This is a genomic window from Streptomyces sp. V4I23, assembly GCF_030817975.1.
GTDB lineage: Bacteria > Actinomycetota > Actinomycetes > Streptomycetales > Streptomycetaceae > Streptomyces.
In genome coordinates, this window is sequence record NZ_JAUSZW010000004.1 from 1648316 (window position 1) to 1879001 (window position 230686).

Here is a 230686-nt window from a genome sequence, read left to right on the forward strand (position 1 = left end):
AGTGGTGTTCATCGGATCACTCACAGCGTCTCGAAGGAGTCGGACTCGGACCGGTGCGCCAGCACAGTGCCGGTGTGCACCTCGTAGAACCAGGCGTGCAGCCCCAGCTTCCCGTCCTGGAGGCGGGCCTCCACGCTCGGGTAGGACTTCAGCCGCATCACCTGCGTCAGGACGTGGTGCTGGACGGCCTCGGCGACCTGCGGGTCGTCCTGCGCGCCGGCCGGCTTCTCGGCGGCGTGGCCGAGCCAGTCACGGACGGCGGGCACGCCGGACAGGTCGTCACCGCGGACGAGCGCGCCGACGGCGCCGCAGTGGGAGTGTCCGCAGACCACGATGTCGGAGACTCCGAGCACCTCGATCGCGTACTCGACGGTCGCGGCCTCGGAGGTGGGGCCGGCGTGGTACGACGGGACGATGTTGCCGGCGGTGCGCAGTTCGAAGAGCTCGCCCGGACCGGCACCGGTGATGAGGGAGGGGACGACCCGCGAGTCCGAGCAGGTGATGAACAGGACGGACGGCGACTGCCCGGCGGCGAGGCCGCCCAGCTCGGTGCCGCGGGAGGCGGGGAAGGTGCGTGCGTGATCGATGAAGGGCTGCATGTCAGCTTCCTGGTGAGGAGAGTTGGCACTGCGGGGAGAGAGGGGCGGCAGCGGCACGCCGTTGAACCGCTGCCGTCGAACGGCGTGGGACCAGTGGGGGTTTGGGGAGCGGGGGGACAGGGATTTAGTCGTCGTCGCCGTCGTCGCCCGTCCAGGGGCCAGTGATGGCGACGAGGATGCCCGGGTCCTGGATGTTGGCGAACAGCGTCCTGCCGTCGGCGGAGAAGGTGACGCCGGCGAACTCGCTGCACTCCGGCGCCTCCGGGGTGCCGACGTTCAGCTCGTTGCGGGCGATCGGGTAGGTCCGGCCGTCGGCGGTGGCCCCGAAGAGGTGCGACACGCCATCGCCGTCCTCGGCGATCACCAGGCCGCCGAACGGGGAGACGGTGATGTTGTCCGGGCCGTCGTAGGCGCCGTCCTGGGACACGTCGGTGTTCACCGCCAGCAGGACCTTGAGGGTGATGGTGCTGCTGCGCGGGTCGTAGAACCACACCTGGCCGTCGTGCGGGGTGCCGGGGCTCTCGGTGCGGGCGTAGCTGGAGACGAAGTACGCGCCGCCGTCGCCCCACCACATGCCCTCGAGCTTGCGGGAGCGGGTGATCTCACCGGCCAGGAACTGCTTGCGCACGGAGGTGGTGACGGCGTCGCGGTCCGGGACCTTCACCCAGTCCACGCGGTACACGGCGCCGACCTTCGTCGCACGGGAGAGGTCGTCGACGTACTGGCCGGCGGCGTCGAAGCACTTGAACGCCTCCAGCACGCCCGCGTTGTCGGCCAGGGCCCGCAGCTTGCCGGGACCGTGGGTGAAGCCGATCGGCGGGGTCCAGCGGTAGAGCAGGCCGTTGGGCTTGGAGGCGTCCTCGGTGAGGTACAGGTGGCCGCGGTAGGAGTCGACCACGACCGCCTCGTGCGCATAACGGCCGAGGGCCTTGATCGGCTTGGGGGCGAGGTTGGCCGAGCTGCCGTGCTGGGGGTCGACTTCGAAGACATAGCCGTGGTCCTTGGTCATGCCGTTGACGCCGGCCTTGTCCTCGGTCTCCTCGCAGGTGAGCCAGGTGCCCCACGGGGTGACGCCGCCGGCGCAGTTGGTGGAGGTGCCGGCGATGCCGACCCATTCGCGCACGGAGTCGTCGGCCACCTCGACGACGGTGCAGCCGCCGGCCGCCGCCGGGTCGTAGACGAGGCCGTCCAGGTGCGGCACGGGGTGCTCGGCTACACCGAGCGGGTCGTCGATCTCGTGGTTGTTCACCAGCAGGGTTACGGCGTCGTCGTCATCGTCGTCGCCACCGGTCGCGAAGGCGCCCGTGCCGTCGTGGTTGCTCGGCGTGGTCTGGCCGGACTCCAGGGTGGTGACGCCGGTGCGGGTCAGGATCCGGTAGGAGAAGCCCTCGGGCAGGGCGAGGATGCCCTTGGGATCCGGGACCAGCGGGCCGTAGCCGACGGCCCCGCCCGTCGCGGCCGTGTCGGCGACGGCACCGGGCGCCGTCAGCAGTGCCTCCACACTGCCGACGAGCATGACCCCGGCGCCGGCCAGCGCCGATCGGCTCAGCAATTCCCTGCGGTTCAGCGGCATCTCGTCTCCTGGATGGGCGGAGTGTGCGAAGCGGTGAGCTGTGCTCGCCGACCGAGGGGAGGTCGGCGCTCCGCCATGCTGGCCAGCCGGGAAGAACCTCAGCGGAAGTCAAGGAGAAGTCATGAATGTGCTGTTCTCATGTTTCTCATCTCGACAAGGTTCCGCTCAGGCCCGGACACCACGCCCCGGTCGACGCGTAGTCCCGCCGCTCACGGGATCTCCTGTTCGGCCCAGATGATCTTTCCGTCGGCCGTGTACCGAGCACCCCACCGATGCGCGAGTTGGGCCACCAGGAAGAGGCCGCGACCGCCTTCGTCCGTGCTCCGGGCATGCCTCAGCCGCGGGGCGGTACTGCTGGCGTCGGCGACCTCGCAGGTCAAGCGGGAGTCGCGGAGCAGTCGCAGCCGTATGGGCGGTGCGGCGTAGCGAATCGCATTGGTGACCAGCTCGCTCACGACGAGCTCCGTCGTCATGGCCAGTTCCTCGAAACCCCAGGCTCGCACCTGGCGAGTCACCCCGGCTCGGACGTCGGCGACGGCGGACGGATCCGCGGGCACGTCCCATGAGACCACCTGGCCGGCACCCAGGGCGTGGGTGCGCGCCAGGAGAAGGGCGATGTCGTCGGGCTGAGGCACGGGCACGAGTTGCTGCACCGCGGACGTGCACAGTGCTCCGAGGTCGGGGTCCGGCCGGCCCAGCACGTCGCCGAGTCGGGACATGCCCAGTTCCATGTCGCGGTCGGCTCCCTCGATGAGGCCGTTGGTGTAGAGGCCGAACAGACTGTTCTCGGCGAGCTCGATCTCGGCGGCCTCGAACGCCATACCTCCCAACCCGAGCGGAGGGCCGGCGGGAGGTTCCGGGAAGTAGACGTGCCCGTCGGGTGCGACAACGACAGGTGGCGGATGGCCTGCCCTGGCCATGGTGCAGCGCCTCGTGACCGGATCGTAGACGGCGTACAGACAGGTTGCTCCGAGGAAGGTGGTCATGTGCTTGTCGGCCGGGGCGCCACCGGTCTCCTCCTCGCCCAGCCGAAGCACGAGGTCGTCGAGGTGAGCCAGCAATTCGTCGGGAGGCATCTCCATGTCGGCGAGGGTCTGGACCGCTGTGCGCAGTCGGCCCATCGCCGCCGCCGCAGTGATGCCGTGGCCCACCACATCGCCGACGACGAGGCCGACGCGGGCGCCGGACAGGGGGATCACGTCGAACCAGTCGCCGCCGACCCCGCCCGGTGCGTCCGCCGGAAGGTAGGAGGAGGCCACCTCCAGCGCGGTTCCGCCCGTCAGGGCGTGGGGCAGCAGACTGCGCTGAAGGGTGACCGCCGCCGCGTGTTCCCGGGTGTAGCGGCGAGCGTTGTCGACGCACAGCGCTGCTCGTGCCACCAGCTCTCGGGCCAGCAGGACGTCGTCGGCCTGAAACGGGACGTGGTTGAGCGACCGTACGAACGTGGTGAGGCCGAGAGCTGTGTTCCGCGCGCGCATCGGCACGGAGATGAGGGAGTGCAGTCCGAACTCACCGATGCTTGCCGCTCGGGCCGGCTGTTCGGAGACCCACAGGTCGTCGGAGGGGTCGAGGACCGGGATGAGGATCGGCTCGCCGTTGATGAGCAGACTCACGTCGTGCGGTGGGGGGAGGAAGTCCACCTTGTCCCCGATCCGGGCCACGGCCTCCGGGCAGCCCTCTCGCACGGAGCTCATGCCGGCGCGGCGCATCACCGGCTTGGCGGGGGCCGGGCCCGCATCGGTCAGCCACGCTCCGTGCCCCTCGGTGCTGAGGACGGGCTCGAGGAGATCGACCACGACGAAGTCCGCGAAGCGGGGAACGGCGAAGTCGGCGAGCTCCTGAGCCGTCCGCATCACGTCGAGGGTCCTGCCGATCCTGGTCCCGGCTTCGTTGACCAGCGACAGGAGCTGGCGGGCGTTCCACCGCTCGGTGACGTCCAGAACCATGTAACAGACGCCGGTGACGGAGTTGTCGGCGTCCACCAGGGGGAAGAAGGACGTGGAGTAGGCGTGTTGGCGGTGGGGATCGGCCCAACTCCATCCCACGTATTCGTAGTCGGTCACCGGGACTCCGGTCGCCAGCACCTTGCGCATCAGTCCCTCGATGGTGTCCGTCTGCAGCCCGAGCAACAGCTCGCTCAGACGTCGCCCCAGCCGCTGCTCACGAGGCACCCCGCCGAAGCGCTCCAGGGTGTCGTTCAGCCACACGTAGCGCAGCTGCAGATCCATCACCGCCATGCCGACCGGCGAGCGGGTCAGGAATCCGTCGAGGACGGACTGGCCCACCCTCCATTGCTGCCTCTGCTCCCGTGCCGAGATCAGGAAACACTCGTCTCCGCCCATGCGGAAGGACGCGGAGACCCGCAGGTCGACGTCGATGCTGCCGCCGTCGCGGTGCCGTACGGGGACGAGACCGCTCCACCCCATTCCGGCTCGGCATCGCTCCGCGATCCCGGCCACTCGTACCGGATCCCCGGGCATCGCCAGCAGACGCGCGACGGACCCGCCGACAACCTCCCGAGCCGGGTAGCCGAGGAGTTCTTCGGCACCCCGGGTCCAGCCGACCACGACGCCGTCTGCGGACACCACCGCAGCCGCATCCGTGGACGCGTCGAAGAGATCGCGCGGTCCTGCGGCCATAGGCACATCGGAACCTTTTCGCGCAGAATCCATTGGTCCCATCCTCTACACGACCATGTTCCTGCTTGTCCGCCCGATGTGCACGGTCCCGGCGGGTGGTGGCCGGGCCGCCTCGGCGGGCTTCCGGTCGGGCAGCAGGGGAGCCGCCGAGCAGCGCCGCCCCCTTGCCTGCGCCGGACAGGCCAACGGGCTGCGCGAGGCAGCCGGGGGCAGCATGGAAGTGCCGGTAGTCAGAACCCACGTGTGCGCCGACGGCCCCGAGGTCGGCACGTTCTGCGGGCCGGTGGAGGAGGATCTGGGATGACAGCCGAATCCTTCCGGTCCCACGGTGACGAGTACAGCCCCGAGCCGCCCCGGCCGACCGGCCTTCTGGATGTGCTCAGCGTTGCCGCGGTGGTCGTCGACGCCGAAGGGCGCATCGTGTTCTGGACCCCCCAGGCCGGGGAGCTCTTCGGCTACACCGCGGAAGAAGCCCTTGGCAAGTACGCAGCGCGCCTGTTCATCCACCCCGAGCACCTGCAGGCTGTGGCCAGTCTGTTCGGGGAGGTGCTCGAGACCGGCCGGAGCTGGGCCGGCGCCTTTCCCGTCCGGCACAAGGACGGCAGCAGTAGCCTGGTCGAGTTCCGCAACATGCGGCTGCTGGACGAGATCGGAGATGTCTACGCCCTGGGCATCGCAGCCGATCACGCCCTGCTCCAGCGCGTCGAGACCGACCTGGCCCTGTGCGAGCGGCTGATCAACCAGTCCCCGATCGGGCTCGCCCTCATGGACCCCGACCTGCGGTATCTCCTGGTCAACCCGGCACTGGAGCGAATCGACGGCATACCAGCCGCAGACCACATCGGCCGTCACCTGAGGGAGGCCCTGCCCCTGCCCGACATCGACACCATCGAGTCCGCACTGCGTCAGGTGCTCACCACCGGCACCCCGCTGCTCGACCAGTACCACGTGGGCCGCCCTCCGGCCGACCCCGCCAACGAGCACGCCTGGTCCCTTTCCTTCTACCGGCTGGAGGACCCCGGCGGGCGGGTCCTGGGTGCCGCCACCTCGGTCGTCGACGTCACCGAGCGGCACCGCGCAGCCGCCGAGGCCGACCGGGCGCGGCGACGCCTGGCCCTCATCGCCGACGCCTCCACCCGCGTGGGCACCACTCTGGAGGTGGAGCGGACCGCCCAGGAACTGGCGGAGATCGCCGCCCCCGAGCTCGCCGACGTGGTCGCCGTGGACGTTCTGGACTCCGCCCTCGCCTGCCGCCGCACGAGCAGGCCGGACGACGGTCCGGAGCTCTTCCGCGCCCTCGCCCTCAAAGCGGCCCATCCCACCGTGGCTCTGGACGCCGCCGACCCTCTCGGTGACCTGGCCGCCTACGACGGCGACCGCCTGGTCACCCTGTGCGTCCACTCCGGGCGGCCGGTGCTGGTGCGCCACGTCGGCGACCGCGATCTGCGGCGGATCGGCCGTGACGCCGAGGCCACCGCGCTCCTGGCCCGCGCCGGCGTCCACTCCTACCTCGCCGTGCCGTTGATCGCGCACGGCGAGGTGCTCGGCGCCCTCGACCTCAAACGCACCCGCAACCCGCTCCCGTTCGACGAGGACGACGTCGTACTGGCCAGTGAGCTGGCCGGCCGCGCCGCCGTGGCCATCGACAACGCCCGCTGGTTCCAGAGCGTGCGCAACACGGCCCTCACTCTCCAGCGCAGCATGTTGCCCGAACACCCGCCCCACCTCACGGGACTGGAAGTCGCCTCCCGTTACCAGCCCGCCCAGTCGACCAGCGAAGTCGGCGGCGACTGGTACGACGTCATCCCCCTGAGCGACGACAAGACCGCGCTGGTCGTCGGCGACGTCATGGGCAACGGCATCGACGCCGCCGCCACCATGGGCCGGCTGCGCACCGCCACCTGCGCCTACGCAGACCTCGACCTGGAACCGGGCGCCGTGCTCCAGCACCTGGACAAGATCACCTGCGACCTGGAGCACTACATCGTGACCTGCCTCTACGCCGTGTACGACCCCCGCACGAGGCAGTGCCGCATCGCCAACGCAGGGCACATGCCGCCCGCGCTGGCCCGCCCCGGTCACGCCCCCGCGCTGCTCGAACTGCCCACCGGAGTCCCGCTCGGCGTCGGCGGCATCCCCTTCGAGACCATCACGGCCGACTTCGGCCCCGGCGACCTGCTGGTCCTCTACACCGACGGCCTCGTCGAGACCCGGCACCACTCCATCGACGACCGCCTGAACGTCCTCCTCGGCCTTCTCGACGAACCCCAGCGGCCCCTGGAGGAAATCTGCGACCTCCTGCTGTACGGCCTGCGCCACCCCGACGACCACGACGACGTCGCCCTCCTCGTCGCCCGGGCTCTGTAGGCCGCGGAGCGCGCGCCCGTCCTGCCCGGCACGGGGCCGGGCGCGCACGCTCAGCGGTCGGTGGGGATGGCGATCCTGCGCAGCCCGTCGGCGGCGCCGAGGCGGCGGGCCGTCAACCGCCTCGCGGTGCGTACATGATCACTGCCATGCCGGCGAGGCAGATCAGCGCGCCCGCGACGTCGAAACGGTCGGGGCGGTAGCCGTCGGCGGCCATGCCCCAGGCGATCGATCCGGCCACGAAGACGCCGCCGTACGCGGCGAGGACGCGCCCGAAGTTCACGTCCGGCTGGAGGGTGGCGACGAATCCGTACAGGCCGAGCGCGATCACGCCCGCTCCGATCCAGATCCATCCGCGGTGTTCCCGCACCCCCTGCCACACGAGCCACGCGCCGCCGATCTCGAAGAGGGCGGCGACGACGAACAGGGCGACGGAGCGGGCGACAAGCACGGGGAGTACGTCCTTCGGTCGTGGGGCGGGCCCGGTGGGCGGTGGATCACGCGGCCGGGCGCCATTCCAGCATGACGTCGGCCGGCCGGACCGCCTCGCGGTCGTGGCCGGCCGACAGGCGTACGCAGCGGACCCGCGTCAGTGGCCCGCGCCGAGCCGGCCGGCGAGTCTGGCGCGCATCTCGGCGCTGGGCGCGTTCAGGCCGACGACGGTGACCTTCTTGCCCAGCCGGCCGTACTTGGCCTCGATCGCGTCCAGCGCCGCGACCGAGGAGGCGTCCCAGATGTGCGCGCCGGTGAGGTCGATGACGATGTCGTCCGGGTCGTCCTTGTAGGCGAACCGCGAGACCAGGTCGTTGGAGGAGGCGAAGAACAGCTCTCCGGTGACCGCGTAGACGACCTGCTTGCCGTCGGGGTCGATCACGGCCGAGACGTGGGCGAGGCGGGCGACGCGCTTGGCGAAGACCACCATCGCCTCGGGGATCAGCGCGAGCGCGACGACCAGGCCCGCCAGCACCTCGGTACGGAAGACCTTCGGTGAGGCGAGCCAGTCGGGCCTTCCCTGGTTCCTCGGGGATCGGGCGCGCGTCGTGGGGACTGCGGACAGCGGTGAGGACATCCAACCGTTTCTGTTCAGGCATGTGCATCCACCGGCTGGATGCGCACGCGTCGTACCGGGCTCCGTGCGGGCGCGACCCCGACGGCCGGCCTCGGCAGGGGCCCTGTCGGAGTACAGCCCGGCCTCCCCGGCCTGCGGCGTGGGGATCCCGGGCTGCGGGTCGGGCGTCGTTGCCCGGAAGTCTTCGGGGGCCGGTCGGGCCGGCGGGGGTCGGGACGGCGAAGGGATCGCCGAACCGCCTGCGGCGTACGGAACCCGGGACGATTCTATCGGCGGGCGCGACGGCCTCCGCCGTGTCAGCGGGGCGGCGCCAGGCGGTCGACCAGCGTGTGCCAGCCCGTCTCCAGGCGGTCGAGCGACATTCCTCGTCCGGCGACCAGGTGGTGGACCAGGGCGGTGTCGAGGTAGCCGAGCAGTGTGTGCGCGATCAGTTCGGCGTCACCGGCCGCGCCCGTCGCGCGCAGCAGCATCATCACGTGGGTCAGGCGCAGCCGTACCGCCGGCACGCTGTACGGGCGGACCGGGTCCGTCCGGGCGGCCAGGATCACCTCGTGGTGGTCGCGTTCGTGGCGCAGCACGGCCGGTCCGAAGGCGTGCAGGCGCTCGTCGGCCGGGGCGCCCGGACCGAGCGGCGGCGGGCCGGACAGGAAGGCGGCCTGAAGCTGCCGCTCGCGGTGGTCGAGCAGGGCCAGGAACAGGCCGGCCCGGTCGCCGAACCGCCGGAAGACGGTGCCTTTGCCGACTCCGGCCGCGGCGGCCAGCGCCTCCATGGTCAGGTTCGCGGCCCCGCACTCGGCGAGCAGTCCCGAGGCGGCCTCCAGGAGCCGCGTGCGGTTACGGGCCGCGTCCGCCCGCAGGGCCGGCGGTCCGCCGGCCGGGCCGAGAGCGGGCTCCGTCACGCCGGTCACGCCGTCGGCGTCGGGCGGAAGGAGGGGCAGGGACGGGAGGCGGCCGGTCATACCTCCAGGGTAGCCCGGAAAACCGAGAAGTGGACCGCGGTCCGGTTAACTGGTACAACAGTAAACGGACCTCGGTCCGGTTTACTCGCCCCAGCGCCTTCAGGAGTTCCCATGTCTGTTCGCATCCTCGCCCTGGTCGGCAGCCTCCGTGCCGGCTCGCACAACCGCCAGCTCGCCGAGGCGGCCGTCAAGCACGCTCCCGAGGGCGTCGACATCGAGATCTTCGAGGGGCTCGCGGACGTGCCCTTCTACAACGAGGACATCGACGTCGAGGGCGCCGTACCGGCCGCCGCCGCGCTGCTGCGCGAGGCCGCCGGCCGCGCCGACGCGCTCCTGCTGTTCTCGCCCGAGTACAACGGCACCATGCCGGCCGTCCTGAAGAACGCGATCGACTGGCTGTCCCGCCCGTACGGCGCCGGGGCCATCTCGGGCCGTCCGGTCGCCGTCGTCGGCACCGCCTTCGGCCAGTACGGCGGTGTCTGGGCGCAGGACGAGGCCCGCAAGGCCGCCGGTATCGCGGGTGCCGCGGTGCTGGAGGACGTCAAGCTGTCCATCCCCGGTTCCGTGACGCGCTTCGCCGCGACGCACCCGGCCGACGACGCCGAGGTGGTCGCCTCCCTGACCGAGGTCATCCAGCAGGTGACCGCCCAGGCCGCTCCCGCCGCGGCCTGACACCCGCGATCCGGCGGCACCGCGGTGCTCGTACCGCGAGTGCCGCCGGGTCGGCGCGGCTCCCCGCGCACACCGCGTCCCGCGCGCAGCCCCCGGCGGGACGGACGCTCGACAGCCTCGACCGCCCCGCCCAGCGCGCGACCTCATGCGCCGGCGCAACCGCTACTTCCTCGGCGGGCTGGACCCGTGCGCGTCGATCGAGTTCACCCGCGGCTGCCCCTGGGACTGCTGGCACACCGAGGCCCGCCGGCTGACGACCCGCGACCACCGGCTCTTGGGCATCCAGCACGCCGCCTGGCCGGCAGAACCTGTTCAGCCACACCAGGGCCCCGTCACGCCCCCCACTGCGCACCGGCCCCGAACCACGTCGAGTTCGGGGCCGGTGCCGTCGCGCGCCCGCTGCCGGGCGGCGGCGCCGAGGGGGCCAGGCCCGCGGTTCCCGCTGCCGGCACTCTCGGATCCGTCCGCCGTTTTCCGTGGGACCCGTGACCGTCTCCGGTGCTTCCGGTGCTTCCGGCGAACCACCGTAGGTCGGCGGCGTACCGCGCGGCCGGGATTCCACCGGCTCGTGACCGGCGGCCGCCGGAAACCTGATGAAGTCACCCGGCACGCGTTCTCGGCCAAGTGACCGCCCGCCTACCGTCATTCGCGTACTCGGCGGCCAAACAATTGGTCGCCTAGGCGCCAGATGGGGGAAATCACATGGCTCCGCCATCCGAACTCCTCGACCTCAACAATGACACCGGGGTGTGCGGGCGAATTCTGGAACTCCTCGAGAGCGAAGGAGCACGATTCCGGCTGCTGCACCACGCGCCGGAGGGCCGTACGGACGTCGCGAGCCGGCTGCGCGGACACCCGTTGGACCAGGCTGCCAAATGCATCGTCGTCCGCGTGAAGATCACGAAGCGCAGCAGCCGGTACGTCCTGGCCGTCGTCCCCGGCGACCGGCTCGTGGACCTGGAGGGGATCCGGCGCCTCTACGGGGGCAAGGACGTCTCCTTCGCCCAGCGGGACACCGCCGAGGAGCTGGCGGGAGCGGTGTGCGGTTCGATCACGCCGTTCTCGTTCCACCCCGATCTCGAAGCGGTGGTGGATCCGGAACTGCTGCGGCAGGAGGAGATCTTCTTCAACGCGGCCCGGCTCGACCTTTCCGTCGCGCTGAATTCCGAGGATTACGTCTCGATCGCCCGGCCGCGTATCGAAGCGGTCGCCCTGAACGCTACCGATGCATTCGCTGATCACCGTCGATCACCGCTGAACTGGAGTGGAAACATGACGATTCTGGACACCACGACCACTTCCTCCGTCAAGCCCGCAGCCGTCAGGCCGCCGAACGCGTGGGGAAATGAGCCCGGCGAATTCCTGAAGGCTCTCAATTCGCCGTGGTACGAACTCGTGGCCGATCTTCAGGATCTGATCCACAGGACCACGGCCGAGTATGCGACGTCGCGCGGACTCAAGGCGCTCTACCTCCCGCTGACGGTCCGCACCATCACGTGCCCGACCGGCCTCGGCAGCGACTCCGAGCCCGTACCGGTCACCGTGAACGGGGTCGACACGTACCTGCCGGACTCCAACCAGTTCATGCTCGAGTACGGCATGCGCCTCGCCCCCGGCGGCTGCTACAACATCATGCCGTCGTTCCGCGGCGAGGAGCCGGACACGACCCACCTGAACCAGTACAGCCACAGCGAGGCGGAGATCCCCGGCGGCATAGACGAGCTGATCGACTACGTCGAGGGCTACGTCAAGGCGCTCGCCGGGGCCGCCCTGGAGGCGTACGGCGACCGCATCGCTGCCGCCGCCGGCGACACCTCGCACCTGAGCCGCATGGCCGAGTACAAGGGCCACTTCCCGCGGATCACCTTCGAGGAGGCCGTCTCCCTCCTGGAGGGCGAGGAGGGCTGCGTCCGTGACGAGGGCACCTGGCGCACGCTGACCCGCCGCGGCGAGCACAAGCTGATGGAGATGGTCAACGAGTTCATGTGGGTCACGCACTTCGACCACCTCTCGGTGCCCTTCTACCAGGCCTTCGGCGACGAGGAGCAGCGCACCGCGGCCAACGCGGACCTGTTCTTCGGCATGGGCGAGGTCGTCGGCTCCGGTGAGCGCCACTCCAACGCCGAGCAGATCCGCAAGGCGCTGGTGATGCACCAGGTGCCCGAGCGCGACTACGCCTGGTACGCCGAGATGAAGCAGGAACTGCCCATGCGGACCTCCGGTTTCGGCATGGGTCTCGAGCGGTTCCTGATGTGGGTCCTCAACCACGACGACATCCGGGACATCCCGCTGGTGTCGCGGGTGGGCGAGGACAAGAAGTGGCCGGAGAGCGTCCACCGCCCGTGACCGCCGCTTCAGCTGTGTGAGCAGCGGGGCCCGCAGCGCGCCGACGCCGGCGGGCCCCGTCCGCACGCCTACCGAGGACCGTGTCATGGGCGTCTACCTGAACCGCAACTTCCTTCTGTCCTACGCCGCGTCGTTCGTCTCGCTGTTCGGCTCGAAGCTGCTGATGATCTCGTACGTGGCGTTCGTCTACGGCGAGACCGGCAGCGCCACGCTCGCGTCGGCCGTCTTCGCGGCCGACTGGATCGCGAACCTGTTCGTCGGCCTGCTCGCCACCCGGTACATCGACCGTGCCGACGCGCGCAGGCTTCTCGTGCTGCTGAACGTGGTGGCCGCCGCCGTCACCCTGCTCTTCCTGAGCGCGCTGTCGCCCCGGATGTTCCCGCTCGCCGTCGGCGTGGTCTTCGCCCGCGCCCTGCTGGGCAGCGCGGTGAACGCGGCCCGGGTCAAGGCGCTGGTGCAGTTCTTCGACGAGGAGCAGACCGACACCTACTCGACGGTCTTCAACTCCAGTCTCTTCCTGGCCATCGCCGCGGCCGGAGCGGTGGGCAGCTTCATCCTCCGCTTCGTCGATCTGCGGACGGTCGTGCTCCTGGACGTGGCGACGTTCCTGCTGTCGGCCGCGCTGTTCGCGCTGGTGCGGCCCAACCGGCGGCGCATCGAGGCGGCACGGCGGGAGAGCGCCGGGGCCAGGGAGAACGTCGTCGCCAACCTGCGCTCGGCCGCCGTCCTCATCGCCCGCAGCCCCGTGATCTCCTCCGCCTTCTTCTACATCGTTCTCGCGGTCACCGCGCTCCAGGCGACGTACGAGGTGCTGATCACCGCCGTGCCCGAGCTCTGGTTCGGCATGGGCCGGTCCGGTATGGCGGTCTTCTTCACCGCCGAGTGGCTCGCGGTGTTCGCGGGCGTCTTCGTCTACCAGTACCTGAGCCGGCGCGGGATGGTGCCGGAGCGCCTCCAGGCGCGTCTCACCGTGGCCCTCGTCGGCTTCGCGGCCCTCATGTACGCGGTGCTGCCACTGGCGCGGGGCGGCCTCGGGCCCGCGCTCGCGGTGTTCGTGCTGCTGGTCTTCGCCGGTGAGGTCGTCTGGGCCCACCAGTACAAGCGGCTGATCGCCCACTCCCCCGACAGCCGGGTGTCCTCGGTGGTCGGGCTGCTGACGGCGGTCTACTACAGCCTCATGGCGCTGGCCGGCTTCGCCTTCTCGCTCGGCATGGACACCATCGGCGTCGAATGGGCCATCGGCATCGACGTGGCCGTGATCGTGCTGCTCGTCGCGGCCTGGGAGTACGCCGCCCTGCGCCGCCGGCAGCGCACCGCCCCCGGCTCCCCGGAGCCCGGCTCTTCCCGCTCGGCGGGCACTCTGCCCGCTCGCCCGCTCGCATCGGTGACCGTCCCGGCCGCGGGGCGTCCCACGAAGGAGGAAACGGCATGACCACCGCCGACTTGGCCCCCGCGACGCACGCCGCACCGCACACCGCCGTGTTCATCGGCACCCGGGGCCTCGAGGCGTTCGACCCCGCGCTGTTCGAGGACCCGGAGTCCGTACGCCTCGTCGGGATCTTCTCCACGCCCGACGCCGCCCACCTCACCGACGAGTGGCGCGGCTGGTTCGACGAGGTCCATGTCGTGCCGACGGCGGAGGCCGACCCGTCGCCGCTCCTCACCCCGCAGATCGACGTGGACGCGGGGACGGAGATCGTCGCCGCGCTGCTGCGGGGCACGAGCCGGGACGGGCTGACCGTCCACACGTATCTGGAGCAGAACGTGCTGGGCGCGGCGGAGATCCGCGAGCGGCTCGGGCTCTCGGGGCCGTACCCCGCCGATGTGATCCCCTTCCTCGACAAGCTGGAGATGAAGCGGCGGGTGGCGGCGGCAGGCGTGCGCGCGCCGGCGTTCGGCTCCTGGAAGCCGGAGCGCCACCGGGCGGGCGTCCGTGCCCACTTCGACCACATCACCGGCCGGATCGGGCTGCCCTTCGTGCTCAAGCCGACCGACTCCGCGGGCTCCATCGGCGTCGTCACCGTGGAGAGCTACGACGACTTCGCGGCGCTTCCCGAGGACGGAGAGCTGGGACGGGCGTACGAGTACGAGGAGTTCATCGACGGCCGCATCTACAGCGTCAACGTCATCTCGGCGGCGGGGAAGACCGTCTTCGGCGGTGTCACCGAGTACCTGGTGAACTCGGCGGACGTGGCCGGCGGCCGGGTCAACGCCGACATCAACCTGCTCGACGACGACCCGCGGGTGGCGCGCATGGTCGCCTTCGCCGGCAAGGCCCTGGACGCCCTGGGCAGGCCGGACGGCGCCTCGCATCTGGAGCTGTTCCTCACCGGGGACGACGAGCTGGTGTTCCTGGAGGTCGGTGCGCGCTTCAAGGGCATGTCGGGTCTGGCCGCGATGCAGCGCCACTACGGCGAGGCCCTGGTGAACGTCGCGTTCGGGATCGAGAGCGGTGTCCGCAGCCGCCGGTGGGAGGGCGAGCAGGTGTACTGCTTCGACGCGTGCATGCCGCTGCGCGCCGGAGTGGTCGGCGAGCGGCTGGAGCCGAAGATCGACAGCTCGTACGAGATGCGGTGGACGGTTCGCCCCGGCGACCGGGTCGACGGCACCTCGGACCTGGTGACGGTGGGCGGCACGTTCCTGGTGTGGAACCGCGACTTCGACGCGCTGTACCGGGACTTCAGGCTGCTGGCCGAATACCAGCCGTTCACCTACGCGTAGCGCTCGGTGCGCCCGGGGCCCGCCGTCCGGACCGGACGGCGGGCCTCTTTGGCTCCCCGGGGTGGTCAGCTCGGGGCGATCAGGCGGTCGACGGCGGCAGTGCCGGAGGTGTAGCCCGCCGCCATGGCCCCGGCCTGGACGGCGTCCCGGCCGCGTCCGTCGGCCGGGACGAGGCCCTGGGCGGCGAGGGGCTGCTGGGCGAGGGCGAGCGGGCCGGCCTGCGCGAGCATCGGACGCACCGGCTCGGGCCGGGGCGGGGGTGCCTGGACGGGGGTCTGCTGCCCGTACAGCACCAGTTCCATCGCCGAGACGAGCCGCACCACATCGGGGTCGGGGCGCACGACGAGGCGTACGAACCGGCTGGAGCTGCCGATCTTGTTGCCGCATTCGCGGACCAGGACGCCGTGTTCCGCGAGCAGCCGGTCCCGCAGGACCTGTCCGTCCGCGCCTTCGGGCAGGCGGACGTAGAGGAAATTGCCCTGGGACGGATAGACGGTCAGGCCCGGCACCTGGGAGAGCCGCGAGATCATCTCCTGCCGGTCTCGGCACACCTGGCGCAGGCTCTGCGCGTACTCCTCGCGGTGCTCGCCCAGCATGAAGACGACGGTCTCCGCCAAGGAGTTGAGGTTCCACTTCGGCAGGGCGGCCCGGACGCGCGTGGCCAGGGCCGGGTTGGCCACCAGGTAGCCGAAGCGCACTCCGTGCAGGCCGAAGTTCTTGCCGAGGCTGCGCAGCACGATCACGTTGGGCCGCAGCACGGCCTCGGCGGCGACGCTCGCCTCCTGGCCTCCGTCGGCGAATTCGAGGAACGACTCGTCGACGACGACCAGGTCCAGGTCCTGCAGCTGGTCGAGGAGGGACACGACCTGCTGCTTGGACAGCATTCCGCCGTCGGGGTTGTTCGGGTTGCAGACGACGGCGGCGCGCGAGCCTCTGCTCCGGACGAACTGCACGAAGGAGGCGGGGTCGAGGGCGAACCCGCGTGCCTCCGGCAGGAGCAGCATGTCGACGCGCTTGCCGGTCTCCATCGGCTGGTCGGTCCAGCGGCCGAAGGTCGGTACGGGCACGGCCAGGGACTCGCGCACCAGCAGGTGGTCGATCCACGTGATCAGTTCGGTGGAGCCGTTGCCCATGGCGACGGTCTGCGGGTTGAGGCCCAGCAGCCGGCAGAGCTCACCGGTGATGGTGTCGGCGCTGCTCGGGTAGTAGGTGAGGATCTCCCGCAGTCCCCGGCCGAGTTCGTCGAACATGGCGGGTGTGGGGAAGTACGGGTTGCAGGGGATGCAGAAGTCGAGGATCTCTTCGGCACCGCCGCCCGCCCTGTTCAGGGAGAAGTAGGACGGGCTGTGCGCGGTGGACGCGCGGAACAGCGCGGTGACATTGCTGCCGGCCAAGACGTGCCTCCCCTGCCTGTGGTCGGCCGCACGGATCGCACGGCCGACCACAGGTACGTCCGTCCCGGCCCCGGCGTTCAACTCCGGGCCTGGTCGGGGCCGGTCGCCGACGCGGGCGCGGGCGCGGGCGGGGGCGGGGGCGGGCGTGCTGCCGCCGTCAGCCGCGCAGTCCGGTCGCCTCCAGGAAGTCGTCCCGCGCCTGTGCGTACCGCTTCCCGGCGACGAGGAGCGTGGACCTGTCCGTCAGCGCTCTGGCGAGCAGGGCCCGGCCCGCATTGTCGTCCGTCTCGGCCAGTCGGCGTGCGAGAGCGACTCCTTCGTCGAACAGGGGCCGGAGGGGCTCCAGAATGAGGTGAGTGCGCCTCTCCCAGTAGAACACCGAACGGATCGTCAGCCGCCGGTGCATCGTGATCAACTCGGCCAGGTGGTTGCCCGGATCGGTCCTGGCCGGTGGCCCGAGCACGGCAGCGGCCGCCTCGAGGCCGGCCCGGCCGTCGACGTACGCCGCCCAGAGGCCGGGGGACCAGCCGAGCGTGTCGGAACCGAACGGCAGCTCCGCTTCGCCCAGTTGCCCTTGCTCGTGTACGCGTCCCGACAGGCCCAGCAGGATCCGCCACCACGCGAGGATGCAGCTCCAGCTCTTGCGCTCGCCGCTCGCCGCCAGTTCGGTGAGCAGGTCCCCGGCCTCCCGCCGTGCGGCACGGGCATCGTCGAACCGCCCGCGGAAGTCGAGCATTTCCGCGAAGCGGACCAGTTGCACAGCAGGTTCGCGAGCGACGTACGCCCGTTCTCGACGTCGCGGCGCGTGGTCGAGACAAGGTCTCCGAAGGCGTCGAGGGCCGCCTCGTGCCGGCCGGCCGCGTCCAGCTCGGCCGCCCACTCCACCATGTCCTAGAACGACGGGCCCCCCGAGGCCCCCTGACGAGCGGCGGCCACGATCCTGCCGCACAAGTCCGCCGCCTCCCCATGTCGCCCCTCCTCGGCCAAGCCGGTGGCCAAGGGGCCGAGTCCGTACACGGGGCTTGCCACCTGCCCCGTCTCGAACGCCCTGCGACCGACCCGCGCCATCTCCTCCCGTATCGAGAGGCCCTCCGCCCGTCGGCCGAGCCCGTACAGCTGACGCTGGTACGCATCCAGCGCGTCGACGAGCAGTTCGGCACGTCCCGGCTCCATCCCGTCCAGCCGCCGGGCCGCGGCGACCGCCTCGGCGCACACGCTCAGGCAGGTCTCCAGATGAGCGCCGCGTTCGTAGCTGACGCGCAGCAGAGCCCTTACCAGGCGCGGTAGATACGCAGGCGGGCTCACCGCCGAGAGCGTCCGGCAGGCGTCCGCCTCCTGGTGGGGGCTGAGCGTGCCGCAGCCGAGCAGCGCCGTGCGCGCTCGCAGTACCGCGTCGTGATCGATGGTCTCGGCATGACCGGTCCGCCCTGCGTGACCGGACTGCCCTGCATGCTTCGTCGCGGGATTCATGACGGTGATTCTGCGAGCCGCGGACAGCGGCCAACAAGGCTCCCGGGCTATGCCGTTCGTCCTACGAAAACCCTCGCTGACCTGTCATGATGGATATGTCATCACTCCCTTGGGGGGCGACTGGGCCTCCCCGCCGGACATGACCGTCCTCGCCGTGGTGCCGGTCCTCCCTTCGACCGCGGACGCGAGAAGCCGGCCACGGGAGCCGACCGAAATGCGGATGCGGCACGGTCGGGACGTGCCGCACACTCTCCGGGTGATCGCCTTGCAGCCCGTCCTGGAGACGTACGCACCCGCCGGTTTCGGCCTCTGGCCGGTGGCCGACTCCGAGCCGTGCGGCTTCCTGCCGCTGAACGGTGCGCTCGACGCGTCCCAGGTCGGCACGGCGGTGATGCGTATCGCCGCGTGCAACGACATCAATCCGGAGCACGACGACCGCCCGCCACGCCCCGGCGACCCGCTCGGAAGCTTTCTGCACGGACTGCTCACCATGGATCCCCTCTTCGCGTCCGGGGGCCTGCGCATCACCGACGCCGCCAACGGGGCCACCCTGGTACCGGGTTGCTGCAGCGGGCTCGAGGACTGGCGCGAATGGTTCGGCGTCCTCGACGGTGACGGCGACTGCGGCTGGTTCGGCCACGACCCGAGCCCGCTTGCCGAACGCGTCGGCGATGTCGTGCGGCTGACCGTCGACGCGGAGCGGGACGACAGTCCGGTGATCGAAGTGTCCGTCACCGAACTTCGCCGCCTGCTCGCGGTCGCCCAGCGGGATCTGGCCGACTTCCTCCAGCTGGCCGCCGGTTGGGCAGCAGTCCGTCTCCCCGGCCACGCCGTCCCCGTCACCGCCGCCCTGGCCCGTGCGGTGGACATGCCGATGCCCGCCCCGGCCTGCACGCCTCGGCGCACCGGCGCACCGGCGAGCGATGCTGACCGACTCGTCGGCCACCAAGACGGCGTCGTCAACGTAGACGGTTGACCAGAGCGAATGCTTCCTCGGTCTTGGGGTGGTTCTTGCCCAGTCGGGTCTGCAGGATCTGTGCACCCCGGCGCGCGAGGTCCGCTGCGGTCGGGTCGTTCAACGTGTGCAGGACGCGGGCCTTGAACAGCAGGACGTACCCGATGTACAGGTGGTCCGGCGCGTATCTGGCCTCGCGGATCCGCAGCGCCCGCGAGATCAGCGGCGCGGCCGTGGCGTAGTCGCCGAGGTCGACGTGGACGTTGGCCAGGGCTATCAGGTCGAAGCTCACGTACGGGTCGTCCGGCCCGTACGCCGCCTCGTCGATCTGCAGCGCCCGCTCGGCCAGCGGCCGCGCCGCCCCGTGTTCACCGAGAAGGCACAGTGTCCGCGCAAGCGTGGCCAGGTCCGTCGCGATGGCGGGGCTGTCCGCCGGCAGGCAGGACTCGTGCAGGCGCAGCGCGCGTTCCGCCAGCGGGCGTGCCCTCTCCGGCGCACCGAGGTCCCGGTGGATCTGTGCCAGGGTGATCAGGTCGAAGCCGACCTCCGCATCCCGGCCCTCGAGCGACTCGTCGATCGCGAGGGCACGTTCACACAGGGGCAGCGCCACCGAGCGATCCCCGATCTGGAGGAGGAACTCCGATGCCAGCCTCAGCAGCACCGCCGTCTCCGCAGCGCACTCGGCCGGTGGATCGTCCTTGGTCACCGCGATGACGTGCGGGAGCAGCCCCTGCCACCGCGGCCGCGCGTCCGGATCCCCGTGGATGTCGTGCGGTACGGCCGCGAGCAGCGCACGACACAGCTTGACCCGGGCGTCGGTGTGCACCTCGTCCGGCATCGCGGCCCGGACGGCGGCCTGAACCAGCCGGTGCAGCACCAGGGACGCGTCCCCGCGCCTCGCGAGACCCAGACCGGCCAGGGCACCGACCGTCGTGTCCCACACCAGCGGGTCGGCTGCGGCTCCGTTCAGTGTTTCGGGGCTGCCGGTGAACAGGTCCAGCGGGATCGGCTCCGGCGCCAGCAGGGCACACAGCTCCAGCAGCCGCACCGCCTGGGGCTGCTCTGTCTCCAGCCTTCGCACACTGAGCTGCCACAGGGTCGCGACCACCACCGTCGGCCGGTCGACCGGCTCACCCCGAGCGATCATGTCCTCCAGCCGCGACGTCAGCAGAGTCAGGTACTCCTCGGGCGCCGTGTGGTTGTAGCCCATGTACCCGGCCGCCTGCTCCAGCGCCAGCGGCAGGTCCCCCAGTTGCTCGGCGATCCGGTCCGCCACCGCCGCGGTCATGCCGGGCACCCGCCGGACCAGCAGCTCCACCGACTCTCGCCTGGTGAACACATCCAGGTCGACGACGCCGGCTCTGCTCGACCAGCCGCTCACCCTGGTCGTGACGATGACATGGCCGTTGCTCGCCAGGCCACCCGACGGCAGCGCGTGCGTGAGCGTGCCCGGCTTCTCCCCGTTGTCGAAGATGATCAGCCAGGGCCTGCGGTCCAGCAGCTTGCCGTACACCCGTGGGATGACCTGGTCGGAGCTCACCTCCGCCAGCCCCAGCTCCCTGGCCAGCGATACGAACTGCGACGCCACCAGATCGGAGTGCTCGGCGTCCACGAACACGACGAACCGGTACTTCGACAGATAACGGTAGGCGTACTCGACCGCGAGCTGGGTCTTGCCGACTCCACCCAGCCCGTGCACGACGAGCATCGCGACGTCGTTCACCGAGGTGAGGCGCTGCCGCATCTCCCGCAGCGTGGCGTCGCGGCCGGTGAAGTTGGTGTTGCGCGGCGGCAGCCGGTACGCCACGGGCGCGAGCGGCTCCTGCGCACGGTCACGGCGCGGCGCCTGCCACAGGCCGATCAACGACAGGGGTATCAGGATGAGGAGCACCACCCACGGGTGGACCCGCACAAAGTCGAGCGGCCCCGGCCAGTGACTCTGGCCGGACGCCGCGTTGAAGGCAAGACTGCCGACGAACAGCACGAGCAAACCGGCCCCCGCGCTGGCCACCGTTCGCCACATGGCTCCCTCTTCGGTATGACGGCGACCGCGACGATCAACAGCCGGCGTGAGTTTATCCCAGGAGCCGCACCGCCCGAGGGGAATCGACCAACGTCAGCGCACCGGCAGCACCGGGTACGACGCTGACCGAAGAGGCCGCAGGAATCCTCAACCGGGCCTCTCCGCCGTATCGTTGCGTCGTCGACGGCAGTTCGGGGAGGACACCTGTGTCAGACGCGTCAGATGTGCGGGACGAGTCGGAAGAGACCATGCTCTCCCACATCCCGCCCAACGGAGTCGCTCCCGCCAACGGCTACAGCCATGTGGTCGTAGGGGAAGGCCGGCTGGTCGTGATCTCCGGGCAGGTCGCGCTGGACGCAAAGGGACATGTGGTCGGCGAGGGCGACGCCGCTGCCCAGGCCTGCCAGGTCTTCGAGAACCTGCGGCGTTGCCTGGCGGCAGGTGGCGCGACATTCGCGGACGTCGCCAAGCTCACCTACTACGTCACCGACATCGCCGTCCTGCCGGAGGTGCGTGCCGCCCGCGACGCCTACGTCGACACCGCGCGTCCGCCGGCCAGCACGGCAGTACAGGTGGCCGCCCTCTTCCGGCCGGAACTGCTGCTCGAGGTGGAGGCCCTGGCGGTCATCCCCTGGTGACTCGGCAGGGCGTCGCGACCTCCGGGCGGTCGAAGTGGACTGACAGATCCACATCGTGGTGCTTATGATGCCGGGGATGAAGAACTTCTCCTCGTACGGATTGGGGGAATCATTCGCGCAAGGTGAGTGCTGATGGCACATCACTTCGCGAATGTGATTCCGGCCCGCCTGTTGATGTGGCAGCGCGTGCGCGAGTACGCCGTGCCACTGTCCATGATCGAGACCGCGACCGCACGGCGTGCGGTCGGTGACTGGGCGGGGGCCTGCGCCGCCGCCCGGATCGATGTCGATCTCGATCTGCGCGCCGTGCGCGACCGCCACGGCACCGATCTCGTCACCCGCCTCCGTGCAGATCTGCGTCGGCTGGCGCCGGATCTGCTCCGCTGGCACATGCCCCGGACCGCCCCTGACGGGCGGCTCCGGCCCGGCCTCACCATCTCCCTTGCCCGCTACGGGAGTTCGGGTGCCACGCCGCTGCAACTGGTGGTGCGGACGCCGCCGGCCCGGGCGGACGCCGGACAGCGGATGTCCCTGGCCCTGTGGGAGGAGTCCGGTAACGGTGTCCCTGGGCACCCTCCGCACCCGCACCCGCATCCCGACCGGCGTTTCCGGCTCGACCTGCACCGGCATCTGTGGGACGCCGGGCGGAGCGGCGAACTGGCACGACGGTGCGGTGCGGGCGGGACACCGTCCATGGGCCCGCCCGACCGGCCCCGCGCCCCCGGCAGGCCTGGCCCGATGGGTCTGCTGTATCCGCCGGACCTGCCGGACCTGCCGGATCGGCCCACCGTCCACGACGCCTCGTGGGCGTCGGCACGTTGGGCCGCCGAGGCGGAACTGCTGTTGCGGGCCGAGGGGCGCCCTCGCGAGGCCTTCACCGTGCGGCTCGGTGCGCGGAGCCGCGCCGTGCTCGAACTCGTCGCCCCCGACGACAGCCATGCCCCGACGTTCCGGCCGCTGAGGGAGGCACTGCCGCCCCAGGAGGTCGCGGCGCTTCCGGTGCTGCCGGAGGCGGCCGTCCGGGTCCTTCCGGACCTGGAGCTGCTGCGGGCCGGACTGGTCGCGGCCGAACGGCTGCATCCGCTCGTCGCCGCGGCATTGACGGCGTCCGGCTCGGTGGCGGCGTACGGCTCGGCACCGGCGGCCGGCGCCGCCCCCGAGCCCGGCGATCCGCACCGGGTGGAATGCCGGGGCGAGGTCCACCGGATCGCGCTGCGGGACGGTGTGTTGACGGCGGTCGATCACGACGCGGCCCAACTGCGCCGGGAGGAACTGCTGGTGGCGCTCGGCGGCCCGGCGCTGCCCTGCCTGCGGGCGATCGACGCGGTGCACCGCAACCCGGAGGCACTGCCCGCGGTCCGGGAGCGGCTCGGCCACGGTGACGTCGCCGGAGCGCTGGCCGTGGTCGAAGGGCTGCTCGGCCCCGGTGCGATCCTGCGCGACGGGCCGCTCCGGGAGGAGCTGGAGTCGGCCGCGGCGCGCCGCATCGACCACGGGCTCTTCCGCTCGGGGCTGGTCGCCGTGCACCCCGGTGCCGGTGGGGCAGGGGGCGGGAACGCCTCGGGCTTCGGACACGCGGATACCGGCCACCGTCCCCGGCTCGACCGCCGTACGCCTCTCGCGGTGCGTCGCAAGCGGAGCAGCCGGGCCCGGCCCCGCACCGGCCTGACCGGCTGACCCGCCGCCCCACCCCAAGTCCGTACTCGCACTGCGCCTTCCGCGCCCCACGACATCCCGGACGGGCCGTCCCGTTCCCTTATCCCACCCCAGGTGATGCCCATGACCTCCAGTACCCTCCTGCCCGCCCCGGTTCCGGCCGCCGGCACGCACGCACCCACCCCCGTCGGCGCATCCGCAACCGGCACCCAACTCGCCCTCTCCGACGACCTCCTGACACTCCTGCGGAGGACCACCACCGAGCCGCGCCCCGACGGGCAGCTCGAGGCGCTCACCCTGGCCGTCGCGGCCGACCTGCCGGTGCTGCTCTGGGGCGAGCCGGGCATCGGCAAGACCGCGGCCCTGACGCAGCTCGCCGCCTCCCTCGACCTGCCGCTGACGACCGTGATCGCCAGCGTCCACGAACCGTCCGACTTCTCCGGGCTGCCCGTCGTGGGCGACGACCCGGCGGTGCAGGGGGTGCCGATGGCGCCGCCGCAGTGGGCCGTGGAGCTCGTGCGGGCCGGGCGGGGGCTGCTCTTCCTGGACGAACTCTCCACCGCCACCCCGGCCGTCCAGGCCGCGCTGCTCCGGGTCGTCCTGGAGCGGAGGGTCGGTGCGCTGCAACTGCCCTCGGCGGTGCGGATCGTGGCCGCCGCCAATCCGCGCGCGTCGGCGGCGGACGGGTGGGAGCTGAGCCCGCCGCTGGCCAACCGGTTCGTGCATCTGTACTGGGTGCACGACCGGGAGGTGGTGGTGCGCGGGCTGGGCGGCGTCTGGCCCCGTGCGGAGCTGCCCCGGCTGGTGCCGGAGCGGCTTTCGGAGGCGGTGGCTTTCGCCCGGCGCGCGGTCTGCGGCTTCCTGGAAGCCCGGCCGACACTGATCCACCGGCTGCCGAACACCGAGACGCGGCGCGGCGGCGCCTGGCCCTCGCCCCGGAGCTGGGAGGCTGCGTTGACCCTGCTGGCCTTCGGCACGGCGGCCTCCGTCTCCCGGGAGGTGCTGGCGCTGCTGGTGCGGGGTGCGGTGGGGGACGGGCCGGGGCTCGAACTCCTCGCCCATCTGGACCGGATGGACCTGCCGGACCCGGAGACGCTGCTGGCCGATCCGGCCTCCGCCGAGCTGCCGGTGCGGGGCGATCTGCGTCAGGCCGCGCTGGAGGCGGTCGTCGCCGCCGTCGGGGCGCGGCCGGAGCGGGAGCGGTGGGAGGCGGGGTGGGCGGTGCTGGTCCGGGCGCTGGAGACCGGCGCCCCGGACCTGCTGGTCGCCCCTGCATCGGCGCTGGCCTCGCTGCGGCGCGACGACTGGGAGGTGCCGGAGGCGGTGGAGCGGCTGACCTGTGTGGTCGGCCTCGCCCGGCGGGCGGACCGGTCGGTGGGGCGGGCCGCCGCGGCGGCCGATGCCGGGCGTGCGACGGGGTCGCGCCGATGACGGGGGCCACGAAGCGCCGGGGGCCGCGCCCGCTGCCGCGCCCGATGTCCCCGCCCGCGCCGCCGCGCCCGGTGCGGGCCACCGTGCCGGGGCCGCCCGCCGGCTCCGGCGGGCCGGACGGCCGGCCCGGACTCCCGCTGGACCTGGAGAAGTTGCTGGCCGCCCGGCTGCACGCGGTGAAGGTCCGCCCCTACCTGGCCGCCGCGCTCTTCGCGCTGCACGTGGTGGAGGACCGGTCGGTGCCGACGATGGCGGTGGACGCGCACTGGCGCTGCTACGTCTCCCCCGGCTTCGTGGCGCGCACCCCGGTGGAGGAGCTGGCGGGCGTCTGGGTGCACGAGGTCTCCCATCTGCTCCGGGACCACCACGGGCGCGGCGAGCGGTATGCGCGGGAGCACGCGGAGCACGGGCCGGGCCAGGGAGGCGAGAGTGGGGGTGCCCCCGCCGAAGGCAGGGGGAAGGTCCCCTCGGCCGAGGGCTGGGAGAGGCTGCGGCGGAACATCGCCGCCGACTTCGAGATCAACGACGACATCTACGGTGACGGTCTGCCCCTGCCTGCCGGGGCGGTGCTGCCGTCGCTGCTGCGGCTGCCCGACGGGCTGCTGATGGAGGAGTACCTGCGGACGGCGTCGATGTCCGGGCTCGCCGCGGACCTGGCCTGGCTGGACTGCGGCAGTGGTGCCGACGGGCAGGACCGGCCGTGGGAGCTGGGGCCCGACGGGGCGCACGGGCTGAGCAGGCAGCAGCGGGACGCGGTCCGGTTCCGGGTCGCCGAGGGGATCAAGGGCCGGCCGGGCGACGCTCCGGAGGGGTGGCGCCGGTGGGCGGACGAGGCGTTCCATCCACCGCAGCCGTGGCGGCAGTTGCTGGGGGCGGCGGTCCGCTCGGCGGCGGGGGCGCCCGGGGTGGGCGAGGACCACAGCTACCGGCGTCCGTCCCGGCGCTCGGCCGGTGTCCCCGGGGTGCTGCTGCCCAGCCTGCGCCGTACGCCGCCCCGGGTCTGCGTCGTGATCGACACCTCCGGGTCGGTGAGCGACGCCGAGTTGGGCAGCGCGCTGCTGGAGGTGGCGGCGATCTCGCGGGCGGTGGGCGGGCGGCGCGACCTGGTCTCGGTGATCTCCTGCGACGCGGCGGCCGGGGTGGCCGTCCCGCTCTGCCGCGCCGAGAACATCGAGCTGGTCGGCGGCGGAGGAACGGATCTGCGCTCCGGCTTCGCCCGGGCGCTCCGCTCCCGGCCCCGCCCTGACGTGATCGTGGCCCTGACGGACGGCCAGACGGCGTGGCCCTCCGCGCAGCCGCCCTGCCGCACCGTGGTCGGTCTCTTCCCCCGTCCCGTCCGCGCCGTGTCCGAGGAGAACCCCGACTACGTCCCGGACACCCCGCCGTCCTGGGCGCGTGTCGTCACCATCGGCTGAGAAAGCGCAGTGGCGCGGCATCGCCACCCGGCGGGGCCCGCGGCGCGATGCCGGCGCACTCCGGGGTGTGGGGGCATCAGCCCCCACACCCCGGCTTCAGCACGCGGCGCGCTCCGGGAGCGGGCCGCGGCGGTTCGGGGGGCGGCGGCCGTGCAGCAGCAGGTAGAAGCGCTCGACCGACTCCGAGGCACCGTGCTCGAAGCGCTTGACCACCTTGCCGAGCGGGTTCCAGACCCGGCCGTCGGGCATGCGGAGGCCGACGGTCTGCCCGAACAGCTCGGTCTGGTCCGCGTCCAGGTCGACCCAGCGCGCGCCCGCCCGGCGGACGATCACCTCGCCGACGTAGGCGCCGAGGCCCTGCAGGATGCGGTCGACGCCCGAGCGCTCCGGTCCGCCGCGTCTGAGTCCGTCGACGACGAAGTCCACGAGTCTCAGGCTCACCACGCTGTAGTCGAGCGGCAGTCTGCTGCGCTCGTTCATCTCGGCGACGAAGCCCGCGGCATACCCCTGCATGCCGTCGGCGTCCGGCAGCTGCGCTGCACGCCCTTCGATCGGCATCCGTTTCCTCCCCACCAAACGGCCATGACCAGCTCATCCGTCCCAGCGAAAGCAATGCGGAGAGCATCACGGCCCGTGTCGGTGTCCGTTCTCACAGGAAAACCGGAGCCGGCGCGTACAACCATCGGCACCCTTCAGACGTCGTCGAGGCATCGGCCGCCCCAAAACTGTGAGGTGCGCCACAAGTTGGCGTGAACCCGTGATGCCTGTGCGGCGCGGGCCGCTGGGACGCGTGGGCCGCCCGTCCCAAGAGGCGCGCCACACATGGACATTCTGGAGAGGTGGGGCACTTGAGCCCGCGTACGTCGCATGCGTACCGACCACTGAGCATGAAGCGCCGGGCGTGGTTGACGCTCGGCGCCGTCGTTCTCGGCGGGGCCGGCATCGTCACGATCGCCACGGCCAACCCGTCCGACTCCCCCGGCGGTCAGAAGCAGCAGGAGCGGGCCGCCGCCCTGCGCACGATGCAGCTCGGCGGCGGCACGGCCACCGACCGGGAGCTGCCGGCCACCGACACCGAGCAGTTCTCGCTCGTCGGCATCGGCTGGGACAGCCCGTCGGCCGAGGTCGAGGGCACCGCGCAGGTGCGTACGCGGGAGAAGAAGTCGGGCAAGTGGTCGCCCTGGCAGGCCCTGGAGCTCGACTCGCACGGCCCGGACACCCCGGAGGGCACGGCCCGCGGCGCCTCCGAGCCGCTGTGGGTCGGCCCCTCCACCGCCGTACAGGTGCGCGTGAAGGCGAGCAAGGCGCTGCCCAAGGGGCTCAAGCTGCACATGGTCGACCCGGGCGTCAGCAGGGCCGAGGCGAAGAACCCGGCCGGCACGGGCATGGAACCGGCCGCGTTCGCCTCCGAGACGGCGCTGCCCTCGGACTCCGCCACGCCCACCGACGCGGCCTCGCCCTCGGACCCCGCCGCCCCCACGGACTCCGCGACGCCGGCGCCGACGGACCCGCCCCCGGTGTCGCCGTCCCCGAGCGGCTCGGCGAGCCCGAGCCCGAGTACGAGCCCCAGCCCCACGGCCACCAAGCCGACCGCTCCGCCGTCGACGGTGAAGCAGCCGCCGATCATCTCGCGCGCCCAGTGGGGCGCCGACGAGTCGATCGTCGACGACCCGGCCGAGTACATCGACAAGGTGCAGGCCGTCTACGTCCACCACACGGTCGGCTCCAACAACTACAGCTGCGCCGAGTCCGCCGCCCTGGTCCGCGGCATCATGACGTACCACGTCAAGACCGAGGGCTGGAACGACCTGGGCTACAACTTCCTGGTCGACAAGTGCGGCCGCGTCTTCGAGGGCCGCGGCGGCGGCGTCGACCTCCCGGTCAAGGGCGCCCACACGTACGGCTTCAACAGCTACTCCACCGGCATCGCCCTGCTCGGTGACTTCGAGGGCGACACGGCGACCGGCAAGGCGGCGGGCCGTCCGACGACCGCCGCGCTGCAGTCGACCGCGCGCGTCGCGGCCTGGAAGCTCGGGCAGTACGGCGGCAACCCCAAGGGCACGGTGACGCTGGTCGCCCAGGGCAACACCGGCAAGTACAGCGAGGGCCAGTCGGCCACCATGAGCGTGATCTCCGGTCACCGGGACGCGTTCGCGACGGCCTGCCCGGGCAAGAACCTTTACGCGAAGCTGACCACGATCCGCGACTTCGCGGCCGGCGCCGGCCGCAACTCCGCGATCCCGACGAGCGACTTCAACCGGGACGGCGTGCCGGACCTGGTCGTCGGCCTGCCCCGGGTCTCCAGCAGCGACGGCAGCGTCGTGGTGCTCCCGGGCAACGACGCCGGCCCCAACTCGGCGGCCCGCCGGACGATCAACCAGAACAGCACCGGTGTGCCGGGCAGTTCGGAGGCCGGTGACGGCTTCGGTTCGGACAGCGCGTGGGGCGACGTCAACGGCGACGGCTACGGCGACCTGCTCGTCGGCGCGCCGGGCGAGGACGGCACCTCCACGCAGGCGGACACCGGCCAGGTGACCGTGCTGTACGGTCCCGGGCTGAGCTCGGGCAAGTCCTACTGGACCAACGAGACGACGCGCGTGGCGGGCGAGAAGCTGGGTGCCGCCGTGGCCACCGGGGACTTCAACGCGGACGGCAAGTCCGACGTGTTCTCCGTGGCACCGGGCAAGCCGGGCCGCTGGTGGGTGTTCGACAGCGCGACCGGTGTCGCCCGCTCCGGTTACCTGAACACCGCCGCGTACACGGGAGCGGTCGCGTACGCGAGCACGGCGGCCGGTGACTTCAACAAGGACGGCTACGGCGACGTGGCGGTGTCGTACCGCGACCCGGGCGGCGTGGGCCGTCTGCTGTGGCTCAAGGGCTCGGCCACCGGCCTGCAGCGCGTCGGCATCCTGGAGGCGCGCGGCGGCCGTTCGCTCGCCTCGGGCGACATCAACGGCGACGGCTACGCGGACCTCGCGGTCGGCCAGCCGAGCACCACGGAGTCGGGCCACACGCTCAAGGGCGGTGCCGTGACCGTCGTGTTCGGTTCCTCGACGGGTCTGACGTCGACCGGCCGCAAGTCGCTCGGCCAGGACACGACCGGGGTGCCGGAGACGGGCGAGACCGGTGACGACATGGGTGCCTCCGTGTCCGTCGGCGACGCGAACCTCGACGGCTACGACGACATCCTCACCGGCCTGCCCGGCGAGGACATCACCCGCAGCGGCGTCGCACAGACCAACGCCGGCCTGGCGATCCTGCTGCGCGGTTCCTCGACCGGGCCGACGGCGACGGGATCGGTGGCGTACCACCAGGACACCACCGGCATGCCGGGCACGGCCGAGTCGAACGACCGCCTCGGCTCGTCCGTCACGCTGGCCGACCTCTCCGGCTACGTGCGCGCGGACGTGGCGATCGGAGCGGACGGCGAGGACGCGAACAACGGCACGGTGCTGCAGCTGGACAACAGCAGCAGCAGCGGCATCACGCCGGGCTCCGGCGTCTTCTACGGCACGGCGGCGCTGGGCGCGCCGACGGGTGTGCGCATCGGTCTGGTGCTGACGCCGTAGTCCGCGGGGAGCCGGCCGCGCGGCCGGTTCCCTCCACCGGGCCCGCCGGACCCCCGAAGGGGGCGTCCGGCGGGCCCGCGCGGTTCCGGGACGGACGCGTCGCCCACCGGGTGCTGCAGGGCTCCGCCTGCACGGGCGGCGGGTACGCCGATCCGCCGGACGCGTGACGGCCCCGGGCTACCTGGAGTTGGGCACGCCCTGCAACCGCCCCGAAGAGAGCGCCCGTCGCATCGGCCCGGTCCCACGTCCGCCGACCGTGACACGCAGCCACGCCGCCGCCCGGTCGTGCAGCGACCTGACACACCGCCACGGGCCGCGTCCCGCCGGCTGTCGGGCACGCCACGCAACCGCCACCGGGCCATGCCCGAAGAGGGCGCCCGTCGCATCGGCCCGGTCCCACGTCCGCCGACCGTGACACGCAGCCACGCCGCTCCCACCGACCACGCCGGTCGCGCGCCGACCTGACACACCGCCACGGGTCCGAGCACCACCCGGCAGCGCTGTCCGGCCTGTTCCAACCGCACGGGTCCCGAGGGGCGTCCGGCCGCGGGACCGGGCTGACCCCGGCGGCGGTCCTCAGTCCTTGGGGAACTGCCGGTGCCGCGGCGAATCGTTCATGTCCTTGCCCGGGGGCGTATCCGGCGCGTTGGCGGTCGGCGGGCGGGACTGCTTCGGTCCTCTTCCGCCGGCGGGTCCGGCGTCCGACTCGGCCAACAGCTCGGCGCAGTACGCCGCGACGGCCTGCGGGCCGCCCGCCGCCTCCTCCAGTCGCTCCCGCATCGCGCCCGCCACGGCGGCGTCGTTACGCCGCTTCGCCTTGTCGTACGCGCGGCAGTGCGCCTCCTCGTCCTTCGCCGTCGGCGGGCGCCCGCCCCACGGCGCGGCGGATGTCTCCGCCGAGGGCGGCGCGGACTCCTCGCCGATGGTGTCCGGGGTCGGCTCCCCGTCGGACGAGGCGCCGGGCACGGGGCCGGGCCGCTGCGCCGGCGGCTCGCCGAAGGGCGCCGGGATCGCGCCGGACGCCATCGCCACTCCGCCGAACATCACACCGGCGACGAGCGCGCCGATGCCCACCTTCAGCCCTCGTGTGCGGATGCGCGGCGGGGGCGCGGGGCGCCAGTCGTCCTCGGGCCGGGTGGGCAGCGAGAGCGCGCCTTCGGCGCGCGCGGCGCGGAAGGCCGCGAGCGCGCGTTCGGCGGGCTCCGGCTCGACGGGCGCCGGACGCGCGGCGGCGGCCAGCACCTTGTCGAGCGCCGGGGTCGTGGGCTGCGGCTCGGGCCCGGGGCCCGCCGCGTCTCCAGATCGGTTTTCGGTCATCTCGCCCCTCCCAGCGCACAGGGGTCCGAATCTGTCACACACTCCTTCGGCCGGAGTGAGGCGAGGTGCTTCTCCAGTCGCTTCAGGCCGCGGTGGGTGGCGGAGCGGACCGCGCCGGGCCGCTTGCCGAGCACACGGGCGGCGGTCGGCCCGTCCAGTCCGATGACCGTCTGGAGCAGTACGGCCTCGGCCTGCTGGCGCGGAAGCCGGGCGATGAGCGCAAGTGCCTCCTGGGTCGAGACGGTCTCGAACGCCTCTTCCGCCGTGTCCTGACGAGCCGGCATCTCGGCTAGGTCGTTCTCGAGGAACGTGCCGCGTGGACGGCTCCTGATGCGGCGCAGGTGGTCGATGGCCCGGTTGCGCGCGATGCTCGCCGTCCAGGCCCGGAAGCCGGCCCCGTCTCCGCGGAAGCGCCCGATGTCACGGGCGATTTCGAGCCAGGCCTCGGAGGCCACGTCCTCCGCGTCGTCGCCGACGAGCCCGCGCAGGAACCCGAGGAGTGGGGGATGGACGATCCGGTAGGCCCGGGAGAAGGCGGCCTCGTCACCCTGCTGTGCTCTCGCGACCGTGTCACCGAGCTCCATGTCGTGCGCCTGCGCACGTCGGTCGCCCCGCTCCTTGCCCACTCGTTCCTCTTCGTCATTGCGGTCACGTCATGCCCATGACCATGACCCGCGTGTGTCCCCCCACACACAACTCAGCGCCAGGACTCACAGAAACGTCACACCTGACAGAAGCGGGGCGGCACGGACCACGGCACCGCGCACGGGGCTACGCCACCGACCCGATCCGGCCCGCCACGGCGTCGGGTCCGTCGTGGTGGATCGGCGTGTGCGCGCCGGTCAGCGAGACACCGCTGCCGCCGCGGCGGTTCGCCACGATCTCCGCGCCGATGGACAGCGCCGTCTCCTCCGGTGTGCGCGCGCCGAGGTCGAGGCCGATCGGGGAACGCAGCCGGGCGAGTTCCAGCTCGGTGACGCCGACCTCCCGCAGCCGCTTGTTGCGGTCCTCGTGGGTGCGGCGCGAGCCCATGGCCCCGACGTACGCGACGGGCATCCGCAGCGCCCGTTCCAGGAGCGGGACGTCGAACTTGGCGTCGTGGGTCAGGACGCACAGGACGGTGCGGCCGTCCACCTCGGTGGACTCCAGGTAGCGGTGCGGCCAGTCGACGACGATCTCGTCCGCGTCCGGGAAGCGGGTGCTCGTGGCGAAGACGGGCCGAGCGTCGCAGACGGTGACGTGGTATCCGAGGAACTTGCCCACCCGCACGAGCGCGGAGGCGAAGTCGATGGCACCGAAGACGATCATGCGGGGCGCGGGCACGCTCGACTCGACGAGCAGGGTCAGCGGCCGGCCGCAGCGCGAGCCGTCCTCGCCGATGACGACGGTCCCGGTGCGGCCGGCGTCCAGCATGGCCGCGGCCTCGGCGGCCGCCGTGCGGTCCAGCTCCGGGTGGCCGCCGAGCGATCCCTCGCAGCTGCCGTCGGGGCGCACGAGCAGGGCGCGGCCCGCCAGTTCCGCGGGGCCGTCGGTGATCCGCGCGACTGCCGCGGCCTCCCCTCGGGCGGCGGTGGCCAGCGCGGCCGCGAACACCTCCCTGCCGGGAGCGTCCGCGGGTACGGGGGTGACGAGGACGTCGATGACGCCGCCGCAGGTCAGACCCACGGCGAACGCGTCCTCGTCGCTGTATCCGAAGCGTTCCAGGACGCTTTCGCCGTCCTGGAGCGCCTGGGTGCACAGGTCGTACACCGCGCCCTCCACACAGCCTCCGGAGACCGAGCCGATCGCCGTGCCCTCGCTGTCGACGGCGAGCGCGGCGCCCGGCCGGCGGGGTGCGCTGCCCCCGACGGCGACGACGGTGGCGACGGCGAACGAACGGCCCTGCTCGACCCACCGGTTCAGCTCTTCGGCGATGTCCAGCATGTCGGTCTCCTCGGGATGAAGGTGTGCGGAGGGGCGGCGGAGGTGTTACTTGACTCCCAGCCAGCCCTCGATCGGATTCAGGGCGAAGTAGGCGAGGAACACGGCGGACAGGACCCACATCAGCCAGCCGATGTCGCGCGCCCGGCCCTGGACCGCCTTGATCAGGACGTGGGCGATGACACCGGCGGCGATGCCCGCGGTGATGGAGTAGGTGAACGGCATCAGCACCGTGGTCAGGAAGACCGGGATGGAGGTGGCCGGGTCGTTCCAGTCGATGTGCTTGGCGTTGGTCATCATCATCGAGCCGATGACGACCAGCGCGGCCGCGGCGACCTGAGTCGGGATGAGCTGGGCCAGCGGAGTGAAGAAGAGGCAGAGCGTGAACGCGAGACCGGTGACGACGCTGGCCAGACCGGTGCGCGCGCCGTCGCCGACGCCGGCGGTGGACTCGACGAAGACGGTCTGGCCGGAGGCGCCCGCGAGGCCGCCGATCGCGCCGCCCGCGCCGTCGATGGCGAGGGCCTTGTTGAGGCCGGGCATCTTGCCCTTGTCGTCGGCGAGGTCGGCCTGCTGGCCGATGCCGATGATGGTGCCCATGGCGTCGAAGAATCCGGCCAGCACCAGGGTGAAGACGATGACCCCGACGGTGATGCCGCCGACGTCGGCCATGCCGTCGAAGGAGACGGCGCCGAACAGGCCGAAGTCGGGGGTCGAGACGATCGATCCGGTGATCTCGGGCGCGTTCAGACCGCCCCAGGCGGCCTTGTCGAGACCGGCGAACTGGTGGACGACGGCGGCGAAGACCGTGCCGCCGACGATGCCGATGAGGATCGCACCGGGGACCTTGCGCACCTGGAGCAGGAAGATCAGCAGGACGGTGACGGAGAAGCAGAGCACCGGCCAGCCGGTGAGCATGTCGTGCGTGCCGAGCTGGATCGGCTTGGCGCCGGCGATGCCGCCCTCGCCGGGCATGGAGGTGACGAATCCGGCCTGGACGAGGCCGATGAGACAGACGAACAGACCGATACCCATGGTGATGGCGTGCTTCAGCGCCAGGGGGATCGCGTTCATGATCAGTTCCCGCAGGCCGGTGACGACGAGCAGGACGATCACGGCGCCGTAGATGACGCACATGCCCATCGCGTTGCCCCAGGACATCTCGGGGGCGACCTGGAATGCCATCACGGCGGAGACACTGAGTCCGGCGGCGAGGGCCAGCGGCACGTTGCCGATGAGACCCATCACGATGGTGGTGGCGGCCGCGGCGAAGACGGTCGCGGTGGTCACCTGATCACCGTCGAGCTTCGCGCCGGTCGCATCGGGCACCGACAGGATCACCGGGTTCAGCAGGACGATGTACGCCATCGCCATGAAGGTGGTGATGCCGCCACGCACCTCCTGCCCGATGGTCGACCCTCTCTGGGTTATGTGGAAGTAACGGTCGAGCCAGGACCGGCCGGCGGGCTGGCGCGTACCTGCGCCGGCGTCCTCCGCCGTGGTCCTCGGCTCAGTGGACTGCTGGGTCATGGTGCCTACTCCCAAGGTTCACAGGGGCACCCGCCGGAAGGATTTCCGTGGCGGGATTTGGGAAGGTGCTTCGGCTGCACGACCCGGGGGACGGCCCGAGACGAACCTGCTCTGCGGGTACTGCTCGTACTGCGGGGTGGTGCTGTGGCCGCGAGCGGTGCGGCACTCGGGTTCTCCGGCCGGCACGGGCAGTGCGGAAGTGGCGTTCCTTTGGAGGCATGGCACGCACCGCCCGGAGAAGTGGAGGGGATCTGTCAGGTGCCGGTGAGGTGCTCGGGGCGCACCGGCGTCCTGTTCAGTTCGAGACCCGTCGCGTTCCGGATCGCCGCGAGGACGGCCGGGGTGGACGACAGGGTCGGGGCCTCGCCGATGCCGCGCAGCCCGTAGGGGGCGTGGTCGTCGGCGAGTTCGAGCACGTCGACCGGGATGGTCGGCGTGTCGAGGATGGTGGGGATCAGATAGTCCGTGAAGGAGGGGTTCCTGACCTTCGCGGTCTTCGGGTCGACGATGATCTCCTCCATGACCGCGACGCCCAGGCCCTGGGTGGTGCCACCCTGGATCTGGCCGACGACGGACAGCGGGTTGAGGGCCTTGCCGACGTCCTGGGCGCAGGCGAGCTCGATGACCTTGACCAGGCCGAGCTCGGTGTCCACCTCGACGACCGCGCGGTGCGCGGCGAACGAGTACTGCACGTGGCCGTTGCCCTGGCCGGTGCGCAGGTCGAACGCCTCCGTGGGGCGGTGGCGCCACTCGGCCTCGATCTCGACGGCCTCGTCCTCCAGCACGTCCACCAGGTCGGCGAGGACCTCGCCGCCGTCGGTGACGACCTTGCCGCCCTCCAGCAGCAGTTCGGCGGTGGCCCAGGCCGGGTGGTAGCTGCCGAACTTGCGGCGCCCGATCTCCAGGACCTTCTCGCGGACCAGCTCGCAGGAGTTCTTCACCGCGCCGCCGGTGACGTACGTCTGGCGGGAGGCGGAGGTGGAACCGGCCGAGCCGACCTGCGTGTCGGCGGGGTTGATGGTCACCTGGGTGACGCCCAGCTCCGTGCGGGCGATCTGGGCGTGGACGGTGACACCGCCCTGACCGACCTCCGCCATCGCGGTGTGCACGGTGGCGACGGCCTCGCCGCCCACGACCTCCATGCGCACCTTGGCGGTGGAGTAGTCGTCGAATCCCTCGGAGAAGCCGACGTTCTTGATGCCGACCGCGTAGCCGACACCCCGGACGACGCCCTCGCCGTGCGTGGTGTTGGACAGGCCGCCGGGCAGCGCGCGGACGTCCGAGCCCTCGGTGGTCTCCCACTGGCGCTCGGGCGGCAGCGGGCGGGCCTTGACCCGGCGCAGCAGCTCGGCGACCGGGGCCGGCGAGTCGACCGGCTGCCCGGTCGGCAGCAGGGTGCCCTGCTCCATGGCGTTGAGCTGCCGGAACGCGACGGGGTCCATGTCGAGGGCCTTGGCCAGCTTGTCCATCTGCGCCTCGTAGGCGAAGCACGCCTGGACCGCGCCGAAGCCGCGCATGGCGCCGCAGGGCGGGTTGTTGGTGTAGAGGGCGACGGCCTCGATGTCGACGTCGTCGATGACGTACGGGCCCACCGAGAGCGAGGAGGCGTTGCCGACGACGGCCGGCGAGGCGGAGGCGTAGGCGCCGCCGTCCAGCACGATCCGGCACTTCATGTGCGTGATCTTGCCGTCGCGGGTGGCACCGTGCTCGTACCAGAGCTTCGCCGGGTGGCGGTGGACGTGCCCGAAGAAGGACTCGAACCGGTTGTAGACGATCTTGACGGGCTTGCCGGTGCGCAGGGCCAGCAGGCAGGCGTGGATCTGCATCGACAGGTCCTCGCGGCCGCCGAACGCGCCTCCGACGCCGGAGAGCGTCATCCGGACCTTGTCCTCGGGCAGGCCGAGGACCGGGGCGATCTGCCGCAGGTCGGAGTGGAGCCACTGGGTCGCGACGTACAGGTCCACGCCGCCGTCCTCGGCCGGCACGGCGAGCCCCGACTCGGGCCCGAGGAACGCCTGGTCCTGCATGCCGAAGACGTACTCGCCGGAGACGATCACGTCCGCCTTCCTGGCGGCCTCGTCGGCGTTGCCGCGGACGATCGGCTGGCGGTGCACGATGTTGGGGTGCGGGACGTGACCGGCGTGGTGGTCGTCCCGGCCCGGGTGCAGCAGCGGCGCGTCGGGGGCGGTCGCGGAGGCCTCGTCCGTGACGACGGGCAGCTCCTTGTACTCGACCTTGATCTTGGCGGCGGCGCGGCGGGCGGTCTCCGGGTGGTCGGCGGCGACCAGGGCGACGGGTTCGCCGTGGTGGCGTACGACGCCGCCTGCGAGGACCGGGGTGTCCTGGATCTCCAGGCCGTAGTTCTTCACCTCGGTGGGCAGGTCGTCGTAGGTGAGGACCGCGTAGACGCCGGCCTGGGCCAGGGCCTCGGAGGTGTCGATGGAGACGATCTCGGCGTGCGCGACGGTGGAGCGCAGGATCTGGCCCCAGAGCATGTCCTCGTGCCACATGTCCGAGGAGTACGCGAACTCGCCGGTGACCTTGAGCGTGCCGTCGGGGCGGAGCGTGGACTCGCCGATGCCGCCCTTGGTCCGGGAGCCCTGGGTGACCTTGGTGGGAGTGCCCGCCGGGACGGTGGCGACTCGGGTGTTCTGCGTCATCGTCAGACCGTCGCTTCCTGGTTTCCTCGACGCTCCTGACGAGCGGCCGCGAGGCGGACGGCATCGAGGATCTTCTCGTATCCGGTGCAGCGGCAGAGGTTGCCGGACAGTGCCTCGCGGATGTCCTCGTCGGTGGGCGACGGGTTGCGCTCCAGCATCTCGTCGGCGGCGACCAGCAGGCCCGGGGTGCAGAAGCCGCACTGGACGGCGCCGGCGTCGATGAACGCCTGCTGGATCGGGGAGAGCTCGGCGCCCTCGCCGGTCTGCGAGTCAGTGGCCCCGTCACGAGGCGCAGCGGACCTCCCCCGGACTTCGTCCGGGGGTGCCCCCAGCTGGGCGTCCTGGAGGGAGGTGCCGCAGGCTCCGGCGGCGCAGCCGCCGTGCTCCTCGCGCTGCTTGGCGTAGTCGGCGAGGCCCTCGACGGTGACGACCTCGCGGCCTTCGACCTGGCCGGCGGCGACGAGGCAGGAACAGACCGGGACGCCGTCGAGCCTCACGGTGCAGGAACCGCATTCGCCCTGCTCACAGGCGTTCTTGGAGCCCGGCAGGCCCAGGCGCTCGCGCAGGACGTAGAGCAGGCTCTCGCCCTCCCAGACGTCGTCCGCCTCCTGGCGTCGTCCGTTGACGGTGAAATTGACGCGCATGCTTATGCAGCTCCTTCAAGCGTGCGGGCGGTGCCGCGGTACTGCTCCCAGGTCCAGCCGAGCGTGCGGCGGGCCATGATGCCCACCGCGTGACGGCGGTACTTGGCGGTGCCGCGCACGTCGTCGATGGGGTTGCAGGCGCCGGAGGCGAGCTCCGCGAACTGCTTGGCGATCGAGGGGGTGATGATGTTCCCGCTCTCCCAGAATCCGCCTTCTTCGAGCGCGGCGTTCAGGAAGTCCTCCGCGGCCTGGGCGCGCACCGGCGTGGGGGCGGCGGAGCCGATGCCGGTGCGCACGGTGCGGGTCTCGGGGTGCAGGGCGAGACCGAAGGCGCAGACCGCGATCACCATCGCGTTGCGGGTGCCGACCTTGGAGTACTGCTGGGGCCCGTCGGCCTTCTTGATGTGCACGGCGCGGATGAGCTCGTCGGGGGCCAGCGCGTTGCGCTTGACGCCCGTGTAGAACTCGTCGATCGGGATCAGGCGGGAGCCGCGCACCGACTCCACCTCGACCTCGGCACCCGCCGCGAGCAGCGCCGGGTGGGCGTCACCGGCCGGGGACGCGGTGCCGAGGTTGCCGCCGACCCCTCCGCGGTTGCGGATCTGCGGAGAGGCGACCGTGTGGGAGGCGAGCGCGAGGCCCGGCAGCTCGGCCCGCAGATGCTCCATGATCTTGGTGTACGGAACGGAGGCACCCAGCCGGACGCTCTCTCCCCCGACCTCCCACTCGGTCAGTTCGCCGATGCGGTTCAGATCCAGGAGGTACTCCGGCCGACGGTGGTCGAAGTTGATCTCGACCATCACATCGGTGCCACCCGCGATGGGGACGGCGGTCGGGTGCTCGGCCTTGGCGGCGAGCGCCTCCTCCCAGCCGGCGGGGCGAAGGAAGTCCATGAGTGGCTCTCTTCTTCTTATCTCGGGTCGTCGTCGCAACGGGCCCGGGACGGCCGGCCCTCGACTGGAAGTTCATGTGGGGTTCACGCGATGTGGTCCAGTACACAAGGCGTGATCCGAGCGGTGCAGTCACCGAAACCATGAAGGAGTTGGCTGGTCGCCTCTCTCGTCTTGTAGATTCGAACGAAAGGCGGAGATCAGCAACCTCACCGTTTCCCCCCGGAAACCGTGGCCAAGGATCTCTGGCCGCAACATGCAACAACGAGACAGATCGGTGGCGACGAGATGCGGCTGCGCGCACTGCTGGAGACCGACGCGCTGGGGCTGCGGCTGCTCGGCGGCGAGGATGAGCTCGACCGCGGCGTGCGGGGCGTGATGACCACCGACCTCCGGGACCCGAGCCGGTACCTGTCGGGCGGCGAACTGGTGCTGACCGGCCTCGCCTGGCGGCGCAGCGCCGAGGACTCGGAACCGTTCGTCCGCATCCTCGCGAGCGCTCAGGTCGCGGGGCTCGCGGCGGGCGAGGCGGAGCTCGGCGACATTCCCGACGATCTCGTGCAGGCGTGTTCGCGCCACCGGCTGCCGTTGTTCGCAGTGAACGAATCCGTTGCATTCGCGACGATCACCGAGTACGTCGTGCGGCAGGTCTCCGGGGAGCGTGCCGGGGACCTCGCCGCAGTCGTCGACAGACACAGGAGGCTGATGACCTCCGGTCCGGCGGGCGGCGGCCCGGACGCGGTGCTGGACCTCCTCGGCTCGGACCTGGACCTGCGGGCCTGGGTCCTCTCCCCCACCGGGCGGCAGATCGCGGGCGTCGGCGAGGGGCTCACCGCGCAGACCGGCGCGGCCCTGGCCGGCGAGCACCTGGCGGCGGTACGGGCCGGCCGGCGGGCGCCGCACCGGGCGGTGGTCGCGGGCGTGACCTACTCGCTCTTCCCGATCCGTAACACCGGCCGGGGGGCCGTGGCCGCGTCGCGGGACGTCCGCGAGAGCGTTCTGTCGGACTGGCTCCTTGCCGTCGAGGCCGACGCCGGGGACTGGCCCGCGGCCCGTCTCGACCTGCTGCAGGGGGTCACCCAGCTGATCGCCGTCGAACGCGACCGGCGGGAGGCGGCCCGCACGGTGCGGCGCCGTCTCGCCCAGGAAGTGCTGGAGCTGGTCCAGACGGGAGCCGCGCCCGCGGAGATCGCAGCACGGCTGCGGGTGGCCGCGCCGGTGCTTCTGCCGGGTCTCGGGACCGCGCCGCACTGGCAGGTCGTCGTGGCCCGGGTGGACTGGGGCGCGGAGTCGGGCATCGAGGCGGGCCCGGTCGCGCAGTCGCTGCTGGAGGAGATCCTGGTCGACCCGACGGCCGCCGGAGCGGACTCGGCCGACCGGATCGCCGTGGCGCACACCGGTGACGAGGCCATCGCGCTGGTGCCGCTGCCGGCGGTGAGCCCCCTCGGCATGGAGGAGGACGACACGCCTCCCACGGACGCCGGTCTGCACGCCGACGCCCTGCTGGAGTCCGTACGCGCCCCGCTGTCGGCCGGTCTCGACGGCGACGGCCGGCTCACGCTGGGCGTCAGCGCGGCCGTGCACTCGGCGGAGGGTCTGCGCGGCGCGCTGGAGGAGGCCCGCCACGCCCGCCGCGTGGCGGCGGCACGCCCCGGCCGGGTGTGCGCGGCGGGCCACCACGAGCTGGCCTCGCACGTGCTGCTGCTGCCGTTCGTGCCGGACGACGTGCGCCGTGCGTTCACGGCCCGCCTGCTGGACCCGCTGCGGGACTACGACCGCCGCCACCGCGCGGAGCTGATCCCCACGCTGGAGGCGTTCCTGGACTGCGACGGCTCCTGGACGCGGTGCGCGACCCGCCTGCATCTGCACGTGAACACGCTGCGGTACCGCGTGGGCAGGATCGAACAGCTGACGGGCCGCGACCTGTCACGCCTGGAGGACAAGCTGGACTTCTTCCTGGCCCTGCGCATGAGCTGACGGGCCACGTCACGACGGGCGGGTGCGGTGCACGGCGGGGCGTCCTTGAGCAACCCGCGGGGCGAAGCGCGGTGGCCGGCGGGCCGAGACGCCTCCGCTCACGAGGCGTTCGTCGCCCAGGCGCCCCAGGGCGAGGATCCACCGGCGGGCCACCGTCACGCTGCTCGCCGGGTCCTCGTCGAGGACCCGGTCGATACGCTGCCCGGTGTCGCCCACGCCGGGGAACGGCCCGGCCTCGGCCGCGCCGCCGGGCCCCTCCGCCACGGCCTCGGCCAGGATCCGCACGAGGCGCCGCGGATGCGGCGTCCCACACCGCTCCAGGAGCTCCAGCGCCGCCACGGTACGCAGGGCGGGGGCCGGTCCTTCAATGCCGTGTCCAGCCGGTGTCGGACGGCCTCCGCGTCCGGGTCGAGACGCGTCAGCACCGTCAGGACGTCCGCGCGGGTCCAGGCGTCCGGATCGGCGTCGTACCGGGCGTCCAGTCGCTCCAGCACCTCCCGTACGGCTTCACCGGTCGCCAGGGACGAGATCCTGATGACGGCCCGCCGCACGTCGGGGTCGTCGTCGTCCAGGAACGGCACCAGGGCCGGGACGACGGCCGCGACCCGCCGGCGCCCTTCCTCCTCGTACTCGCCCCGCGGTTCCTCGCCCTCGCCCGCCGCCCCTCCGAGGATCGCGACGCGGCCCACCGCCCGGTGTGCACGAGCGAGCGGTCACCCCCGTGCCACCACTCGCGCGAACGCGCCCCCCTCCCCCGCCAGTTCCTCCCACGTGCCCGTCTGCACCACCCTCCCCGCTTCCAGCACCGCGATCCGGTCCGCGCGGCGGATCGTCGACGGGCGGTGGGCTATCAGCAGCGTCGTACGGGACGGCGCGCCGTCCCGCAGGGCGGCCGAGACCGCCGCGTCGGCCTCCGTGTCGAGGTTCGCCGTCGTCTCGTCGAGAACGAGCACCCGTGGGTGCGTCAGCAGGGCGCGGGCCAGGGCGATACGGGCGCGCTGGCCGCCCGAGAGGGTGGTGCCGCGCTCGCCGACGGGCGTGTCGTAGCCGTCGGCGATGCGGTCGACCCCGGTGCGGCGGGCGACGGCGGCCAGTTCGTCGTCCGTCGCCGCCGGCGCGGCGAGGCGGAGGTTCTCCGCCAGCGTGCCGTGGAACAGCGGCGCGTCCTGGCCGACGACGGCCACCGCACGCCGCAGATCCGTCTCCGCCACGTCCCGCAGGTCGACCGGCGGCCCGGCGGCCGGGACGAGTTCCACCGCCCCGGCTGCCGGGTCCCAGAACCGCGCCACCAAGTGCGCGCACGTGGACTTGCCGGCGCCGGAGACGCCGACGAGGGCGAGCGTCTCGCCGGGCCGGACCGTCAGGTCCACGCCGTCGAGCACGGCCCGGCCGCCGTAGTCGAAGCGGACGCCCCGCAGCCGGAGGCCGAGCGGCCCGTCGGGCACCGGCCGGGGCGCCGCGGGCGCCGGCGCGCCGGCCGGTGCCCGCACGGCGTCGCCCACCCGGGCCGCCGCCGCCCGCAGCCCGCCGGCCTGCCCGAGTGCGGCGGCCGAGTCGGAGACGGGTGCGAGCACCCCCAGCGCGAGGGCCATCGCGGCGGGCGCCCACGCGCCGGAGACGGTGTGCGCCGCCGCCAGGACGACGCCGACGACGGCCGCGACCACGAGGAGGTCGCGTACGGCAGAGGCGTCCGCCTCCCAGGCCTGCTCGGCGCGTTGGGCGTCGCCAAGCCGGTGGCCGTGGGCGCGGAGACGTTCGCGCCGGGTGTCCAGTGCGCCGAACGCCAGCAGTTCGCGCAGCCCGTCGACCGTCTCGACGGTCTCCGCGGACAGGTCGGCGGCCGCGGCCCGGGTACGGGCGCCGCGCGCCGCGCGGCCGCGGGACTCCACCAGCGGCACGAGGACGAGAAGCGCCGCGACGGGCAGCACGGCGATCAGCAGCCAGGGGTCGAGCAGAGCGAGAGCCACCGTGCCGCCGCCGAACACCGCAGCGGAGGCCGCGAGTTGGGCCACGGCATGTGCGTAGAAGAACTCCAGCGCCTCCACGTCCCCGAGTGCCGCCGACGCCAGGTCCCCGCTGCGCCGCCCTCCGACGCGCGCGGGCGCGCTGCGGGCGAGGCCGTCGAAGACACGGATGCGCATTTCCGCGAGGACGCGGTAGGCGAGGTCGTGCGAGAGGTCCATCTCGCGCCAGGTGGCGAGCGCCCGGGCCGTGACGAGCAGCAGCAGGGCGGCCACAGTGCCGGGCCCGGGGGCCTGCCGTTCGACGACGGCGGTGCCCACCGTGTGCGCGGTGAGCGTGACCAGGGCGACGAGCGCCGCCTGGTCGGCGAGGGCCGCGCCGAACGTGCGGACGGTCATGCCCCGGTGGGCGCCCAGCACCGGCAACAGGGCGCGCAGCGCGCCGCGTTCGGCATTCATGCGGCCTCTCCTTCGGTGGTGCGTCCGGCGGCGACGAGACGCGCGTACACGCCCTCGCCGCTCACCAGACCGGCGTGGTCGCCGACGGCGTCCACCCGGCCGCCCTCCAGCACGACGATGCGGTCGGCGTGGCGCACCGACTCGAGCCGGTGCGCCACGACCAGGCAGGTGCGGCCGCGGGCTGCCCGCAGCAGCTCCCGTACGATGCGGGCCTCGCGGCGCTCGTCGACGGCACTGGTCGCCTCGTCGAGCACGAGCACGGGCGCCTCGGCGAGCAACGCCCTTGCCAGGGCGAGCCGTTGACGCTGGCCGCCGGACAGGGTGGCACCGCGTTCGCCGACCTGGGTGTCGTAGCCGTCGGGCAGGCGGACGATCTCGTCGTGGATCCCTGCCGCCCGGGCCGCGTCCCGCAGCGCGGTGTCGCTCGCGTCGGGGGCGCCCAGCCGCAGGTTCTCGGCGACGGAGGCGTGGAAGAGGTACGTCTCCTGGGAGACCACCGCGACACCGCGGCGCAGTGAGTCGAGCGTGTACGCGGCGGTGTCGGCGCCGTCGACGAGGACCCGGCCCCGGTCCGGGTCGGCGCGGCGGAGCAGCAGCGCGAGCAGCGTGGACTTGCCCGCGCCCGACGGACCGACGACCGCGGTGACCCGGCCGGCCGGGGCGGTGAAGGAGACGCCCCGCAGCGCCGGCCGGCCGCCTCCCGGATGGGTGAAGTACACGTCCTCGAAACGCACTTCGGGTGCCGCCTGCCACGCGGCGACGCTCCGCCCCTCGTCGGGGACGCCTCCTTCCGCGGTGCGCAGGTCGGCGATGCCGTCGGCGGCCGAGACCCCGAGATACCCCGAGTGCCACTCCCTGGACAGGTCCCTGACCGGCCGGAAGCATTCGGACGCCAGCATCAGCACCAGGTACGTACCGGCGGGCGCCGCCTGCCCGGAGACGGCCGCCGTGCACGCCACGAGTGCCGCGGCGACCGTGCCGCCCTGCACGGCGAGGTCGGTGATGCCGGTGTCGACGAGCGAGACCCGGAGCTTGGCGACCGTGGCGCGGTGCAGGGCCGCGGAACGCTCCTCCAGCCGCGCCCTGGTACGCCCGACCGCGCCCGCCGCTCGTAGCGCGGGCATGCCCTGCAGCGCCTCCAGGTAGTCGGCGGCCAGGGCCTCGTACGCGCCCCAGTGCTGTTGCCCGCGCCGCTCCAGCAGCTTGTCCCACCAGCGCGGGGCGAACAGCGCGACCACCAGCGCGGGGGCGAGGGCGACGACGGCCCACGGTTCGACCGCGGCGACGGCGATCAGGAGCAGCGGCGGCACGGCGCAGGTGATCAGCAGCTGGGGCAGGTAGCGCGAGACGTATGCGTCGACGCCCTCGACGCCGTCGACGAGTGTGGCGCGTACGGCTCCGGCGCGGGCGCCGGCCTGTTGCGGGGGGCCGGTCCGGCCGAGGCGTACCAGGAGTTCGTCGCGCAGGCCGGTGCGTACCGCCGCCCCGGCGCCCACGGCGGTACGGCGCTGCACGCGGACGAGTACGGCGCGCACGAGTACGGCGGCGATCACCGCGCCCAGCAGAAGCGGAAGCCCAGCGGTGTCTTGGCGGGCGATACGGGCGAGGGCGAGCGCGAGCAGCACGGCCTGCGCGAGGTGGGTCGCCGCGACGGCCGCGAGCAGGGCGGTGGCCGCGAGCAGGGGGCGGCGCGCGATACGGGCGGCGCGCAGCAGCTCCGGGTGGAGCATCATGACGGTTCGTCTCCTTCTGTCGTACGGCCGAGTGCGAGCCCGTGCACCACCCAGTCCCGGCCGGCCGGCCCGCCGAGCGCGGCCCCGAGGTCGGCGCCCTGCCAGGAGCCGACGGGCCGCGAGTGCAGCCCGAGGGAGGTGGCCACGGCCTGGGCGTGCCCGATGCCGTAACCGGCGGCGAGATGGTCGCGCCGCACCTGCGCGGGCGTGGCGTCGGACGGGCAGCCGTGTGCGAGGAGCACGGCACCTGCGCGGGCGATCCAGCCCTGGCCGGCGGCCCAGTGGGCGAGGGTCGGCAGCGCGTCGCCGGAGGCGAGGCGGCGGAGCCGGAGGGGCGGTTCCCCGGCGGCGGGGGCGGGCTCGGGCAGGGGGACGCCCCCGGGCTCTGCGGCCCCGCCGCGACCGGCCGCGGGCCGGTGCCCCGAGGCGGCGCGGTCCCTTGCGCGACGGCGGCCGGGCCCGGCCGCCGTGTCGTGGCCGGTTCCGGCGCCGTACGCCGCCGAGCCCGCGCCCTCGGCGACAGCGCGATCCGGCGCCGCAGCACCCTGGAGCGCGGCGTCTGCGCGCCCGGTCCCGGCGGGACGCGCGGCGCCGGGCGCGCCGGACGCACACGCGCCCGTCAGCAGGCCGGGGCGGGGTCCGGCGACCGCCATGCTCCAGTGCAGTCCCTCCGGGGACGCCGCCACCGCCGCCGCCAGGACGCGCGCCAGGGCAGTCCGCGGCGGCAGGCCGGTGAGGCCCGGGGGCGCGCTGCGCCGGGAGAGCAGCATGGCGTCCGGCAGGGACGGTCCGCGGGCCACCTGCCAGGTACCGGACCCGTCACCGGACGCGGCGAGTTCACCGAGGACGCCCACGGCGGTGCGCAGGACCTCGGGCCCGTCCGGCGGCGGGAGCCGTCCGCCGCTTCCGCGAGCGGCCCAGCGGGCGAGCGCGTCCGCGGCAAGGACGGGCGTCAACTGCACGGCCACCAGCGCGCGTTGCGCGCCGCTCGCCGCCGACAGCAGTCGGCCGTCCGCGTCGAGGCACACCCCGGGCGCGCCTGCCAGGGCGAGCGCGGCCGCCGCGTGCCCCGCGTCGAGCAGCACCAACGGCCATGCGCGATGGCCGTAGTGCGACACCGTACGGCGGGCGGTCACGCCCAGGACGGCGACGGCGCCCGCCGGTGCCGGCTTCGGCGCCGAGCCGTGCCGGTGCAGACGGTGGTGCACCGGGTCGTGGACGTAGACGCCCGGCGGCAGCCCGCAGCCGGTCCCGAGCAGCAGGTACGTGTCGACGGGGTGCAGGCCGCCCGCCGAGGGCGCGGGCCGCAGCCTGCCGCCCGCGAGCGACAGCCGCAGCAAGCGGTCGAGACCGGACGGGACGGGCAGCGGCTCGCCCGGCAGCCGCACGGTCGCCGGCCCCGCCGGAAAGTCCGGACCGGGGGCCTGCGCGGACCTGGCGAGGGCCAGCGCATCGGAGACGGAGAGCACCATCACGGCCTCACATGTGCGGGGGCGGTGCGAGGGTGAAGTCGCCCGGCCCGACGGGTGCTTCCTCGCGCCAGCCGCGTTCCAGCGCGGCCTGCGCGAAGCGCGGGGCGCCGAAGTAGCCGAAGGCGGCGGGCGCGTTGGGGACGAGGCCGGAGACGAGCACGCGGGCCACCCGCAGCGGCGTCTGTGCGACGTCCTCCGTGGTCAGGTCCAGCGTGATGACCCGGTGACCGCCCGCCGCGAGGCGCTCGTCCAGTGCGGCCCGGCTGCCCGCCGCCACCCCGTCGACGGGTACGACACCGAGCGCCGGCCGGGTGAACCGGGCGGCGAGCGGCGCCATCCGCGGGTCGAGCCACACCTGCACATGCGCGCCGAGGTCCCGTACGGCCGCGAAGTCGGTCCCGCAGTCGTCGAGGTAGCGGCGGTCGGCCCGGTGGTCGAGGTAGAGCCCGCGGGCGAGCATCCCGGCGTCGACGGCGCGGAAGACCCATCCGTCCGCATCGGTGGCGCCCTGAGTGAAGACCCAGGTGTGGACGGCTTCCAGGACGGCCTTGCGGGCCGCTTCCGCGGGGTCGTAGCGGCAGGCGAAGCCGGCGGCGTGGATGCCGCGTGCCCGGTCGTGCACGAGTGCGGCCATGCAGGGCGCGAGCTCGGAGGGCATCTCCACGATCGACACCTCGAGATCGCAGCCCGCGAGGTCGTGGGTGAGGCCGGGCACGGAGGCGGGGTCGATGCCGCGGGTGGGGCCGTCGAGGTGCCACCACAGTTCGAGCGCGTCGCGTTCGACGACTTCGAGGAGGCCGCGTTCGACGGCGTCGTCGAAGCCCTGGCCGGTCGCGATGCCCGCGTAGTTGAGGTGGTGCGTGCGGGGCAGCTGCTTCCATTCGCCCTGCCGCCAGTTGAGATGGGTCAGGGCTACGGGCGCCCACACCTCCTCGCCGTTCTCCCGGGCCCGGGTCCACAGCGCGGGCGTGTCCTCCGTGAGGGGGTGGTAGGCGAACCGGGGGCGGGCGTACTGCCAGTCGGCGTAGGCCGGGAGGTCACCGGGGCCGTAGAGCGTGCGGCCCTCGGCGAGGAGTTCGGCGGCCGTGGCCCGGCGGGGGGCGTCCCGGTGCCCGGGCGGGGGCAGCCGGTTGCCGCAGTAGCGCTCGACGGCCTCGGCGACGGCGGCGATCCGCGCACCGGCCGGGTCGCCGAACGTGGTGCCGAGCGACACCCGGTCGGCGGGCCATGCGCCGAAGCGGCGGGCGTCGGAGACGTCGGCGGTCACGGCGGTGTAGCGGGGCGGGGCGCCGGTGGGATGCGGCACGGCCTCGACTCCGCGTATCAGCCCGCAGACGGGGTCGACGAGCGCCTCGGGGGAGAGCGGGCTGCTGGTCACGTGCATGTCTCCTCTACGGGGTCCACGGGGTGGCGGCCGTCGGCGACGGGCAGCAGCAGCGTGCTGCCCGTCGTCCGCACGGTGCGCCGGGAGGCGGTCAGCCGGGTGGCGTGCACGGGGTCCTCGCCGGTGTGCGGGTTGCGGGCGTGCGCGGGGAAGTGGTGCCCGGCGATCTCGACGCGCAGCCGGGTCCCGGCGGGCAGTCGGCGGGCCAGCGGGCCGAGCGGGACGGGGAAGCGGGCGTCGGCACCCGGGGGGTCGGCGCGCCGGACGACGCCGACCGCGAGGGGGTCCGCGCGACCGTCGGGGTCGAGCGCGACGACGCGTACGGCCCAGTCGGCGCTGGTGGTGTCGGCGGTGGCGCGCAGCTGGACCCCGGCGCTGCCGAGGAGGTCGAGCGGGCGGGGCAGGGGTGGGGTGACGAGGACCGCGCGGTCGGCCGGCCCGCCGGTGTCGATGCCCAACTCGTCACTGCGCACGGGGCGGTGGGGGTCGGCGGTGAAGTGCTCGCCGTGCAGGAGCCGCAGCCCGGCCGGGGAGCCGAAGTCCCGGGCGGAGGGGCGCGAGGGGGTGTCGGCGGCGTACCAGTGCTCGCTGCCGCCGAGGGCGATCGCGCCGTGCCGTCCCGGTCTCAGGGTGCCGTCGAGCGCGGCGCGCGCCCAGCGGACGTAGAGCTCGCCGAGGGCGATCGCGTGTCCGGGCCGCGCCTCGGGGCCGGGCTCGGCGGTGAGCCCGTGTCCCCACGGCCCGAGGAGGAGCCGTGCGGTTCCGCTCCAGTGCTGCCACAGCCGTACGGCGTCGCCGAGGAACGGGTCCCTGGTCCCGCCGACGACGAGCAGCGGCACGCGGGGCCCGGGCGCGGCAGGGTCCGGCGCGTCGAACACCGCCTCCCACAGCGCTCCCCACGACGGCAGGTCCCGGCCGAGGCGGGACGGGAGCGTGGCCGGAGGGAGGTGTTCCAGCAAGCGGGGGTCGGACGCGAGGGCCTTGGCGAGGGCCCGCTCGTCCGAGTCAGGGCGGTCGCCGTGCGCGGCCCACCAGCCGGCGCGGGCCGACAGGCGCTCGACGCCGCCGGCTTCGCGCGCCGTCTCGGCGAGGCCGAGTGCGGGGACCGCGGCGATCACGGCGTCCGGGCGGCCGGCCGGGTCGTCCCCGCGTGCCGCGGCCAGTGCGCAGTGAGCCGCGTACGAGGCGCCGGCCGCGACGATCCGGCCGTCGGACCACGCCTCGTCCCGGATCCGCCGCAGCGTGGCGGCGCCGTCGGTGGCCTCGTCGCGGTACGGGTGCCATTGGCCCCCGGAGGCGTACCGGCCGCGGACGTCCTGGACCACGGCGGCGAAGCCGCGCGCCGCCCAGCCGCGGGCCTCGGCACGGTGGCGCCGGCGGTCGTAGGGAGTGCGCAGTACGACGGCGGGGAACGGCCCGTCGCCGTCGGGCAGTTGGATGTCGGTGACGAGCCGGGCACCGGGGACGGCGATCTCGGTCGTTCTCATCGGGTGACGGGGGCGACGTCGGGCACCGGAAGGACCGGGTGCGCCGTGACGGCGAGGTCCCGCAGGTCGACGCGGCGCAGCAGGCGCCGGCTGCCGTCGGCGCCCGCGGCCCAGGCGACGAGGTCGGCGGTGAGCAGGGCGGCGGTCAGCGCGGCCGACGCCGCGCTGTGCGCGGGCCCGTTGTCGGTGGTGCACGAACCGGCCCAGTACGCGGCGAGTTCGCGGTGGGCGGGCGTCGCGGCGAGCCGCCGCAGCCGGATGTGCGCGGAGGTCACGTCGCCGGGGCCGACGGCGAGCGGTTCGAGCCAGGCAGTCGCGCCCTCGCGGTGGCAGCGCAGCCAGGCGACGCCTCGGGCGGGCAGCCGGTCGGCGTCGTCCCAGAGGCCGGACGGCACCGGCGCGTCGAGGCACCAGGCGACGGCGGTGCCGGGCCCCTGGACGGCCGGCAGTTCGCCGGGCCGCGCCGCACGCGCCTCGCCGCCTTCGGCGCGTACGAGACGGGTGATCGCGCCGGTCAGGGGCTCGTCGCCGAGGACGAGGACCGTGCGCCCGGCCAGGCGGGGGGAGGAACCGCCGGGCCGGGCGAGGTAACCGGCCTGCTCGAAGGCGTCGGTGAGGCCTTCGAGCGCCGGGCTGTCGCCCGTGGTCCCCGTCAGGTGGGCCACCAGCGCGGCAGGGTCCGCGGTGCGCGTGTCGACGCGGAGGAACTGCCCGTCGGGGGTTCGCACCGCGAGGCCCTGTCCGGGGACGGTGACGAGTGCGACGCCGGGGGCGAGCCGTGCGGTGGACACGTGGTCTCCTGAGTGTTTCGGTGGACGGGTCGGGCCCGCCCGGAATCGCGCTCCGGGCGGGCCCGATACGGGACTTACTTGTCGCTGTCGGCCTCGACGGCGTCGTCGAAGGGGTTCTCGACGAGCGCGTTGGAGTGGGTGGCGGACAGGTGGGCGAGCTGGCCCTGCTCGGCGATCGGGCTGAACACCTTGTGCTGCTCCATGATCTGAACTCCGTTCGGTTCGACGGTCGGATCCGTGTCACCGGTCTCCCGGCGGCACACGAGAGACCTTAATGAATATGATTTTCATTTCGCAAGGCTTCGGTCGTCGGGAAGAGGGTGATCCGGGTAACACACCGGCCATCCGCCGACCGGGTCGCGCCCCACCCGCCCCGCCACGCCCAGCACATCGGCGAGCAGCGCGGGTGTGACGACGTCCGCGGGAGGCCCGTCGGCCGCGACGACTCCCGAACGCAGCGCGACGATCCGGTCGGCGAACCGGGCCGCGTGGCCGAGGTCGTGCAGCACCATCACGACGGTCAGGCCGCGCTCCTCGCGCAGCCGGGCGACCGTGCGCATCACCTCCAGCTGGTGCCGCAGGTCGAGGTAGGTGGTCGGTTCGTCGAGCAGCAGCAGTCGCGTGTCCTGGGCCAGGGCCATCGCCAGCCGTACGCGCTGCCGCTCGCCGCCGGACAGAGCGTCGACGTGGCGATCGGCCCACGCGGCCACCCCCACGTCGGCCAGCGCCCGCATACAGACGGCGTCGTCGCCGTCGCGGAGCATGCCGAGCGGGCCGCGCGCCGCGTACCGCCCCTGACGCACTAGTTGACGCACCGTCATCCCCGGGACGGGCGGTGCCGATTGGTGCAGCAGCGCGACACGGCGGGCGGCGGAGCGCCGGCCGAGCCGTGCGAGGTCGTCCCCTTCGAGGAGGACCCGGCCCGCGGAGGGCCGCAGCAGCCCGGCGCAGAGTCTGAGCAGGGTGCTCTTGCCGCAGCCGTTGAGGCCGACGAGGGCGACGGACTCACCGGCGCCGACGTCGAGATCGACACCGGCGAGGACATCGCGTCCCGGGTATCCGAAGCGCAGGCCCTCGACCCGCAGGGTGCCGCTCCCGGACGTCGCGTCGCGGGGCAGGGACCGGTCGCCGGCCGTCGTGGTCATGTGTCCTCCATGAGTCGTGTTCGCGAGAGGTGCGGTCGGCGGGTGCCGGGAGGCCGCGCGTCCGGGCGTCCGTCGCGGGTCATCCCTCCGCCGTGCCGCGGCGGGCCACCAGCAGCAGCAGGAGGGCAGCGCCCGCACACGTCGTCAGCGCGCCCGTCGGCACGCTCAGCCGGTCCATGTCCAGCGCGGCTGCCAGCGCCCGGGACAGCCACTGCGAGCCCGCGTCCGCCCCGCACACCACCGTCGCGCCGAGCAGGGCCGCTCCCGGCAGCGCCCGGCGCAGGTCCGCACCGAACAGCGCGAAGGCCAGGTGCGGTACGAGCAGTCCGACGAACCCGAGGGCGCCGACGGCCGAGACGGCGCCCGCGGTCAGGGCGACGGCACACACCAGGGCGGCCACGCGGGCCCGCCCGGTCGCCAGGCCCGCGGCCGCGGCCTGTTCGTCGCCGCAGCGCAGCATCGTCAGCGGTACGGCCATCGCGCAGGCCGCGATTCCCCACACGGCCACCCAGGGCCACAGCAGGCGCCAGTGGTCCCACACCCGGCCCTCGGTGGAACCGACGAGCCACTGCACGACGCTGCCCAGTTCGCCGGGGGCGACCAGGAGCACCATGGCCGTCAGCCCGGACAGGACGGCGGAGACCAGCACTCCGTGCACGGCCGTCTGCGTCGGATCGGCCTTCTGCCGCCCGGCGAGCAGCCACAGCAGGCCCGCGCCCGCGAACCCGCCGAGGCACGCCGCGGCCACGACGGCCTCCGGCGAACGCCATCCGGCGAGTCCGAGTCCGGTGGCGGTCACCGCGCCGAGCACCGCCCCGGGTGTCACGCCGGTGACCTCGGGCCCGGCGAGCGGGTTGCGCAGCGCGGACTGGAGCACGATGCCCGCGAGACCCAGGCTCGCGCCCGCGGCGAGCGCCACCAGAGCACGGGGCAGCCGGAGTTGGAGGACGACATGCCGTGCGGTGGTCTCTCCCCCGCCGCCGAGCGCCTGCCACACATCCGCCGGCCCGAGCGACCGCCCGGCCACGAGATCCGCGCAGCCGGCGACGACGACCGCCAGCGCCAGCAGGGCGAGCGGCCACCCGCCGGTCCTCCGCGCCCGTACGGGCCGCTCTGGCGGCGGCTGTTCGCCGCGGGCGGGGCGTTCGGGCGTGACCGGTGTGCCGTTGCGGCTCATGCGTCCGCCACCTCCTCGGCGGTGGAAGGCCGCCGTGTCCGGGTGCCGGTGCGCGCCTTCAGCAGGGCGACCCCCGCGGGAACGCCCAGGAGAGCCGTCCACGCGCCGACCGGGGTCTCGATCGGGGCGAGGGCGAGCCGGGCGGGCAGGTCTGCGCAGGCCACCATCACCGCGCCCCACACCGCCGACCACGGCAGCCAGCCGACCGCGTCCGAGCCCGGCCGCAGCCGACGGGCCAGATGGGGCGCGAGGAATCCGGCCCAGGCGACGGGCCCGCAGACCGCGACGACCGGGGCGATGAGCAGCACGGCGATGGCGAGCGCGGCGAGCCGGGCCCGCCGTACCCGTAGGCCCAGCGCCTGCGCGTCGTCGTCGCCGAGCCGCAGGACCGACAGCACCGGTGCGCTCAGCACCAGCGCGGGTGCCGCGACGGCGAGCCAGGGCCACACCCCGTCCACGTCGTGCCAGGTGCGGGCCGACAGGCTGCCGAGCAGATAGCGGTAGATCAGCTGCAGGTCGAGCTGGTCGGCCAGCACCATCAGCACGAGCAGCGCCGCCTGCAGCGCCGCCGCCACGGCCGCCCCGGTCAGCAGGACCGCTGACGGGCTGCGCCCGAAGCCGCCGGCGAGCAGGGTCAGTACGCCTCCGGCCGCCGCTCCGGCGAGTGCCAGCAGCGGTTGGAGGGCGAGGGGCACGGACAGGGCGAGGACGAGCGGCGCCGCGACGCCGAGGGCGGCGCCCGACGAGACGCCGAGCAGCTCGGGGACGGCGAGCGGATTGCGCAGTGCCTCCTGGAGCACGAGCCCCGCCGAGCCGAGGCAGGCCCCGGCGACGAGCGCCAGGACGAGCCTCGGCAGGCGCAGTTCGGTGACGACGACGCCCGCCAGGGTGTCGCCGTCGAAGGCCGCGGGCAGCTGGTGCGGCGGCACGTACGGGGTGCCCAGGCACAGCGCGCACAGGGCCGCGACGGCCAGCAGCCCCGACGCGGCGACGACGTGGCGGGTCACTTCAGCCTGGCCGTCGCCTCGTCGAGGACGACGCCGAGCGAGCGGGTGCCGCGTCCCTTGGCCCACACCTCGGAGTCGACCTCGTAGACCTTGCCGTTCTTCACCGCGGGAATCTGCGACCACAGGGGGTTCTCGGCGAGCTTGTCGGACAGCTTCTCCTCGGCCGGCCCGCCGAAGGACAGGGTCTCGACGAACAGGACGTCGACATCGCGCGCGAGGATCTCCTCCATGCTGTACGAGCCCTCGACACCACGGCTCCGCCACGGGTAGTCGGAGATCTTCGGGAAGAGCCCGGCGGCGACGTCGTTGCCGGGGGTGGCCACGCCGAAGTTCTCGTCGCTGCCGAAGACGATCAGTGACGTCTCGGCGCTCCTGCCGGACTCGGCGTCGGCCAGCTTGTGCCGGAAGGCCCGCTCCGCCTTCTCGCCCTGCGCGGTGCGCCCGGTGAGCGCGGCGAGGTCACGCAGGTACCCGACGCTGTCCTGCCAGGTGGCCGGCTGTACGGGCCAGAAGACGGTGGCGCCCTTCAGCGCGGGCGCGAGCTTGCCGTGGGTGTCCTCGAGACCGATGACGAGGTCGGGCTTGTGGGACAGGATCGCCTCGGCCTCGGGGCTGAGGAAGCCGCCGGGCACGACGGGGATCCGGGCGGCCGCGTCCTTGCCGAGGAACCGTGGATGCGCGAGCAGCCCGGAGTTGGTGGCCACGGGCTTCATGCCGAGCTCGGTCAGCATGTCGTCGCACAGGGCGACGAGGCAGACGACGCGGGCGGGCGGCTCCTCGGTGGCGACGGTGACGCCCTTGGCGTCGGTGATCTTCCTGGCGGCGGTGATGGGCTCGACCGTCACCTCGGTCTTCGGTCCCGCGTCGGCCGGCTTGTCCTCGCTGCCGCCGGTGGCGGCTCCGCAGCCGGACAGCAGGACTCCCATGACGGCGGCGGCGGCCCAGCGGCGGACGGCCCTCAGCGCTCGGTGCGACATCGCACTCTTCTCTCTCGGTTCGGTTCGGCCGGACTCGGCCACCCAGAGTTCTACATGATAATCATTCTCAACAAGGACGCCGCCCTCTCTCTGGAGACCGCCATGACCGAGTCCGCCTCCGCGCCCCCTCGCCTGCTCGTCGCCGACCAAGTGGCGGGCTGCGTACGGCTGCTGGACCTTCCCGACGGCCGCGAGCGGGGCCTGGTCGAGGGCCGCCACCTCGCCGAGCACGCCGGCTTCCTCGCGCTCCCCGGCGACCGGACCGCCTTCGTCGACGACCTCGCCGGCGAGCTCGTGGTCCTCGACCCGTACGGCCCCGACGCGGGACGGCCGCTCGTCGAGGCGACCGTGCCCGTGGCGATCCCCGCCGAGCACCTGGCCGCCGACCCGACCGGCCGGCTGCTCGCCGTCACGACGGGCCTCGGGCGCAACGAGGAACCATGGAGCGACCTGCTGACCGCCGTGGATCTCGCCGCGCCGGGCGGGCCACGCGCGGTGCGCGTGCGCACGGACGCGGGTGAACCGGGTGTCACCGTGCTCGGCCCGTCCGCCCCCGCGCACTCCACGGAGCCGACGGACGCCGGCCCCGGCCGCGTATCCGGCGACGCGCTGGTCGTCCTGCGCCACCGAGAACCCGGCTCGCTCACCGTCCACCGGCACGCCGAGCTGATGGCCGCCGCCCCCGCCTGTCCGCCCGCCGCCCCCGCGGCCGATCTGCCGCTCGCCGACGACGACGGCCACGGCGACGCCCACGATCCGCTGACCGGTCGGGTTTTCGCCGCAGCGGGCTCCGGGGTGCACCGCGCGCGCCGCGCGGGCGGGTCCCTCGTCATGGAGGAACCGCTGCCATGGGGCGGCCCTGGCCGCGGCTACTATCTGCGCCTCGACCCCGCCCGCCGCGTCCTGTGGTCCTGTGTGCGCGGCGGACCCGCCGATCCGGGCCGCTGGCCCGAGTGGTCCAACGACGCGTGGTGGCACGGCCTCGACTCCGGTGCGGTGGGGCGGGTGCCGCTCGGGCCCGGCCTCGTCTTCCGGCTGGCCGTGTCCGCGCGCCACGTCGCGTACGCCCGGGTCCACCCGGACGGCGACGAACTGGTCCTGATCGCCACGGACACGACCACGCCCCGCGTCACCACCCGGCTGCCGCTGCCCGCCATGGACGGCGCGCCCCGGCCGGGCGGGACACCGTGGGACGGGGTGCAGCGCCGGGCGATCGCCGCGTCACCCGGATCTCCTCTCGTGGCGGTCACTCGTGGGGGCCACGGCGAGATCCATCTCGTTGACGCCGACTTCGCGTCGGCGCCGAACGCACCGGTCACCACGCTGTCCGTGCCGACACCGCTCAACGACGGGGGCCATCTCGCCCTGGTCGCCCCCGGATCCGGCGCCCACGGCGACCCGGTCGGCCGCTGAAGATTGTGAACTGATTCACTCGACCCCTTGGCCACGCATGCCCATCCGTGCTGAGATTCCGTCTGACTCAACAGCTCAATGGCGTGCTCGGGGAGGGCAAGTGGCGCATACCGCCATGTCTGGTTCCGGAACCACAGCAGGTGACGATCCTCTCCAGACCGCGGTATGGCGGCTGCGTTCGCGCGGCTGTTGGACCGACGCTGCGGCTCTCCTCGCGCCGCACGCCGCGGACCCGGCGGCGGCTCTGGAGCGTGCCGGGCTCCTCGTCGAGCGCTGCCTGTTCACCTGCGACGGATGGGCCGAGGCCGAGGACGCGCTGCGCACCGCCGAGGCCGCTGCCGGTGACGACGAGGAACGCGGCGGCGCGGCGAGCGAGCGCGGCCGGCTGGCGTACGCGGCGACCCGGCTCGGCGTACGGGACCGGGCCGACGAGGCACGCTCCGCTCTCGGGCGGGCCACGGCGCTGCTCGCGCCCTCCTCGCCGCGGCGCCCGCTGCTGGACTTCCGGCGCGGGCTGGTCGCCGAGCACATCGCCGACGCGCCGGAGGCGGCGCGTGCCGCGTACGAGAGGGCCCATGCGGGAGCCGCCGCGCACGACGACCCCCTGCTGCTGTCCTTCACCTGGCAGCAGCTCGCCGGGATCGCCCTGAGCGAGGGCGAGTTGGCGCAGGCGCGGCACGGCTTCGCGGAATGCCTGCGCATCCGCGAGGAACTGGGCTACCTGATCGGTACGGCGCCCGCGCTCGCGGGGCTCGCCGACTGCGAGCCGGAGCCGGAGGCGGGGCGCCTGCGCGCGGAGGCGCGCCGTCTGTTCCGGCTGCTGGGCGGCGTACCGGTGTGGCTGAGCCCCCAGTTGTCGCCCGCGGTGCCACCACAGGGCTCCCCCGTCCGTCCCGAGCCCGCCGCGTCGTGAGAACGCGCCGCAGGGAAGGGGACGTCCCGGAGCCGCGGACACGCTGGGACGAGATCACCACCGGTCTGTGGATGGGCGGCCACGTCTGGACGGACGGGGTGCGCCCGCATCAGGACGTGGTGGTGGGGCGGGAGTTCGACCTGGTCATCAGCCTGTGGACCCGCGAGGGCCACGGCCCGGCCGCCGGTGTCGAGCACCATGTGGTGCCCATCCCGGACGACTGGCTGACGGCGGGCGAGATCGACAGCGTCCGCCGCGTCGCGGAGGTCGCGGCCGACGCCGTACGGGCCCGCCGCAAGGTCCTCGTCCGCTGTTACTCCGGCTACAACCGCTCGGGCCTCGTCGCCGCGCAGACCCTGATCGAACTGGGACACGACAGCGAGGGCGCGATCGACCGCGTCAGGCTGCGCCGCTCGTCCTGGGCGCTGCACAACCCGGCCTTCGAGCAGTACCTGCTGACCGGTCTGGATGTCGCCTCGCTGCTGTCCGGTCTGGAGCCGCCCGACTGACCGCGCCGGTCACCCCAGCCAGGGCAGGGCAGCCGCGGGGTTCAGCAGGACCACGAGCACGCCGACCGCGACGGCGATCCAGACGAACGTCCACACCCGGCTGCGCCGCTGGCGCGTCTGGCGGCCGGGCCAGGCGCGCCATCCGTCGGGCTGCGCCCGTACGGGCCTGCCCCTGCGCACGAGGCGCCGCGCGCGGCCCTGCTGCCGCGCGGCCTCCTCGTCGGCCCGGCGCAGTCGTTCGGTCACCATCCGCGCCCGCGCGGACGGCTCCTTGGGGGCCGCGAGACGGGCGGGCCCCTCGCTCTCGATCTGGAACCTCGCCCATTCGTCGTCGGATATGGACGACTCCGGCGTCTCCGGCAGCTCCCCGTTCATCGAACCCCCCTCGCTCGTGGACAGCACGGCCGCACAGGCTAGTCCAGGGCCCTCGGGGAGGGTCACGCGGGTCGCAGTGCCACGAGCATCTCGTCCGTTGCGAGGGCGAGTTGGCCCTCCTGGAGGACCGCGACGGCGCGGATCGCGGGCCCCGGGCGGAAGGCCCGGGCCTCCCCCGGTCCGGGGTGGTGCAGTTCGACGAGACCGTCCTCCCAGGCGACCGCGACGGCCGGGCCCCGCGCGGTGGGCGCGGCGTGCAGGGCGACGACGGGGCAGGCGCGCTCGGTCAGCGGATCCGGCTGGGGTGCGCTGCCGGGAGTCCACAGGCATACGGCGCCGTCCGCGCCGCCGCTGCACACGAGGGTGCCGGTCGCGGCGAGCGCGGTGACCCGGCCGGAGTGCGGTGCGGCCTGGTGCAGCCCGGCGGGTCCGAAGGCGTGCACGGAGCCCACGCGGTCGCCGACCAGCACGGTGTCGCCCGCCGCGGCGAGCGCCGTGCCCGGGTGGGCGGCGAGGGTGGCGGTGACGGCTGCGGTCAGCCGGCTGCCGGGGCCGCGAGTGTGCAGGCGGCCGCGTTCGTCGAGGAGCAGAAGGGTGCCGTCGCCCGTCGCCGCCATCGCCCTGACCCGGCCGGGCAGGGGCGCCGTATGGGGCTCGGCGTCCAGATGCCGTACGGCTCCGTCGCGTCCGGCGATCATCAGTCTGCCCGCGGAGACGGTCAGCGCGGCGACGGGACCGGCCCAGGGCGGTTCCGTGTCGTCCGGGCCGCGCGTCCACACGACGCTCCAGCGGGCCCCGGCGGCCAGTTCCGTGAGGGCGGCGCGCAGGTGCGGCCCGGCCGAGGCCGGCAGAGCGGCGAGCAGCGCCAGGGCGCGTTCGGCCGGTTCCTGGTCGCGTATCAGCGCCTGGCCCGCGCGCAGCCAGGCCGCCCGCAGCCCACCGCAAGCACCGCCGTGCCTCTCGTACGCCGCCGTGATCCCCAGCGGCTCGGCGGCGCACACGGCGGCCGGGTCCGCGAGGTCCACCGGTTCGCGGGGCGGCGGGCCGCTGTCCGCGGCTTCCTCGACGACGACCCGGACATGGCCGAACTCCCGCAGGATGCGGGCGAGTTCGCCGACGGCCGCCGGGTCCTGGCCCGGCTGCCCGAGCCGCAGGGTGCGCGGCGCTCCGGACAGCAGGGCGGACTGGAGTTCCGCGGGGGTGCCGGCGACCACGCCGAGCTGGTTGGCCGCCGCCCATACCGTTCCGCGCACGCCTGCTCCCGTCAGATGTCGGAACCGGTGAAGTGTTCGCGCACCAGGGACTGCACGACCGTCAGGTCCTGGGCGATCAGGGCCTCGAGGAGGGCCATGTGTTCGGCGGCGTCCGCGACCAGGTCGGCCCGTCTGGTGACGGGGGCGGCGGTGAGCGGCCACTGGGAGCGCCGGTGCAGGTCGTCCGCGACGGCCAGGAGCTGCTGGTTGCCGGCGAGGGCGAGGACGGCGTGGTGGAAGGCGCGGTCCGATTCGGCGTATCCCGCGCGGTCGCCGGTCGCGGCCGCCACGGCCGTCGCCTCGGCGAGGGGGCGCAGCGCGGTCCACCGCGCGGCGGGGACCGTGCGGGCGAGGCGGAGCATGACCGGTACCTCGATGAGAGCGCGCACCTCGGCCAGCTCGGCGAGCTCGCGGGGCGTGCGCGTGAGCACGCGGAAGCCGCGGTTGGGCACGACCTCGACGGCGCCCTCGGTGGCGAGCTGCTGCATCGCCTCCCGTACGGGGGTCGCGGAGACGCCGAAGCGTTCGCCGAGGACGGGCGCGGAGTAGACCTCGCCGGGGACGAGGTCTCCGTCGACGAGGGCGGTGCGCAGGGCCTCGAGGATCTGGCCTCGGACGGAGTGGCGGCGGACGAGCCGCGGCGCCGGGGCGGGGGGCTCGCTGTGGGTGTGCTCGCCGCGCGCCTCTTCCGGCAGGCGGGGGCCGCCCTGGGCGGGAACGCGTGCGGACGCGTGCGGCCGGTCGGCGGCGTCACGCGCTCGGGCCTGCTCCACTCGGTCCTCCTCCGGCCGGGCCACGGGCCCGGCTGGCGTTGCGAGGCCCCTGTGCACGATAGGCGTGTGAGGCCGCAGTTCAAACATCGAACAGATCGGGTAAGGTAAGCCTAACCTGCTAACGATCGCGATTCGGTGGTCCCCGGCATGACCCTTCCTGCCCTGTTTCCCGGCGTCGCCTCCCCCGTCGGCGACGCCTACGAGCGTCTGGCGGACGTCTTCCCCGGCCTGCGCGTCCAGGAGCTGGGCGACGGCGAGCCGACACCCGAGGGGGCGGGCTGGGTCCGCGCCGGCGATCTCGCGGCGGGCGGCCCTGGCCTCGACTCCTTCCTCGCCTGGGACAACGCGCAGGTGCTGCGGGACTACGGGCAGCAGGCCCGCCCGGACGTCGTCGCCAGCTTCGGCCTGCACCGCTACGCCTGGCCGGCGTGCCTGCTGATCACCGTCCCGTGGTTCCTGCACCGCCGGGTGCCGAGGGCTCCGGTCGAGGACGTGGCCTTCCAGCGCGCGCTCGGGCGCATGGCGGTCCGTGTGCGCTCCTTCGCGTGCCTGCCGGACGATCCTGCGGCCGCTCTGCCCGGCGCCCGTGTGGTGCCGGACGAGGAGGCCCTGCGCGAAGAGGTCCGGGCCGCGGTCGCCGAGCACATCGGTCCCGTGCTGGAGGGCTTCGGCCCCCGGATGCGGCGCGGCAGGCGTGCCCTGTGGGGCATGGCGACGGACGAGGTCGTCGAGGGCCTGTGGTACATCGCACACCTGCTCGGCGAGGAGGACCGCGCCGTCGCGGAGCTGGAGCTGCTGCTGCCGGGGACGGCCAAGCCCTACGTGGGCACCGCCGGCTTCCGCGAGCTGACCGGGCCGGACGGCGAGCGCCTGCCCACCCGCGACCGGGCGAGCTGCTGCCTGTTCTACACGCTGCGCCCCGAGGACACCTGCGTCACCTGCCCGCGCACCTGCGACGCCGACCGCGTGGAACGGCTGCGGCACGGCGCGTGAGCCGCGCCCCGCGGCATCAATCGGGGTCCTCGGATCCACGCCACTCCTTCGAGTGGCTTTGAATCGAACGCAACTCCCGCCTCTGGCAGGTTAGTTCGACCAGATCGCACCTATCCGTGCGCCCGAGCGCCCCGTTGGCGTGCTCTTGAACCGAAACCCCTTGGACGTCGCGCGCCGTCGGCCAATATGGCCGCCGAACGCCTACCGCGATGCAAGGGACACCGCATGAGACTGAGCGACATATCGCTGGACTGGCTGCTTCCGGGCGGCGTGATGCTGGTGGGAGTCCTGGCGGCGGTAACGGTGCTCACGCGCGGCAAGCGCGCCGGGGCCAAGGCCGCGGCCGAGGACTCCTGGGAGCGCAGCGAGGAACGCCGCAGACGCAAGGAAGCCGTCTACGGCAGCGCCTCCTACGTATTGCTCTTCTGCTGCGCCGCGGTGGCCGCCGCGCTCTCCTTCCACGGCCTCGTGGGCTTCGGGCGGCAGAACCTCAACCTCTCGGGCGGCTGGGAGTACCTGGTGCCCTTCGGGCTCGACGGGGCGGCCATGTTCTGCTCCGTCCTCGCCGTGCGGGAGGCCAGCCACGGTGACGCCGCGCTCGGCTCACGCCTGCTGGTGTGGACCTTCGCGGGCGCCGCGGCCTGGTTCAACTGGGTGCACGCGCCCCGCGGTCTCGGCCACGCGGGGGCCCCGCACTTCTTCGCGGGCATGTCCCTCTCGGCCGCGGTCCTCTTCGACCGCGCGCTGAAACAGACCCGCCGGGCAGCGCTGCGCGAACAGGGCCTGGTGCCCCGCCCGCTGCCGCAGATCCGCATCGTCCGCTGGCTGCGGGCCCCGCGCGAGACGTTCGCCGCCTGGTCGCTGATGCTCCTGGAAGGCGTGCGCACCCTCGACGAGGCGGTCGACGAGGTCCGCGAGGACCGGCGGGAGAAGCAGCAGAACCGGATGCGCAGGCGGGACCGGGAGAAGCTGGAGCGCGCCCAGATCAAGGCGTACAACCGGCAGCACCGGGCCTGGGGCCTGGGGCGGGCCGTGCGCCCCGCGGAACTCCCCGCGCTCGGACCGGCGGGCGGCACGCAGGGCCAGGCGCCGCCCGGCGGGTCCCTGGTGGAGCCCTCGGGAACCGTTGTGGAGCCCGTCATAGCGGAGCCCGGACCACTGCCCGCGCGCGCCCGGCCCTCCCTGCAGGCCGTCAAGGGCCCCGAGCCCGTCACGGTGGACCTGACGGCCGAGGACGACACCCTGACGTTGCCGCGTCTCGACTCCCTGGAGCAGAAGCTGAAGGACCTGGAGCGGCAGTTCGGCTGAACGTCCGGGAAACGCGGGGCGGTCGGGGCCTTGGGCCTCAGGCCGCCCCGGCGTGCAGCTCGAACCACACCACCTTGCCCACCCCCTGAGCCGTGCGCACTCCCCACGCGTCGGCGAGTCTCTCCACGAGGACCAGTCCCCTGCCGGACGTACCGAGGTCGGCGGTCGGTGCGTCCGGGACGGGCAGTCCGGCCATGAAGTCGCGGACCTCCACATGAAGCCGCGAGTCCTCGACCGTGGCCGTGACCACCGCACCCTGGTCGGTGTGGATCAGCGCGTTGGTCACCAGCTCGCTGGCCAGCAGCTCGGCGACGTCCGCCGCGTCCGCGGGGCTGCCCGCGTCCGGCTCCGGCCACTTTTCCAGCAGGTCGCGTAACGCGTGCCGCACTTCGGGCACGGCGGTCAGATCACCGCTGCCGAGTCTGCGGTGCAGCCGCCCGCGTACCCCAGCGCCCCCGTGACGTTCAGCCATCGATCCCCCACCCACACGTCGGAACGAGTCGTGATGCGCATGTGTTCACGGGATGCATGCCCCGCGCGCAGGGCGCCACTCATGGGATTCCGCGGACGGCTGCTTCCGTGCGGTCAGGGCCTTGGCACGTTGCGCAGGTTGGAGCGTGCCATCTGGAGCATCCGGCCGACGCCGCCGTCCAGCACCATCTTGCTGGCGGACAGCGCGAAGCCGGTCACCATCTCGGCTCTGATCCTCGGTGGGATGGACAGCGCGTTCGGGTCGGTGACGACGTCAACCAGCGCAGGCCCCTTGTGCCGGAAGGCGTCCTTGAGCGCGCCCGCGAGCTGCTTGGGCTTCTCCACGCGCACGCCGTAGGCGCCGGCGGCCCGTGCGACGGCCGCGAAGTCGGGGTTGTGGTTCGCGGTGCCGAACGACGGCAGTCCGGCGACCAGCATCTCCAGCTCGACCATGCCGAGGGAGGAGTTGTTGAACAGCACGATCTTCACCGGCAGGTCGTACTGGACGAGGGTGAGGAAGTCGCCCATCAGCATGGTGAAGCCGCCGTCGCCCGACAGGGAGACGACCTGCCGCCGCCGGTCGGTGAACTGGGCTCCGATCGCCTGCGGCAGCGCGTTCGCCATCGAGCCGTGGCTGAACGAACCGATGATGCGGCGGCGGCCGTTGGGGGTGAGGTAGCGGGCGGCCCAGACGTTGCACATGCCTGTGTCGACGGTGAACACGGCGTCCTCGTCGGCGAGTTCGTCGACGACGGAGGCGACGTACTCGGGGTGGATCGGAACGTGCTTCTCCACCTTGCGGGTGTACGCCTTCACCACGCCTTCCAGGGCGTCCGTGTGCTTCTTCAGCATCTTGTCGAGGAAACGGCGGCTGGTCTTGGCCCGCACCCGCGGGATGAGGCAGCGCAGCGTCTCCCGCGCATCGCCCCACACCGCGAGGTCGAGCTTGGAGCGGCGGCCGAGGTGTTCGGGCCGGACGTCGATCTGCGCGATCTTCACGTCGTCGGGGAGGAAGGCGTTGTACGGGAAGTCCGTGCCGATCAGGATCAGCAGATCGCACTCGTGGGTGGCCTCGTACGCCGCGCCGTAACCGAGCAGTCCGCTCATGCCCACGTCGTAGGGATTGTCGTACTGAATCCACTCCTTGCCGCGGAGCGCGTGTCCGACGGGTGACTTGATGCGCTCCGCGAACTGCATGACCTCGGCGTGCGCGCCGGCAGTGCCGCTGCCGCAGAAGAGGGTGACGCGGTCGGCCTCGTCGATCATGGCGACGAGCTTGTCGAGCTCGTAGTCGCCGGGACGGACGGTGGGGCGGGTGGTGACCAGCGCGTGCTCGATCGTCTTCTCGGGCGCCGGCCGGTCGGCGATGTCGCCCGGCATCGACACCACGCTCACCCCGCCGCGGCCGATCGCGTGCTGGATCGCCGTCTGGAGGAGGCGCGGCATCTGCTGCGGACTGGAGATCATCTCGCAGTAGTGGCTGCACTCGCGGAACAGCTGGTCGGGATGGGTCTCCTGGAAGTAGCCGAGGCCGATCTCGGAGGAGGGGATGTGGGAGGCGAGGGCCAGGACGGGCGCCATGGAGCGGTGGGCGTCGTAGAGCCCGTTGATGAGGTGCAGGTTGCCCGGTCCGCAGGAACCCGCGCAGGCGGCGAGACGGCCGCTGATCTGCGCCTCCGCGCCGGCGGCGAACGCGGCGGTCTCCTCGTGTCTGACCTGGATCCAGTCGATGGCCGCGTTGCGGCGGACCGCGTCGACGACGGGGTTGAGGCTGTCGCCGACGACGCCGTAGAGCCGCTGGACGCCTGCGCGGACGAGGATGTCGACGAACTGCTCCGCCACGTTCTGCTTGGCCATGGGGCGTGCCCTTTCTGGTGGACCTCGATGTCCATCAACCCATGGCCGGGCGTGTCGCGCCTGTGCGGTTACGCCTCCCAGACGCCGACGGCTGTGCGGTCGTCGGCGTACCCCTTGACGCGGAGCTGGATGTCCGCGAGGAACTGCGTCATGCCGGGAGGACCGGAGCCCTCCCACCGCTGGGTGAGCGCCGCGGCGAGCGCAGGCTCGCCCCGCAGGGGCTCGGCGAGACCGTTGCTGCACAGCAGGAGGGTGTCACCCGGTCGGGCGACGGAGGCACGGAAGCGGAACGGTTCGGCGGGCGGTGGGAACGTGGTGATGTCCGGGTCCGTCGTGAGCCGGTCGCCCACGTCCGGGGTCTCGGCGGGTGCGCCGTCGGCCTTCTCGGGGACGAGCGGCTCGATGTCCTGCCAGACCCCGTCGCGCAGCCGGAAGAGCCCGCCTGCGCCGGCACCGAAGAAGACCCGGGTGCGGCAGTCCGGGTCGGCGGACAGCAGGAGGCAGCGGAGGCCGACGCTGTACTGCTCCGGCTCCAGACCGAGCTCGGCGGCGCGGGCGCGGAGCTTGCCGAAGCCGCGGTCGGTGAGGCGGTGCAGCCCCGACTTGAGGTCGTCCCGGCGGCCGGCCCTTATGTCCTCGGCGAGCCGCGCGTGGCTGCGGCCGACGGCCGTGCCGATCCAGCGGGTGGCGTCGGCGGCGGCGAGGTGGGCGTGCTCCGTGTGCCGACCGCCGCCGCCGACGGCGACGAGCACGAGGGCGGCGGGTCCGGTCCCGAACCGGGCGGTGAGGAGGGCGTCGCGGCGGGGTTCGCCGCGGTACCGCGCGGAATCGCCGCGCACGGAGGCGGCGCGCAGGGTGTACGTGCCGTACCGGGCCCCGTCGATGACGGTGTCGGCGACGAGCTGCTCGAGCGCGAGCGCCTCGGCGGCGGGCAACGCGGTGGGCTCGGCCTCGTAGGTGGGAGGCCCGGCCCCGACGACCCCGACCCACGGCCGCGCATCGCCCTTTGGGCCGGGCGCCCCGCCCACCGCGCCCGCGCCGTCGGCGGCATCCTTTCGGCGCCCTCTGCCGTCGGGCGGCGTTTGCCGCGGACCGGCCTTCGCGGACGACCCGTCCGGCGGCCACCCGGGCGGCACCGACGGCGGTGGCGGAACCCCCGCCGCAGAGGCCGGTCCGCAACCGCCCTCGACGGACGGACCGCCCGGCGCACCGGCGCTGGGCACGCGCCCGGGCCCGGAACCGCCCTGCGCAGGCACCCCTCCCGGCGGCGCGGGCCGCATCTCCGGCGGCGGAACGCCCGGTCCGGCAGCGCCCGCATCCTGTCGGCGCCCGCCACCGTCAGGCGGCTCCTCCGACGCCGGAGCGCGTCGCGGCGTACCCGCCGGCGGCACAGCGCCGGTCGGCGACGGCGGCGGACCGGCCTTCGCGGACGACCCGTCCGGCGGCCACCCGGGCGGCACCGACGGCGGTGGCGGAACCCCCGCCCCGGACGCCGTCCGCGAATCGCCCTCGACGGACGGACCGTCCGCCGGGGCCGGGGGGCGGTTCCGCCCGGCGCGGGGGCGGGACACCGTGCCCGGCGCCGAGGCGAAGCGCGTGTCGAGCGTGTCGTCCGTGCGCGTCGGGCCCGGGCCCGTGTCCGGCGCGGAGTCGTCGTAGAGCCTGCTCCACCAGTCGTCCTCGGCGGTCGGCCTGCCCGGCCTCTCCCCCTGCTCGCTCATGCCCTTATTGTCCACCCCAAGAGGCGGGTGAGACCGGGGCATCCGGGGATTCCCACCCGTGAAGGTGGTCCGCCGGGCGGCCCAACCCCCCACGGGAAGGCCGCCCGGCGGACCGTCGTGGTCAGCGCACGGCGTATGCGCCGACCACGAGCTGGGTGACGGAGTTGCCCTTGGCGTCCGTCAGTTCGGTTTTCAGCGTGACCGTCCGGCCCGACGCGCCCGCGTGGTCCACGGTCGCCGTCCACGAGGCGTCGCCCCGCTTCTCGGTGGCCGCCTCGGTCCACGTGTCGCCGCTGTCGTACGAGTACGACAGTTTCGCGCCGGTCAGTTCTCCGGGCTCGTAGCCCGCGTGACCCGTGGCGCTCAGAGCGATCCGCAGGCCGTCGCTCGCCGCCAACGTCTTGAGGCCGTCCTCCGGGAGGCCGTATCCCGGGAAGAGCAGCGGGATTCCTTGCGAGTACGCGCTCTCGTCCAGGCGGGAGCGGAACTTCCAGGTCGTCAGCAGCTGGGTCGAGCGCTTCCAGACCCCGGCGGGCTGCCCGATCTTCGCTTGGTTGAGCGACAGTTCGTACAGCGCGTCGTCCGACGGGACCTCGAAGACCCCGAACGGAAAACCAGTCTGCCCTATCTCTTCCCCGTTGCGCATCAGTCGCAGGTTGCCGATGTCGCCGAACGACCCTGCCACGGCGGAGTGTTCGCTGTCGCCCCACAGCGCGGGGGCCACCCCGATGAGGTTGCCCTGCCGCTCCGCCGCCAGCACCGGCTTGCCGGAGTCGTCGCGCGGCGCGGTCGGCGCCACGACCCCGCCGTACCAGGACTCCTCGCGGACCGTGCCAGCCTGGTAGGCGCGCGGCCGGTCGAGCATCAACTCGCCCCAGGGGAAGCTGGAGGCGACGTAGTGCTCCCACTGGGTGTCGCCGGACGTGTACAGCTCGGTCCGGTTGCCCGGCGCGCCGACCAGGTCGAATCCGGAGAGGGACGCGACCGCGCCGCTCGGACGGTGGGCGACGACGCCGTCGGAGAAGTCGGCGCGCACGCCCATCGCGTGGTACGTGGCCTCCGTGCGGCCGAGCCGCGCGTCCCGGACGCGGTAGGTGCGGTCGGCGGTGACCGGCCCGTCCTCGGGGAAGGCCAGGTTGTAGACGAACGGGCTCCGTGCGGTGGCCTTCCAGCGCAGGATCACCGGCCCGTTGCCGAGCCGCTCCAGCAGCGCGGCCGCTTCCGTGGCCTCGATGCCGAGGACGGGGTGCGGTGCGGTGCCGAAGCCCGTGGAGGGCAGCCAGCGGCCGGGCGCCGCGTGGTGCACGACGGCGGCGACGGCGCCGGCGGCCTTCGCGTTGCGGGCGGCGGTGAGGGCGCCGGCACTGTCGCCGGGCAGCTCGATCAGGGCGAACTTGCCCTTGGCCCGGGCGGCTTCGAGTTCGGCCGGGGTGCCCGTGCCGGCGTCGACGATCTCCGCGGCGCCGGTGCCGTCGAGGTTGACGGAGCCGACGCTCGCGGCGACGGGGTGCAGCTGCTCGCCGCCTTCGACGGCCAGGCTCTCGATGAGCGGGGCGTAGGCCCGCCAGTGGCTGGCGAACTCGAAGTCGCCTTCCCGCGCGTGTCCTTGGACGTCCGCGTAGAAGCCGGCGGCAAGGCGGTTGCCGGTGATGGACCCGGCGTGCAGCCAGGTCTCGTCCCAGCCGCGGGCGAAGCCGATCGTGGTGGTGCGGCTCTCGGCGGTGCGGTCCGTGTCGATGCGCAGGCGGTGGGCCTCGCGGGCGTCGAGCACGACGGTGGTGTCCTTTTTCACCTCGATCTCGGGGCGGCCGAGGTACGCCACGGTTCCGTCGGGCGAGGTGACGAACGAGGACAGGAAGTACGAGCCGGGCCGCAGCCGGTAGACCTGGTCGTCCGCGCCCTCGTTGTAGCGGCGTTCGCCGGTCGCGTCGTCGGTGCCGATGACGTCGAGCGAGGAGCTCCCGCCGGCCGGCTCGCCCGCCCGGTCGACGAGCTTGACGCGCAGGGTGACGGTCTCGGGCTCCACGTACAGCGCGAAGGGCGTGGAGACGCTGACGCCGCGCGCTGTGGCGATGACGCGGCCGGTGACGTCGCCGTACTGGGAGCGGTCGATGCGCACGGACGGGTCGAGGGTCAGCGGGACCTTCACGGTGCCGCCGGCCGGGACGGTGACGGTCCGTGCGCCGAGGTGCGCCAGACCGGCATGGATGCCGGAGCCGTCGTTGCCGGTGACGTCGCGCACCGCGAGGCTGAGCGTGACCGGCGTGTCGCCCGTGTTGGTGTACGGCACCTGCACGGTGGTGCGGTCGCCGCTGTCCTGCGGCCAGGTGAAGACGCCGCCCTGGACGGCGGGCGCTCCGACGACGGTCGCGTCGAGCGCGGCCTTGACGTCGAGCCGGCCGCCGCCGGTCTCGCGCACGTCGCCGGGGACGCCGGACTTCGCGGAGGACACGAGCGCGGCCTTGATCCGCTGTGCGCTCCAGTCGGGGTGACGCTGCTTCAGGATCGCGGCGGCTCCGGCCACGTGCGGTGTGGCCATGGAGGTGCCGGACATCGACTGGTACGCGTAGACGCCGCGGCCGCCCGCCGCCGCCGCGGAGATCGCGACGCCGGGTGCGGCGATCTCGGGCTTGAGGGTGTGGGTGACGATCGCGGGACCGCGGCTGGAGAACTGCGCGGTGCTGTCGTCGCGGTCGACCGCGCCGACGGTGAGGACGCCGGGTGTGCAGCCCGGTGACGAGACGGTGCCCGGCGCCGGGCCGGCGTTGCCCGCCGCCACGACGAACAACGTGTCCTCGCTGCGGGAGAGTTCCTCCGCGGCGGCGCTCATCGGGTCGGTGCAGTCGGTCGGCAGGGAGCTGCCGAGGCTCATCGAGACGACGTCGGCCTTCTGGTCGACGGCCCACTGCATTCCGGCGATGATCCACGACGCGGCACCGGAGCCGTAGTCGTTGAGGACCTTTCCGCTGAGCAGTTCGGCGCCGGGCGCGACGCCCTTCTTGCCGCCGCCGCTCGCGGCTCCGGAGCCGCCCACGGTGGAGATGGTGTGGGTGCCGTGGCCCTGGCGGTCGTCGGGACCGGCGGAGTCGGTGAAGTTCTCGGTGACGGTGACCCGGCCCTCGAGGTCGGGGTGCGCGGCGTCGACACCGGTGTCGAGGACGGCGACCTTGGCGCCCTTGCCGTCGTACCCGGCGGCCCAGGCGAGGTCGGCGCCGACCTGCCGGGTGGAACGGTCGAGCGTGGCCTGCACCTTGCGGTCGAGCCACAGCTTTTTCAGGCCGGCGGCCGAGCGGGACCGCGGGGCGGTGACGTCCGCCCAGAAGCCGGCGGCCTTCTTCTTGTCGGCCTTGAGCGCCACGCCGTCGACGGCGTCGAGGACGAGGCCGCGGTCGGCTCCGCGCGGAGTGGCGGGGGCCGAACGGGCGACGTCGGAGCGGTAGGTGGCGATCAGGGGCAGGGAGGCTGAGTGGGCGTCGTCGTAGCCCTGTCGGATCAGGCCGGTGACGTTGAACAGTTGTTCGTCCACGGTGCCGGCGGCCAGCGCGGCGGTGGCGCCTTCCGGGTAGACGTACAGGTCCTCGCCCGTCCTGCGGGTCTGCACGAGCGGCGTCGTGCCGTCGGGGCGGGGCAGCACGGAGGCCGCCGGGTCACCCGCGCTGTCGCGGGTGACGAGGACCCGGTCGCCGGTGACGAGTGTGACCGTGACCGGCCGGGCGTCCTGCCGGGCCGCGGCCTCGCTGCCGGTCAGCGGCCGTTCGCCGGCCGCCTCCTGCTGCGGTCTGGCCGCCGCCGACGGCGTGAGGGCCGTGACGGCGAGGACGGCGGCGGTGGCCGCTCCCAGTGCCGTACGCGATATCGGGCGCATCGCTCTCCAAATCCGATTCCGGCCGCAAAAAGGCGTGAAAGCCCTCGTGCCGGAGGCTGTTGGTGCTGCGGTGGCGCCACATTGGCAGAGGAACGACCGGTGCGGGGATGATGGGCGCGGCGGGTTTGCGCCGTGGCCGTTTTCCGCCACGGAGGCGAAGAAGTGCACGTCCGGGGAGGGGCATCGTGCTGGGAGCGATAGGGCTCGACGAAAGACAGGAGACGGCCTACCGCGCGCTCGTCGCGCTCGGAGCCGCGGAGATCACCGATCTCGCGCACCGGCTCGCACTGCCGGAGACGGAGACGGAGCGTACGCTGCGGCGGCTGGAGCAGCAGGGCCTCGCGGCCCAGTCGTCCGCTCGCACCGGGCGCTGGGTGGCGGCTCCGCCGGGCGTCGCGCTCGGAGCGCTCCTGACCCAGCAGCGGCATGAGCTGGAGCAGGCGGAGCTGGCGGCGGCGCTGCTGGCGGAGGAGTACCGCGCGGAGTCGGAAGAGCCCGCCGTGCACGACCTGGTGGAGGTGGTGACGGGAGCGAGGGCCGTCACGCACCGTTTCGTCCAGTTGCAGCTGGGCGCGGCCGAGGAGGTCTGCGCGCTGGTCACGGGACGGCCGGTCGCGGTCAGCGGCATGGACAACGAGGCGGAGGAGAAGGCGGCGACGCGCGGGGTGACGTACCGGGTGGTCGTCGAACGCGAGGTGCTGACGATGCCGGACGGCATCACGGAGCTGACCGCCGCCCTCGGCCGCGACGAGCAGGTCCGGGTGGTGGACCGGGTGCCGACCAAGCTCGTGGTCGCGGACCGTTCGCTCGCGATGGTGCCGCTGACCGGGCGCGGAGCGGAGCCGGCGGCGCTGGTCGTCCACGCCAGCGGTCTGCTGGAGTCGCTGACGGGCCTGTTCGAGGCGGTGTGGCGCGACGCGGTGCCGCTGCGGCTGGGCTCCGCGGGCCGTTCGGTGACCGAGACCGCCGCCGTGGGACCGGATGCCACGGATCTGGAGATCCTGTCGTTACTGCTCGCCGGGATGACGGACGCGAGCGTGGCCAAGCAGCTGGACCTGGGTCTGCGCACGGTGCAGCGCCGGGTCAAGGGCCTGATGGAACTCACCGGTGTCACCACCCGCCTGCAGCTCGGATGGAATGCCTATGCGAAGGGGTGGGTGGCTCGCGACCTGCGGGGACGCCCCTGATCCTGCACTGTGGTCGCATGGGCGTGTGGCAGCTGCTGATGGTCGGCGGTGTGATGCTGCTGGGTCTTCTGGGCGTGCTGCTGCCGGGAGTGCCCGGCCGGTGGCTGGTGTGGGCCGCGGTCCTGTGGTGGGCGATGCACGAGCTGTCGGGACCTGCGTGGGCGCTGCTGGTGGGCGCGACCGTGGTCCTGCTGATCAACCAGGTCGTCGTGTGGCTGCTGCCCCCGCGCAGGCTGAAGGGGGCGGCCATCACCCGTCGGGCGGCCCTCTACGCGGGTGTGGGGGCACTGGTGGGTTTCGTGGTGGTGCCCGTGGTGGGGGCGGTGCCGGGGTTCATCGGCGGGATCTACGTCTGCGAGCGCCGGCGCCTGGGCGGCCACGGCCAGGCGAAGGCGGCGACGCGGTCGGCGATGCGCGCGGCGGGCACCAGCGTGCTGGTGGAGCTGTTCTGCTGCCTGCTGGTCGTGGGCGCGTGGGTGGCCGTCGTGCTGGGCGGCTGATGCCGGTGCCGTGCCCCCGGGCTTCCCGGGGGCACGGCACCGGTGGGGACTCAGCGCAGGTTGCCGCGCTTGGCGGCCATGGCCGCCTTGCCCTGAGCGCCCTTCAGTTTCCAGTCGCGCAGCATCTCGGCCCGCAGCCGTGCGTCCGTCTTCGCGACGATCCGCCGGTTCTCGCGGACCAGCTTGCGGTAGCTGTCGAGCCTGCGCTCCGGCAGCGTGCCGTCCTCGATCGCGGCGAGCACCGCGCAGCCCGGCTCCGCGCCGTGGGCGCAGTCGTGGAACCGGCACTGCTCCGCCAGCTCCTCGATCTCGGAGAAGACCTGCCCGACCCCGGTCTCCGCGTCCCACAGACCCACCCCGCGTACGCCCGGGGTGTCGATGAGGACTCCCCCGCCCGGCAGGACGAGCAGGTTGCGGGTCGTCGTGGTGTGCCGGCCCTTGCCGTCGACGTCACGTGTGGCCCGCACGTCCATGACGTCCTCGCCGAGCAGGGCGTTGGCGAGCGTGGACTTGCCGGCTCCGGAGACGCCCAGCAGCACGCTGGTGCCGCCGGAGACGATCGCGCGGAACACGTCGACACCTTCCCCGGTGGTGGAGCTGACGGGCAGCACCTGCACTCCCGGCGCCGTGGTCTCGACGTCCTGCGCGAGGTAGGACAGCGTGGTGACGTCGGGCACCAGGTCGGCCTTGGTGAGGACGACGAGGGGCTGCGCACCGCTCTCCCACGCGAGGGCGAGGAAGCGCTCGATCCGTCCGAGGTCGAGCTCGACGGCGAGCGACACGCAGATGACGGCGTGGTCGACGTTGGCGGCGAGGACCTGTCCCTCGGACCGCTCCGACGACGTGGACCGGACGAGCGCGGTACGGCGCTCCAGCACGTGGCGCGCGTACCGGGGATCGCCGTCCGTGTCGACGGCGACCCAGTCGCCCGTGCACACGACGCGCATCGGGTCGCGCGGTGTCACGAACTCGGTGTCGGCCCGGACGGGGCCGGCAGGGGTGACCACGTCGCACTGACCGCGGTCGACGCGTACGACGCGGCCGGGCAGCAGCCCGCGCTCTGCGTACGCAGCGAACTCCCGCGCCCATCCGTCGTCCCAGCCGTAGGCGGCGAGGGGGTGTGCGGATGCGGCGGAGGCAGAAGAGAGATTCAAGGGGAACCCTTCACAAGGGTGGCCCCGGCAGGCGCGCGTCGGCGCGGAGGCGCATGGCGCGCCAGGAGGAAGGTGAAGTCAGCCGGAGACCACGGAGGTGGGAGAAATGGTCTTCTGGATGCGGGCAGCGCCCGTCGCCATGACAGCCATCGGTCACACCTCCTGGTCGTACTCGGCTCGGAGCACCGGCGGAAAGGACCGCCGGCGCAGCAACGAAGTCACCCTAACGGGAGGGCGGATCGCCGCGCCACGCATTTTCCGCGCCGGGCGGCCGGTGCCCGGACGGGGCTGCTCGGGGTGCCGGGGGTTCGCCGTCGCCGGGCTCTGCGAGCGTGCGCCGCGCCACGGCGAAGGCCGCGTTGGCCGTCGGCACGCCGCAGGAGACGGCGGTCTGGAGCGGCACCGCGACCCGTCGTCGCCTTGGTAGGCCATCACCCCACCAACAAGCTGATAGGCCGCGGGCTCATCCTGCACCGCCGGAGCTTTCAACCGCAGACCATGCGGATAACACTGCGGATCGCCGATCTCGTCCGGTGTGAGCCCGTTGCGTACGGCGGCGCGTACGTGCAGGGCGAGTTCGTCCAGTGGCCGTGGGCCACCAGGGCGGTGGGCTCGCCCTGCGGGCGGATGTCGAAGCAGGGTACGGCCCGGCCCCGCCTCGGCGACCAGCGTGGCCCGGCGCGCCGGGCCCCCGCGGCTGACGGTCGCGCTCAGCCGCCGTCCGGTGGCCTGCGGGTGCGGGTCCACTCCGTCAGCTGGTCCGCCGTCCATGTGTTGATCACCCGCTCCGGCGGTACGCCGCACTCCTCGGCGCGGGAGCAGCCGATGATCTGCCAGTCCAGTTGGCCGGGCGCGTGGGCGTCGGTGTCGATCGCGAACAGGGCCCCGGCGTCGAGGGCGCGGCGCAGCAGCCGCAGGGGCGGATCGCGTCGCTCCGGGCGGCTGTTGATCTCGACGGCGGTGCCGTGCTCGGCGCAGGCGGCGAAGACGCGGTCGGCGTCGAACTGCGACTCGGGCCGCGTGCCGCGCCCGCCGGTGACGAGGCGTCCGGTGCAGTGGCCGAGCACGTCGGTGAGGGGATTCTCGATCGCGCGGAGCATGCGGCGGGTCATGGCCGGGGCGTCCATGCGGAGTTTGGAGTGGACGGAGGCGACGACGAGGTGGAGGCGGTCGAGGAGTTCGGGATCCTGGTCGAGCGTGCCGTCGGGGAGGATGTCGCATTCGATGCCGGTGAGCAGCCGGAAGGGTTTCCACTGCTCGTTGAGGCGCTCGATCAGGTCGAGTTGGGCGAGCAGCCGTTCGGGGCTCAGTCCGCGCGCGACCTTGAGGGTCGGCGAGTGGTCGGTGAGCACGGCCCATTCGTGGCCGAGTTCCGCCGCTGCGCGGCCCATCTCCTCGATGGGGCTGCCGCCGTCGGACCAGTCGGAGTGCAGATGGCAGTCGCCGCGCAGTGCCGCGCGCAGCCCGGCGCCGCCGTCGGCGAGCGGCGCGGCCGCCTCCTCCTCCAGGCGGCGCAGGTACGCGGGGGTCCCGCCCGTCAGCGCCTCCTCGACGACCTTGGCCGTCTTCGGCCCGACACCCTTGATCCCGACCAGCGTCCCGGCCGCCGCCCGCCGGGCGATCTCGTCGCGGTCGAACTGCGCGAGGGCCGCGGCGGCGGTGCGGAAGGCCCGTACGCGATAGGTCTCGGCGCGCGTGCGCTCCAGCAGATAGGCGACTCGGTCCAGCGCTTCGACCGGTTCCATGGCACCTCCCAGCTCCCCTGCCCAGTGAACCCCGGCGCCCCGGAACAGTCCAACGGTGAACGATGAAGGCGTGAAGCTCACTTGCGCCTTTCAATCAACGATTCAAGGATCGGTTCACCTTAAATTTTCTTGATCAACCACCGGGAACATCATTCTTCGGCCGTTTCAGCCCGCCACTGAACCGCTGCTCAGTGCGGCAACGGTGGTCACAACCTGCCCATGAGGGGTCACAAAGGGTGACCGGTTCCGGTCGTGGGCGCAAGCGATCTCGCCGGAGGTGAGCAAGACTCCGCTCCGGCTTCCCCGTCCGATTTCCGACAGCCGCCACCCGATTTCCGAAACAACCACTCCAGGGAGTGTTCGACATGCGGTACATCGCCAAGAGTCTCGTGCTCGCCACCACGGCGCTCGGGATCGCCGTCGCGCCCGGCACGGGCAGCGCCGGCGCGGCGCAGACCGGCACGCAGAGCCTGTACGCGCCCTCCGCGCTGGTGCTCACCGTGACCGCCGGTGACGACGCCCTGAACGGCAGCGTGCTGCGCGCGGTCACCCTCACCTGCACGCCCAGGGCAGGCGGCACCCACCCGGCCGCCGGCACGGCCTGCGCCGAACTGCGCGCCGGCGGAGCCCGGTTCGAGTCGGTCGTCGCCGCGGACAGCGGCGTCATGTGCACGAAGCAGTGGGACCCGGTGACGGTCACCGCGGACGGCGTGTGGGACGGCAGGCGGATCGCCTTCACGCACACCTTCGCCAACAGCTGTTTCAAGGAAGGAGCCGACGGCGTCGTCTTCGCATTCTGAGCCCGTACGACGGCGGGGCGGCCACGGCGCGTGCGCGCCGTGGCCGCCCCTCGTTCACCGCTGTCCGCCGGTCGTGCGGTGCCTCCTGCCCAGCAGTTCCGCGAGCCCCCGGCGGGTCGCCGCCACGACCACCCTGTCCTCGGGGCGCAGCACATAGCCGGGGTGCAGGTCCCAGACGAGTCCCGCGGCGCCGTCCTCGCCCGAGCGGCGGGCGGTCGCCAGATCGGCGCGCCGGTCGCCGGGAGCCGTGGCGTCCAGCGCGATCACGCGCCAGCGGCCCGGCCGGAACGCCTCCGCCACCGTCAGTCCTTCGAGCCGCGGCTGGCCGGCGACCTCCAGGGCGGCGAACAGCAGCACCTTGCGCTCGACCGGGATCGCCCCGAGGATCTGACGTCCCATCATGGCTCCGGCGAAGGCCGGAGCGGCCAGGGTGGAGACGCTGCGGCTGCGGGTGAGCGCGCCCGGGTGGGCCGAGCGCAGGCTGCGGTAGACGGCGCGGGCGAACTCGTCGTCGTAGATCCGCAGGGCGACCCGCAGATCGGGTCTGGCGGAGCGTGCGTACAGGGCGGCTTCGAGGTTCGTCGTGTCGACGCTGGTGAGGGCGAGCAGGGCATGCGCCCGATGGATCTTCGCGGCCTCCAGCACGCCCTCCTGGGTCACGTCGCCCAGCACGGTCGGCACCCGCAGGCGCCGTACCAGCGGGATGCCGCGCGCCTCGGGGTCCTCCTCGACGCAGACCACGGGGATGCCGAGCTCTCTGAGTTGCATCAGCACCCTGCTGCCGATCTTCCCGAGGCCGAGCAGCACCACATGCCCCGACAGCCCGCGCGGCGGGCGGCGCAGCGCGGAGGCGGTACGGAACGTGCCGAGGGCCTCCAGTGCCGCCGCGACCGTGAGCGGGAGCAGCAGCAGTCCGGCGAGGCCGGTGAGGAGTTGCAGGACCTGGCGGTCGGGGTCCGCGCCGTGGGCGGGGTCGCCCATGCCGAACAGGTCGAGCAGGATGAGGTACATCGCGTGCAGCGGATGGTCGCCGGTGGTGAGCCACGTGGCGACGCCGAGGCCGACGACGGCCGCGCCGAGCCCGGCGAGGGACCAGCGCAGCCGCCGCGAGAAGAGTTGTCCCAGTGGTGCGCCCCGGCCCGAGAACGGCCCGGGTGCGCGGCCGGGTGCGGTGTGCGAGATGGCCTCCAGGACGACGGTGCCGCGCCCGGTGGCCTCCGCGACGCTCCGGTCGTCGGGGAGCAGCCGCGGACCCTCCTGGCCGCTGCGGTCCGAACCCTCCTCGCCCGCCGGGTCGTTGGTGGTCGACGACAGCAGCGCGAGGGTGCACAGCCCGGGGTCGGCGACCTCGCCCCGGGCGGGCGGCGTGCGTTCGACGGCCCGCAGCAGCAGGCCGTCGGCCCGTACCACCTTGCTCGTCCCGGCGATCGCGGTCGCGGCCAGCGCGGGTGCGGCGGTGTCCGCGTCCGACAGGACGGTCGTGGAGGCGTCCAGCTTCTCGGGGTCGATCCCCGGGTCGGCCAACGCGGCCGCCTGGTCGAGGAGTTGTTCGAGGTGCTGGCCGAGTTTGCGGTTGTAGAGGCGGATCACCAGCCGCAGACGCGGGTTGAGGCGGCGGGCGGCGAGCGCGGCCCGGATGTTGGTCTCGTCGTCTTCGTGGACGAGCGCGAGGGCCGCGGCGTCGCCCACCCCGGCCTCCAGCAGCACGTCCTCGTCCAGCTGCGGGGTCTCCAGGACCCGGGGGAGGTCGGGCGGCGGGGTGTCGCCGGGCGCGACGGGCGGGGCGACCGCGCGGGTCATGGCGGCCGACACCCGCCCGAACAGCGCGGAGGCCCTCGCCCTGCCCGGCGACGACGGTTCGGAGCCTCGCGGCGCTCCCGCCGCGGGCACGACGAGTGTGACCCGCTCCCGGTAGACCTCGCGCAGTTCGGCGGCGAGCCGGTGCGCCAGCGTGTCGTCGCCACACACGATCATGTGGCCCGGCGTGACGGGCAGTTGCGTCTGCTGCGGGAAGGTGGAGCTCACACCCCATAGAGTGCCGTGCGCCTCCGGGCGGTTGCGCCGGGGGGCGGGTCAGCGGGTCTCCAGCGCCTTCGCCACCGCCGCGAAGAAGTCCGCGTGGGCGCGGGCGCTGCAGGGGAGTTCGGGATTCCACGGCACGACGCGGGAGCGTGCCGTGGTGGCCCACCGGCCGCCGGGCCCGGCCAGGCGGTGCATCGGCACGGCATTGGCGCGCACGTCCACCAGGACGACGTCGGGCTCCAGTCGCTCCGCCGCCGTCCAGTCGGTGGTGGACCAACTGACGCCGGGACCGGGGCCGGGCTCGGCCATGCGCACCCCGTGCCCGGTCAGGGCCCGCAGGTCGGGCCACGCGGTGGGCCGGGCCAGGTGCACGGTGTCGTCGCCGGCGGGTGACAGGGCGAGGACGCGGACCTCGGGCGCCCGGGCCGCGGCGGCGCTCAACCGCGTTCGCGCGCCGGTCAGTCCGGCCGCCGCCGTCGCGTCCTCGCCGGCGCCGAGCGAGGCGGCCAGTCCTTCGAACCGTTCCCGCGTTCCGTCGAGCGGGCGCCCCTGCCCGACGTCCAGGACGACGAGGGGAACACGCTCCTCGAGGTGCTTGGCCGCGTCGGGGTCGAGCCCGTAGACGTGGTCGGAGCCGTACGCCACCGCCACCACGAGGTCCGGAGCGGAGCGCAGGAGGTCGTCGGCTCTCAGCCCGGGCCCCGGGCCGAGGTAGTCGGCGGTCCCGATCGGCAGGGCTCCGGCCTTGACGGGGTCGGCGTCGGCGCCGTCGTGGGCGGAGCCGAAGACGCTCGCCGGCCGTAAGCCGTGGTCGTACAGGGTGGCCCCCGCCTGTATGTACGCGGTGATCCGCGCCGGGGTGCGCGGCGCGGTGGCCAGGCGGCCGCGGTCGTCCAGGAACTGCCATCCGTCGTCGTACGCCATTGCGCCTCCACTCGGTCATCGGCACGTGCGTCGCCGATTCCCTGCCCCGGCGGGGCGCTTCGTACGCGCCGGGCCGCCCTTCAGCGGTCGGTCGGCTCATGGCCGCCCGCCCGGAACACGAACACCGTCGGCTCGGCCTCGTCCAGCTCGCGCGAGTGCCCGCGTATATGCCTCGGCGTCCGGTCCCGGCGTCCTACTCGGCTCTCCCCGGCGTCGGCCGGCCTCGAAGCGGCAGCCGCCGGGCGTCCGATTCGTTCAACACCGCGGTGTCCCGGCCGCCCTACGGTGACGACATGACTCCACGACTCGACGCCATCGGCCTCGTCGTCTCCGACATGGCCGCCTCCCTCGCCTTCTACCGCCGCCTCGGCCTCACCGTCCCCGCCGACGCGGACTCCGCCCCGCACGTGGAGGCGACCCTGCCCGGCGGATTGCGGGTGCTGTGGGACACCGAGGAGACCGTCCGCTCCTTCGATCACTGCTGGACCCGCCCGTCCGGCGGCGATCGCATCGGGCTCTGCTTCCGGTGCGACAGCCCCGCCGAGGTCGACGCCGTCTACGACGAGCTGGTGTCCGCCGGCCACCGGGGCCACCTCGAGCCGTGGGACGCGGTGTGGGGGCAGCGTTACGCGGTGGTGCTCGACCCGGACGGCATGGGCGTCTCCCTCTTCGCCGACGCCGCGTAGGAGCTGAGGGTGGTGCCGGCCAGGGCACGCATCTCCCGGGCCAGGTGCGCCTGGTCGGCGCAGCCCGCCGCGAGCGCCGCATCGGCGTAGGGGACGCCGGAGCGGACCAGTCTGAGCGCGCGCTGGAGCCTCAGGATGCGGGCCAGCGTCTTGGGGCCGTAGCCGAAGGCGTCCAGGGAGCGCCGGTGCAGCTGCCGGGCGCCGAGTCCGGCCGCCTCCGCCGCGGCCGCGACGGTGCCGCCCGCGTCCAGGTGACCGACGACCCGCGTGAGCAGCGGGTCAGGCGGCGGCGCCTGCGCGGCCCGGGCGAGCGCCACGGCCTCCAGCCCGTCGGCGGGGCAGGCCGCGTCGCCGACGCGTTCGGCGAGTCGGCGGGCCTGCGCCGTACCCCACAGATCGGCCGGCGCCACCCGCGGGTCACGCAGTTCGTGGGCCGGGACGCCGAAGAACGCGGGCGCGGCGCCGGGCGCGAAGCGCAGGCCCGCCCAGAGTGCTCCGGCCTCGCCGTCCGGGGTGTGGGCAGCGGTGTCGGGGCCCGCGACGAGCAGCCGGTCCCCGTTCCACAGCAGGTCCATGCAGCCGTCGGGGAGCACCGGATGCACCGGGCCGTCGTGCCCGTGCACGGTCCTGGTCCAGACGACGGCGCCGTCCAGGCGTGAGGGCCGTTCCTGGTACATACGACCGAGGACAGGACGGGGTCCGGCGGTCAGGCGTGGCCGTCCTGCCCGTCGTCGCGGGTCTGGTCCCTGCCGTTGCCGCGGCCGCTGTCCTTGCCGCTGTCCCGCCCGGTGTGCAGGCGGGACCTCACGTCGTCCGGCGGCAGGAACCTCGACCAGCGCTCGGGGAACTCGGACGGCATGTCGCCGCCGTCCTCGTCCCCGTCCTCGTCGTCCTCGTACACCAGGGCCGCCCTCGCCCGCGCGAGCAGCTCGGCGGCGTCCGCGGCGCGGGCGCGCTCGTTGGCGGCGCGGGCCGCGGCCGTGGCGACCGAGGGCCAGACGCGGTCGATGGCAGCGTTGACGGCGGCGCCGACGAGGACGGCGAAGGCGGAGATGCCTATCCACAGCAGGAAGGCGATGGGCGCCGCGAGCGAGCCGTAGATCGTGGGGCCCTCGACGGTGCTGGTCAGGTAGATGCGGAGCAGGAAGCTGCCGAGCACCCACATCCCGAGCGCCACGAGCGCTCCCGGCACGTCCTCCACCCAGGGCGACCGCACGGGCACGGACACGTGGTACAGGGTGGTGAGGAAGGCGATCGACAGCAGGATCACCACCGGCCAGTAGAGGAACTCCACCACTTCCGTGCCCCACGGCATCAGCTCCACCACCCGGTCCGGGCCGACGACGGCGAGCGGCAGCACCACCGCGCCGATCAGCAGGGCGATGATGTAGAGCAGGAACGCCAGGAGCCTCGTCGCGACGATGCCCCGGTGCCCGTCCAGCCCGTACATGACGGTGATGGTGTCGATGAAGACGTTGACCGCGCGGGAGCCCGACCAGAGGGCGATGGCGAAACCGATGGAGATGAGGTCCGGCCTGCCGCCGTGGGTGACGTCCTCCAGCAGCGGTTTGGCGATGTCGTTGACGCCCCGGTCGGAGAGCACGGTGCCGACCGCGGTGAGGATGTTCTTCTCGATCGAGGCGACGGTGGTGGTGTCGGTCCAGTCGTCGATGTAGCCGAGCAGGCCCAGAAGGCCGAGCATCAGCGGCGGCACCGACAGCAGCGTGAAGAACGCCGCCTCGGCGGCCAGGCCCAGGATCCGGTACTCGATGCAGGAATTGACGGTGTCCTTGAGCAGCAGCCACGCCATCTTCCGCTTGGAGACGTTGCGGTAGAGGACTCGGGCTCGGTGGAGCCGCCCATGGGGCCGCTCGGGTGTTTCATTTGCTGCCTGCACCTCCTTACCGTATCGGCATGGCAGACAGCACCCACACAGTGACCAACCAGGCTCCGCCCCTGGTGGGGTACGACGTCTACAGCGCCGACCGCGCTCTCGCGGAAGCGGTCGACCGGCACGTGGCCCCCGAGCTCCGGGACGAGGTGCGCGAGGAGCTGTCCGCACTCGGGCAGACGGCGGGCTCGGCACAGGCCCAGGAATGGGGGACGCAGGCCAACGAGAACCCGCCGAAGCTGCGCACCCACGACCGGTACGGGAACCGGATCGACGAGGTCGAGTTCCATCCGGCCTGGCACCGGCTGCTCGGGCACAGCGTCTCGGCGGGCCTGGTGAACGCCTGGAACAGGCCTGCCGGGCACGTGCGCCGGGCCGCCGGATTCCTGGTGTGGACCCAGGCCGAGGCGGGGCACGGCTGCCCCCTGTCGATGACGCACGCCTCGGTGCCCGCCCTGCGGACGGATCCGGCGCTCGCCGCGGTGTGGGAGCCGCGGCTGACGTCGACGGTGTACGAGGAGGGCCTGCGCCCGGCGGCCGAGAAGGCGGGTTCGCTGTTCGGGATGGGCATGACCGAGAAGCAGGGCGGCAGCGACGTGCGCGCGAACACCACGCGCGCCGAGCCGCTGGCCGCCGACGGCGAGTACGTGCTGACCGGTCACAAATGGTTCTGCTCCGCGCCGATGAGCGACGGTTTCCTGGTCCTCGCGCAGGCGGCTGGGGGCACCTCCCGTGCCGAAGGCCACGGGGGAGGGCTGACCTGCTTCCTGGTGCCCCGGGTGCTGGAGGACGGGACGCGCAACGTCTTCAGGATCCAGCGGCTCAAGGACAAGCTCGGCAACCGGTCCAACGCGTCCGGCGAGGTGGAGTTCGACGGCACGTGGGGCAGGCGGGTCGGCGACGAGGGCCGCGGGGTGCGCACCATCATCGAGATGGTGGCCGCGACCCGGCTCGACTGCGTCCTCGGCTCGGCCGCCCTGATGCGGCAGGGAGTGGCGCAGGCCGTGCACCACGCGACGTACCGCAGCGCCTTCGGCGGGCTGCTCGTCGACAAGCCGCTGATGCGCAACGTGCTGGCCGATCTGGCGCTCGAGTCGGAGGCGGCGACGACGCTGGGACTGCGGCTGGCCGCGGCGTACGACGCGGACACCGAGGAGGAGCGGGCGTTCCTGCGGCTCGCGGTGCCCGCGGCCAAGTACTGGGTGACCAAGCGGTGCACGCCGGTCGCGGCCGAGGCCCTGGAGTGCCTGGGCGGCAACGGCTACGTGGAGGAGTCGGGCATGCCCCGGCTGCTGCGCGAGTCGCCGCTCAACTCGATCTGGGAGGGCTCGGGCAACGTCCAGGCCCTGGACGTGCTGCGCGCGCTGCAGAGGGAGCCGCAGGCGCTGAACGCCTTCCTCCAGGAGGTCGGCACGGCGCGGGGCGCTGACCACCGGCTGGACGCGGCGATCAAGGATCTGCTGACGGAGCTCGCCGACCTGGACGGCATCGAGGCGCGGGCGCGGCGGCTCGTCGAGCGCATGGCGCTGGTGCTGCAGGGGTCGCTGCTGGTGCGTTGGGCTCCCCCGGAGGTGGCCGACGCGTTCTGCGCCTCGCGGCTGGGCGGTGACTGGGGAGCGGCGTTCGGGACGCTGCCGCACTCGCTGGACCTGGCCTCGGTGGTGGAGCGGGCGCGCGCCTCGGTGTGACGTCGAACGGGCGCGGGCCGTGGTGCGACGGCCCGCGCCCGTGACGTTAGTTGGGTGGTGCTGCGCCGACACGGCACCACCCACACCGGCGGACCGGTGTTGCGTCACCTTCGTACATGCGCACGCCCGTTCGCGACGGTTGCAAAGGGTTGCATCCTTGTGTGGCATATGGCGGCGCACTGTGCCCGGAAGCGAGGCAGGATTGCCGGGCACGCCCCTGCCACCCCCCGCTCCGGACGCTGGCGTCATCGAGGAGGACCCAGTGCACAACACATCGCTCGACCTGGTGAGGCTCGCGACCATGGACACCGCTGAGGCCCTCCGGCTGCTGAAGGGCGTACGGGACGCGGCGCTCTCCGGGCGCCGGCCGCAGGTGGGCCCGCGCACGGACATCGACGAGTCGTGGCAGCGGATGCTGCGCGGCGGGGTGGACCCGGACAAGGACCGCAGGGCCGGGGTGCTGCCACTGGAGGAGATCGAACGCCGCAGGCTGTCCTCGCCGCTGCTGGACGTGCTGCCGGTGCTCCGCGACGGTCTCGTGTCCATCGCGGAGGCGGCGCAGCACATCATGGTCGTCTCGGACGCGGAGGGCCGGCTGCTGTGGCGGGAGGGCAGCTCGCCCGTGCTGCGCAAGGGCGACGGGCACGGCTTCGTCCTGGGCGCGGACTGGTCCGAGGGTCTGGTCGGCACGAACGGCGTCGGCACCGCCCTCGTGACCCGCCGCCCCGTCCAGGTGCACTCGGCCGAGCACTTCGTCGCCACCCACCACACCTGGACCTGCGCGGGCGCCCCGGTCACCGATCCGCGCGACGGGAAACTGATCGGCGTCGTCGACATCAGCGGACCGCTGTCCACGATGCATCCGGCCACGCTCGCCCTCGTCACCTCGGTCACCAAGCTCGCCGAGGCCGAGTTGCGCAACCGCCACCACGAGGCGCTGGACCGGCTGCGCAGTGCGGCGGCGCCGCTGCTGGGCCGGATCGGCGGCCGGGCGCTGGCGGTGGACGGCAACGGCTGGCCCGCAGCGGTGACCGGAATGGCTCCGCCGGGCAGGCTGGCGCTGCCGAAGGCGGTGCGCGCCGGGCGGCTGTGGCTGCCGTCGCTGGGGATGTGTTCGGTGGAACCGCTGCCCAGCGGCTGGCTGGTGCGGGTGGACGAGGACGACGCCGGGCCGGTGGCGCCGGGCCGGGTGGTGCTGGATCTGAGCAGGCCCCGGCGGCCCTCGGTACGGGTGTCGGGCGGCTGCGGAAGCTGGACGTACGAGCTCAGTCCCCGCCATGCCGAGCTGCTGTACCTGCTCGCGCTGCACCGGGACGGGCGCAGCGCGGCGCAGCTGGCGGAGGACCTCTTCGGGGACCGGACGCGGACGGTGACCGTGCGGGCGGAGATGTCGCGGCTGCGGCGCCATCTCGCCCAGGTGCTGGCGCACCGCCCGTACCGGTTCACCGAGGAGCTGGAGGTGGAGGTGGTGGCGCCGGACCGGCCCGGCGACCTGCTGCCGCACTCGACGGCTCCGGCGGTCCGGCGGGCCCGGGCGGCCTGACCGGGACCGCCGGTCCGCTGCCTGACCGGCGCTTGGCCGGAACCCGCCGTCGTGATTGTCTGGCGCGCATGAGCATCACTGTGACCACCTGGTCCCTGGAGCAGACGTCGCCCGCCGACCAGCGGCCGGCGTCGGTGCCCGACGGAGACATACGGATCGTCCGGGCCGAGGTCCCCTCGCCCGAGTTCAGCCGCTTCCTCTACACGGCCGTCGGCGGGGACATCCACTGGACGGACCGCCTGGGCATGACCTACGCCGACTGGCAGGAGTGGCTGGAGCGTCCGGGCGTCGAGACGTGGGTGGCGTACGACAAGGGGACGCCGGCCGGCTACGTCGAGCTCCAGGCACAGGACGAGGGCGCGGTGGAGATCGTCTACTTCGGGCTGGTCCCGGCCTTCCGGGGCCGGCGGATCGGCGGGCACCTGCTGTCGTACGGCGTCGCCCGGGCCTGGGACCTGGCCGACCGCTGGCCGGGGCTCGCGCAGACCAAGCGGGTGTGGCTGCACACCTGCTCCAAGGACGGCCCGCACGCGATGGACAACTATCTGCGCCGCGGCTTCACGGTCTTCGACACCAAGGTCGAGGAGGAAGAAGGGGACCCGGCGGCGGCTCCCGGCCCCTGGCCCGGCGCGGGCCTCTGAAGCGGCCCCTGCTCTCCTGACCGCCCCCGAGCGGTGTCCGCCGGCAACGGCTCCCCGGCACCGGCCCGGCGGCCGCTCCGCGGTGACCCATGACACACTGTCTCGCGATGCGGGACAGTGTTGTCCACATCTTGGATAGCGGTGGACTGGGTCCAAACTCCCATGACACGCTTCCGTCATGTCTAGCACTGGAATTGCCTTGGTGAGTCGGCGGCACGTCGACCTCGGCCGCATGTCCAGCGCCATCTGTCCGGCCTGCTGACAGCCCAGCACAGCCGCGCTTTCCCCCTGCTTCACCCGCCCTGCGCACTGTCGCGCCCTCGCCGCGAGTGTGCAGCTCAGAGCCGCCCTCCTGCAGTCTCGAAGGACATACCGCCATGGCCGCCACCCCTGAAAAGCCCGTCTCCGCCACGTCGCGACGCAAGGCCGGACGCCACCGCGGCGAGGGCCAGTGGGCCATGGGGCACCACACGCCGCTCAACGGCAACGAGCAGACCAAGAAGGACGACGACGGTCTCAATGTGCGGACACGCATTGAGACGATCTACGCCCATCGCGGCTTCGACTCCATCGACGGCGCCGACCTGCGCGGACGTATGCGCTGGTGGGGCCTGTACACCCAGCGCAAGCCCGGGATCGACGGCGGCAAGACGGCGATTCTGGAGCCGGAGGAGCTGGACGACGAGTTCTTCATGCTGCGGGTGCGCATCGACGGTGGCCGGCTGACCACCGAGCAGCTGCGCGTCATCGGCGAGATCTCGCAGGAGTTCGCGCGCGGCACCGCCGACCTCACCGACCGGCAGAACGTCCAGTACCACTGGATCCGCATCGAGGACGTCCCCGAGATCTGGCGCCGCCTGGAGGCCGTCGGCCTGTCGACGACCGAGGCGTGCGGCGACACCCCGCGGACGATCCTCGGTTCCCCGGTGGCCGGCATCGCCGAGGACGAGATCGTCGACGGCAGCCCGGCCATCGACGAGATCCACCGCCGGTTCATCGGCAACAAGGACTTCTCCAACCTGCCGCGCAAGTTCAAGACCGCGATCTCCGGCTCCCCGCTGCTGGACGTGGCGCACGAGATCAACGACGTCGCCTTCGTCGGGGTGAACCACCCCGAGCACGGTCCGGGCTTCGACCTGTGGGTGGGCGGCGGCCTGTCCACCAACCCGAAGCTGGGTGTGCGCCTCGGTGCCTGGGTTCCCCTGGACGAGGTCCCGGACGCCTGGGAAGGCGTCATCTCGATCTTCCGGGACTACGGCTACCGCCGCCTGCGCAACCGCGCCCGCCTGAAGTTCCTCGTCGCCGACTGGGGCGCCGAGAAGTTCCGCCAGGTGCTCGAGGACGAGTACCTGAAGCGCAAGCTGGTCGACGGCCCCGCTCCCGAGCAGCCGGTCGAGCACTGGCGCGACCACGTCGGCGTCCACCGACAGCAGGACGGCCGCTTCTACGTCGGCTTCGCCCCGCGGGTGGGCCGCGTCGACGGCACCACCCTCACCAAGATCGCCGATCTGGCGGCGGCGCACGGCTCCGGCCGGCTGCGCACCACCGTCGAGCAGAAGATGATCGTGCTCGACGTCGCCGAGGACCAGGTCGACTCGCTCGTCTCCGGCCTCGAAGCACTGGACCTCCAGGTCAAGCCGTCGCCGTTCCGGCGGGGCACCATGGCCTGCACCGGCATCGAGTTCTGCAAGCTGGCGATCGTCGAGACGAAGGGCCGCGGCTCCGCGCTCATCGACGAACTGGAGCGGCGCCTCCCCGAGTTCGACCAGCCCATCACCATCAACATCAACGGCTGCCCCAACGCCTGCGCGCGTATCCAGGTCGCGGACATCGGTCTCAAGGGCCAGCTGGTCCTCGACGACGAGGGCAACCAGGTCGAGGGATACCAGGTGCACCTGGGCGGCGCGCTGGGTCTGGAGGCCGCCTTCGGCCGCAAGGTGCGCGGCCTGAAGGTCACCTCCGCCGAGCTGCCCGACTACGTGGAGCGGGTCCTCAAGCGCTTCGAGGCGGAGCGCGAGGACGGCGAGCGCTTCGCCACGTGGGCGGCGCGCGCGAGCGAGGAGGCCCTGTCGTGAGCGACGCACACGCGGCCGCCGGGCTGCAGGCGACGACGGCCGCACCTCTGCGCCGCGTGGGCGGAGAAGCGGAAAGGGAGACACCGTGAGCGAGCGCGCCGCCCCCTTCTACTGCCCCTACTGCGGGGACGAGGACCTTCGGCCGAGTGAAGCCGTCGAAGGCAGTCACGGCGCCTGGGAATGCGCGGCGTGCAATCGGGCCTTCCAGCTGAAGTTCCTCGGGCTCCTGTCCCGCGGACTTCGGCTCAACCACGGTGGAGGGGAAACGATATGACGACGACTCAGTCCGATCAGGACCTCAAGTCGCTGGCCGAGCAGGCGGGCCGCGACCTGGAGGACGCCTCGGCGCTCGACATCCTGAAGTGGGCCGCCGACACCTTCGGCAAGCGCTTCTGCGTCACCTCCTCCATGGAGGACGCGGTCGTCGCCCACCTCGCCTCGCGCGTCTTCCCCGGTGTGGACGTCGTCTTCCTCGACACCGGCTACCACTTCGAGGAGACGATCGGCACGCGGGACGCCGTGGACGCCGTGATGGACGTCAACGTCATCACGCTCACCCCGCGCCAGACCGTGGCCGAGCAGGACGCCGAGTACGGTCCGAAGCTGCACGACCGCGACCCCGACCTGTGCTGCGCCCTGCGCAAGGTCAAGCCTCTCGAAGAGGGCCTGACCGACTACGCCGCATGGGCCACCGGCCTGCGCCGCGACGAGTCCCCGACCCGGGCGAACACCCCGGTCGTCGGGTGGGACGAGAAGCGGCAGAAGGTCAAGATCTCGCCGATCGCCCGCTGGACCCAGGACGACGTGGACGCCTATGTCGCCGAGCACGGTGTCCTGACGAACCCCCTGCTCATGGACGGTTACACGTCCGTCGGCTGCGCCCCCTGCACCCGCCGGGTGCTGGAGGGCGAGGACGCACGCGCCGGCCGCTGGGCCGGGCGGGGCAAGACGGAATGCGGGCTGCACGGCTGATGACGAACACTCAGAAGGACCAGGAGAACGACGTGACCGGAGCCACCATCTGGCTCACGGGTCTGCCGAGCGCCGGCAAGACCACCATCGCGTACGAGCTCGCGGGCAGGCTGCGCGAGGAAGGCCACCGGGTCGAGCTGCTCGACGGCGACGAGATCCGCGAGTTCCTCTCGGCGGGCCTCGGCTTCAGCCGCGAGGACCGGCACACCAACGTGCAGCGGATCGGCTTCGTCGCCGAACTGCTCGCGTCCAACGGTGTGAAGGTGCTGGTCCCGGTCATCGCCCCGTACGCCGACAGCCGCGAGTCCGTGCGCAAGCGCCACCAGCAGGAGGGCACCGCGTACGTCGAGGTGCATGTCGCCACTCCGGTGGAGGTGTGCTCGGTGCGCGACGTGAAGGGGCTGTACGCCAGGCAGGCGGCCGGCGAGATCAGCGGGCTGACGGGGGTCGACGACCCGTACGAGGAGCCCGAGTCGCCCGATCTGCGGATCGAGTCCCAGAACCAGACCGTGCAGGAGTCCGCCGCGGCGGTCCACGCGCTGCTGACCGAAAGGGGTCTCCTGTGACCACGAGTGTCAACGTCGTGAGCGAGGCGGCAGACAATTCCGCCAGCCCGTACGCCCTCTCCCACCTGGACGCGCTCGAGTCCGAGGCAGTGCACATCTTCCGCGAGGTGGCGGGCGAGTTCGAGCGGCCGGTGATCCTGTTCTCCGGCGGCAAGGACTCCATCGTCATGCTGCATCTCGCGCTGAAGGCCTTCCGGCCCGCCGCGATCCCCTTCACGCTGCTGCACGTGGACACCGGGCACAACTTCCCGGAGGTCATCGAGTATCGCGACCGCACGGTCGAGAAGCACGGCCTGCGCCTCCATGTCGCGTCCGTGCAGGAGTACATCGACGCGGGCAAGCTGCGCGAGCGCCCCGACGGCACGCGCAACCCGCTGCAGACCGTGCCGCTGACCGAGGCCATCCAGCAGCACCGCTTCGACGCGGTGTTCGGCGGCGGCCGCCGCGACGAGGAGAAGGCCCGCGCCAAGGAGCGGGTGTTCAGCCTCCGCGACGAGTTCTCGCAGTGGGATCCGCGCCGGCAGCGCCCCGAGCTGTGGCAGCTCTACAACGGCCGCCACGCCCCCGGCGAGCACGTCCGCGTCTTCCCGCTCTCCAACTGGACCGAGCTGGACGTGTGGCAGTACATCCAGCGCGAGCGGATCGAGCTGCCGGAGATCTACTTCGCCCACGAGCGCGAGGTGTTCAAGCGTGCCGGCATGTGGCTGACCGCGGGCGAGTGGGGCGGCCCGAAGGAGTCGGAGACGACTCAGAAGCGGCTCATCCGCTACCGCACCGTCGGCGACATGTCCTGCACCGGTGCCGTCGACTCCGACGCCACCACGCTGGACGCCGTGATCGCCGAGATCGCCGCCTCCCGCCTCACCGAGCGGGGCGCGACCCGCGCCGACGACAAGCTGTCCGAGGCCGCGATGGAAGACCGCAAGCGCGAAGGGTACTTCTAGACATGACCAGCACCACCGAGCAGCTGGCCGAGCAGCTTTCGGCCACCACCCTGCTGCGCTTCGCCACCGCCGGGTCCGTCGACGACGGCAAGTCCACGCTGGTGGGCCGGCTGCTGCACGACTCCAAGTCGGTCCTCGCCGACCAGCTGGAGGCCGTCGAGAGAGCCTCCCGGGGCCGCGGCCAGGAGGCGCCGGACCTCGCGCTGCTCACCGACGGTCTGCGGGCCGAGCGCGAGCAGGGCATCACGATCGACGTGGCGTACCGCTACTTCGCCACCGCGCGCCGCCGGTTCATCCTCGCCGACACGCCGGGCCACGTGCAGTACACGCGCAACATGGTGACCGGCGCGTCCACGGCCGAGCTCACGGTGATCCTGGTCGACGCCCGCAACGGAGTCGTCGAGCAGACCCGCCGCCACGCGGCGATCGCCGCGCTGCTGCGCGTTCCGCACGTGGTCCTCGCCGTCAACAAGATGGACCTCGTCGACTACGCGGAGTCCGTGTTCGCCGCGATCGCCGAGGAGTTCACGGCGTACGCGACCGAGCTGGGCGTCCCGGAGGTCACCGCGATCCCGATCTCGGCGCTGACCGGGGACAACGTCGTGGACCCGTCCGCGAACATGGACTGGTACGGCGGCCCGACCGTGCTGGAGCACCTGGAGACGGTGCCGGTCAGCCACGACCTGAGCCACTGCCACGCCCGGCTGCCCGTGCAGTACGTGATCCGGCCGCAGACCGCCGAGCACCCGGACTACCGGGGCTACGCGGGCCAGATCGCGGCCGGCACCTTCCGGGTCGGCGAGGCGGTCACCGTGCTGCCCTCGGGCCGTACCTCGCGCGTCTCCGGCATCGACCTGCTGGGCAAGCCGGTCGACGTGGCATGGACGACCCAGTCGGTGACCCTCCTGCTGGAGGACGACATCGACGTCTCGCGCGGCGACCTGATCGTGCCGAGCAAGGACGCGCCCCCGACCACCCAGGACGTCGAGGCGACCGTCTGCCACGTCGCCGACCAGTCGCTCACCGTCGGCCACCGCGTGCTGCTCAAGCACGGCACCCGCACGGTCAAGGCGATCGTCAAGGACATCCCGTCCCGGCTGACGCTCGACGACCTCTCCCTGCACCCGCACCCGGGTCAGCTGGTCGCCAACGACATCGGGCGCGTCAAGATCCGTACGGCCGAGCCGCTGCCGCTCGACTCGTACGCGGACTCCCGCCGCACCGGCGCGTTCATCCTGATCGACCCGGCCGACGGCACCACGCTCACCGCGGGCATGGTCGGCGAGTCGTTCGCCTCGCCGGAGCCCGTCCGGGACCCGGCCGACGACGACGGCTGGGACTTCTGACATGACCGACGCCTTCGGGACCTTCGCCAAGGAGGGCGGCCGCGTCGGCAGCGGCGCCCTCGGCGCGGGCACGGGAGGGGTGGCGCGATGTGCGCGATGACGTACGCGCACCGCTCGCGCGCCCGCACCCCCCGCACCCAGCACCGACGAAGACCGCCGACGACCCGGCCGCGTCCCACCTGAACCGACGCGCCGACCGGGCCAACGAGAGGACAGCCTCCCGTGCCAGCCACCCGCACCACAGCCCGCCGCAGCCTCGCCGCCGCGGCCGCCCTGCCGCTCCTCGCCGTCGCCCTCACCGCCTGCGGCTACGGCTCCCAGGCCAAGGACGACAAGGTCGCTCCCGCCGCCAAGGGAGAGAAGATCGACGGTCTGGACACCGTCAAGGTCGGGTACTTCCCCAACCTGACGCACGCGACCGCCCTGGTCGGCGACCAGGAGGGCATCATCCAGAAGGAGCTCGGCGGCACGAAGCTGTCGACGTCGACCTTCAACGCCGGTCCGTCCGAGATCGAGGCGCTCAACGCCGGTTCGATCGACATCGGCTTCATCGGCCCCTCGCCCGCGGTCAACGGCTACGTGAAGTCCCACGGCAAGAGCCTGCGGATCGTCGGCGGCTCGGCCTCCGGCGGCGTCAAGCTGGTCGTGAACCCGAAGAAGATCAAGACCCTGGACGACGTCAAGGGCAAGAGGATCGCCACCCCGCAGCACGGCAACACCCAGGACGTGGCGTTCCTCAACTGGATCTCCGAGAAGGGCTGGAAGGTCGACCCGCAGAGCGGCGAGGGCGACGTCTCCGTGGTCCGCACGGAGAACAAGGTCACGCCGAACGCCTATCTGTCCGGCTCCATCGACGGCGCGTGGGTACCGGAACCGACCGCGTCGAAGCTGGTCAGCGACGGGGCGAAGGTGCTGCTCGACGAGTCGACGCTGTGGCCCGACAAGAAGTTCGTCATCACGAACGTGATCGTGTCGCAGAAGTTTCTCGCGGAGCACCCGGACGTCGTCGAGGCCGTCCTGCGCGGCACGGTGAGGACCAACGAGTGGATCAACGCCAACCCGGACAAGGCGAAGGCGTCCGCCAACGCCAAGCTCCAGGAGCTCACCGGCAAGGCGCTGCCGCCGAAGGTGATCGACCCCGCGTGGCCGTCGATCCGGTTCACCGACGACCCGCTGGCCGCGACGCTCGACACGCAGGCCCGCCACGCGGTGAAGGCCGGTCTGCTGGAGCAGCCCGACCTCGTCGGCATCTACGACCTGCGGCCGCTGAACAACGTCCTTCGGGCCGAGGGCAAGCCCGCGGTCGCCGACGCCGGGCTCGGCGTCAAGTAACCACCGCAATCAGCCGAGTTCCCAGGAGGTGACGACCATGGCCACTGCCATCGCCAAGGCCGACGACCGCGTGCGCACCGAGTACGCGGCCCGGATCGGGCATGTCTCCAAGTCCTTCGCCGGGCCCGCCGGCACCCAGCTCGTCCTGGACGACATCACGCTCGATGTCGCTCCCGGCGAGTTCGTCACCCTCCTGGGGGCCTCGGGCTGCGGCAAGTCGACGCTGCTCAACCTGGTCGCGGGGCTCGACCGGCCGACGGCGGGGTCCATCGAGACCCCCGGCGGCCGGCCCGCCCTGATGTTCCAGGAGCATGCGCTGTTCCCGTGGCTGAGCGCGGGCAAGAACATCGAACTGGCGCTGCGCCTGCGCGGCGTGGCGAAGTCGCGGCGCCGCCCCGAGGCGGAGCGGTTGCTGGAGCTGGTGCGGCTCGGCGGCGCGTACGGCAAGCGGGTGCACGAACTGTCGGGCGGTATGCGGCAGCGGGTCGCGATGGCTCGCGCGCTGGCACAGGACAGCCAGCTGCTGCTGATGGACGAGCCGTTCGCGGCGCTGGACGCCATCACGCGCGACGTGCTGCACGACGAGCTGACCCGCATCTGGCGGGAGACGAACGTGTCGGTGCTGTTCGTGACGCACAACGTCCGCGAGGCGGTGCGGCTCGCGCAGCGCGTGGTGCTGCTGTCGTCGCGGCCGGGTCGTATCGCCCGTGAGTGGACCGTGGACATCGATCAGCCGCGGCGCATCGAGGACTCCGCGGTGGCGGAGCTGTCCGTCGAGATCACCGAAGAACTGCGTGGGGAGATCCGCCGACATGGCCAGCACTGACACGACCGCGAAGGCCACGGTCAAGAACGACGACCTCGCGGGGCTGGAGGCCGGTCTCGACGCGCTGGACGCGGTGCAGGTCAGCCGTACGCCGGTGCGCGAGGTGCTGCTGCGGAAGGTGTTGCCGCCGCTGACCGCCGTCGCCCTGGTGCTCGTGGTGTGGCAGCTGCTGGTCTGGGCGGAGGTCACGGAGGACTACAAGCTGCCCGCACCGTCCGCGGTCTGGGACAGCGTGTCCGAGATGTGGCTGCAGGGCACGCTGCTCGACGTCGTCTGGACCAGCGTGTCCCGCGGTCTGCTGGGCTTCCTGATGGCACTGGCGATCGGAACGCCGCTCGGCCTGCTGGTCGCCCGGGTGAAGTTCGTCCGCGCCGCGATCGGGCCGATCCTGTCCGGGCTGCAGTCGCTGCCGTCGGTGGCATGGGTGCCGCCCGCCGTGATCTGGCTGGGTCTGAACGACTCGATGATGTTCGCCGTGATCCTGCTGGGCGCCGTCCCCTCGATCGCGAACGGCCTGGTGTCGGGTGTGGACCAGGTGCCGCCGCTGTTCCTGCGGGCGGGCCGCACGCTCGGCGCGACCGGGCTGAAGGGCACCTGGCACATCGTGATGCCGGCGGCGCTGCCCGGTTACGTGGCGGGCCTGAAGCAGGGCTGGGCGTTCTCGTGGCGGTCGCTGATGGCCGCGGAGATCATCGCGTCCTCCCCCGATCTGGGCCTGGGCCTCGGCCAGTTGCTGGAGAACGGGCGCAACAACGCCGACATGGCCGGCGTGTTCCTCGCCATCCTCCTGATCCTGATCGTCGGTATCGCGATCGACCTGCTGATCTTCAGTCCGCTGGAGCGGTGGGTGCTGCGCAGCCGCGGTCTCCTCGTCAGGAGCTGAGTCCACGATGCGCAGCCCCGCCCTCCCGTCGCCCGCCGCCGCCCTTTCGAGGAAGCTCCCCCGGACTCCGTCCGGGGGTGCCCCCAACGCGCCCGTCCTTCTGGTGATCGCCCACGGCAGCCGCGACCCGCGCCATGCCGCGACGGTGCACTCCCTCGTCCGGCGCGTGCGGTCGCTGCGGCCGGGGCTGCGCGTCGAGGTGGGATTCCTGGACTTCAATCTGCCTTCGGTGACGGGCGTGCTGGAGCGCCTGGCCGCCGAGGACGCCCGCGAGGTGGTGGCGCTGCCGCTGCTGCTGACGCGTGCCTTCCACGCGAAGGCCGACATCCCCGCCGTCCTGCGCGAGGCTCCCGCGTCGCTGCGCATACGGCAGGCCGAGGTGCTCGGCCCCTCGCCGCTGCTGCTGTCCGCCGTCCAGCGGCGGCTGTACGAGGCGGGGCTCGGCCCCGCCGACAAGGGCTCGACCGGCCTGGTGCTGGCGTCGGCGGGCTCCACGGACCCGGAGGCGATCGCAGTGATCGACCAGGCAGCGCGGGAGCTGCGGCACACCGGTTGGTGCGCCGTGCGACCTGCGTTCGCCTCCGCTGTTTCTGCCGGCGGCTTCCCCCGTACCGAGGACGCCGTGCGCGAGCTGCGCGCCCGCGGCGTGCGCCGGGTGGCGGTCGCGCCGTACGTGATCGCCCCCGGGCGCCTGCCGGACCGCATCGCGGAGGGCGCGCGGGACGCGGACGTGCTGGCCGATGTGCTGGGCCCCGGGCCGGAGCTGGCCCGTCTGCTGCTGACCCGCTACGACGAGGCGCGGGCGCAGCAGCGGGCACTGGCGTTCACCGCGTAACGGTCACGCGGTGACGGGCGCGGTCCAGCGGGGGTCGCGGCCCGCCGCCGCCAAAGCCCGTTCGAACGCCGTCGCCGACACGTCCGCCGTGACGGGCGCGGCGAAGCCGTCGTACTGCCGGTAGACCTCGGCGTGGGCTTCCACGACACCCAGGACGAATGCGCCCGCCGCCTGGGAAACGCGGTACTCCTGCCCGGTGGCGCGGGCCAGGTCCCAGCCGTGCACGGCCAGTTCCTTGGCGATCAGCGAGGCGATCTCGCCGGCCGGCATGCTCGTGAAGCCGAGGTCCACCTCGCCCTGCCACACCGCCGGATCCGACCATGCGGCGAGGGCGCGCTCCAGCTGCTCGGCGTATCTCAGGGCCCAGTCGGCGTCCGCCGTGAAGTCGCGGCCGGTGAGCTCGTCGGGCAACTGCTTGCGCAGGGCGCGGTGTTCGAGCCCGTGGGACGTGTAGAGCACGAGATGGCCGACGAGCGTCCTGACGTCCCAGTCGGCGCACGGCGTCGGCCCGGCGAGCCCGCTCGCGGCGGCGCCCCGGGCGACACGTGCGGCCTCGGCGGCGCATTCCGACAGGTACGGGTACACGGTGTCCTTGTCCATGCCCGCATCCTGCGCCGCGCCCGGTGGGCGGGTCTTGAAGAAAGGCGACAGCGCCGCGGTCAGTCGAAGGCGAGGCTGCCGGTGCGGGCGCGCTTGAGTTCGAAGAGGTCGGGGTGGCCCGCGAGCACCCGGAAGCTGTCGAAGAGCGCGACGGCCTCCTCGCCCCGCGGAATCGAGTTGAGGACCGGGCCGAACCAGACGGTGCCGTCGACGTGCAGAGTGGGCGTGCCCACGTACCCGCCGGCGGCGGGGTCCTTGCCGGTGTCGTGGCTGGCGCGCACCTCGTCGTCGTACGACGGGTCGTGCGCGGCATCGGCCAGTACGGCGGGCAGGCCGAGCTCGGCCAGGGACTCGGCGACGACCGCGTCGAAGTCCTCGTTCCGGTCCCGGTGGATCCGGGTGCCGAGTGCGGTGTAGAGGTCGCGCAGCACGCCGTCCCCGTGCTGCCGGGCGGCGGCCGCGAGGACGCGCACCGGGCCGACGGAGCGGTCCACGAGATCGCGGTACCAGTCGGGCAGTTCGTTGCCGATGTTGTGCAGGTACAGGCTCATCAGACGGAAGCGGAGGTCGAGAGCGCGCTCTCGCTCGACCTCGAGGATCCAGCGGGAGGTGATCCAGGCGAAGGGGCAGACCGGGTCGAAGTAGAAGTCAACGACGGTCTTCTCGGAGCCGGTCGGGCGGTCGGTGTGCTGCGCGCTGTCCATGCCGCCGACACTAGCCAGGGATTGGCACTCCCCCACGGGCCATTCGCCATCCGTTCCCGTGGGCCATCCCGGCGCGGGGGCCGCGGCTCACTGCGCCGCGAGGGGCGACGGGGCTCCGGTCTCCGCGAAGCGTGTGCCCTGGTGGAAGTAGAGCAGCCAGTCGCCGCCGGTCAGCCGCCAGATCGAGCTGCGGTGGGCTCGATGGCCGCCCGACTCGGTGTCGAAGGTCAGGTGCACGACGCCGGCCGCGAGCTGCACGCCCCTCATGCGGGAGGTGGTGATCGGCCGTGGCGAGGGCGCGCCCCCTGCCCGCAGCGCGGACACGATCGACTCGCGGTCCCAGAGCCGGCCCGAGGTGCCGAACTCCTCGTAGTCGGGGTGGAGGAGCCGCGCGAGCAGGTCGGGGCTGGACCGCACCACCGGGTCGAGCAGCCGGAACTCCGCCTCCATCGCGGCGTTCACGGCATCGGTCGCGGGTTCAGTCACGGGTCATCTCCACCAGCTTGACGACGGTGTTCCAGTTGCGGCTGGTCGCGACGACGCCCTTGAACAGGCTCGGTCTGCCCAGCAGTTCGGCGAGTTTGGAGCGGCCGAGGCCCTCCGGCGTGTACAGGTACATCGCCCGGTCGCCGAGCCGGAACTCCTCCGGCAGGAGGGCCGCGGCGTCGACGGACGCCAGCCGCTCGGGCGGGAGCCGCTCGGAGAGGAAGGTCACGTGCAGTTGCCTGCCCTGGAGCGTGTGAGCGGGGAAGGGGCAGGCGTCGGCGACCGCCCACAGGTACGCGCCGCCGCGCACCAGGGTGTCGACCCGGAAGCCGAAGGTCTGCTCGACGGCTTCCTCGATCCCGGCGGCGAGCGTCCGCTCGTCGCCCGCCGCGCTGCTGAAGACCGCGTTGCCGCTCTGCAGGTACGTGGCGATGTCGCGGTGCCCCAACTCGGCGAGCAGGGACCGGAGTTCGGGCATGGGGACCTTCTTCTTGCCGCCCACGTTGATTCCGCGCAGCAGGGCCGCGTACCTCTTCGTCATGGCCAAACGATAAGGCGGCCGCCGCGCCCCGTGGGGGAGGGCACGGGGGCCGCCGGCTCGGCGGCGCACGCGCCGCAGGGGTGCCGCCGGGCTGCGGCGGAAGACCGGCCCGGACGGCACCCCCCAGGGGCCCTCCTCCGCGTCAGGTGCGAGCGGAGGAAGGACCCTCGGTCACTCGACGACCTTCAGCAGCTTGTTCGGCGTGCCGGAGGACGGGTTGGTGATCTTGTCGGGCGTGGCGCCGTCGGTGAGCGCCTTGGCGACGTCCGCCGGGGTGGCGTCCTGGTGTCCGGCGAGGTAGACCGCGGCGGCGCCGACGACGTGCGGGGTCGCCATCGACGTGCCGGAGATGGTCTTGGTGCCCTCGTCGCTGTCGTTCCAGGCGGACGTGATGTCCGAGCCCGGCGCGTAGATGTCCACGATCTCGCCGAAGTTGGAGAAGTCCGACTGGGCGTCGTCCTTCGTGGACGAGGCGACCGTGATGGCCTCCTGGACGCGGGCCGGGGAACCCTGGCCCGCGTCGCTGGACTCGTTGCCCGCCGCGACGCCGAAGGTGACACCGGCGGTGATCGCCTTGCGGACGGCCTCGTCGAGGGCCTCGTCGGCGCCGCCGCCGAGGCTCATATTGGCGACAGAGGGGCCCTGGTGGTTCTGGGTGACCCAGTCGATGCCGGCGACGACCTGCTCCGTGGTGCCGGAGCCGTTGTCGTCGAGGACGCGGACGGCGACGATCTTCGCCTTCTTGGCGACACCGTGCGCGGCACCGGCTATGGTCCCGGCGACGTGTGTGCCGTGTCCGTTGCCGTCGTCGGCGCTGTCGTCGTTGTCGACGGCGTCGAAGCCGTGCGTGGCGCGGCCCTCGAAGTCCTTGTGCGAGATACGGACTCCGGTGTCGATCACGTACGCGGTGACGCCTTCGCCGGCGGTGTCCGGGTAGGTGTACTTGCTGTCACCGGCGGTGTCGGCCTGGTCGACGCGGTCCAGGCCCCAGGACGGCGGGTTCTGCTGGTCCGCGTTGATCGTGAACTTCTTGTTCTGCACGACCTTGGCGACGGCCGGGTCGGCGGCGAGGCGCTTGGCCTCGGTCTCCGAAAGGCCGCTGGCCGAGAAGCCGTTGATGGCGGAGCTGTAGTTGCGCTTCAGTGTGCCGCCGTACTCCTCGGCCAGCTCCTTCTTGTCGGCCTTCTGGTCGAGCATCACGATGTAGCTGCCCGCGACGGCGCCTTCGGCGTTCGCGCCGTAGATCTTGCCCTCGGCGGGTGCCGCGGCGCCGGCGAAGGACGTACCGAGAAGCGTGACTCCGGCTGCTGCCGCGACGGCCGTGATGGCCGCGGTGAGCTTCATCCGGTGGGATCGCTTGTGAGTTGCCATGAAGAGGGGTCTCCTCGTCATCATTTGTGGGGGGATTGGCCCGCGGCCGTAAAAAATCCGGGGGCTGGCTCGAAACCCTGACCGATTGACGCGCGCAGATCAAGACCTTCATGTACCTGTGACTTACTCAACAAGGTTTCGTAATAAGAAATCGGCCAGGGCCTCACAAGTCGGACCGCTGGCTCAAACCCCGGTAGATGTAAGGGACTTCGATCCTCCATGTCGGGGATGTGCCCCCTTCTGAAGGAGGAGGGCATTGCCGGTCGCCCTCGTCGGCCGGCAGGACGAGACGACCTGATTACGCCCTTAGCTTCGAAACGGACACGGCGGCGGGCTCCGCGGCCGGCGGTGAACGACGCACGAGGGGGCGTTCGGCGACGACTTCCAGCGGGCCGAGTTCTCCGCGGTGCCGGTCGCGCTCGGCATCCTGCTCATCGCCTTCGGCGCCCTGGTCGCGGCACTCCTGCCGGTGCTGCTGGCCATCACGGCGATCATGGCGACGATGGGCCTGATGGGCGTCGTGAGCCAGGTTATGCCGATGAGCGACACGGCGAACTCCGTGATGCTGCTGGTCGGTCTCGCGGTCGGCGTCGACTACTGCCTGTTCTACCTGCGGCGAGAACGCGAGGAGCGGGCCGCGGGCCGTGACGGCCGCACCGCGATCCTGATCGCGGCGGCGACCAGCGGCCGTGCCGTGGTGGTCTCGGGCGTGACCGTGTGCGTCGCGATGGCCGGCATGCTCTTCACCGGGATCGGGGAGTTCGAGTCGATGGGCCTGGCGTCGCTGATCGTGGTGGCGGTCGCGATGGTGGGGTCCGTGACCGTGCTGCCCGCGCTGCTGCCCCTGCTCGGCGAGCGGGTGGAGAAGGGCCGCGTGCCGTTCCTGCGCCGTCTGAAGCGGGACGCGAGGGGAGACGGCGGCAGCCGGGTGTGGACGGCGGTGCTCGGCGGGGTGCTCCGCCGCCCGCTGGTGTCGTTCCTGGTCGCGGCGGGTGCACTGTCGCGGTCGCGCTGCCCGCGGTCGGGAGGAAGACGCAGAACTTCACCCTGGACCAGGAGTTCGGCGACTTCGGTGCGCAGGCGGTGAGTTCGGGTGCGTCCCAGGGCCCGGTCGAGGTCGTCACGCACAAGGAGCAGAACATCGCGTTCGTCTACGTCCCCCTGGTGGGCGGCTCCGACCAGGACCGGGCCGAGAGCCTGGAAGTGCTGCGCGACACGGTGCGTCCCGCCACCCTGGGCGAGGTCGACGGCTCCCGGATCCGCGCCAGGCGCTCCCCCACCTCCGGGTCGGACACCAGCGACAGCACCGCCTCCCGCAGGTCGTGCGCCGTCGCCTCCTCCGTCGAGAGGCGGCGCGCCACCCCCAGCCCGACCAGCATGTCCGCGTTGCCGAACTGGTCCACCGCCTGCGGGACCGCGACCATCGGCGTCCCGGTGGCCAGGCCCTCCTGGCTGCCGCCCGCGCCCGCGTGGGTGACGAACGCGTCCGCCTGACGCAGCACGGACAGCTGCGGCACCCAGCTGTGGACCTCTACGTTCGACGGCAGCTCGCCGAGCTCCGCCACGTCGACGTACCGGCCGATCTGCAGCACCAGGTGCCACCCGGGAAGGTCCCCGAAGGCCTTGACGCATTCGCGGTAGAAGGCCGGCTGCTTGGTGAACGTCGACCCCAGCGACACGAGCACCACCTTCTCCGCGTCCGCCGGCCGCTGCCACTCCCCCTGGTCCCGGCGGTCCCCGTGGCACGCGCCGACGAAGGAGTACACGGACTCGTCGACCCGGTCGGCGTTCGGCTGGAGGGCACGCGGGATCAGGACGACACTGCGGCGCGGCCGGCCGACGAACCGGTCCGGATGCGTCGTGATCCCGTTCTCCGCGAGCCGGTCGCGTCCGTCAGCGCCGGCGCCCGCAGGCACCAGTCGACGACGGCGGACGTACGGGAGAAGGGGACGTTGCCGACGACCGCGAAGGGTTCGCCCGGCGGGCGCACGGAGAGGAAGTCCCGGCCCTCGATCCGCACATGGGGCAGACCGGCGAACCGCCGGGAGCCGAGGGCGCACGGCGCGTGGTGCCGGACCGGTGCCGCCGGCCGGGCCGGCACCGTGTTCAGCGCTGATACCGGGCCAGCACCAGATTGCCGTCCTCGACCAGCCGTGCGCGCAGCTCGTCGGCGTCGATCGCTCCGCTGTAGTACTCCTGGTACGCCGGGGTCGCGACCTTGTCCTTCCACTCCGGATACCCGCGCACCGACTGCGCCGGGGCCGACCGGAGATGCCGGGCGAGCTCGGCGCCCGTGGCCCAGCCGTCCTTGTCCGTGTGCAGGGCCGGGTCGTCGAGCGCCTCGGTCCCCGTCGGCAGCATCCAGTCGCCCCGGGCCAGCCGCACCATGTTCCGCGGCTGGAGCATGAAGTCGATGAACCGCGCCGCCTCCTTCTTGTACGGACTGTCCTCGGCGACCGACAAGGTCTGCGGGCTCACGCCCTGCGCCGGCCCGCCTGGCCCGGCGGGCGGGGGAAGCACCGTCCACTCGAATCCCTCGGGTGCCTGCTGGACGATCTGCTGCCGGTAGGAGAACCCGAGCGGAACCATGGCGTACTTGCCGCCGAAGAGGCCGGGCAGGGTGTCCGAACCGCCCGTGCCCAGCGTGCTGCGCGAGGCGCTCCTGTCGACATTGACCTGGTCGTGGACGGTCCGGGGGACCACCGCGTCCCCCTCGGTGAACCGGACGGTGACCTTGCCGTCGTCCCCGCGGTGGAACAGCTGCCCGCCCGCGGACAGGCCGAGGTTGAGCGTCACGGACACCGGCTCCTTGAGCGGCCAGGCTATGCCGTACTTCCCCTCCCCCATGTGCTCGGTCAGGTCCTTCGTCACCTGCCGGAACTCCTCCCAGCTCCACGGCCGCCCGGCCGTCGGGACGCGGACGCCGGATGCGTCCAGGATCTTCTTGTTGGCGATGAGGACGCGGGGCTCCTGGAGGAACGGCACGCCGTAGACGCCGTCGCCGAAGGTGGTCGTCCGCCAGCTCTGCCGCGGGATGTCGGCCTTGAGGCGCTCGGGCAGCAGATCGGTCAGGTCGGCGAGGTAGCCGCCGTACGCGAAGTCCGCGAGGTCGTCGGAGGCGTCGTGGATGATGTCCGGCGCCTCGCCGCCCTCGAACGAGGTGAGCAACTGGTCGTGCACGCTGTCCCAGCTGCCCTGGACGTACTCGACCTGGATGTCGGGGTGGGCCTCGTTCCACTCCTTCACCAGTTCCTTGTTGGCGTCGACGGACTCCTTCTGCCACGCCAGGGACTGGAAACGGAGCCTGATCTTTCCGTCGGCGCGGTCTCCGTCCCCGCCGCAGCCGGTGAGCAGCAGGGCGAGGGCGGCGACGGCCGCGGGCAACAGTCGTGCGCGCATCAGTTCTTCACCGCCCCGGCCAGCATGCCGCCTGTGATCCGCTTCTGAATGATCGCGAAGATGACGAGCGAGGGGAGCGTCGCGAGGAACGCGGCCGCCGCGAGCGGCCCGAGGTCGGCGACGCCCTCCGCGCCGAGGAAGTGTGTGAGGACGACCGGCAAGGTCTGCTTCTCCGGGGTCTTGAGCAGGACGAGCGCGAAGAAGAACTCGTTCCACGCGGTGATGAACGCGAAGAGCGCGGTGGCGACGATCCCGGGCGCGAGCAGCGGGGCGGTCACCGAGACCAGCGTCCGCAGCCGGCCGGCGCCGTCCACGGCCGCGGCCTCCTCCAACTCGGCCGGCACGGCCCGCACATAGCCGACGAGCATCCACAGCGCGAACGGCAGCGACCAGACGACATAGACCGTGATCAGCCCGAAGAGGGTGTTGATCAGATGCAGGTTCTTGAGGATCAGGAACAGCGGGATGATCACCAGGACGAACGGGAACGCCTGGCTGACCACGACCCATCCGGTGGCCGCGGTGGTCAGCCTGCCGCGGTGGCGGGCCATCACGTACGCCATGGGGGTCGCGATGACGACGGCGGTCAGGGCGGCGGCGAGGGCCGCGAGCAGACTGTTGCCCGCCGCCTGGAGCAGGGGCTGTTCGTCGAAGGCCTGCCGGAAGTTGTCGAGGGTCGGCTGCTCGGGGATCCAGGTGGGGTGCAGGGAGCCCAGTTCCCGCGCCGGCTTGAACGCGGTGGAGACCAGCCACAGGAACGGGAAGGCGAGGAAGACCAGATAGCAGACCAGCGCGACGTACTGCCCGGCACGTCCGGCCCTGCTGGCGCGCAGCGCGCTCATTTCTCGTCGCCTCCCTTGAGCCGTCCCACGAGGTAGAAGGCGAGCATCACCGAGATGACGGCGACCATGACGCAGCCCATGGCGGCCGCATAGCCGAACTGGCCGTAGCGGAAGGCCTCTTCGTAGGCGAACAGCATGGGCAGCCGGGTCCGTCCGCCCGGTCCTCCGTTGGTCAGCACGTACACCAGGGCGAATGCGTTGAAGTTCCAGATGAGGTTGAGCGCCGTGATGGCGAGCGCGACGGGTCGCAGCGCGGGCCAGGTGACGGTGCAAAACCGGCGCCAGGCGCCCGCTCCGTCCAGGGCGGCCGCCTCGTGGAGCTCGTGCGGGGTGTTCTGGAGCCCGGCGAGCAGCGCCACCGTGGTCTGCGGCATGCCTGCCCACACACCGACGACGATCACGGCGGGCAGCGCGGTGGCGAGGCCGGTCAGCCAGTCGCGTCCGTCGCCGAGGCCCAGGTCGCGGATGGTCTCGTTGAGGATGCCGGCGTCGGGGTTGTAGGCGAGCCGCCACATGATGCCGACGACGACCTCGGGCATGGCCCAGGGGACGATCGCGAGCGCCCGGGCGAGCCAGCGAAGGCGCAGCCGCTGGTCGAGCAGCAGGGCGAGACCGAGGGCGAGGAGGAACTGCGGGACGGTCACACCGACCGCCCACAGCAGACCGATGCGGAACGACTCCCAGAACAGGGTGTCGTGCAGCAGGTCCCGGAAGTTGAGTGTCCCGATCCACTGGGTGGGCTCGGTGCGGCCCGCCTGCGAGTCGGTGAGGGCCAGCGCGATGCCGTAGAGCAGCGGGCCGACGCTCAGTACGAGGATGGGGATCAGCGCGGGCAGGACGAGGAACCAGGCGCCTAAGGCCGGTTTCCTCCCGGACCGCGCCGTTGCGGTCGCCGATGTCACGTAGTCGACTCCTTCGGGCGGCCCGGCTCCTGACCGGGTACTGATCCGCCGCCCCGGCGGCCTGGTCATCGTGCTGACGGGTCGTCGGTTCGTCAAGGCAACCTGCACGGATGCGAGACTTTGCCCGATACACGACAGGCACAGTGCTGGGAGAGACCGATGGACGAGACACGGGCACGCGACGTACTGGCGGCGGCCGGGCTCGTGGCCGCCGCCCGTGACGCCGCTCTGCTGGCGCTCGGCGAGAACGCGGTCTTCGCGGCGGGCGGCATCGTCGTCAAGGTCGGCCGGGACGCCGAGCTTCTGCCGCGTGCCGAGCGGGAGCTGGCGGTGGCGGCCTGGCTGACCGACGCGGGTGTCCCCGCGGTGCGCGCCGCGGAGCCGGAGGCCCGGCTCGTCGACGGCCACCCGGTGACGCTCTGGCACCGGCTGCCCGATGCCGTGCGCCCGGCGGAACCGGCCGATCTGGCACACCTGCTGGTCCGCGTCCATGCGCTCGGTTCTCCTTCCTTCGCGCTGCCCCGCCGCGATCTGCTGGGCGGGGTCGAACGGTGGCTGCGGCTGGCCGGCGACGCGATCGACGCCGCCGACGCCGCGTATCTGCGCGAGCGCCGTGACGGCTTCGCCGAGGCGGCGGCCTCGCTGACGCCGCATCTGCCGCCCGGCCCCATCCACGGCGACGCGCTGCCCCGCAACGTCCATGTGGGCCCGGACGGCCCGGTGCTGGTCGACCTGGAGACGGTCTCCTTCGACCTGCGCGAGCACGACCTCGTGGTCATGGCGCTGTCCCGCGACCGCTACGGCCTCGACCCGGCCGCCTACGACGCGTTCACGGCCGCCTACGGCTGGGACGTGCGCGAGTGGGACGGCTGCGCGGTCCTGCGCGGTGCGCGCGAGACGGCGAGCTGCGCGTGGGTGGCGCAGCACGCCCCGGCGAACCCCAAGGCGCTCGCCGAGTTCCGCCGCCGGGTGGCCTCACTGCGCGACAACGACCTTGAGGTGCGCTGGTACCCCTTCTGACCCGAGCGATCGCCGCCACGAGGTGCCAGCTCCCCAGCACATGACGCCTTCGACGCGGGGCCGGCTGCCGCCCGGACGCGTCTCCGGCGCAGCGGAGGCATCCGTCGCCCGGCGGCCTCCCGTTCGACCCGTGCGCGAACGCCCTTGGCACGGGGCGCCTTTGCCGCCCCGGCGCTCGAACCGACCCCTCGGTCGGAACGCCCCGGCCACTCGAGCCCCCGGTGCCCCGCCCGGGGCCGGGCAGGCCGCCGTGTCGCGCAGGCCCCAGGCCGGTCCCCGGCCTCTCGCCCCCATGCCCCACTCACTCCGGCCTCCGACCGGCCCAGGCCGCCCCCGCAGGACAGCCCCGGTCTCAGGCCCCCGCCACCGGGGCGAGGGCGCGCAGCGGCCAGGAGGCGTCCACCACGGCCTCCGGGCTGCCCTTGCGGCGCAGGAAGCTCTGGAAGTCGGCCGCCCACTGCGCGTACCAGCTCACCTGGCGCTCGTGCAGCAGGCCGGGGTCGAGGCGCGCCACCGACGGATGGCGCTCGGCTATCGCCCGGGCGACGAGGACCGCGGCGAGCGCGTCCGCGTCCGCGCGGTGGGCGCGGTCGAGGACGACGCCGTACTCGACGCAGACCGCCTCGAGATTGCGCTTGCCCTTGCGATAGCGGTCGACGGCACGGTCGATCGTGTACGGGTCGATGACCGGGCCTATCGGGCGCCCGTCAAGCCGCTCGCTCAACGAGGCGAGCCTGTGCCGGCGCAACTCGGCCGAGAGCAGCGTCAGGTCGAAGGCCGCGTTGTACGCGACGACCGGGACACCCCGCAGCCAGTACCCCGTGAGCACCTGGGCGACCTCTTCGGCCACCTCGCGAGCCGGCCTGCCCTCCGCCGCCGCGCGCTCATTGCTGATGCCGTGGATCGCCGAGGCCTGCTCCGGGATCCGTATCCCCGGGTCGGCCATCCAGCCGCGGCGCAGCACCGGCTCCCCCGCGTGCAGTTCGACGACGGCGGCCGTCACGATGCGGGCGTCGAGCGGATCGGTGCCGGTGGTCTCCAGATCGAAGCCGGCCAGTGGCCCCCCGTGCCAGGACATGATGCCCCCTCCTCCATGGTGCGATGGTGCTTCCCCCGTTGGATCCTCACCTTCCCACGCAGCACTGACAACGAGGCGGGGACCGTGATCGGGCAGGATCAGGACACGGGTCGCGAATCGGTCCACACCGACTCGAACTCCTCGCGGTAGGTCTGGAAGAGTCCGCTCTCGCCGTCCTGCCCCGAGCGGACCACCGAGCGCCTGTCGCCCCGCAGGACGAGCACGGGGGCCTCCATGCCGCGGGCGCGGCGCAGGTAGGACTGGACGACGGCGAGGCCGTCGGGGCCGTCGCCGTCCACGAGGTAGGCGGTGAAGCGGGGGGTCTCGTCGAAGACCTGGATCTCGAAGGCGCCCGGGTCCCGCAGCCGGGAGCGGACCCGGCGCATGTGGAGGATGTTCATCTCCACGGTGCGGCTCAACTCGCCCTTCTTGATGCCGAGTTCCCGTTCGCGCCGCTTGACGGCGCTGCTCGCCGGGTTGAGGAAGAGGAGCCGGACCCGGCAACCGGACTCGGCCAGCCTCACGAGGCGGCGGCCGGAGAAGTTCTGTACGAGAAGGTTCAGGCCTATGCCGATCGCGTCGAGACGACGCGCCCCGCCGAAGAGATCCTCGGCCGGCAGCTGGCGCTGGAGCCTGACCCGGTCGGGATGGACGGAGACGACGTCCGCGTACCGGTCGCCGACCAGGTCCTCGACGGCGTCGACGGGGAGGCGGTCGGCGGAGGGGACCCCGGCGCCGCTGCCGAGTATCTCCAGCAGGCGTGCGGAGGCGCGCTCGGCCTGGGCGAGGACGGCCTCGTTCAGCGCCCGGTTGCGGGAGACGACGTTGCGCGCCACCTCCAGCTCGTCCAGCGCCAGTTCGACATCGCGCCGGTCGTCGAAGTACGGCTCGAAGCAGGGCCAGTGCTGCACCATCAGCTCACGCAGCTGCGGCAGGGTGAGGAAGGACAGGACGTTGTCGTCCGCCGGGTCCAGCAGGTAGCCCTTGCGGCGCGAGACCTCCCGCACGGCGACCGCCCGCTGCACCCACTCGTGGCCCGCGGGTCCGGCCGCCGCGACGACCCAGTCCTCGCCGTGCACAGGGTCGTAGATGGGCCGCAGCACGGCGGCGACCACCGCTCGCAGCCGCTGTTCGACCAGATTCAGCCAGATGTAGGCGCGGCCTGCGCGCTGGGCGCGCGTGCGCACCTCGCTCCAGGCCTCCGCACCCCAGTCCAGCTCCGCCCCGATCTCCATGGGCCGCGCGACCGAAACCGCTCCCGGCGGGACCTCGGCAGAGTCTCCCCCCTCGTGACCCGCGTCACCTGGGGGCAGCTCCAGCCCTCCCGAGCTCACCCGCGCACCGCCTTCTGCTTTCCTGGAACGCCGTCTTCAACGATCAAGGAAGCCTACTCCGGGAGCGGGAGGCGGTGCAGCAGGATGAGCCGGTTGTTTCTCAACTCCCGTGATCGTGGTGGCCGTTCTGGTCGGCGAGATCGGCCGGAGTGAGCGGATTCATGGACGTCACGTCCCGTGGGGCGAGCTGGAAGCCCTGCCAGTGGACGGGCATGGGCTGCTGGTCCTCGTCCCGGGCTATGTGATGGAACCCGATGTTGACCCAGGCGATCGGATTGGCAAGGTTCTCACCATTGACCCATTTGTCCACGCTCGTGGGCGCGTTCTTCCCGCAGTCGAGGATGTTGTCGCTCGCGAACTGCTCGCAGGCCCTGTTCTGGGTGAAGTAGACGTCGTGCTTGGTGAAGGGGCGGCCCTCGTGCCTGCTGGACGGGCCGGGCACGATCTCGTACGAGCGGGCGTGGCCGTCCCTGTTCTTGCCCCGCGCGCTGACCACGCGCCACCAGCGCATCGTGCGGACGTCTCCGGCGAGCTCCTTGGTGACGGGGGTCCGGGTCGTCTTCACGGTCGGGCTGCCGTCCCCCGTGGGGGCGGTGACCTTCGAGTCGTACTGCTCCACCCGGTTCGTGTTGCCGCCGTCCAGGCCGAAGTCGAGACGCCAGAACACGTTGTGGGCGTGGCTGGTGGCGTAGTCACGGGCGCCCTTGCCGATGGGCCAGCCGCGGCCGTCGGCGGCGTTGTAGGAGTCGGGCGCCAGGCTGCCCGTGGCGCCGACGTTGGCGGAGACGGTGCCGTCGGAGGAGAACCGCCACTCGGTGATGTACTCGTACCAGGCGACCTTGTTGACCGTGTAGACCAGCAGGTCCTTGCCCTGGGCCTGCCAGACCTTCGTGCCCTCGTCGTCGGCGAGCCGGTAGGCGTGGCCGCGGGAACGGGTGGTGGTGCACAGGCCGTCGACCGTCCCCATCTCCGGCACCCTGACCTTGGTGACCGTGCCGCCGGGGCACTCGCCGGGCGCCAGGTTCTGCAGGCCCCAGCCGAACCCGGCGCCGGTGAGGTCGTCGTACTCCGCGTTGCCGTCGTCGTACGGCACGTGTATCTGGGCGAGCTTGGCGCTGTTCAGCACCCGTATGGGGCGCCGTTCGCCCTTGGGCTGATAGGTGATCTTGTCGAGGATCAGGCCGTGGCCGGTGTCGTAGCGCCAGCACATCCGCCAGGTCGTGCCGCCGTCGAGCTTCTGCTCGATGCGGTAGGCGACGCTGCAGTCGGACTGCGGCGGCCTGGGGGCGGCCTGGGCGCCGCCCGCCGCGGCGGGAGCGGCGGAGGCCGGGCCGGTGGCGGCGCCGACGCTGCCGAGCAGCGCGGCCGCCGCCAGCAGCGCGCCGCGCCTGCGGACGCGCGAAGGACTGTTCACGTGCATCTGGACGTACTCCCTCACCGGGACGTGCGGACAGGAGGAACGGGTGGCACAGGTTGTGCGGGAAGGCGCGCCGCCCGGAACGGCGCGGCGGCCGGTCAGCCGACGCGCGCGACGGTCCGGGCGCTCAGGTCGACGATCAGATTCCGGATCTCGATCCAGGGACCGTTCACGACCTTGGTGACGAGGCGGACGCAGCGGTGCTCACCGCAGCGGGCGAGCTCGTCGGGCACGTCCTTCTCGCGGTGGGTGCGGTAGACGTCGCCGTTGAACCAGAGCTGATCGGGTGAGGTCAGGGACCGGCCGGTCGCGTGCCGGTAGTCGGCCTTCAGGTCCGAGCCGAGCGGGTCGGCCAGGATCAGCGCGACGGCCTCGCGCAGCTCGTCCGGGTGCGGCGACGGCTGGACGCCCCGCTGGACGCCCGTGCGCTCGGCCTTGCCGGTGTCGAGGTTGACGGTCGAGGTCACGAGCTCGTCGGCCCGGTAGTCGTAGAAACTGACCTCGGCACGGCGCACGGCCGCGTCCGGAGCGGAGGGCGGCGGTTCCGCGAGATTGGTCGCGAGGTGCTGAGGACCACGGCCGCCCGCCGCGTTCTCGCCGTCCGACCGGGCTGCCGGCGTCAGCGCGATCTGTTCCGCGCGGCTCAGCTCGGCCGGCGTCAGCGGGTCACTGCCGACCCCGCGCTCCCCCTCGCGCGGCACGGCGACGGCAGGAGGCCGTGACCCGGCGGCCGAGCCGCTCCCGGCCTCACCGCCCTCCTCCGCGCCCGCCCGGCCTGCCGCGACCGGGCCCCGGGCCTGGCCACCCGCCCCGTTCGCGTCGTCGGCGCCCGCAGTGCCCGGCAGGGTGATGCCCACCATCAGGGCCGTACCCGTCACCGCGATGGCGGTCCCCGCCAAGAGCTTCCCCAGGTGACGGCGCACCAATTGGCGCACTTGTCCCCCCTTTCCCCCAGGATCCCCATTGGTCACCCGGTAGGACGGTTCGAAGTCCTAGGAGGTTGCTCCACTTTGGGGGAGGATCTTCGCCAAGTAGTCCCCCACACCCGGATCAGAAATGGAAGAGTCGAATCTATGCAGGTCTGGCCGGGACAGGCGTACCCACTCGGCGCCACGTACGACGGCGCCGGCACCAATTTCGCGGTGCACTCCGAAGCCGCGCGGCGCATCGAGCTGTGTCTGCTGCACGACGACGGCTCGGAGACCGCGGTCGAGCTGCGCGAGACCGACGCGTTCGTGCGGCACGCGTACCTGCCGGGGGTGATGCCCGGGCAGCGCTACGGCTTCCGGGTCCACGGCCCGTACGAGCCCGCCCGCGGGCAGCGCTGCAATTCCGCGAAGCTGCTGCTCGACCCGTACGCGCGGGCGATCAGCGGGTCCATCGACTGGAACGAGTCGGTCTACGGCTACCACTTCGGCAGACCGGACTCCCGCAACGACCTCGACTCGGCGCCGCACACGATGTCGTCCGTCGTGGTCAATCCGTACTTCGACTGGGGCGACGACCGCCCGCCGCGTACGGACTACCACCGCACCGTGATCTACGAGGCCCATGTGAAGGGCCTCACCATGCTCCATCCCGAGCTGCCCCCGGAGCTGCGCGGCACGTACGCGGGCCTCGCGCATCCGGCCGTCATCTCGCACCTCACCGAACTGGGGGTGACGGCGCTCGAATTGATGCCCGTGCACCAGTTCGTGAACGACCACCGGCTGGTGGACGCGGGGCTGAACAACTACTGGGGCTACAACACCATCGGCTTCTTCGCCCCGCACAACTCCTACGCCTCCTGGGGCGACCGCGGCGAGCAGGTGCTGGAGTTCAAGCAGGCCGTGCGCGCGCTGCACCAGGCCGGCATCGAGGTCATCCTGGACGTGGTCTACAACCACACCGCGGAGGGCAACCACCTGGGCCCTACCCTGTCCTTCCGCGGTCTGGACAACGCCTCGTACTACCGGCTGATGGACGACCGCCGGTACTACATGGACACCACCGGCACCGGGAACTCCCTGCTCATGCGCAGTCCCCACGTACTGCAGCTGATCATGGACTCGCTGCGGTACTGGGTGACGGAGATGCACGTCGACGGTTTCCGCTTCGACCTCGCGGCGACGCTCGCACGCCAGTTCCACGAGGTCGACCGGCTCTCCTCGTTCTTCGACCTGGTGCAGCAGGACCCGGTGGTCAGCCAGGTGAAGCTGATCGCGGAGCCCTGGGACGTCGGCGAGGGCGGCTACCAGGTGGGCAACTTCCCGCCCCTGTGGACCGAGTGGAACGGAAAGTACCGGGACTGTGTGCGGGACCTGTGGCGCGGCGAGCCGCGTACGCTGGCCGAGTTCGCGTCCCGGCTGACCGGCTCGTCGGACCTCTACCAGGACGACGGCCGCCGGCCGCTGGCCTCGATCAACTTCACCACCTGCCACGACGGCTTCACCCTGCACGACCTCGTCTCCTACAACGGCAAGCACAACGAGGCCAACGGCGAGAACAACCGCGACGGGGAGAGCCACAACCGGTCCTGGAACTGCGGGGCCGAGGGCGAGACGGACGACCCCGGCGTGCTGGAGCTGCGCGAGCGGCAGATGCGCAACTTCATCGCGACGCTGATGCTCTCCCAGGGCGTGCCGATGCTCAGCCACGGCGACGAGTTCGCCCGCACCCAGGGCGGCAACAACAACGCCTACTGCCAGGACAACGAGATCTCCTGGGTGCACTGGCCCGATCCGGGCGAGGACGAGGAGAGCTCGCTGCTGACCTTCACCAAGACGATGGTGTGGCTGCGGCGCGACCACCCCGTCTTCCGGCGGCGCCGCTTCTTCCACGGCCGTCCGGTGGAGGGCACCCACGACGAGCTGACGGACATCGCCTGGTTCACGCCGAAGGGGGACGAGATGGTCCAGCGCGACTGGCAGGCCGCGCACGCCAAGGCGCTGTCCGTGTTCCTGAACGGTCACGCCATCTCCGAGCCGGGGCCGCGGGGCGAACGGATCTCCGACGACTCCTTCCTCCTGATGTTCAACGCGAGCGCGGACGAGCTGGAGTTCATCGTCCCCGTCAATCATGGCGAGGAGTGGCAGGTCGTCGTGGACACCGCACGGCGCGAGGGCGTTCCGCCCGGCAAGGGGCCGATGGTGGCGGCGGGCGACGTGCTGCCTCTGGTGGGCCGCAGCCTGACCGTGCTGCGCAGGCCCGCGTAGCCGCAGCCGCCGGAGGCACCCGCGGAAGTTCCCGGCCGGGCGGATGATCACTCGATCGACCGAACGGCCGGGACCGGCGGCACAGAAGCGTTCAGGGCGGGTACGTATGTTCGCATGACACCCACGGCCACCTACCGGCTCCAGCTGCAGCCGGACTTCCCGTTCGCGGCCGCCGAGGCGGCGGTTCCGTATCTCGCCGACCTCGGCGTCTCCCACCTGCACCTGTCGCCGGTGCTGGAGGCGGTGCCTGGGTCCACCCATGGGTACGACGTCGTCGACCACGGCCGTGTCCGCGCGGAGCTCGGCGGCGAGGACGGGCTGCGCCGCCTGTCCCACACGGCCCGCGAGCACGGCCTGGGCCTGGTCGTCGACATCGTGCCGAACCACATGGCCGCCGTCCCGCGCTACAACCGCGCGCTGTGGGAGGTGCTGCGCGAGGGCCCGCGGTCGCCGTTCGCCCGCTGGTTCGACATCGACTGGGCCGCCGGGGACGGCAAGGTGCTGCTGCCGGTGCTGCCCGGGCGCATCGGCGGCGAGCTGGCGCAGCTGCGGGTCGAAGGGGAGGTGCTGCACCACGGGGAGCAGCGGTTCCCGTTGCGCGCGTCGACCGCACACCTGCCGCTGCCCGAGCTGCTGGACGCCCAGTGGTACCGCCTCGCGTGGTGGCGCCTTGCCCGTACCGAGCTCAACTACCGGCGGTTCTTCACCGTCTCCGACCTCATCGGGGTGCGGGTGGAGGACCCCGAGGTCTTCGACGCGACCCACGCCAAGATCCTGGAGCTGGTGCGGGACGGCGTCGTCGACGGGCTGCGGGTGGACCATCCGGACGGGGTGGCCGACCCGGAGGGTTATCTGCGCAGGCTCGACGAGGCGACCGGCGGTTGGGGGCCCCTTCCACGGCCGCCAGGCCGTAGGGGGAGCTGGATCGTCGTGGAGAAGATCCTCACCGGCGACGAGCGGCTTCCGGCCGGCTGGCCCGTCGCGGGCACGACGGGGTACGACGCGCTGCGCCGGATCGACGGCCTGTTCACCGACCCGGCGGGTGTGCGCCAACTGGTCGGCGTCTACCGCGACTTCACCGACGTGGACGACAGCCTCGGCGGACGGTGGGAGGCGACGGCGCGGCGCGCGGCCTACGAGGTGGTGACGCACGAGCTGGCAGCCGAGACCGCGACGCTCGTCCGGCTCGCCGAGCGGATCTGCGCCGAGGACACGCGGCTGCGCGACCACGCCCCGTGGGCGCTGCGTGCGGCCGTACGTGAGCTGCTGGTCCGCGTGCCCGTCTACCGGCCCTACCGGGTCGATGCCGAGTCCGCGCTCCCCGAGGACGCGGCGCGGGCGGCGCGGGACACGTTCGCCGTGCCCGAGGAGGCGGCTGCCGTGGACGTGGTGCGGGACCTGGCACTGGGCCGGCTCGGTGACGGGCCGGACCACGTCCGGTTCCGGGCGCGCTTCGCCCAGACGGCCTCGGCGCTGCGGGCCAAGTCGGTGGAGGACACCGCGTTCTACCGGTACGCGCCGCTGATCTCGGCCAACGAGGTGGGCGGCGACCCCGGCAGCCCGGCGGTGGAGCCCGCGGCCTTCCACGCCTTCTGTGCCCGCCTGGCCCGCGACTGGGCGGGCACGGGCACGGTGCTGACCACGCACGACACCAAGCGCAGCGCGGACGTGCGGGCGCGCATCGCGGTGCTGTCCGAGTGCCCGGAGCGGTGGGCGCGGTTCCTGGAGCGGATCACCGAGGAGGCCGAGAGCCCGTCCGGGGGCGGCGGGGCGCCCGACGCGCAGCTGGCGTGGGTGGCCTGGCAGACGGCCGTCGGGTTCGGCATCCCCGACGCGGACCGGCTGGAGGCGGCACTGCTCAAGGCGGTGCGCGAGGCGGGGGTGCACACGAGCTGGACGGAGTCGGACCCGGCGTACGAGAAGGCGGTGTCGGCGTTCGTGGGCAGCGGACCGGCCGGTTCGCCGCAGCATTCGGTGGCCCGCTTCGTCCGGCAGCTCGCGCCGTACGTGCGGGCGAACGTGCTGGGGGCGGCGCTGCTGCATCTGACGATGCCGGGCGTGCCCGACGTGTACCAGGGCTCGGAGCGCGAATTCCTGGCCCTGGTCGACCCGGACAACCGGGCGCCGGCCCGTTTCGGCCCTCCGTTGTCCGAGCCGCTGACCGTCGGCGCGGCGTGTGGCTCGGCGACGGACACGGAGGGCGGTCTGAGTGCGGAGAAGGAGGCCCTGACGGCCACGGTGCTCAGACTCCGCCGGGCGTGCCCGGACCTGTTCGGCGCCCGCGCCGCGTACGAGGCGCTGACCGCCTCCGGCCCGGCGGCCGGGCACTGCGTCGCGTTCCGCAGGGGCGAGGAGGTGGTCACGGCCGTCACGCGGCTCTCGATGCGGCTGGAGGGCGAGGGCGGCTGGCGGGGCACGGCTCTGACGCTTCCGCCGGGCCGGTGGACCGATCTGCTGGGCGGGGAGCGCGAGTTCACCGGTGAGGTGCCCGTGCCGGTGGCCGACCTGTTCGCGGCGCGGCCTGTGGCGCTGCTCAGCCGCGCGGACGGACCAGCAGCGTCTTGGGGGACCGGGTGATCAGGCCACTGGCGACCGGCCGGAATCCGTCGGCCCAGCGCATCCTCGGCATCGCCTCGCTCAGCGCGCGCAGGCCGTACTCGGCCTCCACCGCCGCGAGCTCCACGGCCGGGCACCCGCCCAGACCGAAGGTGAGCTGGCCGGGATCGCCCCGGAGCATGTCGAACCGGTCGGGCTCCCGGAACCGCTCCGGGTCCCGGCCCGCCGAGCCGATCAGGCAGGCGACGGCCGAGCCCGCCGGCAGCGTGCCTCCGCTGAGCGTGACCTCGGCGGCCGTCCTGCGGATCAACACCAGCACGGGCGGATCGCGCCGCAGGGACTCGGTCCAGGCCCGTGCGATCAGCCGCGGCTCGGCCCGCAGCGCGGTCAGCCGGTCGGACTGGTCGAGCACATTGGCGAAGAACGAGGCGAGTGCCTTCTCCCGCACCGAGACCTGGGAGACGCAGCGCCCGGCGAGCAGCGCCCGGCCGGCCGTCCTGCCCGGTACCCCGACGGCCCCGGACGGCAGCCACCGGCAGAACTCCTCCACCAGGTCGACCTGCTCACGACCCGCGAGCCGCCGGGCGAGGACGTACGCGGTGCGCTGGACGATCTCGCGCAGCGCGTGCGGGACGGGCGCGAGGTGCCCGGCGCATCCCGCGTCGCCGGGCCGGTGGCCGTGAGTGAAGCGAAGATCGGTCAGAGCGGTGGCGACGTCGCGGTAGCGGCTGAGCAGCCAGGCGCCGACGGACGCGTCGTAGGTGAGGGGATGCTCCTCACGCAGCCGGCGGTAGCTCTCGTACAGCTCGTGCTCGTTCCCCGTGGGCAGGCCGGGCAGCAGCGCGCCGGCCCTGCGCCCCGTCCCGGAGGGCAGCGAGGAGACGGTGGGCGGTGAGGGCTCGGGCGTGGGGCGTATGTCCGCGTGCATGGTGTGCGCTCCCCTGTCACGGCCGCGGGTCTCTTGCCCCGCTGCTCCCTTCAGGTGACCACCGGGCCGCCGTCACCGCAGTCGGCGCAGGGCCGTACGGGTGACGTCGGGACGGGTACGCCATTCGGGTGGAGGGCCGGCCACACCGGGGCCCGAGCCACGGCCGCCCGACGGAGGGGCAGGCGCTCCCACGGCTTCGACCTGACCGCGAAAACCATGCCGCTGACCGCGACGGCGAACGGGTCGCCGTTCAGCGGGCGGTGAGGCGGAAGCTCATGCTGCCGAAGCCCCCACCATGTCGCCGTCCTGGACGACGATCGCGCCGGTCACCCTGCGGCCGTTGACCGTGGTGCCGTTGGTCGAGCCGAGGTCGCGCAGGACCCACAGAGTGCCCTGGTGGCTCAGTTCGGCGTGCAGCCGCGAGACCGTGTCGTGGCTCAGCCGCAGTCCGTTGACCGGGTCCCGGCCGATGCGCAAGGGGTACGGACCCGGCTCGGGCAGCAGCAGCGGGGGCAGCTTCTCCGCCTGCCAGGCCCTGCGCAGCCGGACGGAGAACGCCGAGACCCGGCCGACCGCGCTGTAGATCCGGCGGGCCCACCTGTTCTCGTGGACGAGGTCGGCGGTGAGGGCGTCCAGCTCCTCCGAACGGCGGGCGGCCAGGACCAGTTCCATCCGGTGCACGAACGTCTCGTGCGACAGCCTGCCCTGGGCCGCGCCCTCTCTGAGCACATCGAGGACACGCTCGCGCTCGGCGTCCGACAGCCGTGCGGGATACGTGGGGGACTCGTAGGAGGACGTCACATGACAGATTGTCGGGCGAAGGGCCCGGGGTGTCCAGAAGAGCAGGTCTTCTGCTGTTCGGCGTGACCCCTCTGACCTGCACGGAAGGTGGCGTTCCGGCCACCGTGCGGTCCAACGAGACTGCGGGCACGGCGCATTGGGCCGCACGCAAGCGGCCGGAAAAGGCTGGACCCGAGCGCGCGGGCTGGTCTAGGGTGCGACCGACGCCCGTGACGACGGAAGGAGGCGAGTGCCGTGCACCTCACACGATTCCCGCGCTCCCGCCCCGTCCGCCCGGCGTTCTGTGTCTGACCGGGAGCGCCTCACCTACCTCGCATCCCGGAGGACTTCCTCATGACCGATCTGGTCATCCGCGCGCTCGACGCGAGCGACGCCCGTCTTTTCGACACCCTGCCCGACCCTCTCGGCGCGGCCGAGGGCCATGCCCGCACCGTCCACCGACCCGACTGGAAGCGGATCGCCCTGCGCGACGGCAAGGTCGTGGCCCGGGGCGCCTGGTGGGGCGGCCCGGGTGACGAAACGCCCGTGAACATCAATTGGTTCGACGTCGCCGTCGGCGAGGAGGAGGCGGGCGCCGAACTGCTGCGCACTGCCCCCTTCCAGGTCGAGCTGGAGCTCAACCTGCCCGCCGGCTGGCGGGACGACCCGGTCGCGCGGCCGGCCGCCGAGGCCCGGGTCCGCGCCGCGAAGGCGGCCGGGTACGACGTGCTCGTCGAGCGGTTCATGTACCGCTGGACCCCCGCGCACGGTCTGCCCGAGCGGCCGGGCCGCCTCACGTTCCGGCCGGAGCCGGACGACTCCGTGTTCTTCGAGGCGCTCAAGCGCATCCACTCCGTGACGCTGGACGCGCACGCGCTCCGGGCGATCGCCGAGGGCGGTCTCGACCAGGCGGCGCAGGAGGAGCTGGACTTCTTCCACTGGTGCCCCTCGCCACGGGAGTGGTGGCAGCTCGCCCACACACCCGAGGGCGAGCTCGCCGGCATCCACATCCCGGCACACAATCCGGGCGGCCCCTGCATCGGCTTCATCGGCGTCGTCCCCGAGCAGCGCGGCCGCGGCTACGCGTACGACCTGCTCGCGGAGTGCACGCACTTCCTCGCCGAGCGGGGCGCCGAGTTCATCGCGGGCGCCACCGACCAGGGGAACTTCCCGATGGCGGCGCACTTCGTCAAGGCGGGCCACCCGGTGGTCAAGGAGCGGATCAACTTCGTTCCCCCCACGGGGAGCTGACCGTGTGCGGGGGTGTCCGGGGCCGGGGCGCGCCGGACACCCCCCGCCTCACTGCCCGCCGCGGCGCTTCTGCTCGGCGATCACGTCCCGGTACCAGGCGTACGACGCCTTGGGCGTGCGACGGAGGGTCTCGTAGTCGACATGGACGAGCCCGAAGCGCTGGGAGGCTCCCTCGGCCCACTCGATGTTGTCGGTGAGCGACCAGGTGAAGTAGCCGCGGACGTCGACGCCGGACGTCATCGCCTCGTGCAGGGACCGCAGATGGGCGTCGAGGAAGGCGATACGGGGTTGGTCGTCGATCCCGTCGTACGAGCAGCCGTTCTCGGTGACGACGACGGGAGGCAGCCGGTCGCCGTAGCGGTCCTTCAGCGAGACCAGCAGCTCGCGCAGTCCGTCGGGGACGACGGGCCATCCGAAGTCGGTGCGCTCGTCGGCGGCGATCTCCCGCAGGCCGAACGGGAGTTCCGCGGGCATGCCGACGCCGGCGAAGCCGTCGAGGGCGTCCGGGGCGGGCGCGCCGACGAGCATCGGGTGGTAGTAGTTCACGCCGTAGAAGTCCAGCGGCTTCGCGATCACGGTGAGGTCGTCGGCGACAGGGCCGGGCATGAGCTCGGCGAAGCCGTCGGGGTAGGCGCCGGTGAGCAGCGGGTCGGCGAACAGCCGGTTGGTGACCGTGTCGTAGAGCTCGGCGGCGAACCGGTCCTCGTCGCTGTCGCCGGCCGTCCACACGGGCGAGTGGGAGACGGCGAGGCCGATGTCCGTGGCACCCGCCGCTCGCAGCGCCTGGAGGGCGAGGCCGTGGGCGAGCAGCTGGTGGTGGGCGGCGGGCAGGGCGTCGAAGAGGAGCTTCCGGCCGGGGGCGTGCTCGCCGAGTGCGTAACCGAGCAGGGTGACCTCGGCCGGTTCGTTGACGGTCATCCACAGGGGTACACGGTCGGTGAGACGTGCCGCGACGGCCGCGGCGTACTCGGCGAACCGTTCGGCGGTGTCGCGGCGCAGCCATCCGCCCGCCTCGTCGAGCGGAAGCGGCGTGTCCCAGTGGTAGAGCGTCGGTGCGGGGGTGATGCCGTGGGCGCGGAGTTCGTCGACGAGCCGGTCGTAGAAGTCGAGTCCGCGGGCGTTGACCGGGCCGCTGCCGCCGGGGACGACGCGGGGCCAGGAGACCGAGAAGCGGAACACGTCGGCGCCGAGGCCGGCGAGCAGGGCGACGTCCTCGGAAAAGCGGTCGTGGAAGCCCGTGCCGCGGGCGGCGTCGGCGCCGTCCTTGATCCGTCCGGCGGCCGCGAAGGCGTCCCAGCCGGAGGGTCCCTTGCCGTCGGCGTCGGCGGCTCCCTCGGTCTGGAAGGCGGACGCGGCGGCTCCCCACAGGAAGCCGGGCGGGAACGCGGGCAGCGGCTCCGTCGGTATCGGCATGGCCCGTGACCTTAATGGCCCAAGCACCCCGCCTGAAGACCCTCGTCTTGTCAGGATGGACGGGACATACGGGATCGACGGGACCGGCATCGACGACGAGGGGATTCGCCAGTGCTGTTGTTCGAGGTGTGGGCGCCGCGGGCCGAGGAGCGGGTCACGCTGTGGCTGGACGGCGCCGAGCGCCCGATGGAGCGCGACCAGGGCCGGGCCGGCTGGTGGATCGCGGAGGCCGAGGCGGGCGACGGCGCCCGGTACGGCTTCGCGCTGGACGGGGGTCCGCTGCGGCCGGACCCGCGCTCGCGCCGTCAGCCGGACGGCCCGGACGCCCCGAGCGCGGTCGTCGACCACGACGCGTACGTCTGGCGGCACGAGTGGACCGGCCGGGGCCTGCGGGGCGCGGTCCTCTACGAGCTGCACATCGGCACCTTCACCCGCGAGGGCACCCTCGACGCGGCGGCGGCCCGCCTCGGCGAACTGGCCGATCTGGGCATCACGCATGTCGAGCTGATGCCGCTGTGCCCGTTCCCCGGCGTGCACGGCTGGGGCTACGACGGGGTGGACCTGTGGGCGGTGCACGAGCCGTACGGCGACCCCGAGGCGCTGAAGCGCTTTGTCGACACGGCGCACGGCCTGGGACTGGGTGTGGTGCTGGATGTCGTGCACAACCACCTCGGCCCGTCCGGCAACCATCTGCCCGCCTTCGGCCCGTACTTCACCGACATCCACCACACGCCCTGGGGCTCGGCGGTCAACCTGGACGCCCCCGGGTCGGACGAGGTGCGCGCCTTCCTGCTGGGCAGCGCGCTGGCCTGGCTCCGGGACTACCGGATCGACGGGCTGCGGCTCGACGCGGTGCACGCGCTGGCCGACACCCGGGCCCTGACCTTCCTGGAGGAGCTGTCTGCCGCCGTCGACACCCTGGCCGCCGACCTCGGCCGCCCGCTGTTCCTGATCGCCGAGTCCGACCGGTGCGACCCGCACACCACGACGCCCCGCGCCGAGGGCGGCCTCGGGCTGCACGCCCAGTGGAACGACGACTTCCACCACGCTCTGCACGCCGCGCTGACCGGCGAGTCCCAGGGCTACTACGCCGACTTCGCGCGCGCCCCGATGGCCGCGCTCGCCAAGACGCTGAACCACGTCTTCTTCCACGACGGCACGTTCTCGACCTTCCGCGGCCGCACCCACGGCCGGCCCGTCGACGTGAGCACCACGCCCGGGTACCGCTTCCTCGGCTACGCGCAGACCCATGACCAGATCGGCAACAGGGCGCTCGGCGACCGGCTCTCGGCCACTCTCACGCCGGGTCTGCTGGCGTGCGCGGCGGCCCTGGTGCTGACCTCCCCGTTCACGCCGATGCTCTTCATGGGCGAGGAGTGGGGCGCGAGCACCCCCTGGATGTACTTCACCGACCACACCGACCCCGAGCTGGCCGAGGCCGTACGGGCGGGCCGGCGCCGGGAGTTCGCGGAACACGGCTGGGCGGAGGAGGACGTGCCGGACCCGCAGTCACCGGCCACCCGGGAGCGCTCGTGCCTGGACCGCTCCGAGCGCGAACGCGAGCCGCACGCGGCGCTGCTCGCCTGGCACCGGGAGCTGATCGCCCTGCGCCGTACGCTGCCGGACCTGACCGACCCGGACCTGGCGTCGGTGAAGGTGGCGTACGACGAGCAGGGGCGCTGGCTGGCGTACCGGCGCGGCGATCTGCGGATCGCGGTGAACCTCGGCGAGGACACCGCCGCGATCCCGCTGGGGGGCGGCGGACGGGTCGTCGCGGCCTGGGGCAAGGTCGAGGCCCCGGGCGGTGACGGGGTGCTGCGCCTGGCGCCGGAGAGCTGTGCGGTGCTCGCTGCGTCCTAGGGCCCGTGTGATGTCGTGATCATCTTGCCGATCCGGATCTGCCTGGAAAGCGGATCCGGTAGGAAGAGGATCGTGACGCGAGACAACTCACCGACGAGCGATGGAAGTTGATCGAGCCGTTCCTGCCGATAGGCGAGTACGGCCCCTACCCCGAGCGGCTGCGAGATCAGTTCGAGGGGGTGATCTGGCGGTTCAGGACAGGCGCGCAGTGGCGGGAGATGCCGGGCGAGTTCGGGCCCTGGCCAACCGTCTACGGACGCTTCCGGGTCTGGCGGAACGCCGGTGTCTTCACTGCCCTGCTGGAGGGTCTGATCGCCGAAGCCGCCCGCCAGGGCAAGACAGACCTCTCCCTGGTCAGCGTGGACTCCACCACCGCCCGCGCGCACCACGACGCGGCCGGGATGATCGTCGACAAGGACGTCATGGAGGCTCTCGAGGAAGCCGCCGCAGAGCAGGAACAGGCCCGGCAAAAAGGGGCGATGAGGCGGAACAGAACGGGCGGGGGTGCGGAGATGAACCTGAGCGGGTCGAACGCCGACGCGTCCGCCGCCGACACAGACTCCGTCTGGGGGCAGCCCTGCTCGGAAGATCCCGCGGCGGGCTGACCAGCAAGATTCACCTCGCTGCTGACCGCAAGCGCCGACCGCTGTCGTTCGTTCTCACCGCCGGGCAGGCCGCGGACAGCCCCCAGTTCATCCCCGTGCTGAAGAAGATCCGCGTCCGTCTGCCGGTCGGCCGGCCCCGCACCCGGCCGGGCGCGGTCGCCGCAGACAAGGCGTACTCGTCCCGCGCCAACCGCGCCCACCTGCGCAAACGCCGCATCAAGGCAGTCATCCCGGAGAAGAAGGACCAGGCCGCCAACCGCAAGAAGAAGGGCAGCCGGGGCGGTCGTCCCGTCAACTTCGACGCCGAGCTTTACCGCGAGCGCAACACCGTCGAGCGCGTGATCAACCGGCTGAAGGACTGGCGCGGCATCGCCACACGCTTCGACAAGACGCCCGAGAGCTACCTCGCCGGCCTCGAACTGCGCGCCTCGATGATCTGGATCGGAGATCTGTTGCAGGCAACTGATTGATCACAACATCACACGGGCCCTAGTGGGGTGTCCTACCGGGTAGTGGGGTGTCCACCCCACTACCCGGTAGCGGATGCCGTCCCCGCGAACTGGTGTAACCGACCAACATTCGTGAACGCGCGGGTACCCGCCTGGCTGTCATCGTCCGCCGATCCACACACGACTCTGCGTCGAGCAGGCTCACCGCGCGACCTGCGGCGGTACTACCCGTTGCGCGAATGACTCGGCGTACTCCTTGCTCCCGCTGAGCCCGCTGCCTCGCGGTCGGACCGCGCCCGTCGGGATACCGCATGACACCGGGATACGCCCAACAGCGAGGTCACCATCACCCCGGACCGAAAACATCAGTAGTCTGAGTCCTCACACCGAAGAGGGATCGATGAACGGAAACTCGCTGTTCCACGCTGTAGGGCTGGCCGTCTGTACGCTGGTGCTGCTGCCGCTGCCGCTGCGCATTCTGACCGGGCGTGCACCTGGCTGGCTGCGAACCCGAATCGCCGACCCACGGTCGCTGGCCCTGGCTCTGATCGGTTTCTGGCTTCTCGTCCTGTTCAACGCGGTACCGCGGATCCTGGGCGCCGGGACCGGTGTCGTCGCGGCCTGCTCCGCCGTGGGCGTACTCCTCGGGCTCGGCGGCATCGTGTTCTTCTTCCGGGCAGCATGGGCAACCGCACAGGCGGCCCGAACCGGCCGCCGACGCTAGGCCGCTTCTTTCAGCCGGCGTTCGGCCCACACCCAGGCCCTGCTCTGCCTCGCGCGACGGCGGGCCGATGTCCGCAGTCACACTCGTTGATCGGGCTCAGGACGACCCGGTGACCGCAGAAGTCGGCATGTCCTTGTCAGCCGACCGATCGGTAGTCAGCGAGCGGGCGGGTTCTTGCGGTGCCTGCCATGGCAGTTGGCCCTCCCGTTGACCTCCGGCCTGCGGTTTCCGCGCAGCACCCCGGATCGGCGATATGTTTTGCCATGTATATGATCGTCCGCCAACGGGGAGGCGCACTATGCCAGATGAGACAGCCACGGGCCGGGACGCGGGAACGCGAACGTCGCGGACCAACACGTGGGCATGCGGTTGAACGGCGGGCCCGGGCCTCTGGCCACGGGCGGGAACCAGGACTTCGCCTCTGCACCCGCGGAGAAGAAGGCCGCGGCCAACACGATCGAGACCGAACTCCAACCGAACACGAAGAAGGCTTCGGACCATGCGGATGGGGCCACGAACTCTCTCCGCAATGGTTTCGGCGGCTGGGAGACGGCCGCCGGGGTGAAAACGGTCGCGGACACATGGGAACAGCAGGTGAAAACCCTGATGGCGCGTCTGGAAAGCGAGAAGAACGCGCTGCGCGGGGCCTCGGGGCTTTTCGTACGCAACGACACCGGAGTGGGCGCCGACTTGCGCGCTTCGACATCGAAGCTGAACGGCCTCTGAGGAGATGCGGTGCTGACGTACCACGAAGTCATGACCACCGACCTGGGGCTCCTGACGACAGCAGCCGCCAAGTGGGAATCAATGGCAGGCGAGTTGAAGAAGGTCGAGACCCGATACGGCGAGACCGTCCAGAAGGTCTCCATGGGCCAGAACTGGGCCGGTCTCAGCGCCGGGGTCGCGCAGACGAACTTCACGGCGACCCGCTACGAGTACTCCGCCGCTCAGGCCCAGGCCAAGGCCATCGCGAGCCTCCTGAGGGATGCCCACGAGAAGTTCACCGACCTCAGGAGGAAGCTGGTGAGCGCGCGCGACGACGCGATAGCCGCTGGCATGTCCGTCTCGGAACAGGGACATGTCACCTTCGACTCCTCCAAGCTCACGGATGGTGAGCGCAATGCCTACCGCCACGACCCGGACTACCAGTCCTCGGTCCGCGTGGCCGTCGGTGAATGGCAGAAGCTCATCGAAGACCGGGTGAAGGCCGTCCACGAGACTGACGAGCAGGTCAAGGCGGCCCTGAGCGCCGCCGTCGTCGACAGTAACAAGGACGCCTTCGGTCAGGGCAGCGGCAAGGACGCGACCTTCAACGGGTTCAACGCGCACGCCGAGGGCGACCTGGACAAGGCCCCGAAGACCGTACCTGCCGGGGAGGCGAAGGACGGGACGAAGACCGACGGTGTCAAGGTGACCGGGCCTGACGTCGGCTTCACTGTCAGCGGCGTCAAGTACGGCAAGGAGGGCTCGGTCAAGGCGTACGCCGACCTCTTCCACGCGACAGCGAAGGGTGAGGAGAACCACGGGCGGCTGACCCTCTCCGGAGTCGACGAGATATACGCGGGAGCCAGGGCCACCGGGAACCTGGGCTTCACCGACAAGGGCTTCGTCGCCAAGGGCGAGGTTTCGGCGGGTATCCGGTCCCTGGCCGAAGGGCGGGCCGAGTACGGGCACGTAGGCGGCTACGGGCGGCTGGAGGGATTCGCCGGCGGCGAGGCAGCCGTCACCGCCAAGGCGACCAAGGATGAGGTGACCGTCGGCGCGAAGGCCTTCGCCGGCGGCAAGATATCCGCCGCCGGGGGTGCGGAAGCGGCCGGCATCGGCGTGGGTGTGACCGGCGAGGGTTGGGCCGGCCCTGGTGCCGAGGCATGGTTCGGCTACAAGAAGGACGAAGAGACCGGCGTATACAAGATCGGTGGCAAGGCGGGACTCTCCCCCGGCTTCGGCGGCGCGGCGGGCCTCGAGATCACATTCGATCCGGACAAGTTCTCCAAGGCCGCGGGAGACGCCGCCGACTTGGTGGGTGACACGGTGGACACCGTCGGGGACAAGGCCGGCGACTTCGTCGACTGGCTGACGGACTGATGTACTTCTCCGTGGAAGGAGGGCCCTGAATGCCCACGTCACTGCCGGTCCCGATCGAGTTCCGCCTGCCCGAGGGCTGGCTCCCCGCCCGCCCGGAGGGCGGCGACCCGGGCGTCGCGTTCGCTGCCGTGCATCCGGAGCCGGACGCCGGCTTCGCTGCCAACATCACCATCGAGGGCGGCTTCCCGCCGGAGGCGCGGACGCTGGCCGAGGTCGCCGCCCAGTCCGTGGAGCGCCTGGGCGAGGCCGCCGACTCGGTGGCGGTCACGGACCGCCGCGAATTCGGCAGCACCCACTCGCCCGGCCTGACCCAGCGGCTGACCTTCTCGGCCGTCGCCGGCGACGTGCACCGCGACCTCGTCCAGTCCCAGGTGTACCTGTCCTTCGTCGATATCGAGGAACCGCGGAGGCGTGCGGTGATCCGGCTGGCCCTGACGGCAACGGCCGCCCAGTACGACGGCGTTGTGGGCGACTTCCAGAAGTTCCTGCGAAGCGTGCGTCCGGACACCGGGAAGGCTGCGTAGCTGTGGGCCGCCTGTGGGACAAGTGGATGGGAACCCGTCACGCCGACGGGGGCACGAAGGCGATGTCCACCCAGGAACTGCGAGCCGCACTGCTCGCTCTGAACGGCACGGGCGTGCCCTTCGGCGTCCGCGAGGCGGGCACCGGAGGGGTGGACCTGCTGGCGGAGTGGCGGTTCCTGGAGCCGGCCTGGGGCTCCGGTGCGACCCGTAGGCAGGTAGAGCGGACCCTCAAGGTCTGGATGCGTCTATGCCCCAGGGAGCGTGAAGTGCGGGCCATGGACGAGCAGTGGGAGGTGACGCGAGCCGGCTCCCCGCCCGGCCGGACCGTGGCGCGCGCGCACGGCCGCGGGCCGATCCGCGGCATCCAGAAGGAATGGGCCCTGGAAAAGGGGCCCGACGGCCGTCGGCGCAAGGTCGAGACGTTCAGCTTCGACTCACGGGATCTGAAGGACCCCCTGCGGAACACGGTCCTCGAGGCGGGGTGGACCTGGCGCGGAGTGTACAAGCTGTGACCGAGGGGCGGGCCGGCAGATGCGGCATCTGTTCGGCGAGGGTCGGTGCCCGGAACCGGGACCCGATCGTGCTGAGCTACGAGGACATCTCCCGGCTTCCGCGCACGGAGACGCTGTACGCCGACTTCGCGGGCGACGAGCAGTTGTCCGCCCGGCTGGGCGCCCACCTCGGCGACTTTCTGGTGCACCAGGTGGTCGTCGGCATCACCACCCAGGAACCCGCGCCCGCCGGCACCCTCGCGGAGACGGGGCCGGGCATGTTCTTCGCCCCCGACCAGATGCGCAAGCGCATCGGCGATTGGGGGCGGGAAGGGCTGGACAGCCGCTTCGCCGAGGCGTGGAAGGAGTTCCTGCCCGTGGCCGAGGGGTGGGTCGACATCGTGCACAGCAGCGGCCCGCGGAGCCTCGAGCGGGTCTGGCACGAGGTCCGGTCAGGGCGGACGTCGCCGCGCACCGGCCGCGTCATCACCCCGTAGTGACCGGCGTGCCGTGGAAGGCTTGCCTGAGCGGCTGGACCCTGGCAGACCGTCCACTGACGCGTCGCTCGCTCACCCGCTGTCGCCCGGCCCGGCTCACGCACCTCTTTCCCGCCTGTCCACGGCGTCCCGCCCGATCCCCGGCGCCCTGGCGCGCTACTCGACGATCGCCATCTCGCGCGAGGTGTTGTTGAAACGGCGGACCCCGTCCTCGGTGACAGTGACGATGTCCTCGATGCGGACGCCGAACCGGCCGGGAAGGTAGATCCCGGGCTCGACGGAGAAGCACATGCCGGGGACGAGCGGCTGGTCCTCGCCCTCGATCATGTACGGCGGTTCGTGGGTGGTGACGCCGATGCCGTGGCCGGTGCGGTGGACGAACAGGTCCCCGTACCCGGCCGCCTCGATGATCTCGCGGGCGGCCCGGTCGACCTCCTGGCAGGCGACGCCGGGCCGGACGGCGTCGACTCCGGCCTGCTGCGCCTCGCGCACGACGTCGTGGACGTGCTGTTCGGCGGGGCTCGGCTCGCCGACATGGACGGTGCGGGTGGTGTCGGAGCCGTAGCCGTGCTTGAGGCCGCCGAAGTCGAGCACGACCATGTCGCCGTGGACGATCGTGCGGTCGCCCGCCTCGTGGTGCGGGTTGGCTCCGTTGGGGCCCGAGCCGACGACGGTGAAGTCGACCTGCGAGTGCCCGAACCGCAGCAGCAGCGCGGCCAGATCGGCGGCCACGTCGGTCTCCTTGCGGCCCGCGAACGGCACCTTGAGGATCTCGGCGTACGCCTCGTCGGCGGCGGCGCCCGCCGCCTCGATGCGCGCGAGTTCACGCGCGTCCTTCACCGCGCGGAGCATGGGCAGCGCCTCCGTCAGCGAGACGTACGAGGTGCCGGGCAGTTCCCGCTGGAGACCGAGCAGGTGCATGGCCCACGTGTTGTCGCTGACGGCGAAGCGGCCGGACACGTCCAGGAGCGGGGCGACGGCCGCGTACGGGTCCTTGCCGTCGGTCCAGTCGCGCACGGTCAGCGCGGACGCGCCGGGCGCCGCCTCGGCGTCGGGCGCCTCCAGGGTGGGGACGACCAGGACCGGGTCCTGGCCGGCGGTGAGGACGAGGACGGTGAGCCGCTCGGTGCCCACGGGCCGGTAGCCGGTCAGGTGCACGAGATCGGGTCCGGGCGCGACCAGCACCCCGGCGAGCCCGGCGTCGGCCGCGGACTCGGCGGCACGGGTCATCCGCGCGCGGTAGTCGGCGGCGGTGAACGGGGTCGGCGTGCTGGTCATGGGGCCTCCTGCCCGGCCTGCGGTCGTCTCCTCGGACCGTCCTGCCCGCCATCCTCCTTCGGCACACCGGCGGGCGCGAGTGCCGCCCGGGCCGGTCCGGAGGCGGGTCAGCCGTCGTCGCCGGTCCGTCCGCCCTCCTCGGCGACCAGCCGCTCCAGCAGCGCGTGGAACTCCTCGCCGACCGTGATCCGCAGCCCCTCCCCGTCCTCGTCGCGGTCGCTGAGCTGGGTCAGGGTGCCCGCCCGCCACCAGTAGACGTAGGGGCTGATGGCGCCGGGGGTGTCCTCGTAGCCGGTGGCCGCGAAGGACGCCATGGCGTTCAGCGCGGCGATCATGCCGGTGTCGTGGATGGCGTGGAAGGCGAGCTGGTGGCGGAACGGCATCGCCACGAGCGCCCCGTCGGCCGTCAGCTCCTCGCCGGTGACCTGCCGTACGACGGACTCCAGCGCGAGCACCCGGCTCGCGGTGTAGAAGGAGTCCCCGAGCACGACCTCGAAGCGCATGCCCTCGTCGTCCGCGACGGTCTCGTGGGCCTCGACGGGCAGGCCGCGGAGGTTGTAGAGCGCCTGGTCGCGCAGGTAGGGCAGGTCGCCGAGCGGTTCGAGGGCCTCGTCGGTGAGCATCATGACGCTCTCGGGGAGGTCGAGGGCGAGGATCTCGAAGAGGCCGGGAGCGAGGGGCCGGGCGTAGCCGAAGTTCTTCGGGTCGAGACCGTCGGCGCCGACGACGCGAGGGTAGAGCTGGGCGCGGATCTGCTCCCTGGGCAGGGTCTCCAGGGCGGACGGCGCCTCCATGGTGCGCAGGACCATGCCGACGTGCTGGTGGACCAGTTCGGGCCAGGCGCGGGGCCCGCGTTCGTCGTTGTGGCAGACGGCGGCGAGGTTGCCGAGGCCGAACTGGCGGCCCATGCTGTCGGACACCATGTCCGCGTAGACGGTCACCTCGAGGCCCCGCTCGGCGAACGCCTCGCGCACGAGGCCGCGGAACCGCGTGCCTTCACCCGCGGAGAGGAAGGCGAACTCGGGGTCGCGGGGCGCATCGCGTCCGTCGCGCTTCGGCCCTCGCCGGAACAGCCCCACGCCGACCGCCCTTCGTGCTCGTCACTCGCCACGTGTCCTTGTTCGAGCCTACAGATCACCGGTGAACGGCGGGGCGGGCAGGTCCGGGAACCGACGGGTCCGGGGCGTGCCTCAGCTCACCGCGACCACGAGGTCGGCCCGCTCGCGTCCCCGGCCGATCAGCCGGGCGTTCACCTCGTCCGACTCGCGGACCCAGCGCTGGGCGTACGGCCGCTCCTTGCCGAAGCGCACATGCCGGTCGACGAGCCGGCGCACGCGGGTCGGCTCGTCGAGTTCCAGGAACCAGATCTCGTCGATCAAGGGGCGGACACGGGCCCAGTGCCCTTCGTCGTGGAGGAGGTAGTTGCCCTCGGTGACGACGAGGGGGATGTCGGGCCCGACCGGGATGCTGCCCGCGACCGGCTCCTCGATCCCCCGGTCGAAGGCGGGCGCGTAGACGGTCGTGTCCGGTTCCGGCGCCCGCAGACGGGCGAGCAGCGCGGCGTATCCGGCGGCGTCGAAGGTGTCGGGTGCGCCCTTGCGGTGGGCGAGGCCGAGGCGCTCCAGTTCGCTCTGGGCCAGGTGGAAGCCGTCCATGGGGACGAGCACGGCGAGGCCGTCCAGGGCGGCGACGAGACGGTCGGCGAGGGTGGACTTGCCTGCGCCGGGCGCTCCGGCGAGGCCCAGGATGCGGCGCCGTCCGGGGGCGGCGAGGGCACGGGCGCGGTCCAGCAGGTGCGGCGGGAGGCTCATGGCGTGCATTGTCGCATTGTCGTCATACGTATAACCTCTGCTTCATGTCCTTCATCGCCCTGGTCTCCCTCGTCGTCCGCGACTACGACGAGGCCATCGCTTTCTACCGTGACGCTCTCGGCTTCGACCTCGTCGAGGACACGGACCGCGGGGACTCCTCGCGGTGGGTGGTGGTCCGCCCGCCCGGCGCCCCGGCCGGCACGGGCCTGCTGCTCGCCCGGGCGAAGAACGCCTCCGAGCGCGCGAGCGTGGGCGCGCAGACGGGCGGCCGGGTCGGCTTCTTCCTCCACACCGACGACTTCGCCCGCGACCACGCCCGGATGACGGCGGCGGGGGTGCGCTTCCTGGAGGAGCCGCGGTACGAGCCCTATGGCACGGTCGCGGTCTTCGAGGACCTGTACGGCAACAAGTGGGACCTGCTGGAGCCCCAGTAGGCTCCGGCCACATGACCGACCCCGTACTGCGACTGCTCCGCGAGCGACCGGATCTGGCCGAACTGGCCGCGTTTCCTTTCGGCTTCGACATCGGTCGCGCCTACCACGTCGAGGACGTGCACCTCGCGTCCGGTGCGTCGCTGGAGCCGGTCGCCGGTGACGACACCGGCGGCACGTACTTCGTCTGCGCGGACGGCGCGGTCCTGTACGCCTCGTCCGAGGGCGAGGCGGTCCTGGTCGGCGGCAGTGTCACCGAGGCCCTGGAGATCCTGGTCGGACTTCCCTCGTACTGCGAGGGCATCGAGCCCGGTCTCGACGAGGAGCAGCTGCTCGCGGCACTGCGCGAGGCCGACGCCGGGGCGCGGGAGCAGTTCGCCCCCGAACTGGACGCCCAGCGCGCCGCGTTGGTCAGCGGCCTGGGCCTGCCCGTCCGGCCTCCACTGGAACTCCTCGGCCTGTCGTACGCGGCCGCCCGGCGCACGGAGCCGGACCACCTGCTGCTCAACTCCGCCGAGCTCTGCGCCTACCGGCTGCCGGAGGGGGCGGCGCCCGCCCCGCTGCGGGACGTCGTCCTCGCTCCCGGCCGCGCGGCACTGGAACGGATGCGGTCCGGCGGGCCCGCGTCCTGGACGGAGACGGGCGCCGATCCGGTACTGCGGGCCGGGGTGGTGCGCGCGGCGCAGTACGACCGCCGCGCGGACGACCTTCCCCTGCTGCGCTTCCTGCTGGAGCGTGAGAGCGCCGAGTGCACGCCATGGTTCGAGGAGCGGCGCCTCGCCACGGTGCTGGTGGCCCTGCACGGGCGGGCCGAGGACATCCCCCTCGTCCGGTCGGCGCACGGCGGGTGCGCGCCCGACGACCCGGCCGGCGTCGTCGCGTGGGCGCGGGAGGAGGACGCGAAGAGGTACGGCCCTGATCCCGCGACCGAGAGCGATTTCACCTGGATCGGCCTGGCCCGCCGACAGGGCCGCACCGAGCACGCGCGGGTGGCGCTGATCCGCATGCTGGACGACACCGGGCCGGACGCCGAGCGGCTGCGTGGCCTCAGCCGGGCTCTGGAGGACCTCGGGGACCACGGGCAGGCGACCCGCGCGCAGTTCGACCTCGCCTCGCTCCAGGACACCGGCTGGGACCGTGCCGCGGAGACCTACGTCCTGGCCCGCGTCGAGCGCCGGAAGGGCGATCTCGCCGCGGCGGGCAGGGCGCTGGGCCGGGCGCGAGTCGCCGTCGGCCTGGGCGACGGTCCCGCACCCGACGAGACGGTCGCGGAGTGGCACCGCCGGGGGCTGGGCCGGCAGATCACGGAACAGCATCTCGAACTGGTCCTCGCGGCGGTCGAGGCGGGCGACCACGCCCTCGCACGGGAGACGATGGCTCACGCCAAGCTCCTGCTGAAGACGATCGCCGGGCAGTTCCGCAGCTCCCTGAGCGAGCTGTCGACCCGGGCGAAGTGGGCGGTCGCGGCCCTGCCCAGAGCCTAGGGACGCCCCGGCGGATCCGGACGCCGTCTAGAGCGGGAGCGCGCAGGCCGCCGCGGGGAACTCGAACGCCTCGCCCGCCGACCGCAGTTCGCCCGTGCGCGCGTTCACGTGGAAGACGGTGACGGTGCCGGAGCGCTGGTTCGCCGCGAACAGCAGACCGCCGGAGGGCGACAGCGCGATCTGGCGCGGGAAGTCGCCGCCGACCGGCACCGTGTCCAGCAGCCGCAGCCGGGAGCCGCGGGCCTCGACGGCATAGCGGGTCAGGGTGTCGGGGCCGCGGTTGGCGTGGTAGGCGTACGCGCCGTCGGGGGTGACCACGAGCTGGGCGGGGTAGCTGGTGCCCGGGCCTGTGCCGGTCGACTGCGGCTCACCGGGCCGCAGCGTGCCGCTCGCCGGGTCGTAGGCACAGACCGTCACCGTGTTGTCCAGCTCGTTCGCGAGGTACGCGTACCGGCCGGACGGGTGGAACGTCAGGTGGCGCGGTCCGGCTCCCGGGCGCGCGGCCGCGCGGGACACCTCCGTCAGCGTCCCCGCCCTGGTGTCGAGGCGGTAGGTGTACACGGTGTCGTTGCCGAGGTCCACGGCGAGGACGTGGCCGCGGTCGGGTGTGGTGATGATCTGGTGCGCGTGCGGCGACGGGCCCGCGTGCCGGACGAGGTCCGTGCGCTCGCCGAGCGCCCCGGAGTCGTCGATGGGGTGGACGGCGACGCTGCCCGACCCGTAGTTGGCGCTGAGCAGCCAGCGCCCGGAGGGGTGCACGGACAGATGGGCGGGCGCCGCCCCGCCGGTGGACCGGCTGCCCAGCACCCGGTGGTCGCCGTCGTCCGCCAGACGCACGGCGGTCACGGCACCGGCCTCACGCTCGTTCACGGCGTACAGGGTCCTCCCGGAGGGATGCACGGCCAGATACGAGGGGTCCCCGACGCCCTCGATGACGCCCGCCCCGGTGATGCGTCCCGTCGTCTCGTCGTACGCGGCGACGCCGATCCCCGTCCCGCCCCCGTCGACGGAGGTGTACGTCCCCAGGTACAGCGGCCGGACCCGGCGGGCACGGGACGTGGGCGTGACCGCCGCCTGCGACCGCGCCCGTGGTCCGGGGTCCTGGGCCGCCCCGCACGCGGGCAGCACGGCCGCCGCGGCGACGCCCGAAAGACCTCGGAGAAAACGACGCCGGCTTGTCGCCCTCAGGATGCCCATGCCCAGCAGCCTAGCCACGAGCGGCGTCCGGCACAGGGTCGTCCCTGCGCGTTCCCGCTCCTCGGCGACCGGACCCTCGGCGACCGGACCCTCGGCGCGGGCGCCGGTGAAGGCCAGGTCCGGCCGGCGACCGAATCCGACGCCGACGTGTACTTCGGGAAGGTGTTGCGGTCGTCGCCGAGCGGCACCCGCCTGGGACGCTCCCAGGCGCTGACGACGCAGTTTCCCGTTCCTGGAGCTGCGGCACAAGGTCAAGACCCACCGGATGCAGGGCGGTGATCACGGTGCAAATCGGCCTTCTGGCCGGCCAGCTGGGGTGGTACGCCCAGGTCACGGTACGGTGCGGCTCATGAAGCGGATCGCGATAGGTGTGTGTGCGCTGGCTCTCGTTGGCGGCGCGGTGGCGGTGACGGCCGGGGCTGCGGAGGAGGACACGTCGGTGACGGTGGACACCGAGCCGGTGAAGACGCGCGCGGACTACATTGCCTTGTGGGAGGAAGCCTTGGCCAGGTCGGGCAAGGAGTTGCCGGCTGGGGTGGAGTCGATGGGCACGCAGGAAATCTTCGATGCGTGGGCGTTGGAGGCGGCGAAGTACGGCGAGCACGACTGAGCCGTCATGTGCACGACAAGAGCCCTCGAGCTGGATGCTCGAGGGCCCTTCGGCTGTACGGGAACCCGCGACGACCTCCGGCGGGTACGGATCGACGGCTACGCGGCCACGCTGGAGGGCGCCGACGACGGCGCGTACCCGTACTGGCAGACCGAGTTCGCCTACACCTACGGGAGCCGCCCGCCGACTCGATCGCCGCCGGCTTCCTGCGCTACCTGGCGAACGAGGTCGGCAAGGACATCCTCCGCTCCCAGGGCCACCGCCCCTGCGCCGAACTGGCGAAGCCGCTGCTCTGCCGCCCCACCTGACGCGCGGCCCCGCGCCCCGGGTCAGCGCGGCAGGTCCAGCTCGGCCCGGACGGTCTTCCCGACGGGTACGCGGTCGAGGACCGCCCACCGGTCGGCGAGGCTCTCCACCAGCAGCAGCCCGCGCCCACCGTCCGCGACCGCCGACGGTGCGCCCAACTCCCCCGGCCGGGGAGGCCGTCGCTCACTCCGCGTGTCCGAGACCTCGATACGCAGGGTGCCGGGCAAGCGGGTGAGCCTCAGTTCGAAGTCCCGGCCCGGCACGCGCCCGTGTGTCACGGCGTTCGCGGCCAGTTCGGCGACGATCAGCGCGGCGGTGTCGGACGCGCCGCTGCCGTGCGGGAAGCCCCACGCGTGCAGTTGATGGACAGCCAGATGACGGGCGAGGCGTGCGCCGAGCGCGGTGGAACTGAAGCGCTGGGCGAACGAACGTACGGTACCCGGCAGTTGCGGGCTCATGGGTGGTCGCATACGCCCACCGTGGTGGGCTGCGGCCGCATTGCCCCAGATCAGCAACCCGTACGCTGAGTCAGCGTACGGGTACCCGCGGTGGACAGTATGGGTAACTGACCGTGACCATGGGCGTGTTGCGGGGTTGCTCAGCACAGGTACGCGCGGGGAGGTGGCCGTAGATGACGGCGGAGACGACAGGCGGCGGTTCGGGCGGGGAGCCGGAGGTCTCGGACAGCCTGAAGTCCTTCGGGGAGGTGGTCAAGGCCTTCCGGAAACGGGCGCGCCTGACACAGGAGGAGTTCGCGCCACGGGTGCAGTACTCGCTGCCGACGGTCGCCTCGATCGAGCAGGGCAGGCGGTTTCCCCCGGCGGACTTCGTCGACCGGGCGGAAGAGGTACTCGACGCGTTCGGCACGATCAGGGGCGCGGCACGGCACCTGTCGCGGCGGCCGGGTCTTGCGAGCTGGTTCCGGCAGTGGGCCAGCCTGGAGGCGGAGGCGGTGAGCCTCTACACGTACGAGTGCCGGTTGATTCCGGGGCTGTTACAGACGGAGGCGTACGCGCGGACGCTGTTCACGAACCAGTTGCCGCCCTTGGGTGACGAGCAGATCGAGGCACAGCTCGTGGCGCGGCAGGAACGCCAGCGGTTGCTGCGGGAGCGGCCGAACACGGCCTACAGCTTCATCCTGGAAGAGCACTTGTTCCGGCGCGAAATGGGCGGACCGCACGTCACCCAGGACCTCGTGGACCACATCATCGAGCTGGCCAATCTTCGCAACATCGAGCTGCAGATCATGCCTTTGGTACGGCACAGCCATGCCGGGCTGGACGGCCCCATGCGACTGTTGGAGACCCCGGACAATCACTGGCTCGGCTACTGCGAAGGACAGGAAAGCGGCCAGTTCATCTCCGACCCGAAAGTGGTCAGCATGCTCCAGATGCGGTATGCCAGGATGCGGTCACAGGCTCTTACCCTGGAGGACTCCCTGAGCCTGTTGCGGCTGATGCGAGGAGCGGTATGAGCACCACGGAACTAGCATGGTTCAAGAGCAGCTACAGCGGCGGCTCCGGCGACGACTGCGTGGAAGTCGCTCTCTCCTGGCACAAGTCCAGCCACAGCGGCGGCTCCGGCGACTCCTGCGTCGAGGTCGCCACCTGCCCCGACACCGTCCACGTCCGCGACTCCAAGGACACCGAGGGCCCCCACCTCGCCCTCTCCCCCGCCTCCTGGACCGCCTTCGTCCCGTTCGCCGCCGCCCGGGCCTGACGCCCGAGGCGCGGCACGCGTTGAGACGAACCGAACGGACGGACCGCCCGCGTCACGTCAGCCGGAAGACCGGTCCGCGGGGCGTGAACGGCAGTGACGCGCCCTGCGGGATCAGGAAGGCGTGCTCGCGGCGGATGCGCAGCGTGTCGCACCATCCGTCGGTGATGACCAGGACCGGGGCGTTCGCCGGGAAGTCGTCGGCGCGGTGGATCAGGTCGATGCCCGGCTGGAGCACCGTCCCGCCGCGCCCGCGGACCCGTACCCGGCCGGCGATCTCCGCCGGGGGAACGTACCCGGCGTCGTAGGCCGCCGCGTCGCAGAAGACGACGCGGGCGGCCGGGACGTCACGGGCCTCGGCGTACGAGGCGATCGCGCCGAGAGCCTTGCCGAGCAGGGCGCTGTTCATCGAGCCGGACGTGTCGAGGACGACGCCGAAGGTGCAGCGGGGCGTCTCCTCGGACGGGAAGTACCGTCCGGCGCGCGGGATGTCGGGGGTGGACGCCTGCCGGCGGGCCGGGCGCGCATAGGACCGTACGGGCTCGGGCCGGGGCACGTACTCGTCGAACCAGCGGGCCAGTCGCGCGTCCCACGGCACGGGCGGGTGGGCCAGGGCGCGGATCTCCTGGACGAGACCGGCGGGCAGCAGACCGCGCTCGCCGTACTGGTGCAGGTCGAAGCCCTGCACCAGGCCGCGCCGGTAGAAGTCGTCCAGGTCGGCGTAGGGGCGGGCGTCCGGGTGCGGCAGCGGCTCGCCGAGGATGTCGCCGGTGCCCTTGCCACGCAGGGTCGCCAATCGGCGACGGCGGCGCAGGTCGGTGGCGATGCGGTCGTAGACCTCCTCCACCGACAGGTCCTTGAGGTCGGGGTCGTACAGCAGCCCCTCGGGCATCTCGCCGACACGCATCTGGACCAGCCAGCCGTTGACGACGAAGTCGGCGGCGACGTTGAAGAGCACCGGGTCGCGGGCGCCGCGGCGTTCGCCGTGGCGCAGGGCGGCGTGCAGCATCTCGTGCGCCAGGATGAAGCGCCACTCCTCGTCGGTGAAGGTGCGCAGCGGATTGATGTAGATCTCGCCCGCGACGGAGCTGACGGCGGCGATGGAGATGTCCTGCGTGCGGGCGAGTTCGGCGTCGGCGACGACCGTGAGGCCGGCCGCCAGGCCGCCGAGCAGGGGGTACGAGGAGACGAACCAGTTCAGGGCACGGTCCCAGGGCCGCTGGGGCACGCGCTCGCCGGTGACGCGGTCGCGACGGCCGCCCGCCACGTCCATGGCGGCGGAGACACTGCGGGTGAGCGCGTGGGCGAAGGCGGTCTCCCAGTCGGGCGGGGCGGTGTTCCACATTTGCCAGGGCACCAGGACCTGGTCTGGGTGCTCGCCCGCGGTGCCGCACCGCTCGTAGGCGGCGGGGATGCCGTCGCGACGCCAGCGGGCGGCGAGCATCGCCTCGTCGCCGCCCGGATACGTCTCGGGAAGGTGGCCGGGAGGGCGGCCCACCGGGAAGGTGAGCAGGAAGCGGTTGACCACCGTGCAGCGTGCGGCCCGCTCGAAGCGGTCGGGCTGCTCGCGCCGTGTGTCCTTGGCCGCGGGCACGTGCCCGAACCCGAGGTGCAGCAGGCAGTGCGCGAGGGTCCAGGCCCAGTCGTCCGGTTCGGCACGCCGGGTGGGGTGGACGTGGACGACGCCGTTGGAGTCCACGGCCGCAAGTCCCCCGGCAGGCGTGGCGGCGCACTTGGCCTGCCGGCAGAACTCGGCCTCGACGGCGGCGAAGGCCGGGTTCCGCTTGACCATGGCGAGCCCGGCGGCGAACGCCTCGGTGGCCGGGTCGGGCTTGCCGCCCTGCTGTCCCGCGGCGCCCTTCTTCATCGCCGGGCCTCCACCAGCCGCGGCATGTCGCGGGCGGCCTCGACGAGGAACCAGGAGGGGAGCACCGGCTGCCCGTCGGTGTCGTCCGCGATGACGGTCTGCGCGACCTCGACGGAGATCTCGGCGAGCTGCACGAGCAGCGACTTGGCCCGGTAGGCGGTCTGCCGCATCGACGGCGACACGTGCTCCTTCTGCCGCGGCAGCTCCTTCACCAGCCGCCCCCGGAACGCCTCGGCCAGGTAGTAGAGCAGGTCCCGGTCCTGAAGGCGGTTCGGCCAGGAGGCGTCGCCCTTGAGGATCGCCTCGATGCCGAAGGTGTGGCGCACGATCTTGGCGTAGCCGCAGAAGGAGACGGCGTGTGCGGGCGTGAGGGTGCCGTGGGCGACGACCTTGAGGGTGTCCTCGTCGATGCCCGGACCGAAGGAGTGCAGGGCGTCGGAGAGCATGTGCCAGGAGCGGGGCGTGGAGAACGGTTCCTCGGTCTTGGGCGGCTGCGACCAGAGATGGTCGGGGCGGTCGGTGAGGTAGTCCGTCACCCAGGGGTGGATGCCGTGTTCGCCCGCCCATACCAGCCAGTCCGCCGACGACGCCTGGAGATGCACATGGGTGAGGCGGTTCACCAGGGCCGACGCGATGGGCCGCGCGAGCGCGTTGTCGGTGGCGCGGTTCCCCGCGCCGATGACGATGGAGCCGGCGGGCAGCTCGTAGGACCCGATGCGCCGGTCCAGGATCAGGGAGTAGAACGCCTTCTGGACGTCGGGGGACGCGGCGTTGAGCTCGTCGAGGAAGAGGCAGTACGGCTCGTCGCGGGCGATGGCCTCGGGCGGGCAGAACACGGACCGCCCGTCACGGATCTGCGGCACCCCGATCAGGTCCTCGGGCGCCAGCTGCGTCCCGAGCAGACTCACGCACTCCAGCCCGAGCGATTCGGCGAACCTCCGCACGAGCGACGACTTCCCGATCCCGGGCGCACCCCACAGGAAGACGGGCCGCACGGTGGCGAGCCCGAGCAGCAGTTCGGGAACCTGGGCGGGGGTGACGGTGACGGCGGCCTGCACGGGGAAGTGTTCCTTCGGTTCGCGGGGACGGGAACGGGCCCGCCCAGTCTGGGCGGGCCCGGCAGTCGGCGCAGCCGATTTTTCTCCCGGTCAGTGCCGCGACCGGCAGTGTTCGCGGGGAAGGGGCGCTAGTCCGCGTCCGGCTCCAGTCGCAGCGAGATCGAGTTGATGCAGTACCGCTGGTCCGTGGGCGTCGGATAGCCCTCGCCCTCGAAGACGTGGCCCAGGTGCGAGCCGCAGCGGGCGCAGCGGACCTCCGTGCGGACCATGCCGTGGGAGCGGTCCTCGATCAGTTCGACCGCGTCCGTGTCCTTGGGGTCGTAGAAGGACGGCCAGCCGCAGTGGGACTCGAACTTCGTGTCCGAGCGGAACAGCTCCGCCCCGCACGCCCGGCAGGAATAGGTGCCGGCCGTCTTCGTGTCCGTGTACTCACCGACGAACGCGGGCTCGGTCCCGGCCTGGCGCAGGACCGCGTACTCGGCGGGGCTCAGCTCCGCCCGCCACTGCTCGTCCGGCTTCTCGACCTCGTACGACATCTACCGCTCCCTCAGCTCGACAGGCGGGCCAGGATCTTCGGACCGAGGTCCGTCACGTCACCCGCGCCCATCGTGAGAACGAGATCGCCGGGCTTCGCCATTCCCGCGATCACGTCCGGGACGGCCGCCTTGTCGTGGACGGCCGCGACCTCGGCGCCGGCGGTGCGCGCGGCGTCGATGATCAGCTCGCTGGTGATGCCCGGGATCGGGTCCTCACGGGCCGGGTAGATGTCGAGGACCACCGAGGCGTCGGCCAGCGCGAGGGCCTGGCCCATCTCCGTGCCCAGCTCCTGGGTGCGGGAGAACAGGTGGGGCTGGAAGACGACGAGCAGGCGGGAGTCGGCGGCCGCGCCGCGCATGGCCTCCAGATCGGCGGTCATCTCCGTCGGGTGGTGGGCGTAGGAGTCGATGACCTGGACGCCGGCGGCCTCGCCCTTGAGCTGGAGGCGGCGCTTGACGCCGGTGTACTTGCCGAGGGCGGAGGCCAGGTTGTGCGCCGGGATGCCGAGGGCTACGCCGGCGGCGAGCGCGGCCACCGCGTTGTGCGCGTAGTGGCGGCCGGGGACGGAGACGGTGAAGGTGAGGAGGCGGCCCTCCAGCAGGACGGTGACCTCGCTGGACAGACCGCGCGGGGTGACCTTGTGGATGCGGACGTCCGCGTCCTCGGACTCCCCGTAGGTGACGACCTTCACCGAGGACGCGTCGCGGACGCGGGCGGTCAGCTCGACGGCGCCGGGCTGGTCCGCCGCGACCACCAGGGTGCCGCCCGGGACGACCTTGCCGACGAACGTCTCGAAGGACTCGTAGATCTCGTCCATGGACGCGTAGTTGGCGTGGTGGTCGAGTTCGACGTTGAGGACGATCGCGACCTCGGGGTCGTACTTCTGGAAGCTGCGGTCGCTCTCGTCGGCCTCGGCGACGAAGATCTCGCCCTCGCCGTGCCGCGCGTTGGTGCCCGGGCCCGCGAGGTCGCCGCCGATCGCGTACGAGGGGTCAAGGCCCAGCTCGGTCAGGGCCACGGCCAGCATGGACGTGGTCGTCGTCTTGCCGTGCGTGCCCGCCACGGCGATCGAGCGCAGCCCGGTCATCAGGGAGGCGAGCGCGTCGGAGCGGTGCACGACCGGAACGGACAGCTCGGCGGCGCGCGCGAGCTCCGGGTTGTCGGCGCGGATGGCGCTGGAGACGACGACGCAGCTGGCGTCGGAGGCCAGGTGCTCGGCGGCGTGGCCGATGTGCACGGTCGCGCCCAGCGCCCGCAGGGACTCGGCGGTCGCGGACTCCTTGGCGTCGCTGCCCGCGACCTTCGCGCCGCGCCGGGCGAGGATCTTCGCGATCCCCGACATGCCTGCTCCGCCGATGCCGATGAAGTGCGGGCGCTCCATGGCGCTGGGAACGGCGGGTGCCATGTGTCTGTCTCCCGGGGTGTGCGTACACGTGCAGGGGCCCACCCTATTGCCTGCGGGCGGCACCCCGGTCCGCTACTTGCTGTGCGCGAAGAGCTTGAGCACCGGCACGCCGACCTTGTGCCGGGCACGGGAGGCCCAGTCGCGGTGGAAGAACTCCTCCACGTAGTGCGGCTCGGTCAGCACGATCACCTCGTCCGCCCCGGCCTCGTCGACGACGGCCTTCAGCTTGTCCAGCGGGTGGTCCTCGACGACTTGGCCCACGGCCTCGCAGCCCGCGGCGCGCAGGGCGGCCAGGGAGAGTTCGAGGCCGCGCTGGGCCGGGGCCTTGGCCGCCTCGCCCTCCGGCTCCTCGCCCTCGCGGACGGCCTCCTTCAGCTCTCCGAGCGCGACGTCGTCGATGGCGCGCAGCAGCACGTCGGCCTGGTCACCGCGCGGCTGCATCAGCACGATGAAAGAGACGGCCTCGTCCCCGTGCAGGGTGGTGACGAACTCCACGTCCTCCGAGGTCAGGGGCTTCTCGATCATCAATACGCTTGTGAACACGTTCAGGAGCCCTTCTGCGGAAACCATCCTTCCCCCGTGGCAGCACGGGGTCTGCGAGATAAGTGTGCCCCTCGGAAGCTAAGCGGAACGATAAATTCCGCGATTGCCACCACCGAGCGTGCGCCACCGGCGCGCGACGGCCGCCCTCGCGCCCCTGTCCGCCACCGCTGCGCCGACTACGGCTGCCCGCGCGGGGCGGGCCTCACACCCCTGGTCTCCACGCCGAGCCCGTCGGGGCGACCTCGGGCCCGGCGCCATCCGGCCCGGTCGGGGGCGGCCCCGGGACGGCCCCTACACCTTCCGGTACCGGGTGAAGAGGAAGCCCTCCTCCTCAAGGACCGACGCCAGGGCGAAGCGGGCCGGGTCCGGGAGCGCCGGGCCGCCGGCGATGCGCTGGGCGTCGCCCACCGTCATCGTCGGCGACACCGTCAGGCACAGCTCGTCCAGGACCCCGGCCGCCGCGAACTGGCCCAGCATGCGGGGTCCGCCCTCCGTCAGCAGCCGCACCAGGCCGCGCTCGGCGAGTGCCCGCACGGCCCTCGCGGGCTCGACACCCGGCCCGTCGCCCGCGACGACGACCTCCGCCCCCGCCTTCTCCGCGTCCCTGATCCGGTCCGGGGCAGCGGCGGCGCCGGTCAGGACGAGCGTGGGCACCAGCGGTTTTGTGAACAGCGGCAGGGAGAAGTCGAGACCGAGCGAGGCGCTGACCACGACGATCGCGGGCGCGGGCCCCTGGCCGGCCGCGGTCCTGCGGTCGGCGAAGGCCTCCCGGGCACGGGCGGGCCGGTAGCCCTCGAGCCGTACGGTCTCCGCGCCGACGACGACGGCGTCGGCGAGACCCCGCAGGGTGCCGAAGATCCGCATGTCCGCGTCGGAGGAGATGGGCTGCGAGCGGCCGTCGTGCTGGGCCGCGCCGTCGAGCGAGGAGACCATGTTCGCCCGCAGCCAGGCGCCCTCCCGCTCCTCGCCGGCGGGGTACGCGTAGGCGTCGGCCAACTCGTCGAGCGACCACTCCCGGTCTTCCCGGACGTCGGCGGGCGGTGTCTGGTCGGTCACAGGGAACAGGCGTCGCATGCTGTGCAGTCTTACATGGCCCTTACAGTTGGGTACTGTGCCGACCAGCCCGATAACCGAAGCCGCGCCCCTGTCGCTCTGCGCCCGCGAGCCGCACGTCCCCGCCGACCGTCTGGTCGCCGAGATGGTGCCGCCGCCGCGCTTCGACGCGGTGCGCTTCGACACGTACGTCCCCGATCCCCAGCAGCCGAGCCAGGTCGAGGCCGTCAAGGTGCTGAGCGACTTCGCGTCCGGCCTCGTCGGTGCGCACGCCGCGGGCGGCGGCAAGCGGCGCTGGTTCTCCAGGGCCCCGAAGAACGCGGCGCCCGCCGCGCCGCGCGGGGTCTATCTCGACGGCGGGTACGGCGTCGGCAAGACCCACCTCCTCGCCTCGCTCTGGCACGCCACCCCCGCCGAACCCGCGCTCAAGGCCTTCGGCACGTTCGTCGAGCTCACGAACCTGGTCGGCGCGCTCGGCTTCCAGCAGACCGTCCGGACCCTCAGCGGACACCGGCTGCTGTGCATCGACGAATTCGAGCTCGACGACCCGGGCGACACCGTCCTCGTCTCCACGCTGCTCGGCAAGCTGGTCGACGCGGGCGTCGCGCTCGCCGCGACCTCGAACACGCTGCCCGGCAAGCTCGGCGAGGGCCGGTTCGCCGCCGCCGACTTCCTGCGCGAGATCCAGGGCCTGTCCGCGCACTTCCGCCCGCTGCGGATCGACGGCGAGGACTACCGTCACCGCGGCCTGCCCGAGGCCCCTCCCCCGTACTCCGACGAGCAGGTCACCAAGGCCGCGTACGCGACCCGGGACGCCTCTCTCGACGACTTCCCGCACCTGCTGGAGCACCTGGCCAGGGTCCACCCGAGCCGCTACGGCGCGCTGACCGACGGGGTGCGGGCGGTGTGCCTCACCGACGTCCAGCCGGTGCCCGACCAGTCGACCGCGCTGCGGCTCGTCGTCCTCGCCGACCGGCTGTACGACCGGGAGGTCCCGGTGCTCGCCTCGGGCCTGCCGTTCGACAGGCTGTTCAGTGACGAGATGCTGAACGGCGGCTACCGGAAGAAGTACTTCCGGGCGATCTCCCGGCTCACCGCACTGGCGCGGGACGCGAAGGCCTTGGTGGCGCAGTAGGTTGGGGCGGTAAACCCGATCTGAAGGGAACCATCATGGCCACCACGCGTCAGGCCCACAACGTCTGGGAAGGCAGCCTGCTCGAAGGCAAGGGCGTCGTCTCTCTCGACTCCTCCGGCATCGGCGAGTACCCCGTCACCTGGGCGGCACGGACCGAGCCCGCAGAGAGCGGGCGCACCAGCCCCGAGGAGCTGATCGCAGCGGCTCACTCCAGCTGCTTCAACATGGCCTTCTCACACGCCCTCGCGGGTGCCGGCACGCCGCCGGCCCGCCTGGAGACCAAGGCCGATGTGACCTTCCAGCCCGGCGAGGGCATCACCGGCATCCACCTGACCGTCGTGGGCACGGTCCCCGGCCTGGACCAGGCCGCCTTCGCCAAGGCCGCCGAGGACGCCAAGGCGAACTGCCCGGTGAGCCAGGCGCTGACAGGCACGACGATCACGCTCACCGCCGAGCTGGGCTGAGCAGGAGCACCACCAGGCACAGTGGCCCGCATGGTTACGCGACGACCGTCTGCGTGATACACACATGCGGGTCACATCTCCTGTCCGCCAACAGAGAGTTGCTGCCTCATGACCGCTTCACGACGTCAAGTTCTGGCCGGTGCCGGTGCGGTCGGCGCGGGTATCGCGTTCACCGGAGCGTTCTCCGAACTCTTCGCGGGCACGGCCGCCGCCCGCGGCCACGGCGAGTACGGCCCGCTGGTGCCCGATCCCGACGGCCTGCTCGATCTGCCGAAGGGCTTCCGCTACAAGGTCCTGTCCAGGGAAGGCGACCAACTGAGCCTCGGGCAGGGCAGGGTGCCGAGCAACCACGACGGCATGGCGGCCTTCGCCGGCCGCCGCGGCCGCGTCCACCTCGTCCGCAACCACGAGAACCGGCACACCGCCCGGATCCCCGTGCCGGCCGTCGAGGGCCTGACCTACGACCCGATGGGCAAGGGCGGGTGTACGGCGCTGGAGCTGGACGGCCGCAACAACGTGCTGTCGCAGCAGGTCGCCATCGCCGGTACCGCGGTCAACTGCGCGGGCGGTCCCACCCCGTGGGGCACCTGGCTCACCTGCGAGGAGACCGAGGACAGAGCCGGCACCAACGGCTACACCAAGGACCACGGCTTCATCTTCGAGGTCGACGGCGCCGACCCGCGCCGCACGGGTGCCGTGCCGCTCACCGCGATGGGCCGCTTCCAGCACGAGGCGATCGCCGTCGACCCGTCGAGCGGGATCGTGTACGAGACGGAGGACGCCTTCCAGCGCCCGTTCGGCCTCTTCTACCGCTTCCTGCCCGACAAGCCGTTGGGCGGCACCGGTTCGCTGCGGGCGGGCGGTGAGCTTCAGGCGATGCGGGTGCCGGGCGTGCCCGACCTGTCGGGGATCCAGGAGACCGGGGCGCGCTTCGACGGGATCGAGTGGGTGCCCGTACCGGACAGTCAGGCGAAGCAGACGCCGATCCGGCTCCAGGACTTCGGCCCCCGGGGCATCACCCACGCCCAGAAGCTGGAGGGGTGCTACTGGGGCGGCAACTCGGTCTACTTCGTGTCCAGCTTCGCGCGCAGCGCGGAGGGGTCGGCGGCGGACCACTACGGACAGGTGTGGAAGTACGAGCCCGCACGGCGGCGCCTCACCCTGGTGATCGTCTTCGGCCCGGACACGGACGTCCAACTGCCGGGCGAGTCCCCCGACAACATCTGCCTCGCGCCGAGCGGCGGCCTGATGGTGTGCGAGGACGGCGACGGCGCGCAGCACGTGTACGGGCTCACCCAGCGCGGCGAGGTGTATCCGATGGCACGGAACGCGCAGAACATCGGCACCCCGGAGGAGCCCGAGTGGGGTGAGTTCGCGGGCGTCGCGTTCTCGCCGGACGGCGGGACGATGTACGTGAACTGCTACACGCCGGGCACGACGTTCGCGGTCACCGGCCCCTGGCGCTGACCGGACCCGTCCGGCACCCGCCGGCGCGGCACCGCTGCATGCGGCGCCGCGCTCGCGGCGGCGGGCGTCGCGTCGCACGATCGTGGGAGACGCACGGACGCGGAAGGGGCACGCGGTGGCCAAGGACGACGCGAAGAAGCAGCGCGGGCGGACCGCCGGGACCGACGAGCCGCAACAACCCGTCGCGCTGAGCGAGCTGCTGCGGATCCCGCCGGGCGACCGTGTCGACCTGTCCCGCCACGACCCGTCCGCCACCCCGGGCGGCCCGCCCGACAAGGCGGCCGGCATGGCGGCGACCGCCCTGATGGGCCCGCGCCTCGCCGATCTCCAGGAACGGCTGTACGCGGCGGCCACGGCGGGCGACCGCCGCCGCCTGCTGCTGGTGCTCCAGGGCATGGACACCAGCGGCAAGGGCGGCACGCTCAACCATGTCGTGGGGCTGTTCAACCCGGTGGGCTGCCGTATCAAGGCCTTCAAGGCGCCCACGCCGGAGGAGCGCGGCCAGCCCTTCCTGTGGCGTATCAACCGGGCGCTGCCGCACCCCGGCGAGATCGGCATCTTCGACCGCTCGCACTACGAGGACGTGCTGATCGCCCGCGTGCGCGAGCTCGTCCCCCGCGAGCGGCTCACCCGCCGCTACGGGCAGATCAACCGCTTCGAGAACGAGCTCGCCGAGGACGGCGTCACTCTGGTCAAGGTCTTCCTGCACATCGGCTTCGACGAGCAGCGCCGCCGCCTGCTGAACCGGATCGACAACCCCGCCAAGCACTGGAAGTTCAACCCGGGCGACCTGGAGGAACGGGCCCTGTGGCCCGCCTACCAGGAGGCGTACGAGATCGCCCTGGAACGGTGCTCGACGCAGGCGGCGCCCTGGTTCGTCGTGCCGGCCGACCACAAGTGGTACCGCAACTGGGCGGTCAGCAGGCTCCTGCTGGAACACCTCGAAGCCATGGACCCGCGGTTCCCGCCGGGCGGCTTCGACGCGGCGAAGTGCCGCGAGTGGCTGCTGGCCGGGACCTGACCACGCCCTTGCGGACCGGTGGTCACTCGATGACGAGCTCGACCGGCAGGTTGCCGCGGGTCGCCTTGGAGTACGGGCAGTACGCGTGCGTCTTCTCCAGCAGCTCGCGGCCCGCCTCGCCCTGGAGGTGGTCGGGGAGCTCGACACGCATGATCACGGAGAGGCCGAAGCCGCCGTCGGTGTCCTTGCCGATGGAGACCTCGGCGGTCACCGAGGCGTCCTTGACGTCGATCTTCTCCTGGCGGCCGATGGCGCCCATCGCGCTGGCGAAGCAGGCGGCGTAGCCCGCGGCGAACAGCTGCTCGGGGTTGGTGCCCTGCCCGTTGCCGCCGAGGGCCGCGGGGAACGCGAGCGGCAGGTCGATCTGGCCGTCCGAACTGACGGCGCGGCCTTCGCGGCCGTTGGCGGTGGCGACAGCGGTGTAGAGCGCGTCCATGAGTCCATCCCTCTTCGTCCGGTGATGCGGTGGCGGTCCGCCGTGGAGCGGGCCGCCCCACTAATAAAGCACACGATTAAGTTGTGCACAACTCAATCGTCCGCGGCTTGCTACTCTGGGACGCATGAACGGACGCGACGGACGCACGGAGAACACCACACTGTGCGATGTGGCGGACGAGGACTTCCTGCGCCTCGACCACCAGATCTGCTTCTCGCTGCACGCCGCGGCGCGCGCGTTCAACGGCATCTACCGCTCGGCCCTGAAGGACCTGGGCCTCACCTACCCCCAGTACCTGGTGATGCTGGTCCTCTGGGAACACGGGGAACTGCCCGTCAAGCAGATCGGCGAGCATCTGCGCCTCGACTCGGGCACGCTGTCCCCGCTGCTCAAGCGCCTGGAGGCGACGGGGTACGTGGAGCGCCGGCGCGGTGTGGCGGACGAGCGTTCCGTGACGGCACGGCCCACCGCCGAGGGCGAGGCACTGCGCGACCGGGCACTGGGCGTGCCGCGCAGGATCGCGGAGGCCACGGGCCTGTCGCTCGACCGGGTGCGGGCGCTGCGCGCGGAGCTGGACGCGCTGACCGCGACGCTGGACACGGCGGTCGGCGGCGCCGGCGACTGCGCCGCGGGCGGGCCGGAGACGGACTGAGGGCGGCGGAGCTCCGGGGGCCGGAAGGCCGCCGGAGCTCCGCCGCCCCTGTGCCGGGTGCGGTCAGCCCTGCCTGCGGGCGAACCCGTCGTCGGCGCCGTCCTGCGCGTCGCCGGCGCCGTTGCCCGCGCCCGCGTCGTTCGCGCCTCCGGCGTCCTGCGCGCCGCCGCCGTCACCGGCACCCGCGCCCGGGCCACCGGCACCCGCGCCGTCACCGCCCCCGGCGCCGCCCGCGTCCGCGCCGATCTGCGCGCCGACCGCGGCAAGCGCCGTCGTCACCGGCTGGAAGAACGTCTCGCCGCCCGACGTGCAGTCGCCACTGCCGCCCGATGTCAGGCCGATCGCGAGTCCTTCGCGGGTGAACATCGCTCCGCCGCTGTCGCCCGGCTCCGCGCAGACGTCGGTCTGGATCAGCCCGGTGACCGTGCCCTCGGGGTAGTTCACGGTCGCGTTCAGGCCCGTGACCTGGCCGTCGTCGAGGCCGGTGGTGCTTCCCATGCGGAACACCTGCTGACCCACCGCCGCGTCGCCCACGCCCACGATGTCCAGCGTCTGGCCGTTCCCGAGGTCGACCGTGCTCGGCGCCTGCGTCGCCGGGTCGTCGTACGTGACCAGCGCGAAGTCGCCGTCGCCGGGGAACGTCGCGGCCTGGACCGTGCCGATGGGAGCGCCGTTGGCCTCCTCGGACCACTGCTCGGCGGCCACACCGCAGTGTCCCGCCGTGAGGAAGCCCGGCGCACCGTCCTGCGTGGTCACGTTGAAGCCGAGGGAACAGCGCGCGCCGCCGCCGAAGACGGCGTCGCCGCCTTCCAGGAAGGTCCTGAACTCGCCCGCCGACTTCTTGATACGGGCCGTGCCGGAGCCCAGCGACCCGACGGCCGACTCCAGCTTGTCCCAGCGTGCGCCGAGAACGGTGCGGTCGGCGGTGACCAGGATCTGGTTGGTCCTCGGGTCGACGGCCCATGCCGTGCCGGGGATGGTGGCCTTCGCGGCGAGTGTGCTCGCCGCGGCTTTCAGCTCGCCCATGCTGTTCTCGACGCTTCTGGCCACGGCGCCGGTCTCGTTGACCTGGCCCATCGCGTCGTCGTCACCGACGACATTGACGACGAGCTGCTTCTTTCCCGCGTCGTAGTAGGCGCCCGCGTACGCGTCGCCCAGTTCGGGGCCCAGCCGCGACAGCAGGTCCTGGGCGGAAGCGGCGCTCATCGCCCTGGGGGCCGCGTCGGCGCCGGAATCCGACTGCGACGCGTTGGCGTGCGGCAGCAGAACGGCCGCCGCGGCGATGCCCACCGCCCCGGCTCCTGCAAGCACGGCCTTTCGCTTGGGTATTCGCCTGTGACTCAACTCGCTGCCTCCTGCGGGGGGGTACGGAATCCGGTTGCCGAAGGGAACCGGGGGACGCGTCCGACCCTTGATACGGAGGAGGCGGGCGTTGTGCTCATCGACGGCCGTCGTGAAGGACCCGTTCCACGGGTCGACGAGGCGTCAGACTCCTTCCGCAGAAGGCAGTTCGGTGCCGCAGCGGCTGCAGTACCGTGCGCCGATGTCCTCGGCGGGACGGTCGCAGCCGGGGCAGATCCGGTGGAGCAGGCAGGCGGACTCGCCGCCCTCCGCTGCCCGGCGAAGAGTGCCGGCCTCCGCCGGCCTGATGGAGAGACCGGGCCGCCGCCGGTGCGCCGTCACGTACACGAGCCCGTCCGGCCCGGCGGCGAGGGCGCGCTCGGTGCCGTGGGGCAGCCAGGCCACGCAGCCGGGCCCGAGCCGCTGGGCCTTGTCGCCGACGGTGAGTTCGCCGCTCCCGGCGAGCACACACAGCAGGACGTCCAGGTCGGGCTCGACATGGCGCGCGACGCTGTCGCCGGGCGGGACCCGGATGACGTTGGCGTCCAGCTGGCGGGCGGCCGGATCCAGCCGCCACACGGCGCCGCCCCGGCCCTCCGGCACGGCGAGCAGGTCCTGCATGGTGGCGAGCACACCGGCCGTGGGGGGCGGGGTCATGCCATTCCTCCTGAACGCGAGATCCGCGCGGCGGACCGTGGAACGAGCCGGAGGCATCATTGCACGGTGCAACGGACAGAGCCGAACGCTCTGCCGCGAAAGCAACACTGACGCAGGAGTCTTCCTGACGGCCCATCGGGCCGATGATCATATATTTTCCGCCAGTGACCACTTCTGCACGACGATATGCGGCCATGGCCGCCTTGGGTGCCGTACTTGTCGGATGCGGCACCGACCCCGACACCTCCTCCGGCGCCGATCCCCACGCCGCCGTGCTCGGGGCGTCTGCCTCCCCCACCGCTTCCGGCCCGGACGCCGCGTCGCCCCAGCCGGGCAACCCCCGCGAACCGGACGCGCGGCAGCGGCCGAAGGCGCCGACCCTCGCCCCCGGGCCGCACGGGCTGACGCCCGTCTTCCGGCGTGCGGCGGCCCCGGCCGCCACGGCCCCCAAGACCGTCGCGCTCACCTTCGACGCGGACATGACCGCCGATCAGGGCCCGCGCGCCGCACGGGGCGAGCGCTTCGACAACCCGGGGCTCATCGCGGCGCTGCGCGCGCTGAAGGTTCCCGCCACCGTCTTCATGACCGGCCGCTGGGCCGAGGAGTACCCCGCGCAGGCGAGGTCCATCGGCACGGACCCGCTCTTCGAGACCGCCAACCACTCCTACAGCCACCACGCCTTCACGCCCGACTGCTACGGGCTCCCGGCCGTCGCCGCGAAGGACATGCGCGCGGACGTGGAACGCGCCTTCACGGCGTTCGAGAAGGCCGGGGTGCGCAACGCGGTGCCGTACTTCCGCTTCCCCGGCGGCTGCTACGACGACGGCGCGCTGCGCGCGATCGCGCCCGCCGAGGTCACCGCGGTGCAGTGGGACGTCGTCAGCGGCGACGCCTTCGCGACCGACGCGGACGCCGTCGCCGCGCAGGTCCTCGCCGGCGTGCGGCCGGGATCGCTCGTGGTCATGCACTGCACGCGCAGCGCGGCGCCGGTCACCGAGGAGGCGGTGCGCCGGATCGTCCCGGAGCTGCGCCGCCGCGGGTACCGCTTCGTGAAGGTCTCGGAGCTGATGCGCCCCTCGTAGCGCGTCCGCCGCCCCGGGTCAGCCGGAGCAGGCCGACTTCTCGGCCTCTCGCCACTCGCAGACGGGGCACAGCGGAGCGCCCTTGACGGACGCGGGATACTCGGTCGGCTCGCGGCACAGCACGCACTCGGCGAACTCCTCGCCGGGTGCCGCGTCCGCGGCCGGCCCGGCGGCGGTTCCGTGGTCGGTCGGGGTCTCGCAGTACGGCTCGTGCTCGTCCATACGTACGACTGTAGTCCGCGGCCGGGGGCGACGCGGGTCCCTGCTTCTAGGCCGCGGGTCCCCCGTCAGCACCCCGCCGGGAGCACAGCAGGCAGGTGATCGCGGCCGCAGCGGCCGCGAGCAGCGCCGCGGCCGGCAGGGCGGGCACCGGCAGGTGGACCGTCCCCGTCCGCGAGCCGGTGACGAGGACGCTCACCGCGTGCTGGGCGGGTGAGCCGGTGGTCACCAGGGCCGGCAGCGCCGCCGTCGCGGTGGCCGGCAGCGACCAGCCGCGCGCGTGCAGCACGGGCCGGGTGCAGCACGGGCCGGGTGCACAGCGCGCCCACCGCAGCGCCGACCAGGACGCTCACCGCGCACGCGAGCAGCCCGGCGGCCACGGCGGGCAGCAGGGGGACCACGGCCCTGTGGTCGGCGCTTCTCGCGTCGCTGATCAGCGCGACGACCCCGGTCGCCACGGCGCCGATCGCCCCCGCCCAGGCCACGGCGGCGAGCAGGGCCGACAGGTGTGCCCGCGGCGGACCCGCGGCGGCGGCCGTGACGGCGCGCGCGGCGGGCGGCTCCTGGGTGGCGCAGACGCGCACCAGCCAAGCGGTGACCGGCAGGAGCGCGGCGGCCGTCCAGCCGAGCGCGTCGGGCACCGGCCTGCCGCCCTGCACGCCGACGGTCAGGGTGATGCCGTAGAGCAGCACGGGCGGCAGCCAGCGCTGGGAGCGCAGCAGGAGAGCGGCCTGATAGCCGAAGAGGGCGGTCATGGTGTGCCGTGACCCGTGGTCGTGTGTGTGCGGGGGTCTCCCGTGGCGGCGGCCGGCTTCGGAGCGGGCGCGTTCGGTGGGTCGAGCCGGCGGATGTGCCACGGCGGCCGGGACGTCAGCAGCGCCCGGAGCAGTGCGTCCGAGTGCGCGGCGGCGACGGAGAACACCGTGGCGCCGTCCTGGCCCGGGGCGCTGTCGGGCGCGCCGGGCAGGCCCCGGGCGCCGCCGCGCCCGGTGTGCCCCACCGCCACGATCCGGGTGCGAGGCCCCGGCGGCCCGTCGGCGGACCGCGGTACGACCGGCGCCAGTCGGCCCTCCCGTACGGCGTGCACGGCATCGACCGCGCCCGCCGGCCGGCGCGGATCGTGGTCGACGAACACGACCGCCGCCCCCGCCACGACAATCCCCCAGGGCTTCGCCTGGGGGCGCCCCCAGGCGACCGCCCGGTCGAGTTCCTGTCGGGCCGCCGTGTCCAGTCCGGTCCACGCCTCGTCGAGCACCAGCAGCTCCGGCCCGGCGAGGAGCGCCTGGGCGACGGCGACCTTCTGGGGTCGGTGCGTCGATACCGGCGAGCAGCCTGAGCAGTGTCGATTTGCCGCTGCCGTTGGCGCCTTCGACACGGACCAGGGTGCGCGGGGCGAGGTCGAGGTCGACGCCGCGCAGCACCCACGGACCTGCGAGGCCGTAACGGCGGCCGACTCCTTGCAGCCTCAGCTCTGCGCCGCCTTCTGCGGAGTGGCCTCGCTGGGCCTGACGATCACGAACCCCTCGCCCTCCAGCTTCAACTGGACCGCCTCGCCCGAACCTCCGCGGATCATCGATCCGATGGACTGCGAGCGGTGCAGCGAGGTGCTCAGGTGGGCGCTCCAGCCGACGACCGCGTCCGTGTCCACGAACACCGGCTGCTGGTGGGTGACGGGGATCACGATCGGGCTGCCCTCGCAGATGACCGCGAGCTTCCCGTAGCCGGTGAAGACACTGTTGAAGATGCCGCCGCCCGTCATGCCGGCGCCCTTCACCGTCTTTATCTCGTAGGACAGGGTCGCGTCGAAGCACAGCACGTTGCGGCCGTTGATGGTCAGCGCGTCGCCCTGCTCGATGTCCACGATGAAGCAGTTCGCCGCCTCGTGCGCGAACCACGCCTCGCCCTGGCCGCGCACCGCCATCAACGGCAGGCCCTCGCCCGTGACGGCTCGCTTGAGCATGCCGCCGATGCCCTGGCCCTTGCGCTCGAACTGGAGATTGCCGCGGAAGGCGATCATCGAGCCCTGGCGCGCGTGCATCTCCCCGTTGACCGCGTACTTGACCGACTTGGCGTTCTGCAACGTCATCCCCGGCACCGTCGCCGGCTGCGCCATGTTGTCGCCGTTGAAAAGATCGCTCTTCATGACAGGCATCGTCGCCCGGAGCCACTGGTTCCGCCAACTGCCCCAAAGTATCCCGGCGTGGCGGCTGGCACACTGATCGGGTGAGCAGCGAGAACACCGGCACCGAGCCCGCCCGGCCCGCGGACAGTCCCTTCCGGCACGAGAACCGCCTGCGCGATGCGGCACCGCAGTTCGTCCTGCCGCTGGTCGTACGGATCGAGAAGGCCGAACCGCCCACCCGCACCGACGCGCTGGAGACAGCGGCGCGTGCCGTCCTGGAGATCCTCGGCGACGAGCGGTCCGTGGGCGAGGGCGAATGGGCCCGGGCGATGCGGGACTGGCAGGACGCGCGCATCCGCAAGGTGGTGCGCCGGGCGCGCGGCGCGGAGTGGCGCCGGGCGTGCACGCTGCCGGGCATCACCGTGACCGGCGAGCGGGCGGAGGTACGGGTCTTCCCTCCCGTCCCGCTCGACGGCTGGCCGAAGGAACTCGCCAAGCTGCAGGTGTCCGGCACCGATCTCGACGATCCCGCGCCGCCCGCCGACCCCGACCTCGACGGTCCGGTGCTGTGGCTGAGCCCGGACCTGGACATGTCGGCCGGCAAGGCGATGGCCCAGGCCGGCCACGGTGCCCAACTCGCCTGGTGGGAGCTCTCCGAGACGGACCGCAAGGCGTGGCGGACGGCCGGCCACCGCCTGTCGGTGCGCACCGCCGATCCGGCACACTGGCGGGCGCTCACCGACAGCGGACTGCCGGTGGTGCGCGACGCGGGGTTCACGGAGATCGCTCCGGGCTCGTGCACGGTGATCGCCGATCATCCGGCGCTGCGCGGCTGAACATCCCGGCCCCCGGATGCGTATCCCCCAGTACCGCCAAGTAGGTCGACCGGCTAGGTTCGACCGGCGGAACGGCCGGAGGACTGACCGGCCAGTCAGTAGTGGGGCGGTTTCGGCTGCCGTTTCACGCATCGGCTCTGGAGGCACATTGTTGCGGCGCATCAACGGGACAGCACTCATCATCGCGGCTCTCGTCGTCACGGTCGGCGCGCTGGCGTTTCCCGTCTGGTCCTACGCCGACCGCTCCGGTACGGGACAGGCGAACCTCAACGCCTCGACCGTCGCGACACAGTGGGGCCCGCTCTCGGCGGCTGACCGGGACCTGCTGGTGAAGGTGCGGCTGGCGGGCCTGTGGGAGCTGCCCGCGGGCCAGCAGGCCATCGAGCGGGCGCCGAGCCAGGCGATCAAGGACGCGGGCGACCACCTCATCGTGGGCCACACCGACCTGGACCGGCGGGCGCGGGACGTGGCGGCGAAGCTCGGCGTCGAACTGCCCAACCAGCCCACGGAGCAGCAGCAGGGCTGGCTTCGGGAACTGTCCGCGGCGAGCGGGCAGGAGTACGAGCGCAAGTTCGCCAACCTGCTGCGCAACGCGCACGGCAAGGTCTTCTCAGCGATCGCGCAGGTCCGGCACACGACCCGCAACGCGCTGATACGCCAGCTCGCCAGCGACGCCAACCAGACGGTGCTCGACCACATCACCATGCTGGAGGCGACCGGGATGGTCGACTTCGACGCGATCGCGAACGAGGCGGCGGGCAACGCGACGGCGAGCCCCAGCGGTCCGCCCCCGCCGGACGGGAACCTGCCGCCCGCGCCCGCGCCCGCGCAGCCGACCGGCGAGGTGTCCGTCACGTCACAGCCGTCGCCCGGGGCGCCGGGCACGGTGAACACGAACCGTCCCGAGGTGCCGCCGGCCGGATGAGGCATCTCCGGCGGAACCTCAGATGAAGCTCTGAACGTCCCCCTCTTCGGATTCACCCGTGCCTGACGGGGCCATGACCTCTGCACATCACATGTCAGGCAGAGGCTTGTCGGGCAGAGGAGGGGGACTCATGGAACTCGGCATCGGAATCGGCTGGCGGCCGGAGATCGCGGAGACGGTGGAGCGCCTGCCCGGCGTCGACTGGGTCGAGGTCGTCGCGGAGAACGTCTGCCCAGGGCACCTGCCGTCCTCGCTGACCCGTCTGCGGGAGCGCGGCACGCGCATCGTCCCGCACGGCGTCTCGCTCGGCCTCGGGGGCGCCGACCGGCCGTCGGCGCGCCGCCTCGCCGACCTGGCGGAGCGGGCCGAGGCCCTGGACGCGCCGCTGGTGACTGAGCACATCGCGTTCGTACGGGCCGGGGGCCCGCTCACCGCGTCGCCGGTACTGGAGGCGGGCCACCTGCTGCCGGTGCCGCGCACGTGGGACGCGCTGTCCGTGCTGTGCGAGAACGTGCGCATCGCGCAGGACTCGCTGCCGGTGCCGCTCGCGCTGGAGAACATCGCGGCGCTGATCGCGTGGCCGGACGAGGAGCTCACGGAGGGCCAGTTCCTGGCGGAGCTGGTCGAGCGGACGGGCGTCCGGCTCCTGATCGACGTCGCGAACCTGCACACGAACCGTGTGAACCGGGGCGAGGACCCCTCGGCGGCGCTGGACGCGCTTCCGGTGGAGGCGATCGCGTACGTGCACGTGGCGGGCGGCGTCGAGCGGGACGGCGTGTGGCACGACACCCACGCGCACTCAGTGACGCAGCCGGTCCTGGACGTGCTCGCGGACCTCCGCGCGAGGGTGTGCCCGCCGGGGGTGCTGCTGGAACGCGACGACGACTTCCCTCCGCCGAAGGCCCTGTCGTCCGAGCTGTCCAGGATCCGCGAGACGCTCCGCATGACGCCCGGGCCCGCCGCGCCCGAGCGGGCCGAGCCCGACGGCGGCGGCGCGCGGGACGGTGACGCGCGCGAAGGCGACACCGTCCCGCCGCACAACCGCGGCGCCGCGCGGGAGCGGGTGGCGATCGGGCAGGCCGCCTTGGCGTCCGCCCTGGTCGCGGGGACGCCCGCGCCCGAGGGGTTCGACCCGCGCCGGCTGCGCGTGCAGAGCAGGGCGCTCCTGGCCAAGCGGGCCGACGTCGTCGGCAAGGTCGCGCCCGAACTGCCCGGGATCCTCGGCGACGCCTACCGCCCCGCGTTCCTCTCGTACGCCAGGAACCGCCCCATGCACGCCGGTTACCGGCGCGACGCGCTCGACTTCGTCGAGCACCTCCTCGCCACCGGCCGCCCCGAGGACGCCGCCGTCCGGCGACGGCTCACCCTCTGGTGGCAGGAGCGCGCCGCGCCCGAGCCCCCGCGGCGGGCCGTACGATTCGCCCGCGCCGCGCGCAACGCTCTCGCCGGAATCGGAAGGTGAGCCCCATGCCCCTCCTCGCCCTCGCCCTCTACCTCGCCGTCGGACTCTCCTCCGCGCTGCTGATCGTCAAGGTCTCTGCCGCCCTCCGCAGCGCCTCGCACGGCGACGCACGCATCCACCACCCCTACGAGGCCGCTTTCCTCGCGGGCGGCCCGGCCCGCGTCGCCGACGCGGCGCTTGCCGCGCTGCACACGGACGGCCGAATCGTCGTCGGCGGCCTCGGCGTGGTCACGACGGTGCGCCAGGTCGTGCACGACCCTGTGGAGCGCGAGGTGTTCCGGGCACTGACCACCGCTCCCAGCGGGGCGCTCCACGTCGTGCGGCAGGACGTCATGCGCAGCCCCGCCGTGCAGGAGATCGGCCACGTCCTCGCCGCCCGCGGGCTCATGACGCCTCCCCGGCAGCACAGCGGCCTCTCCGCCTGGGGACTGACCCAGGGCATCCTCTGCGTCATCTGTCTGCCCCTCGCGGTTCTCGCGACCGCCGTGCAGTTCATGGACTCCGGCCACAAGCCGGTCGGCCTGCCGTTCGTCCTGACCGCGCTGCCCGCCCTGATCCCGGGCGTGGTGATCGGCTTCAGCCAGGCCAACCGTGCGGGCCGTCGTGTCGCCCCGGAGGGCCGCCGCGCCCTGCGCTCCTACAGTGCCGCGCACGCCCACGCCGCCCCGGGAGTCGTCGCGTTCGTCGCACTCCGCGGGGTGGGGGCGCTCCCCGACCCGCATCTGCGGGCCCAGTTGACCGGCGCCGCCCGGCTCGGCCGCGGCTCGCGCTCCACGGTGTCGCACACCGCGTACGCCGGGCACGATTCCGCAGCCTGCTCGGAGCCCGTATGGTGCGCGAGTTCGGACTCCGGCTCGGGCTGCGGGGCCGGCAGCGGCGGTTCGGGCGGTTCGGGCTGCGGGGCCGGCAGCGGCGGTTCGGGCTGCGGCGGCTCGTCCGGCTCCAGCTGCGGAGGTTCCTCCGGTTCCAGCTGCGGAAGCTCCTCCGGTTCCAGCTGCGGATCGTCCAGCAGCTCCTGACAGGTGCGTCACCGGCGCGTCCATATGGCGAACAGCCTGTGGCGCGACGCCCACTCCTCGCGTAGAACTCGCCCATGCTCTGGCTCATCCTCGTCCTCCTGGCCTGGGCCGTCGCGGCCGTCAGCTGTCTGCGGCTGTGCCTGGCCGCGGCCGACGCGCCCCACCACCTGGACGAGGGAGCCGAGGAGGCCCGCGGCGAGGCCGGCGCCGATGTGTGCGGCGCGTACGAGCTCACGCTCCCCGAGGCCGCGTTCCTGGCCGGCGGTCCGCAGCGGGTCACCGAGCTGACGCTCGTGTCGATGCACCGCGGGCGCCGGCTGCTGCTGGCGCACACGGGCTGGGCGACGGTCGTGGATCCCGACGGCGAGAACGACCTGGAGCGTTCGGTCATCGGCGCGATAGGTCCTTCGGGTCAGGCCCGCACGGCGGCGGTACGGACGGCCGTGTCCGCCGCCGATGCCGTACGCGTTCTCGCCGACCGGCTCGTCCGCGCCGGGCTCGCCGTCCCCGACACGGCCAGGAATCCCGTGGTCTCCGCGATCCGTGCCGTCCGCGCGGCGAGCGTCCTGACCGTGGTGCTGGCTGCCGGGGCCGTGCTGACGCTCTCTCAGGGACAACAGCCGGGTCCGGTCGTGGCGTGGTTCGCGCCGCCGCTCGTCATGACGCTGGGCTGTCTGGCTATAGCGCGTTTCGAGGTGCACGACTACCTCGGCTGGGCCTCCCCCGCCGGCAACCGGCTGCTCGACTCCCTCACCGACCGGGCCGCCGAACACGCCGCGTCCGGCGCAGGTGAACGTGCTCAGCTCACCATGGTCGCCGTTCACGGGATCTGCGCACTCGACGATCCGCAACTGCGGGCCGCGTTCACGAACGGCCGGACAGCCGACCGGATCCGCTGATTCCGGCCATCGGGGCCGACACGCGACACACATCGGTGCTTTACAACGTCAACCGCCCCACAAAGGATCCTTTCGTCCCGCGGCCGTCGGGCCGCCGCACGTGCACGAAGGGAACGCGATGAGAACAGTTGCGAAGTTCGGAGCCGTGGCGGGCCTCGGTTCCTTGGTCCTCACGACACTCACCGCCCCTCCGGCCGGCGCCGTCCATCCGACCGGCGGTGCCTCTCCCGCGTACGCCGAGGCCCGCGGAACCGCGGTGGCCGCCGAGCGCGCCGCGGCCGCCGGCATCGTCTTCGGCGCCTGCCCGAAGGAGGAGGACCTGGCCGAGCCGGTCACCTGCGGCACGGTCGAGGTGCCGCTGGACTACGCGAATCCGTCGGGCCGTCAGATCACGCTGACCGTCAGCCGGGTACGGGCGAGCGGCCCGCCGGCCGAGCGGCAGGGCGCGCTCGTCTACAACCCCGGGGGCCCCGGCGCGTCCAGCATGTCCTTCCCCATGGCGGCCGAGCTGCCCGAGTGGAAGAACATCGCGCGGGCGTACGACATCGTGGGTTACGCGCCCCGGGGCGTCGACCGCTCCGCCCCGTTGTCCTGCCAGGACCCGGCGGACTTCGTACGGGCGCCTACGCAGGCGCCGACGCATCCCTCCCTCGCGTACAAGCTGGAGCGCATCGCGCAGGCGAAGGCGTACGCGCGGGGCTGCGCGCGCAAGGCCGGTGCGGCGCTGCGCCATTACACGTCGCTCAACAACGCGCGCGACCTCGAGGTGCTGCGCGCGGCGCTCGGCGAGAAGAAGCTGACGTTCATGGGCGCGTCGTACGGCACGTACTTCGGCGCGCTGTACGCCACCCTGTTCCCGCGCCAGGTGCGCCGCATGGTGTTCGACTCGGCGGTCAACCCCGACCCGAGCAGGATCTGGTACCGCAACAACCTCGGTCAGTCGCTGGCGTTCGAGAGCCGCTGGGCCGACTTCCGTGCCTGGGTGGCCAAGCACGACGCCACGTACAAGCTGGGCGCCACTGCGCAGGAGGTCGCCCGCAGTCACGAACGGGTGCGCGCCGCGCTGGCGGCGAAGCCCGCGGGAGGCAAGGTCGGCCCGGGGCAGCTCCACGCGGCGCTGCTGAGCGTGGCCTATCACGACGGCTACTGGCCGCTGCGCGCGAAGGCGCTGTCGGCGTACCTGAAGGGCGACCCGAAGCCGCTGATCGCCCAGGCCGCCCCGCAGCAGGGCACCGAGAAGGCGGCGGAGAACGCCAACGCCGTCTACACGGCGGTGGAGTGCAACGACGCCCCGTGGCCCGAGGACTGGCAGACCTGGGACCGCGACAACACGCGGCTCGCACGGATCGCGCCGTTCGAGACGTGGGACAACGCGTGGATGAACCTGCCGTGCGCGTTCTGGCAGGCGCCCCGGCAGCAGCCGGTGGATGTGGGCACGGCGCGGGGCGCGCTGCCCACGACGCTGATCCTGGCGGCGGAGCGGGACGCGGCGACGCCCTACGAAGGGGCGCTGGAGCTGCAGCGGCGGCTGCGCGGCTCGGTGCTGATCACGGAGGAGGACGCGGGCACGCACGGCATCGGCGGCGGGAACAACGCGTGCGTCAACGCGTACCTGGAGGACTACCTGCTGCACGGGAAGACGCCGGTGCGGCGCGCATCGTGCGCGCCGCACCCGGAGCCGGACCCGGTGTCGCTGGACCGGCACGCGGAGCAGCGGAAGCTGCCGCACGCCGTCTGATCTTCCGGGTCAGAGGGTGACCGAGTCGTGGCTGACCAGGGCAGGGGTCGCTGACGGTCCCTGCCGGTGGTCGGTTTCCACGGGCCCGGCCGAGGTGACCGAGTCGTGGCTGACCAGGGCAGGGGCCGTTGACGGTCCCTGCCGGTGGTCGGTTTCCACGGGCCCGGCCGAGGTGACCGGGTCGTGGCCCGGCCGAGGCGACCGGGCCCGTGAGCCCGGTCGTGGACGGCTGGGTTTCCGCGTAGAACGCTGGGAAACCTCGCCGTCGGGATTCTGCGGGACTACGCGAGCCCCGCCACCAGATCCGCCACGCTCTTGCGGCGGCCCGTGTAGAACGGGACCTCCTCGCGCACGTGCATACGGGCCTCGGACGCGCGCAGGTGGCGCATCAGGTCGACGATCCGGTACAGCTCGTCCGCCTCGAAGGCCAGGATCCACTCGTAGTCGCCGAGCGAGAACGACGCCACCGTGTTGGCGCGCACGTCCGGGTAGCCACGGGCCATCTTGCCGTGATCGGCGAGCATCCGGCGGCGGTCCTCGTCGGGGAGCAGGTACCAGTCGTAGGAGCGCACGAAGGGGTACACCGAGACGTAGTTGCGGGGCGTCTCGTCGGCCAGGAAGGCCGGGATGTGCGACTTGTTGAACTCGGCGGGGCGGTGCAGCGCCATGTTCGACCAGACCGGCTCGAGTGCGCGGCCGAGACGGGTGCGCCGGAAGCGGTTGTACGCGTCCTGGAGCTCGTCCGCGGTCTCCGCGTGCCACCAGATCATCACGTCGGCGTCGGCGCGCAGCCCGGACACGTCGTAGGTCCCGCGCACGGTGACGTCCTTGGCGGCGAGCTGGTCGAACAGCTCCTGGACCTCGTCGGCGTAGCCGGAGCGGTCCTCGGGCAGCGCATCTCGAAGCCTGAAGACGGACCACAGCGTGTACCGGATGACCTCGTTGAGGTCCTTGGCCTTCTTGCCTGCGTTCGGGATCTTTTCGGGCGCACTCATACGGCTATTCTCCCGCGTCCCGATCAGTGCCCCGCGCCAGGGTCGGCGTGGCGAGAATCTCGTCCGCCGCGCGCTGTCCGCTGCCGATGCAGGCGGGGATGCCGACACCGTCGTAGACCGCTCCGCAGACCCGCAGGCCGGGCAGCTCGGCGATGGCGTCGCGGATGCGGGCGACACGGGCGAGATGCCCGACGGGGTACTGGGGCAGACCGCCGGTCCAGCGGGTGACCTCGGACGCCACGGGCGCGGCCGTGAGGCCGATCGCCTCGGCGAGGTCGGTCAGGGACACGCCGACCAGCTCCGAGTCCTCGCGTTCCAGTGCCTGCTCCTCCCCGTAACGGCCGACGGAGGTGCGCAGGACGAACAGGTCGCCCGCCCCCTCGGCCACCCAGCTCCACTTGTTGGAGGAGAAGGTGGACGCCTTGATCGCCCGGCCGTCCACGGGCGGGACGAGGAAGCCGCTGCCGGGCGGCTGCGAGCCGAGGTCGGCGCGCCGGAAGGCGAGGGTGACCAGGGCCATGGAGGCGTATTCGACGCGGCCGAGTTCGGCCGCCGCGGCCGGGCACTCGGCGGCCAGCAGCACGGACGCGGACCAGGCAGGGGTGGCGAGGACGACGGCGTCGGCGGTCAGCGGCTCGCGGTCGGTGCGGATCCGCCAGCCGGAGCCGGTGCGGGTCAGCCCGAGAACGGCGGTGGAGGTGCGGATGTCGCCGCCGCCCTCGCGTACGGACGCGGCGACGGCGGCGGGCAGCGTTCCCATCCCGCCGTCGAGGCCCATGAAGACGGGCCCGGCGCCCTGCTGCGCGGCTCCCTTGGCCTGGACCTCGCGTACGCCGTCGAGCAGAGTGGCGTGGCGGCGCAGGGCGTCGAAGAGGCCGGGGACCGCGGCGCGCATCGAGATGCGGTAGGCGTCGCCCGCGTACACCCCGCCGAGCAGCGGTTCGACGAGCCGGTCGACGACCTCTCGGCCAATGCGCTCGGCCACGTACGCGCCGACGGCGACGTCGTCGCCGACCTCGACGGGCGGCAGGTCCTTCTCGCGCCCGATGCGGTCGATCCCCTCGGGCGAGATCAGGCCGGCCAGGGCCTCCTGGGTGCCGGGCACGCCCATGACGTGGCCCTTGGGCATGGGACGCAGGGCGCCGCGGGTCCAGACCGCGGAGGTCGCGACGGCGGGCGGCTGGAGCCGGTCACCGAGGCCGACCGCACGGGCCAGGTCGGTGCCCTCGCTGCGGCGCGCGAGCATCGATTCGGCGCCGAGGTCCACCGGGACGCCCGCGATCTCGCCGCCCTGGAGCTTGCCGCCGAGGCGGTCGGTGGCCTCGACGAGGGTGACGCGCACGCCGGCGGTGACCAGGCGGTGGGCGGCGGCCAGACCGGCGATGCCGCCCCCGATGACGACGACATGACGCGCCGCTGTGTCCACGTTCATGCGGCAACTCTCTCAAACGCCCGAACGCCCCCCGTAACGAGTCCTGACCGTGACCGGTTCGGAACCGGATACGGGCAACCCGTCACCAGGGGTGAGCCGTCGAACCGGCAACCGCTCACCATTCCAGCCCTGGGGGGTCTCATGGGTGCACGACGAACGCTCGCGGTCCTGTTGCTCACCGCGTCGCTCGGCCTCGTCGGCTGCGGCGCGGGCGATTCCGCGTCCGGCGACGCCAAGTCGGCCGCACACGACGGCGGCAGGGGGGCCGCCGGATCCGGCTTCTCGGCGGACGAGTCCGCCGAGAAGCCCGCCGAGGGGGCGGACCGGGACGGGACGGCGAAGCCCTCGGCACCGCCCGCGGCGCACGTCATCCGCACCGCCGCACTCGACATGGAGGTGAAGGACGCGGTCAAGGCTCTCGCGAACGCGCGCGCGGTGGTGGAGCGGGCGGGCGGCCGGGTCGAGAACGAGACCTCCGAACGCGTCGACGACACCCACGTGACCTCGCATGTCGTCCTGCGCGTACCGCAGGAGCAGTACGGCCCGGTCCTCACGGAGCTCGCGGGTGCCGGAAAGCTGCTCTCCCGCAAGGCCGACGCGAAGGACGTCACCGACCAGGTGGTGGACGTTCAGAGCCGTATCGCGACCCAGCGGGCGAGTGTGGCGCGGGTCCGGGAGCTGATGGAGCGGGCGACGAAGCTGTCCGACGTGGTCACGCTGGAGGGACAGCTGAGCAGCCGTCAGGCGGAGCTGGAGTCCCTGCTGGCGCGGCAGGCTTCGCTGAAGGACCGCACGACGCTGGCGACGATCACTCTGACGCTGACCGAGGCGGAGACGCCGGACGCGAAGGAGGACGACGACCCCGGTTTCCTGGACGCCCTCGGCGGCGGCTGGGACGCGCTGGTGGCGACGCTTCGGTGGATCACGGTGGCGATCGGTGCGGTGGCGCCGTTCGCCGCGCTGCTGGGTCTGCTGTACGCGATGTGGCGGTGGCTGGTCCGGCCGCGGCTGCGGCCCCGTCCGGCGCCGGGTGCGGAGGTGACATCTCCTTCCGGGGCGCGGGACTGAACCGACCTTGCGCCGTAGCGTGTTCCTCATGACAACGGAGCGACTGGTGGTCGTGGGGGGCGATGCGGCGGGCATGTCCGCCGCATCGCAGGCACGCAGGATGAAGGGCCCGGACGAGCTGGAGATCGTGGCGTTCGAGCGCGGGCACTTCAGCTCGTTCTCGGCGTGCGGCATCCCGTACTGGGTGGGCGGGGACGTGCCCGAGCGGGACGAACTGATCGCCCGTTCGCCGCAGGAGCACCGCGCCCGCGGGATAGATCTGCGCATGCGCACCGAGGTGACGGAGATCGACACGGCGGGCGGCCGGGTGCGCGCCCGCGACCTGGAGACGGGCGAGGAGGCGTGGACGGGCTACGACAAGCTGGTCGTCGCCACCGGCGCCCGCCCGGTACGGCCCCCGCTGCCCGGCATCGACGCGGCCGGCGTGCACGGGGTGCAGACGCTCGACGACGGCCAGGCGCTCCTGGACACGCTGACGCGTACGGAGGGCCGGCGCGCCGTGGTCGTGGGCGCCGGATACATCGGCGTGGAGATGGCGGAGGCGCTGCTCAAGCGCGGCTACGAGGTGACCGTGGTGACGCGCGGCCGGCAGCCGATGGCCACGCTGGACCCCGACATGGGCGCCTTGGTGCACCGGGCGATGGACGGGCTGGGCATCACCACGGTGACCGGTTCGGCCGTCACCAAGATCCTCGCGGGTGAGGACGGCCGGGTCCGGGCGGTGGCGACCGACGACGCCGAGTACCCGGCGGACGTGGTGGTCCTGGGTATAGGAGTCGAGCCGGAGACGGCCCTGGCCCGTGCCGCGGGCCTGCCCCTCGGCCGGTACGGCGGCCTGCTCACGGACCTGTCCATGCGGGTGCGCGGTCACGAGAACATCTGGGCGGGCGGGGACTGCGTCGAGGTGCTGGACCTGGTCTCGGGCCGCGAACGCCATGTCGCGCTGGGCACCCACGCGAACAAGCACGGCCAGATCATCGGCGCGAACGCGGGCGGCGGCTACGGCACGTTCCCCGGCGTGGTGGGCACCGCGGTGAGCAAGGTCTGCGAGCTGGAGATCGCCCGCACGGGTCTGCGGGAGAAGGACGCGCGGGAGGTGGGCCTGCAGTACGTGACGTCGACGATCGAGTCGACGAGCCGCGCGGGCTACTACCCGGACGCGGCGCCGATGACGGTCAAGATGCTCGCCGAACGCCGCACGGGCCGGCTGCTGGGGGTGCAGATCGTGGGCCGCGAGGGCGCGGCGAAGCGCGTGGACATCGCGGCGGTGGCGCTGACCGCGGGGATGACGGTGGAGCAGATGACGGCGCTGGACCTGGGGTACGCGCCGCCGTTCTCGCCCGTGTGGGACCCGGTCCTGGTGGCCGCGCGCAAGGCGACGGCGGCGGTGCGGGCGGAAGGTCGGACGTAAGGCGACGGGGACGCGCTGCCGGTGCTCGCCGCGGGGCAGCCTGCCCCGCGGCGAGCGGTGTGTCCGGGCGTCCTCAGCGCGCGGTCGTCTCGTGGACGTCGGCCACCAGACGCGTCAGCGCGTCGGGGTCCGTCGTGGGCAGCACCCCGTGCCCAAGGTTGAACACGTGCCCCTCCAGACCCGCGGCGGCCTCCAGTACCTCGCGGGTCTTCGTGCGCACCGCCTCCGGGGACGAGAACAGCACGGCCGGGTCCAGATTGCCCTGGAGCGCCTTGCCCGGACCCACCCGGCGGGCGGCCTCGTCGAGCGGGACGCGCCAGTCGACGCCGACCACGTCAGCGCCCGCCTCACCCATCAGCCCCAGCAGCTCCCCGGTGCCCACACCGAAGTGGATGCGCGGGACACCGTACGACGCGACCGATGCGAAGACCTTCGCCGACGCCGGCATCACCGAGCGCCGGTAGTCCGCGGGGGCCAGCGCGCCCACCCAGGAGTCGAAGAGCTGGACGGCGGACGCCCCGGCCTCGATCTGGACCTTCAGGAAGGCGGAGGTGATGTCCGCGAGCCGGTCCAGCAGGTCGGCCCACAGCTGCGGGTCGCCGTACATCAGGGCCTTGGTGTGCTCGTGGTTGCGGGAGGGCCCGCCCTCCACCAGATAGCTGGCGAGGGTGAACGGCGCGCCCGCGAAGCCGATCAGCGGGGTCGCGCCGAGCTCCTCGGTGAGCATCCCGATCGCCTCGGTGACGTAGGCGACGTCGTCGGGCGTCAGATCGCGCAGCCGTTCCAGATCGGCGCGCGTGCGGATCGGCTCGGCGACGACCGGGCCGACGCCCGGCTTGATGTCGAGGTCGACACCGACGGCCTTCAGCGGCACCACGATGTCGCTGAAGAAGATCGCCGCGTCCACCTTGTGCCGTCGCACCGGCTGCAGCGTGATCTCGGTGACGAGCTCGGGCCGCATGCACGACTCGAGCATCGGGATGCCCTCGCGCACCTTCAGGTACTCGGGAAGCGAGCGCCCGGCCTGCCGCATGAACCAGACCGGCGTGTGCGGCACGGGTTCGCGCCTGCACGCCTTCAGGAAAGCGGAGTCGTACGTCTTCGTCGGCTGGCCCTGGGACGGGGTGTCCCCGGCTCGGGCGGAGCCTCGAGTCAGGGGAAGGTCGTTGGCGCTCACGCCCAGAATCTTCGCACGTGAGGAAGAAGTGGCCGCCCCGGGCAGGGTGTCCCTCCCTGCGCGACGGCCTCGTTCCGCCTACTCTTCCCCGCATGGCTGCGGCTCAGGGACATTTTTCCGATCATTCCAACGGCGTCGATGCGCCGGAAAGCACGGAGCAGGGCGGGGTGCCGCGCGCGTTCCGCCAGGCGGTCGAGGCCTTGCGGTCCGCCCGGCTGCGGGCGGAGATCGAGATCGATCCGACCCGGCCGCCGCAGAAGCTCGCCCCGCACGCCTACGCCCTGGAAGCCGCGGTCGTCGACGGCGAGGACGATCTCGCGGACGGCCGGCTCGTCCTGCTCCACGATCCCGCGGGCCACGAGGCCTGGCACGGCACGTTCCGTCTCGTCACGCTGGTGCGGGCGGAGCTGGAACCGGAGATGGCCGCCGACCCGCTGCTGCCGGAGGTCTGCTGGTCCTGGCTGACGGGCGCGCTGGAGGCCCGCGGGCTGGCGTACGGGGAGCCGAGCGGCACCGTCACCCGCGCGGGGTCTCACTATTTCGGTGGACTCGCCGACCGCCGTCCCGCGACCCAGATCGAGATCCGTGCGTCGTGGACTCCGCAGGAGGGGGCGGGGGGCGTCCCGGACACCGCCACGCACCTCGCCGCCTGGTGCGATCTCCTCTGCCAGGTCGCCGGACTGCCCCCGTCGCCGGCCGGTGCCGCCGACGGCACGACGGGTGTGGTGAGCCTTCCGCAGCGACGAGGACCGCAGCAGCCCTGAGGAGCGGAACGGCTCGTCCGCGGGACACTGGCGCGGGCCGTGCGACGCGCTGCCCCGCTCGTGCACGGGCGGGCGCACGTGCACGTGCTCGCTCGTAGGATGATCGATCGCCTGTCCGAATTGTCCTGATAATTACTCACCAAATCGTGATCATTCCCTAAAGGCGGACGGGTTTGATGCCGAAGAGGTCAATGACCTAACTGCACGGTTCGCCCCGGCTTCTTCCCCGAGCCGGCTCCGTCCCGCACCTTTCCAGGAGGCCTGGTGTCCGTTCTTCTCGAGCAGCCCGCAAGCCTGGTCGCCTACCGCCCCAACAAGCCGACGGCCATGGTCGTCGTGGCCGACCCGCGCGTCCGTTCCACCGTCACCCGCCACCTGTGGGCGCTCGGAGTCCGTGACGTGATCGAGGCGTCGTCCATCGCGGAGGCCCGTCCCCGCGTCGGCAACCCCCGCGACATCTGCGTTGCCGACGTTCACCTGCCCGACGGTTCCGGGCTGACCCTCTTGTCCGAGACGCGTGCCGCGGGCTGGCCGAACGGCCTCGCGCTGTCCGCCGCCGACGACATCGGCGCCGTGCGCAACGCCCTCGCCGGAGGCGTCAAGGGCTACGTGGTCACCGGTACGCGCACCAATATCGGACACCCCGCCCGACCCGGCGCCGCCCCCATCGGCTCCGCGGCCGGCCGCATGCACCGCCGCCCCCCGGGTGCCCCGAGCCACCCGGGCGGCTACCGCGAGCTGTCCGGCCGCGAGGTCGAGGTCCTGCGCCTGGTGGCGGAGGGCCAGTCCAACAAGGCGATCGGCGTCTCGATGGGCCTGTCCGCGCTGACCGTCAAGAGCCACCTCGCCCGTATCGCCCGCAAGCTGGGCACGGGCGACAGGGCCGGCATGGTGGCGGTGGCCCTGCGGACCGGCATCATCCACTGAAACTCTCGACACTTCCTCCGCGCCCGTCGACGGAACGTTCCGTCGACGGGCGCGATCCGTTCACAGATACCCTTGACACGTGACCGACGCCCAAGAGACCGCAGCGCAGACATCACTGCGAACCACCGGGGGCGCTCCTCCGGACGACGGCGTACCCGCCGACGGGCTGCCGATCCCCCTGCTGGAGCCCCGTGACGGCATCCCGCCGGTGGTCGCCGACGAGGATGCGCTCGCCGAGGTGATCGCGGCCTTCGCCGCGGGCACCGGCCCCGTGGCCGTCGACGCGGAACGCGCCTCCGGCTACCGCTACGGCCAGCGTGCCTACCTCGTGCAGCTGCGCCGCGAAGGCGCGGGCACCGCGCTCGTCGACCCGGTGGGCTGCCCCGATCTGTCCGGGCTCGGCGAGGCCCTCGCCGACGCCGAATGGATCCTGCACGCCGCCACCCAGGACCTGCCCTGCCTGCGCGAAATAGGCATGGTGCCGACGCGGCTGTTCGACACCGAGCTGGCCGGCCGCCTCGCGGGTTTCCCGCGCGTCGGGCTCGGCGCGATGGTGGAGGGCGTCCTCGGCTACGCGCTGGAGAAGGGCCACTCCGCGGTCGACTGGTCCACCCGTCCGCTGCCCGAGCCGTGGCTGCGTTACGCCGCGCTCGACGTGGAGCTGCTGGTCGACCTGCGCGACGCGCTGGAGAAGGAGCTGGAGCGCCAGGGGAAGCTGGAGTGGGCGGTCCAGGAGTTCGCCGCGATCGCCGCGGCCCCGCCGGCGCCGCCGCGGAAGGACCCGTGGCGGCGGACGTCGGGCATGCACAAGGTGCGCCGGCGCCGTCAGATGGCGGTCGTACGGGAACTGTGGACGGCCCGCGACAAGATCGCGCAGCGGCGTGACGTGTCGCCCGGCAAGGTGCTCGGCGACGCGGCGATCGTGGAGGCGGCGCTCGCGCTGCCGGCCAACCTGCACGCCCTGACGGCGCTGCCCGGTTTCGGGCACCGGATGGGACGGCGTCAGCTGGAGCAGTGGCAGGCGGCCGTCGACCGGGCGAAGGCTCTGCCCGACTCCGAGCTCCCGCAGCCCGGTCAGCCGGTGGCGGGCCCGCCGCCGCCCCGCGCCTGGGCCGACAAGGACCCCGCGGCGGCGGCCCGGCTGTCGGCCGCCCGTGCGGCGGTGTCGGCGCTGGCCGAGGAACTGAACGTGCCCCAGGAGAACCTGATCACCCCGGACACGGTGCGCAGGGTCTGCTGGGAACCGCCCTCGCCGGTCACGCCGGACTCGGTCGCGGAGACGCTGGGCTCGCTGGGCGCGAGGCAATGGCAGATCGAACTGGTGGCCCCCCTCCTGTCGGCTGCACTGGTCGCGGGCCCGGCGTAACGCCACGCGGGGCCTGTCCCAGGGCCCCCGGGCGGGCCGGGCGCACGCGGCCTCGGCCGGGCCGGGTGTCGGATACTCCCGCCGGGCGGGCGAAACGGTGCCCGCCCGGCGCTGCGGCGCCACAGCGTGCCGCTCACCCCGCCGAACCCTGTCCGTCCCTCAGGGCCACGGTGCCCTTCCTCGGCCACAGCGATCCGGCCCCTGCGCCCATCGGGCGGTGAGTCGCCGCCCCCGGGGGCGGCTCGGCCGAAGCGCCGTCGGCGACAGGGGCACGGCGTCTGCCGCGCGAGAGCCTTTGGCAGAGCGGCCCCCGGCCGGGCGCCATCTCCTCTGTCGCGCCGCGGCCGCCCCTCCGGGCGCGGCCCCCGCCCCGCCGGAGCACCGCCCATCACGCCGCGTCCCGAACCCGCGATCCCCACCGGGGCGAGCCCGCCGACACCACCCTGACGTGTGACCTTCACCGCCCCGCCCCCGGGGGACTGGGCAGCATGGTTACCCACAAGTAGCATGAGAGAAGCAAGCGCACGCTCAGGCGTGTGCGCCGCAGCAGTGCAACCCCGCACCCTGGAGGAGAGCCATCGTGCCTCGTACCGTCAGGGACGTCGTCTTCGTCGACGGCGTCCGCACCCCGTTCGGCAAGGCGGGCCCGAAGGGCATCTACCACGAGACCCGCGCCGACGATCTCGTCGTGAAGGCCATCCGGGAGCTGCTGCGGCGCAACCCGGCCCTTGACCCGAAGAAGATCGACGAAGTCGCCATCGCGGCGACCACGCAGATCGGTGACCAGGGCCTGACCCTCGGCCGCACCGCGGGCATCCTCGCCGGGCTGCCGCAGTCCGTGCCGGGCTACTCCATCGACCGCATGTGCGCCGGTGCGCTCACCGCCGTGACGAGCGTCGCCGGCTCCATCGCCTTCGGTGCGTACGACGCCGTCATCGCCGGCGGTGTCGAGCACATGGGGCGTCACCCCATGGGCGAGGGCGTCGACCCGAACCCGCGCTTCGTCAGCGAGAAGCTCGTCGACGAGTCGGCCCTCTTCATGGGCATGACCGCGGAGAACCTGCACGACCGCTACCCTCACATCACCAAGCAGCGCGCCGACGAGTACGCCGTGCGTTCGCAGGAGAAGGCCGCCAAGGCGTACGCCGACGGCAAGATCCAGCAGGACCTCGTGCCGGTCTCGGTCCGCCGTACCAACCCCGAGGCCGGCGAGACCGGCTGGGGCCTGGTCACCGCCGACGAGCCGATGCGCCCGGGGACGACCCTGGAGAGCCTGGCCGGTCTGAAGACGCCGTTCCGCGTCCACGGCCGCGTCACCGCCGGCAACGCCGCGGGCCTCAACGACGGCGCCACCGCGTCGATCATCGCCTCCGAGGACTTCGCCCGCGAGAACAACCTCCCGGTCAAGATGCGCCTCGTCTCGTACGCCTTCGCCGGCGTCGAGCCGGAGGTCATGGGCTACGGCCCGATCCCGGCGACCGAGAAGGCCCTCGCCAAGGCGGGCCTCACGATCGAGGACATCAACCTCTTCGAGATCAACGAGGCGTTCGCCGTCCAGGTCCTGGCCTTCCTGGACCACTACGGCATCGCCGACGACGACGCGCGCGTCAACCAGTACGGCGGCGCCATCGCCTTCGGCCACCCGCTGGCCTCCTCCGGCGTGCGTCTGATGACGCAGCTGGCCCGCCAGTTCGAGGAGCAGCCGGAGGTCCGCTACGGCCTGACCACCATGTGCGTCGGCTTCGGCATGGGCGCCACGGTCATCTGGGAGAACCCGCACCACAAGGACGCCGGAGGCAACAAGTGAGCACCACCACTGAGCTCCTGAAGGGCGCGGCCGAGCTGTTCCCGGACGAGGTCGTCACGCAGGCGCACGTGCGGCACCTCGACCTCCCCGCGGGCGCCGGGCGCTTCGCGCTCATCACGCTGGACAACGGCCTGGACCACACCAAGCCGACCACCTTCGGACCGCAGTCGCTCGCCAACCTCAACGCGGCGATCGACCAGGTCGAGAAGGAGGCCGCCGAGGGCGCGATCGTCGGTGCCGGTGTCACCGGCAAGCCGTTCATCTTCGCCGTCGGCGCCGACCTCAAGGGCGTCGAGCTGCTCAAGCAGCACTCGGACGCGCTCGCCATCGGCAAGGGCGGCCACGACGTCTTCAAGCGCCTCGCGGGCCTCGCCGTGCCGACCTTCGCGTACTACAACGGCGCGGCCATGGGCGGCGGCGTAGAGGTCGGTCTGCACTGCACGTACCGCACCGTCTCCAAGGCGATCCCGGCGTTCTCGCTGCCCGAGGTCTTCCTCGGTCTCGTCCCGGGCTGGGGCGGCTGCACGATCCTGCCGAACCTGATCGGCGCGGACCGCGCGGTCTCGGTCATCATCGAGAACTCGCTCAACCAGAACAAGCAGCTCAAGGGCGCGCAGGTCTTCGAGCTCGGCATCGCCGACGCGATCTTCGAGGGCGCCGACTTCCTGGAGCAGTCCCTGCTGTGGACCGCCAAGGTCCTCACCGGTGAGATCGCGGTCGAGCGCGCCGACGTCGACCGCGGCGAGGGCTGGGACCAGGCCGTCGCCCGTGGCCGCTTCATCGCGGACTCCAAGGTGCACGGCGCCGCGCCCGCCGCCTACCGCGCCCTCGACATCATCGAGGCCGCCAAGGACGGCGACCTGCAGAAGGGCTTCGACGCCGAGGACACCGCGCTCGCCGACCTGATCATGGGCGGCGAACTGCGCTCCGGCATCTACGCCTTCAACCTGGTCCAGAAGCGCGGCAAGCGCCCGGCCGGCGCCCCCGACAAGAGCCTGGCCCGCCCGGTCACCAAGGTCGGCGTCGTCGGCGCCGGTCTGATGGCCTCTCAGCTCGCGCTGCTGTTCCTGCGCCGCCTAGAGGTGCCGGTCGTGCTGACCGACATCGACCAGGAGCGCGTCGACAAGGGTGTGGGCTACGTCCACGCCGAGATCGAGAAGCTGCTCGGCAAGGGCCGCATCAACCAGGACAAGGCCAACCGCCTCAAGGCCCTGGTGACCGGTGTGCTCGACAAGGCCGAGGGCTTCGCGGACGCGGACTTCGTCATCGAGGCCGTGTTCGAGGAGATGTCCGTCAAGCAGAAGGTGTTCGCGGAGGTCGAGGCGGTCGCCCCGGCGCACGCGATCCTCGCCACCAACACCTCCTCGCTGTCGGTCAGCGAGATGGCCTCCAAGCTCAAGCACCCCGAGCGCGTGGTCGGCTTCCACTTCTTCAACCCGGTCGCGGTCCTGCCGCTGCTGGAGATCGTCCGCGGCGAGAAGACGGACGACGCGTCGCTCGCCACCGCGTTCGGTGTCGCGAAGAAGCTGAAGAAGACCGCGGTTCTCACCAAGGACGCCCCGGCGTTCGTCGTGAACCGCATCCTGACCCGCTTCATGGGCGAGATCCAGAACGTCATCGACGAGGGCACCCCGGTCGCCACCGCCGAGAAGGCCGTCGAGCCGCTCGGTCTGCCGATGTCGCCGCTGGTCCTGCTGGAGCTGGTCGGCCCGGCCATCGGTCTGCACGTCTCCGAGACCCTCAACCGGTCCTTCCCGGACCGCTTCAAGGTCTCCCCCAACCTGAAGGCGGTCGTCGAGGCCGGCAAGCGCGGCTTCTACGTCTACGACTCCGGCAAGCCGGAGCTGGACCCGGAGGTCGCCGCCCTCCTGAAGCAGGGCGACACCGTCCTGACCGAGGAGCAGGTGCGTGCCCGCGTCCTGGACGCGGTGGCGCAGGAGATCGGCCTGATGCTGGACGAGGGTGTCGTGGCCGAGGCGCAGGACATCGACCTGTGCCTGATCACGGGCGCCGGCTGGCCCTTCCACCTGGGCGGCATCACGCCGTACCTGGACCGTGAGGGCGTCTCGGAGCGCGTGAACGGCAAGCGGTTCCTGGCGCAGGGCGTCGCCAGCGTCCCCGCGTAAGGGGTCACCGACAGACGAACGGGCCGTACGGACGTATCCGTACGGCCCGTTCGCGTGTCCGGGGGCCGTCACACGATGCGGACCGGTCCCAGGGGGCTGCCGGTCTCCGGCGTGAGCTGGCGGTGGACGTGGAGTCTGCCGTCCGTTCCGACGGCGGTGATCACGAGGGCGCCGGCCGCGTCGAGCGCCATGGCCGGGGCGTGCGTGAGCATGTCGCCGCGTTCGCGCCAGTGCGCTCCGGCAACGTCCTTGTCGCGGACCGGCAGGGAGACGACGAGCCGGCCGCGGGATCCGCGGTGCGCCAGGTACGCCTCGCGGGCGCCGCGTTCGGGCGCCCACAGGGCGGCGACCGCGCCGGTGCCGGCGTGTCCGCCGCAGCCCGCTCCGGCCCCGGGCCAGCGCCCGTTCTCATGCTGGCGGTAGGCCATCACCTGGCCGGTGGCGGCCTCGCGGAAGTAGAGACAGGTACGGTTGCCGCCGGAGTTGACGGCGGTGATCCCGCCCGAGGCGACCTTGCCCGTGGTCAGGGTGTCGTCGCGGACGAAGGGTGCGCCCATGTCGGCCTGGTGGTAGCGGTGCACGGAGCCCTTCCCGGGAACGTAGAGCTCGACGGCCCCCAGGTCGTTGAGTATCGCCGTGCCGGCGTCCTGGACGAAGGAGCCGCCGAGGTCCTCCCACGGCCCCCAGCCGCCGTGATCGTCCTGGCGGCGCATGCTGATGCCCTGGCTGAAGTTGCGGACGAAGACGTGGAGCCGGCCGGCGCCGTCGACCGCGGCCGACGGCACACCCGTCTCGCGCTGGAACCGCGGGTCCGTGTGGTGCCAGTCCGGGTTCTCCAGGCTCTCCCAGTCGTAGAACCCGCCGCCCTCCGGCTCCTGCGTCGTGTGGACGAGATCGACGCTCACCTCGCCACCGGGCATCTCCCGGCGGCGCAGGGCCACGAGGTGGGCCGGCCCGCCCGGTTCCCCGGCCACCGCCAGGGTGGGCGCGATCCATCCGTCGCCGAGCGTGAACGGGCCCTGCCATTCCCCCGTCGCCGGGCCGGTCTCCGTCCAGAGCGCCAGCCGGCCCCCGAGGACGGCGAAGGCGTTGAGCCGGCCGCCGGGGCCGAGCCGCAGCCAGTCCGTGGTGGGCGAGTAGCGGTAGGCGGCGCTGCGCATGTGGGTGCTGCGGTAGGGGTTGGGGCCGAGCTGGCGGTCGCCGCACGCGTCGCAGGTGCCCTGCGGGCACGCGGTGGTGGCGTCCAGTCCCGCGTAGGTCGCGAGGTAGGCGGCCTTCTCCTCGACGGCGCCCACGTCCAGGTTGTAGCCCCAGAACCGGTTGGCGTACGCCCTGAAGTGCTCGACGACGGGCGGGGCGGGGGCCGTCTCCCGGTGGCGGGCGAGGGCCGCGAGCGCGAACCGCGCGGTGGCGGTGTGGTCGAGGTGGTCGGACAGGACGAACCCCTCTTTGCCGCCGTCGTGTTCGGGGTCGGGGTCCATGGTGCGCACGGTGGTCGGCCCGATGTGTGCGAGCAGCGACACGAGTCCGCCGACGACCTGCTCGCGGGAGACGTGCTGCACCTCGGCGACGGTCGAGCCGCGGACCGGCAGGGTGGCCTGGGTGCGGATCTGCCCGGCCCACAGGTCGGTGATGCGGGTGCGGGTGCCCTGGGGAGTCGGTGCGCCCATGTGCAGCTGGCAGAAGAACATCTGCACGTTCTCGCGCGCCGTCAGAGTGAAGCGTTCGACGGCGAACCCGGGGACGATCTCGACGGGCTCGCGGCGCCACGGGCTGGTCCGGTCGCCGGTCGCCATCCGGGCGTAGGCGGAGCGCAGTCCGCAGCCGCGGGCGGTGCTGTAACCGGCGAAGTCGGGCTGGACGGAGCGGCGCTGGGGATTGTCGGTGTCGACGTTGATCCCGTCGCCCTCGCCGGCGGTGAGCACCACGGTGGTGATGCGGTCGCCGTCCTGGAGGGCGCGCACCAGGTCGGGGTTCATGAAGTACAGGTCGTCGTCCTGGTGGGCGACGATGTGCAGGATCGAGCGCGGTTCTCGGTTCATCGGTCCACCACATTCATGGCCATGGCTCCAGAGGCTGAGCAGTACGGACGGACCCGTACGGGACGGGAGGGGTGCACGACGACGAAGCGCGACAGCTCGTCGGCCACCGGGACGGCGGGGTAGGCGTAGGCGCCCTTGACGTCGGGGAAGTCCTCGACGAGGTGGCAGACGCGCACCTTGCGGCGGTCGGCGGGGCTGGGCTGCAGCCACCAGTCCCAGTCCTCCCAGCGCTCCAGCCGGTCGTCGACGACCTGGCGGAGCGGCACCTCCGCGCGGAAGGTGCGCTCGTCGGTGGCGTGGGCGGGTACGGAGATCTCGGCGCGGTGGTGGCCGCGGCGCACGAGCACGAAGCGGGCGCCCGGGAGGACGGCACGCTCGGCGCACAGGACGCCGCGGACGCTGATGGCGTCGTCCGTGACGTCGACCGCGGTGCACTCCACGTGCTGGGCCCGGTGGACGGTGCGCAGCATGAGCTTGCCGCCCTGCTGGGCGTACGGGAGGTTCCAGACGACCGGTGCGCCGGCGGGCGAGGCGAGGAGCCGGGCCCGGGCGGCCATGAGGGCCCGGGTGTCGCGTATCCCGGCCTTCATGTGGACGGCCTCGCCCTTGGCGGACACCATCATGACGCGCCAGCGGCCGTCCCCGAGTTCCTCGAGGGCGGAGGGGGTGAGCGCGGCCGTGTAGCGCGTGCCGCCGGACGGCAGAGGTCTGCGGGTGGTGCGCAACGGCATGTCGGGCAGGCGCCGGCCGCCGGTGGGGTTCTGGCGCAGCTCGAGGTTCCAGCGGTGCTTGCCGTCGTCGGGGCCGTCGGCGGTGAACCGCAGCCAGCCGGCGTCGTCGGCGACGGTGTGCACCACCGCGGTGCGCACGGTGGCGGGCGGGGCGTCGCTGCCCGGCCCACGGCCCGGTGCCTTGACCGACGGCCTGCGGTACTTGGGCTCGGCCGCGGCGCGGCGCTCGGCGGCCGACTCGAAGAGTTCGGTGTAGCGGTCGGCGACGACTCCGGGGTCGTAGCGGGCGGAGTTGCGCAGGGCGGCCGTGCCCATGGCGCGCCTCAGCGCGTCGTCGGCCATCAGCCGGTGCAGCGCGGCGGCGACGGCTTCGGTGTCGCCGTTGGGGACGAGGATGCCGTCCTCGCCGTCCCGCAGGATCTCCCGGGGGCCGACGGGGCAGTCCGTGGACACCACGGGCAGCCCGCAGCGCATGGCCTCGACAAGGGTCATGCCGAACGATTCGGCGCTGGAGGTCACGGCGGCGATGGAGCCCTTGGCCCACTCCGACTCGATCGGCGAGAAGCTGCCCATGAGCAACGCCCGTCCTGCCAGGCCGAGTTCGGTGACCAGAGCGCGCAGCTTGGCCGCCTCGTTGCCGTCGCCGTAGATGCGCAGCTGCCAGTCCGGGAAGTCGTCCGCGACCCGGGCGAAGGCGCGGATCAGCAGGTCGTACCGCTTGATGTGGTGCATGCGGCCGGCGCTGACGACGACCTTGCGGCTGCTGTCGGACGGCGTGACGACGGGCTGCGGCACGCTGTTGGGGATGCCGACGACGGGCACGCCCGCGATGGGCGTGTGCTCCATGAAGGAGCGGGCGTCGGCGTCGGTGACCGTGGTCACGGCGTCCAGCCGGGGATAGACCCGGGCCATCTCCTCGCGCACGGCGGGCGGGATGGCGAGGTGGGTCATGTGTTCCTGCGCGACGCGCAGGGCCCCGTCCCGGGTGAAGCGGGCGACGAAGAGGTTGAGGCTGGGCCGGGTGCCGACGACCACGTCCGCGTCGGTCTTCTTCAGGTGGCCGATGACGCGTTCGTCGGAGAGCTTGCTGTACTGCGCGTAGAACTCCTCCTGGCGCGGGACGACGCCGGTCGGCTCGTCGAGGCCGGCCGCGCCCCGGTCGGCGCCGCTGCCCGCGCGCAGGTCGACCAGCGCACGGACGGTGACCTGCGGGGAGATCTCGAACTTGGGGGCGGCCGCGCGGCGGAACACCGAGACGATCTCCACCTCGTGACAAGCGGACAGCGCCTCGGCGAGGTTGATCACGGTCCGGTTGGTGCCGCCGATGCCGTAGATGTTGTTGATCAGGAAGGAGACCTTCATCGTTCCTGGGGCTCCTTCAGCTCGAAGGCACTGGGGATGGGGTAGTACGCCTGCAGGAACCGGCTGAGCATGCGCGACTGCCGGTCGGTGTCCCGCCCGTCGGAGACGGTGTCGTTGATGCAGAAGGCCTGCCGGTCGCGGCGGGCCAGCAGGATGCCGAGGCGCCGCTCGATCTCGGGCCGGGCCAGGTCCAGGTACGCGAACTCGATGTCGGAGGGCACGGCCCGGCCGGTGAAGTACGCGTAGTAGTGGTACAGCGACGAGGGGATGGAGATGTCGGTGGCGCTGCGGAACCGGCTGAGCATGGTGGCCCGGTGCTGTTCGGCGAACTCGCGCTCGATCTCGAAGAGCACGCTGCGGCGCAGCGGGTAGGGCGCGTGCCGCATCTTCTGCACGATCGTCGAGCCGAAGCTCGCCTCCAGGATCCTGCGGTTGTTCTTTCCGGCCGCGTCCACCGGTCGGTCGCCGAGGGAGAGTTCCCACTGCGGGACCTGGGAGGGCGACAGGAAGACCCGTGTCATGCCGTTGGACAGGAAGAAGTCCTGGGGGGTGACGGGCCTGCCCAGGAACATGTCGTCGTTGAAGTAGAGGAACTGCTCCGAGAGGCCGTCGATGTGGTGCAGCCGGCTCTCGATGGCGTGCGAGTTGTAGGTGGGCAGCGCGCCGGCGTCGTCGAAGATCTCGGTGTGGTCGACGACCCGGATACGCGGATGGCGGGGGTCGAGCCAGTGCGGCCGCTGCCGGTCGGTGACCAGGTAGATCCGGCGCACCCAGGGCGCGTGCTGTTCCAGTGCACGCAGCGAGTAGCGCAGTTCGTCCCGGCTGATGTAGCGGGCGGCGTTGGCCGATTCGGCGTGGTAGCCGCCTTCGCCGTACCGGCTCCGCCGCTCCTGCCACGCCGGGTCGTTGCCGTCCACCCACGTGTAGACGACGTCCACGGGGAAGCGGACGTCCTCGGGCAGGGGGACGGAGCAGGGCACGATGGTGCGGACCGCGCGGGTCCGCCGGGTGTGCAGTGCCGCGAAGCCGGTGAGCCGGCTGACGGGGACGAGGACGCGGGGCGCGTCCGCGGCGACGTACTCGGTGGTCCGGTTGGGGCGCGGGGCGACGAGCCGGTCGTCCTCGGGCCGCCAGAACTCGATGTCGCAGCCGTACTCGAGGCCCAGGGACAGCGAGCCGCCCGGGTCGCGCCAGACCATGCCGACGCGTACGGCGGACGCCTCGGCGACCGTCGCGCGGCCGCGGCGCGAGCCGCCGAGGGCGGCGCGCCCGTGGGCGTCGGGGCCCTCGCACCGGGCCACGTACAGCGGCGTGGACCGGCCGGCGGCGGCGACGGCCTCGCCGACCCGTGCCCGGTCGGCCGCGGACACGGCGAGGCAGGTGCGGAACTCGGAGGTGCCGCGCACCGCGAAGTGGTCGACTCCCGCCGCTTCGAGGGCCGAGACGACCAGTTCGAGGTTGGCCTCCCGCAGCCCGAGCGGGGACGCGGTGGGGCGTACGAGCGCGATCTGCGAGCCGCGGTCGACCAGCGCGGCCAGCCGCTCCCCCTGGGCGAACAGGTGCGGCCAGCGGCGGCGGGCCCGGACGGCGCGCAGGGCGCGGGACAGGCCGATGCCGAGCTGGATGCGGCGCAGCAGCCGCTTGACGAGGGAGCGCAGGCCCCTGGGCACGCGGCGTGCGATCGTGCGGCGCAGGGACGCCGGGAGCAGGGCGCGGTAGGCGCCGACGGCCGAGGACGCCTCGGGGTTGAGCGCGGTCATCGGCTTCCGTCCTCGCCGGCGTCCATGTCGGCCGGGTGCTCGAAGGGGCTCTCGACCGGGAAGTAGCGCCGTAGGAACTCGACCACGGCGGCGGTGCCGCCGCGGCTGCGCGCCTCGGCCGTGGCGAGCCCGAACAGCTGGAACTGCTGGGCGTCCCTGCGCACCAGGAGCCGGTCGAGCCAGCGCTGCAGGCCGGGCATGGCGGCGTGCAGGCCGAGGGTGGCCGCGCCGGAGGGGTCGGCGTAGCCGGAGCAGTGGGCGGCGTGGTGGACGAGTCCGTCGAGCGGGTGGGTGCCGGTCAGCTGGGGCGCCGTCTGGGTGTCGACGAGGTACTCGGTCCAGTCGTAGCCGTCGGCGATCGCGCGCAGGACGGTGAGGTTGTACGGCTGGACGCCGCAGGCGAATCCGTGGGCGACGGCCCGGGTGGTGAAGGCGTATGCGGTCCTGGTCCACGGCGCGGCGGCCTCCTGTGCCGTCCAGGGTCCGCGCCGCGGGCGCGTGCCGCCGAGGGGGGTGAAGAAGTCGAAGGGACGGACCGGCCGGGCGAGAACCGCGCCTGGGCGCAGCAGCAGGAAGTGCTCGGCGAGGCCGGGCAGTTCGTGCAGCTGTGCCTCCGCCTCCCGTCCCGCGCCGACGACGGTCAGCCAGTCCCCGGACCGCACCCACTGCGGCAGGGGGGCGAGCGCGACGAGGTGGACGGCGTCGAGCCACGGGGCGTACTGGTGCAGCGAGCGCAGGGTGGCCCGCAGCAGCTCCTCGGCCCATGCCCCGGTGTGCTGCCAGAGGACGACGGCGTCGACGGGGAAGGTGACCTCCTCGACCCGCACGATGTCGAAGCCTTCGGGGACCCGGGTCGCCGCACCCGCGGCGGCGAGGTCGGCGTATCCGGTCAGCCGGTGGTGGTCGATCCCGACCGTCGCGGTCCCGGCGGGGACCACGCGCTGGACGCGGTTGGGGCGCGGCCCGACGAGCCGGGGGGCCGCGAGATCGGTGTTGAGGGTCCAGAACTCGATCTCGACGCCCTGGTCCTCGCCGATCAGCAGGGACCTGGTCGGTTCGGTGCGCAGCCACATGACCCGGATGACGCGGGCCTTGGCGAAGTGCTTCCACGCCTTGAGATGGCTGCCGGGGATCAGGATCCCTGCGTTGTCGGCCGGGGAGACCGAGCAGAGGTAGCCCGTCTGCTCCTCCAGCAGCGCCCGCAGCACGCGCCGTACGGCGGCCTTGTGCTCCTTCGGCACGGCGAGCGCCGTGCGCCGGTCGTCCAGCGGGGGCACCGAGAACCACGGGATGCCGGCGACGTCGAACGCGGCGGTGACCAGGTCGTGGTCGAGCCGGCGCGCGCGGTCCGCGGTGAGCTGCGCGTGGATGTGGGCGACGCGCCCGTCGTCAGTCAGCGTCCGTCCCTCGGGCCGGGCGGCGAACCGGGCGTCCCTGACCTGCTTGAGGCTGCGGCGGTGCAGCCGCGACTCGCGGCTCGCCAGGGTGCGGGCGAGACGGGACTTGACCCTGCGGCGCACACGCGGCGGTACGCGGCTGGCCGCGAGGGCCCGGATGGGCTGCGGGACGACCTTCTGGTAGACGCCCGCGGCGGAGCTCATCGACCCCGGTTCAGACATGGCGTGGGCTCCTGTTCATCTCTCGTACGGGCTCGGGGTCGGGAAGTACGCGTTGAGGAATCCGTCGAGGACCTCCTGCTGCGCCTGAAGGTCCTCCGGTGTGGAGAAGGCGTCGTTGAGGCAGAACGAGTCCTGGTTGCGGCCCTCCAGCAGCCGCTTGAGGCGGTCCTCGAGGTCCGGTACGGCCAGCTGGAGATAGGTGAAGGGCATCGAGCCCGGCTGGGCGCGCCCGGTGAGCGCCGCGTAGTAGAGCGCGAAGGAGGAGGTGGGCGACAGGTCCGTCATGGCCCGGAAGCGGCTGGCGGAGGTGCGGGCCCAGGCTTCGGGGAAGTCGGCCTCCGCCTCGTACATGGCGCTGCGGCGCAGGGCGTAGGGGATGTGCTCCATGGGCTGGGTGATCACGCGGCCGAAACGGCTCAGCAGCAGCGCCCGGTTGTTCTTGCACGCGGCGTCGACGGGGGTGTCGGTCGCCACGACGGGGCCCTGCGGGATGCGGTTGCGGGAGGGGAAGTAGCGGGCGGTGCCGGTGGGCGTGAAGAACGCGTGCGGCGCGATGGGCCGGCCGATGAACATGTCGTCGTTGAAGTACAGGAAGTGTTCGGCGAGCCCGTCGATGTGGTGCAACTGGCTCTCGATGGAGTGCGAGTTGAACGTCGGCAGGTCGGCCGGGTTGCGGAAGATCTCGCGGTGGCTGACGACGCGGATGCCGGGCACGTCCTCGCGCAGCCAGGCCGGGACCTGGTCGTCGGTGACGACGTAGACCGTGCGGATCCAGGGCGCGAAGAGGTGCAGCGAACGGATCGAGTACCGCAGTTCGTCGCGGCTGATGAAGCGCGCGTCGCTGGCCGATTCCGCGTGGTAGGCCTCGCCCTTGGCGGTGGCCTTGCGCTGCTGCCAGGCCGGGTCCTGGCCGTCGACCCAGGTGTAGACGGCGTCGACGGGGAAGGAGATGTCCTCGACGGAGGGCACGAGGAACTCGGGCCGGGTCAGGAGGGCGGGCGCGTCCTCGGCGGGGGTGTGGTCGGAGACGAAGCGGCTGAACAGCCTGCCGGCACCGCCGACGTCGGTGCTGTCGGCCGCGACCGACCAGGTGACCCGGTTGGCCCGGGGCGCGACGAGGCTGCCGCCCTGCCGGCCCCAGAACTCGATCGTGCCGCCGTACTCGTGGCCGAGGACCAGATGTCCGCCGGGGTCGGTCTGGAGCCAGCTCAGCCGGACGGCCACGGCGGTGCGGATGTCGCGCCACGCCCGTGGGTCCTTGCTGGGGACGGGGCGGCCGGCCGCGGCGGGCTCCGGAGGGAACACGGTGATGTGGCCGGGGTACGCCGACATGTAGCGGAAGATCCCGCCCAGCACCCGGTCGCGGTCGTCCTCGGCGACGGCCACGACAGTGCCGTGGTCGGAGGTGCCGCGGACCGCGAAGTACGGGACGCCGACGTGTTCGAGCAGTTCCGCGACGGCCGCACGGTTCATCTCCCGGGCGGCGAGCGGACGCGCGGACGGGTACACGTACGCCTCGTCGTCGGCCTCGCCGACCCGCATCCTGGGCGGCGGCGGCAGCCGGTCGTGCCCGTCCGCGTCCGTGACCCGACCGCTCCCCGCCCCCGCGTGTGCCACATGCCCAGACATGGTCATGAGCCCCTCCGTGCAAAGGTGTCGTCGACTCGCGCCCACCGCCGGACAGCCGGACGACGCCGCGAGTGAAGAAGAATGACGATCAATCGACAAATACGGGCCGCGTGTGTTCCGCTCCGCGGAACCCGCGCCCCTCGTCGGCGGCGGCCCCCTGCCGCCCCCGACGTGAACCCCTCCCCAGGAACCCCCCTCGTGTCAGACGGTCACCCACCCACCGAGCAGCAGACCTGGCGCCGTGGTGTCCTGGCGCGCCACCCGCAGGCGGCCGTCCGGGTCCAGCGACGCGACGACCAGCCGGCCGTACGCGTCGACGGCTGCGGCCGGTTCGCGGACCCCCTGTCCGCCCGTCCGCTCCCACCACAGGTCCGAGGGTTCGTGTTCCGTCGGATACGCGGCGATCGCCGTCTCGCCCTCGGGAGCGCGCTGGAGCAGCACCGTGCAGTCGTATCCGTCGATCGCCGCCCGGGCGAGGGTGACGCCCGCTCCCCCGGCGCCGCCGATCCGTGTCGCGGCGCCGTCCGTGCGCAGCGCCCAGAGCGCGCCGTCACGGGCGTCCGAGCCGTACACCGTGACGCGGCCGCCGCCGGTCGGCTGGGCCGTGAGCGGCGAGCCGGGCACCGGCAGCAGCGGCAGCGAATGCGGGCTGCGGACCAGGCCGTCCCCGTCGGGGGCGCGGTGCCAGCGCAGCACTCCCTCGTCCGACGGGGCGAAGACCTCGGGTCCGCCCTGGTCGTCGAGCACGGCGGCGAGACCGTCGGTCACGCCCGAGCCCTGCCGGTCGGTCCAGCCGCCCCAGGATCCGTCCTTGGCCTGCGAGCGGGAGCTGACGCCCCGTCCGAAGTTGCGGGCGAAGAGGTGCGGGCAGCCGTCGGCGTCCACGACGACGGCCGGAACGCCCACTTCACGGCTCTTCACGGGGTGGCTGCCGTTGGGATTGCCGAGGGACCGCCACGGGGCGGCGGGCCGGCCGCTCTGGTACTGCACCGCGTGCATGACCTCGACCAGGGCTCCCCCGGCCGGGTCCGGCGTCCGGCGCAGCGAGACGAGATGGACCCAGCCCTCGGGGCTCTGGGCCACGGAGAGGACCGGCAGGAGGGACGGCGTGTCGGGCGACCGCCACTCGGTCCAGCCGGGACCGCCCGGCCTCTCCTCGGTCCAGCGCACGATGCCGCCGCCCACGGCGGCGTAGGCGGCGAGCCGCCCGTCGGTGCCGCGGGTGAGCCAGACACGGCGGCCCGGGTACCGGTTCACCGCGGGGCCGGGGGCCCCGGGCTCGTCGCAGGGCGCGGCGGCACGGAAGCACTCGACGACGAGCCCGGCGGTCTCCGGCCTGTCGGCGCGCAGCCGTACGGCTTCGAGGACGGCCTCGGCGACGGCCGTGTGCTCGGGGTGATCGGCGTAGGTGGCGACCTCTGCGTCCCAGGCGATGTGTTCGGGGTCGGGGTCGGTGGTGCGGAGCACCGCCGCAGGGAAACGCTCCAGCAGCGCGGCGGCGAGGCGGGCCCGTTCCTGCTCGGCGCCACGGGCGAGGCGGCCGGCCGCGTCGACGAAGCAGACCTCGGTGCGGGATGCCGGGGAGAGGGTGTGGATGTCCAGGGGCGTGCCGTCCGGCAGCCGTTCTCCACGGCGGCTCCAGCCCGCGCCGGCGCACAGCGCGTCGAGCAGAGCGGCGCGGCCCGCGGCGTCACCGGCCGCGAGGCAGACCACGGTCAGCGGGCGGCCCGGCTCGCTGAGGGCGGGCCCGGCCTCGGCCCCGGTGAGGAACAGTACGTCGGCAGGGTGGGCGACGACGTGGAGGACACCGCCCCGCCCGCCGACCCCTTGGGCGCTGTGCCCGGCGACGGTACGACGGGGCGCGGCCTTGCGCCGACCCCGGCCCGCCGGCCGGCGCTCTTCCCTAGTGGCCCGCCCCACCTGCCCGCTCCCTGACTCGCTATTCACAGGACCATCACATTACACACATCCGGACGCCCCTTTCCGTTGAGCAGGAAACTATTTCTGTGCGGTATCCGACACCCCGGTGAGGCCCGGAGGCCCGGAGGCCCGGAGGCCCGGAGGCCCGGAGGCCCGGAGGCCCGGAGACTCAGAGCTCCTCGCGGACCCAGGCCCGCAGCCACGCCCGGAATCCGGGGCCGAGGTCCTCGTGCTCACAGGCGAGCCGGACGATGGCCCGCAGGTAGTCCCCGCGGTCGCCGGTGTCGTACCGCCGACCCGTGAAGAGCACCCCATGGACCGGACCGCCCAACTCCGGACGGATCGCCAGCTCCTGGAGCGCGTCGGTCAGCTGGATCTCGCCGCCGCGCCCCGGAGGCGTACGGCGCAGGACCTCGAAGACCGCCGGGTCGAGGACATAGCGCCCGATAACGGCGTAGCGGCTGGGCGCCTCGCCGGGCGCCGGCTTCTCCAACAGGCCGGTGACGCGCACGACATCGCCGTCGGCCGTGGCCTCCACGGCCGCGCAGCCGTAGAGGTGGATCTGCTCGGGGGCGACCTCCATGAGCGCGACGACACTGCCGCCCAGCGCCTCGCGGACCTCGATCATCCGGGCGAGCAGCGGGTCGCGGGGGTCTATCAGATCGTCCCCGAGCAGCACCGCGAACGGCTCGTCGCCCACATGGGCGGCGGCCGAGAGGACCGCGTGCCCCAGCCCTCGCGGGTCGCCCTGGCGCACGTAGTGCACGGTGGCGAGGTCCGCCGACTCGCGGACCATCGACAGCCGTTCACCGTCGCCCTTGCGGCGGAGCGCGTGCTCCAGCTCGTAGTTGCGGTCGAAGTGGTCCTCCAGCGCCCGCTTGTTGCGGCCCGTCACCAACAGCACGTCACCGAGACCCGCGGCCACGGCCTCCTCGACCACGTACTGGATGGCCGGCTTGTCGACGACGGGCAGCATCTCCTTGGGCGTCGCCTTGGTGGCGGGCAGGAACCTGGTGCCCAGGCCCGCGGCGGGGATGACGGCCTTGGCCACTCCGGGGCGTGCTTCAGTCACGAAAATGTCCTGCTCCATGTACGAGTTGTGCGGTGTGCGGCGACACCGTGGAGGCAATGTGCCCATCTGGTGAACCCGAAGAATGTAACCGGGACCACGAGGAGTCGAAAATCTGTCTATAGTGCATGGTCAGCCACCTGTATTCCGTGGACCGGCACCCCCCACCCGAGTCCCCACCTCCCGCTGCGGCGGGCTTTTGAGCAGAGGACTCGAGGAGCATGACCGACACCGTCACGACACCGGGTGCGCGCCGGAGCCGGCGCGCCGACGCAGGCGGGGACGGAGGACGCCGGCGCCGCGCCGGACGCGGCCGGCGGCTGCGCAGAACGATCGGCCTGGTCCTGCTCGTTCTGCTGCTCGCGGCCGGTGGCACGGCCTGGTGGCTCTACAGCAGCCTCGACGGGAACATCAAGGCCGTCGACCTGAACCAGGCGATCGGTGACGACCGGCCGCAGAAACTCCCGACCACCGGCCGGAACCTGCTCGTTCTGGGTTCGGACTCGCGCGCCGGCAGCAACTCCGGCCTCGCGGGCGGCAATCCCGGCGGAGCCCGGTCCGACACGGCGCTCATGATCCACATACCGGAGGGCCGGTCCAGCGCCGTCGCGGTCAGCATCCCGCGGGACACGCTGGTCACCCGGCCCGAGTGCCTCGATACCGACGGCTCCACCCTGCCGTCCCGGCAGCGCGTGATGTTCAACTCGGTCTACTCATTGGCCGGTCCCGCCTGTGTCGTCAAAACCGTCGAGAAGATGTCCGGCGTGCGCATGGACCACTACCTGGAGATCGACTTCGCCGGGTTCAAGGACCTGGTCGACGCGATAGGCGGCGTCACCGTCGAGGTGGACGAGCCCATCCGCGACACGTCGAGCGGTCTCGACCTCGGCGCCGGTTCCCACCGGCTGGACGGCACCGAGTCGCTGGCCTTCGTACGGACCCGGCACGGCGTCGGGGACGGCAGCGACCTCGGCCGCATCGGGCTGCAGCAGCAGTTCCTGGTCGCCCTGCTCAGCGAGGTCAAGAAGCAGGATCTGCTGGGCAGCCCGAGCAAGACGTACACGATCGCCGACGCCGCCACCAAGTCGCTGACGACCGACTCCGAGCTGGCCTCCCTCACCGCGCTGGCCGACTTCGCCCGCAGCATGAAGGGCGTCGACCCGGCCTCCATGGAGACGCTCATGCTGCCGGTGCGGTACGACACCCAGGACCCGAACCGCGTCGTCGCCGCGGAGCCCCAGGCCACCGAGCTGTGGAAGGCGATACGCAACGACACCGCCATCCCGGAGTCGGCCAAGAAGTCCCCCGCACACGGCGGCTGACGCTCTCTCTCGGTCACGGCGTGCGAGGCTGAGGCGATGGAGACCCTTCTCGTCGTGGACGGCGCCAATGTCGTCGGCTCGGTTCCGGACCGGTGGTGGCAGGACCGGCGCGGAGCCGCCGAACGGCTGCGCGACTCGCTGGCGGCCCCCGGCGGGCAGTCGGCCGTGGAGGGTCCGGTCGAGGTCGTCCTGGTCGTCGAGGGGGCCGCGCGGGGCGTCGCGTCGGTTCCGGGGGTCCGGGTCGAGTCCGCTTCCGGGAGCGGTGACGACCTGATCGCCGAAATTGCGGCCACGGCGGCAGCCGCCGGCCGGGCCTGCGTGGTGGTCACGGCCGACCGCGGCCTGAGGGCACGCGTGGCGGCAGCCGGAGCCGACTGCGCCGGCCCCCGCTCGGTGCGCCGGCGGGCCGGTCCCCCCTAGGAGTTGCACCGAGTCCCTGCCCTGACCCGGGCAACACCAACAGGTCAGTGCACGAGATAGAGGGTGAGGGCTCCACCCGACTCAGAGATGCTGGCGACGTGAGCATGGCCACGGGCAGTGGCGTACGCGCCGGTGCCGCCGGTGATGGCGAGATCGAAGTCGCTGGGCGGGGCGCCGGCAGGGGTGGTCTGCAGGTGCTGCCACGTCACCTGCCCCCGGGGAAGGCTGAAAGTGCCTGTGCAGTGAGTGGTTCGCGCTGCCACTCGGGTGCACACTGCTCCCTCGGTGCCGTAGCTGACACCTCCGCGAAAGAGGTTAGCGGTGATGATGATCTGATCACCGATCCCGCGTCCAGGTGTCCCGTTGTCGACCACCGTGGTTCCTGTGCCCGTAGACGTCAGGCTGATGACTTCCTTGCGCTTGACGTCCATGCCCCAGTCCAGGGGGTGCGGCTCATGGGACGCAGAGGCGGAACCGGCGAGAGTCGCAAGCGACAACGCCGTTGCTGCCACCACGCTCCACTTCGAAATGGATTGCATTCTTCCTCGCCTGATGGACGCGGGCTCTTTGGGTGCGCCCAAGAATTCTCATCGTGCGATGGAGCGTCAATTCTCAAACTCATCGAAAGCGCCTGGTTCATCCGTCCGGCGGCACTCCTGGGACGCGCTCCGGCCCCGCACACCCGGAGGCGTACGGGGCCGGAACCGGCGGTGCCGTCAGAATTTGGCGTCGGGTCCGAGCCGCCCGAGACGGCTGCGGGACCGTCCGTAGAGGAAGTACACGACGATGCCGACGGCCATCCAGATGCCGAACCGGATCCAGGTCTCGGTCGGCAGGTTGAGCATGAGCCAGAGCGAGGCCGCGATCGACAGGATCGGGATCAGCGGCACCCACGGGGTACGGAAGGCTCGGTGCAGATCGGGCCGGGTGCGGCGCAGGATGATGACGCCGAGCGCCACGACGACGAAGGCGAAGAGCGTTCCGATGTTCACCAGTTCCGCGAGATTCTCGAGGCTGGTGAAGCCCGCGATGACGGCGATCACCACACCGAGCAGAAGGGTCGCCCGGTAGGGGGTGCGGTACTTCGGGTGGGTGATGGAGAAGAAGCGCGGCAGCAGCCCGTCACGGCTCATCGCGAAGAACACCCGGGTCTGGCCGAGCAGCAGGATCATGGAGACGGTGATGAGGCCGACGGCCGCGCCGAGGCTGATCGCACCCGCGAAGAAGGGCTGGCCCACGGACTTGAAGGCGTCGGCGAGCGGGGCCGTCGGCGACATCTCCCTGTAGAACTGCATGCCGGTGACCACCAGCGTCACGGCCACGTAGAGCACCGTGCAGATGAACAGCGAGCCGAGGATGCCGCGCGGCATGTCCCGCTGGGGGTTCCTCGTCTCCTCGGCGGCGGTGGCCACGACGTCGAAGCCGATGAAGGCGAAGAAGACGAGGGAGGCCGCGGTGAAGATGCCCATGACGCCGAAGTTGGTGGGCTCGTAGCCGAAGAGCACCTGGATCAGTGGCGCGTGGAGGCCGCCGCCGGCGGGCTGCGGCTCGGCCGGGGGAACGAACGGGGAGTAGTTGTCGGCCTTGATGAAGAACAGGCCCGCGACGATGACCATGAGCACGACGGTGACCTTGACGGCGACCACGATCGCGGTGATCCGGGCCGAGAGTTTCGTCCCGGCGACCAGGATGGCGGTCAGCGCCAGGACGAGCAGGAAGGCCAACAGGTCGAAGGAGCCTCCTTCGTCCGGCCCGGACAGAGCGACGGGCATGTCCCAGCCGAGGTTGGTGGACATGAGGCTGCGTACGTAGCCGGACCAGCCGACCGCCACCACCGCCGTGCCGAGAGCGAATTCGAGGACGAGGTCCCATCCGATGATCCAGGCGGGCAGTTCCCCGATCGAGGCGTAGGAGAAGGTGTACGCCGAGCCGGCCACCGGCACGGTGGACGCGAACTCGGCGTAGCAGAGCGCCGCGAGGGCACAGACGACGCCCGCGGCCACGAAGGAGAGTGCGGTGGCGGGTCCCGCGTTGTTGCGGGCCGCGATGCCGGTGAGGACGAAGATGCCCGTGCCGATGATGACGCCGACACCGAAAATCGTGAGGTCCCATGCGGACAGGCTCTTCTTCAGCGCATGCTCGGGCTCCTCGGTGTCGCGGATGGACTGCTCCACAGTCTTCGTGCGGAACACCCCGGTGCTCTGGGGGCGCTTCTGCTCTGTGCTCACCGGCGTACCTCCGTAGCCATGGCCGTATACCCATGATCGAGAGGGGCGCGGGACCGCGCCCGCCCTCGCAGTGCGTTTCACACGAAAGGGCCGGGCGGAAACCCCTGAGGGTGCTCCGTCCGGCCCAACGTGTGCGCAGATGGGTGAGCTCAGTCGCGGGCGGGCTCGACCGCCTCGCTGTCGATCCGGCCGTCCAGCCTGGAGACGAGTCCGGTGACCTGGCGGGCGATGTCGGGCGCGGTCAGCCCGATCTCCGCGAGGACCTCCTTGCGGGAGGCGTGGTCGAGGAAGCGCGGCGGGATGCCGAAGTCGCGCAGCGGTACGTCGACGCCCGCGTCCCGCAGGGCCTGGGACACCGCGGAGCCGACACCGCCGACGCGGCTGTTGTCCTCGACGGTGACCACGACGCGGTGCCGCTCGGCGAGCGGGGCGAGCGCCTCGTCGACGGGCTTGACCCAGCGGGGGTCGACGACCGTGGTGGAGATGCCCTGTGCGTCGAGCAGGTCGGCGATCTCCAGGCACATGGGGGCGAGCGCCCCGACGGAGACCAGCAGCACGTCCGGCCGCTCGCTGTCCGCGTACCGCAGGACGTCCATGCCGCCGGCGGTGCCGACGGCCTTCACGGCCGGGCCGACGGCGCCCTTGGAGAAGCGGACCACGGTCGGTGCGTCGTCGACCTCGACGGCCTCGCGCAGCTGGGCGCGGACCTGGTCGGCGTCGCGGGGGGCGGCGATCCGCAGGCCGGGGACGACCTGGAGGATCGACATGTCCCACATGCCGTTGTGGGAGGCGCCGTCGGTGCCGGTGACGCCGGCCCGGTCCAGGACGAACGTGACGCCGCACTTGTGCAGGGCCACGTCCATGAGGACCTGGTCGAAGGCGCGGTTCAGGAACGTCGCGTAGACGGCGAAGACGGGGTGCAGGCCGCCGGTGGCGAGGCCCGCCGCGGACACGGCGCCGTGCTGCTCGGCGATGCCGACGTCGTAGACCCGGTCGGGGAAGGCCTTGGCGAATTTGTCGAGGCCGACCGGCTGCAGCATCGCCGCCGTGATGGCCACGATGTCCTCGCGCTCCTTGCCGAGCTTGACCATCTCCTCGCCGAAGACCGAGGTCCAGTCGAGGCCCGAGCTGGAGATGGGCAGACCGGTGTCGGGGTGGATCTTGCCCACGGCGTGGAAGCGGTCGGCCTCGTCCGCGAGGGCGGGCTGGTAGCCGCGGCCCTTCTCGGTGAGGCAGTGCACGATGACCGGCCCGCCGAAGCGCTTGGCGCGGGCGAGAGCGGACTCCAGGGCCTCGATGTCGTGGCCGTCGATGGGGCCGACGTACTTCAGGCCGAGGTCCTCGAACATGCCCTGCGGGGCGATGAAGTCCTTCAGGCCCTTCTTGGCGCCGTGCAGCGTCTCGTAGAGCGGCTTGCCGACGACCGGGGTGCGCTCCAGGATGTCCTTGCCGCGGGCGAGGAAGCGCTCGTAGCCGTCGGTGGTGCGCAGGGTGGCCAGGTGGTCGGCGAGGCCACCGATGGTGGGGGCGTAGGAGCGCTCGTTGTCGTTGACGACGATGACGAGCGGGCGGTCCTTGGCCGCGGCGATGTTGTTCAGCGCCTCCCAGGCCATGCCGCCGGTGAGCGCGCCGTCGCCGATGACGGCGACCACGTGGTCGTCCTTCTTCAGGACCTGGTTGGCCTTGGCGAGTCCGTCGGCCCAGCCGAGAACGGTGGAGGCGTGCGAGTTCTCGATGATGTCGTGCTCGGACTCCGCCTGCGAGGGGTAGCCGGACAGGCCGCCCTTCATCTTCAGCTTCGAGAAGTCCTGGCGGCCGGTCAGCAGCTTGTGCACATAGCTCTGGTGACCGGTGTCCCAGAGGACCTTGTCCTTGGGGGATTCGAAGACACGGTGGAGCGCGATCGTCAGCTCGACCACACCCAGGTTGGGGCCGAGGTGGCCGCCGGTCTTGGAGACGGCGTCCACCAGGAAGGTCCGGATTTCTGCGGCCAGCTGCTCCAACTGCTCCGGGCCGAGCCGGTCCAGGTCGCGCGGTCCCTTGATACGGGAAAGCAGACCCCACCCGTCGCCCACCACCACCCGTGTAGGGCGCGCTTCGCGCGGCTGCGTCACTCTGCCTCCTTGCTTCGAGCTGATCGAGCCTTGCCGATTGCCCGAGTCTAATGTTCCGGTCGCGATCTACGACGCGCGGCCGTGCGTTGTCGGTCACGCCGCGGCCGCACGCAGCAGTGCCCGGCACCGCCGTGCGGTGCCGGGCACTGGGGGCCGTGTCAGGCGCGACCAGCGGTCTTCTGGGTCTTGCGGGTGATGGAGTCGATCACGACCGTGGCGAGCAGCACACCGCCGGTGATCATGTAGACGACGGGTGTCGCGATGCCCTCCAGGGCGAGGCCGTACTGGATCGAGACGATCACCATGACGCCGAGAAGGGCGTTCCAGGTGCGGCCCCGGCCGCCGAAGAGGCTGGTGCCGCCGATGACGGCCGCCGCGATGACGTTCATCAGCAGGTCACCGGTGCCGGCGCTCTGGTTGGCGGCGGCGATCTTGGAGGCCCAGAACAGGCCGCCGACCGCCGCGAAGAACCCGGCCAGGGCGAAGACCGAGATGCGGACCGCGGTGACGTTGATGCCGGCACGGCGGGACGCCTCGACGCTGCCGCCCAGCGCGAAGATCTTGCGGCCGTAGGCGGTGCGGCGGAGCACGAAGTCCGTGATCACGAGGACCGCGAGGAACAGCACCAGCGCCAGCGGCAGACCCTTGTACTGGTTGAACATGGCCGCCGCCGCGAAGGCGACGATCGCGAGGAGCACCGTGCGCAGCACGATGTCGGACACCGGCCGGGACGGAACGCCCGCGGCTTCCCGGCGGCGGTTGTCGAAGAACGACGTCAGGAAGAACACGCCTACGGCCACGGCGGCGAGGCCGTAGGCGGCCGCGATGTCCGAGAAGTAGTACGTGGTCAGCTTGCCGACGACACCCTCGGAGTCCAGGTTGATCGTTCCGGCGTCGCCGAGGAGCTGGAGCATGAAGCCGAGCCAGAACAGCAGGCCCGCCAGCGTGACGGCGAACGCGGGGGCACCGATCCTGGCGAAGAAGAAGCCGTGCAGGGCTCCGATGGCCGCGCCCCCGCCGAGGGCGACGAGGACGGCGAGCCACTCGTTCATCCCGTGGCTGACGCTCATGACGGCGACGATGGCGCCCGCGACACCGCTGACGGAGCCGACCGACAGGTCGATCTCGCCGAGCAGCAGGACGAAGATGATGCCGACGGCCATCATGCCCGTGCCGACCATGGTGACGGCGATGTTGTTCAGGTTCTCCGCCGAGAGGAAGGCGGAGTTCAGGCTCTGGAAGATGATCGCGATGATCACCAGGCCCAGGACGACCGGGATCGAGCCCAGGTCACCGGCGTGCATCTTCCGCCGGAACTCGGAGACGTATCCCTTGAGGCCCTGCTCGCGCACCAGCAGGCGGGGGTCGACCGCGGTGACCGCGTCGTGTGCGGCGTCCGGATTGACGACGGGCGCCTCGACGTGGGTGGAGGTCTTCTCGGTGCTCACTTCTGAACCTCCGCGTTGCGCGCCGCACGGCGGGTCACGGCGTTGTCCGTGGCGCCGGTGATGGCGGAGATGATGTCTTCCTGGGAGGTCGACTTGACCTCGAAGACGCCGTTGTTCCGGCCGAGCCGGAGTACGGCGACCTTGTCGGCGACCGCCTTGACGTCGGCCATGTTGTGGCTGATCAGGATCACGGCGTGGCCGCGCTCCCGCAGCCGCTCGACGAGGTCGAGCACCTGTGCGGTCTGCTCGACGCCCAGGGCGGCGGTGGGCTCGTCGAGGATGACGAGCTTGGGCTCCCCGAGCATCGACCGCGCGATGGCCACGGTCTGGCGCTGACCGCCGGACAGCGAGGCGATCGGGATGCGGACGCTGGGGATGCGGATCGACAGCGTCTTCAGCAGTTCGAGGGCGCGGCGCTCCATCTCGACCTCGTCGAGCACACCGCGCTTGCGGAGCTCGCGGCCGAGGTAGAGGTTGCCGACGACGTCGATGTTGTCGCACAGCGCGAGGTCCTGGTAGACCGTCGCGATGCCGAGGCTCTGGGCGTCGTGGGGGCGGTTGATCGACACGCCCCTGCCCTCCCACTCGATGACGCCTTCATCGATGGGATGCACGCCGGCGATCGTCTTGACCAGCGTGGACTTTCCGGCGCCGTTGTCGCCGACCAGGGCGACCACCTCACCGGCGTGGATCTCGAGCTCTACGTCGGTGAGCGCCTGGACGGCACCGAACCGCTTGGAGACCCCGCGCAACGCCAACACGGGCGTAGCGGACACGTGAACCATCTCCTTCGCCGCCTGACCGGCGGGGATGCCGCGCCACGGGGTAGGCGGCGCGGAGGCTGAGCAGTGCAGATATGCATAAGTGTTCCGACCGGTGCCCCTCCCGCAGCGGGGGCTGGATGGCGGGAGAGGACACCGGAAGGTTTCTGCGGGGACGGGACCGTCCCCGGGCAGAGGCCGGAGCGCCGGGTACCGGTGCTCCGGCGTGCGGCCTTACTTCAGGCCGAGCTGGTCACACGCGGCCTTGAACCTCGGGGTGCAGATCTCCTGGACGGTGTAGACGCCGTCCTTGATCACCGTGTCCTTGATGTTGTCCTTGGTCAGCGAGACGACCGGGACGAGCACCGACGGGATGCCCTGGTTGGTGGGGCTGTCCACCTTCTCCTTGGCGATCGAGTCGAGCGACTCGCCCTTGGCGAGCGCCACGGCCATCTCGGCCGCGGCGGCGGCCTCCGGCGCGTACGGCTTGTAGACGCTCATGAACTGCTCGCCCGCCACGATCCGCTGCACACCGGCGAGCTCGGCGTCCTGGCCGGTGACCGGCGGGAGCTTGGAGAAGCCGCCGGCCTTGAGGGCGGTGATGATGCCGCCCGCCATGCCGTCGTTCGCGGAGTAGACGCCGATGATCTTGTCCTTGCCGAGGGACGAGATCGCGGCCTCCATGTTGGCGTTGGCGTTCTCCGGCTTCCACTCCTTGGTGTCGTACTCCTTGCCGATGTTCACCTTGCCGTCGAGCTCGGCGTGGGCGCCCTTCTTGAACAGCGCGGCGTTCGGGTCCGTGATGGCGCCGTTCATCATGACGATCTGGCCGTCCTTGGCCTTGTCGCCGAGGGCCTCCAGCAGGGCCTTGCCCTGGACGTGGCCGACCTCTTCGTTGTCGAACGAGGTGTAGGCGTCGATCGGGCCCTCTGCCAGGCGGTCGAAGGCGACGACCGGGATGTCGGCGTCCTTGGCCTTCTTGACGCTGCCGGCGATGGCCTTCGCGTCGACGGCGTCCACGATCAGGGCGTCGACCTTGTTCGTGATCATGGTGTCGACCTGCTGCGTCTGCAGCGTGGCGTCCTGCTTGGCGTTGGCGTAGACGACCTTGGCCTTGCCACCCGTGAGCTCGCTGATCTTCTTCTCGATGAGCGGCTTGTCGAACTTCTCGTAGCGCGCGGTCTGGTTCTCCGGCAGGAGCAGTCCGATGGTGAGGTCGTCGCCCTTCTTCGCGCCGGTCTCGTCGGCGGCGTCGCCCGACTCCCCCGCCTGGCCGCAGGCGGCGAGCGAGACGGCCATTGCGGTGGCAGCGGCAGCGATGGCGGCACGACGCAGATGTGCGTTCACGATGTAAACCTCCCTGACGAGGCCGCGTCGCTGCGGCCGAGGTGGCTGGAAGTCAACTCGGCCCCGCCGCCAGCGTCAAGGAGTAAATCCTTAACGAGATGACAACGGTGCCATCCGTTATCTAAGTGAAGGCAGGAGTCCTGGTGGGCAACGCGCTCTCCAGAAGGGTCGAATCACCCATTTCGCTGAGCACGAGGGCAAGGGCTCCAAGGACCTCGGCGCGTCCGCCGAGCGCTCCCGGCGCCACCGAGAGCTGCCTCGCCGCGCTGGGGATCGCATAGCGGGAGACGGACTCGCGGATGGGTCCCAGTACCAACTCTCCAGCCTCCGCCAGATCGCCGCCCAGCACCACCCGGCTCGGGTTCAGCAGGTTGCACAGGTTCGCCACGCCGCTGCCGATGTGGCGGCCCACGTCGGCCACCACGCGCCGGCAGCCGGGGTCTCCCTCGCGGGCGAGCCGCACCACCTTCTCCATGGTCAGCCCGTCGCCGTGGCTCGGCTGCAGCAGCGGCAGCACGTACCGGGCGGCGGCGAAGGTCTCCAGGCAGCCCCGGTTGCCGCAGCGGCACACCGGACCCGACTCGTCGAGCGTGATGTGCCCGATCTCCCCCGCGGTGCCGCCGGGCCCGCGGTAGATCTGACCGTCTATGACCAGCCCGGCGCCCACACCGCTGGCCACCTTGATGTAGGCGAGGTCCTTGACCCCGCGTCCGCTCCCCCACACCAGCTCGCCGAGCGCGCCGAGGTTGGCGTCGTTGTCGACGTAGACCGGAACGCCCAGGCGCCCGGAGAGCTCGTCGCTGGGGTTTATGCCGGTCCAGCCCGGCAGGATGGCCGTGGAGCCGAGCGTGCCGGACTCCACGTCGATGGGGCCGGGCACGCCGAGACCGACGCCGATGATCTTCCCGGGGCCGATGCCGGTGGCCTCGACGAGCCGGTTGACCAGCGCCTCGGCCCGGCCGAAGCCCTCGGCCGACGAGGCGTCCACGTCCAGCGGCTCGGCCTCCTCCGCCAGCACCTGGTGGGCGAGGTTGCCGACCGCGACCCGCAGGTGGGTGTGGCCGAAGTCGACCCCGATCACGATGCCCGCGTCGCCGCTGAGGGAGACGCTGCGGGCGCGCCTGCCGCCCGCGGAGGTGGGCGTCACCTCGACCGTGCCGCCGTCCTTGAGCTCGCGGACGATGTTGGAGACCGTGGCCGCGGAGAGGCCGGTGCTCCTGGCGATCTCCGCCTGCGTGAGCGAGCCGGCCATGCGCACCGCGCGCACGACCCGCTCGAGGTTGGCCCGGTGCAGTGATGTCTGCGATCCCGGAGTCTCCATTGACTCATCCACTCCTGCCCCCGGTGGGCGGCACGACGACCGCCCCCGGTCGGGGCACCGCGAGGGAACCCCGACATCTCTCCAACTTGTGAACCCTAAGCTCAGCTCTCGGGGCCTTTCGCGTCAAGACCTTGAGCAAGGGCGACAGGGCCCCGGCACCACGGCGGATCAACGCCCGGGCCCCGTTCGACGCGGCGTCGAACGGGGCCCGGGCGGGTGCCGCGGCAGGCGGCGGAGTCGTCTTCGTTACTTGAGCGTGCCCGCGGTGAGACCGGACTGGACCTGCCGCTGGAAGGACAGGTACACGACGATCACGGGCAGCATGGCGATCGTCATGCCCGCGAAGATCACCGGCAGGTCGCCCTCGTATCCCTGCTGCTGGTTCAGCAGCACCAGGCCCTGGGTGAGCACCGAGCGGTCCTTGTCGAAGCCGCTCTGCTGCTGCATCAGGGTCATGGGGAGGATGTACTGGTTCCACTGGCCCAGCACGTTGAAGATCCCGACGCTGAGCAGACCCGGCTTGGCCATCGGGACCATGACCTGGAAGAAGATCCGGGTGTGGGAGGCGCCGTCGATGACCGCGGCCTCGTGGATGGCCGTGGGCAGCGTCCGGAAGAACGCGTGCATGAAGAAGACGGTGAAGGGCAGCGAGTAGGCGATGTAGACCAGGATCAGACCCTGGTACGTGTTGAGCATGCCGAGCATGTCGACGAGGAAGTACAGCGGCACCAGGCCGAGGTAGACCGGGAACATCGCGCCGGCGACGAAGAAGTAGTAGAAGAAGCGGTTGCCCGGGAACTCGTAGCGGGCGAGCACGTACGCCGCCATCGCGCCGAGCAGCATCGTCAGCGGGATGGAGAAGGCGAGCACGATCAGGGTGTTGGCGAAGTAGTCGCCGATCCCCTTCTCCCAGGCGCGGCCGAAGGCGTCGAAGTTCCAGTTCGACGGCCACGACCAGGCGCTGGCGCCGATCTCCGTGTCGGTCTTGAAGGAGCCGATCAGCAGCCAGAAGAGCGGCAGCACGATCATCACGGCCCACAGGATCAGGAAGCCGTGCGAGAAGACGTTGAGGACCCTGCCCTCGCCGTCGCCGCCGACGGATCCGGTGCGGCCGTCCACACCGTTCTGCGAGCCGCGCGGGCCGGGCACGGCGTCCTTCTCGACGCCGGGGATCAACCGGGTGTTCGACATGGCGTGTTCCCCGCTCAGTATTCGATGCGCTCGCGGCGGCTGACCCGCAGCGTGACGAGGGACAGGATCAGCGTGAGGACGAGGATGACGACGCCCATGGCGCAGGCGTAACCGCTCTTCCCGAAGGAGAGGAAGTTACGCATCAGGTAGGTCGCCATGACCTCGCTGTTGTGGTCGGGGCCGCCGCCGTAGCTGTTGCCCGGTGTCATGACGGAGATGAGGGCGAAGCAGTCCATGGCGAGGATCGCGAGGTACACCCAGGCCGTCTGCACCGTGTCCCACAGCAGGGGCAGCGTGACCCGGAAGAAGGACTGCGTCCGGCTCGCGCCGTCCAGCAGCGCGGCCTCGTAGATCTCCTTCGGCACCGACTGCATCGCGGCGGAGAACAGCACGAGGTAGAAGCCGACGCCCCACCACAGCAGCACGAAGGCCACGCACCACAGCACGAGATCGGGCTCGTTGAGCCATTCGATCGGGTGCGCGGGGTCGGACAGGCCCAGCTTGATGAAGATGCCGTTGATCAGGCCGGCGACGTCACCGCGGTAGATGGCCCGCCAGAGCACGGCGAGGATGGCGATCGAGAGCACGTGCGGAACGAAGAACAGGATCTTGTAGAGGCCCGATCCCTTCACTCCTCGGATTCCGCCGGAGCCACCCCGCCCGCCCACGTTCACCATGAAGGCGAAGAAGAGGGCGAGCAGGATGGTCGCGATCGGCAGGAAGATCAGGAGCAGGATGTTGTGCCACAGGGCCTTCAGGAACACCTCGTCGGAGAACAGCGCGGTGTAGTTGTCGAGTCCGACGAAGCTCATCTCCTGCGACTGGCCCTGCCAGTTCGTGAAGGAGTATCCGAAGGTCTGCAGATACGGCCAGATCATGAAGACCGCGTACAGCACGACCGGAACGATCAGAAATCCGGTGACGAACCGGTACTTTCCCTGTTGCATGGCACCCTGCCCCTGGTTTCCCGGCCTCGGCTACTGACGCTTGTTGTTCTTGCTCGCCGGGTCCTTGGCCGCCTTGTCGACCGCGGCCTGCGCCCGCTTGAGCCATTCGTTCGGCTGGATGCGCTTGGCCATGAGCTCGGCGGAGGCGGTGCGGATGGACTCGTCCATCTCGCTGTACCAGGTGGTGTAGAAGTAGTCGAAGCGCTGCTCGACCGGACAGGCGTCGACGGCCTCGACGGCCGACTTGGTGCCGGGGCGCAGGGACACGCTCTTGTCGACACCGTCCTGAAGGATCGTCAGCGAGTTGGCCACCTGGGCGAACTTCGTCGACCATTCCTTGGACAGCATCATCCGGAGGAACTCCAGGCCGCCCGCCTTGTTCTTGGCCTTCTCCGGGACGATGTACGGCTCACCCGCACCGGCCCGGATGGCCTCGAAGGGCAGCTTGCTGGCCGGCAGCAGCGGCATCGGCAGGAACTTCATGTCGAAGTCCGCCGGGGTCTGCTTCAACTGCTCGTTCTCCAGCCAGGAGCCGGAGGGGATGAAGACGGCCTTGCCCTCGTTCCACGCGGTCTGCGACTCGATATGGTCAAGGGAGTTGGTGCCGGGCATGAGCAGGCCCTTGTCGACGATCTCGTAGATCGCCTCGATGGACTGCTTGGCCACGTCGCTGCCGACGAAGGCCTTGGGGTCGAGGTTGTCGATCGCCTTCATGGCGTCCAGACCGCCGGTCTTGGCGATCAGGTCCATGATCATGACGTTGATGTAGTAGGGGTGCTTGCCCTGGTGGGCGAGGCCGCCGATGCCGTCCTTCTTGGCCTCCTGCATGATCCCCAGGAAGGCGTCCCACGTCTTCGGGACCTCCCAGCCCTTCTCCTTGAAGAGCTTGCCGGAGTACCAGACGCCCCAGACCGTGTAGACGTAGTTGAGCGCGTGCATCTTGCCGCCGATGAAGCCCTTGTCGGCGGTGCCCGGGATCAGGACGTCCTTGACCTTCTTGGTCGGGTCGTCGACGGACGGCGCCTCGAGGAGTTCGGTGAGGTCGGCGAGCTGGCCGTTCTTGTGCAGCACGTCGAGCTTGATCTGCTGGGCGCCGGAGTCGTCGACCACGTCCGGCGGGTTGCCCGCGTTGAAGCGCGGCTGGAGCTTACCGGTGATCTCCTGCGTGCCCAGGTGGCTGATCTTCGGGCCGTACTTGGCCTTGTACAGCTTCTCCCACTCGATGGCGTACTGGTCGCCGAAGCCGCCCTTGAAGATGACGACGTCGAGCGTGCCGCCCTTGGCGACGCCGAACGGGTTGTCCTTCGTCACCTCGCCCTTCTGCTTCTCCTGGTCGTCACCGCTGCCGCTGCTGGCGCACGCGGACAGGAAACTCATCGTCGGGACGGCAATCAGACCGAGTGCGGCCGACCGCTTGATCAGATTTCGACGGCTGAGGCCCTCATTGTTGTCGTGGGCAGAGGTGGATCCCATGCTCAAGTCCTCGCCTTCTCCAGGACTCAGGCGGTGTACCGGTCGCCCGTACTGCTCGCCTCAGGCGAAGGGCCCCGTTACCGCTGTCGGTTGCTGTGTTTTCCCGAAGGGAAACCCAGTGAAGCTCGGGTCGTGCACCGGCCGGCAGCGGGAACGGACCATTTCACGGCCGCCGGTCCGCGTGGCCCCGGCCGCCGCTCGTTCCCCCCTGCCCGCAACCTGTAACTGCTATACGGACGCCGACAGGTATAGTCCACTTCCCGCCAAGTGAGCAAGATCGAATGCAAGGTTGGACGGCAGTCTTTCCCGAGTTGAGACCTCGCGGATACATACGACCCCTGCACACCCTTACGACCGCTGCAATCTTCGCGGAACACCATATTCCGACCCGCCCGCATCGCCAACACCCTTGACACCGAAGGAAGCTTGGCTCCCTACTGGATCCTGCGCCTCGCGCCTGACAACGTTGTCCAACGCGCCTTTCCCCTGGAGGAATGACCCGGGATGCAGCCCAGACTCCGACCCCGGCAGAGACCAGTCCACGCGGTCACCCTCGCGGTGAGCGCCTCACTCCTCATATTGACGGCCCCCTCCGCCGCCGTCGCCCTTCCCGCACAGTCCGGCCAATCCCCCGCCGCGGACCGGGAATTCACGTCGTCCTTCGAAGCGGATGAAAAACAGCCCAATTGGCGTAATACCGTCGAAGTCGGCACCGACGGAAAGAAGCGGTCGTCGGGCGTGGACGGCGGATTCTCGAGCGGAATACCGGGCAATGTCACCGACAAGGTGATCGAACTGCGCGCCAGCGGCGAGAACACCGGCGCCGGCGAGACGAAGGAAAATCTCGTCGACCTCCTGCCGGGCAGCAAGTGGCTCACCTTCGAGCCCACGGGATGGGTCGAGTTCGACACCGACGAGCCGGTCAAGGTCGCCACCTACGCGCTGACGTCCGCCAACGACTTCGCCGAGCGCGACCCCAGGGACTGGACGCTCAAGGGATCGGCCGACGGAAAGACGTGGACCGTCCTCGACACGCGTGCGGGCGAGACCTTCGCCAAGCGCTTCGAGACGAAGACGTACGACATCGGCTCGCCGTCCGAGGTGACGGCGTACGCGCACTACCGCCTGGAGATCACGAAGAACAACGGCGCGTCCGGCATCACCCAGCTCGCGGACGTGCAGTTCTCAGGCGGCGACACGAGCACCCCCGTTCCGGACGACATGCGCACCCAGGTCGACCGCGGTCCCAGCGGCTCCCCCACCGCCAAGGCCGGGGCCGGTTTCACCGGCAAGCGGGCGCTGCGGTACGCGGGCACCCACACGCCGGACGGCCGCGCCTACTCGTACAACAAGGTCTTCGACGTCGACATCGCCGTGCGGCGCGACACCGAGCTGTCGTACAAGGTCTTCCCGGCCATGGCGGAGACGGACCTCGGCTACCCCGCCACGAACGTGGCCGTGGACCTCGCCTTCACCGACGGCACCTACCTGAGCGACCTGAAGGCCGTCGACTCGCACGGCGGGCTGCTGACCCCCCAGGGCCAGGGCGCCGCCAAGCGGCTGTACGTCAACCAGTGGAACGCCGTCGCCTCCGGCATCGGCACGGTCGCGGCCGGCAAGACCGTCGACCGCGTCCTGGTGGCGTACGACTCCCCCAAGGGGCCGGCGAAGTTCCAGGGCTGGATCGACGACGTCACGATCAGGCCCAAGACGCCCGAGAAGCGGCTGGAGCACCTGTCGGACTACGCCTCCACGACACGCGGCACCAACTCCAGCGGTTCCTTCTCCCGCGGCAACACCTTCCCCGCCACCGCGGTCCCGCACGGCTTCAACTTCTGGACCCCGGTCACCAACGCGGGCTCCCAGAGCTGGCTCTACGAGTACGCGCGCGGCAACAACGCGGACAACCTCCCGACCGTGCAGGCGTTCAGCACCAGCCACGAGCCGAGCCCGTGGATGGGCGACCGGCAGACGTTCCAGCTGATGCCGTCCGCCGCGGCGGGCACCCCGAACACCTCGCGCACCGGCCGGGCGCTGCCCTTCCGGCACGAGAACGAGACGGCGCGCCCGCACTACTACGGCGTGACGTTCGAGAACGGCCTCAAGGCCGAGATGACGCCGACCGACCACGCGGCGATGATGCGGTTCACCTACCCCGGTGACGACGCGAGCGTGATCTTCGACAACGTGACCAGGCAGGGCGGTCTCACCCTCGATCCCGCGACCCGGTCCTTCACCGGTTTCTCCGACGTCAAGAGCGGTCTGTCCACGGGTGCCACGCGGCTGTTCGTCCACGGCGTCTTCGACGCGCCGGTCACGGACTCGGCGGCCGACGGCGTCAGCGGCAGGCTCCGCTTCGACGCGGGCGACGACCGCACGGTGACCCTGCGCATCGCCACCTCGCTGATCAGCATGGACCAGGCGAAGAAGAACCTCGCCGACGAGATCCCGGCGGGCACCGGCTTCGAGCGCGTCCGCGGCAAGGCGCAGGACGCGTGGGACGACCTGCTGGGCAGGGTCGAGGTCGAAGGCGCCACGCACGACCAGCTGACCACGCTCTACTCCAGCCTGTACCGGCTGTACCTGTACCCGAACTCGGGCTTCGAGAACACCGGCAGCAAGCAGAAGCCCCGGTACCAGTACGCGAGCCCCTTCTCGCCGATGCCCGGGCCCGACACTCCGACCCGGACCGGCGCGAAGATCGTCGACGGCAAGGTGTACGTCAACAACGGCTTCTGGGACACCTATCGCACGACCTGGCCCTCGTACTCCTTCCTGACGCCGAAGAAGGCGGGCGAGCTGGTGGACGGCTTCGTCCAGCAGTACAAGGACGGCGGCTGGATCTCCCGGTGGTCCTCCCCGGGCTACGCGGACCTGATGACCGGCACCAGCTCGGACGTGGCCTTCGCCGACGCCTACGTCAAGGGCGTGGACTTCGACGCGGAGGCGGCGTACGAGGCCGCGCTGAAGAACGCGACCGTGGTCCCGCCGTCGTCGGGCGTGGGCCGCAAGGGCATGGAGACCTCACCGTTCCTCGGTTACGCCTCCACCGAGACCCACGAGGGCCTGTCCTGGTCGCTGGAGGGCTACCTCAACGACTACGGGCTCGCCGAGATGGGCAGGGCGCTGTACGAGAAGACGAAGAAGGCGCGCTACCGGGAGGAGTCCGAGTACTTCCTGAACCGCGCCCGCAACTACGTCACGCTCTTCGACTCCGAGGCCGGCTTCTTCCAGGGCCGCAACCTCAAGGGCGACTGGCGGGTTCCGTCGGGCCAGTACGACCCGCGGGTGTGGGGCTACGACTACACGGAGACCAACGGCTGGGGCTACGCCTTCACCGCGCCCCAGGACTCGCGCGGTCTCGCCAACCTCTACGGCGGCCGCTCGGGCCTCGGCAAGAAACTCGACACCTACTTCGCCACGCCCGAGACGGCGTCGCCGGAGTTCGTCGGCTCGTACGGCTCCGTCATCCACGAGATGACCGAGGCGCGCGACGTGCGGATGGGCATGTACGGCCACTCGAACCAGGTGGCCCACCACGTCACCTACATGTACAACGCGGCGTCCCAGCCGTGGAAGACGCAGGAGAAGGTGCGCGAGGTGCTGTCGCGCCTGTACACGGGCAGCGAGATCGGCCAGGGCTACCACGGCGACGAGGACAACGGCGAGCAGTCCGCCTGGTACCTGTTCTCCGCGCTCGGGTTCTACCCGCTGGTGATGGGCAGCGGGGAGTACACCATCGGCTCGCCCCTGTTCACGAAGGCGACCGTGCATCTCGACAACGGGCGCGAACTGGTCGTGAAGGCCCCGAGGAACAGCTCGCGGAACATCTACGTGCAGGGCCTGAAGGTCAACGGCGAGAAGTGGGACTCCACGTCGCTGCCGCACGAGGTGATCGCCGAGGGCGGCACGCTGGAGTTCGCGATGGGCGCCGAGCCGTCCACGTGGGGCACGGGCAAGGACGCCGCGCCCGTCTCCCTCACCCAGGACGACAAGGTCCCCGCCCCGCGGCACGACATGACCACGGCCGGCGGCCCGCTCCTCGACAACACCTCGCGCACGTCGGCGGCTTTCACGTCGGTCGACCTGCCGGTGGCGCCGGGAACCCGGGCGGTGGAGTACACGCTGACGTCGGCGGCGAAGGACAGGGCGCCGACGGGCTGGGTCCTGCAGGGCTCGGCCGACGGCCGGTCGTGGACGGACCTGGACAAGCGGTCGGGCGAGTCGTTCCGCTGGGACCGGCAGACGCGGGTGTTCACGGTCGAGAGGCCGGGGGCGTACGCGCACTACCGACTGGTGGCCGCGGACGAGGCGTCGCTCGCGGAGGTGGAACTCCTCGGCCGGTAGCGAGGGCTCACCTGTCGCGTACAACTCCTTGCGCCACGACACGTATTGATACGTGAATGTCCGGTGGAAGGTACATGGTGATCCTGTGGCTCGCCTCGCCTCGCGGGGCGAGCCACTTCTGTCGATCCTTCCGTTGGAAGAACTACGTGGCGGAACTGGGCTGGAACACCTACCGCCTGCTGTTCCGACGGAACGCGAAGGGCCGCACTCCTCGGTGAGGAGTGCGGCCCTTCGGCTTGTCCGGGACGTCAGCCGCGGCTGTGCTTATCCACGAATGAGGTTGCGCAGCACGTACTGCATGATGCCGCCGTTGCGGTAGTAGTCCGCCTCACCGGGGGTGTCGATGCGGACGACCGCGTCGAACTCCACACCGGTGTCGGTGGTGACCTTGACCGTGCGCGGCGTGGTGCCGTTGTTCAGCTCGGTGACGCCGGAGATGGAGAAGGTCTCCTCACCGGTCAGGCCGAGGGACTCGGCCGAGGCGCCCTCCGGGAACTGGAGCGGCAGGACGCCCATGCCGATGAGGTTCGAGCGGTGGATGCGCTCGTACGACTCGGCGACGACGGCCTTGACGCCGAGGAGCGCGGTGCCCTTGGCGGCCCAGTCACGGGACGAGCCGGAGCCGTACTCCTTGCCCGCCAGGATCACCAGCGGGACGCCGGCGGCCTGGTAGTTCTGCGAGGCGTCGTAGATGAAGGAGACCGGGCCGCCGTCCTGCGTGAAGTCACGCGTGTAGCCGCCCTCGGTGCCCGGCGCGATCTGGTTGCGCAGGCGGATGTTGGCGAACGTACCGCGGATCATGACCTCGTGGTTGCCGCGGCGCGAGCCGTAGCTGTTGAAGTCGCGACGCTCGACGCCGTGCTCCGTGAGGTACTTGCCGGCCGGGGTGTCGGCCTTGATCGCACCGGCCGGGGAGATGTGGTCGGTGGTGACCGAGTCGCCCAGCTTGGCCAGCACGCGGGCGCCGGAGATGTCGGAGACCGGAGTGGTCTCCATCGTCATGCCCTCGAAGTACGGGGGCTTGCGCACGTAGGTGGACTGCGGGTCCCACTCGAAGGTGTTGCCGGTCGGGATCGGCAGCGCCTGCCACTGGGCGTCGCCCGCGAAGACGTCGGAGTAGGACTTGGAGAACATGTCCTCGCCGATGGCGTTGGCGACGACGTCGTTGACCTCGGCCTCGGTCGGCCAGATGTCGGCCAGGTAGACCGGCTTGCCCTCGGTGTCGGTGCCGAGCGCGTCCTTGGTGATGTCCACCTTCATCGAACCGGCGAGGGCGTACGCGACGACCAGCGGCGGGGAGGCGAGGTAGTTCATCTTGACGTCGGGGTTGATCCGGCCCTCGAAGTTGCGGTTGCCGGACAGCACCGAGGTGACCGCGAGGTCGTGGTCGTTGACCGCCTTGGAGACCTCCTCCGGCAGCGGACCGGAGTTGCCGATGCAGGTGGTGCAGCCGTAGCCGACGAGGTTGAAGCCGACCTTGTCGAGGTAGGGGGTCAGGCCCGCCTTGTCGAAGTAGTCGGTGACGACCTTGGAGCCCGGGGCGAGGGTGGTCTTGACCCACGGCTTGCGGGTCAGGCCCTTCTCGACCGCCTTCTTGGCCACCAGCGCGGCGGCGACCATGACGTACGGGTTCGAGGTGTTGGTGCAGGAGGTGATCGCGGCGACGGTGACGGCGCCGTGGTCGATCGTGTAGGTCGAGCCGTCGGGGGCGGTGACGGTGACCGGGTTGCTCGGGGCGCCGTTGGGGGCGACGGCCGGGGCGTCGGAGGCCGGGAAGGACTCCTGGCCCGCCTCGTCCACGCTGTCGACGTAGTTGCGGACGTCCTGCTTGAACTGCTCGGCGGCGTTCGCGAGGACGATACGGTCCTGCGGGCGCTTCGGACCGGCGATCGAGGGCACGACCGTGGAGAGGTCGAGCTCCAGCTTCTCGGAGAAGTCGGGCTCGGCGGCCGGGTCGAGCCAGAGGCCCTGCTCCTTGGCGTACGCCTCGACGAGCGCGACCTGCTGCTCGGAGCGGCCGGTGAGCTTGAGGTACTTCAGGGTCTCGCCGTCGATCGGGAAGATCGCGGCGGTGGAGCCGAACTCCGGCGACATGTTGCCGATGGTGGCGCGGTTCGCGAGGGAGGTGGCGGCGACGCCCTCACCGTAGAACTCGACGAATTTGCCGACGACGCCGTGCTTGCGCAGCATCTCCGTGATGGTGAGCACGAGGTCGGTGGCGGTGGTGCCGGTGGGCAGCTCACCGGTCAGCTTGAAGCCGACGACGCGCGGGATGAGCATGGAGACCGGCTGACCGAGCATGGCGGCCTCGGCCTCGATGCCGCCGACGCCCCAGCCGAGCACACCGAGGCCGTTGACCATGGTGGTGTGCGAGTCGGTGCCGACGAGGGTGTCCGGGTACGCCTGGCCGCCTCGGACCATGACGGTGCGGGCCAGGTGCTCGATGTTCACCTGGTGGACGATGCCGGTGCCGGGCGGGACGACCTTGAACTCGTCGAAGGCGGTCTGGCCCCAGCGCAGGAACTGGTAGCGCTCCTTGTTGCGGCCGTACTCGAGCTCGACGTTCTGGCCGAAGGCGTCCGCGGTGCCGAACTTGTCGGCGATGACGGAGTGGTCGATGACCAGCTCGGCCGGGGCCAGCGGGTTGATCTTCGCCGGGTCGCCGCCGAGCTCCTTGACCGCCTCGCGCATGGTGGCGAGGTCGACGACACAGGGAACACCGGTGAAGTCCTGCATGATCACGCGGGCCGGCGTGAACTGGATCTCCTGGCTGGGCTGGGCCTGGGAGTCCCAGTTGCCGAGGGCCCGGATGTGGTCGGCGGTGATGTTCGCGCCGTCCTCGGTGCGGAGCAGGTTCTCCAGGAGGACCTTGAGGCTGTAGGGGAGGCGCGCGGAGCCCTCGACCTTGTCCAGCCTGAAGATCTCGTACGACTCGTCGCCCACGCGCAGCGTGCTGCGGGCGTCGAAGCTGTTCGCCGACACGACAGTCTCCTTCATCAATGTGCGCGTACTACCTCAATGCTGCCGCCACGGCTCCTCGCCGATCCGCTAAGGTAAGGCTTAGTTAGGTAACCCTTACCGATAGGCGGCTTGCGGTACGCCTTCGGCAGATATCTCGATGTCGAGATAACTCTAGTACATGACCGCCGCGCGGTCATGCCCGGACACCCTCCTCCCGGCCGTCGACCCGCCGCCGCGCCGGTCGTCGCCCCGGCCGTCGACCAGTCGTAGACCGGCCGTCGCACCGGAGAAACTCTCCGGTACGCGCCCCACCCCGCGAGGGGCCGGCCCGACGCGCCCCTCGGCACGCAACCGACACCCCGTCAGGCGCCACCCGCCCCGGCCGGCTCGACGAGGCGCCGGCGTGGACCGCGCGTCGTGACCTGCGCAGCGACATCCCCCTCGCCGTCGACACCGATTGCCCGGACGTTTGCGGTGTGTTCTGCCAGATTTCGGGCACAAGGGGGTGAACTCCCCTCGAATGCATACCAACAGGCGAACGGCCGCCCCGGAAGGCGGCATCACTCCAACAGCCCATGCCCGCACGATCACATCTCATATGTGAGATAGCCTCCAGCCATGGCAGACGACTACCTCGTACGTATCGGCAAGCTCATCCGTGACGCCCGTCAGCATCGTGGCTGGACACAGAGTCAGCTGGCCGAGGCGCTCGGCACCAGCCAGAGCGCCGTGAACCGTATCGAGCGCGGCAATCAGAACATCAGCCTTGAGATGATCGCGCGCATCGGTGAGGCGCTCGACAGTGAAATCATCTCGCTCGGTTACGCGGGGCCCATGCATCTCCGAGTCGTCGGCGGACGCCGTCTCTCCGGTTCCATCGACGTCAAGACGAGCAAGAACGCGTGCGTGGCGCTGCTGTGCGGCTCGCTGCTCAACAAGGGGCGCACCGTGCTGCGGCGCGTGGCCCGCATCGAAGAGGTCTACCGCCTGCTCGAAGTGCTCAACTCGGTCGGTGTGCGCACCCGTTGGATCAACGAGGGCATGGACCTGGAGATCGTGCCGCCCGCCGGTCTCGACATGGACTCCATGGACGCCGACGCCGCGCGCCGCACGCGTTCGATCATCATGTTCCTCGGGCCGCTGCTGCACCGGATGGACACGTTCCGCCTGCCGTACGCCGGTGGGTGCGACCTCGGGACCCGGACCATCGAGCCCCACATGATCGCCCTGCGCCGCTTCGGTCTGGACATCACGGCGACCGAGGGCATCTACCACGCCCGGGTGGACCGTTCGACATCGCCGGACCGGCCGATCGTCCTGACCGAGCGCGGCGACACGGTGACCGAGAACGCGCTGCTGGCCGCCGCACGCCACGACGGCGTGACCGTCATCCGCAACGCCTCCTCCAATTACATGGTCCAGGACCTGTGCTTCTTCCTGGAGGCGCTGGGCGTCAAGGTCGAGGGCGTCGGCACCACGACGCTGACCGTGCACGGCGTGCCGAACATCGACGTGGACGTCGACTACTCCCCCTCCGAGGACCCGGTCGAGGCGATGAGCCTGATCGCCGCCGCCGTGGTGACCGAGTCGGAGCTGACGATCCGCCGGGTGCCCATCGAGTTCCTGGAGATCGAGCTGGCGGTCCTGGAGGAGATGGGCCTCGACCACGACCGCTCCGGCGAGTACGCGGCGGACAACGGGCGCACCCGTCTGGTGGACCTGACCGTGCGGCCGTCCAAGCTGGAGGCGCCGATCGACAAGATCCACCCCATGCCGTTCCCCGGCCTGAACATCGACAACGTGCCGTTCTTCGCTGCGATCGCGGCCGTGGCGCAGGGCCAGACGCTGATCCACGACTGGGTCTACGACAACCGTGCGATCTATCTCACGGACCTCAACCGCCTGGGCGGCAGGCTCCAGTTGCTCGACCCGCACCGGGTCCTGGTGGAGGGCCCCACCCGCTGGCGCGCGGCGGAGATGATGTGCCCGCCGGCACTGCGCCCCGCGGTGGTCGTCCTCCTCGCGATGATGGCGGCGGAGGGCACGTCGGTGCTGCGGAACGTGTACGTCATCAACCGGGGCTACGAGGACCTGGCGGAGCGGCTGAACACGGTGGGGGCGCAGATCGAGATCTTCCGGGACATCTGACAGGATACCGCCACACCCGACCTGACCTGCGGAAACGCGGGTCAGGCGGGGGTGCGGCGGCACCCGTGGGACTTCTGTGGGACTTTGCACCTGAGCCGGGGCTCCTGCGGGCCGCTGTCCGGGCCCGACGCCGTCCGGGCCGAGGCTACGCGAAGATCGCGTCGATGGCGGCGGTGCCCCGTGCGCCCGCGCGAGGCAGGAAGTGGGAATACTTCCGCAAGGTGAACCCGGGGTCGGAGTGGCCCAGCCAGCGCGCCAGGGAGACGACAGATTCGCCGGCCTCCAGTTCCTCTGAGGCATAGAAATGGTGGATGACCCGAGCCACGCTTGATGACAGAGGCGCACCACCACAACGCGCGTCAGATGAGCGTCACGGGCGCCATTTCAGCGTCAAGATATCACCGGTAACGCCCATATCGCACATAATGCAGACGCACAAAACTGCAGGTCAGGACCCCTTGGCGCGTTCAAGGATGGCGAGGCACTCCAAGTGATGCGTCATGGGAACACGTCACACCTCTTCGGAAACGGGAAAGGCCCGGCAGAGCTCCTTTTCCCGCCCCACGGGCTGAGGCCGCGAGCCACCTGCAACCAACGGTTGACCTCTCCCGGCCTTCACCGTCCCCGACACGGTGGCTGACCAGCTCAGTCCAAGTGTCCGCGCGCCAGCCGTTCGGCCAGGTCGATGGCCGTGTGGCGCAGGGAGGCGCACAACTCCTCCGTGACGCGGCGCAGTCCGGGCCCATCGAGTTCCGTGGAGTCCTCCACGTCCCACGCCGCCGACAGGGCATCGATGATCCTTCGGCGCAGGTCTCCGGCCGTGCGGGAGAGCAGCGTGAACGACAGGTGGAACGACGCCCCGTCCTGGGCGATCGCCTGGTGGGCTGTGCCGTGGGGCAGGTACAGCAGGTCGCCGACCTCCAGCAGCGGTCGGGCGGTGACGGCGCCCGGTTCCTCGCACGGGCCCGGGCTCCAGCCGGTGGCCGGGGGCGGCCCGTGCACCTGCCATCGCTTGCGGCCGGTGATCTGGGCGACCAGCACATGTGCGGCGTCCCGGTGCACGGGCAGTGCGGCCGAGCCCGGCGGCGTCCAGAAGCCATAGACGCGCACCCGCCGTCCGCAGGCCGCCGCCAGCCGGGCCGCCACGTCCGCCACGGTGGGCTCCCACAGTTCCAGGCGGTTGAACTTGACCGCAGCCCCCGCCTCGACGGCCGACGCCACGCGCCGCGTGTCCAGCACCACTTCGTCGGGGCTGCGCAGGACGATCCGCTCCGTGCGGCAGAACTCGTCGTGGGAGACCGGCCGGCCGTCGCGGAGCACCACGACGTAGGGCGGGCGCAGCAGCGGGGTGCGCAGCAGCGCGGGGGCGTCGGGCAGGTCGGGGGCCAGCCAGTCGGTGGTGAGCACCTGGACGCGGCGGCCCCACGCGGCGGAGAGCGGTCCGTCGGCGGCGAGAAGGCCGGCCGGGCACGGCGCGTCGTGCGGCGCGCCGGAGTGCGTGCGGGTCGAGGTCTCCATCACGGTACGCGCAGCTCCTTCGGAGTCGGATCGGGTGAGGCGTCAACGGGTCCAAGGGTCCCGGTGCCGTTGGGGCGTTGCTCCAGCCGGAGGGACAGCCCGAACGGCAGGGGGGTACGGGCCCGGCCGTGGCCGAACTCCGGCCACAGGTGGACCGGGGCATCAGTGCGCTCGGCGACGGCGGCAGCCAGACGAGTGACGTCCAGCGCCCCGCCCCGCTCGTCGCGGCACGCCGTGAACTCACCCAGGACGACGGCCCGGGCCCGCCGCAGCCAGCCGGCGCATGCGAGGACGTCCAGGGCGCGCAGCAGGCGGCGCAGGTCGTCGTCCACGTCCTCCAGCAGCAGGACCGCACGAGCCGGCGGTGTCAGAACCGCCGTCAGGCAGGCGGCGACGCTCAGGTTGAGCGGAACGGCGCGGCCGGTGACGACCGCCTCCACTCGACGACCGGGTTGCGCCGCGAACGTCGTCGTACCAGTCACAGGCGGCGCCGCGCCGTGCAACCGCCGGAGGAGTGCGGCCAGGTCGCTGCGGCGTCCCGTGAGCAGCCGGGGGTCCAGGGCGTGGGTGGCGTGCAGGAAACCGACGTCGGGGCGGTGCGTCGCCAGCCACGCACCGAGGGCGCAGGAGTCGGAGAAGCCGACGAAGAGGGTCGGCGGGAGCGTCACCGGCAGCAGCCCGGCCAGTCGCGGCAGGATCTCCGTCGCGCCGAACCCCCCTTGGGCGGCCCAGACGACGGGGTAGTCGGGGCTGGTGAGCGCGGCAGCGAGGACCTCTGCCCGTCGCTCCGCCGTCGCGACGCTGTAGCCGTGCGGTCCGCTCTCCTGCTCGTCCGGCCCCATCTCCTCGCAGCGCACTCCGAGCGAGGCGAGCCTGCCGACCTGCGCCGCGCGACCCGCGGGAGAGAGCAGGGGGCGGCCGGAGGTGTTCACGACCGCCGCGCGCAGGGCCATCATGCGCTGCCGGCCGCACGCAGATCCGTGACCAGGTTCCGCAGCGCGGCCCGCAGCCGGTCCCGGTCCTGCGGCTGGTAGAACAAGCGCACCAGGGCCGTCCCTCCGGCGTCCCGCAGCGCGACCATGGGCTCAGGACCGTAGCCGACGTCCTCGTCGTGGTAGGTGAAGCGGACCGCGCGCTCCCAGTCGACGTGCAGGTGACAGCCGCACTGCTGGAGGCGCACGGCGTACGGGTCCGCGCCGTCCGGAGCGATCACGAGCTGCCCGCACAGGTTGGCGGCCCAGCCGTCGCCCCGCACCACAGCGATGGCCCCGGTGAACGGGCGCAGCGTCCCCATGAGCCCAGCGAGGAGCGTGTTCGGCGGCTTGTGGCCGTCGCGCCGGTCAGTCATGCCCGCCCCCGGCGGCACGCACGAGGAGGTTGTTCACCGTCTCCTCGCCCTCCCCCTCCAGGTCCACGTGGGCGATGTACGGGGGCAGTTTGGGGGACGGACGTGAGACGGTGACGCCGTGCGCCACCAGCCGGGCGCGTCCTTCCTCGACCCCGTCGGCCCCCCGCAGCGCGGTGCTCAGCCCGGCGGGAGCCACCGGCGACCGTTCAGCGAGGTCCGCCGCCGCGGCGACGCTGCCGGCCTCGACGAGTGTGGCCAGGGCTCCGAAGACGTGCTGGAGGTATCCGGTGCGGTCGCGGAGCACAGCAGCGAGATGGGCGCCGGTCCGGAAGTGCTGGAGGGCGGCGGGGAAGTCCCCGGACCGGAAGGCCGCGTAGCCGTGGGCGTACCGGATGCGCTCCTCGTAGAAGCGGTCGCCGCGCTCCTTGGCGTAGGTGATGGCCTGTGCGAAGTGCTCGTGCGCCGCCGGATCGTCGGCCTGGGCGAGCAGTTGGGCCAGACGGGCGTGGTGGGGCACGAGGAACGCGGTGGCCCCGGACTTCGCTACGCCGGCGAACGCCCGGGTCCAGAACCGGGCGGCCTCCGCGGGCCGCTTCGTGATCTCCAGCAGGAAGGTGATGTTGGCGACGAGGTTGAAGCGCAGGTAGTCCGCGTGCTCACCGGTGAGGCCCTTGATGCCGTCGAGGGCCGAGAAGCACAGGGTGAAGGCGGTGTCGAGGGCCTCTCGCCGCTCCGCCGGGTCGGTGATGCGGCGGGCCCGCATGGTCTCGACGAGCGCCTTGCCGTTGAGGATCCAACTGCGCTCCACCACGTTGTGCGGGGTGTCCTCGGCGTCGTGCAGGACGGCGAGCCCCTCCGCGTAGTGCCGAGCGCCCTCCTCCGGCGCCAGGTTCCGCTTGGTGCGCAGCAGTCCGACAAGGTAGGCGAGATGGGCAGACACCGCAGGAGTGGTGGTGAGCCGCCTGGCCCGCTCCAGCCGCTCGGCGGCGTCGTCGTAGCGGCCGAGCTGGGACTCCGCGATGCCGACGAGCCGTTCGATATCGGCCCGCCTCTCCGGTGACGCCTCCGCCGCGTTCGCCGCGTCGGCGACCAGGAAGAAGTGCTCGAAGTTCTGGAAGGCGAGGGCGTTGCCCAGCTCCAGCAGGGCGTTGGGGAAGGAGGTCGCTCGCAGCGCGTGCCAGCGGTCGGCCGTGCGCGCGGCCACCGCCGCCAGTTCGGCGGCCGGGACGGCGGGGGGCGTCGGCCCCTCGGCCGTCACCACGCCGGGGAGCGAGGAGATGCGGGCGAGCCAGGCCGACCGACTGTGGATCGTGAGCCGCTGGAGCGGGGTGAGCGAGGCGTCGTCGGCCAGCGGGTGCCAGTCCGCGCTCGACGCCAGCACCGTGAAGTCACCGCGGGAGGCCAGTCGGCAGGTGCGGAGGAGCACGCGCAGCGAGGGCCGGTCCCACAAGTCGATCCGGTCCACCAGGAGGGTAAGCCCGCCGCGTCTGGCGCTTGTCGCGGCCATTCCGGCGGCCAGGGTCCTGGCGAGACCGTCGATGACGACGGCACTGTCGTGCGACTCGCGGTTGATGCGACGCGTCACGCCGAGGGTGGCTGACTGTGTCAGCGGGAGCAGACCGCCCAGCTCGTTACGGCGGACGGACACCTCGAAGATGCCGAGTGCGCGGTCGACTTCCTCCCGAATCCCGGGCAGGCACGCGTCGAACGCGTCGGACAGCGCCGCCACCAGGCGCAGCACGCGGGACATGGTGGCGAAGTCGGCAGGGCCCTCTTCCTCCGGCACCCGCACCACCGCGTGGTCCGGCTGCCCGGTCAGGGCGAGGCACGCCGCCGAGTGCCGGGCGGCGTCGATGACGAGGTCCACCCCGGCTTCCGGGAAGCCGGGGAACGAGAGCGCGTTGAGGCTCTCGGTGGTGTACGAGGTCACGGCGGGCTCTCCTTCGTCGGCGTCCCCGGAAGCGGTCCCGGGTGCGGGATCGGCGCGGGTGCCGGCCCCTGCGATGGGGAAGGCACCCGCGCCGGGGCTGACCGGTCTTACCAGGACACGGCAGCGGTCGCCGTCTCGATGCGCGACTCCAGCCACTCCTGGGGAACGTCGCTGTCGAGGTCGGCGAGCACCTGGTCCAGAGCCTCGGCCAGTTCGATGTTCGACATGCGTGAACTCCTTTCTCGGAATTACTGCGGACAGCGCCATTATTCACGCCACCCAAACTCGTCAAACAGAGCTGGCCGCTTTCCGACCTGGGCGTCCTGACCCGGCCAATGCACGAGACTCGTTGACAGTTCCGACCTGCCGACCGAAGAATCGTCAACGACGTCACAGCCGAAGGGAGGTGATGAAGAAATGGCTTCCACGCAGCAGATCAACCAGAAGCTCGAGGGTGTCGTCGGCAAGCGCCTGTCGGCCCCCGGCCAGGAGCCTCCGCGCCTGGTCCGCGCCAACTCGGCGTTCGCCAAGCCGAGCGAGAAGAAGTAAGTCGCTCGGGATGGGAGGCGCCTCACCCGGCGCCTCCCATCCCGTCGGCCAAATCCATCAAGGAAAAAGGAGAAGCCCGGCATGTACGACGTCCTGGCCGACCTCAAGAACCTCTACAAAGAGCGCGAAATTCAGCTGGGTGAGCTCTACGTCGAGTCCATGACGTCGGCTCTCGACCACCAACTCTCCTACCAGGTGCCGGCCATGTACGGCATTACCAGGACGCTATTCGACAGCCCGAAGATGATCGCCTGGAATCTCGTGCAGAACGGAATCGACGAGGCAAAGGGTGCCGCGCGTATTCAGATCATCGCGGAGAAGTACGCCGAGCCGGACCTGCACAAGAAGATGATGCGGCACGTCGGCGAGGAGCTGAAGCACAGCCGGCTGTTCCTCAACATGGTGCAGCTCACCGGCTACCAGACCGTCGAGGTCGACTTGGCCGACGGTGAGGAGCAGGTCGGGCAGGTGATGGACTTCGACGACGACCTGCGGGCCTTCATCTGCCGCGTCCACTCCATCGAGATCCGCTCCTGGACGGTGCTGCGCTACTACCTCGAAGCGCTGCGTTCGATGTCCCGCCGGGACATTGCCGAGGAGATGATCCCGGTGATCGAGCACATCATGGTCGACGAGATCAACCACGTCATCTACACCGGTGAGGCCATCGACGGCTGGCTGCGCGAGGACCCCTCACTCAAGGAGACCCTCGACGAGTGCTTCGCGCACACCAACCGGGAGACCTGGCAGGACATGGCCAGCATGACGAAGTACCTCGCGGACAACTACTCCTTCGCGCTCACGCCGGAGTGAGATGCGCCGGTGCGGGCCGGGCGTCCGGCACCGGGGGCCGGGCGGCCGTCCGTGCGGCGGTCAACCGACGCGCACGGCCGTCAGGACGCCGTCGCCAACCTGCTGGAGGTGAACGGCGAACGCGGCATCCTCCTCCAACAGGGCTCGGAACCCGGCGAGTTGCTCGGCGTGGCTGACCGCGTTGTCCACCGCGACGATCCCGCGCGGCGTCAGCACGCGACGCAGCCGGTCCAGGTAGCCGGAGTAGGCAGGCCGTTCGGCGTCGAGGACGACAAGGTCGACCGAGGCATCGTCGGCCCGGGCGAGCACGTCCGCGCCGTCGGCGTGCAGCACGTCCGCGTACGCGGCCACGCCGGCCCGCTCCAGGTGGCGGCGCGCCGCGTCGGCCCGGTCCCGCTGCGTCTCGACGGTGGTCAGCCTGCCTCCGGTGTCCCGCACCGCGTCGGCGAACCAGATCGCCGAGTACCCGTTGGACGTGCCGATCTCCAGCACGTGGGAACTCCCCTGGGCCCGGATGAGGAGGCTGACGAGACCGGCCGCCTCGGGCGTCATGTTGCGCAACCGCAGCAGCCGGTCGGCCAGCGGCGCGTCGTGTTCCCTCCCCTGCCGGAAGAGGTCGTTCAGGTAGGCGGCCAGTACCGCGTCCATGCAGACTCCCGTCGAGCTGTCGACCGCCCCGGCTGCGACGGCGTTCAGCTTCCCGTCGGCACCGGACATCGGAGACCGTGCGTGGTCCACCCTATCAACCTGACGTCCGCCGAGATCGCGGCCGCGCCCCCGCGTCCGGTGCTGGCGGCCGCCATGGCCCTACTGTCCCGGCCCAGCGCCTACACCCCGCCCGGCGGCAACCCGGCGCTGCGCGAGGTGGTGGCCCGGCACCTGAGCGAGCGGTCGCTCAGGCCGACCGAGGCCGACGAGACCGTGCTCACCACCGGCGCCTCCGGGGCCATCGCGGCGCTTGTGCTGGCCCGGGTACCCGAAGGCGGCGCCGTGCTGGTGCCCGACCCCGGGCTGCCGCTGTACGAGCGCACCCTACGGCGGCTCGGCCGGCGTCCGGTGCGCTACCCCTCGCCGCTCGGCCCCGACGACGGGCGCTGGGCCGACATCGTCGCCCAACACGGTGGCAGCGCCCACGCGTTGCTGTGGAACTCCCCGCACAACCCCACCGGCGTGGTGCACACCGCCGAGCAGCTACGCAGTGCCGCGCGGCTGGCCGCCGAGCACGGGCTGTTCCTGATCAGTGACGAGGTCTTCCACGACCTCGTCTGGCACGGCACCCACCACTCCCCGTTGCGCTGGGCCGATCCCGAGGCGTCGGCCGGCGTGTGGAGCGCCTCCAAGTCCCTGCGCCTGTGCGGCCTGCGGGTCGGCTGGCTCGCGGCGTCCCGCGCCAACGCGGGGGAGGCGGCGCGGGCGGCCTGGGAGCTGCACATGAGCTCCCCCGTGCCGGGCCAGGTCGCGATGGGCGCGGCGCTACGGGTGTACGGCGACGTGTGTGCCGAGTCGCGCGCACAGGTGGCCGCCAACCTCCCGGTGCTGGCCGCCGCCTTCCCCCCGGGCTGGGCCACGCCCACGCGGGCGGGCACGTGCCTGTGGGTCGACACGAGGAGTTCGGGCATGTACGACACGGAGTTCGCCGCGCACCTGCATGCCGAGTGCGGGGTGGCCGTCTGGCCGGGGAGCCGCTTCGGGCCGGGTGGGCGCGGCCACATCCGGGTCAACGCCGGCGCCGAGCCGGCCGCCGTCCGGGAGGCGGCGCGGCGGATACGGGCCGCGGTCGGGACGACGGCGGAGGCGGGCTGACGTGGAGACCGCCACGCCCGCCGTGGGCACCGACCGTCGTACGCTGCTCGACGCCTTGGCCGCCCACCGCATCCCGCTGTCCCAGCTCGACCTGCCCGGGCTGCCCCGACTGCTGGTCTCGCCACGGCCCGGCTCCGGCGGAGTCGGCGTGGCCGTGGCCGCGCCCGCCGGGTTCCGCAGCGAACTGCCGGGTGAGGAGGGGCTGGCTCATCTGCTGGAGCACCTGATGTTCCGCAGCGGCGAGGAGGACGGCGGCTTCGTCGACCGCGTCCACCGGCGCGGCGGCAGCACCAACGCCTCCACGCACCTCGACCACACGCTGTACTGGCAGGAACTCCCCCGCCGGGCGCTGGAGGAGGCCCTGCGGGACGAGGCCGCGCGCTTCTCGGACCCGCTGATCACCCCAGCGGCGGTCGCCCGGCAGCGGGAGATCGTCCTGGAGGAGATCGCGTCCAACGTGGAGAACCAGCCGCTCGGCGGGTTCCCCTGGGCCCGCTTGCCCGCGGTCGCGTTCCTGGACCATGCCAACCGCCACAACGGATACGGAACACGGGAGTCGTTGGCGGCGGCCACCGCGGAGTCTGCCGGCGGCTTCTGGTCCCGCCTCTACGATCCGCGCCGGCTGTCGGTGGCCGTTGTCGGAGACACCAGCGTCGAGGAGGTGCGGGAGATCCTGCTGCGGGCCTGGCCGGCCGCGCCGCCCCGTGCGGTGTCCGCGCCGCCGAGCCCGGGCCGCTTCCGGCCCGGCCGGTACCGGGAGACCGACCCGTTCGTCACCGCTCCGGCCGTCGCCGTCGGATGGCCCGTGCCGCCCGCCGAGACGGACCCGTTCGGACACGCCACGACGATGCTGCTCGCGGACGTCCTCGGCGGTGGCGGTGAGAGCCGGCTGCACAAGCGGCTCGTCCAGGAGACCGGGTTGGCCCGGATGGCGTCCTGCTACGTCGGCTTCAACGACCCGCTGCAGTGCCGCAGCCCGATGCTTCTGGTCGCCGAGGCCCACCTCGCCGAGGGAGCCGACCCCGACCATGCCGTGGCGCTGATCGAGCGGACGGTGGCTGACGTCGGCGCCCACGCCGAGGACGACGCGGTCGCCGGTGCCGCGCTGTTCTCTCTCCTGGCGTTCTGGCGCGGCCTGGAAAGCAGCACCGGGCTGGCCCGCGCGCTGGCCGCGCACAGCGTCCTGCACGGCTCCGCGGACCGGTTGTGCGCCCATCCCACCCTCGTGCCGCGCGTCGGCGCCCGGCAGGTGGAGCGGTGTGCGACTGAGCTGCTGACCACCGAACCCGCCGTGCTCGTGGTCCTTCCCGAGAAAGGACGATGAGCCCGTGACCGCTCGCGTGTCCCCGCCGTCCGCCTATCGTGCGCCCGTCAACGGCCTGGCCGCGGCGGCGGTGCGCCTGGACACGGTGCCGCTGGTCGAGGTGCGGCTGAGGCTGCCCGTGCCCGTCCCCGACCCGCACTCGGCGGCCGCGACGGAGGTAGCGGCCGAGATGCTGTTCGGACCGGAGGCGCCGGTCACCAGGAGCCTCGCCCGGCTGGGCTGCTACGTGGTCGCCGTCGCGGACCAGGACGCCCTGTGCGTCGCGGCCACGGGGCCGGCCGCCGCCCTGCCCGAGCTGCTGTCCGGGATCGGCGCCGCCGTCGCCCGCCCGCCGACCGGTGCCGCAGTTGTGGCCTCGGCGATCCGTTCCCTGGCCGAGCAGAGCCGGGCGGCCGACGACGACCCCGAGACCGTCGCGACCCGCGCCGTGCTGGCAGCCGCCTACGGTTCCGGCTCACCGTACGCCCACGAGCTGCCCGCCTCCGACCTCGCCGCCTCAGTGCGGCCGGAGGAGGTGCGGGAGCTGTGCGGGCGGATCACCACGGCCGGTGGCAGCGTCGTGGTGGTCGGGGACCTCGACCCCTCGCACGCCGTCGAGTCGGTCGTGCGCCACCTGGACGGCCTGGGTGGCCCACCGGTCCCCCCGGCCCCGCTGCCCCCCGTGCCGGCGTCGGGCGTCAACCTCGCGGTGCACCGTCCCGGCGCCCGGCAGACGACGTTGCGCCGCGTCCTCGTCCTGCCGCCGCGAGCGCGGGACTCGGCCGCCTGGCGGGTGTGCGACCTGCTGTTCGGCGGTCAGCCCTCCTCTCGGCTGGCGCACCGGCTGCGGGAGGAGAACGGCTACGCCTACATCGCGCGCAGTCGGCTCGTACGGCGTCCCCGCCGCGCGGACCTGCGGGTCGTCGCCGACGTGGGCGCGGCCGTCACCGGTGCGGCGCTGGCTGCGCTGGACGACGTCACGCGGCGCATGGCGGACGGCGTCGGGGAGGACGAGCACACGGCGGCCGGCGCGTTCGCGGCGACCAGCCTGCTCATGTCCCACGGCGGCCAGAGCGACCTCGCCGGCGTGCTCACCCAGGAACTCGGCCTCGGTCGCGGCGCGGACGACGTCGAGGGCGACGTCACGGCCCTGACCGCCGTGACGCGGGACGAGGTCGAGTGCACCGCCCGTGAACTGGCGCTGGGTGCCTGGCACACGGTGCTAGTCGGCGACCTCGACGGGATCGGCCGCCATACCCTTCCGGCCGTGGGCGGCGCCGACTGGATCGTCGCCGGCCGGCCGTGAGGGCCCTTCCCCGGCCGCGGGGTAGTCGTCGCTGTCGAAGCGGTACAGCCCCGGGCACAGCACCGCGACGAGCACGGCACCCACCATGGAGACCACACCGCCGGAGAAGACGGCCACTCGCGGGGAGAGCAGCGAGCCCAGCGCTCCGGCCTGCGCGTCCCCGAGGTGCGGCCCGCTGCCCACCACCATGATGTACAGCGCGGACATGCGGCCCCGCATCTCCTCGGTGGTGATCGTCTGCACGATGGTCGAGCGGCACACGGCGCTGACGCTGTCGGCGGCGCCCGCGACCGCGAAGCAGACGAGCACGCCGGCGAAGGCCGACATCGTCCCGGCGAGCGCGATGGCGCCGCCCCAGCAGAGCACCGCCCACACCACGACCCGGCCCAGCCGGCGCACCCGCTTCAGCCAGCCGCTGGTCAACGCGGCGACCAGGGCACCGAAGGAGACCGCGGAGAGCAACAGTCCAGTGCCCTGCGCCCCGACCTGGTACGTGTGCAGGGAAAGCACCGGGAAAAGGGCCCTGGGCATGCCGAACGTCATCGCGATGAGGTCGATGCCGAAGCTGCCCAGCACCGCGCGTTCCCGCCAGGCGAAGGCGAGGCTCTCGCCGATCGACCGCAGCACGGGCGGACGTTCGGCGCGCTCCGGCACGGCCGGACGGTGCCGGATCATGAGCACCGTGGCGATGAGGCCGGTGAACGTGACCACGTCCACCGTGTAGACGAGCGCCGGCCCCCACCAGGCGACCAGGAACCCGCCCAGCGCCGGACCGATCACGACCGTCACCTGCACGATGCCGTACCACAGGGAGACGCCGGACCGCAGCAGCCCCCCAGGGAGCACCTGCATCATCAGGGCCTGCCGCACCGGTCCGTCGAACGCGGCGGCGGCTCCCGTACCGCCGGCCAGTGCGTAGAGCAGCAGCGGCCCGGCGGTTCCGGTCGCGGTGGTGACCGCGAGCGTGCATATGATCGCGGCGGATGCGGCCTGCGAGCAGATGAGCACGCGTCTGCGGTCGTACCGGTCGGACAGTGCGCCGCCGAACAGCGAGAGTACGGCGAAGGGCACGAACTCGGCGAGTCCCAGGAGGCCGACCTGCCACGGCGAGCCGGTCATCCGGTACATCTGGAACGGCAGGGCGACGAGGGTCATCTGGGACCCGAACCGGCTGATCACCCCGCCGATCAGCAGCAGCCTGTAGTCGCGCGACGTCCGGAAGGCGGAGGTGTCGACCACCACCGCCCCCAGCACCCGCTGCCACCGTCCCGGGGGCCGCTTCCCGTCGCGCCGGCTCCTCGTCACTCGATCCATCCCCGTTCGACGGCCCGGGCACCGGCCTCGAAACGGCTTGCGGCCCCCAGCCGCTCCATGAGCTGGGCAACGAGGCGGCGCACCGTACGTTCCGACAGGCCGAGGCGTCGCGCCACGGCGCGGTCGGTCAGCCCCTCCATGAGCATGTCCAGGAGCTGCCGTTCCGTTTCGGTCGGCGCCGTCTCGCCCCGGGCGGGGAGCGGCTCGGTGTACTGCGCGACCAGCCTCACGAGCGCCCGGAGGGCATGCAGCGTGGCGGCGTCCTCGACCTCCTCGTAGCAACAGCCCGCCTGAGGACGGGAGGTGACCAGCGCACCGTGGGCTGTGAGGAGCATGGCGCCCGGCGGGAGCCGGATGCTGTGACCGACCTCGGCGCCGTGGCCCTGCTGCCAGGCGATGTGGTCGCCGAGAGCGGGCTCGCTCAGAGCGGCGGTCGGGTAGACGATCCGGATGCGGCCGTCCCGGTCCCACAGGTGGGCACCGCTGCTGTTCAGCACCTCGATCAGCGGGTCGTCGAGTGAGGTGTAGTTCCAGTAGCAGGTCACGTCGCCGTCGTCGGCGGCGAGCAACCGGGCTGCGGCCCGCGCCAGTTCCGTTGTGTCGGAAAGGCACCGCGACGTATAGGTGGTCGAAGACATGGTTGTCCTCTCATCCGGGTCCCCGAGGCCACGGTGGTGACAAGATCCGCACTGATGTTCACACGGATTTCCGGCGCGCGGTGCCGCGTTGTCCGTCCTGTCCGCTACTCGACAACCGCATCCGGTACCGGACAGACGGCAGTCAACGGCCGGCGGGCCTCTTCTGACCGCCGTCCTCGTCCTCGGTTCCGCCGCCCGGCACGAGCGGCGAGGCGGTGGCGGACGGTCGCGCCCCGTGGTGTCGCCGGGGGAAGCACGCCCACACCAGCAGCGCCAACCCTCCAGCCACGACCGGGAGCAGGAGCCAGTAGGTCCTGTTCGTACCGCCGTCGCCGGCGAGCAGCGAGGCCGTGACGTTGGCCACCGCGCCGCCCACGGCGATGCAGACGCCCACCAGCCCGAAGGCCGTTCCCCGGCCCTCGGAGCGGACGGCGGATGTCACCTCGGCGTCCAGGCGGGGATCGATGACCACCTCCCCGAGGGAGAAGAGGAGCATGCCCACGATCAGCCATACCAGCGCTCCGGTGCCCATCAGCCCGAAGCCGGCCCCCATCGTGAGCAGGCCGCCCGCGACGACCAGTGCGGTGTTGCTCCAGCGGCCTATGGGCACGCTGACGAACAACTGCAGCACCACGACGGCCACCGCGTTCACCGCGAAGAGGACGCCGACGAAGCCGGGGCCCTGGTGGCGGGAGGCCATGAGGGGGATCGCGAACTCGAGCTGCACGTAGCAGAAGCCGAACGCGGTGGCGGAGGACAGGATCCACCACAGGCGCGGGTTGGCGCGCAGCACCTGCGGTATCCCGCGGAAGAGACGTCCGCGCCTCGTCCCGCCGGGAGCGCTGTCCAAAGCCGGTGCGGTGCGGCGCAGCCGCCGGAGCCCGGGCAGAAGCGCGAGGAAGAGCAGCGCCGTGACGGTCAGCCCCGTGTCCGGGTCGCCGAGCAGCAGCAGCCCGCCGATCAACGGGCCGAGGGCCAGACCCGTGTTGTTGACGGCGCTGCGCACCGCGAAGACCGAGGCCATTCTCGCCGGGTCGGCGACGAGGCCCGCCAAGGCCGACTTGCCCGCCGGGACGAACAGCGAGCCGCCGAACCCCATGAGGGCACAGGCGACGATGACCCAGGGACCGGCGGAGAGGAACGCCAGCATGAGATAGGACAGCGCGCGCAGGGCGACACCCAGGCACATGGTGTTGAGCGCGCCGACGCGGTCCGAGACCGCTCCGCCGACGAGCATCAGGCCGAACTGGCTCCACACCTTGACCGCCAGCGCCGTCCCCACGACGAGCGGGGACAGGCCCTCGTGCTGGGTCAGGTGGATGGCGAGGTAGGGCGTCACGATGCCGCTGCCCAAGGTGATCGCGAAGTTGCCCATCAGCAGGATCAGGCAGCCCCGGGTCCGCCGCAGCAAGGCCAGCGTCTCGCGCACTTTCGGTTCCCACTCCCCGTGTCGTCAGCTCACCGGAGGCTTCCGGCCTCGTCCTCGGCCACGTCGATCTCGTACGCCTCGCACACACGGCGTACCGCAGGCCCCGCCTCGTCCGGGGTGCCGACCCGCAGGTACACCAGCGCGCTCGCCGACGCCGAGCCGAGCGGTCCCCGGACCGTCTCCCCCGGGCCGTGCAGCATCTCGACCTTGACGACGGAGGGAAGGGCCTCCAGCGCCGCCGCGGGCGTCTGCTTCACGATGCGCCCCGGTCGCAGCGGGAGGTAGACGTGGGCGACGACCCCGTCCCGCGTCCGTGCGGTGGCGTCGTAGGGCCGACCGCACGACGCGCGCAGCGCCGCCCGCCACACGTCCACACCGGTGTGCAGGCGCAGGGCTTCGGGGATGCCGCCCCCCGCCGGGCGGCACGCGATCTCGCCCACCACCAGGCCGTCGTCCGTCTCGAAGAACTCCATGTGCGTCACGCCGTCCCGCAGCCCCAGGCTGCGGACCGCCTCCGCGTGCAGGGCCCGCAGGGCGGCGTTCACCGGGTGGGCGTCCGGCAGCACGCAAGAACCGAAGCCGGCCGACCGCTCCAGGACCGGCTCCAGGTAGCGTGAGCCGACGGCGAACACGACGTCGCCGTCGTGCACGACGCCGTCGAGGTGGTGCTCGGCACGCATCGGGACGAAGCGCTCCGCGACGAGCGGGACCGTCAGCGCGGCCAGGCCGGCGGCCTCCTGGGACCGGCGGAACCGCTCGTAGTGTTCCGGGCCGCGGAGGACGTGGACGTGGTGCGAACCGCCCCCGAGCAACGGCTTCACCACGACCGGCCACCCCGTTGTGCGCGCGATGCCCGGGACGGCGTCGAGACCGGGAAGGAGGTGGAAGTCGGTGACCGGCAGACCGCCGTCGGCGAGCCGCTGCTTCATCACGTACTTGTTGGAGAAGGCGTTCGCGGTGTCGAAGCCGGTGCCCGGGATGCCGAAGTAGCTGCGGAGGTGACCGGCGGCCTGCTGCCCGTGCTCGAACGGCGCGAACACCGCGTCCAGCCGACGCTCCTCCAGCACCCTGGTGCACTCGGCCCTCACCTCGTCCAGGTGGGCGAGGCTCTCGACCAACCGCACGTCCACCTCCGGTCCGTACCGCTGGACATGGCCGTGTTCGGTGATGACCGTTAGGTGGTCCTGCTCCAGTTCCTCCCGGACGTGGTCCGGGAGCACCTTCTTCTTGGTGTGCAGCAGCAGTACGTTCACGGGATCGGCTCCTTCACGAAGCGCTCCAGGTAACCGGCGTTCCGCCGGCGCAGAAACTCCAGTAAGGCGCCGAGCCGTTCCGCGTCCCCGGCACGCGGCACCCAGACCCACATCTCGCGCGGGTGCACGGTCGCGCCGCGCTGGGTCTTCGCCTCGAAGCCCTCGAAACCCAGCCGCACGGCGCCTCTGCCCGCGGCGACCGCCCGGTCGATGGGGTGGTAGAAAGCGGTCCAGGCATAGGACGTGCTCCGGTCCGCCAATTCGTAGTCGCAACCGTAGGAGAGGAACAGACTGCTCCCTCGGCCCACGAAGTGCAGTGCACAGGCGATGACGCGGCCGTCCCGCTCCACGGCCGGGACCGTCACCGCATGCGGCTGCCGCGTGCCCAGTTCCACACGGGCGCGCCGGATGGCGTCCACATCCGGGGTGGTGCCGTACTTGGCCAGCGTGGCTGCCTCCAGTTCGGCCATGCGCGCGGCGTCGGCCGCCACGTCGAGCTCGCCGGTCACCAGGCCCGACTCCGCCAGCCGTTGCCGCTCGACGCGGTGGCGTCGGCGGTACCGGCCGGGCAGCGTGCCCAGGAACGCGTCGTAGCTGTCGCAGCCGCCGGTCCGGAAGAGGGAGGCGGCCGTGACCACGCCCCGGCGGAACCCGCACGCGTCGAGCACGCCGCGCAACACGCCGTCCCCCGGATCGACGAAGGGAAACGCCACCGCTCCGGCGCCCGCGTCCAGCGCCGCCTGCTGGGCGGCACGCACCAGCGCGTGCGTGGTCTCCCCCGTCTCTCCGGGGGACGCCCCCGCCCGGCACCGCACGAGACTGCGGTCGAAGCCGCGGACGACGAGGGCCGCGCCGAACCGGGCGGCGAGCCGCTGCCACAGGGGGCCGTCGTCGCCCGGGGCGCCGGCCGCGACCACCAGCTCGCGGTGCCGGGCACGGACCTCGGCGGCGGTCCTGGCGCAGGCGCCGCCGAGCCGCAGCGCGGAGTCTGCGGCGAGGAACTTCCACGGGTTGCTCGTCATCGCGGTACGCGGCGTCGTAAGGGCACCGTGCAGCGCGCCCGCGAGACCCTTCCGGTCGTAGGCGGCGACCACCCGGCTCTCACCCGGTTCCAGGTACTCCCGGAACCGCAGATAGCCGTAGCCCGCGTCGGTGTCCGCGCCCCGGGTGAGCTCGTCCCACTCCTGGCGGTCCAGCGCGGTCAGCCCCGGTAGCGTCCTCGTACGCACCTTCACCCCTTCCCTGGCGCGGTCAGCGCCAGGGCCCGCCCGTCCTGCGGGGCCGGGCCGGCCACCTCGGAGTCCGGCGCCCGCTCCGTCGGCTCATACAGCGCGGTGAGCATCGGCGTCTCGCCGAAGGGGCGCCGGCCGGCCACGACCTCGCTCAACTGTTCCTTGTCGACCTCCTTCGTCCACGTGCCGACCAGCACGGTGGCCGCCGCGTTGGTGAGGTAGATGGCGGTGCCGTCAAGGTTGAAGGAGTATCCGGTCGGCACCGTGACGCCCACGACCGGGCGGCTCACCCCGAGGTGCTCCATCTTCGCGATCAACCGCGGCAGCGCCGACTCGGAGGACGACGCCGAGGGGATCAGCAGGAACTCGCGTCCGAGGTACCTGAGCAACGAGGGGATGCCCGCCCTGGCGACGAGCCGCAGGACTGCGCCCAGGACGATGAACACGAACAGGAAGCACGCCACGTAGAAGCCGACCATGATGACCGCCAACGACCTGATCGCGTCGACGCCGGTTTCCCCGACCACCGCAGCGATGGCCCCGAACGCGCCGACCGGTGCGAGCCACATGATCATCCCGAGGACGCGGAGGACGACCTTTTGAAGGTGCCCGATGCCGCGCAGCACTGGGTCGCCGGCCGCGCCCATCGCCTGCAGGGCGAAGCCCACCAAGAGGGCCACCAGCAGGGTCTGCAAGACCTCGTCCTCGGTGAGCGCGGAGACCAGCGTGGTGGGAATGACGCCGAGCAGGAAGTCGGCCGTGCCTTCGCTGGTCCCCTCCGCCTTCCCGGCCCCCGCCTCACGGACCTCGTCCGTGAGGTCCAAGCCGCTGCCCGGGTCGATCACGTTGCCGACGAGGAGTCCGATGGCGAGCGCGACCGTGGACGCGGTGAGGAAGTATGCGAGGGCGCGTCCGCCGACGGAACCGACCTTGGCCGCGTTGCGGACCGATCCGACGCCCAGCACGATCGTGCAGAGGATGACCGGCGAGATCATCATCTTGATCAGCGCGATGAACCCTTCACCGAGGGGCTCCAGCTCGACCGCGGCCTCCGGGGCGGCGAGGCCCACCGTCACGCCGGTGAGGACGGCGGCGATGACGGCGAGGCAGAGGTACTGCGTTCTGTCCCTGTTCACTGCGGACTCCTCCCCCGGTCGACGCCCGCCATCGCGGGACGGCCCGTCCGGCAGGCCATCGAGGTCAGAGCGCGGCACACGTCGCCCAGCCGGTCCAGCGCGGCGGGCGCCACCAGCTCGGGGCCGCCCCCCGCCGGGTGCGCGAAGTCACCCGGTACGGTGACGAGTTGCTCCGGCACGGCGACGGCGCGCAGCGCCCGTACCACAGTCCGCAGGCCGTCGCAGACCTGTACCGCCGAGAGGTTCTCGCCGTGCGCGACCAGGGCCACCGGCTTGCCCCGCAGCCGGCCGGCGTCCAGATGGTCGAGCGCGTTCTTCAACACCCCCGAGTAGGCACCGTGGTAGGCGGGTGAGGCGAGGACGAACGCGTCGGCGCGCGCGGCCAGCAGCGGCAGCTTCCGCGCGAGCGCGGCACCGTACCGTTCGGGGCGGCCATGACACTCCGCTTCGACGACGGGCAGCGGGTGGGCGGCCAGGTCCCACAGCAGCGGATCGGCGCCCTCCTCGACCAGGCAGTTCGCGCCGGCCCGCAGCACCGCGGCGGTGTGCGAGCCATTGCGGGGGCTGCCGGAGATCATGAGCACCTGCGGTCGGACTGTCAAGGTGTGCTCCGCCCGTGGACGCTGAGTTCGATCCCGTACTCGTCGACGGGCAGGGCCACGCTGCCGCGGTAGACATCGGACCTGACACGCGCCAGGTAGGGCGCCAGGTCCGCCGTGAATTTGGGGTAGGCGGTGTCGTGCGCCAGGACCAACGCCCCGTCCGCCAGATGCGGTTCGACGGATCTGAGGACCTCGTCGTAGATCCCCTTCCGCCGCACCGGGTCGTCCGCGTCCAGCAGCACCAGCGACCAGCCTCCTGGCGGCGGCGCGGGGGGCGTCCGCCCGTCACGTGTCTCGAACCGCACGGTCCCGGCGTATCCGGCACGCCGGAAGTTCCGCGTCGCGAGGGCGGTCGCCCCGGCGTCCACGTCCAGCCCGACGGCGCACTCGCCCTCGTAGCCGCAGGTCGCCCCGAACCCGGCCGCGGTGAGGAACCCGAAGAGGTTGCCGGCGTAGGTGCCGACGCCGAGCAGCGCACGGGGCCGCGCCGTGGCCGCGATGCCGTACAGGACGCGGGCGGCGAGCGGCGTCAGCGAGGAGAACGGCACCTGGAAGGAGTCCTGGATGCGCGCGCGAGCTCGGTGGAAGTCCTCCCACACGTCGGCAGGGGGCTCGGGGAGCGCGCCGCCCTCGTACAGCCGGCCGAGCACGGTGCCGGCGACCCGGTCCGCCTGCTCCGTGGTCAGACGACTCAGTCGTTCGGTCTGCATGAGAACCGCCTCTCTGCGTACGGGCGGAGGGAAGTGAGAGAGAGAATGCCCGCGTCCCGCCCACCCGCGCCCGGCGTTGGCCGCTGTGCGACCGCCACTGTCGGAAGCCGGACGTGACTGAGGACGTGTCCGCTGCCAGTCGCGGACGTCACGCGGTCCTGCCGTGTGCGCCCAGCCAGCCGAGCCGCGCGGCCCGCACGCCGGCGTCGAACCGGCTGCGCGCGTCGAGCTCCCCCATGATCCAGGCCACCGTGCGCCCGACCGTTCGTTCACAGACCTTCAGCCGGTGGGCTATCTGCTGGTCCGTCAGGCCCTGGGCCAGCATGCTGAGCACGGACTGCGTCTGCCCGTTCGGGAGCCCGTGTTCATCGGCGCTTAAGTTCACCGACGCGTCCCACAGCCCGCGGAAGAGGTACTGCACGACGCTCACCGTCTCCGGGCAACGTGACACGGCCTGCTCCGCGGGGGACGCCGCACGGGGGCCGGACGCGCCGAAGCCCGGACCGACCACGCAGGTGTCGCAGTCCACCACGGTGAACGTCACCGGCACGTCGGACGCCGCGCGCATCTGCGCGCCCGCCCGCGCCAGCCCGCGCGCGTACTCCTGGACGGACGGCGACTGGAGCAGTCGCTCGTCCCAGATGACGCTGACGCGCACCCAGCGCCGCAACAACTCCTTCAACAGGGCCGCGTCGCGCCGCAGTCGTTCGGGGCGGACGTCGGAGGCGCACACCAGGGACACATTGTGCCGGGCCGACCCGAGCACGGCTTCCCAGCGCTCGTCCGGATCGCGGCGCGGCCGGTCGTGGTCCCCGTCCCGCTCGGACTCCGTCGGCAGGTCCGAAGCGCACGGTTTCGCGAGCTGGTGGGGCGGGTGGGACGGGGGAGGCGGGAGCAGGTCGGCGGGTATGAGCGTGAGCATCGTCTGTCTCCGTCGATAGTCGGGGGTACGGCCCGGGAGATCACAGTGGTGCGGTCGTCGTGTTCGGCTTCCTCGGTGAGGTGGGCGGTGTCAGTCGGAGATGGTGACCTGGACGACTGCCGGGTCGTCCTCGGGACGGCGGCAGTCGGCGGGGCGCGGGGCCGCAAGGGCCTGCCGCAGGCGGTTCTGGTCCAGTTGACCCACCCACTTCGTGATCACGACGGTGGCCACGGAGTTGCTGAGCAGGTTGGTGAAAGCCCGGCCCTCGGACATCAGCCGGTCGACGCCGATGACGAGCGCCACGGTGGCCAGCGGCACCGAGTGCGAGATGGAGATCGTCGCGACGAGGGTGACCAGGCCCGAACCCGTCACGCCCACCGCGCTCTTGGAGGTGATCATGGCCAGCGCCAGGAAGAGCATCTGGTCGCCGATGGACAGTCCGGCCCCCGTGGCGACGGCGAGATACACGGCGGCTGTCGTCAGGTAGAGGCACGTCCCCACCAGGTGGAGGGAGTACCCCCCGGCCAGCACCGGTGCGGACGTCGCCCGCGGCGCCCCGGCCAGCTCCAGCTTGCGCAGCACCTGCGGGAACACCGACTCGGACGACGAGGTGCCCAGCAGCACCAGGAGTTCGCTGCGCAGGTAGCGCATCAGCAGCAGGAGCGAGAAGCCGTTGATCCGGGCGAGCAGGCCGAGGCCGACGAAGATGATCAGGGCGCAGGTCGCGTAGAAGACGAGCACCAGGTAGGCGAGACCGCGCAGCGGCACGAGCCCGAACCGGCTGACCGTGAAGGCGGCACCGCCGAACGCCGCCAGCGGGGCGCCGGCCACCAGCACCCGCACCGCGCAGAAGAAGATGTGGCCCAGCCGGTCGATGAGGTCGAGCACCGGCGCACCCCGGCGGCCCGACATCGTCAGCGCGACGCCGAAGAGCGCCGCCACTACGAGGACGTGGAGCGCGTTCCCGCTGGTGAAGGCCGCGACGAAGGTGTCGGGGATGATCCAGTCCAGGCTCAGGGTGCCGTCCGCCGAGCCGGCCGCCGCGCGTTCCAGCGGCACCACGTCTTTCTCGCTGACCTGTGACGCGTCGACCTCGCCCACGGGGAGGATGGTGAAGAGGTTGCCGACGCCCAGGCCGAGCAGGAGGGCCAGCGTCGTCGCCGCCTCGAAGTACAGCAGCGCTTTCAGCGACAGACGGCCCAGCCGGCGCCCGCTGCCGAAGGCGGCGATCCCGCTGACCACGGTGGTGAAGATGATCGGCGCGATGATCACCGTCATCAGGGAGACGAACGCGTCGGCAAGGAAGCGCATCCCCACGGCGTACTGCGGCGCCACGGCCCCGAAGACGGCACCCGCCACGAGACCGACCACCACCCATAGGGTCAGTGCGCGGTGCAGCCGACGACGGCCTCCTGTTGCCTTCCCCACTGCCGCAAGCCCCCTCTCGAAGGCACCCCGTAGGTGTTCGGTACCGGACGCCGGGAGGCTCCGGGGCCGTGCTCGGTCACGCTACGAGTCCCGTGCAAGACGAATATGCACTGAACTGCAAATGATTGTTAAACGCAGGTAGTATTTCCGCTCCGCCGACCAACCCCCAGCGAGGGCAACCGCTCTACGACCAAAGCAGTTGACCAGGGTGTGTCGGAAGGGGACCAGGGGGGATGATGAAGGCTCTGCTCGTGGAGGACGATCCAGAGGTCGCCGAGGCCCTGACGGACGGGTTACGGCAGCACGGATGGGACGTGGCTCACGTCGCGACCGGGACGGCGGCGCTCACCGCACCCGTCGCGTGTGACATCGTCCTTCTGGACCTCAACCTCCCGGACATGGACGGCCTCGAAGTCTGTCAACAGCTCCGCGTGCGGGTACCGGTGCCCATCATCGCGGTCACGGCGCGCTCCGACGAGTTCAACAAGGTCCTGTGCCTCCGCCTCGGCGCCGACGACTACGTCGTCAAGCCCTACCGGCTGCAGGAGTTACTCGCCCGGATGACGGCGGTGCTGCGCCGACCCCAGCCCCCGGTGGGCCGGGAGGTGGAGCCACCGAAGGAGCCGGAGTCGCAGGACGACCGTGTCATCACCCGTGCCGCGATGAGCATCGACCTGTGGCGCCGCGAGGTCGACGTGGCCGGGAGGGCCGTCCCCCTCACGCGCAAGGAGTTCGAGCTGTTAACGCTTCTCGCCCGGTCCCCGGGGCGGGTGTTCAGCCGCCAGTACCTCTTGGAGAACGTGTGGGGCCAGCAGTGGATGAGCACCTCCCGGACTCTTGACTCCCACATCTCCGCACTGCGGCGCAAGCTCGGGAACAGCCAGTGGATACGGACCGTGCGCGGTGTGGGCTTCAGCTTCGAGACGCTGACTGGGCCGCAGGACCCGCCTCCGTGCGCCTGACGTACGTGACGGCGCTGGGCGCCGTGATCGGCGGCATGTTGGCGGTGCTGCTGGCCACGACGGGCTGGCTGTACGCACGTCACGTGGGCGAGCGCACGGCGACCTCCGTGGCCGGCGCCGCCGTCGCGGCGCAGGCCGAGCTGGCGACCGCCGACCGGAGTGCCGAAGCGGACGGCGACGTGGCGGGCAGGCTCGTCCGGCTCGCGCGGCAGGAGGACGTCGAGCTGTCCCTGCGCCGCCCCGACGGGACGGTGCAGACCTCCGCCTCCGACCCGTCCGCCGTGCACGACGCATTCCGGGCGGTCCCCTCCCCGCCGGACGGGCACAGGCCAGGACTGCGGACGGCGCGGCTCCCCCTCGTGCCGTCGAACGGCCTATGCGCCGTTGGGTGGTTCCCGCTCGAAGCGCGGGACGCCCGGTCGGCGGTGCTGCTCGTGCGACGGTCCTGCGCGGACGCCCGCAGCCACGTTCTGACGGCGTGGACGGGACTGGCCGTACTGTGGCCCGTCGCCCTGGCCGGCTGCCTCTTCCCCGTACTGGCGCTGCGCCGGCGCTCGGTCCACGACCTGCGCGACATCCAGCGCACGGTGCGGGCGATCTCCGCGGGCGCCTACCACCTGCGCGCCGAGCCCGGTTCCCGGGGGCACGACCTGAACCTGCTGGCCGCCGACGTCAACCGCCTCGCCGCCGCCCTGCAGTGCGCGGCCGAGGAACAGCACCACTTCCTGGCGGACGTGGCACACCAGTTGCGCAACCCGCTGATCGCCCTTCGGCTGCGGATCGAGAACATCGCCGTGGAACTGCCGGACTCGGCCGCCGACCGGCACGCCCGTCTGCTGGCCGACGTCGACCGTCTGGACCGGACGCTCACCGACATGCTGGAGCACGCGCGCGGCAACCCAGCCGAGCTGAGCACCCAGGTCGTCAACGTGTGTGCCGTCGTCGAGGAGTGCGTGCGCGGCTGGGCCGCCGTCGCCGAGCAGCGGGGCATCCGCATGCGCCTCGACCGGCCCCGGCGCGCCTGGGCCCTCGCCCGTACGGGGGCCGTGGAGCAGGCGATGAACGTGCTGCTCGACAACGCCCTCAAGCACTCCCCGGAGGGGAGCGCCGTGCACATCGGCATCACGGTGGGCACTCTGCTGGAGATCCGCGTCCGGGACGAGGGCCCGGGGATGTCGCGCGCGGAGCGGGAGGCGGCGCTGACACGCGGCTGGCGGGGCGGCGAGCAGTCGAGCCATGGCATCGGGCTGTCCATCGCGGCGAAGCTCGTCGCCTCCTGTGGCGGGCGCCTGGAACTGCTCGCGTACCCGGGGCCCGGCCTGTGCGCCGTCCTGCGCCTGCCCCGCGTCGCGTCCGGTGACGAGGACGACCCGTCACGCCCACCAGTGCGTCTCCTCTGA

193 protein-coding genes and 11 pseudogenes (2 of these 204 cut by a window edge) are annotated in these 230686 nt (G+C 72.2%); 85 read left to right on the plus strand and 119 right to left on the minus strand.

Annotated features, from left to right (window positions below; translation table 11 throughout):
• The 4 genes from QFZ82_RS09670 to QFZ82_RS09685 all read right to left on the minus strand — a co-directional run.
• Positions 1-12 carry the 5' end (the start) of a SulP family inorganic anion transporter gene (locus tag QFZ82_RS09670; RefSeq protein WP_307712766.1) on the minus strand. The gene continues 1461 nt to the left of window position 1, outside the view, so the window shows 12 of its 1473 coding nt (coding positions 1-12); the start codon lies at positions 10-12; its stop codon lies off the left edge, out of view.
• A gap of 8 nt (positions 13-20) precedes the next feature.
• Positions 21-599 carry a carbonic anhydrase gene (locus tag QFZ82_RS09675; RefSeq protein WP_307712767.1) on the minus strand — a complete coding sequence of 193 codons (579 nt, stop codon included), beginning with the start codon at positions 597-599 and terminating at the stop codon, positions 21-23.
• Positions 600-723: 124 nt separating this feature from the next.
• Positions 724-2172: an alkaline phosphatase PhoX gene (locus QFZ82_RS09680; RefSeq protein ID WP_307712768.1), complete on the minus strand. Its 1449-nt coding sequence runs from the start codon at positions 2170-2172 to the stop codon at positions 724-726.
• 209 nt (positions 2173-2381) lie between these two features.
• Positions 2382-4844 carry a SpoIIE family protein phosphatase gene (locus tag QFZ82_RS09685; protein ID WP_307712769.1) on the minus strand — a complete coding sequence of 821 codons (2463 nt, stop codon included), beginning with the start codon at positions 4842-4844 and terminating at the stop codon, positions 2382-2384.
• Between the two features lie 22 nt (positions 4845-4866).
• Between QFZ82_RS09685 and QFZ82_RS09690 the strand changes: the two genes are divergently transcribed.
• Entirely contained in the window at positions 4867-5115 is a 249-nt protein-coding gene (locus tag QFZ82_RS09690) for a hypothetical protein (protein ID WP_307712770.1), read from the plus strand.
• Complete coding sequence (locus tag QFZ82_RS09695; protein WP_307712771.1) at positions 5112-7178, plus strand: SpoIIE family protein phosphatase; 2067 nt, start codon at positions 5112-5114, stop codon at positions 7176-7178. Before QFZ82_RS09690 ends, QFZ82_RS09695 begins: the two co-directional genes overlap by 4 nt.
• 112 nt (positions 7179-7290) lie before the next feature.
• Here the strand turns inward: QFZ82_RS09695 and QFZ82_RS09700 are convergent, their stop codons facing one another.
• The 3 genes from QFZ82_RS09700 to QFZ82_RS09710 form a co-directional block, all read right to left on the minus strand.
• Positions 7291-7626: a YnfA family protein gene (locus QFZ82_RS09700; protein WP_307712772.1), complete on the minus strand. Its 336-nt coding sequence runs from the start codon at positions 7624-7626 to the stop codon at positions 7291-7293.
• Positions 7627-7764: 138 nt separating this feature from the next.
• Complete coding sequence (locus QFZ82_RS09705) at positions 7765-8244, minus strand: STAS domain-containing protein (protein ID WP_373429262.1); 480 nt, start codon at positions 8242-8244, stop codon at positions 7765-7767.
• A gap of 296 nt (positions 8245-8540) precedes the next feature.
• Entirely contained in the window at positions 8541-9203 is a 663-nt protein-coding gene (locus QFZ82_RS09710) for a TetR/AcrR family transcriptional regulator (RefSeq protein WP_307712773.1), read from the minus strand.
• Positions 9204-9314: 111 nt separating this feature from the next.
• Between QFZ82_RS09710 and QFZ82_RS09715 the strand changes: the two genes are divergently transcribed.
• The 4 genes from QFZ82_RS09715 (at position 9315) to QFZ82_RS09730 (ending at position 14942) form a co-directional block, all read left to right on the plus strand.
• On the plus strand, positions 9315-9875 hold the full coding sequence (locus QFZ82_RS09715; RefSeq protein ID WP_177149017.1) for an NAD(P)H-dependent oxidoreductase: 561 nt from the start codon (positions 9315-9317) through the stop codon (positions 9873-9875).
• Positions 9876-10577: 702 nt separating this feature from the next.
• Positions 10578-12221 carry an amino acid--tRNA ligase-related protein gene (locus QFZ82_RS09720; RefSeq protein WP_307712774.1) on the plus strand — a complete coding sequence of 548 codons (1644 nt, stop codon included), beginning with the start codon at positions 10578-10580 and terminating at the stop codon, positions 12219-12221.
• Between the two features lie 85 nt (positions 12222-12306).
• Complete coding sequence (locus QFZ82_RS09725; protein ID WP_307712775.1) at positions 12307-13653, plus strand: MFS transporter; 1347 nt, start codon at positions 12307-12309, stop codon at positions 13651-13653.
• The gene (locus QFZ82_RS09730) at positions 13650-14942 is read left to right on the plus strand and encodes an acetyl-CoA carboxylase biotin carboxylase subunit family protein (RefSeq protein ID WP_307712776.1); all 1293 of its coding nucleotides are present in this window, start codon (positions 13650-13652) and stop codon (positions 14940-14942) included. The genes QFZ82_RS09725 and QFZ82_RS09730 overlap by 4 nt, the downstream gene beginning before the upstream one ends.
• A 65-nt stretch (positions 14943-15007) precedes the next feature.
• On the opposite strand, the gene QFZ82_RS09735 is transcribed toward QFZ82_RS09730, so the two are convergent.
• The 3 genes from QFZ82_RS09735 to QFZ82_RS09745 form a co-directional block, all read right to left on the minus strand.
• Positions 15008-16336, minus strand: a complete 1329-nt coding sequence (locus tag QFZ82_RS09735; protein ID WP_307712777.1) for a histidinol-phosphate transaminase — start codon at positions 16334-16336, stop codon at positions 15008-15010.
• A 157-nt stretch (positions 16337-16493) separates the two neighbouring features.
• Complete coding sequence (locus QFZ82_RS09740; protein ID WP_307712778.1) at positions 16494-17072, minus strand: hypothetical protein; 579 nt, start codon at positions 17070-17072, stop codon at positions 16494-16496.
• Positions 17073-17227: 155 nt separating this feature from the next.
• A complete protein-coding gene (locus QFZ82_RS09745; RefSeq protein WP_307712779.1) occupies positions 17228-17806 on the minus strand; it encodes a hypothetical protein in 579 nt (192 codons plus the stop codon).
• A 238-nt stretch (positions 17807-18044) separates the two neighbouring features.
• Between QFZ82_RS09745 and QFZ82_RS09750 the strand changes: the two genes are divergently transcribed.
• On the plus strand, positions 18045-18782 hold the full coding sequence (locus QFZ82_RS09750) for a hypothetical protein (RefSeq protein WP_307712780.1): 738 nt from the start codon (positions 18045-18047) through the stop codon (positions 18780-18782).
• Here QFZ82_RS09750 and fxsT read toward each other — a convergent pair.
• Positions 18766-20784, minus strand: a complete 2019-nt coding sequence (fxsT, locus tag QFZ82_RS09755) for an FxSxx-COOH system tetratricopeptide repeat protein (protein WP_307712781.1) — start codon at positions 20782-20784, stop codon at positions 18766-18768. The two genes, QFZ82_RS09750 and fxsT, sit on opposite strands and share 17 nt — an antisense overlap.
• Before the next feature lie 248 nt (positions 20785-21032).
• Here fxsT and QFZ82_RS09760 point away from each other — a divergent pair, with 248 nt between their 5' ends.
• From QFZ82_RS09760 to QFZ82_RS09775, 4 genes are all read left to right on the plus strand, one after another.
• Positions 21033-21422 carry a RidA family protein gene (locus tag QFZ82_RS09760; protein ID WP_307717677.1) on the plus strand — a complete coding sequence of 130 codons (390 nt, stop codon included), beginning with the start codon at positions 21033-21035 and terminating at the stop codon, positions 21420-21422.
• A gap of 132 nt (positions 21423-21554) precedes the next feature.
• Complete coding sequence (locus QFZ82_RS09765; protein ID WP_307712782.1) at positions 21555-23099, plus strand: hypothetical protein; 1545 nt, start codon at positions 21555-21557, stop codon at positions 23097-23099.
• Positions 23100-23201: 102 nt separating this feature from the next.
• Positions 23202-24509 carry an AAA family ATPase gene (locus QFZ82_RS09770; RefSeq protein WP_307712783.1) on the plus strand — a complete coding sequence of 436 codons (1308 nt, stop codon included), beginning with the start codon at positions 23202-23204 and terminating at the stop codon, positions 24507-24509.
• Positions 24510-24652: 143 nt separating this feature from the next.
• Positions 24653-25924 carry a VWA-like domain-containing protein gene (locus QFZ82_RS09775; protein WP_373429409.1) on the plus strand — a complete coding sequence of 424 codons (1272 nt, stop codon included), beginning with the start codon at positions 24653-24655 and terminating at the stop codon, positions 25922-25924.
• Positions 25925-26020: 96 nt separating this feature from the next.
• Here QFZ82_RS09775 and QFZ82_RS09780 read toward each other — a convergent pair whose 3' ends face one another.
• Positions 26021-26482, minus strand: coding sequence for a hypothetical protein (locus tag QFZ82_RS09780; protein ID WP_307712785.1), 462 nt, complete (start codon positions 26480-26482; stop codon positions 26021-26023).
• A 281-nt stretch (positions 26483-26763) separates the two neighbouring features.
• On the opposite strand from QFZ82_RS09780, the gene QFZ82_RS09785 reads away from it, so the two are divergent.
• Entirely contained in the window at positions 26764-29493 is a 2730-nt protein-coding gene (locus QFZ82_RS09785) for an FG-GAP-like repeat-containing protein (RefSeq protein WP_307712786.1), read from the plus strand.
• A 576-nt stretch (positions 29494-30069) separates the two neighbouring features.
• On the opposite strand, the gene QFZ82_RS09790 is transcribed toward QFZ82_RS09785, so the two are convergent.
• The 7 genes from QFZ82_RS09790 to QFZ82_RS09820 all read right to left on the minus strand — a co-directional run bounded on the left by QFZ82_RS09790 (position 30070) and on the right by QFZ82_RS09820 (position 38457).
• On the minus strand, positions 30070-30810 hold the full coding sequence (locus QFZ82_RS09790; RefSeq protein ID WP_307712787.1) for a hypothetical protein: 741 nt from the start codon (positions 30808-30810) through the stop codon (positions 30070-30072).
• Positions 30807-31436, minus strand: coding sequence for an RNA polymerase sigma factor (locus tag QFZ82_RS09795; protein WP_373429263.1), 630 nt, complete (start codon positions 31434-31436; stop codon positions 30807-30809). The genes QFZ82_RS09790 and QFZ82_RS09795 overlap by 4 nt, the downstream gene beginning before the upstream one ends.
• Before the next feature lie 145 nt (positions 31437-31581).
• The gene (locus tag QFZ82_RS09800) at positions 31582-32733 is read right to left on the minus strand and encodes an XdhC/CoxI family protein (RefSeq protein WP_307712788.1); all 1152 of its coding nucleotides are present in this window, start codon (positions 32731-32733) and stop codon (positions 31582-31584) included.
• Positions 32734-32778: 45 nt separating this feature from the next.
• On the minus strand, positions 32779-34260 hold the full coding sequence (locus QFZ82_RS09805; RefSeq protein ID WP_307712789.1) for an NCS2 family permease: 1482 nt from the start codon (positions 34258-34260) through the stop codon (positions 32779-32781).
• A 254-nt stretch (positions 34261-34514) separates the two neighbouring features.
• Positions 34515-36920 (minus strand): xanthine dehydrogenase family protein molybdopterin-binding subunit, encoded by a 2406-nt coding sequence (locus QFZ82_RS09810; protein WP_307712790.1) that lies wholly within the window; start codon positions 36918-36920, stop codon positions 34515-34517.
• Between the two features lie 2 nt (positions 36921-36922).
• Complete coding sequence (locus tag QFZ82_RS09815; protein ID WP_307712791.1) at positions 36923-37564, minus strand: (2Fe-2S)-binding protein; 642 nt, start codon at positions 37562-37564, stop codon at positions 36923-36925.
• Positions 37565-37566: 2 nt separating this feature from the next.
• On the minus strand, positions 37567-38457 hold the full coding sequence (locus QFZ82_RS09820; RefSeq protein WP_307712792.1) for a xanthine dehydrogenase family protein subunit M: 891 nt from the start codon (positions 38455-38457) through the stop codon (positions 37567-37569).
• Between the two features lie 285 nt (positions 38458-38742).
• Here QFZ82_RS09820 and QFZ82_RS09825 point away from each other — a divergent pair, with 285 nt between their 5' ends.
• Positions 38743-40431: a PucR family transcriptional regulator gene (locus QFZ82_RS09825; RefSeq protein WP_307712793.1), complete on the plus strand. Its 1689-nt coding sequence runs from the start codon at positions 38743-38745 to the stop codon at positions 40429-40431.
• A 155-nt stretch (positions 40432-40586) separates the two neighbouring features.
• On the opposite strand, the gene QFZ82_RS09830 is transcribed toward QFZ82_RS09825, so the two are convergent.
• From QFZ82_RS09830 to QFZ82_RS09885, 12 genes and pseudogenes are all read right to left on the minus strand, one after another.
• Positions 40587-41120: a hypothetical protein gene (locus QFZ82_RS09830; protein WP_307712794.1), complete on the minus strand. Its 534-nt coding sequence runs from the start codon at positions 41118-41120 to the stop codon at positions 40587-40589.
• Positions 41121-41144: 24 nt separating this feature from the next.
• A complete protein-coding gene (locus tag QFZ82_RS09835) occupies positions 41145-42851 on the minus strand; it encodes an ABC transporter ATP-binding protein (protein WP_307712795.1) in 1707 nt (568 codons plus the stop codon).
• Positions 42848-44584, minus strand: a complete 1737-nt coding sequence (locus QFZ82_RS09840; RefSeq protein WP_307712796.1) for an ABC transporter ATP-binding protein/permease — start codon at positions 44582-44584, stop codon at positions 42848-42850. Before QFZ82_RS09840 ends, QFZ82_RS09835 begins: the two co-directional genes overlap by 4 nt.
• Positions 44581-46056 (minus strand): nitroreductase, encoded by a 1476-nt coding sequence (locus tag QFZ82_RS09845; protein ID WP_307717679.1) that lies wholly within the window; start codon positions 46054-46056, stop codon positions 44581-44583. Before QFZ82_RS09845 ends, QFZ82_RS09840 begins: the two co-directional genes overlap by 4 nt.
• A 7-nt stretch (positions 46057-46063) precedes the next feature.
• Positions 46064-47434 carry a YcaO-like family protein gene (locus QFZ82_RS09850; RefSeq protein ID WP_373429264.1) on the minus strand — a complete coding sequence of 457 codons (1371 nt, stop codon included), beginning with the start codon at positions 47432-47434 and terminating at the stop codon, positions 46064-46066.
• Entirely contained in the window at positions 47431-48927 is a 1497-nt protein-coding gene (locus QFZ82_RS09855) for a CocE/NonD family hydrolase (RefSeq protein ID WP_307712798.1), read from the minus strand. The genes QFZ82_RS09850 and QFZ82_RS09855 overlap by 4 nt, the downstream gene beginning before the upstream one ends.
• Entirely contained in the window at positions 48924-49718 is a 795-nt protein-coding gene (locus tag QFZ82_RS09860) for a hypothetical protein (RefSeq protein ID WP_307712799.1), read from the minus strand. Before QFZ82_RS09860 ends, QFZ82_RS09855 begins: the two co-directional genes overlap by 4 nt.
• A 74-nt stretch (positions 49719-49792) precedes the next feature.
• Complete coding sequence (amiA, locus tag QFZ82_RS09865) at positions 49793-49921, minus strand: streptamidine family RiPP (RefSeq protein ID WP_256355984.1); 129 nt, start codon at positions 49919-49921, stop codon at positions 49793-49795.
• Between the two features lie 68 nt (positions 49922-49989).
• Positions 49990-50863 (minus strand): annotated as a pseudogene (locus QFZ82_RS09870) (ABC transporter ATP-binding protein).
• A gap of 79 nt (positions 50864-50942) precedes the next feature.
• Positions 50943-52040: an iron ABC transporter permease gene (locus QFZ82_RS09875; protein WP_307712800.1), complete on the minus strand. Its 1098-nt coding sequence runs from the start codon at positions 52038-52040 to the stop codon at positions 50943-50945.
• Positions 52037-53047, minus strand: coding sequence for an iron ABC transporter permease (locus QFZ82_RS09880; protein ID WP_307712801.1), 1011 nt, complete (start codon positions 53045-53047; stop codon positions 52037-52039). The genes QFZ82_RS09875 and QFZ82_RS09880 overlap by 4 nt, the downstream gene beginning before the upstream one ends.
• Positions 53044-54024: an ABC transporter substrate-binding protein gene (locus QFZ82_RS09885; RefSeq protein ID WP_307712802.1), complete on the minus strand. Its 981-nt coding sequence runs from the start codon at positions 54022-54024 to the stop codon at positions 53044-53046. Before QFZ82_RS09885 ends, QFZ82_RS09880 begins: the two co-directional genes overlap by 4 nt.
• A 102-nt stretch (positions 54025-54126) precedes the next feature.
• On the opposite strand from QFZ82_RS09885, the gene QFZ82_RS09890 reads away from it, so the two are divergent.
• From QFZ82_RS09890 to QFZ82_RS09900, 3 genes are all read left to right on the plus strand, one after another.
• On the plus strand, positions 54127-55437 hold the full coding sequence (locus QFZ82_RS09890) for a hypothetical protein (protein WP_307717680.1): 1311 nt from the start codon (positions 54127-54129) through the stop codon (positions 55435-55437).
• 100 nt (positions 55438-55537) lie between these two features.
• Positions 55538-56350 (plus strand): hypothetical protein, encoded by an 813-nt coding sequence (locus QFZ82_RS09895; RefSeq protein WP_307712803.1) that lies wholly within the window; start codon positions 55538-55540, stop codon positions 56348-56350.
• A complete protein-coding gene (locus QFZ82_RS09900; RefSeq protein ID WP_307712804.1) occupies positions 56347-56859 on the plus strand; it encodes a protein phosphatase in 513 nt (170 codons plus the stop codon). The genes QFZ82_RS09895 and QFZ82_RS09900 overlap by 4 nt, the downstream gene beginning before the upstream one ends.
• 9 nt (positions 56860-56868) lie before the next feature.
• Here QFZ82_RS09900 and QFZ82_RS09905 read toward each other — a convergent pair whose 3' ends face one another.
• From QFZ82_RS09905 to QFZ82_RS09915, 3 genes are all read right to left on the minus strand, one after another.
• On the minus strand, positions 56869-57234 hold the full coding sequence (locus QFZ82_RS09905; protein ID WP_307712805.1) for a hypothetical protein: 366 nt from the start codon (positions 57232-57234) through the stop codon (positions 56869-56871).
• 62 nt (positions 57235-57296) lie between these two features.
• Entirely contained in the window at positions 57297-58487 is a 1191-nt protein-coding gene (locus QFZ82_RS09910) for a WD40 repeat domain-containing protein (protein WP_307712806.1), read from the minus strand.
• 11 nt (positions 58488-58498) lie between these two features.
• Positions 58499-59260, minus strand: coding sequence for a GntR family transcriptional regulator (locus tag QFZ82_RS09915; RefSeq protein WP_307712807.1), 762 nt, complete (start codon positions 59258-59260; stop codon positions 58499-58501).
• 147 nt (positions 59261-59407) lie between these two features.
• On the opposite strand from QFZ82_RS09915, the gene QFZ82_RS09920 reads away from it, so the two are divergent.
• Together QFZ82_RS09920 and QFZ82_RS09925 are read left to right on the plus strand one after the other, a co-directional pair.
• Positions 59408-60253 (plus strand): (2Fe-2S)-binding protein, encoded by an 846-nt coding sequence (locus tag QFZ82_RS09920; RefSeq protein ID WP_307712808.1) that lies wholly within the window; start codon positions 59408-59410, stop codon positions 60251-60253.
• Between the two features lie 225 nt (positions 60254-60478).
• A complete protein-coding gene (locus tag QFZ82_RS09925; protein ID WP_307712809.1) occupies positions 60479-61561 on the plus strand; it encodes a DUF2637 domain-containing protein in 1083 nt (360 codons plus the stop codon).
• A 37-nt stretch (positions 61562-61598) separates the two neighbouring features.
• On the opposite strand, the gene QFZ82_RS09930 is transcribed toward QFZ82_RS09925, so the two are convergent.
• The 4 genes from QFZ82_RS09930 to QFZ82_RS09945 form a co-directional block, all read right to left on the minus strand.
• Complete coding sequence (locus QFZ82_RS09930; RefSeq protein WP_307712810.1) at positions 61599-62033, minus strand: ATP-binding protein; 435 nt, start codon at positions 62031-62033, stop codon at positions 61599-61601.
• A gap of 113 nt (positions 62034-62146) precedes the next feature.
• Positions 62147-63889 (minus strand): pyruvate dehydrogenase, encoded by a 1743-nt coding sequence (locus QFZ82_RS09935; protein ID WP_307712811.1) that lies wholly within the window; start codon positions 63887-63889, stop codon positions 62147-62149.
• Positions 63890-63957: 68 nt separating this feature from the next.
• Entirely contained in the window at positions 63958-64917 is a 960-nt protein-coding gene (locus QFZ82_RS09940; protein WP_307712812.1) for a protein phosphatase 2C domain-containing protein, read from the minus strand.
• A gap of 814 nt (positions 64918-65731) precedes the next feature.
• The gene (locus QFZ82_RS09945; RefSeq protein WP_307712813.1) at positions 65732-69475 is read right to left on the minus strand and encodes a S8 family serine peptidase; all 3744 of its coding nucleotides are present in this window, start codon (positions 69473-69475) and stop codon (positions 65732-65734) included.
• Positions 69476-69660: 185 nt separating this feature from the next.
• On the opposite strand from QFZ82_RS09945, the gene QFZ82_RS09950 reads away from it, so the two are divergent.
• Both QFZ82_RS09950 and QFZ82_RS09955 read left to right on the plus strand, forming a co-directional pair.
• Positions 69661-70662 (plus strand): helix-turn-helix domain-containing protein, encoded by a 1002-nt coding sequence (locus QFZ82_RS09950; RefSeq protein ID WP_307712814.1) that lies wholly within the window; start codon positions 69661-69663, stop codon positions 70660-70662.
• A gap of 17 nt (positions 70663-70679) precedes the next feature.
• Complete coding sequence (locus QFZ82_RS09955; RefSeq protein ID WP_307712815.1) at positions 70680-71162, plus strand: DUF456 domain-containing protein; 483 nt, start codon at positions 70680-70682, stop codon at positions 71160-71162.
• A gap of 50 nt (positions 71163-71212) precedes the next feature.
• Here the strand turns inward: QFZ82_RS09955 and rsgA are convergent, their stop codons facing one another.
• The 4 genes and pseudogenes from rsgA to QFZ82_RS09970 form a co-directional block, all read right to left on the minus strand.
• Entirely contained in the window at positions 71213-72316 is a 1104-nt protein-coding gene (gene rsgA, locus QFZ82_RS09960) for a ribosome small subunit-dependent GTPase A (protein WP_307712816.1), read from the minus strand.
• Between the two features lie 310 nt (positions 72317-72626).
• Positions 72627-72722: pseudogene (locus QFZ82_RS39720) on the minus strand (4-carboxymuconolactone decarboxylase); the annotation flags it as partial.
• Positions 72723-72838: 116 nt separating this feature from the next.
• Positions 72839-72924: pseudogene (locus QFZ82_RS39725) on the minus strand (carboxymuconolactone decarboxylase family protein); the annotation flags it as partial.
• Between the two features lie 102 nt (positions 72925-73026).
• A complete protein-coding gene (locus tag QFZ82_RS09970; RefSeq protein ID WP_307712817.1) occupies positions 73027-74061 on the minus strand; it encodes a PHP domain-containing protein in 1035 nt (344 codons plus the stop codon).
• A gap of 365 nt (positions 74062-74426) precedes the next feature.
• Between QFZ82_RS09970 and QFZ82_RS09975 the strand changes: the two genes are divergently transcribed.
• Positions 74427-74861, plus strand: a complete 435-nt coding sequence (locus tag QFZ82_RS09975; protein WP_307712818.1) for a subtilase-type protease inhibitor — start codon at positions 74427-74429, stop codon at positions 74859-74861.
• A 54-nt stretch (positions 74862-74915) separates the two neighbouring features.
• On the opposite strand, the gene QFZ82_RS09980 is transcribed toward QFZ82_RS09975, so the two are convergent.
• Both QFZ82_RS09980 and QFZ82_RS09985 read right to left on the minus strand, forming a co-directional pair.
• Positions 74916-76835 (minus strand): NAD(P)-binding protein, encoded by a 1920-nt coding sequence (locus QFZ82_RS09980; protein ID WP_307717681.1) that lies wholly within the window; start codon positions 76833-76835, stop codon positions 74916-74918.
• Between the two features lie 99 nt (positions 76836-76934).
• Positions 76935-77807, minus strand: a complete 873-nt coding sequence (locus QFZ82_RS09985) for an ABC transporter substrate-binding protein (protein WP_307712819.1) — start codon at positions 77805-77807, stop codon at positions 76935-76937.
• A gap of 293 nt (positions 77808-78100) precedes the next feature.
• Between QFZ82_RS09985 and QFZ82_RS09990 the strand changes: the two genes are divergently transcribed.
• The gene (locus QFZ82_RS09990; RefSeq protein ID WP_307712820.1) at positions 78101-78493 is read left to right on the plus strand and encodes a VOC family protein; all 393 of its coding nucleotides are present in this window, start codon (positions 78101-78103) and stop codon (positions 78491-78493) included.
• Here the strand turns inward: QFZ82_RS09990 and QFZ82_RS09995 are convergent.
• Both QFZ82_RS09995 and QFZ82_RS10000 read right to left on the minus strand, forming a co-directional pair.
• A complete protein-coding gene (locus tag QFZ82_RS09995; protein ID WP_307712821.1) occupies positions 78433-79170 on the minus strand; it encodes a helix-turn-helix domain-containing protein in 738 nt (245 codons plus the stop codon). The genes QFZ82_RS09990 and QFZ82_RS09995 overlap by 61 nt on opposite strands.
• A gap of 29 nt (positions 79171-79199) precedes the next feature.
• Positions 79200-80390, minus strand: a complete 1191-nt coding sequence (locus tag QFZ82_RS10000; protein WP_307712822.1) for a YihY/virulence factor BrkB family protein — start codon at positions 80388-80390, stop codon at positions 79200-79202.
• A gap of 17 nt (positions 80391-80407) precedes the next feature.
• On the opposite strand from QFZ82_RS10000, the gene QFZ82_RS10005 reads away from it, so the two are divergent.
• The 14 genes from QFZ82_RS10005 to QFZ82_RS10065 all read left to right on the plus strand — a co-directional run bounded on the left by QFZ82_RS10005 (position 80408) and on the right by QFZ82_RS10065 (position 94035).
• Positions 80408-82072: an acyl-CoA dehydrogenase family protein gene (locus tag QFZ82_RS10005; protein WP_307712823.1), complete on the plus strand. Its 1665-nt coding sequence runs from the start codon at positions 80408-80410 to the stop codon at positions 82070-82072.
• Between the two features lie 301 nt (positions 82073-82373).
• Entirely contained in the window at positions 82374-83615 is a 1242-nt protein-coding gene (locus QFZ82_RS10010; RefSeq protein WP_373429410.1) for a GAF domain-containing protein, read from the plus strand.
• A gap of 68 nt (positions 83616-83683) precedes the next feature.
• The gene (locus QFZ82_RS10015; RefSeq protein ID WP_307712825.1) at positions 83684-84256 is read left to right on the plus strand and encodes a GNAT family N-acetyltransferase; all 573 of its coding nucleotides are present in this window, start codon (positions 83684-83686) and stop codon (positions 84254-84256) included.
• A 178-nt stretch (positions 84257-84434) separates the two neighbouring features.
• Complete coding sequence (locus QFZ82_RS39730; protein ID WP_310650533.1) at positions 84435-84518, plus strand: putative leader peptide; 84 nt, start codon at positions 84435-84437, stop codon at positions 84516-84518.
• A gap of 115 nt (positions 84519-84633) precedes the next feature.
• Positions 84634-86331 (plus strand): nitrite/sulfite reductase, encoded by a 1698-nt coding sequence (locus QFZ82_RS10020; protein ID WP_307712826.1) that lies wholly within the window; start codon positions 84634-84636, stop codon positions 86329-86331.
• An 85-nt stretch (positions 86332-86416) separates the two neighbouring features.
• Positions 86417-86605 carry a hypothetical protein gene (locus tag QFZ82_RS10025; RefSeq protein ID WP_307712827.1) on the plus strand — a complete coding sequence of 63 codons (189 nt, stop codon included), beginning with the start codon at positions 86417-86419 and terminating at the stop codon, positions 86603-86605.
• Entirely contained in the window at positions 86602-87303 is a 702-nt protein-coding gene (locus QFZ82_RS10030; RefSeq protein WP_307712828.1) for a phosphoadenylyl-sulfate reductase, read from the plus strand. The genes QFZ82_RS10025 and QFZ82_RS10030 overlap by 4 nt, the downstream gene beginning before the upstream one ends.
• A complete protein-coding gene (gene cysC / locus QFZ82_RS10035; RefSeq protein ID WP_177151739.1) occupies positions 87303-87869 on the plus strand; it encodes an adenylyl-sulfate kinase in 567 nt (188 codons plus the stop codon). The genes QFZ82_RS10030 and cysC overlap by 1 nt, the downstream gene beginning before the upstream one ends.
• 17 nt (positions 87870-87886) lie before the next feature.
• A complete protein-coding gene (gene cysD / locus QFZ82_RS10040; protein ID WP_373429411.1) occupies positions 87887-88813 on the plus strand; it encodes a sulfate adenylyltransferase subunit CysD in 927 nt (308 codons plus the stop codon).
• 2 nt (positions 88814-88815) lie between these two features.
• A complete protein-coding gene (locus QFZ82_RS10045) occupies positions 88816-90159 on the plus strand; it encodes a sulfate adenylyltransferase subunit 1 (RefSeq protein WP_307712830.1) in 1344 nt (447 codons plus the stop codon).
• 222 nt (positions 90160-90381) lie between these two features.
• Complete coding sequence (locus tag QFZ82_RS10050; RefSeq protein ID WP_307712831.1) at positions 90382-91491, plus strand: aliphatic sulfonate ABC transporter substrate-binding protein; 1110 nt, start codon at positions 90382-90384, stop codon at positions 91489-91491.
• A 37-nt stretch (positions 91492-91528) separates the two neighbouring features.
• The gene (locus QFZ82_RS10055; RefSeq protein WP_307712832.1) at positions 91529-92317 is read left to right on the plus strand and encodes an ABC transporter ATP-binding protein; all 789 of its coding nucleotides are present in this window, start codon (positions 91529-91531) and stop codon (positions 92315-92317) included.
• The gene (locus QFZ82_RS10060; protein ID WP_307712833.1) at positions 92304-93200 is read left to right on the plus strand and encodes an ABC transporter permease; all 897 of its coding nucleotides are present in this window, start codon (positions 92304-92306) and stop codon (positions 93198-93200) included. The genes QFZ82_RS10055 and QFZ82_RS10060 overlap by 14 nt, the downstream gene beginning before the upstream one ends.
• 7 nt (positions 93201-93207) lie before the next feature.
• Positions 93208-94035 (plus strand): sirohydrochlorin chelatase, encoded by an 828-nt coding sequence (locus QFZ82_RS10065; protein ID WP_307712834.1) that lies wholly within the window; start codon positions 93208-93210, stop codon positions 94033-94035.
• 3 nt (positions 94036-94038) lie between these two features.
• On the opposite strand, the gene QFZ82_RS10070 is transcribed toward QFZ82_RS10065, so the two are convergent.
• The 5 genes from QFZ82_RS10070 to QFZ82_RS10090 form a co-directional block, all read right to left on the minus strand.
• Entirely contained in the window at positions 94039-94635 is a 597-nt protein-coding gene (locus QFZ82_RS10070; RefSeq protein WP_307712835.1) for a TIGR03086 family metal-binding protein, read from the minus strand.
• Positions 94636-94694: 59 nt separating this feature from the next.
• Positions 94695-95339 carry a DsbA family protein gene (locus QFZ82_RS10075; RefSeq protein WP_307712836.1) on the minus strand — a complete coding sequence of 215 codons (645 nt, stop codon included), beginning with the start codon at positions 95337-95339 and terminating at the stop codon, positions 94695-94697.
• Positions 95340-95426: 87 nt separating this feature from the next.
• On the minus strand, positions 95427-95825 hold the full coding sequence (locus tag QFZ82_RS10080; RefSeq protein WP_307712837.1) for a nuclear transport factor 2 family protein: 399 nt from the start codon (positions 95823-95825) through the stop codon (positions 95427-95429).
• Positions 95818-96366: a DUF1697 domain-containing protein gene (locus QFZ82_RS10085; RefSeq protein WP_307712838.1), complete on the minus strand. Its 549-nt coding sequence runs from the start codon at positions 96364-96366 to the stop codon at positions 95818-95820. Before QFZ82_RS10085 ends, QFZ82_RS10080 begins: the two co-directional genes overlap by 8 nt.
• A gap of 171 nt (positions 96367-96537) precedes the next feature.
• The gene (locus tag QFZ82_RS10090; protein ID WP_307712839.1) at positions 96538-97737 is read right to left on the minus strand and encodes a S8 family peptidase; all 1200 of its coding nucleotides are present in this window, start codon (positions 97735-97737) and stop codon (positions 96538-96540) included.
• 355 nt (positions 97738-98092) lie between these two features.
• On the opposite strand from QFZ82_RS10090, the pseudogene QFZ82_RS10095 reads away from it, so the two are divergent.
• A pseudogene (locus tag QFZ82_RS10095) lies at positions 98093-98988 on the plus strand (MMPL family transporter); the annotation flags it as partial.
• Here the strand turns inward: QFZ82_RS10095 and QFZ82_RS10100 are convergent.
• From QFZ82_RS10100 to QFZ82_RS10120, 5 genes and pseudogenes are all read right to left on the minus strand, one after another.
• Positions 98932-99617 (minus strand): annotated as a pseudogene (locus QFZ82_RS10100) (macrolide family glycosyltransferase); the annotation flags it as partial. The pseudogenes QFZ82_RS10095 and QFZ82_RS10100 overlap by 57 nt on opposite strands.
• A pseudogene (locus QFZ82_RS10105) lies at positions 99581-99778 on the minus strand (ErmE/ErmH/ErmO/ErmR family 23S rRNA (adenine(2058)-N(6))-methyltransferase); the annotation flags it as partial. The pseudogenes QFZ82_RS10105 and QFZ82_RS10100, both read right to left, overlap by 37 nt.
• Positions 99779-99843: 65 nt before the next feature.
• A complete protein-coding gene (locus tag QFZ82_RS10110; protein WP_307712840.1) occupies positions 99844-101136 on the minus strand; it encodes an ABC transporter substrate-binding protein in 1293 nt (430 codons plus the stop codon).
• The gene (locus QFZ82_RS10115; protein WP_307712841.1) at positions 101136-101978 is read right to left on the minus strand and encodes a carbohydrate ABC transporter permease; all 843 of its coding nucleotides are present in this window, start codon (positions 101976-101978) and stop codon (positions 101136-101138) included. Before QFZ82_RS10115 ends, QFZ82_RS10110 begins: the two co-directional genes overlap by 1 nt.
• On the minus strand, positions 101975-102880 hold the full coding sequence (locus QFZ82_RS10120) for a carbohydrate ABC transporter permease (protein ID WP_307712842.1): 906 nt from the start codon (positions 102878-102880) through the stop codon (positions 101975-101977). Before QFZ82_RS10120 ends, QFZ82_RS10115 begins: the two co-directional genes overlap by 4 nt.
• 159 nt (positions 102881-103039) lie before the next feature.
• On the opposite strand from QFZ82_RS10120, the gene QFZ82_RS10125 reads away from it, so the two are divergent.
• Complete coding sequence (locus tag QFZ82_RS10125; protein ID WP_307712843.1) at positions 103040-103900, plus strand: phosphotransferase enzyme family protein; 861 nt, start codon at positions 103040-103042, stop codon at positions 103898-103900.
• A 352-nt stretch (positions 103901-104252) separates the two neighbouring features.
• Here the strand turns inward: QFZ82_RS10125 and QFZ82_RS10130 are convergent, their stop codons facing one another.
• From QFZ82_RS10130 to QFZ82_RS10145, 4 genes are all read right to left on the minus strand, one after another.
• Positions 104253-104978 carry a 3'-5' exonuclease gene (locus QFZ82_RS10130; RefSeq protein WP_307712844.1) on the minus strand — a complete coding sequence of 242 codons (726 nt, stop codon included), beginning with the start codon at positions 104976-104978 and terminating at the stop codon, positions 104253-104255.
• Between the two features lie 98 nt (positions 104979-105076).
• Positions 105077-106312 carry an SAV2148 family HEPN domain-containing protein gene (locus QFZ82_RS10135; protein WP_307712845.1) on the minus strand — a complete coding sequence of 412 codons (1236 nt, stop codon included), beginning with the start codon at positions 106310-106312 and terminating at the stop codon, positions 105077-105079.
• Between the two features lie 100 nt (positions 106313-106412).
• Entirely contained in the window at positions 106413-107732 is a 1320-nt protein-coding gene (locus tag QFZ82_RS10140; RefSeq protein WP_307712846.1) for a copper amine oxidase, read from the minus strand.
• A gap of 95 nt (positions 107733-107827) precedes the next feature.
• Entirely contained in the window at positions 107828-108664 is an 837-nt protein-coding gene (locus tag QFZ82_RS10145) for a Tat pathway signal sequence domain protein (RefSeq protein ID WP_307712847.1), read from the minus strand.
• 138 nt (positions 108665-108802) lie between these two features.
• Here QFZ82_RS10145 and glgX point away from each other — a divergent pair, with 138 nt between their 5' ends.
• Together glgX and treY are read left to right on the plus strand one after the other, a co-directional pair.
• A complete protein-coding gene (gene glgX, locus QFZ82_RS10150) occupies positions 108803-110923 on the plus strand; it encodes a glycogen debranching protein GlgX (RefSeq protein ID WP_307712848.1) in 2121 nt (706 codons plus the stop codon).
• Between the two features lie 114 nt (positions 110924-111037).
• Entirely contained in the window at positions 111038-113500 is a 2463-nt protein-coding gene (gene treY / locus QFZ82_RS10155; protein ID WP_307712849.1) for a malto-oligosyltrehalose synthase, read from the plus strand.
• Here the strand turns inward: treY and QFZ82_RS10160 are convergent.
• Positions 113457-114407, minus strand: a complete 951-nt coding sequence (locus QFZ82_RS10160; RefSeq protein ID WP_307712850.1) for a cytochrome P450 — start codon at positions 114405-114407, stop codon at positions 113457-113459. The genes treY and QFZ82_RS10160 overlap by 44 nt on opposite strands.
• Positions 114408-114657: 250 nt before the next feature.
• Positions 114658-115208, minus strand: a pseudogene (locus QFZ82_RS10165) (FHA domain-containing protein).
• A 333-nt stretch (positions 115209-115541) separates the two neighbouring features.
• On the opposite strand from QFZ82_RS10165, the gene QFZ82_RS10170 reads away from it, so the two are divergent.
• Positions 115542-116438 carry a GNAT family N-acetyltransferase gene (locus QFZ82_RS10170; RefSeq protein ID WP_307712851.1) on the plus strand — a complete coding sequence of 299 codons (897 nt, stop codon included), beginning with the start codon at positions 115542-115544 and terminating at the stop codon, positions 116436-116438.
• A 48-nt stretch (positions 116439-116486) separates the two neighbouring features.
• Here QFZ82_RS10170 and QFZ82_RS10175 read toward each other — a convergent pair whose 3' ends face one another.
• Positions 116487-117851 carry a GH1 family beta-glucosidase gene (locus QFZ82_RS10175; protein ID WP_307712852.1) on the minus strand — a complete coding sequence of 455 codons (1365 nt, stop codon included), beginning with the start codon at positions 117849-117851 and terminating at the stop codon, positions 116487-116489.
• Positions 117852-117965: 114 nt separating this feature from the next.
• On the opposite strand from QFZ82_RS10175, the gene treZ reads away from it, so the two are divergent.
• The 8 genes and pseudogenes from treZ to QFZ82_RS10215 all read left to right on the plus strand — a co-directional run bounded on the left by treZ (position 117966) and on the right by QFZ82_RS10215 (position 125086).
• Entirely contained in the window at positions 117966-119711 is a 1746-nt protein-coding gene (gene treZ / locus QFZ82_RS10180; RefSeq protein ID WP_307717683.1) for a malto-oligosyltrehalose trehalohydrolase, read from the plus strand.
• A 107-nt stretch (positions 119712-119818) separates the two neighbouring features.
• Positions 119819-120786: pseudogene (locus QFZ82_RS10185) on the plus strand (IS5 family transposase).
• 379 nt (positions 120787-121165) lie between these two features.
• Positions 121166-121489: a hypothetical protein gene (locus QFZ82_RS10190; protein ID WP_307712853.1), complete on the plus strand. Its 324-nt coding sequence runs from the start codon at positions 121166-121168 to the stop codon at positions 121487-121489.
• A 363-nt stretch (positions 121490-121852) separates the two neighbouring features.
• A complete protein-coding gene (locus QFZ82_RS10195; RefSeq protein WP_307712854.1) occupies positions 121853-122215 on the plus strand; it encodes a hypothetical protein in 363 nt (120 codons plus the stop codon).
• Between the two features lie 9 nt (positions 122216-122224).
• Positions 122225-123574 carry a hypothetical protein gene (locus QFZ82_RS10200; RefSeq protein WP_307712855.1) on the plus strand — a complete coding sequence of 450 codons (1350 nt, stop codon included), beginning with the start codon at positions 122225-122227 and terminating at the stop codon, positions 123572-123574.
• A 29-nt stretch (positions 123575-123603) separates the two neighbouring features.
• A complete protein-coding gene (locus QFZ82_RS10205) occupies positions 123604-124098 on the plus strand; it encodes a hypothetical protein (RefSeq protein WP_307712856.1) in 495 nt (164 codons plus the stop codon).
• Positions 124099-124124: 26 nt separating this feature from the next.
• On the plus strand, positions 124125-124610 hold the full coding sequence (locus tag QFZ82_RS10210; RefSeq protein WP_307712857.1) for a hypothetical protein: 486 nt from the start codon (positions 124125-124127) through the stop codon (positions 124608-124610).
• A gap of 68 nt (positions 124611-124678) precedes the next feature.
• Positions 124679-125086 (plus strand): DUF2855 family protein, encoded by a 408-nt coding sequence (locus tag QFZ82_RS10215; RefSeq protein WP_307712858.1) that lies wholly within the window; start codon positions 124679-124681, stop codon positions 125084-125086.
• A 156-nt stretch (positions 125087-125242) separates the two neighbouring features.
• Here the strand turns inward: QFZ82_RS10215 and QFZ82_RS10220 are convergent, their stop codons facing one another.
• From QFZ82_RS10220 to QFZ82_RS10230, 3 genes are all read right to left on the minus strand, one after another.
• On the minus strand, positions 125243-126364 hold the full coding sequence (locus QFZ82_RS10220; protein WP_307712859.1) for a Xaa-Pro peptidase family protein: 1122 nt from the start codon (positions 126362-126364) through the stop codon (positions 125243-125245).
• Positions 126365-126471: 107 nt separating this feature from the next.
• On the minus strand, positions 126472-127443 hold the full coding sequence (locus QFZ82_RS10225) for a hypothetical protein (RefSeq protein ID WP_307712860.1): 972 nt from the start codon (positions 127441-127443) through the stop codon (positions 126472-126474).
• Positions 127444-127554: 111 nt separating this feature from the next.
• Complete coding sequence (locus QFZ82_RS10230) at positions 127555-128175, minus strand: nucleoside/nucleotide kinase family protein (protein WP_307712861.1); 621 nt, start codon at positions 128173-128175, stop codon at positions 127555-127557.
• A 44-nt stretch (positions 128176-128219) separates the two neighbouring features.
• On the opposite strand from QFZ82_RS10230, the gene QFZ82_RS10235 reads away from it, so the two are divergent.
• Together QFZ82_RS10235 and QFZ82_RS10240 are read left to right on the plus strand one after the other, a co-directional pair.
• Positions 128220-128609, plus strand: a complete 390-nt coding sequence (locus QFZ82_RS10235) for a VOC family protein (protein ID WP_307712862.1) — start codon at positions 128220-128222, stop codon at positions 128607-128609.
• An 11-nt stretch (positions 128610-128620) separates the two neighbouring features.
• Positions 128621-130090 carry a hypothetical protein gene (locus QFZ82_RS10240; protein ID WP_307712863.1) on the plus strand — a complete coding sequence of 490 codons (1470 nt, stop codon included), beginning with the start codon at positions 128621-128623 and terminating at the stop codon, positions 130088-130090.
• Positions 130091-130117: 27 nt separating this feature from the next.
• On the opposite strand, the gene QFZ82_RS10245 is transcribed toward QFZ82_RS10240, so the two are convergent.
• Positions 130118-131287, minus strand: a complete 1170-nt coding sequence (locus QFZ82_RS10245; protein WP_307712864.1) for a lactonase family protein — start codon at positions 131285-131287, stop codon at positions 130118-130120.
• A 349-nt stretch (positions 131288-131636) separates the two neighbouring features.
• Here QFZ82_RS10245 and QFZ82_RS10250 point away from each other — a divergent pair, with 349 nt between their 5' ends.
• Positions 131637-131897, plus strand: coding sequence for a hypothetical protein (locus tag QFZ82_RS10250; protein WP_307712865.1), 261 nt, complete (start codon positions 131637-131639; stop codon positions 131895-131897).
• Positions 131898-132226: 329 nt separating this feature from the next.
• On the opposite strand, the gene QFZ82_RS10255 is transcribed toward QFZ82_RS10250, so the two are convergent.
• Positions 132227-132673, minus strand: coding sequence for an ATP-binding protein (locus QFZ82_RS10255; protein ID WP_307712866.1), 447 nt, complete (start codon positions 132671-132673; stop codon positions 132227-132229).
• A gap of 161 nt (positions 132674-132834) precedes the next feature.
• Between QFZ82_RS10255 and QFZ82_RS10260 the strand changes: the two genes are divergently transcribed.
• Together QFZ82_RS10260 and QFZ82_RS10265 are read left to right on the plus strand one after the other, a co-directional pair.
• Positions 132835-133677, plus strand: coding sequence for a helix-turn-helix transcriptional regulator (locus tag QFZ82_RS10260; RefSeq protein WP_307712867.1), 843 nt, complete (start codon positions 132835-132837; stop codon positions 133675-133677).
• The gene (locus tag QFZ82_RS10265) at positions 133674-133922 is read left to right on the plus strand and encodes a DUF397 domain-containing protein (RefSeq protein ID WP_307712868.1); all 249 of its coding nucleotides are present in this window, start codon (positions 133674-133676) and stop codon (positions 133920-133922) included. The genes QFZ82_RS10260 and QFZ82_RS10265 overlap by 4 nt, the downstream gene beginning before the upstream one ends.
• A 52-nt stretch (positions 133923-133974) precedes the next feature.
• On the opposite strand, the gene QFZ82_RS10270 is transcribed toward QFZ82_RS10265, so the two are convergent.
• The 6 genes from QFZ82_RS10270 to QFZ82_RS10295 all read right to left on the minus strand — a co-directional run bounded on the left by QFZ82_RS10270 (position 133975) and on the right by QFZ82_RS10295 (position 140403).
• Positions 133975-135786 (minus strand): hypothetical protein, encoded by a 1812-nt coding sequence (locus QFZ82_RS10270; RefSeq protein WP_307712869.1) that lies wholly within the window; start codon positions 135784-135786, stop codon positions 133975-133977.
• On the minus strand, positions 135783-136844 hold the full coding sequence (locus QFZ82_RS10275; RefSeq protein ID WP_177151782.1) for an ATP-binding protein: 1062 nt from the start codon (positions 136842-136844) through the stop codon (positions 135783-135785). The genes QFZ82_RS10270 and QFZ82_RS10275 overlap by 4 nt, the downstream gene beginning before the upstream one ends.
• Positions 136845-136972: 128 nt before the next feature.
• Complete coding sequence (gene msrB, locus QFZ82_RS10280) at positions 136973-137380, minus strand: peptide-methionine (R)-S-oxide reductase MsrB (protein WP_307712870.1); 408 nt, start codon at positions 137378-137380, stop codon at positions 136973-136975.
• 11 nt (positions 137381-137391) lie between these two features.
• Complete coding sequence (murC, locus tag QFZ82_RS10285) at positions 137392-138786, minus strand: UDP-N-acetylmuramate--L-alanine ligase (RefSeq protein WP_307712871.1); 1395 nt, start codon at positions 138784-138786, stop codon at positions 137392-137394.
• Between the two features lie 72 nt (positions 138787-138858).
• The gene (locus QFZ82_RS10290) at positions 138859-139329 is read right to left on the minus strand and encodes an indole-3-glycerol phosphate synthase (protein ID WP_307712872.1); all 471 of its coding nucleotides are present in this window, start codon (positions 139327-139329) and stop codon (positions 138859-138861) included.
• A 291-nt stretch (positions 139330-139620) separates the two neighbouring features.
• The gene (locus QFZ82_RS10295) at positions 139621-140403 is read right to left on the minus strand and encodes a pyrimidine reductase family protein (RefSeq protein ID WP_307712873.1); all 783 of its coding nucleotides are present in this window, start codon (positions 140401-140403) and stop codon (positions 139621-139623) included.
• Here QFZ82_RS10295 and zapE point away from each other — a divergent pair.
• The 4 genes from zapE to QFZ82_RS10315 all read left to right on the plus strand — a co-directional run bounded on the left by zapE (position 140402) and on the right by QFZ82_RS10315 (position 144469).
• Complete coding sequence (zapE, locus tag QFZ82_RS10300; RefSeq protein ID WP_307712874.1) at positions 140402-141517, plus strand: cell division protein ZapE; 1116 nt, start codon at positions 140402-140404, stop codon at positions 141515-141517. The genes QFZ82_RS10295 and zapE overlap by 2 nt on opposite strands.
• A gap of 35 nt (positions 141518-141552) precedes the next feature.
• Positions 141553-141981 carry an OsmC family peroxiredoxin gene (locus QFZ82_RS10305; protein ID WP_307712875.1) on the plus strand — a complete coding sequence of 143 codons (429 nt, stop codon included), beginning with the start codon at positions 141553-141555 and terminating at the stop codon, positions 141979-141981.
• Between the two features lie 108 nt (positions 141982-142089).
• Complete coding sequence (locus QFZ82_RS10310; protein WP_307712876.1) at positions 142090-143448, plus strand: alkaline phosphatase PhoX; 1359 nt, start codon at positions 142090-142092, stop codon at positions 143446-143448.
• A gap of 115 nt (positions 143449-143563) precedes the next feature.
• Positions 143564-144469, plus strand: a complete 906-nt coding sequence (locus QFZ82_RS10315; protein WP_373429265.1) for a PPK2 family polyphosphate kinase — start codon at positions 143564-143566, stop codon at positions 144467-144469.
• Positions 144470-144491: 22 nt separating this feature from the next.
• Here the strand turns inward: QFZ82_RS10315 and QFZ82_RS10320 are convergent, their stop codons facing one another.
• Positions 144492-144905, minus strand: a complete 414-nt coding sequence (locus QFZ82_RS10320; RefSeq protein ID WP_177151791.1) for an organic hydroperoxide resistance protein — start codon at positions 144903-144905, stop codon at positions 144492-144494.
• Between the two features lie 124 nt (positions 144906-145029).
• Here QFZ82_RS10320 and QFZ82_RS10325 point away from each other — a divergent pair, with 124 nt between their 5' ends.
• Positions 145030-145557, plus strand: coding sequence for a MarR family winged helix-turn-helix transcriptional regulator (locus QFZ82_RS10325; RefSeq protein WP_307712877.1), 528 nt, complete (start codon positions 145030-145032; stop codon positions 145555-145557).
• 63 nt (positions 145558-145620) lie between these two features.
• Here the strand turns inward: QFZ82_RS10325 and QFZ82_RS10330 are convergent, their stop codons facing one another.
• Positions 145621-146901: a S1 family peptidase gene (locus QFZ82_RS10330; protein ID WP_307712878.1), complete on the minus strand. Its 1281-nt coding sequence runs from the start codon at positions 146899-146901 to the stop codon at positions 145621-145623.
• 141 nt (positions 146902-147042) lie between these two features.
• Entirely contained in the window at positions 147043-147555 is a 513-nt protein-coding gene (locus QFZ82_RS10335) for a cupin domain-containing protein (protein ID WP_307712879.1), read from the minus strand.
• Positions 147556-147749: 194 nt separating this feature from the next.
• Here QFZ82_RS10335 and QFZ82_RS10340 point away from each other — a divergent pair, with 194 nt between their 5' ends.
• Positions 147750-148637: a polysaccharide deacetylase family protein gene (locus QFZ82_RS10340; protein ID WP_307712880.1), complete on the plus strand. Its 888-nt coding sequence runs from the start codon at positions 147750-147752 to the stop codon at positions 148635-148637.
• Positions 148638-148655: 18 nt separating this feature from the next.
• Here the strand turns inward: QFZ82_RS10340 and QFZ82_RS10345 are convergent, their stop codons facing one another.
• The 4 genes and pseudogenes from QFZ82_RS10345 to QFZ82_RS10360 form a co-directional block, all read right to left on the minus strand.
• Positions 148656-148859, minus strand: a complete 204-nt coding sequence (locus tag QFZ82_RS10345; protein ID WP_307712881.1) for a hypothetical protein — start codon at positions 148857-148859, stop codon at positions 148656-148658.
• 46 nt (positions 148860-148905) lie between these two features.
• Positions 148906-149611, minus strand: a pseudogene (locus tag QFZ82_RS10350) (ABC transporter).
• A pseudogene (locus QFZ82_RS10355) lies at positions 149608-150277 on the minus strand (ABC transporter ATP-binding protein). The pseudogenes QFZ82_RS10350 and QFZ82_RS10355 overlap by 4 nt, the downstream one beginning before the upstream one ends.
• 44 nt (positions 150278-150321) lie before the next feature.
• A complete protein-coding gene (locus tag QFZ82_RS10360) occupies positions 150322-150999 on the minus strand; it encodes an AIM24 family protein (RefSeq protein WP_307712883.1) in 678 nt (225 codons plus the stop codon).
• A gap of 80 nt (positions 151000-151079) precedes the next feature.
• Between QFZ82_RS10360 and QFZ82_RS10365 the strand changes: the two genes are divergently transcribed.
• From QFZ82_RS10365 to QFZ82_RS10390, 6 genes are all read left to right on the plus strand, one after another.
• Positions 151080-151814: a peptidyl-tRNA hydrolase gene (locus QFZ82_RS10365; protein ID WP_307712884.1), complete on the plus strand. Its 735-nt coding sequence runs from the start codon at positions 151080-151082 to the stop codon at positions 151812-151814.
• A gap of 151 nt (positions 151815-151965) precedes the next feature.
• Entirely contained in the window at positions 151966-152739 is a 774-nt protein-coding gene (locus QFZ82_RS10370; protein ID WP_307712885.1) for a DUF4142 domain-containing protein, read from the plus strand.
• Positions 152740-152869: 130 nt separating this feature from the next.
• Positions 152870-154201, plus strand: coding sequence for a DUF692 domain-containing protein (locus tag QFZ82_RS10375; RefSeq protein WP_307712886.1), 1332 nt, complete (start codon positions 152870-152872; stop codon positions 154199-154201).
• Positions 154202-154206: 5 nt separating this feature from the next.
• The gene (locus QFZ82_RS10380) at positions 154207-155220 is read left to right on the plus strand and encodes a TIGR04222 domain-containing membrane protein (RefSeq protein ID WP_307712887.1); all 1014 of its coding nucleotides are present in this window, start codon (positions 154207-154209) and stop codon (positions 155218-155220) included.
• 74 nt (positions 155221-155294) lie between these two features.
• Positions 155295-156119, plus strand: a complete 825-nt coding sequence (locus tag QFZ82_RS10385) for a TIGR04222 domain-containing membrane protein (RefSeq protein ID WP_307712888.1) — start codon at positions 155295-155297, stop codon at positions 156117-156119.
• A gap of 118 nt (positions 156120-156237) precedes the next feature.
• Positions 156238-157857, plus strand: coding sequence for an alpha/beta hydrolase (locus tag QFZ82_RS10390; RefSeq protein WP_307712889.1), 1620 nt, complete (start codon positions 156238-156240; stop codon positions 157855-157857).
• Positions 157858-158138: 281 nt separating this feature from the next.
• Here the strand turns inward: QFZ82_RS10390 and hemQ are convergent, their stop codons facing one another.
• Together hemQ and hemG are read right to left on the minus strand one after the other, a co-directional pair.
• Positions 158139-158852, minus strand: coding sequence for a hydrogen peroxide-dependent heme synthase (gene hemQ, locus QFZ82_RS10395; protein ID WP_177151804.1), 714 nt, complete (start codon positions 158850-158852; stop codon positions 158139-158141).
• Positions 158853-158856: 4 nt separating this feature from the next.
• Positions 158857-160284, minus strand: a complete 1428-nt coding sequence (hemG, locus tag QFZ82_RS10400) for a protoporphyrinogen oxidase (RefSeq protein WP_307712890.1) — start codon at positions 160282-160284, stop codon at positions 158857-158859.
• A 141-nt stretch (positions 160285-160425) separates the two neighbouring features.
• Between hemG and QFZ82_RS10405 the strand changes: the two genes are divergently transcribed.
• Together QFZ82_RS10405 and QFZ82_RS10410 are read left to right on the plus strand one after the other, a co-directional pair.
• Positions 160426-161352: a DUF4349 domain-containing protein gene (locus QFZ82_RS10405; protein ID WP_307712891.1), complete on the plus strand. Its 927-nt coding sequence runs from the start codon at positions 160426-160428 to the stop codon at positions 161350-161352.
• Between the two features lie 28 nt (positions 161353-161380).
• The gene (locus QFZ82_RS10410) at positions 161381-162763 is read left to right on the plus strand and encodes an FAD-dependent oxidoreductase (protein WP_307712892.1); all 1383 of its coding nucleotides are present in this window, start codon (positions 161381-161383) and stop codon (positions 162761-162763) included.
• 73 nt (positions 162764-162836) lie between these two features.
• Here the strand turns inward: QFZ82_RS10410 and hemE are convergent, their stop codons facing one another.
• Positions 162837-163919: a uroporphyrinogen decarboxylase gene (gene hemE / locus QFZ82_RS10415; RefSeq protein WP_307717685.1), complete on the minus strand. Its 1083-nt coding sequence runs from the start codon at positions 163917-163919 to the stop codon at positions 162837-162839.
• A 113-nt stretch (positions 163920-164032) separates the two neighbouring features.
• Here hemE and QFZ82_RS10420 point away from each other — a divergent pair, with 113 nt between their 5' ends.
• The 5 genes from QFZ82_RS10420 (at position 164033) to QFZ82_RS10440 (ending at position 170930) form a co-directional block, all read left to right on the plus strand.
• Entirely contained in the window at positions 164033-164704 is a 672-nt protein-coding gene (locus tag QFZ82_RS10420) for a DUF3000 domain-containing protein (RefSeq protein ID WP_307712893.1), read from the plus strand.
• Positions 164705-164968: 264 nt separating this feature from the next.
• The gene (locus QFZ82_RS10425; protein ID WP_177151815.1) at positions 164969-165631 is read left to right on the plus strand and encodes a response regulator transcription factor; all 663 of its coding nucleotides are present in this window, start codon (positions 164969-164971) and stop codon (positions 165629-165631) included.
• Between the two features lie 79 nt (positions 165632-165710).
• Positions 165711-166997, plus strand: a complete 1287-nt coding sequence (locus QFZ82_RS10430) for a ribonuclease D (RefSeq protein WP_307712894.1) — start codon at positions 165711-165713, stop codon at positions 166995-166997.
• 580 nt (positions 166998-167577) lie between these two features.
• Complete coding sequence (locus QFZ82_RS10435) at positions 167578-168804, plus strand: acetyl-CoA C-acyltransferase (protein ID WP_307712895.1); 1227 nt, start codon at positions 167578-167580, stop codon at positions 168802-168804.
• Positions 168801-170930 (plus strand): 3-hydroxyacyl-CoA dehydrogenase NAD-binding domain-containing protein, encoded by a 2130-nt coding sequence (locus QFZ82_RS10440; protein ID WP_307712896.1) that lies wholly within the window; start codon positions 168801-168803, stop codon positions 170928-170930. Before QFZ82_RS10435 ends, QFZ82_RS10440 begins: the two co-directional genes overlap by 4 nt.
• A 68-nt stretch (positions 170931-170998) precedes the next feature.
• Here QFZ82_RS10440 and QFZ82_RS10445 read toward each other — a convergent pair whose 3' ends face one another.
• The 7 genes from QFZ82_RS10445 to galU form a co-directional block, all read right to left on the minus strand.
• Complete coding sequence (locus QFZ82_RS10445) at positions 170999-172972, minus strand: PIG-L family deacetylase (protein WP_307712897.1); 1974 nt, start codon at positions 172970-172972, stop codon at positions 170999-171001.
• Entirely contained in the window at positions 172969-175065 is a 2097-nt protein-coding gene (locus tag QFZ82_RS10450) for a glycosyltransferase family 4 protein (protein ID WP_307712898.1), read from the minus strand. Before QFZ82_RS10450 ends, QFZ82_RS10445 begins: the two co-directional genes overlap by 4 nt.
• Positions 175062-176825 carry a stealth family protein gene (locus QFZ82_RS10455; protein ID WP_307712899.1) on the minus strand — a complete coding sequence of 588 codons (1764 nt, stop codon included), beginning with the start codon at positions 176823-176825 and terminating at the stop codon, positions 175062-175064. The genes QFZ82_RS10450 and QFZ82_RS10455 overlap by 4 nt, the downstream gene beginning before the upstream one ends.
• The gene (locus QFZ82_RS10460) at positions 176822-178444 is read right to left on the minus strand and encodes a sugar phosphotransferase (protein WP_307712900.1); all 1623 of its coding nucleotides are present in this window, start codon (positions 178442-178444) and stop codon (positions 176822-176824) included. The genes QFZ82_RS10455 and QFZ82_RS10460 overlap by 4 nt, the downstream gene beginning before the upstream one ends.
• A 15-nt stretch (positions 178445-178459) precedes the next feature.
• Positions 178460-180079, minus strand: a complete 1620-nt coding sequence (locus QFZ82_RS10465; protein ID WP_373429266.1) for a stealth family protein — start codon at positions 180077-180079, stop codon at positions 178460-178462.
• Positions 180080-180274: 195 nt separating this feature from the next.
• Positions 180275-181993 carry a PIG-L family deacetylase gene (locus QFZ82_RS10470; RefSeq protein ID WP_307712901.1) on the minus strand — a complete coding sequence of 573 codons (1719 nt, stop codon included), beginning with the start codon at positions 181991-181993 and terminating at the stop codon, positions 180275-180277.
• Between the two features lie 169 nt (positions 181994-182162).
• Positions 182163-183083: a UTP--glucose-1-phosphate uridylyltransferase GalU gene (gene galU / locus QFZ82_RS10475; protein WP_373429267.1), complete on the minus strand. Its 921-nt coding sequence runs from the start codon at positions 183081-183083 to the stop codon at positions 182163-182165.
• A gap of 200 nt (positions 183084-183283) precedes the next feature.
• Between galU and QFZ82_RS10480 the strand changes: the two genes are divergently transcribed.
• Positions 183284-184384 carry an LCP family protein gene (locus QFZ82_RS10480; RefSeq protein WP_307712903.1) on the plus strand — a complete coding sequence of 367 codons (1101 nt, stop codon included), beginning with the start codon at positions 183284-183286 and terminating at the stop codon, positions 184382-184384.
• A gap of 36 nt (positions 184385-184420) precedes the next feature.
• The gene (locus QFZ82_RS10485) at positions 184421-184804 is read left to right on the plus strand and encodes an NTP pyrophosphohydrolase (RefSeq protein WP_307712904.1); all 384 of its coding nucleotides are present in this window, start codon (positions 184421-184423) and stop codon (positions 184802-184804) included.
• Positions 184805-184848: 44 nt separating this feature from the next.
• Here QFZ82_RS10485 and QFZ82_RS10490 read toward each other — a convergent pair whose 3' ends face one another.
• From QFZ82_RS10490 to ngcE, 10 genes are all read right to left on the minus strand, one after another.
• Complete coding sequence (locus QFZ82_RS10490) at positions 184849-185235, minus strand: hypothetical protein (protein WP_307712905.1); 387 nt, start codon at positions 185233-185235, stop codon at positions 184849-184851.
• Between the two features lie 285 nt (positions 185236-185520).
• Entirely contained in the window at positions 185521-187032 is a 1512-nt protein-coding gene (locus QFZ82_RS10495; protein ID WP_307712906.1) for an amino acid permease, read from the minus strand.
• Between the two features lie 149 nt (positions 187033-187181).
• A complete protein-coding gene (dxs, locus tag QFZ82_RS10500; protein WP_307717687.1) occupies positions 187182-189089 on the minus strand; it encodes a 1-deoxy-D-xylulose-5-phosphate synthase in 1908 nt (635 codons plus the stop codon).
• Positions 189090-189304: 215 nt separating this feature from the next.
• Positions 189305-190594, minus strand: a complete 1290-nt coding sequence (locus tag QFZ82_RS10505) for a sugar ABC transporter permease (RefSeq protein ID WP_307712907.1) — start codon at positions 190592-190594, stop codon at positions 189305-189307.
• The gene (locus QFZ82_RS10510) at positions 190591-191379 is read right to left on the minus strand and encodes an ATP-binding cassette domain-containing protein (protein WP_307712908.1); all 789 of its coding nucleotides are present in this window, start codon (positions 191377-191379) and stop codon (positions 190591-190593) included. The genes QFZ82_RS10505 and QFZ82_RS10510 overlap by 4 nt, the downstream gene beginning before the upstream one ends.
• 210 nt (positions 191380-191589) lie before the next feature.
• Complete coding sequence (locus tag QFZ82_RS10515) at positions 191590-192654, minus strand: sugar ABC transporter substrate-binding protein (protein WP_307717688.1); 1065 nt, start codon at positions 192652-192654, stop codon at positions 191590-191592.
• A 169-nt stretch (positions 192655-192823) separates the two neighbouring features.
• Entirely contained in the window at positions 192824-194023 is a 1200-nt protein-coding gene (locus tag QFZ82_RS10520; protein WP_307712909.1) for an ROK family transcriptional regulator, read from the minus strand.
• A gap of 246 nt (positions 194024-194269) precedes the next feature.
• On the minus strand, positions 194270-195214 hold the full coding sequence (locus QFZ82_RS10525) for a carbohydrate ABC transporter permease (protein WP_307712910.1): 945 nt from the start codon (positions 195212-195214) through the stop codon (positions 194270-194272).
• Positions 195215-195228: 14 nt separating this feature from the next.
• Positions 195229-196161 (minus strand): carbohydrate ABC transporter permease, encoded by a 933-nt coding sequence (locus QFZ82_RS10530; RefSeq protein WP_307712911.1) that lies wholly within the window; start codon positions 196159-196161, stop codon positions 195229-195231.
• Positions 196162-196191: 30 nt separating this feature from the next.
• Positions 196192-197634: an N-acetylglucosamine/diacetylchitobiose ABC transporter substrate-binding protein gene (gene ngcE / locus QFZ82_RS10535; protein ID WP_307712912.1), complete on the minus strand. Its 1443-nt coding sequence runs from the start codon at positions 197632-197634 to the stop codon at positions 196192-196194.
• A 504-nt stretch (positions 197635-198138) separates the two neighbouring features.
• Between ngcE and QFZ82_RS10540 the strand changes: the two genes are divergently transcribed.
• Both QFZ82_RS10540 and QFZ82_RS10545 read left to right on the plus strand, forming a co-directional pair.
• Positions 198139-201981 (plus strand): GH92 family glycosyl hydrolase, encoded by a 3843-nt coding sequence (locus QFZ82_RS10540; protein ID WP_307712913.1) that lies wholly within the window; start codon positions 198139-198141, stop codon positions 201979-201981.
• A 74-nt stretch (positions 201982-202055) separates the two neighbouring features.
• On the plus strand, positions 202056-202199 hold the full coding sequence (locus QFZ82_RS10545; protein ID WP_307712914.1) for a hypothetical protein: 144 nt from the start codon (positions 202056-202058) through the stop codon (positions 202197-202199).
• Between the two features lie 46 nt (positions 202200-202245).
• Here QFZ82_RS10545 and acnA read toward each other — a convergent pair whose 3' ends face one another.
• Positions 202246-204963 carry an aconitate hydratase AcnA gene (gene acnA, locus QFZ82_RS10550; protein ID WP_307712915.1) on the minus strand — a complete coding sequence of 906 codons (2718 nt, stop codon included), beginning with the start codon at positions 204961-204963 and terminating at the stop codon, positions 202246-202248.
• 597 nt (positions 204964-205560) lie between these two features.
• On the opposite strand from acnA, the gene QFZ82_RS10555 reads away from it, so the two are divergent.
• Entirely contained in the window at positions 205561-207090 is a 1530-nt protein-coding gene (locus QFZ82_RS10555; RefSeq protein ID WP_307712916.1) for a UDP-N-acetylglucosamine 1-carboxyvinyltransferase, read from the plus strand.
• Positions 207091-207235: 145 nt separating this feature from the next.
• Here QFZ82_RS10555 and QFZ82_RS10560 read toward each other — a convergent pair.
• From QFZ82_RS10560 to QFZ82_RS10580, 5 genes and pseudogenes are all read right to left on the minus strand, one after another.
• Positions 207236-207403 (minus strand): annotated as a pseudogene (locus QFZ82_RS10560) (site-specific integrase); the annotation flags it as partial.
• Positions 207404-207735: 332 nt separating this feature from the next.
• Positions 207736-208608: a JmjC domain-containing protein gene (locus QFZ82_RS10565; protein WP_307717689.1), complete on the minus strand. Its 873-nt coding sequence runs from the start codon at positions 208606-208608 to the stop codon at positions 207736-207738.
• Complete coding sequence (locus tag QFZ82_RS10570) at positions 208608-209564, minus strand: LD-carboxypeptidase (protein ID WP_307712917.1); 957 nt, start codon at positions 209562-209564, stop codon at positions 208608-208610. The genes QFZ82_RS10565 and QFZ82_RS10570 overlap by 1 nt, the downstream gene beginning before the upstream one ends.
• Positions 209561-209956, minus strand: a complete 396-nt coding sequence (locus QFZ82_RS10575; RefSeq protein ID WP_307712918.1) for a hypothetical protein — start codon at positions 209954-209956, stop codon at positions 209561-209563. The genes QFZ82_RS10570 and QFZ82_RS10575 overlap by 4 nt, the downstream gene beginning before the upstream one ends.
• Positions 209949-211886, minus strand: a complete 1938-nt coding sequence (locus QFZ82_RS10580) for a hypothetical protein (protein WP_307712919.1) — start codon at positions 211884-211886, stop codon at positions 209949-209951. Before QFZ82_RS10580 ends, QFZ82_RS10575 begins: the two co-directional genes overlap by 8 nt.
• Before the next feature lie 417 nt (positions 211887-212303).
• On the opposite strand from QFZ82_RS10580, the gene QFZ82_RS10585 reads away from it, so the two are divergent.
• Complete coding sequence (locus QFZ82_RS10585) at positions 212304-212435, plus strand: hypothetical protein (protein ID WP_307712920.1); 132 nt, start codon at positions 212304-212306, stop codon at positions 212433-212435.
• Between the two features lie 81 nt (positions 212436-212516).
• Positions 212517-213248: a hypothetical protein gene (locus QFZ82_RS10590; RefSeq protein WP_307712921.1), complete on the plus strand. Its 732-nt coding sequence runs from the start codon at positions 212517-212519 to the stop codon at positions 213246-213248.
• Positions 213249-213308: 60 nt separating this feature from the next.
• On the opposite strand, the gene QFZ82_RS10595 is transcribed toward QFZ82_RS10590, so the two are convergent.
• Complete coding sequence (locus tag QFZ82_RS10595; RefSeq protein ID WP_307712922.1) at positions 213309-213896, minus strand: O-methyltransferase; 588 nt, start codon at positions 213894-213896, stop codon at positions 213309-213311.
• 81 nt (positions 213897-213977) lie between these two features.
• On the opposite strand from QFZ82_RS10595, the gene QFZ82_RS10600 reads away from it, so the two are divergent.
• Genes QFZ82_RS10600 through QFZ82_RS10610 form a run of 3 tightly spaced genes read left to right on the plus strand, consistent with a single transcriptional unit; the run spans position 213978 to position 217660 of the window.
• Positions 213978-215051, plus strand: coding sequence for a pyridoxal phosphate-dependent aminotransferase (locus tag QFZ82_RS10600; RefSeq protein WP_307712923.1), 1074 nt, complete (start codon positions 213978-213980; stop codon positions 215049-215051).
• A 1-nt stretch (position 215052) separates the two neighbouring features.
• Positions 215053-216375, plus strand: coding sequence for a pitrilysin family protein (locus QFZ82_RS10605; protein WP_307712924.1), 1323 nt, complete (start codon positions 215053-215055; stop codon positions 216373-216375).
• A gap of 4 nt (positions 216376-216379) precedes the next feature.
• Positions 216380-217660 carry a pitrilysin family protein gene (locus tag QFZ82_RS10610; protein ID WP_307712925.1) on the plus strand — a complete coding sequence of 427 codons (1281 nt, stop codon included), beginning with the start codon at positions 216380-216382 and terminating at the stop codon, positions 217658-217660.
• Here the strand turns inward: QFZ82_RS10610 and QFZ82_RS10615 are convergent.
• The 10 genes from QFZ82_RS10615 to QFZ82_RS10660 form a co-directional block, all read right to left on the minus strand.
• Positions 217577-218965 carry an MFS transporter gene (locus QFZ82_RS10615; protein WP_307712926.1) on the minus strand — a complete coding sequence of 463 codons (1389 nt, stop codon included), beginning with the start codon at positions 218963-218965 and terminating at the stop codon, positions 217577-217579. The genes QFZ82_RS10610 and QFZ82_RS10615 overlap by 84 nt on opposite strands.
• Positions 218962-219612, minus strand: a complete 651-nt coding sequence (locus QFZ82_RS10620) for a helix-turn-helix transcriptional regulator (RefSeq protein WP_307712927.1) — start codon at positions 219610-219612, stop codon at positions 218962-218964. Before QFZ82_RS10620 ends, QFZ82_RS10615 begins: the two co-directional genes overlap by 4 nt.
• A gap of 142 nt (positions 219613-219754) precedes the next feature.
• On the minus strand, positions 219755-221041 hold the full coding sequence (locus QFZ82_RS10625) for an MFS transporter (protein ID WP_307712928.1): 1287 nt from the start codon (positions 221039-221041) through the stop codon (positions 219755-219757).
• A gap of 29 nt (positions 221042-221070) precedes the next feature.
• On the minus strand, positions 221071-222294 hold the full coding sequence (locus tag QFZ82_RS10630) for a hypothetical protein (protein WP_307712929.1): 1224 nt from the start codon (positions 222292-222294) through the stop codon (positions 221071-221073).
• Positions 222291-223523 carry a GNAT family N-acetyltransferase gene (locus tag QFZ82_RS10635; RefSeq protein ID WP_307712930.1) on the minus strand — a complete coding sequence of 411 codons (1233 nt, stop codon included), beginning with the start codon at positions 223521-223523 and terminating at the stop codon, positions 222291-222293. The genes QFZ82_RS10630 and QFZ82_RS10635 overlap by 4 nt, the downstream gene beginning before the upstream one ends.
• Positions 223524-223525: 2 nt before the next feature.
• A complete protein-coding gene (locus QFZ82_RS10640; RefSeq protein ID WP_307712931.1) occupies positions 223526-224662 on the minus strand; it encodes a cation:dicarboxylate symporter family transporter in 1137 nt (378 codons plus the stop codon).
• Complete coding sequence (locus tag QFZ82_RS10645; RefSeq protein ID WP_307712932.1) at positions 224659-225264, minus strand: NADPH-dependent FMN reductase; 606 nt, start codon at positions 225262-225264, stop codon at positions 224659-224661. The genes QFZ82_RS10640 and QFZ82_RS10645 overlap by 4 nt, the downstream gene beginning before the upstream one ends.
• Positions 225261-225974, minus strand: a complete 714-nt coding sequence (locus QFZ82_RS10650; RefSeq protein WP_307712933.1) for an O-methyltransferase — start codon at positions 225972-225974, stop codon at positions 225261-225263. Before QFZ82_RS10650 ends, QFZ82_RS10645 begins: the two co-directional genes overlap by 4 nt.
• A gap of 148 nt (positions 225975-226122) precedes the next feature.
• Complete coding sequence (locus tag QFZ82_RS10655; RefSeq protein WP_307712934.1) at positions 226123-226896, minus strand: LuxR C-terminal-related transcriptional regulator; 774 nt, start codon at positions 226894-226896, stop codon at positions 226123-226125.
• Positions 226897-226986: 90 nt separating this feature from the next.
• Positions 226987-228324: a cation:dicarboxylate symporter family transporter gene (locus QFZ82_RS10660; RefSeq protein WP_307712935.1), complete on the minus strand. Its 1338-nt coding sequence runs from the start codon at positions 228322-228324 to the stop codon at positions 226987-226989.
• 233 nt (positions 228325-228557) lie between these two features.
• Here QFZ82_RS10660 and QFZ82_RS10665 point away from each other — a divergent pair, with 233 nt between their 5' ends.
• Together QFZ82_RS10665 and QFZ82_RS10670 are read left to right on the plus strand one after the other, a co-directional pair.
• Positions 228558-229286 carry a response regulator transcription factor gene (locus QFZ82_RS10665; RefSeq protein ID WP_307712936.1) on the plus strand — a complete coding sequence of 243 codons (729 nt, stop codon included), beginning with the start codon at positions 228558-228560 and terminating at the stop codon, positions 229284-229286.
• Positions 229277-230686 (plus strand): HAMP domain-containing sensor histidine kinase, encoded by a 1410-nt coding sequence (locus tag QFZ82_RS10670; protein WP_307712937.1) that lies wholly within the window; start codon positions 229277-229279, stop codon positions 230684-230686. Before QFZ82_RS10665 ends, QFZ82_RS10670 begins: the two co-directional genes overlap by 10 nt.
• Positions 230660-230686, minus strand: the end of a protein-coding gene (locus QFZ82_RS10675; protein WP_307712938.1) for a hypothetical protein. 162 nt of this gene lie beyond the right edge of the window; the window shows 27 of its 189 coding nt (coding positions 163-189); its start codon lies off the right edge, out of view; its stop codon occupies positions 230660-230662. The two genes, QFZ82_RS10670 and QFZ82_RS10675, sit on opposite strands and share 27 nt — an antisense overlap.

Excerpts from the sequence above, each read along its gene's own strand:
- QFZ82_RS09765 (WP_307712782.1), top strand. The coding sequence starts at position 21,555 with ATGGCACATCACTTCGCGAATGTGATTCCGGCCCGCCTGTTGATGTGG.
- QFZ82_RS09710 (WP_307712773.1), bottom strand. The coding sequence starts at position 9,203 with ATGACCGGCCGCCTCCCGTCCCTGCCCCTCCTTCCGCCCGACGCCGAC.
- murC (WP_307712871.1), bottom strand. The coding sequence starts at position 138,786 with ATGGCACCCGCCGTTCCCAGCGCCATGGAGCGCCCGCACTTCATCGGC.
- QFZ82_RS10340 (WP_307712880.1), top strand. The coding sequence starts at position 147,750 with ATGGCCGCCTTGGGTGCCGTACTTGTCGGATGCGGCACCGACCCCGAC.
- QFZ82_RS09760 (WP_307717677.1), top strand. The coding sequence starts at position 21,033 with ATGCTCTCCCACATCCCGCCCAACGGAGTCGCTCCCGCCAACGGCTAC.
- QFZ82_RS10335 (WP_307712879.1), bottom strand. The coding sequence starts at position 147,555 with ATGACCCCGCCCCCCACGGCCGGTGTGCTCGCCACCATGCAGGACCTG.
- QFZ82_RS10405 (WP_307712891.1), top strand. The coding sequence starts at position 160,426 with ATGGGTGCACGACGAACGCTCGCGGTCCTGTTGCTCACCGCGTCGCTC.
- QFZ82_RS10250 (WP_307712865.1), top strand. The coding sequence starts at position 131,637 with ATGAAGCGGATCGCGATAGGTGTGTGTGCGCTGGCTCTCGTTGGCGGC.
- QFZ82_RS10190 (WP_307712853.1), top strand. The coding sequence starts at position 121,166 with ATGAACGGAAACTCGCTGTTCCACGCTGTAGGGCTGGCCGTCTGTACG.
- QFZ82_RS09790 (WP_307712787.1), bottom strand. The coding sequence starts at position 30,810 with ATGACCGAAAACCGATCTGGAGACGCGGCGGGCCCCGGGCCCGAGCCG.
- QFZ82_RS39730 (WP_310650533.1), top strand. The coding sequence starts at position 84,435 with ATGTCTAGCACTGGAATTGCCTTGGTGAGTCGGCGGCACGTCGACCTC.
- QFZ82_RS10445 (WP_307712897.1), bottom strand. The coding sequence starts at position 172,972 with ATGAACCGAGAACCGCGCTCGATCCTGCACATCGTCGCCCACCAGGAC.
- QFZ82_RS10255 (WP_307712866.1), bottom strand. The coding sequence starts at position 132,673 with ATGCGACCACCCATGAGCCCGCAACTGCCGGGTACCGTACGTTCGTTC.
- QFZ82_RS09990 (WP_307712820.1), top strand. The coding sequence starts at position 78,101 with ATGACTCCACGACTCGACGCCATCGGCCTCGTCGTCTCCGACATGGCC.
- QFZ82_RS09745 (WP_307712779.1), bottom strand. The coding sequence starts at position 17,806 with ATGAATCCCGCGACGAAGCATGCAGGGCAGTCCGGTCACGCAGGGCGG.
- QFZ82_RS09780 (WP_307712785.1), bottom strand. The coding sequence starts at position 26,482 with ATGCCGATCGAAGGGCGTGCAGCGCAGCTGCCGGACGCCGACGGCATG.
- fxsT (WP_307712781.1), bottom strand. The coding sequence starts at position 20,784 with ATGTGGCGAACGGTGGCCAGCGCGGGGGCCGGTTTGCTCGTGCTGTTC.
- QFZ82_RS10230 (WP_307712861.1), bottom strand. The coding sequence starts at position 128,175 with ATGAGCCTCCCGCCGCACCTGCTGGACCGCGCCCGTGCCCTCGCCGCC.
- QFZ82_RS09930 (WP_307712810.1), bottom strand. The coding sequence starts at position 62,033 with ATGGCTGAACGTCACGGGGGCGCTGGGGTACGCGGGCGGCTGCACCGC.
- QFZ82_RS10060 (WP_307712833.1), top strand. The coding sequence starts at position 92,304 with ATGGCCAGCACTGACACGACCGCGAAGGCCACGGTCAAGAACGACGAC.
- QFZ82_RS10160 (WP_307712850.1), bottom strand. The coding sequence starts at position 114,407 with ATGCACGCGGACATACGCCCCACGCCCGAGCCCTCACCGCCCACCGTC.
- QFZ82_RS09810 (WP_307712790.1), bottom strand. The coding sequence starts at position 36,920 with ATGACGCAGAACACCCGAGTCGCCACCGTCCCGGCGGGCACTCCCACC.
- QFZ82_RS09680 (WP_307712768.1), bottom strand. The coding sequence starts at position 2,172 with ATGCCGCTGAACCGCAGGGAATTGCTGAGCCGATCGGCGCTGGCCGGC.
- QFZ82_RS10260 (WP_307712867.1), top strand. The coding sequence starts at position 132,835 with ATGACGGCGGAGACGACAGGCGGCGGTTCGGGCGGGGAGCCGGAGGTC.
- QFZ82_RS10490 (WP_307712905.1), bottom strand. The coding sequence starts at position 185,235 with ATGGACGTCAAGCGCAAGGAAGTCATCAGCCTGACGTCTACGGGCACA.
- QFZ82_RS10015 (WP_307712825.1), top strand. The coding sequence starts at position 83,684 with ATGAGCATCACTGTGACCACCTGGTCCCTGGAGCAGACGTCGCCCGCC.
- QFZ82_RS10325 (WP_307712877.1), top strand. The coding sequence starts at position 145,030 with ATGAACGGACGCGACGGACGCACGGAGAACACCACACTGTGCGATGTG.
- QFZ82_RS10010 (WP_373429410.1), top strand. The coding sequence starts at position 82,374 with ATGGACACCGCTGAGGCCCTCCGGCTGCTGAAGGGCGTACGGGACGCG.
- QFZ82_RS10480 (WP_307712903.1), top strand. The coding sequence starts at position 183,284 with ATGACCGACACCGTCACGACACCGGGTGCGCGCCGGAGCCGGCGCGCC.
- QFZ82_RS10265 (WP_307712868.1), top strand. The coding sequence starts at position 133,674 with ATGAGCACCACGGAACTAGCATGGTTCAAGAGCAGCTACAGCGGCGGC.
- QFZ82_RS09935 (WP_307712811.1), bottom strand. The coding sequence starts at position 63,889 with ATGGCCAAGCAGAACGTGGCGGAGCAGTTCGTCGACATCCTCGTCCGC.
- QFZ82_RS09715 (WP_177149017.1), top strand. The coding sequence starts at position 9,315 with ATGTCTGTTCGCATCCTCGCCCTGGTCGGCAGCCTCCGTGCCGGCTCG.
- galU (WP_373429267.1), bottom strand. The coding sequence starts at position 183,083 with ATGGAGCAGGACATTTTCGTGACTGAAGCACGCCCCGGAGTGGCCAAG.
- QFZ82_RS09840 (WP_307712796.1), bottom strand. The coding sequence starts at position 44,584 with ATGATGCTCCACCCGGAGCTGCTGCGCGCCGCCCGTATCGCGCGCCGC.
- QFZ82_RS10170 (WP_307712851.1), top strand. The coding sequence starts at position 115,542 with ATGACCGATCTGGTCATCCGCGCGCTCGACGCGAGCGACGCCCGTCTT.
- QFZ82_RS10020 (WP_307712826.1), top strand. The coding sequence starts at position 84,634 with ATGGCCGCCACCCCTGAAAAGCCCGTCTCCGCCACGTCGCGACGCAAG.
- QFZ82_RS09770 (WP_307712783.1), top strand. The coding sequence starts at position 23,202 with ATGACCTCCAGTACCCTCCTGCCCGCCCCGGTTCCGGCCGCCGGCACG.
- QFZ82_RS10575 (WP_307712918.1), bottom strand. The coding sequence starts at position 209,956 with ATGACTGACCGGCGCGACGGCCACAAGCCGCCGAACACGCTCCTCGCT.
- QFZ82_RS10360 (WP_307712883.1), bottom strand. The coding sequence starts at position 150,999 with ATGAAGAGCGATCTTTTCAACGGCGACAACATGGCGCAGCCGGCGACG.
- QFZ82_RS09970 (WP_307712817.1), bottom strand. The coding sequence starts at position 74,061 with ATGGAACCGGTCGAAGCGCTGGACCGAGTCGCCTATCTGCTGGAGCGC.
- QFZ82_RS09705 (WP_373429262.1), bottom strand. The coding sequence starts at position 8,244 with ATGTCCTCACCGCTGTCCGCAGTCCCCACGACGCGCGCCCGATCCCCG.
- QFZ82_RS10530 (WP_307712911.1), bottom strand. The coding sequence starts at position 196,161 with ATGCAACAGGGAAAGTACCGGTTCGTCACCGGATTTCTGATCGTTCCG.
- QFZ82_RS10520 (WP_307712909.1), bottom strand. The coding sequence starts at position 194,023 with ATGGAGACTCCGGGATCGCAGACATCACTGCACCGGGCCAACCTCGAG.
- glgX (WP_307712848.1), top strand. The coding sequence starts at position 108,803 with ATGCAGGTCTGGCCGGGACAGGCGTACCCACTCGGCGCCACGTACGAC.
- QFZ82_RS10175 (WP_307712852.1), bottom strand. The coding sequence starts at position 117,851 with ATGCCGATACCGACGGAGCCGCTGCCCGCGTTCCCGCCCGGCTTCCTG.
- QFZ82_RS10540 (WP_307712913.1), top strand. The coding sequence starts at position 198,139 with ATGCAGCCCAGACTCCGACCCCGGCAGAGACCAGTCCACGCGGTCACC.
- QFZ82_RS10650 (WP_307712933.1), bottom strand. The coding sequence starts at position 225,974 with ATGCAGACCGAACGACTGAGTCGTCTGACCACGGAGCAGGCGGACCGG.
- QFZ82_RS10030 (WP_307712828.1), top strand. The coding sequence starts at position 86,602 with ATGACGACGACTCAGTCCGATCAGGACCTCAAGTCGCTGGCCGAGCAG.
- QFZ82_RS10115 (WP_307712841.1), bottom strand. The coding sequence starts at position 101,978 with ATGAGCGCGCTGCGCGCCAGCAGGGCCGGACGTGCCGGGCAGTACGTC.
- hemQ (WP_177151804.1), bottom strand. The coding sequence starts at position 158,852 with ATGAGTGCGCCCGAAAAGATCCCGAACGCAGGCAAGAAGGCCAAGGAC.
- QFZ82_RS10545 (WP_307712914.1), top strand. The coding sequence starts at position 202,056 with ATGGTGATCCTGTGGCTCGCCTCGCCTCGCGGGGCGAGCCACTTCTGT.
- QFZ82_RS10005 (WP_307712823.1), top strand. The coding sequence starts at position 80,408 with ATGGCAGACAGCACCCACACAGTGACCAACCAGGCTCCGCCCCTGGTG.
- QFZ82_RS09690 (WP_307712770.1), top strand. The coding sequence starts at position 4,867 with ATGTTCCTGCTTGTCCGCCCGATGTGCACGGTCCCGGCGGGTGGTGGC.
- QFZ82_RS10195 (WP_307712854.1), top strand. The coding sequence starts at position 121,853 with ATGCGGTTGAACGGCGGGCCCGGGCCTCTGGCCACGGGCGGGAACCAG.
- QFZ82_RS10235 (WP_307712862.1), top strand. The coding sequence starts at position 128,220 with ATGTCCTTCATCGCCCTGGTCTCCCTCGTCGTCCGCGACTACGACGAG.
- QFZ82_RS09925 (WP_307712809.1), top strand. The coding sequence starts at position 60,479 with ATGAGACTGAGCGACATATCGCTGGACTGGCTGCTTCCGGGCGGCGTG.
- QFZ82_RS10070 (WP_307712835.1), bottom strand. The coding sequence starts at position 94,635 with ATGGACAAGGACACCGTGTACCCGTACCTGTCGGAATGCGCCGCCGAG.
- ngcE (WP_307712912.1), bottom strand. The coding sequence starts at position 197,634 with ATGGGATCCACCTCTGCCCACGACAACAATGAGGGCCTCAGCCGTCGA.
- QFZ82_RS09920 (WP_307712808.1), top strand. The coding sequence starts at position 59,408 with ATGACCCTTCCTGCCCTGTTTCCCGGCGTCGCCTCCCCCGTCGGCGAC.
- QFZ82_RS10055 (WP_307712832.1), top strand. The coding sequence starts at position 91,529 with ATGGCCACTGCCATCGCCAAGGCCGACGACCGCGTGCGCACCGAGTAC.
- QFZ82_RS09730 (WP_307712776.1), top strand. The coding sequence starts at position 13,650 with ATGACCACCGCCGACTTGGCCCCCGCGACGCACGCCGCACCGCACACC.
- QFZ82_RS09835 (WP_307712795.1), bottom strand. The coding sequence starts at position 42,851 with ATGAATGCCGAACGCGGCGCGCTGCGCGCCCTGTTGCCGGTGCTGGGC.
- QFZ82_RS10210 (WP_307712857.1), top strand. The coding sequence starts at position 124,125 with ATGGGAACCCGTCACGCCGACGGGGGCACGAAGGCGATGTCCACCCAG.
- QFZ82_RS10065 (WP_307712834.1), top strand. The coding sequence starts at position 93,208 with ATGCGCAGCCCCGCCCTCCCGTCGCCCGCCGCCGCCCTTTCGAGGAAG.
- QFZ82_RS10450 (WP_307712898.1), bottom strand. The coding sequence starts at position 175,065 with ATGAAGGTCTCCTTCCTGATCAACAACATCTACGGCATCGGCGGCACC.
- QFZ82_RS10305 (WP_307712875.1), top strand. The coding sequence starts at position 141,553 with ATGGCCACCACGCGTCAGGCCCACAACGTCTGGGAAGGCAGCCTGCTC.
- QFZ82_RS09885 (WP_307712802.1), bottom strand. The coding sequence starts at position 54,024 with ATGTCGCACCGAGCGCTGAGGGCCGTCCGCCGCTGGGCCGCCGCCGCC.
- QFZ82_RS10220 (WP_307712859.1), bottom strand. The coding sequence starts at position 126,364 with ATGACCAGCACGCCGACCCCGTTCACCGCCGCCGACTACCGCGCGCGG.
- QFZ82_RS10310 (WP_307712876.1), top strand. The coding sequence starts at position 142,090 with ATGACCGCTTCACGACGTCAAGTTCTGGCCGGTGCCGGTGCGGTCGGC.
- QFZ82_RS10665 (WP_307712936.1), top strand. The coding sequence starts at position 228,558 with ATGATGAAGGCTCTGCTCGTGGAGGACGATCCAGAGGTCGCCGAGGCC.
- QFZ82_RS09845 (WP_307717679.1), bottom strand. The coding sequence starts at position 46,056 with ATGGTGCTCTCCGTCTCCGATGCGCTGGCCCTCGCCAGGTCCGCGCAG.
- QFZ82_RS10390 (WP_307712889.1), top strand. The coding sequence starts at position 156,238 with ATGAGAACAGTTGCGAAGTTCGGAGCCGTGGCGGGCCTCGGTTCCTTG.
- QFZ82_RS09855 (WP_307712798.1), bottom strand. The coding sequence starts at position 48,927 with ATGAGAACGACCGAGATCGCCGTCCCCGGTGCCCGGCTCGTCACCGAC.
- QFZ82_RS10380 (WP_307712887.1), top strand. The coding sequence starts at position 154,207 with ATGCCCCTCCTCGCCCTCGCCCTCTACCTCGCCGTCGGACTCTCCTCC.
- QFZ82_RS10375 (WP_307712886.1), top strand. The coding sequence starts at position 152,870 with ATGGAACTCGGCATCGGAATCGGCTGGCGGCCGGAGATCGCGGAGACG.
- QFZ82_RS09695 (WP_307712771.1), top strand. The coding sequence starts at position 5,112 with ATGACAGCCGAATCCTTCCGGTCCCACGGTGACGAGTACAGCCCCGAG.
- QFZ82_RS09875 (WP_307712800.1), bottom strand. The coding sequence starts at position 52,040 with ATGAGCCGCAACGGCACACCGGTCACGCCCGAACGCCCCGCCCGCGGC.
- QFZ82_RS10410 (WP_307712892.1), top strand. The coding sequence starts at position 161,381 with ATGACAACGGAGCGACTGGTGGTCGTGGGGGGCGATGCGGCGGGCATG.
- QFZ82_RS10585 (WP_307712920.1), top strand. The coding sequence starts at position 212,304 with ATGGCTTCCACGCAGCAGATCAACCAGAAGCTCGAGGGTGTCGTCGGC.
- QFZ82_RS10565 (WP_307717689.1), bottom strand. The coding sequence starts at position 208,608 with ATGGAGACCTCGACCCGCACGCACTCCGGCGCGCCGCACGACGCGCCG.
- QFZ82_RS10455 (WP_307712899.1), bottom strand. The coding sequence starts at position 176,825 with ATGACCGCGCTCAACCCCGAGGCGTCCTCGGCCGTCGGCGCCTACCGC.
- QFZ82_RS10515 (WP_307717688.1), bottom strand. The coding sequence starts at position 192,654 with ATGGCCGTCTCGCTCGCCGCCTGCGGCCAGGCGGGGGAGTCGGGCGAC.
- QFZ82_RS10385 (WP_307712888.1), top strand. The coding sequence starts at position 155,295 with ATGCTCTGGCTCATCCTCGTCCTCCTGGCCTGGGCCGTCGCGGCCGTC.
- QFZ82_RS10570 (WP_307712917.1), bottom strand. The coding sequence starts at position 209,564 with ATGATGGCCCTGCGCGCGGCGGTCGTGAACACCTCCGGCCGCCCCCTG.
- QFZ82_RS09825 (WP_307712793.1), top strand. The coding sequence starts at position 38,743 with ATGCGGCTGCGCGCACTGCTGGAGACCGACGCGCTGGGGCTGCGGCTG.
- QFZ82_RS09725 (WP_307712775.1), top strand. The coding sequence starts at position 12,307 with ATGGGCGTCTACCTGAACCGCAACTTCCTTCTGTCCTACGCCGCGTCG.
- zapE (WP_307712874.1), top strand. The coding sequence starts at position 140,402 with ATGCTGTGCAGTCTTACATGGCCCTTACAGTTGGGTACTGTGCCGACC.
- QFZ82_RS09890 (WP_307717680.1), top strand. The coding sequence starts at position 54,127 with ATGACCGAGTCCGCCTCCGCGCCCCCTCGCCTGCTCGTCGCCGACCAA.
- QFZ82_RS10110 (WP_307712840.1), bottom strand. The coding sequence starts at position 101,136 with ATGCGCGCACGACTGTTGCCCGCGGCCGTCGCCGCCCTCGCCCTGCTG.
- QFZ82_RS10510 (WP_307712908.1), bottom strand. The coding sequence starts at position 191,379 with ATGGTTCACGTGTCCGCTACGCCCGTGTTGGCGTTGCGCGGGGTCTCC.
- QFZ82_RS09720 (WP_307712774.1), top strand. The coding sequence starts at position 10,578 with ATGGCTCCGCCATCCGAACTCCTCGACCTCAACAATGACACCGGGGTG.
- QFZ82_RS10345 (WP_307712881.1), bottom strand. The coding sequence starts at position 148,859 with ATGGACGAGCACGAGCCGTACTGCGAGACCCCGACCGACCACGGAACC.
- QFZ82_RS09995 (WP_307712821.1), bottom strand. The coding sequence starts at position 79,170 with ATGTACCAGGAACGGCCCTCACGCCTGGACGGCGCCGTCGTCTGGACC.
- QFZ82_RS10525 (WP_307712910.1), bottom strand. The coding sequence starts at position 195,214 with ATGTCGAACACCCGGTTGATCCCCGGCGTCGAGAAGGACGCCGTGCCC.
- QFZ82_RS10655 (WP_307712934.1), bottom strand. The coding sequence starts at position 226,896 with ATGCTCACGCTCATACCCGCCGACCTGCTCCCGCCTCCCCCGTCCCAC.
- QFZ82_RS10460 (WP_307712900.1), bottom strand. The coding sequence starts at position 178,444 with ATGTCTGAACCGGGGTCGATGAGCTCCGCCGCGGGCGTCTACCAGAAG.
- QFZ82_RS10465 (WP_373429266.1), bottom strand. The coding sequence starts at position 180,079 with ATGACCATGTCTGGGCATGTGGCACACGCGGGGGCGGGGAGCGGTCGG.
- QFZ82_RS09945 (WP_307712813.1), bottom strand. The coding sequence starts at position 69,475 with ATGCGCCCGATATCGCGTACGGCACTGGGAGCGGCCACCGCCGCCGTC.
- QFZ82_RS10130 (WP_307712844.1), bottom strand. The coding sequence starts at position 104,978 with ATGTCCTGGCACGGGGGGCCACTGGCCGGCTTCGATCTGGAGACCACC.
- QFZ82_RS10085 (WP_307712838.1), bottom strand. The coding sequence starts at position 96,366 with ATGACGAAGAGGTACGCGGCCCTGCTGCGCGGAATCAACGTGGGCGGC.
- QFZ82_RS09820 (WP_307712792.1), bottom strand. The coding sequence starts at position 38,457 with ATGGACTTCCTTCGCCCCGCCGGCTGGGAGGAGGCGCTCGCCGCCAAG.
- hemG (WP_307712890.1), bottom strand. The coding sequence starts at position 160,284 with ATGAACGTGGACACAGCGGCGCGTCATGTCGTCGTCATCGGGGGCGGC.
- QFZ82_RS10045 (WP_307712830.1), top strand. The coding sequence starts at position 88,816 with ATGACCAGCACCACCGAGCAGCTGGCCGAGCAGCTTTCGGCCACCACC.
- QFZ82_RS10205 (WP_307712856.1), top strand. The coding sequence starts at position 123,604 with ATGCCCACGTCACTGCCGGTCCCGATCGAGTTCCGCCTGCCCGAGGGC.
- QFZ82_RS10125 (WP_307712843.1), top strand. The coding sequence starts at position 103,040 with ATGGACGAGACACGGGCACGCGACGTACTGGCGGCGGCCGGGCTCGTG.
- QFZ82_RS09675 (WP_307712767.1), bottom strand. The coding sequence starts at position 599 with ATGCAGCCCTTCATCGATCACGCACGCACCTTCCCCGCCTCCCGCGGC.
- QFZ82_RS10295 (WP_307712873.1), bottom strand. The coding sequence starts at position 140,403 with ATGCGACGCCTGTTCCCTGTGACCGACCAGACACCGCCCGCCGACGTC.
- QFZ82_RS09800 (WP_307712788.1), bottom strand. The coding sequence starts at position 32,733 with ATGCTGGACATCGCCGAAGAGCTGAACCGGTGGGTCGAGCAGGGCCGT.
- QFZ82_RS10090 (WP_307712839.1), bottom strand. The coding sequence starts at position 97,737 with ATGGCAACTCACAAGCGATCCCACCGGATGAAGCTCACCGCGGCCATC.
- QFZ82_RS10245 (WP_307712864.1), bottom strand. The coding sequence starts at position 131,287 with ATGGGCATCCTGAGGGCGACAAGCCGGCGTCGTTTTCTCCGAGGTCTT.
- QFZ82_RS10075 (WP_307712836.1), bottom strand. The coding sequence starts at position 95,339 with ATGGACAGCGCGCAGCACACCGACCGCCCGACCGGCTCCGAGAAGACC.
- QFZ82_RS09905 (WP_307712805.1), bottom strand. The coding sequence starts at position 57,234 with ATGAACGGGGAGCTGCCGGAGACGCCGGAGTCGTCCATATCCGACGAC.
- QFZ82_RS10320 (WP_177151791.1), bottom strand. The coding sequence starts at position 144,905 with ATGGACGCGCTCTACACCGCTGTCGCCACCGCCAACGGCCGCGAAGGC.
- QFZ82_RS10420 (WP_307712893.1), top strand. The coding sequence starts at position 164,033 with ATGGCTGCGGCTCAGGGACATTTTTCCGATCATTCCAACGGCGTCGAT.
- amiA (WP_256355984.1), bottom strand. The coding sequence starts at position 49,921 with ATGGAGCAGCACAAGGTGTTCAGCCCGATCGCCGAGCAGGGCCAGCTC.
- QFZ82_RS09975 (WP_307712818.1), top strand. The coding sequence starts at position 74,427 with ATGCGGTACATCGCCAAGAGTCTCGTGCTCGCCACCACGGCGCTCGGG.
- QFZ82_RS10555 (WP_307712916.1), top strand. The coding sequence starts at position 205,561 with ATGGCAGACGACTACCTCGTACGTATCGGCAAGCTCATCCGTGACGCC.
- QFZ82_RS10140 (WP_307712846.1), bottom strand. The coding sequence starts at position 107,732 with ATGCACGTGAACAGTCCTTCGCGCGTCCGCAGGCGCGGCGCGCTGCTG.
- QFZ82_RS09980 (WP_307717681.1), bottom strand. The coding sequence starts at position 76,835 with ATGATCGTGTGTGGCGACGACACGCTGGCGCACCGGCTCGCCGCCGAA.
- treY (WP_307712849.1), top strand. The coding sequence starts at position 111,038 with ATGACACCCACGGCCACCTACCGGCTCCAGCTGCAGCCGGACTTCCCG.
- QFZ82_RS10620 (WP_307712927.1), bottom strand. The coding sequence starts at position 219,612 with ATGTCTTCGACCACCTATACGTCGCGGTGCCTTTCCGACACAACGGAA.
- QFZ82_RS10590 (WP_307712921.1), top strand. The coding sequence starts at position 212,517 with ATGTACGACGTCCTGGCCGACCTCAAGAACCTCTACAAAGAGCGCGAA.
- QFZ82_RS09955 (WP_307712815.1), top strand. The coding sequence starts at position 70,680 with ATGGGCGTGTGGCAGCTGCTGATGGTCGGCGGTGTGATGCTGCTGGGT.
- QFZ82_RS09805 (WP_307712789.1), bottom strand. The coding sequence starts at position 34,260 with ATGACCCAGCAGTCCACTGAGCCGAGGACCACGGCGGAGGACGCCGGC.
- QFZ82_RS10485 (WP_307712904.1), top strand. The coding sequence starts at position 184,421 with ATGGAGACCCTTCTCGTCGTGGACGGCGCCAATGTCGTCGGCTCGGTT.
- QFZ82_RS10240 (WP_307712863.1), top strand. The coding sequence starts at position 128,621 with ATGACCGACCCCGTACTGCGACTGCTCCGCGAGCGACCGGATCTGGCC.
- QFZ82_RS09685 (WP_307712769.1), bottom strand. The coding sequence starts at position 4,844 with ATGGATTCTGCGCGAAAAGGTTCCGATGTGCCTATGGCCGCAGGACCG.
- QFZ82_RS10595 (WP_307712922.1), bottom strand. The coding sequence starts at position 213,896 with ATGGACGCGGTACTGGCCGCCTACCTGAACGACCTCTTCCGGCAGGGG.
- QFZ82_RS10270 (WP_307712869.1), bottom strand. The coding sequence starts at position 135,786 with ATGAAGAAGGGCGCCGCGGGACAGCAGGGCGGCAAGCCCGACCCGGCC.
- QFZ82_RS09815 (WP_307712791.1), bottom strand. The coding sequence starts at position 37,564 with ATGCGCGTCAATTTCACCGTCAACGGACGACGCCAGGAGGCGGACGAC.
- QFZ82_RS09985 (WP_307712819.1), bottom strand. The coding sequence starts at position 77,807 with ATGGCGTACGACGACGGATGGCAGTTCCTGGACGACCGCGGCCGCCTG.
- QFZ82_RS09740 (WP_307712778.1), bottom strand. The coding sequence starts at position 17,072 with ATGCTCGACTTCCGCGGGCGGTTCGACGATGCCCGTGCCGCACGGCGG.
- msrB (WP_307712870.1), bottom strand. The coding sequence starts at position 137,380 with ATGTCGTACGAGGTCGAGAAGCCGGACGAGCAGTGGCGGGCGGAGCTG.
- cysC (WP_177151739.1), top strand. The coding sequence starts at position 87,303 with ATGACGAACACTCAGAAGGACCAGGAGAACGACGTGACCGGAGCCACC.